Source organism: Nocardiopsis sp. L17-MgMaSL7, assembly GCF_003182025.1.
Classification (GTDB): Bacteria; Actinomycetota; Actinomycetes; order Streptosporangiales; family Streptosporangiaceae; genus Nocardiopsis; species Nocardiopsis prasina.
Window position 1 is genome coordinate 115344 of the sequence record NZ_QGTF01000008.1, and the last position, 229869, is coordinate 345212.

Sequence of the window (229869 nt, forward strand, 5' to 3'; positions counted from 1 at the left end):
TCCCGGAGGTCGACGGCTACATCGCCCTGTACTCGGCAGTGGAGGTCTCCCGGGTGGCCGCGGCCCGGGCGATCGCAGGGAAGATCGACCCCTCCGGCACGTTGCCGGTGGACATCCCCGGTGCCGACGTGACCTCGGGGACCGGTCTCGGGTACTGACGCCACCTGGTGGTCGCACGGTTGAACCGAGCGGGGAACGGGAAGAACCGTTCCCCGCCCGGCCTGTCGGATCCACACAGGGCCGGGCGGGTTGTCCCCGAGGCGATCACCGAAGGAGGCGACCGGATGAGCGGCACCCGACGAGGGGTCATCTCCGACTGGGGCGGTGTGCTCACCCCACCCCTGCCCGAGGGAATCCGGGCCTGGCTCAGGTCCGACCGGATCGACATCGACCACTACCACGAGGTCATGCGTCCGTACTTCGACAACAGCGTGCCGGACAACCCCGTGCACGCCCTGGAACGCGGCGAGATCGAGACCCACCTGTTCGAGCGCGACCTCGCCGCCCTGCTGCGCTCCACCCACGGCGGCCCGGTGCGGGCACAGGGCCTCATCGAGCGCATGTTCTCCCACTTCGACCCGGTCGACGCCATGTACGACACCCTGCGTACGGCCAGGGGGAGCGGGCACGGAACCGCCCTGTTGTCCAACTCCTGGGGCAACGGCTACCCGCGCGACCACTTCGCGGCCACCTTCGACACCGTGGTGATCTCCGGAGAGGTGGGCATGCGCAAGCCGGAGGAGCGCATCTACCTGCTCACCTGTGAGCAGCTGGGCCTGGGGCCCGAGGACTGCGTGTTCATCGACGACCTGGCGCACAACATCGAGACCGCCGAGTCCCTGGGGATGACCGGGATCCTGCACACGGACGTGGAGAGCACCCGCCAGGCGCTGTCCCGCTTCCTGGCCCCCGAGGACGACCACGAACGCCAGCCGGTCTGACCAGGTCGGGTTCTTTGGGAAACTCGTAGGGATCCGATCCCGCCCTGGAGAGCCCATGTACGTCTTCCTGCCCAGTACCGTCCCCGCGCTCGCGGCCCTGCTCGACCGGGGTCGACTGGAGGGGGAGGCCCTCCCGGCCTTCACCGCCGACGCCGGGCCCGACGGGGACCCCGAGGAGGCCGAGTACGACGCCATGTACGCGGCGGCCGAGGCCTCCCTGCGCATGCTGTCCGAGGACCCCGGGGCGCCCCGCCGCCGCGTGGTCCTCGCCGCCGAGATGCCCGACGCCGCCGTGGAGCGGGGTGGACGCCACGCCGAAGGGGTCGCCCGCGTCACCGTCCGGGGCGGTGTGCCCTACAAGAAGCTCCGGTCCGCGCACCTGGACGACACCGACGCGGCCGCCGACATCGCCGAGGCCGCGGCCGACCCGGCCTCCGAAGCCGCCGAGGACCACGAGCTCATGTGGTTCGCGGTCCAGGAGATCCGCTACCTGGTCGAGGAGTCCCAGGAGTAGCAGTACGCGGGCACCCCGGGGGAGCCGTCGAAGGCGTGCGTGATCGCGCCCAGACGCTCCCAGCCCAGGCGTTCGTACAGGCGGGCGGCGGCCCGGCCCTTGGCGTCCCCGGGAGCGCTCACCGGAGGCTGTGTTCCCAGGGGCCGAGGGCACCTGCTCGGATCGTGTGTGTTCTGCGGTCGGGGGAGACCTCCAGGGTGAACTCCGTCAGCTCGGGCCAGCCCGCCGCGTCGAGTTCGACGTAGGCCTCTCCCAGTTCCTTGCCGAGGTCGCGGGGACCGGCCCCCGTGGTGGTGCCGTCCGGCCACAGGTGCACCCAGGAATCAGCCGTGCTCAGCGCGATGACCGGGGCGGAGTCACCGTCCCAGGGGCGTCTTCCCTCCTCGATACGCAGACCTGGGGTGGCCAGGGTCAGGCGGGTGAGCAGGCTACGGTCGACCAGCTCTCGGGAGCCGACAGGGAAGCCGCTCACCTGTTCCATCTCCTGGGCGGTCCCCGCGAAGGTGTCTCGGGGGAGCCTCTGAGTGCGGTCGCGCATGATCGAGGCATCGCACAGGAAGTCGCCCTGGAGGGTGTGGGACAGGGCGACAACCGGGGTGGGGCCGTCGTAGTCGTAGGGCGCCCAGGGGAGGACGGCCACGCCCGGAGAGGTGAGGGACGCGGTCCACGACTCGGGTACGTGCCTGACCGCGCAGGTGGCGATGACCGAGTCGTAGGCGTCCGCATCGGGGGCGGTGGTTCCCGTGATGACCCGCACTCCGGTTCCCGAGAGCCGCGACCGGGCGTGTGCGGCGACGTCGGGGTCGATCTCCAACGAGGTCACGTGCCCGGTGGGTCCGACCAGGGAGGCGAGGATCGCGGCGTTCCAGCCGGTCCCGGTACCGATCTCCAGCACCCGCATTCCGGGTTCCACCCTGGCCGCCGCGATCATGTCCGCCATGAGCTGCGGTGCCAAGGAGGAGGAAGTGGCGATATTGGACGAGCCACTGCCCCCGTCATTGGCCTGGATGACCACGGCGTCATCGTCGTAGACGTACGCCGCCCACCGCGCGAGGTTGGCGGTTCGGTAGAGCGGTAGGCCCCGAGCGCTGGGCCAGACCAGGTCCGGGATGAACCGGTGTCGGGGGTGGTCGGTGAAGGCGGCACGGATCGTGTTGGTGGTGTCCAACCGGTCGACCAGCCGCGCGTGAAGGTTGTCCAGGTTCACGCCGTACCGCTTTCCTTGAGGCACTTTTGCCGTGGATGGCCGTGGATGATGTCCGGCCGTGCGGATGGGCGGCGCCGCGTGACGAATGCGGCGCCGCCCAACGGCACGGAGGGGGCTCTAGCGGACGAGGTAGCTCACCCGCCTCGTCTCGATGACACTCGCCCCTTCGGGAAGCCCGCCCTCGTCGTCGCCCTCCAGGAGGACGCGCATCCAGATGTCGCTGTCCTTCCGGTAGGGGTTCAACCGGTCGAGCCGTTCCCAGAAGCTGTGCCCGATCGCGACGCAGGAGCAGGCACAGGTTTGGGTGTTGTAGCTCGGGGCCAGCGGCGAGATCCGCCCCGCCAGCGGGATCCCGTCCTCGTCGGGCTCACCGCCCCGGATGATCTGGATGACCTCGGTGTACAGCTCGACATCAGGCACAAAGGTTGACGCCATGGAGTCAGCTCCCTACGTAGAGGAGGCGACACCCGGTATAGGTGTCCCGCTGGCTCCAGTATCAACTTGTGCAAAGTCAAGTTCAAGTAATCTTCTTGATTTTGTTCAAGTTATTCTTGGGCTGGGGGTGAGGACTACGATCGAGACACCCCCAAGAAGGAGGATTCGTGACAGGAACAGGCCATGCTCCTGGTGTGCGGCGCCGCAGACTGTCCGCTGCTCTGCGGAGGTTGCGGGCTGAAGTCGGGCTCTCCTCGCCTGAGGTGGCCAAGGAACTTGGCTGGTCCCCCACCAAGGTCACTCGTGCGGAGCGCAACGAGTGGCGGCGTCCAGCCGTGAAGGACGTGGACGCGATCCTCACGCTCTACGGGGTGAAGGGGGAGGAACGGGCGCACCTTCTCAGTCTGACCGAGGAGGCTCGCGGACGCAGCGATTGGCACAAGTACGCCGACCTTTTCCCAGGATCCTTGCCCGACCTGGAGGCAGAGGCGGTCCGAATCCGCTCTTATGAGGCCTTGCTGATCCCTGGACTTCTCCAGACACCCGACTATGCTGCGGCGATCTTCGAGTCAAGCCAGATCGTTCCGCCCGAGAATACGCAGCGCAAGGTGGAGTCACGAATGGCCCGCCGAAGCGTCCTTGATGCCCCCAACGGACCACGGTTCGTCGCCGTCATCGACGAAGCTGCTCTACGCAGGGTGGTTGGCTCACCGAAGGTGATGTCGGAACAGCTTCGATTCCTGGCAGGGATGGCCGCGCACTACAAGGTCACCGTGTTGGTGTTGCCATTTGAGTCGGGAGCTCATCCTGCAGTGGAAGGGGCCTTCGCGCTGCTTGACTTCCCCAGCCCGGAACCGGGGATCGTCAGCATCTCTACTGGAGCGGAATCCCTCTACGTGGAGGACGAAGCCTACATGGATAGGCATACGCTGATCTTCGAAGGCGTCCACAACCTGGCCTTGGATCCCAAGAAGTCCCTCGACCTTATCGAATCCATCGCCGCCGACCATGACAAGCGAGCCTGATCATGCTGCTGGAGTTCCGTAAGTCCACTTACTCCGGGCACCAAGAGAACTGCGTGGAGGTCGCGCCCATCCTCACCTTCCGTAAGTCCTCCTACTCATCCGGCGGGGAGAACTGCGTCGAGGTGGCCCAGGTCGCTCCGGCCTTCCGTAAGTCCTCCCACTCCTCCGCCCAGGAAAACTGCGTCGAGGTCGCGGAGCTGCCCACCGGTGCTGCCATCCGCGACTCCAAGAACCCCGACCACGGTTTCCTGCCGGTGGGGGCCTCTGAGTGGGCCGCCTTCGCTCAGTTGGTCGCTGTCCGTCCCTCGCACGTCTGAGGTTCCCCAACGGGTGTCCCGGCCCTGCCACGGGCTGGGGCGCCTCGCTGTGCCTTGAGTTTCAATCCTGGCCCGGGGACGGGACCCCTGGCCCCGGAGTCCTACCGGATCACGGACGTTGGGCGCCGCTCCGCTGCGGGAGCTCAGCCGCCGCCGTCGCCTCCTCCGTCACCGCCGTCGCCGCTGCTGCCTGTGCCGCCCCCGCCGCCACCTCCGCTGCTACCACCGCTCCCGCCGTTGGTGTCCCAGTCCAGCCAGGCGTTGAGGGCGGCGAACGCCAGCACCGCCCCCGAGACGAGGAGCACCAGGGGCCCGAGCGCGGAACCGTCGCCGTCCACCACCCGCCGCAGGAGTCCCGCTCCGACGTAGAGCACCAGGAACATCCCGCCGATCAGGGCCGCCGTCAGGGCGAGCACGCCTCTGCCGTCCACGGGGCCTCCAGGGGGCGCGGGGGACCATCACGGTACGCCTCGGTAAGGGCCCTGAGCGGGGAGTGGCCCCAACCGGCCTCCGGCCGGGTTCGGACTCCGTTTCCTCCCTGAATCGCCCATCCGGCACAATGGTGGCGTCCCCGAACCCCGATCGCCGAGGAGTCAGCCATCAGCCGCCTGGTGCTATGGAACATCGACCTCACCCTCCTCGACGTGGGGCAGGTCATGCGGGCCGCCTACGCCGAGGCCTTCGAGAAGGTCACGGGCGAACCGCTGGTCTACCTGACCTCGGCGGCGGGTCGCACGGACTCCGAGATGTTCTTCGAGTTCTGCGCCCGCAACTACGTCGAGCTCGAACCCGACTCCGAGGTCCTGGGCGACTTCCTCGCCGCCCTGGAGGCCTCCTTCGGGGCCCGCCACGAACAGCTCCTGGCCAAGGGGCGCGTCATGCCGGGTGCGGCCGCCTCCCTGGCCGCCGTGGCCGCGCTGCCGGACACCCTCCAGACCGTGGTCAGCGGAAGCACCCGGACCAACGCCACCGCCAAGCTGGTGGCCTTCGGCCTGGACACCCACCTCAACCTCGCTGTGGGCGGGTTCGGCTCGGTCAACTACCCCAAGTCCAGCCTCATCCAGTCCATCAGGCTGCACGCCGCCGGTGAGGGCGGCCGCGCCTTCTCGGAGGAGGAGACGGTGTTCGTCACCGGCTCCGCCCCGGACGTGCGCGCGGCGCTGATCGGCGGCGCGATCCCGATCGCGGTGCTCAACGGGTCCACGACCGAGGGGCAGCTGCGGGAGGCCGGGGCGCAGATCGTGCTGCCGGACCTGAGCGACCCCAGGGCCGTGATGAGCGCCGTGCACCAGGCCACGACGCGGTGACCGCACCGGGCACACGGGTGCTCCGGTGTCCGCCGCAATCCAGGTCTTACAGTGCGTAATCGTGCTGTAACGGTGTTGGTCCTGTTCTCGTGCGCGAAAAGCAGTAGCCTGGGGTCCGTCCCCACTCTGTGGGGGCAGAGGCCGGGACAACGACGTCCCGACCTCGTTTGACGCAACCTGTGCGCACAGGTACCAACCCAGCCGACGCCCTCGTGGGATCCTTGCGGCCCAAGGACCTCACGAGACTTCACAAGTCAGCCACAGAAGTTCACAGGTCGCTTGACGAGCCACACACGTCACATGACCGGGTGTCCTCGACTGTGCTCGTGCGACGTTGCTCACAAAGGAGTGAGAGATCCCTATGTCCGGGCAATCCGACGTCATCCTTCAGAAGCTGCTCAATGACGCGGCCTCCCGATGGAGTCCGGGGGACCGACTGAGCCCCGAGGCCGCCGACGCGGTCCGCGCCTTCCTTCCCCTCTACTACCGGCACACGGACCCCGAGGAGATCAGCGGGCGCAGCCCCGAGCAGATCTGCGGGACCGCCGAGGCCCACCGCTCCTTCGGCGCCGAACGTGCACCGGGACGCGCGAAGGTCCGCGTCTACACGCCGACCCTCGAACACGACGGCTGGGAGCAGCAGACCAGCATCGTCGAGATCGTCACGGACAACGCCCCGTTCCTGGTCTCCTCCGTGACCATGGCCCTCAGCGACCTGGGTGCCGGGGTGCGGCTGATCATCCACCCGCAGATGACCGTCGGACGCGACCTGCCCGGCAAGCTGGTCCAGGTCGACCCGGAGATCGGCGGCGACGGCCTGCTGCCCATCGACGAGTCGTGGATGCACATCGAGATCGACCGGCAGAGCGACCCCGAACGGGTCAAGGAGATCAGCACCCGGCTGGAGCGCGTCCTCAGCGACGTCCGCTACGCCGACGAGGACTCCGCCAAGATGAGCGACCGGGTCATCCGGATCGCCGACGAGCTCTCCGCCTACCCGGACCGTCTGGTCGCCGGCGGCGTCGACCCCCGCGAGATCGGCGAGAGCGTCGACTTCCTGCGCTGGATCGCCTCGCGCCACTTCACCTTCATGGGCTACCGCGAGTACGCCCTGGTCACCGACGACAACGGCGACGACTCCCTGCGCCCCGAGCCCGGCACCGGCCTGGGCATCCTGCGCATGGACCCGTCCGCGTCCACCCGGTTCTCCGCGCTGCCCCCCGAGATCCGGGGCAAGGCCCGCGAGCCCTACCTGCTGGTGCTCACCAAGGCCAACTCGCGCGCCACGGTCTACCGGCCCAAGTACCTGGACTACATCAGCGTCAAGAAGTTCGACGCCCAGGGCAACATCGTCGGCGAGCGCCGCTTCCTCGGCCTGTTCTCGTCCCAGGCCAACACCAGCAGCATCGCCCAGATCCCCATCCTGCGCCGCAAGCAGGCCGAGGTCCTGGCCCTGGCCGGGTTCGAGGCCGACAGCTACGACGGCAAGGACCTGATCGAACTCCTGGAGACCTTCCCGCGCGAGGAACTCCTCCAGATCCCCGTGGGCGAGCTCTACAGCATCGTCCGCGGTGTGCTGCGCCTGCGCGACCGCCGGGGCACCAAGCTGTTCATGCGCCGCGACCCCTACGGCGGCCGCTACATGTCCTGCTTCGTGTACATGCCGCGCGACGAGTACAGCACCCAGGTGCGCCTCGACATCCAGGACGTCCTGGCCGACGCCTTCCACGGCGCCACCATGGACCACAACGTGATGATCGGCGCGGCCCCGCTGGCCCGCCTCTACCTGGTGGCCAGGGCCCAGAGCGGACAGACCCTCGCCGACATCGACCAGGTCGAGCTGGAGGAGAAGGTCCGTCAGGCGGCCCGCTCCTGGGACGCCGACTTCGACGACGCCCTCGTCGACGAGTTCGGCCCCACGCGCGCCACCACTCTCAAGGAGCGCTACGGCCCCGGTCTCACCGAGGCCTACAAGATCGACAACGACCCCACGGTGGCCGCCAAGGACATCTCCCGGATCGAGGAGCTGCTCCAGCGCACCGACTCCGAGAACCGCCAGGGCGAGTTCTCGGCCAGCCTCCACCAGCCCGAGGGCGCCCCCGGAAGCTGGCGCTTCCGCCTGGCCCGGATCGGCGAGCCCATCTCGCTGTCCCAGGTCCTGCCGGTCCTGGAGCACCTGGGTGTGGAGGTCGTCGACGAGCTGCCCTACGACATCACCGTCGACGGGGTGGGGCGGGTCTGGATCTACGACTTCGGCCTGGGCCCGCTGGAGGCCTCCGACCTCTCCCCGAGCCGTCTGAAGAGCCTCTTCGAGGACGCCTTCGACGCCTCCTGGCGCGACCTCGGCGAGTCCGACCGGTTCAACGCCCTGGTCGTGCGCGCCGGACTCGACTGGCGCCAGCTCACCGTGCTGCGCGCCTACGCCAAGTACCTGCGCCAGACCGGATCGACCTTCACCCCCGACTACCTGGCCGACGTCCTCGTCGCCAACGTCGGGATCGCCAACCTGCTGGTGGAGCTCTTCGAGGCCCGCTTCGACCCCGACCAGTCCGACGAGGGCCGCACCGAGCGCGGCAACGTGATCGTCGGCAAGATCGAGGGCGAGCTGGACGGAGTGGCCAGCCTGGACCACGACCGCATCCTGCGTTCGTTCCTGGCGGTCATCCAGGCCACCCTGCGCACCAACCACTACCAGGGCGGCTCCGAGGGGCGCCCCTACCTGGTGCTCAAGCTCAACCCGCAGGAGATCCCGGACCTGCCCCACCCGCGGCCCCGGTTCGAGATGTACGTGTACTCGCCGCGCGTCGAGGGCGTCCACCTGCGCTTCGGCTCGGTCGCCCGTGGCGGTCTGCGCTGGTCGGACCGGTTCGAGGACTTCCGGACGGAGATCCTCGGCCTGGTCAAGGCGCAGATGGTGAAGAACTCCGTCATCGTGCCGAGCGGCGCCAAGGGCGGGTTCGTCTGCAAGCGCCTGCCCTCCGGCGGTGGCCGTGAGGAGGTCATGGCCGAGGTCGTGTCCTGCTACAAGCAGTTCATCAGCGGCCTGCTGGACGTCACCGACAACCTCGTCGACGGCCAGGTCGTGCACCCCGAGCGCACCGTCCTGCACGACGGCGACGACTCCTACCTGGTGGTCGCGGCCGACAAGGGCACCGCGACCTTCTCCGACACCGCCAACGCGATCTCCCTCGAGCGCGGCTTCTGGCTGGGCGACGCCTTCGCCAGCGGCGGCTCCGTGGGCTACGACCACAAGGCCATGGGCATCACCGCCCGGGGCGCGTGGGAGTCGGTGAAGTACAACTTCCGTGAGATGGGCGTCAACGTCCAGGAGGAGCCCTTCAGCGTCGTCGGGATCGGCGACATGTCCGGTGACGTGTTCGGCAACGGGATGCTGCTGTCCCGCAAGATCAAGCTGGTGGCCGCCTTCGACCACCGGCACGTCTTCCTCGACCCCGACCCGGACCCGGCCACCTCCTGGGCCGAGCGCGAGCGCGTGTTCCGCCTGCCGCGCAGCACCTGGGAGAGCTACGACACGTCGCTGATCTCCGAGGGCGGCGGCGTGCACCCGCGCACCGCCAAGTCCGTCCCGATTACCCCGCAGGTGCGCGAGGTCCTCGGCATCGACGAGGACGTCACGGCGCTCACCCCGGACGAGCTCATCCGGTGCGTGCTCACGTCGCCGGTGGACCTGCTCTGGAACGGCGGCATCGGCACCTACGTCAAGGCCAGCGGCCAGACCCACGCGGACGTCGGCGACAAGGCCAACGACCAGGTGCGGGTGGACGCCACCGAGCTGCGCGTGAAGGTGGTCGGCGAGGGCGGCAACCTGGGCCTGACCCAGCCCGCCCGCATCGAGTTCGCCCGCGACGGCGGCCGGGTCAACAGTGACTTCATCGACAACTCCGCCGGTGTGGACACCTCCGACCACGAGGTCAACATCAAGATCATGCTGGACCGCGAGGTGCGCTCCGGCGAGATGGCCAAGGCCGACCGCGACCAGCTGTTCATCGACATGACCGACGAGGTCGCGTCGCTGGTCCTGGACAACAACTACTCCCAGAACGCCGTGCTGGCCGCCGCGCGTAAGCAGACCCACGAGATGCTGCACGTCCACGGCCGCTACATGCGCCACCTGGAGCGCACCAAGGTCCTCAAGCGCAAGCAGGAGGACCTGCCCTCCGACAAGGCGATCGCCGAGCGGCGCGCCCAGGGCAAGGGGCTGACCGGCCCCGAGTTCGCCACGCTGCTCTCGTACACCAAGATCAGCCTCAAGGAGCAGATCGGCCTGTCCGACCTGGCCGACGACCCGTACCTGGCGTCGACCCTGACGAACTACTTCCCGACCCCGCTGCGGCTGGAGCGCTTCGCCGCCGGTGTGCAGTCGCACCCGCTGCGCCGGGAGATCATCGTCAACCAGGTGACCAACCAGATGGTCAACCGGTCGGGCACGACCTTCGCGTTCCGCCTCAACGAGGAGCTGGGCTCCAGCGCCGCCGACATCACCCGGGCCTACCTGGTCACCCAGGAGATCCTGGGGCTGCGCCAGTACTGGGGCGAGATCGAGGAGCTGGACCACCAGATCTCGGTGGACAGCCAGCTGGTGCTCCTGCTGGAGATCCGCAAGCTGGCCGAGCGGTCCGCCCGGTGGCTGCTGCGCAACCGGACCTTCCCGTTCGACCTCGCCAGCGAGATCGGCTTCTTCGCCGAGGGCGTGGGCGAGGTGCTGCCGCAGCTCAAGGAGCTGTTGCGCGGGCGGGACCTGGAGGCCTTCGAGGAGCGCCGCGACCGGTACACCTCGCTGGGCGTGCCCAGGGACCTCGCCGAGCGCGTCGCCGTGATGGTCCCCGCCTACTCCACGCTGGACCTGGTGGAGATCGCCAGGCGTACGGGCCAGCCGGTCCGGCGGGTCGCCAGCCTGTACTTCGAGCTGGCCGACCGGTTCAACATCAGCTGGTGGCGTGAGCGGATCATCGACCTGCCCAGGGACGACCGCTGGGGGACGATGGCGCGTTCGGCGCTGCGCGACGACCTGTACTCGGCGCACGCGGACCTCACCAGCCGCGTGCTGGAGTCCGGTGGCGAGGGCTCCAACTCGGAGCTGATCCGCCAGTGGGCCGAGCAGAACGAGTCCTCGGTGCAGCGCGCGGGGATCACGCTCTCGGAGATCCAGGAGAACGAGCGCTTCGACCTCGCCACCCTCTCGGTGGCGCTGAGGTCGATCCGTTCGCTGGTCGACTAGCCGACTGGTTCCACAGGGGGAGGGGCGTCCGGGGCACCGGGCGCCCCTCCCCCCGCTCGGGGCGGCCTCATGAGGGTGACGGTGGCCTCCCCGGCCGGATCCCGCTCGCGCGGATGGGGGCCGCCCTCCCACTGGGACCTACACTGGGTCCCGTGGCAGAACTGGACCCAGCAGAGAAGATCAAGGAACTCGCGGCGACCCTTGCGAGTGTGACCGCCGTGTTGGACCTGGAGGCCATGCAGACCCAGATCGCCGAGCTGCGTGAGCAGTCCGCGGACCCCGAACTGTGGGCCGACCAGGGCAACGCGCAGAAGGTGACGCGGCAGCTCTCCAGCCTGGAGTCCATGGTCAACAAGGTCAACGGCATCGGGCAGCGCCTCGACGACCTCGGGGTGCTCTACGAGCTCGCCGAGGCCGAGGACGACCCCGACACCAAGGCCGAGGCCGACCGTGAGCTCGAGCAGCTCCGCAAGGACATCGGTGAGCTGGAGGTGCGCACGCTCCTCAACGGCCCGCACGACGAGAGCGAAGCGATCGTCACCATCAACTCCCAGGCGGGCGGCGTCGACGCGGCCGACTGGGCGCAGATGCTCCAGCGCATGTACCTGCGCTGGGCGGAGCGGCACGGCTATCCCACGGAGGTCTACGAGACCTCCTACGCGGAGGAGGCGGGCATCAAGTCCACCTCGTTCGCGGTCAAGGCCCCCTTCGCCTACGGCACCCTGCGCGGGGAGCACGGCACCCACCGGCTGGTGCGCATCTCGCCGTTCGACAACCAGAACCGGCGCCAGACGTCGTTCGCGGGTGTGGACGTGGTCCCCATGGTCGAGCAGAGCGACCACATCGAGATCGACGAGACGGAGCTGCGGGTGGACGTGTACCGCTCCAGCGGCCCCGGCGGCCAGGGCGTCAACACCACCGACTCCGCCGTGCGCATCACCCACATGCCCACCGGGATCGTGGTGTCCTGCCAGAACGAGCGCTCGCAGTTGCAGAACAAGGCGACCGCGATGTCGATGCTCCAGGCCAAGCTCCTGGCCCGCAAGCGCCAGGAGGAGCAGGCCGCGCTGGACGAGATCCGCGGTGACTCGGTGAGCAGCTGGGGCACCCAGATGCGCAACTACGTCCTGCACCCTTACCAGAGCGTGAAGGACGTCCGCACCGGTGCCGAGACCGGCAACACCTCCGGTGTCCTCGACGGCGAGATCGACGCGTTCATCGACGCCGAGATCCGGTGGATGCGCAGCCGCGAGAAGAACGAGCAGAACTGACCCGTGGCGTCCCCGCCCGAGCGGCGGGGACACGCCCGGTCGCGCGCACGAACCAGAGACGGCGAACCCGCCTCGTAGCCCAACGGTGACGCGCACGACCCCGCAGTTTTACCGAAACTGCTATATGTGAACGTTATCATCGGTTGACACCTCCGATATGCTCGTGGCTGTTGTCCGATAGTGCTCTGATCTCCACAGATCTCTCGGGTGCGACAGGACCTGGACAATCCGGGCCCCTGCCCCCTCTAAACTGTCGGTGGCCATGCGGCCGGTACCATCCCGCGCGGAGCTCAGTCCGCCGGGTGCCCATACCTTCGAGAGCCTTGTGATGCGCCTGTGATCCACTTCGATAACGTCACCAAGCTGTACCCAACTCAGAAGCGCCCCGCGCTCGACGGTGTTTCCATCGACGTGGACAAGAGCGAGTTCGTCTTCCTGGTCGGCCCGTCCGGCTCTGGCAAGTCGACCTTCCTCAGGCTGGTGCTCAAGGAGGAGAAGCCCAACGAGGGACGGGTACACGTCGCGGGCAAGGACCTCGCGCGCCTGTCCAACTGGAAGGTCCCGCACCTGCGCCGCCGCATCGGCTGCGTCTTCCAGGACTTCCGCCTGCTGCCGAACAAGAACGTCTTCGAGAACGTCGCGTTCGCGCTGGAGGTCATCGGCAAGCCCCGGCGGTTCATCAAGAAGGTCGTCCCCGAGGTCGTCGAGCTCGTGGGTCTGGAGGGCAAGGCCGGGCGCATGCCCGGGGAGCTCTCCGGTGGTGAGCAGCAGCGCGTGGCCATCGCCCGCGCCTTCGTCAACCGCCCGCAGATCCTGCTGGCCGACGAGCCCACCGGAAACATCGACCCGGCGACCTCCATCGGCATCATGAAGGTGCTGGACCGAATCAACCGCACGGGCACGACCGTCGTCATGGCGACGCACGACGCCGCCATCGTCGACTCGATGCGCAAGCGCGTGATCGAGCTTGAAGAGGGCTTGGTGGTGCGCGACCAGACGCGCGGCGTCTACGGCCAGGCGTACTGACCCCTGGCACGCTCGTCGCCGGGCGGTCGGCGACCGCGAGACAACCGGCACGGCGAAGCCCCGAAGGATGGACCTTTAACAGATCATGCGAGCACAATTCGTTCTCTCCGAGACGTGGATCGGCCTACGTCGCAACCTGACGATGACCATCGCGGTCATCACGACCGTGGCCATCTCCCTCGCCTTGTTCGGTGCCGGTCTGCTGGTCAACCAGCAGGTTTCCGAGATGCGCAACTACTGGGACCAGCGGATCACGCTGACCATCTACATGTGCAACGACATCTCGCCGACCTCGGCCTGCCAGGAGAACGGCGCGGCGACCGAGGAGGACCGTGAGGCACTCGAAGGGCAGCTGAACTCGCTGCCCGAGGTCGAGGACTTCCGGTACCTCACCGCCGCCGAGGCCTGGGCCGACTTCCAGGAGCGCATCGGCTCCTCCAACGAGGCCCTCGCCGAGGCCGCGCAGGAGGGTGACATCCCGGAGAACTACCGGGTGCAGCTCACCAACCCCGACAACTACGACACCGTTCGCGCGGCCGTCGACGGGGCGGCGGGGGTCGACTCCGTCTCCAACGACCAGCGCGTCCTCGAACAGTTCTTCGGGCTGCTCGACGGTCTCAAGTGGGCCGCTCTGGTGGTCGCCGGTGTGCAGCTGGCCGCCGCCGCGCTGCTGATTGGCAACACCATCCGGTTGTCTGCCTACAGCCGTCGCCGGGAGACCGGCATCATGCGCCTGGTCGGTGCGTCGAACTTCTACATCCAGCTGCCCTTCCTCCTGGAGGGCGCCATCGCCGGTCTCATCGGTGGTGTCATCGCGTCCGGGTTCATCGTGGCCACCAGGTACACGCTGCTCACCCAGATCGAGGAGTGGTTCCAGTTCGACGTGGCGCTGGGCACGGGCTCCCTGCTGTACGTCATCGGTGTTTCGATGATCCTCGGTGTGCTCCTGTGCACCGTGACCTCGTTCCTCACCCTGCGCCGCTACCTGAAGGTCTGACGGGTCACCCGCCGGTCGGGCGGGCGCCGGGTACCGGGGGGCCACACGAAGTGGCCCCCCGGACGCATGAAGGGATACAACCGTGGCCAAGGAAACCGGGCGGAAACTGATCGCCCAGAACCGCCGGGCCCGGCACGAGTACCACCTCGACGAGACCTACGAGGCGGGGCTGGTCCTGACCGGCACCGAGGTGAAGTCCCTGAGAGAGGGACGCGCCTCCCTCGTGGACGGCTTCGCGCACATCCACGACGGTGAGGTGTGGCTCGAGGGCGTGCACATCCCCGAGTACTCACAGGGCACGTGGACCAACCACTCCGCCCGCAGATCACGTAAGCTACTCCTGCACCGCGAGCAGATCTCCCGGCTGATCGGCAAGACCCGGGAACCCGGGCGCACGCTGATCCCGCTGTCCCTGTACTTCAGTGACGGTCGGGCCAAGGTGGAGATCGCTCTGGCTCGCGGTAAGCGTGAGTACGACAAGCGCCATGCGATCGCCGAGCGTGAGGCCAAGCGCGACATGGAGCGCGCCCTTCGCCGTCGGCGTTGAGCTGTCCCACACAGAGGCGCCTGAAAGGAACACACAAGGTGTCCCCCCGTCCCCTCGGCCGCAGGATCGCGGCCGCCAGCAGTGGCCTGATCATCGCCCTGAGTCTCGCGGCGTGCACGACCCACCCCAGTCCCGAGGTGGCAGTCAGGTCCTTCCTGCTTGCCTGGCAGGACGGGAACCACGCCGAGGCCGCCCGTCACACCACCGGTGACCCGGAGGAGGTCGAGCGGGCCCTGACCGACGTGCACGACCAACTCGACCTCGCCTCCGTCCGGTTCGACCTCGGCCGGATCTCCACGGAGGGAGAGTCCGCGAACGCCGAGTTCGGCGTCACCGCGGACCTCGGCATCGGTGACCCGGTGTGGAACTACACCGGGCAGATGTCCCTGACCAACGGTCCCACCGGCTGGCTCATCGACTGGTCTCCGAGCGTCATCCACCCCGACCTCAGCGAGGGCGAGCGCCTGGCCGTCAGCTACGAGATCGAGGACCGCGGCCAGATCCTCGACCGGTCCGGCGAACCCCTCGTCTCCGCCGACAGCGTCACCGCCTTCGGTGTGCTGCCCGCCGACATGGAGGACAAGGAGGCGGGCGTCACCGAGCTCGCCGAACTCCTCGACGAGGACCCCGACCCGCTGCTCAACCGTGTGCGCTCCGCGCCGCCGGAGCAGTTCCAGCCGCTGGTGCTCATGCGTGACGCGGACAGCAACCTCCTGCGCGAGGCCGGAAGCATCTCCGGCGTCGAGACGCAGGAGGTCGAGGTCAACCTGTCACCGCGCGCGGCCCCCTTCGTCCTCGGAGAGGTCGCGGGTACCTCGGAGCACCGGGTCTCCTCCCGTGTGGCCGGGTCCTACCAGGCGGGCGACACCGTGGGCCTGAGCGGCCTCCAGAACATCTTCCAGCAGGAGCTGGCCGGAACCGCCACCACCCAGGTGGTCAGCCTGGGCGAGGACGGTGACCAGACCGACGTCCTGGAGTCCTGGGAGGGCGTGCGCAGCGGCGGCATCGAGACCACCCTGGACCTGGCCACCCAGCAGGCCGCGCAGAACGCGACCGAGGCGATGCCCGGCGACGGGTACCTCGTGGCGGTCGACACCACCAACGGCGAGGTCCTGGCCGCCGCGAACGCCTCCGGCAGCGCCGCCGACGACGCGGCCTTCACCGGCTCCTACGCCCCGGGCGGCACCTTCACCATGGTGTCGGCCCTGGCCGCCCTGGAGTCCGGTACGGTCACCGCGGACAGCGCCATGCCCTGCGGGTTCCAGTCCGAGGTCGGTGACCAGGTGTTCACCAACCCCAGCAACGGCTTCCTCGCGGAGAACCCCACGCTGGTCCGGAACATGACCTACATGTGCACCGTCGGGTTCGTCGACGTCGCGCCCGAGGTCGGCGCGGACGCGCTCGCCGAGGCCGCCGGACAGCTCGGCCTGGGCGCCGACTGGCAGCTGCCGCTGCCCGTCTCCCCGGGCACCGTGGAGATCGCTGACGGCGACGCGGAACTGGCGTCCGCCATGATCGGCGACCACGGGGTCCAGGTGAGCCCGCTCTCCATGGCCCTGGCCGCGGGAGCCGTCGCGGACGGCTCCTGGCACGGACCCACCCTCGTCCGCGAGGAGGGCCCCAGCCCGGCCAACGCCAACGAGCTCTCCGAGGCCCACCTCGAGGTGGTGCGGGAGGGGCTGCGTGACGCGGTCACCATCCGCATGCCCGAGGTGAACGTCGGGGAGGAGCAGGTGTACGGCCAGGCCGCCCGCGTCGAACAGGACGACACCGCGCTGCACTGGTTCGTGGGCTACCAGGGGGACGTCGCCTTCGCGGTGCTCGCCGAGGTCGACCCCGAGATGAGCCAGTGGCAGCAGTACGCCGTCACCGCCGCGACCAGCTTCCTCAACGGGCTCGCCAACGGCGTCCCCGAGACCGATGGCGTCCCGGGCACCGAGGAGACCCTCCCGCCCGCCGTCCCCGGCGCTGAGGGCCAGGGCATCGAAGGTGAGGGTGTCGAGGGCCAGGGCGTCGGGACCGACCTCAGCGGAAACTGAGGAGCGCGGCCGACCAGGAAATGAGGACGCCGCCGGAGCAACCCACGGGTGCCCCGGCGGCGTCTTTCCTTGTGACTGGCACCGCGACAGCGGGCAGCGGGCCAGCGTGAGGACAGGACCTCGTCTCGGGGGAGGGCCCTGTCGCGTTTCAAGGTCGGCCCCGACCCAGGCCGACCGCCCCCGTGAGCGCGTCGACCGCTCTTGCGTCCGGCTCACGGGGGTTTCTCCCTGCCTGGGAGAAACCCCGCCGTCGCCGGGAATCAGCTTGGTGCCCGCACTGTTCAAGAGGTAGAGTGACGATCACGCGAGTGCTCGTTCACTCGCTTGTCGGCCACCCGGAACCCTCGGGTGACAGGTGGTCTTGACAACTTCACAGGGGGTGATCGGTTTCGACTTTGGTAGCCGTTCCAGGGGAAGCGGGTCGAGGGTTGTGTTTGTGACCTCGTTAATCCTGCATTCGCGTAAATTCAAGTGCCAATTCCAAGCGCACTGAGTTCGCTCTCGCTGCCTAAGCGATTGTGACTCTGTCGGCCCGGGCTCGTCATCGGCTCGGGATCCGGCACCATTTAGATGACTCACCGCTCGGATCAGGCCACGGGGCCCGAGTGGGACATTTTCGTGGCTGGGCCCGTCAGCGATGTGTCTGTACAAGCGCTGGGGCCGAGTAGAACGACACTACAGACTGCACCCGGAGAAGCCCTGGCTCGATGCTGAAGGACGCGGGTTCGATTCCCGCCACCTCCACGAGAAACGGACCGCTGCTCGGGGGACTTCGTCCTCCTCGCCGCGGTCCGTTCCTGTTTTCGGGGGGACGACCCCCCGAACCCCCCGATGTGCACTCGCTTGCGCTCGTGCCCGGCGCCCTGTGGTGTGGGGGCCTTTGGCCTCCGCCCTGCGGGCGCTTTGTTGTGTCCGGGGTGGGTGGGTGCGCCGTCCCCTTGGTGTGCACTCGCTTGCGCTCGTGCCCGGCTCGCGCCCCGTGGTGTGGTGGCCTTTGGCCTCCGCCCTGCGGGGCGCTTTGTTGTGTCCGGAGTGCCGTATGGCTACCTAGGTTGCGATCCTAACTAGGTTGGTTTACCGTCTAGGTAGATCAGCCGATGAAGGAGGCCCCCGTGGTCCAGGAACTCACCACTCCCGTCTTCTCTCCGGCGGCGCTGGCAGTCGCGGCCCTGGTCTTCGCCTACCTGCTCCTGGTCGAGCCCCTGTGGGGCAAGCCTGCTGGGGTTCGCCCTCACCTACCTGTACCTGAGCACCGGCAACCTGATCGTGCCGATCCTCGTGCACGTCCTGGTCGACCTGCGTGCCCTGCTGCTCACCCCGAGGCCCGCGACCGGGAGGTCCGGGCAGTTCACCCCCGCGGCCTGAAGGAGAACGGATGGATCGTCGATCGAGCTGGCTGAAGGGGGTCCTCGACCTCCTGGTACTCGCCGGACTCACGGAGGGCGAGAGTTACGGCTACGCCCTCGCCGCCCAGCTGGACGAGGCCGGGTTCGGCCGGATCAAGGGCGGGACCCTGTATCCGGTGCTGAACCGGCTGGAGGAGGCGGGACTGGTCGTCGCGGAGTTCCGCGCGGCCGAGAAGGGGCCGGGACGGCGCTACTACCAACTGACCGACCAGGGCCGTACGGTCCTGGCCGAACAGGGCGCCGCCTGGCTGGAGTTCGACGCGTCGGTGCGTGAGGTGCTGAGGAAGGGCGGAACCACATGAGTTACCTCGAAGAGCTGGAGGCCCTGCTGCGGGCCCGCGGCGTCGCTGGGGAGCGGGTCCGGGAGACGGTGGACGACCTCGCGGCGTTCGTCGCCGAGAGCGGTGTGGACCCGGAGGAGGAGTTCGGTCCGGTCGCGGAGTTCGCCGACGACCTCGGGGGACAGGACGGCGAGGCCGGGCCGGAGGCGCTCGTGTGGGGTGCGGACTCCTTCGCGGCCCAGGGGCGGATGAACGAGCTGGGTGCCCAGGGCTGGGAGATCGACCGGCTGGACCGGCAGGGCCGGTTCGTGAGCCACCGGGACGAGCCCCCGCAGGCGTGGGAGTACCGGCAGGAGTCAGCGCTCGGGCGCGGGGACCGGGAGCGGATGGCGCGGCGGCTGGCCCCGGAGGGCTGGGAACTCTGCGGCCACTACCTGACACACGTCTACTTCAAGCGGGCGCGGGCCGCGGTGGTCGGACCCGAGGCCGCTCTGGAGGGGCGCCCCGAGCCCTCGGGGAGGCGGTTCTCCTGGGGTGTTCCGGGTGTGCTGGTGACCGGGTTCTTCCTGGTGGTCCTGGTGGTCTCGCTGTTCAGTCTGGGGCGGACCCTGTGGGAGGGGGACGCGGCCGACCGGGTGGCGACCCTGCTGGGCGCGGTGGTGGGAGGCGCGGTGGGCCTGGCGGCCATGACCGTCGTGGTCTGGCTCGCGTTCAGGCTCCTGGCGAGGATCAGGAACCGCTGACCGGGCGCCGGAGGATCACTGGACTTCGGTCAGAGAGCCGAAGTGGTTTCGGGTGTCCCTCACGAGGGAGGCGAGCAGGGTCTCGGTCAGGGGCCTGCCCAGCTGTACCGCGCTGTCCAGGCCCTTCCACGGGGCGAAGGCGAAGGACCACACGAGCTTGCTGCCGTCGTCGAAGGGGAGTACGTGGTAGTCCTCGGCGAAGGCGCTGAAGAGGGGGAGGGTGGCCTCGGTGGCGTGGAACGACTTGCGCCGCTCCGCGTCGTCCCAGCGGAAGAACTCCTCCCGCATCCGGTACGTGCCGAGCACGCTGGCCTCGCGGACGGTGCCCACGCCGTGGGGCGGATCGGAGACGTAGGCGACCTCGGGCAGCGCTCGGCACCAGGACAGCGGCCGGGACGAGGTCAGTCCCGCCCAGACCTCGTCGGGGGAGGCGGCCAGTTCCAGGCCCACCCGCCAGCGCATGGGCGCGGTCTCGAAGAAGGTCTCGTCGACGGGGTCGAGCCCGTAGCGGAAGGCGGTCACGGGAGGTCCTTTGCGTCCGGGGTCACCTCTGGCGAAGGTACCAAGCCCTCGGGAAACGCCGGACGGGGGCGGTACCCGTCGGCATCGCCCCCGTCGTGTCCCGCGGCCTACGCCTTGGTGGCCCCCACGAGCCACGCCACCTTGTGGGCGGTCAGTGACACGCTGCCGCTGTTGCCCAGGTGGACCCCGAAGGAGGCGATGAACGCGAAGTCGTGTTCGCGCCGTTCGCAGATCACGTCCTCGACCGCGTGGACGGAGGACGGATTGTGCACCCGCAGGCAGAGCGCGGGCTCGTCCATCACCTCCGCCCGGACCTCGTAACGGGTCAGCTCGCTGGCGAGCTTGCCGAGGTGTTCGCGTTCCTCGGAGGGCACGCGGGTCGGCTGCTGGTCGTTGGCCTGTCTCGACTGAGCCATGATGGTTCCTTTCGTGTCAGGCACGGTGCTTTCCTCGACGCCCTGTCCGTAATTGTCGCTCAGGGTCAAGTTACTAATCCGTACCGTGCTCACGACACGCCGTTAGAACACCGAAGTGTCCGATTTCCAGGCGCCACGGTACATCACTGAGGAGACCGAGAGGTCCTCGTCGAGGACGAGGAGATCGGCGTGGCCCCCGACCTCGATCCGGCCCGTGTCGGCCAGGCCCAGCGCGGCTGCCGGGACCGAGGAGGCCGACCGGATCGCGTCCGCGACGGGCACTCCCAGGGCCACCGCGTTGCGCACCGCCTGGGGGAGCACGATCGTGCTGGAGGCGATCGCGCCGTTCTCCACCAGCCTCGCCTCACCGTCCAGGACCCGGACCCGGAGGTCGCCCAGGGTGTACTCGCCGTCCCCCAGGCCGGTCGCCGACATCGCGTCGGTCACCAGGGAGACGCGCTCGGGCCCCGCGGAGTCGAACACCAGACCGGCCGCGCCCGGGTGGACGTGCACGTTGTCCAGGATCAGCTCCACCGTCACCCGCTCGTCGCCCAGCACCGCGGCGATCGGACCCGGGTCGCGGTGGTTCAGCGGCCGCATCGCGTTGTAGACGTGCGTGGCCACGGTCGCGCCCGCGTCGATCGCGGCGAGGGTCTGCTCGTAGCTGGCCTCCGTGTGTCCCACCGCGGCCACCACGCCGGCGGAGCGGGCCGCGCGGATCAGGTCCAGCGCGCCGGGCAGTTCCGGGGCCACCGTGATCATCCGGACGTGGCCGCGTCCGGCCGTCAGCCAGGCGTCGAACTCCTTGGTGTCGGGGTCGCGCAGCAGGTCCGGGTCGTGCGCCCCGCACTTGGAGCGCGCGATGAAGGGGCCCTCCAGGTAGATCCCGGCCAGCTCGCCCGCCTCACACAGGTCCGCCAGTGCGGAGACCTGGCGCAGTGTGTTCTCGGGAGTGGCCGCGACCAACCCGCCGACCACGGAGGTCACCCCGGACCTGCGGTTGAAGGCGACGATCTCCCGCACGCCCTCCGGGTCGGCCTCGGGGAAGGCGTGCCCCGCGCCGCCGTGGATGTGGGTGTCGACCAGCCCCGGTGCGACCAGCCGTCCGCCGACGTCGTGTCGTTCACCCGGGCCGGGGGCGCCGGTGCCGAGCTCGCTGACCCGGCCGTCCTCGATCCGGATCCACCCGTCGTGGGTGCCGTCGGCCGTGACGACGCGCGCCCCGGTCAGTGTGAGGGGTGTCTGGGCCATGTCTGGGTCTCTCCCTGTGTCTGGGGGGTACCGCCCGAGGGGCGGAGCGTCGGGCTCTGTGTCGTAAATTACATTTCCGTGAACGGGAGGTTGGCAGGGGGTCGTGCGCGTCCCCGGCCCGTCACGTATCCCCAGCGGAGCAGGGTGATCCCGCTCCCTGGGACGGTTGTCCGCGAGGTGGACCGGCCCGCGCGGAGCCCGACACCCCCGAAGGAGGGGTGGCGGCACGCATTGACGATAGCGGCCGACGCGCCTCATGATGGAGCCATGTCCGCCGGTGAGCTGCTTGTCCAGCGCCTGCATGTCGATCTGCGACAGCAGGCGAGCGCGCTCTGTCGTAGCTAGCGCCTTGCGGGGCCCCGCCCCGTCACGGTTCTGAACCGTGCCCCCGTGCCCTTACGCAGACACCGGACGCTCATGACTCCCACCTGGGTCCCGGACCATCTCTCCCGGTCCGTGTGAGCACCCCCGACTGGATCGCCGCACACGAGCCCCGGACGACGAGGTCCCGCTCGGTCGAGGTTCACGAGGAACAGCGGTTTCCCTCCGGTGTCTTCCGATCACCGCCCCCCGCGTTCCTTCCGGTCGATCCGGCTCGTTCTGACCGAACCCAGGAGTTCTCCGCAATGACTCGCTTCACTGTGCTCGTCGCCGCCCCCCAGTCCCACTCCTCCGTGCACACCGCCGCGCTGCGCGCCGCCGCCGAGGTCGCCACCCGCGCCGGGGTCACCTCGACGCCCGAGATCATCGACCTGGCCGCCCTCGGCCAGGACCTGCTCGCCGAGTCCGCCGACTCCGTGACCGAGGCCCTCGAACAGGTGCGCCGGAGCGACGTGCTCCTGGTGGCGTCGCCGCAGGTCCACGGCACCTACACGGGTCTGCTCAAGGTCTTCCTGGACCGGCTGCCCGAGCTCGGCCTCGGGCACACCGTCGCGGTCCCGCTGGCCGTCGTCGACGACCTGCGCAACAGCCACGGGATCGAGGAGGACCTGCGTATCCTCCTGGCCGACCTGGGGGCCTGGGTGGCCGAGCCCGGCCTGATCCTGGCCTCCGACGAGACCCACAGCCCCGAGAGCGTCGTGCGCGCATGGGCCGACGTGGCCGCTCCCGGTCTGCGCCAGGCCGTCTCCGTGGCGGCCTAGGCGCCGGACGCCGGTCGGTCCGGTCCGGGGACGCGGGTGTCCCTGGACCGCGACCCCCGGGGCCCGGCGGCCCCTGGTGCGGCGGGTGCGCCGCGCCTAGGCTGGCCGCATGCTCTCCACGGCACAACTGGCCGTCTTCGCCCCAGCCGCGCTGGCGGTGGCGGCCTCTCCTGGCGCCAACAACCTCCTCGCGTTCCGCAACGGCCTGCTGCGTGGGCCGCGGCCAGCGGTGGTGGCGCTCGCCGGGCGCTTCACGGCGTTCGCCCTCATGCTCGGCGTGGTCATCACCGGCCTCGGCGCGCTCCTCCACGCCTCCCAGACCGCCTTCGAGGTCCTGCGGGTGACCGGTGCCGTGGTGATGGTCGGGCTGGGTCTGTGGGTGGTGTGGTCGGCCCGCACGGCGCGGGCCTCCGACGAGGTCGGTGTCTGGCGGGGGAGCGAGGAGCCTCCCCCGGCGTCGTGGGGGCTGGTGGCCCAGGAGTTCGTCACTGCGGCGGCCAATCCCAAGGCCCTGTTGCTGTTCACCGCCTTCCTGCCGCCCTTCGTCTCCTCGGGGCCCGGGGCGGCTCCGGCCGCAGTCCAGTTGGTCGCGCTGGGAGCCCTCTACATGCTGTGTGAGGCCTGCACCGCCCTGGGGTGGGTGGCCGCCGGGCGGATGCTGGCCCGTCGGCGACCGACCCGGCGGACCCTGCGGAGGCTCGACCAGGCGTCCGGCGGCGCCCTGGTCCTCTTCGGGGGAGGCCTGGCGTTGGCCGACCTGTCCCGACGTTAGGGGTCCGAGGCGCCGGGGGCGTCAGCGACGGTCGGGGGGCCTAGTCGCTGGCGGCGGCGGCCGGTTCGCCGCGCAGCCTGCTGGTGTCGGCCTCGGCCTGGGCCACGTTGCCGCGCACCAGGACGACCACGACCAGGGTCAGCGCGAAGCCGCCGATCCGCAGCGCCAGCAGGAGCGGGTCCTCGGGCAGCTGCTCCCCGAAGAGCAGCGTGCCGACCACCACCACGAATACGTTGCCGACCACGTTGGACACGGGCGCGGTGATGGAGGCCCGGGAGCGCTGGAGCGAGGTCTGGAAGAGCACGATCCCCACCGCCCAGCCCAGCGCGTACAGGTAGGGGTACGGGGAGAGCAGGGCGGGCACGATCGCGGCCAGGAAGCCGTTGTCGGCGAGCAGCCCGCCCAGTCCCTTGCCCTGGAGTCCGGCGCTGCCCTGCGCGAGCCCGGCCGCGGCGCCCATGGCGGCGGCGGAGACGTACCTGCCCCGGCCGCCCACGAACCCCATCACGGCCACGCACGCGACGACGGTGACCACGCTGACGCCGACCAGCAGCGGGGTGTTCGCGGTGGTCCCGGTCTCGGCGCCGTCCACGGTGGACAGGCTGAGCAGGCCGAGGGCGACCGGCATGACGCCGAGCGCCACATACTCGCCCCGGGTGATCCGCTCGCCCCGCACCAGGGTGACGACCAGCAGGGTGGTGGCCACGCCGGCGGCGAAGGCGGGCTGGGCCACGGACACGGGGGCCAGGCCCAGGGAGACGATCAGGCCCACGCTGCCCAGGGCAGCGAAGGCACATCCGAACACCCACCGCGGGTTACCCAGCAGTACCCTGGCCAGGTGGAGGGGCCGGTTGATCGAGATCGACTCGGAGCCGTGCAGCGCGCGCTGTTCCACGGTCAGGCCGATCGTGTAGACCAGTGCGGAGAGCAGCGCGACCAGGAGTCCGATCACGGTGAGGGGCCTTTCGGCTCGGTGCCGCCGGACCCGGCGGGGCCAGAAGGTTGACGGCATCCATATAACCAGTTCTAGTCTTGTCTGGCGAGTGATCGCCCCCTGGTCGCCGGACTAGGGGTAACGACGCTCCGGCGCTGAACCAGAACCTGTGACTACCGCGGCGGCGAGAGATGGGGCATGGTGCAGGACCCGGACGAGGACGCCACCCCCGAACGGCGCGGTCCGGCCGCGCGGTGGGCACCCCGCCCGCCGTACTGGCTCACCGCCGACTTCTGGCGCGATCTCAGTTGGCGCGACCTCGCAGTCTGGCGCCGCCCCGGCTCACGGTTCGAACCCGGCCCGCTCGGACTGCTCGGAGTCATGCTCTCGGCCATGGCCGTCACCCTGCTGCTCCTCCAGACCGGCTCCGGCGGGCTCGGCGGTGAGCAGGACTCCGCCGACGACGAGCCCCTTCCGGTGCCGGGTCCGCCCGACGGCGAACTGCGCATCATGATGGTGGGCGACTCCGCGACCCAGGGCAGCAGCGGCGACCACACCTGGCGCTACCACCTGTGGTCGCACCTGTCCGATCAGGGAGTCGAGTTCGACTTCGTCGGCCCCAACGACGACATGTACTCCCTGGACGACGAGGAGCCCGGAGACCGCAGCTACGCCGAGCCCGATTTCGACACCGACCACGCGGCCCGCTGGGGCGCCACCGCGCAGGAGCTGTCCACCGACATCGCGCAGGTCGCCGCCGAGCACGAACCCCAGTACCTGCTGCTGCTCGCCGGGACCGAGGACATCCTCGCCGGGGGCGGGGCGGACCAGGCGCTCGACGGTGTCGCGGAGACCGTCTCCACCGTGCGGGTCGTGCTCGACGACGCGCGCTTCGTGGTGGGCGAACTCCCCGCGGTGGACGGCACCAGTGACGACCGCGGGGTCAACGCCGAGATCGCGCGCTTCAACATGGGGCTGGTCGACCTCGCGGACCAACTCACCTCCGCCACCTCGCCCGTGGTCGTCGCCCAAGTCGCCAGGGAGTACGCGCCAGCCTTCGACAACTGGGACGCGACCCACCCCAACGTGCGCGGGGAGCTCAAGATCGCCGCCGCCTTCGCCGACGCCCTGGCCGCGCCGCTGGGAGTGGGGGAGGCGTACGCGCGCCCCCTTCCCGAGCTCTCCGCCGGACCGCTGACCGCTCCCGAGCCCGAGTACGAGCAGACCGACGACGGGCTGCTGTTGAGCTGGAAGAACGTGCCCGGGGCCACCGACTACCGGGTGGTGCAGCGCCGGGTGGAACCGGATCCGGACCAGGCCGGGGTGATTCCCGCCGACGTCGAGAGCGACGAGGACGAGCGCTCCATGCTGGTCGGTTCGCTCTTCAGTGGAGCCCGCTACGAGTTCGTCGTCCACCCGTTCAAGGGTCGGGACGAGGGCACCGAGTCCGAACCCCTCCAGGTGACGTGGGACGCCGAGCCCCCGCCCGCGCCGTCGTGGGTCCGCGTGCACGACGGGGGCGCCCTCGTGACGTGGGAGGACGTGGCAGGGGCCGGTCACTACGAGGTGTGGATCCGGCAACTGGAGTGTGGGAGGGACGACCGGGACCGCTCCCTTGACCGCCGGGTGTTCCCCGCCCCGAGGGACCTGGCCGGTCCCCGCCCGGGGAACCCGGCGACCGACGACCAGGAGGTCCCCGACGCCCCGGATCCGGGGGTGGAGGAGCCGAGGCCGACCCCCACGCAGTGGCCGGAACCGTCCCGGCCCGAGCCCGAACCGGCTCCCGAACCCTCCGTTCCGGCGGCGCCCGTCCCCGGTGTCACCTGCGCGCCCCAGGACGGCAGGGGCCCCGAGGACGGCGACGGCTGGCGCACGCTCGGGTCCGTCGGCGAGCGTCCGCGCTGGGCGGCGTCGGTGTCCGGCCCCTACGAGATCGTGGTCCGCACCCACCGGGACTACGTGGAGGGCGGCTACTCCGACGGCGTCGTCCTCTCGGAGGGTTGATGGGCGCGCGGCTGCTGGCCCGGGTGCTCCCTTGGCTGGTGGGCGTGGTGGCCGGGGTGCTCGCGCTGGGGCCCGCTCTGGGGCCGGGCCACGTGCTCCGCTACGACATGCTCTTCGTCCCCGACCTCTCGCTGCCCACGGTGCTGGCCGGGGCGGACGGCTTCCCTAGGGCGATCCCGAGCGACGCGGTGGTGGCGGCCCTTTCCCTCCTGCTGCCGGGCGACGTGGTGCAGTCCCTCGCCCTGCTGGCGGTGTTCGCGGTGGGTGGCGCGGGCGCCTTCCGGCTGTTGGTCCGCCTGGTGTGTGACGGCCCGGCCGCACCCGGGTGCGGCCGGGTGCCGGGTGCGGTCCTGGCCGCCGGGGCCGGGGCCGGGGTCCTCTACGTGTGGAACCCGTTCGTGGCCGAGCGCCTGTTGCTCGGGCAGTGGGCGATGCTGCTGGGATACGCGGGGCTCCCGTGGGTGCTGTGGGCGGTGGTGCGACTGGCGTCGGCCCGACCGGTCGCGGGCCTGGCCGGGGTGGTCTGTTCGCTGGTCCCGGCGGCGATCGGCGGGTTCTCCTCGGTGGTGCTGAGCGCGCTCACCGTCGGACCACAGGCTCTGGCCGGGCCGCGCCGCCTTCGGAACGCGGGTCTGTTCGCGGCGGGCCTGGCCGTGGTGTCGCTGCCGTGGCTGCTGCCGTCCCTGACCAGCGGCGCCGTCACCGATTCCGCGGGGGTCGAGGCCTTCGCGCCGCGCTCGGACACCCCCTTCGGGGCGGTGGGGTCCCTGCTGATGCTCGGCGGGGTGTGGAACTCGGGCGCGGTGCCGCCCGGCTACGGCGAACCGGTGACCGCGACGGCCCGGTTGCTGGTGTGCGCGGTGTCCCTGGCGGGCTGGGTCTGGTGGTTGCGGCGGAACCGCCCTGTGGTGGGGGCCGGGTTGTCGGTGTCGGCGGTGCTGGGGTTCGGTGTCGCGCTCCTCGGGGTGTGCGCGCCGGGGCGTGAGCTCCTGGCCGCGCTGATCGACCTCTGGCCGGGATTCGGTCCGCTCCGGGACGGCCAGCTGTACCTGGCGCCCCTGGCCCTGGTGCAGGCGCTGGGGGCGGGCGCCGCGGTGCTGTGGCTGCTGCGCGCCCTGCCTGGTGACGGAGGGCGGGACTCACGGGGCTTGCGGGGCCGTGGTGGTCCGGGTGAAGAGGGCCGGTCCGAACGCGACCCTGGGGGTGTGAGCGCTCGGCCGGTGGCGGAAGAGAACCCAGGGCGCTCCGCCGTCCCGCTGTGGCGAGTAGTGGGCGCGGTGCTCGTGGTGCTGGCGCCCGTGGTGGTGCTGCCGGGACTGCTGTGGGGAGCCGGGGGACGGTTGGCGCCAGTCGAGTACCCGCCGGAGTGGCTGGAGGCCCAGGAGGCGGTGGCCGCCGACGACCGGCCGGGAGCGGTGCTGGTCCTGCCCTGGAGCGCCTACCGGGGCCTGGAGTGGTCCGGCGAACCCGTGGTCGTGCTCGATCCGGCGACCAAGCTGTTCGACCGGCGCACGGTCTGGAACGACGACCTCAGCGTGGGCACCCCCGACGGCGGCCGGGTCGTGGTGACCGGTGAGGACGCCCGTGCCAGGGAGGTCGCGCGCCTGCTCGAACCCGACCCCGCGACCGGTCTGCCCGCGGACCGGTGGCTGTCCGACCCCGACGCGCTGGCGGAGCGACTGGGCGGCCTCGGGATCCGCCACGTGGCCGTCTCGGCGTCGGTCGATAACCGGTTCTGGTCTGGGGCTGAGTCCCTGTCGACGGTGGTCGAAGGTGCGGATCTGACCCTTCTGGAAGTGGATGACCAGCACATCAGGGCGGACAAAGACCCTTTGTCGGGGTTGGAAGTTACCAGCGGGTTAGTTACAGTTGGGGCAATCATCTGGTCTATGGCTAGATCAGGTTCTAGTCTCGGGTTCCAGCGTCCCCAACCACGAACGGGGCGGGGCGCGCGGAAGGAGATCCCCAAGTGATCAAGGTAATCGCCGCCTGCGTGATCGGCGCGGCTCTGGCGGGCGGTGCCACCGTGGTGGCCACCAACCTCGCCACCGAGTCCACCGCGACCGCGGAACCGGTGAACGAAACCCTCTACAACTACGGCGACCGCTAGGCGGCCGTTCTTGCCGAGGTAGGCGGGCGCTCCGCCGCCAGTGGGGCGCCCGCCCCGCCCCCATCACGGTCGCACCCCTCGTGACCGCCCATTCCCAATGACGTCCGGTCGACGGGCCCCTTCGGCGTGCGCTCGGTGCATCCCACGAGTGCTTGCTCAGCGTGTTCGCGTGTGTCCTCCGCGTTCGCGCCTGGGGCCGCGCCGGGCACCGCGCGGAAGGAGAGCGTGTGGTCTTCCAGAAGGTCCCAGCCCGGGTGGAGTCCGGCCTCCCCACGGCCACCCCCGCCCAGGCCACCGTTCCCGCCCCGGCCAACGCACCCGATCCCGCCCCCGCGCGGGTCGAACACGCCGACCCCGGCCCCCGCCTCGACGGTGTCCGGATCGTCATGGTCAACTGGCGCGACCCCTGGCAGTCCACCGCAGGGGGCGCGGAGGAGTACGCCTGGCGGATCAGCCGCCACCTGGCCGGACGCGGTGCCATCGTCACCTTCCTGACCAGCCGCGAACCCCACCAGGCCCGGGTCGAGACCAGGGACGGCGTCGTCATCCGCCGCATGGGCGGCAAGTTCACCGTCTACCCGCGCGTCATGGCCTGGCTCGCCCTGTGGAGACGCGAATACCACCTCGCCTTCGACTGCATGAACGGAATCCCGTTCTTCTCCCGGCTGGTCCTGCGCCGCCGCACCAGGGTGGTCAGCGTCGTCCACCACGTCCACGACCTCCAGTTCAACGCCTACTTTCCGGCCCCGCTGGCCTGGTTCGGGCGGTTCCTGGAGTCCGCCGTGGCCTCCCGCGTCTACCGGAACTGCACCACCGTCACCGTCTCCGAGTCCTCCCGCGCCGCCATGCGCGACAAGCTCGGCTGGCGCGCGCCCATAGAGATCGTCCACAACGGCGGCCCGTCCGTAGCGGAACCCGGATCGGTTCCGGCGACGCCCGCAGACACCGCCCCCGCCCTGGTCAGCCTCGGTCGCCTCGTCGTGCAGAAGCGGGTCTCCCGCGTCGTCGACCTCGTCCGCGCCCTCGACGACACCCACCCCGGCCTGAGTGTCCACATCATCGGCCGCGGCCCCGAGGGCGAACACCTCGCGGAGCAGGTGGTGAGGGACGGCCTCCAGGGGCGCGTGGACCTGCACGGGTTCCTCTCCGAGGAGGACAAGAACTCGGTCCTGGCCTCCTGCCACCTGCACGTGACCGCCTCCGAGTTCGAGGGCTGGGGCCTCACCGTCATCGAGGCCGCACGGCTCGGCGTCCCCACCGTGGCCTACGATGTGGACGGACTTCGCGATTCGGTCCGCGACGGCGAGACCGGATGGCTCGTCCGCGAGGGCCAGACCCTGGAGGACGTCGTCTCCCGCGCCCTGGCGGAACTGTCCGACCCCCGGCGCTCCCTGGAGGTCCGGCGAGCCTGCCGCTCCTGGGCGTCCCGGTTCACCTGGGAGGCCAGCGGCGCCCGCATGACCCGCCTGGTCGCCGCCGAACTCGGTCTGGACACCCCCACCCGCACCGCCCCCGGCACCCCCGACCCCACAGCAGGCAAGAAAGCGAAGATGTGACTTCGGCGGAATCCACCGCCAGGCGCGAACCGGAGGATTCCAGAACACCGACCGCCCCCGGCGGAGTGGACGAGAGGCTGCTGGCGCGGCTCAAGGTCCTCGCGGTGTGTCTGCTCCTGGGAGCGCTGGCGGCGAGCATCGACCCCGGCAGGATCGTCAGCGACACCAAGATCGACCTGACGGTCAACCCCCTGGGGTTCATGGAGCGCGCCCTGCACCTCTGGGACGCCTCGTACTTCGGCCAGCTCCAGAACCAGGCCTACGGGTACTTCTTCCCCAACGGCCCCTTCCACCTGCTGTTCGAGGTGCTCGGCATGCCCGAGTGGCTCATCCAGCGCCTGTGGATGGCGGTGCTGCTCATCGCCGCGTTCGTGGGGGTGTACAAGGTCGCCGGGGCCCTGGGACTGGGCACCGTCAACACCCGCATCATCGCCGGTGTGGCCTACGCGCTCGCCCCGCGCGTGCTCACGCTGCTGTCGTACAACTCGGCCGAGCTCCAGCCCATGCTGCTCATGCCGTGGATCCTGCTGCCGCTCGTCCTGGGCTCCAGGCACGGATACCCGCCCGCCCGCATGGCGCTGCTCTCCGGGCTGGCCTTCCTCCTGTGCGGGGGCACCAACGCCGCCTCCGAGCTGGCCGTCCTGGTCGTCCCCGGCCTGTACCTGCTCACCAGGGCCGGCGGCCCGCGCAAGTGGCGGCTGATCCTGTGGTGGTCGGGCGCGCTCGTGCTCGCGTCGTTCTGGTACGTCGTCCCGCTGCTCATCATGTCGCGGTACGTGTACTCGTTCATGCCCTACACGGAGGACGCCGCCGTCACCACGGGGATCGCCTCCCTGTTCAACTCCCTGCGCGGCACCTCCAACTGGATGGGCTTCCTGCCCGACATGGGCAACACCGCCCTGCCCTCGGGAGCCGAACTCTCCCTGACCCCGTGGCTGGTCGCGGTGACGGCGCTGGTCGCCGGGCTGGGACTGGCCGGGCTCATCAACCGCCGCACCCCCGAACGCCTCTTCCTCATCAGCTGCCTGCTGGTGGGCACCGTGATCGTCGTCGCGGGCCACACCGGGGCCCTCACGGGGCCCTTCGCGCCGCTCATGCGGGATCTGTTCGACGGTGCCCTGGCGCCCTTCCGCAACGTCCACAAGTTCGACGCGCTCATCCGCCTGCCGATCGTCCTCGGCCTGGCCCACCTGCCCGTCGTGGTCGCCAGGGACTGGGCCGACCGCCGCGGTCGCGACCGCGATCCCGGAGCGGTGGCCGGGGTCCGCCGGACCGTGGCCGGGGCCAGCGCGGCCGTCTTCCTGGTCACGCTCACGCCCATCGCGACCGTCGGCATCGCCCCCAGGGGCGGTTTCGAGGAGATCCCGGACCACTGGTACGAGGCCGTGGAGTGGCTGGAGGACCAGGGTGAGGACCGGGGCATGACCATGGCGCTGCCGGGGTCGGCGCGCGGCGAGTACGAGTGGGGCCGCCCCCTCGACGAACCCATGCAGCCGCTGCTCTCCGGTGCCTGGACCAACCACCAGATCATCCCGTGGGGCTCATCGGGTGTCTCGCGGATCAACCACGAGATCGACCAGCGGGTCTCCTCCGGGCGCGGTTCCGAGGGGCTGGCGGACACCCTGGCCCGGCTGGGCGTCACCCACCTGATCGTCCGCAACGACCTCCAACGGGTGGGCAACAACGGCGGCTGGCCCGCCCGCGTCCACCAGTCGCTCCGGAACTCCCCGGGGGTGACCGAGGCCGCCGAGTTCGGTCCGGTGATCGGCTCGGTCGACCACTCGTCCGCGTCCCAGTGGTTCGACCAGCCCTACCCCTCCCTCACGATCTACGAGGTGGAGGAGGCCGCGCCCACGGTCGGGACCGTCCCGTCGGGCGACGCGCTGCGCGTGACCGGTGGCCCGGAGTCCGTCCTCCACCTGGCCGAGCAGGGCATGGTCAACGACGACCGCCCGATCCTGCTCGGCGACGACCCCGGCGCCGACGCCGTCGCCGCGCAGGACACGATCGTCACTGACACCGTCCGCCGCCGCGAGGTCGTCTATTCCGATGTGCGGCGCAACGTCTCGGCCACCATGACCGAGGACCAGGAGCTGGAGCGCGACGTCCCCGCCCCCGACATCATGGATCCCGCCTGGGAGGAGTACGTCTCCCACGCCGAGGACCTGGGTGTGGCGGGGGTGACCGCGTCCAGCTCCGAAGCCGGGGTGGAGTCCCGGGCGAGCGACCGCGACCCCGGGCACGCACCCCATGCGGCACTGGACTCCGACCTCGGCACCGCCTGGCGGTCCAGCGCCTTCGCGGGCGCCCTCGGCCAGTGGATCGAGGTCGAGTTCGAGGAGCCCCGCGACCTCAGCGGGCTGAGTGTGGCCTTCGAGCAGCTGTCCGGGGAACCACCGCCCTCGCGGGTCACCCTCATCACCGACGAGGGCAGGACCGAGGCGGCGGTGGCCGCCACGGGCGAACCCCAGGAGCTGGCCGCGCCGCCCGGGCTCACCACCACGCTCCGGGTACGGATCGACGAACTGGCCTGGGAACCGGAGTACCGCTTCGGCACCCGGGTGGGGATCTCCATGATCTCCGTCCCCGGCCTGGAGGCCACCCGCACGCTGAGGGTGCCCGGTCCCACCGACGCCGGGACCCTCCTGTTCACCGGGTCGACCGGCACCGCCCCCGGCTGTATGGAGGGGTCGCACGCGTGGGTGTGCAACCCCCGGCTGGAGGTGAGCGGTGAGGACGCCAGCAGGCTCGACCGCACCTTCGACCTCTCCGCCGGAGCTGCCGCCGGGCCGCACGCCGTCTCCGGCGAGGTGGTCCTCACCGACCCCCGCGAGGCGGAGAACGCCGCCAACCGGGCCGGTGGGTACCCGCTCGTGACCGGCTCCTCCACCGCCGTCAGCCACCCCGCCGCCATGGGCCGGGGCGCGCTCGACGACGACGAGGCCACCGTCTGGTACCCCGACCCCGAGGAGAGGGAGCCCTGGCTCGACATCGAGCTGGGGGAGCCGACCGCCATCGACCACATGAGGGTCGAGTTCCCCCGGGCCGACAGTGTGATGCGGCCGATCCGCGTCACCGTCGAGGGCGGCGGGACCGTCCGGGAGGGGTGGCTGGACGGCAGCGGCCGGGTCGACTTCGCCGAACTGACCGCCTCCTCCGTCCGGGTGACCTTCGAGCGCCCCGAGGGGCAGGCCCTGGAGATCGGCGGCGTCGAGCTCCCGGGCGTGCCCGCCGTGGACCCGCTCCCCGAAGGGGACGCCTCCACCACCTGTGGCCTGGGCCCGACCCTGCGCGTCAACGACCAGCGCGTGGAGACCCGGATCAGCGACGGGACCCTCGCGGACCAGCTCACCGGACGTCCGCTGCGGTACGAGACCTGCACCGACCTGGACCTGACCGAGGGCGAGAACCGGATCGTGGTGGACCCGGGCAACCGCTACCAGGTGCGTTCGGCCGTGGTGACGACCGGCGACGGCGCGGCTGGCGTGACCCCCGAGGTCCACATGGCGGAGGTCGACGCGGTGCACACCTGGGGACCGGGTGAGCGCCGCTTCGACGTGGACGTCGACGAGGACAGCCTCCTGGTGGTCAACGAGAACTTCAACGAGGGCTGGGAGGCCCGGATCGACGGCGGTGACGGACCCCTGGAACCGGTCCGGTTGGAGGGCTGGAAGCAGGCCTGGGCGCTGCCCGAGGGCAGCGCGGGCACGGTCACCCTCACCTACACCCCGGACGCCGTCTACCACCGCGTGCTGGTGGCGGGCGGCGCCCTGGCCGCGCTGCTCGTGGTGCTGGCCCTGTGGCCGCGCCGCTGGCTGTCGGGCGGGAGGCGGTCGACGGCCGCCCACCTCCCGCACGGCTCGCGCGCGCTGCCCGGTGTGGGCCCCGGCTGGCTGCCCCGACGTGTGGTGCTCCCGCTGGGCCTGGCCTACGGGGTGTGGGTCGCCGGCTGGGCCGGCGCGGCCGTGGTCGGCCTGATCCTGCTGACCCTGTGGTGGCTGGCCCGACGGGCCCCGAAACGCCTCCGCCACGCCAAACCCGGCAGGCCGTCCCTGGGCGGCCGGGCGCTGCCGTACCTGGCGGGGCCCTGGGTGGTCACGGTCTCCCTGGCCCTGGCCGGACTGGCCATGGCCTCGGGGACCCACCTGGTGGTGAACATGCCCTTCCACGACATCACCGAGACCCTGGGCACGGCGCTGCGCGGCTGGGTTCCGCAGGCGCTGTGCCTGCCCGCGATGGCCCGGCTCGTCCTGGCCCTGGGCCAGCGCGGGGACGAGCACGGCCCGCCCCCGGCCGGTTCCCCCGAGGCTCCGGCCGAGGGCTCCGCGGAGACCACGGGCGGCGGGGACCGGCGGACCGGACCGCCCGAGAACGGGACGGCACCGGAAAAGGGAACCGACCGGCTGTCCGAGACCGGTCACGACGTCGAGGAGGTGCGCGGGTGACGGCCTCCACGAGAACCGGCGCGGAGCCTGACCGGAGCCTGCCCCGGGGCACCCTCATGGTGGCGGCGGGGGCGTTCCTGCTGACACTCTCCCTCCTGCTGCCGCTGTACGTGCACGACCGCGTCGCCCTGCTCCCGGCCGACGCCACCCTCGGCCTGCGCATGGTCGACGCCGACGCCAGCTACCTGGACACCGCCACCTGGAACCGGGTGGAGGGCGCCGACCTCGAACGGGACACCCGGGTGGTGGCCTCCGCGCACGGCGCCGACTGGTCCGCGTGGGAGATGACGGTGGACACCACCTCGTCCGAGCGGGTGCTCGACCACTGGAGCCGCAGGGTCATCGTGGACCGTCGGACCGGTCGGGCGGTCAACTGCTGCGGAGAGCACGTCAACGGTGACCGGGCCGTGCGCCAGGCCGGGCTGGTCCTGTACTGGCCACCCGGGGCGGCGCAGGGCGACCACTCCTTCTACGACGCCGAGGTGCGCGCGGCCCCCACGGTCGAGTTCGAGGAGGACGACGAGGTCGCCGGGGTGGCGGTGCGCCGCTACACCCAGACCGTGGAGGCCACCCAGGTCCCCGACTCCGCGCGGGAGGTACCCGCCGCCCTGTTCGATCCCGACGCCGAGGGAACCGTCAGCGCGAACCGCTGGCTCACGGCCGAGCGGACCTTCTGGGTCGAGCCGGTCACCGGCGTCGTCGTGAACCTGGAGGAGCGCAGACGCGAGACCCTGCGGCCGCAGAACGGCTCGGGCGAGGTGGACCTGCTCGACACGGAACTGACCCTGGCCGACGGACAGGTCTCCGGCTACGCCGAGCAGGCCCGGGTGCGATCGCTGCTGCTGCGGGGACTCGACAGCTGGGCTCCCTGGACCCTGGCCCCGATCGGAGCCGTCGCCGTCCTGGTCGGTCTCCTCGGCGCCTGGCGCTCCCGGACCCCACCCGCCGAGGAGGAGACCGGAGCGGAGACCGGAACCGGCGAGCGCACGCCGGAGGACGCGAAAACCGGGTGACGACCAGGGGGAGCGGAGGGCAGGATCGGTCCGAACCGAGCCCCCGGAGGCGCCGTGCCCGACGATCCCCCGTCCCCCGTCGCCCCGGCGGCGCGCCGCCTCCGCGCGGCGGCTCTGCTCACCGCCATCCTGCTGTCGTCGATGGGGGACGAGGTGGTGCTGGTCGCGGCCGTGTTCCAGCTCGCCGAGACCGGGAACTCCCTGTGGGTCACCGCCCTGCTGACCGCCCAGATCGGTCCGCTCGTCCTGCTCGCGCCGCTCGCCGGGGCGGTACTGGACCGCTTCGACACCGGCCGTGTCCTGGTCCTGGCCTGCGCGGGCCAGGGCCTGGCCATCCTGCCCGCCGTCTGGTTCCCCCACCCCGGTGTCCTGGTGCTGTACGTCCTCACGGTCAGCTCCCTGGCGGCCCTCGTCAATCCCGCGATCCTCACCCTTCTGCCCAGCGCTGCCGGAGAGCTCTCCCCGGTGCACGCCAACTCGCTGTTCGAGGGGGTCCGGGCCTCGGCGACGGTGCTCGGCCCGATGGTGGGAGGGGTGCTGGTGGGCCTCTTCGGGATCGTTCCGGCCCTGCTCACGGACTCAGTCAGCTTCTTCGTCGCGGCCGGGACCTTCCTGCTCCTGGGAGTACGGCGCCCCGTGTCCGGTGCCCCCGGCACCCTGTGGTCGGGGGCGTTGGACGGTGCCCGCCACGTCCTGCGGACCCGGCTGTTCCGCGTGCTGCTGCCGGTCCTGATCCTCGCGGTGGTGGCCACGTCCACCACCAACGTGGCCATGGTGTTCGTGACTCGGGAGGTGATGGGCCACGGGGCCGAGGTCTTCGGCGCGCTCACGGCGGGCTGGGGCGCGGGCCTGTTGGCGGGCGCGCTGGCCGTGTCGGTGCTGCGCCCGGCCCCGACCGGGCAGGGGGTGGCGCTCGCCGCCGCACTCGTGGGTGCGGCGCTGGCACTGTGGGCCTGGTTCCCGGTGCTGTGGGTGGCGGCGGTGTGCGTGGTGCTGGCCGGCGCGGGCAACTCCGTGTTCAACATCCTGCTCAGGTCGGTGGTCCACCGGATCACCCCCGAGCCCCTCCTCGGGCGGGCCCACGCGCTCATGGGCGCGGTGGTCAACGGAGGCTTCGTCGTCGGGTTCCTGATCGCCGGGTGGTTCGCCGCGGACCACCCCCGGGCGCTGCTCGCCGCCGCCGGGTCGGTCGCCCTCCTCGCCGGGCTGGTCGGGGCACTGGTCGTCCATGTCTCCAGCGCGGACACCGGGACCGCCGGGACGGACGGGACGGATGGTGATCCCGGGGTCCCGGAAGGGCGGATCGCATAGGATTCCACCCATGTGCGGTCGCTATGCCCAGTCCAGGAACGTGCACCAGCTCCAGCTGGCCTTCGCCCTCCCCGAGGAGGTCCAGGACGGCACGGGGGACCCGCGAGCCTGGCCGCCGCTGGAGGAGCTCGACCCGGACTACAACATCGCGCCGGGCAGCCCGGTGTACGCCGTGCTCGGCCCGCCGCCCCAGGGGGGCGCCCACGGTCGACCGGGACCGCGCTCCCTGCACACGATGCGCTGGGGCCTCGTGCCGGGCGGCGCCAGGGACCGCAACGTCGGCTACCGCATGATCAACGCGCGCAGCGAGACGGTCGCGGACAGGCCCGCCTTCCGCACCGCCTACCGGAACCGCCGCTGCCTCCTCCCCGCTGACGCCTACTACGAGTGGCAGCTGCTCAACAAGGACGGCACCACCGAGGCCAGCACCTCTCCCGCCACCGACCCCCAGCACAAGAGGCGCAAGGCCAAGGCCGCCAAGAAGCCCTTCTCCGTCCACTACTCCGGAGACGAACCGCTCGCCCTGGCCGGGATCTTCGAGCGCTGGCGCGACCCCGAGGTCGACGACCCGAGCGACCCCGACGCCTGGCTGTGGACCTGCGCGGTCATCACCACCGAGGCCGCGCCCGAACTCGCCCACATCCACGAACGCATGCCCGTCGTGGTGCCGCGCGAGGACTGGGCTGTCTGGCTCGACCCCGCCACCGGCGCCGAGGAGCTGGCCCACGTGCTGGACGACTCCCCGGTGGACCGGTTCTCGGTGGACGAGGTCTCCACCGACGTCAACAGCGTCAAGAACAACGGCCCCCACCTGCTGGAACCGGCCGAGGACTCCGGTCGCGGCGAACCGGAGACACTTTTCTGACCCCGGCGAGGCTGGACAGGGCCGGGGACGGCCTGTGTATGGTGTGCGAGGCCACGGGGGAGTGCTCCCCGGGGCCCTGGACACCGTGATCGGGGTGTCCCGGCACGTTCGACGTGCGCACATGTGAATACGCAACGCGGGAGCTCGCGCCATGGCGGGCTGAGAGGGCGACTCAAGGGTGTCGCCGACCGCAGAACCTGTTCGGGTAATTCCGACGTAGGGAGGCATGCCATGACGGCTATCGACGGTCGTGACGTTTCCACCGCCGACGAACACCGGGTGACCACAGGTCCCATCATGGGATCTCGCAAGGTCCACGAGGAGATCACCACCCCCGAGGGCACCACCCTCCGCATCCCGCGCCGCCGGGTGGATCTCAGCAACGGCAGCCACTTCGATCTGTACGACACCTCCGGCCCCTACACCGACGACAACGCACACATCGACGTCCACCAGGGGCTCCCGCGCACCCGCGAGACGTGGGCACTGGACCCCGTCGACGGTGCGACCACCCAGCTGGCCCACGCCAGGGCCGGGACCATCACCCCCGAGATGCGCTTCGTGGCCGCCCGGGAGGGCGCCGACCCCGAGTTCGTTCGCGCCGAGGTCGCGATCGGCCGCGCGGTCATCCCGGTCAACCGCAACCACCCCGAGTCCGAACCCACCATCATCGGCAAGAACTTCCTCGTGAAGATCAACGCCAACATCGGCAACTCCGCCGTCACCTCCTCGGTGCCAGAGGAGGTCGAGAAGATGGTGTGGGCCACCCGTTGGGGCGCCGACACCGTGATGGACCTGTCCACCGGCAAGCGCATCCACGAGACCCGCGAACGCATCGTCCGCAACTCACCGGTCCCCATCGGCACCGTCCCGATCTACCAGGCACTGGAGAAGGTCAACGGCGACCCCACCAAGCTGAGCTGGGAGATCTACCGGGAGACCATCATCGAGCAGGCCGAACAGGGCGTGGACTACATGACCGTCCACGCGGGCGTCCTGCTCCGGTACGTGCCACTCGCCGCCCGCCGCGTCACCGGCATCGTCTCGCGCGGCGGCTCCATCATGGCCGCGTGGTGCCTGGCTCACCACAGGGAGAGCTTCCTCTACACCCACTTCGAGGAGCTCTGCGAGATCCTTCGCCGCTACGACGTCACGTTCTCCCTGGGCGACGGCCTGCGCCCCGGTTCCATCGCCGACGCCAACGACGAGGCCCAGTTCGCCGAGCTGCGCACCCTGGGGGAGCTCACCCACATCGCCCGCTCGCACGACGTGCAGGTGATGATCGAGGGCCCCGGCCACGTGCCGATGGACAAGATCAGGGAGAACGTGCGCCTGGAGGAGGAGCTGTGCGGCGAGGCGCCGTTCTACACGCTCGGCCCCCTGGCCACGGACGTCGCCCCCGGCTACGACCACATCACCTCCGCGATCGGCGCCGCGCAGATCGGCTGGCACGGCACCGCGATGCTCTGCTACGTGACCCCCAAGGAGCACCTGGGGCTGCCCAACCGGGACGACGTCAAGACGGGCGTCATCACCTACAAGCTCGCAGCGCACGCCGCCGACGTCGCCAAGGGACACCCGGGCGCCCAGGAGTGGGACGACGAGCTGTCCAGGGCGCGCTTCGAGTTCCGGTGGCAGGACCAGTTCCATCTGTCCCTGGACCCGGAGACGGCGCAGGCCTTCCACGACGAGACCCTGCCCGCCGAACCCGCCAAGACCGCCCACTTCTGCTCCATGTGCGGGCCCAAGTTCTGCTCGATGAAGATCTCCCAGGACGTGCGCAGGTACGCCGAGGAGAACGGCCTGGACACCGTCGAGGCGATCGAGAAGGGCATGGCCGACAAGTCCGCCGAGTTCGCCGACGGCGGCAACCGCGTCTACCTGCCGCTCGCCGACTAGGGAGCGCCCACCCCGGGCCCGTCACCCCGCAGGGTGTGGCGGGCCCGCCGGGCCCTCGCCCAGGGTCACAGCAGCACCGGCAGTACCACCGGCTTCACACCCGTCAGAAGTAACAGGAGCGGCGCCGGGGACCGGCTACGCGGGCTTGTGGGCGCTGGCGACCAGGTGGACGCCGACGTAGTCGTCGGAGTCGGCGGCGTGCAGTTCCATCTCCACCAGCCGCGCCATGGACCTCGGGTCACGGGCCAGCATCATCTCCACGGTGGAGGCGGACAGGACCGTGCGCGGCTTGATCCACTCCAGTTCGAGCCCGGCCTCGGTGACCATCTCCGTGACCTGCTCCGCGGTGAAGCAGCGGGTGATCGAACCGTCCGGCCAGGGCACCAGGAGCACGTCGGCGCTGGGCGCGTGGCTCAGCTCCGGCCAGGCGTCCTGTTCGGCCAGCAGCGCCATGCCCAGGACCACCGAGTCCACACAGACCAGTACCCGGCCGCCCGGGCGCAGCACCCGGGCCACCTCGGACATCGACGACTCGGTGGCGAGGTGTCGGGAGAACACCCGGTTGTCAGCGATCACCCCGTCGAACGACTCGGGGCTGAAGGCGCGCAGGAAGGCGGAGTCGCCGACCACGTGCCGAAGGCGCCCGCGCGGTGTGGGACGCGGCACCACCGCCCGGCCGTTCACCAGGGTGAGAGGGCGGCGCATGGCCATGTCCACCGAGGGCAGCAGAGTCACGACGTCGTGACCAGCGGCGACGGCGCGTGGGGTGCCCTGGAAGTCGGGGCTGGACAGGTCGAGGAGCCGGGAGGGCCGCTCGGGGAGCCACCGGCTGATCTGCGCCTCCGCGACCGCCCAGTAGAAGCGCCAGTAGTCCGAGAGCCGGTCCGTTGTGGCGAACTGGGCGGCGGGCGATCGGGGGCGGTCGGAGGCCGGAGTCGAGGACGGTCGCACGTGCACTCCTCTCCATCCTTCAGTGTGTCCTACCCGCACTCTGCCATGCCTCACCTTCACCGACGCGGGCAAACGACAAAGTTCGGCGGGAGGGGGACCCGGTCACCACCCGCAGGGGTGGAATCAGGTCGCGGAGGACGTTGTTGTGACCAGCACCGCCCGGGGCGTGGTCCCGGAGGGGGTCCCCGAGGCGGGGACCCGCAGGAACACGGGAGCAGGGAAGGGGATGGGTTCGAGCATGCCGACCGCTGGTGCGTGCCTTGAGCGCGAGGAAACGGCGTTGGCGCCACGCGGCGTCGATGCGCAGGTCGGGGGTGTGGGAACGTATCGTTGGGATACGGACACCCCACCAGGGACCAGCGCGAGGAGGCCGAAGGGCTTGGACCAGAGCCAGGAGACAGCCGGGGAACGGGACGAGCGGTTCGAGAGGGACGTGCTTCCCTTCCTCGACCAGCTCTACTCGGCGGCGCTGCGCATGACACGCAACCCCTCGGACGCCGAGGACCTGGTACAGGAGACCTTCGCCAAGGCGTTCGGTTCCTTCCACCAGTTCAAGGCGGGGACCAACCTGAAGGCGTGGCTGTACCGCATCCTCACGAACACCTTCATCAACTCCTACCGCAAGAAGCAGCGGGAGCCGAAGCAGGCCGGGACCGAGGACGTCGAGGACTGGCAGCTCGCCCAGGCCGCCTCGCACACGGCGGCGGGGCTGAAGTCCGCCGAGGCCGAGGCGCTCGAACACCTCCCCGACAGCGACGTCAAGCGCGCCCTCCAGGAGCTGCCGGAGGACTTCCGGATCGCGGTCTACCTCGCGGACGTCGAGGGCTTCGCGTACAAGGAGGTCGCCGAGATCATGGGCACCCCCATCGGGACGGTCATGTCCCGGCTGCACAGGGGGCGGCGCCAGCTGCGTTCCCACCTTGAGGAGTACGCGGTGGACCGTGGTTTCCTCCCCGCGACCAGAGCCGCGGAGGCCTCGGCCGTCGCGTCGGGGTCGGCGGCGGGGGGTCGAGGACAGGTGAGCGGGTCGGATCGAGGAGATCGGCAATGAGCGACGGCCACGACAAGTCGGAGACGGACACCCCGTGCAGCGAGGTGCTCGACAAGCTCTACACCTACCTTGACGGCGAGCTGGAGGAGAGCGACTGCCCCGAGGTCAGGGCGCACCTGGACGGGTGCAGCCCCTGCCTGGACGAGTACGGCCTGGAAGAGGCCGTGAAGAAGCTCGTCGCCAAGCACTGCGGTTGCGATCCGGTCCCGCTGGACCTGCGGGACAAGGTCCTCGGCCGGCTGGCCGAGGCCCGCAAGGAGCAGCTGGCCCGCGAGGCCAGGGCGGCCCCCGGGGCGCCCGCCTGACACCGGCCTGAGCCGTCGACGGCCGGGGCCGTCCGGGATGACGGGGTGGCGAAAGCTGGCATTCCAGCTTTCGCCACTTTTGTGTATTCAGGGGTTCTTGTTGGGTTCTGGTGCTTTTTGGGCCATTTGAGTGCTTTTGTAGAAAGAGTGCGACGCATCCCGTTGGGTCCGGGGGGTTTTGGTCATTCGGGTGTCGGGTGGGTGGTTCTCGGGGGGTTCGACACGCCCGATGGGGCGAATCGGTTTTCGGTCGTGACCGAGTCGGAATGAATTTCCTTGAACTTGTGAGAGTCCGTTTCGGATGCTCACAATGGGTAGTCATGCCTGATGGGGTCCGCTGGCCTCGGTGGCAGGATCCCCCGAGGAATCGGAGGTCCCCAGTGTCGCGCCTGTGGTCTATTGTCACTCTGTGTAGTCATCTGGAATGACTAATTGAATTAGTAATTCCACGCTCCGGAACTTCTCGCTCCGGGGGGTGGCGAGTGTGCCTCCGGTTCGGGTTGGGGGTAATCAGGATGGTGTCGTGGCCCGTTAAACTGGAGGCCTTATCCAACGAATAAGGTAATTTGCGCGGCGTGCCCGGGGGATGAGGGGGTCGCCGCCACGGGGAGAAGGAGGACGACTGATGTTCGTCACCATGTTCGGTTCGATGATGTCCGCCGTTTTGATGGCTTCCACTTTTACCGGATGGTCTTGGTGGTAGAACAGAACCGGTGAAACCATGACAGTCCGGTCGTCGTCGGTGGGGGGTGAACGGGGGTGCGGGCTCTTCCTTGGGGCGCGCGTGTCTACGTCGGGATCATCGTTGTCAGTGCTGTCGCCATCATGCTCGTCGGTCCCTACACGGGGATCGACCTGGGGACCCTGGTACTCATCGCGGTCCTCTTCGTCGTCGCGGAGTCGATAAGCACACACGTCGTCGTCGACGTCAAGGAAGCCGGGATCTCGCCGAGCTCGGCCGTGGCCCTGGCCGCCGTCGTGCTGGTGGGACCGGTCGGCGCGGCCGTGGTCGGTTTCGCCTCCTGCCTGGCGGTCCGCAGACAGGGCCTGGTCAAGCGCGCCTTCAACGGAGCGCAGTTCGCACTGGCGGCCCACGTGGCCGGACACGTCTACCTCCTGCTCGGCGGCACGGTGGGGGTGCCGGGACAGTCCGACTTCCCCGGCATCGTCCTGCCGTACGTCGCGGCGGTCCTGACGCACACGCTGCTCAACTCGGTGCTCATCGGCGTCCTCATGTGGTGCCTGGGCGTCACCCGGCCCGCCGGGGCGGGGCCGCTGCGCTGGCGTCCGCTGGCCGCCCTGGAGGTCGCCTCCGTGGGCTACCAGATGCTGGGCCTGGCGATCGCGGCCATCTGGGGCGCGGTGGGGATCATCGCCCCGCTGCTGGTCCTGCTGCCGCTGTTCATCGCGCGGTGGGTCTTCGGCCAGCAGACCGCCGAGGCGCGGGCGCACGAGGCCACCCTGGCCACGCTGTGCCAGGCCGTGGAGACGAAGGACTACTACACCCGTGGCCACTGCATGCGGGTGGCCCAGGGCTCGGCGATGATCGCCGCCGAGTTGGGTATGCCCGCCGAGCGGGTGCAGAAGATCCGGTACGCGGGGATGCTGCACGACATCGGCAAGCTCGGGGTACCCACCAAGGTGCTCCAGAAGAACGGCAAGCTCACTGACGACGAGTACGCGGCGATCAAGCTGCACCCCACGCGCGGGTACGAGATCGTCCGCGAGATCAGCTTCCTGGACGAGGCGCTCGCGGGCATCCGGCACCACCACGAGCGCCTGGACGGGCGCGGCTACCCGATGGGGCTGGTGGGGATGGAGATCCCCGAGTCCGCTCGGATCATCAGCGTGGCCGACGTCTTCGACTGCCTCACCTCGACGCGCTCCTACCGCAAGGCCTGGTCCGTCGAGGACGCCATCGTCGAGCTCCGGCGCTGCGCGGGCAGCCAGTTCGATCCCCGCATGGTGGAGGCCCTCGTCCGGGCCGTCACCCGTGAGGGTTGGGAGACCCCGGACATCGCGGAACCGCCGGGCGGTTGCTACGGCGCCTCCGTCGACTCCGGGATCGGGGACACGGGCGCGACGGTGCCGGCCGCACCGCCGCGCGACGGTACGGCACCGGTGGCCGAGTCCACGTCGGCGGCCGCGGTGACGGGGGGCCAGGACCGGTGATGACGCAGAAGCAGTCGGACGGGCCGCTCCCCGGGCCCTACCCCGGTGGCCCCGAGGGCGGGGCGTTGGGCCACCAGCGGTCCTGGGGGCCCGCCTGGCGCACCGCGAGACCCTTCCGGGCGGTCCTGGTGGGCGGGGTGGGCGCCGCCTCCCTGGCCTCCCTGGTGTGGACCGCGGCTGCCGGGTTCCACCAGCCCTACGTGGCCCTGGCCTTCTGCCTGGTCATCGCGGGCGGCGAACTGGCCAGGATCACGCTGCCAGGACACCGGGAGTCCGCGCCGATCGCCCTGGCCGGGGCGATCGCCTACGCGTTCCTGCTCAGCCTGGGCGGAGAGGCCAGCCACCACACCGCCTGGCAGGTGGTGGCGGTGGTCGCCCTGGGTGTGGCCCTGGGGGAACTCCCGCACGTGGCGGTGGGGCGCGGCCCACGGCTGGAGGACGTCGCGCGCAGGGTGCTCACCGCGTCGCTCCTCGCCGTCGCCTTCCGGCCCCTGGTGGAGGCCCTGGCCCTGACCGGACCCTCGGTCGTGGTCGCCCTGATGATGACCGTCCTGGTCGCCCTGGCGTGGTCGCTGGACGTCGTGGTCTCCGCCGTACTGCGCGCTGAGCGGCTGCGCACCCGCCTGGTGGTGGCCATGCGTGACGAGGCCCGGGCACAGGTCGCGACCGGCGGCGCGATCGCCTCCAGCGGAGTGCTGATCGCCCTGGCCTGCACGGTGACCGGCCTGGTGGGGCTGCTGGTCTTCCTCGCGCCGCTGCTGGTCTCCCAGGTGGCCTTCCGCAGGCACGCCGAGGTGCGCCGCACCTACCTGGAGACGGTGCGGGCGCTGTCCCGCGTCACCGAGGTGGGCGGATACGTGGAGAACGGCCACTCGCGGCGCGTCAGCCAGCTCTCCCACGGCATCGCCTGCGAACTGGGTCTGGCCGAGGCGGAGCTGCTGGAACTGGAGTACGCGGCGCTCATGCACGACATCGGACAGCTCTCCCTTCGCGAACCCATCGCGGGCGGCGCCACCCTGCTGTCCTCGCCGAGGGAGCAGCGGCGGATCGCGGAGCTGGGGTCGGCCATCATCCGGGAGACCGGGGTGCTGGACAACGTCGCGGAGATGGTCCGCCGCCAGTGCGAGCCGCTGGCCGGGGACGGCGATGAGGGTGTGCCCCCGCTGGGCAGCCGCATCATCAAGGTCGCCAACGCCTTCGACGACCTGGTCGGTGAGAACGGTGACGCCGAGCGCCGCGCCGCCGTGGTGGAACGCCTGCGTATGGACACCGGCAGCGAGTACGACCCGCGCGTGGTCGACGCCCTCTCCAGCGTGCTCGCGCGCGGCTGATCCGGTCACCCGGTAAAGGGAGACACCGCTTCGGAGCCCGGGTCACCCGGACCGGGTGGTGCGACGACGACGGCTGCGCGCCGGGAAGAGATCGCCCACGACGCCCTTCCCATGTGCGGGCGCGAGCCCGGAGCGGCGCCGGGAACGGTGCGTCCGCCAACCGGGCGGAGGGCGTTGACGGCGTCCGAGGCGTCGGCGAGGGGCGGTGCGAGCGGCCGCGGAAGCGTCGGATGCCACCAGCGGGCTCCGAGGGCCCCGCACCCGGGCGGAGGGGTCCTCGGCCCGGGGGCGGGAAGGAGCCGGTGAGAGGATGGTCACGGGGGAGCACGTCGGGGCCGCACCGCGCGTGCGCGGATCAGTCCCGGGGCGGGCGCAGGCGGGTGACGAACTTGTAGCGGTCGCCGCGGTAGAGCGAGCGGACCCACTCCACCGGGTGCCCGTCCCCGTCGAAGCTGTGCTGGCAGTGCAGGACCAGGGGCAGTCCCACGTCCACGCCGAGGAGGCGGGCCTCGTTGGGAGTGGCGAGGACGGTCTCGATCGAAGCCTCCGCCTCCGCGAGGGAGACGTCGTAGGCGCTCGCCAGAGCCTCGTAGAGCGACGCGTAGCGGTCCAGCTGCCTCCGGAGTCCGGGAAAGCGTCGCGCGGCCAGGTGGGCCGTCTCGACGGCCATGGGCTCACCGTTGGCCAGCCGGAGCCGTTCGATGCGCAGCACGCGGCCGCCCGAACGGATCGCGAGGAGTTCCGCGAGCTGGTCGTCCGCGTTGATGTAGCTCACGTCCAGGATGCGGGTGGCCGGGTGTAGACCGTGCGCCCGCATCTCCTGCGTGTAGCTGGTCAGCTGGAGGATCTGCGCGACCTTCGGCTTGGCCACGAAGGTGCCCTTGCCCTGGATGCGCAGGAGCCGGCCCTCGACCACCATCTCGGTCAGCGCCTGGCGCACCGTGGTTCGCGAGGTGCCGAACTGGGTGGCCAACGATCGCTCGGGCGGGACCGGGTTCCCCGCCGGCATCGCCTCGATCAGCTCCAGCAACTGCTTCTTGACCTGGTAGTACTTCGGCACTCTGGGGTTGCCGTCCAGTGTGTGCTGACCAGTCATCAGTCTCCTCCGCCGCGTTCCGCGCCCCGCCCGGACGTGGTCGGTGCGGCCGCCTTCCGGCCGTCGATTGGTGTGGACCACTGGTCGAGTGCGTGTCCCTTGAGTATGCACGGCTTCATGGGATGATTTGTGAGTGCCTCACCTCAGCGACCTCATTCGCCGTCACACGTCACTCAAGCAGGCGGACCTGGAGTGGATCCACTCTCTGGTCTCCGACTGGCAGCTCCTGGCCGACCTCTCCTTCGCGGACCTCGTGCTGTGGGTGCGCCTGCGCGAGGACGACGGCTGGACAGCCATCGCGCAGATGCGGCCCACGACCGGCCCGACCGCCTTCCAGGACGACCTGGTGGAGGCGGTGCTCCGGGACGACATGACCGATGTCACGTCCCGGTCCGCGCCCAGGGTGGTCGGCCGCCGGGCCCTGATAGACCGCGCCTGGAGCGAGGGACGGATCTGCCGCGACGGCGACCCCGACTGGTCCGGCGGGGTCCCGGTGCGCGAGGAGACCATTCCGGTCCGCCGCGAGGGCAACCTCATCGCGGTCATCCAGCGCAGCACCAACCTGAGTTCGGCGCGCACGCCCAGCCGTCTGGAGCTCACCTACCTCCAGAGCGCGGGCGACCTCGCCCAGATGATCGCTGAGGGCGCCTTCCCGTTCAGCGAGCAGGGGCCGCTCATGGTCCGCTCGCCGAGGGTCGGTGACGGCCTGCTGCGCCTGGACCAGAACGGCGAGGTGGTCTACGCGAGCCCCAACGCCCTCTCGGCGTATCGGCGCCTGGGCCTGGCGGCCGACCTGGTGGGTGCGCGCCTGGACCGCACCACGCTGGAACTGGCCGCCCAGGGGGAGGCCCGCGACGAGAACCTCACCTACACCGCGAGCGGGCGCGCGCCGCAGGAGGCCGAGGTCGAGGCCCGCGGTGTCACCGTGCAGCTGCGGGCCATACCGCTGGTGATCGACGGGGTGCGGATCGGCGCGCTGGTGATGGTCCGCGACGTCACCGAACTGCGGCGGCGTGAGCGCGAGCTGATGACCAAGGACGCCACCATCCGGGAGATCCACCACCGGGTGAAGAACAACCTCCAGACGGTGGCGGCGCTGCTGCGGCTCCAGTCACGGCGCCTGGACATTCCCGAGGCGCGTGCGGCCCTGGACGAGGCGGTCGGCCGGGTGGGGTCCATCGCGATCGTGCACGAGATGCTCTCGCACACCCCGGACGAGGTGGTGGACTTCGACGACATCGCCGACCGGGTCATGCAGATGGCGGCGGAGGTGTCCTCGACGGGACAGGCGGTGGTGCCCAGACGCGACGGCCACTTCGGCCTGCTGAACGCGCTGGTGGCGACGCCGTTGTCGATGGTGCTGGCCGAACTGGTGCAGAACGCGGTGGAGCACGGCCTGGGCCAGGGCCCTGGTCTGATCGAGGTGCGGGTGTGCCGGTTCGACACCGGGCCGGGCCACCCTGGGCCGAGCAGCCTGGAACTGGCCGTCTCCGACGACGGTGGCGGTCTTCCGGAGGACTTCGACCTGGAGGGGACCACGAGTCTGGGGTTGCAGATCGTGCGAACCCTGATCGTGGGAGAACTCGGCGGGACCCTGGCGATCAAGCCGAAGGATTCCGGCGGTACCGAGGTGGCGATCAGCCTGCCGCTGGAGCACGAGGAGCGGGAGGTTCCCTGAGGGGGCCCGAGAGGCCGGGGGAGCCGCTCCCGGTCCGGGGGCCGCACGGACGTGTGCGATCCCCCGCCGCGCCAACGGGGGTCGTCGGTCGGTCGGGGCCGGTGGTCAGCTGCGGACCATCGGACGCAGCGTGGTGCCACGGCGCTTGATGCGGCGACGTTCCTCCTCGGAGGTGCCACCCCAGACGCCGCCGTCCTGGCCGCTTTCCAGTGCCCACTTCAGACACGCCGAGCTGACCGGGCAGCGCTGACACACCGCCTTGGCCTCCTCGATCTGGTTCAGTGCGGGGCCGTAGTCGCCGATGGGGAAGAAGAGTTCGGGGTCTTCGTCACGGCAGGCTGCGTCATGGCGCCAGTCCATGCGGTCCACTCCTCACAGTGAGGCGATCATTTGTGAAGCTTTTCACGATCGGAATGTGCAAGGGCGCCCGGCGGAGGGGGTCCACCGGAGGTGTCGACAAGGCCGAGGTAAGTGAGGTTTCACCCCACGGCCACGTGGGAAGCGCCCAAATTAACTCGCCCGTAACTCGCGGCGATATCCTGAGCGTGACAGGAACGCGGGGGGCATGCAAGAGTCCCCGAGGCCAAAGGTCCTGTTCGGCGTGTCGGGTGCGTCACAGTCATCGGGAATGGCTGCTTTCGACGTTATTAACAGAAGATTCGTAATGCCTTCGGTACCGAGTGGAAGTTGACCTCTTCACGCTCGCCCAGGTATTCACCGTCGATTTGGAAGGCCCGGGGATGGGACGAGGAGATGCGCAGTGACACCTGGTCGTGCCAGGTCACGTAGCCGTCACCACGTGCGGGAAGACCCTTGGGGAAGAACATTTGGGAAAGAACCCAGCCAGTCAGCGCGTGCGAGGACTGCGTCAGCGCGAATGCGTCCAGACCCAGCTCGAAACGTGAGGCCGGGGTGGGCTGAAGTGGCAGCGCCCCCGCGTAGGTCCACGGAGTGGTGTTCGTGACCAGCGCGAAATAGACGTCCTCCAGTGACGTTCCGTCGCTGGACACGCTGAGTGACGGATCGCGGATATCGCCCCGGAAGAACAGCTTTACCGCGGTCTCCGCGTACAGCGCGGGGGTGGCCTTCCTGCCGTTGCCGCGTTCCTGCTCCACCTGCTGCACCACATCGGCGTCCCACCCGAAACCGGCGCAGAAAGTGAAGTAACGGTCGTCCTGGTCGCCGGTGATCCGGCCCAGTCCGATCTCCCGCTCACGCCCCGCCCGAATGGCCTCCAGGACGGCACCGGTCGCCTCGACGGGGTCACCGGGGACCCCGAGCGAGCGGATGAACACGTTCGCGCTCCCGCCCGGGATGACGGCGTACCGGGGGCGGGGCAGGTCCTCGGGGGTGGTGAGGAGCCCGTTGACGACCTCGTTCACGGTGCCGTCACCGCCCAGGCTCAACACGAGTTCGTACCCGTCCGCGGCCGCGCCCCGCGCCAGCTCGCGAGCGTGGTCACGATGGGCGGTCTCGACGGGGGTCACGTCCAGCTCGGAGGCCAGGGCGCCCAGGATCACCTCGCGCGTGCGGAAGGTGGTCGTGGTCGCCTGGGGGTTCACGATGAATAGGGCTCGCACCCGGTCAGTCTAGGCGGTGCGTCGTCCACGAGGGGGCGCGGAGCCGGGCCCCACCACGGGGACTGCCACGCGGGGGCACCGGGTGGGCCGGGCGCCGGAGCGCCTCCGAGGGCGGGCCGGAGAGGGGGACACCGGGAGCGCGTATAGGCTCGTCGGGTGTCTTCGCGTCCCTTCACCATCGTCATCGCCGCCGTGCTGGAGGCCCTGATCGGGCTGGTCGCGGCGTTCGCCGGAATCTACAGCCTGTACACCGCCATCACCGGACGGGCCACCGATCCGGTCTCCTCCGCCATCCCGCTCACCGTGATCGGGGTCGGGGTCGGCGCGCTGCTCGTCTTCGTCGCGTACGGGCTCTGGAACCTGCGCGACTGGGCCCGTACCCCGGTGGTGGTCACCCAGCTCTTCATGGCCGTGGTGGCGTACTACATGTACACGGGGGAGCAGTACGTGATCTGCGCGGTCATGCTCGCCGTAGCCGTCGCCGCGGCGGCCGCCGTCCTGTCGCCGCCGACGACCGCGGTGCTGTTCTCCGACACCGAGGGGCGCCGGTAACGGTCACCGCGGCCGTCGGCCGCGCACCGGATCAGTCGTCCGTGGTCAGCGCCTGCCGTAGCTGGGCCAGCGTGCGCGCCAGCAGACGCGACACGTGCATCTGGGAGATGCCCAGCTCCTGGGCGATCTGGGACTGCGTCATGTTCCCGAAGAAGCGCAGCAGCAGGATGCGCTTCTCGCGGGGCGGGAGCTGCTCCAGGAGCGGTTTGAGCGACTCCCGGTACTCCACGCCCTCCAGGGACTCGTCGACGATCCCCAGGGAGTCGGCCACCGCGGGGGCGTCCTCGTCCCCGCTGTCGGGGGCGTCCAACGACACCGTCGAGTAGGCGTTGGCGGACTCCAGGCCCTCCAGCACCTCCTCCTCGGTCATCTGGAGGTGCGTGGCCAGCTCCGCGACGGTGGGCGAGCGCCCCTCGCGCTGGGACAGGTCGCTGACCGCCTTGGTCAGCGAGAGCTTCAGCTCCTGGAGACGGCGCGGTACCCGCACCGCCCAGCCCTTGTCCCGGAAGTGGCGTTTGATCTCGCCGACGATCGTCGGGGTCGCGTAGGTGGAGAACTCCACCCCGCGTTCCAGATCGAACCGGTCGATGGACTTGATCAGCCCGATCGTGGCCACCTGCGTGAGGTCGTCCAGCCACTCGCCCCGGTTGCGGAACCTGCGGGCCAGGTACTCCACCAAGGGCAGGTGGAGCTCGACCAGTTCGTCGCGGATCGCCCTGCGCTCGGGCGCGTCCGCGTCGAGGTCGTTAAGGCGCTCGAACAACTCTCTCGCGCGCGCCCGGTCGGGCACCGCGTGCTCGGTCTTCGCTGTCAGAGCGGGCCCCCTTTCGCTCACGCCGGCTCCAGGGCGCCACGGCGTTTGTACAGGACGATGTAGACGCGGTCGTCCGGACCGACCCCCGCGTCGACATCCCCGGCGAGAGCGGAAAGAACGGTCCAGGCGAAGGTGTCACGTGCGGGCAGGCGTCCGTCCGCCGTCATCACCGAGACCGAGATGCGCATCCCGTCGGGGGTGAGTTCGAATTCCGTGGTCAGTTCTGTGCCGGGCAGCGCCTGGGAGAGGAGCATCGCGCAGGCCTCGTCGACCCCGATCCTCAGGTCCTCGATCTCGTCGAGGGTGAAGTCGAGTCGGGCGGCCAGCCCTGCCGTCGCCGTGCGCAGGACAGACAGGTAAGCGCTGTCGGCTGGCATGTTGACGGTGACAGCGTCGCGTACACCGGTGGCGTCGGCCGTGGGCACAGCGGTTTCTTCGGTCACGTCCCTCCTTCGGGGGGCGAGGTTGCCGCTTGAGAGCAATGTATCTCGTTTCACCCTGCCACTGACGCAGGGCAATGGGATCGTGTCCAGCCCTCACGGGGTGAACACGAGACGAATGGTCCGTCCGGACCCCCTGCGGGAGCCAGTGCGGTCAGCGCGTCGCCGTTCGGGCGACGGACCGTCAACACATCCGTGGGGGGCCAACCCAGGGTACGCGCCGCGCCGGCGGGGCCCGCCGTCGAGACTCACCGGGGCCGTCGGGCGACCAGCCGCTCCACCATTCCCATCAACAGCCGGTCGTGGTGGCCCACCTCGAACCCGACCTCCTCGGCGACCGCGCGGGGCAGTCTGCGCGGGTGTGAGCGCAGACGTTCGCGCAGCCGGAACGGGAAGCGCGTGTACTCGATGTGGTCGACCAGCAGCAGCCGTCCGCCGGGGACCAGCACCCGGTACATCTCGGCCAGGGCGCGCTCCTGGTCGGGGATCGTGCACAGCGCGAGCGCGCACAGGACGGTGTCGAAGGACTGGTCGGCGAAGGAGAGCCGCTGGGCGTCGCCCTCCACCAGGTGCACCGGGCGTCCCTGCTCCTCGGCCCGCTCCCGGGCCCGCGCGAGCATGGTGGGGCTCAGGTCCACCCCGGTGAGGACGACCTGTGGTGGGTAGAGCTCCAGGTTGATCCCGGTGCCCACCGCCACTTCGAGGGTGCGTCCCCGCGCGCCGCCGCACAGCAGACGACGGGTGCGCCGGACACTCGGCGGTTCCATCCGCGATCCCGCGTCGTAGCCTCCCGCCCTCTTCTCCCACAGCTCGCGAACCTTCTCCGTACGCGCGTCCATGCCTCTCCCCGGGCAGGTGGATGTCACGTGACGACTCTGGAGGCGGGAGCCCCCGGGGTCAAGGGCATCGGGGGTGCTTTCCCGTGAACGGCGAGGGCCCCGCGCTCCGTGGGGAACGCGGGGCCCTCGCGGCGTCGCGGCGGACCGCGGCGGCCGGTGTGTCTACAGCACCTTGGAGAGGAAGGCCTGGGTACGCTCGTGTTGCGGGTTGGTCAGCACCTCGGACGGGGTGCCCGACTCCACGACGACCCCGTCGTCCATGAAGACCAGGGAGTCGCCGACCTCGCGGGCGAAGCCCATCTCGTGGGTGACCACGACCATCGTCATGCCACCCCGGGCGAGGTCGCGCATGACGTCGAGCACCTCGCCGACCAACTCCGGGTCCAGCGCGCTGGTGGGCTCGTCGAACAGCATCAGCGACGGCTCCATCGCCAGAGCGCGGGCGATCGCCACGCGCTGCTGCTGGCCGCCGGAGAGCTGCTCGGGGTAGGCGTCCGCCTTGTCCGGGAGGCCGACCCGCTCGAGGAGCTCCCGGGCGCGTTCGGTGGCCTCGGCGCGCGGCACCTTCTTGACCTGCACCGGGGCCTCGATGACGTTGCCGAGCACGGTCAGGTGCGGGAACAGGTTGAAGCGCTGGAAGACCATCCCGATGTCGCTGCGCTGGGCGGCGATCTCGGTGTCGCGCAGCTCGTACAGGCGTCCGCGCTTCTGCCGGTAGCCCATCAGCTCGCCGTTGACCCACAGACGGCCGGCGGTGAGCTTCTCCAGGTGGTTGACGCAGCGCAGGAACGTCGACTTGCCCGACCCCGAGGGGCCGACCACGCACATGACCTCGCCGCGCTTGACCTGGAGGTCGATGCCCTTGAGGACCTCCAGGCGCCCGAAGCTCTTGTGGACGTTCTCCGCCACCACGAGGGCGTCGGCGGGCAGTTCGGTGCCCTCCGCGGTCTCCACGACGCCCTCCGGCCCGTGGTCACTGGTCTGGTCGGCCATCAGTGCGCCCCTCCCACGATGCGGTTCCGGACCCCGCGTCCGCTCCGGTTGAACCTGCGTTCGATGAAGTACTGGCCCACCATCAGGACGCTGGTGATGGCCAGGTACCACAGACACGCGGCCACCAGCATCGGGAAGATCTGGTAGCTCCGGGTGCCGATCGCCTGGAGCTGGTAGAAGAGCTCGATGGTCACCGGCACGTAGGCGAGCAGCGCCGTGTCCTTGAGCATGGCGATGGTCTCGTTGCCGGTCGGGGGGATCACCACCCGCATCGCCTGCGGCAGCGTGATCCGCCGCATGATCCTGCTCCGGCTCATCCCGAGCGCCTGCGCGGCCTCTGTCTGGCCCTTGTCCACGGACTGGAGGCCGGCGCGGATGATCTCCGCCATGTAGGCGCCCTCGGACAGCGACAGGGCGAGCAGGCCCGCCGTGTAGCCGGTCAGGAGGGTGCGCGCGTCGATCTCGAAGAAGCGGGCGTCGCCCTCCAGGCCCAGCCACGGCATCCAGTAGTTGTCGAACGGCAGCCCGATGTGGATGGTCGAGTACAGGATCGCGAGGTTGCCGAAGAGCACCGCCAGCACGAGCCGGGGCACCCCTCGGAAGAACCACGTGTACATCCAGGAGACCGTGACCAGCACGGGGTTACCGGACAGGCGCATCACCGCGAGGATGATGCCCAGGAGAACGCCGATGACCATCGACAACACGGTCGCGCTCAGCGTGACCCACACGCCCCGGAGCACGGGCTCGGAGAACATGTTGTCGAACATGAACGGCCAGTTGAAGGCGGGGTTCGTGAACAGCATGTGCACGAACATCGCGGCGAGGACCAGGATGATCCCGGCGGCCACCCACCGTTCGGGGTACCGGACGGGGACGGCGGTGATCGGAGCGGCCGAACGGCCCGGGGTCGGTTCCTTCGACCCCGGGCCGCCCACCGGTTCGCTCGGTGAGGTCACAGTCAGACTTTCGCTTGGTTGACGGGAGTGCGGTGCTCTGGGGCGTGTCCGCCGAACAGCCCTAGGCGGCGGGGTTGACCTCGGAGGTCTCCAGGGCGCCGCCCTCGATGCCCCACTCGGCGAGGACCTCCTCGTAGGTGCCGTCCTCGATGATGGCGTTGAAGGCGGCGGCGACGGCCTCGGAGAGCTCCTCCTGCTCCTGGTTGACGACGACGCCGTAGGGGGCGGCGTCGTACTGCTCGCCGATGAACTCCAGCTGCTCACCGGTCTGCTGGAGAGCGTAGAGCGAGGTCGGCAGGTCGGCCAGGGAGGCGTCGTTCAGGCCGGAGACGATGGTCTCGGTGGCCTGGGGCTGGGTCTGGAACTTCTCGATGGTGATGGCGTCCTCGCCCGCCTCGACACAGGCCTCACTGCGGGCCTCGATGTCGTGGTCGTGCGTGGTGCCCGTCTGCACCGCGATGCGCAGGCCGCAGGCGTTGTCGGGGTCGACGCCGTCGGGGTTGCCCGCCGGGGCGAACCACTGGGTGCCGGAGGAGAAGTAGCTGACCATGTTCACGGCCTCCATGCGCTCCTCCGTGATGGTGAAGGAGGAGGCGCCGAGGTCGTAGGTGCCGGTGTCGACGCCGATGATGATCGAGTCGAAGGTGGTGGGCTCCCAGTCGGCCTCCAGGCCGAGCTTGCCCAGCGCGGCCTCGATGAGGTCGACGTTGAAGCCGAGGACGGTCTCGCCGTCCTCGTCCAGGTACTCGCCGGGCGGGTAGGACGCCTCGACGCCGATCGTGACGGCGCCGGCGTCGGCGACAGCGTCGGGCAGGAGCGCGGCGAGCTCCTCGTCGACGGCGACATCGGGGGCGTCCGCCTCGTCGGAGGCTCCGTCACCACCGTTGCCGCAAGCAGCCAGAGCCAGCACGCCGGCCGTCGCCAGGGCGGTGAGGTAGGTCCGGGGCTCGGACAGGGGCTTGCGCAGGGCCATGGTGGGTCTCCTTCAGGGAGCACGGAGTGCCTGGTCGAGGGGTGGGTCCGCTGCGTCGCGGGGCCGACCAGTGGGGACTTGAGGTGGATGAGGTGCCGGTGGGCGACACATCAGTAACGTTCCATTGTGTCGACCCGCGATTTTCCTCCGGTCACCGTTGTGAGAGAATTGCGTAACGGGTTATCCCCGTGAGATGCGGACGCGCAGTACTCGTATAAGAGTCCGGCGAAGACCACCCCTCCCGGCGTACACCCCGGTCATGGCCGACCGGTGCCGACGAGGGCCCCCTGGCACCCTGACGTCTTCGCGCGCGCTCCGTGGCCCACCGTCCACGTCATGGCCGACGCGGACGTACAGCAGACCGAGGGGTTTGAGTAGTGACCACCTTTTCTTCGCGTACCCAGAACACGTCCCCCCTGGACGAGGACCCGGCGTTCGCCATGCACCGCGGCGGCAAGCTGCACGTGACCTCCTCCGTCGACGTGAGCGACCAGGAGGGCCTGTCCCTCGCGTACACCCCCGGTGTCGCCCGCGTCTGCGACGCCATCGCCGAGAACGCCGAACTCGTCGAGACCTACACCTGGAAGAGCAACCTGGTCGCCGTCGTCACCGACGGCACCGCCGTGCTCGGTCTGGGCAACATCGGCCCGGAGGCGTCCCTGCCGGTCATGGAGGGCAAGTCGCTGCTGTTCAAGCAGTTCGCCGACGTCGACTCCATCCCGATCGCCCTCAACTGCACCGACGCCGACGAGATCGTCGAGACCGTCGTGCGGATGTCGCCGTCCTTCGGCGGCGTCAACCTGGAGGACATCTCCGCTCCGCGCTGCTTCGAGATCGAGGCCAAGCTGCGTGAGCGCCTGGACGTCCCGGTCTTCCACGACGACCAGCACGGCACCGCCATCGTGACCGTCGCGGCGCTGCACAACGCGGCCCGCCTCACCGGCCGCACCCTGGCCGACCTGCGAGTGGTCGTCTCCGGGGCGGGGGCCGCCGGGGTCGCCGTCACCAAGATGCTCATCGACGGCGGGATCGGCGACATCGCCGTGGCCGACTCCAAGGGCATCATCCACCAGGGCCGCGAGGGCCTGACCCCGGTCAAGCAGGAGCTGGCCGAGATCAGCAACCGGGCGGGTCTCCAGGGCTCCATCGAGAGCGCGCTCGAGGGCGCCGACGTGTTCGTGGGCCTGTCCGCCGGGGAGGTGCCCGAGTCGGTCGTGGCCACCATGGCCGAGAACGCCATCGTCTTCGCGATGGCCAACCCCAACCCCGAGGTGCACCCGGACGTCGCCCGCAGGTACGCGAGCGTCGTCGCCACCGGGCGCAGCGACTTCCCGAACCAGATCAACAACGTGCTCGCCTTCCCGGGGGTCTTCCGTGGCACCTTCGACGTCCAGGCCACCGACATCACCGAGAACATGAAGCTGGCCGCCGCCAAGGCGCTGGCCGACCTGGTCGGTGACGACCTCAGCGCCGACTACGTGATCCCCAGCCCCTTCGACGACCGGGTGGTCCCGGCGGTCTCCGCCGCTGTCGCCGCCCAGGCTCGCAAGGACGGCGTCGCCCGCCGTTAGCAGGCACGCGAGGGGGCCCGGAGACCGACCACGGTCTCCGGGCCCCTTGTTTCCCATGAGTTCCCGGAGCTTCTCAACGCTCCTACCGCAGTCCTTGAGGAGCCCCCGCAGGGTTCCCTTCACAGCAGCTCGGCGGGGGAGCCGAACTCCTCGGTGAGCAGGGCGAAAGCCGTGCGCAGGTCGGCCAGGGCGGCGTCCGGGGTGTCCCCCTCACCGTGGGCGGTGACCCCCGCGCGGAGCACGGCGCGGGCGCACCAGATCCCTTCCTCGTCCTGCTCGATCGTGTACGGAACCAACACGGGGTTCCTCCTCCTTCGCCGACCCGCGTGCACGGAGGGGCCCGGAGGACCACGCCCCCGCGCGGTCCTCCGGGCCCCGTGCCGGGCCGGTCTCGGTCAGTCCTTCTTCTGGTCGTCCTCGCCGGTGGCGGTGGACCAGGGGTCCCCGCCGGAGGGCGGCATCGGTCGGGCGTCCGGGGTCTCCGGTTCGGGCTTGGACTCGGGTTCGGGCTCGGGCCGCTCAGCGGTCCCGGACCCGTCGGAGGGCCCGGTGCTCTCGTCGCGGTCGGGCGGCCCCCAGCGGCCCATGTCGCGTCGGATCACCTCGACGGTCTCGTCCAGGATGCGCCGCAGGTCGTTGCTGGCGGACTCGCCCACCTGGCCGGCGCCGCGCACCATGTCACGGACCTTCACCGAGAAGTCGCGCAGGGCGTGCTCGAACTCGGCGCGGTCCTGCGCACCGGGCTTCGCGCCGTCGGAGTCGGAGCGCTCCGAGCCCTCGGACTCGCCGCGACCGCCCCAGGCCGCGCCGAAGGCACCGAACCCCTGGGCGAACCGCTCCCACTCGCGGGCCCACATGCCGTTGTCGCCGCAGTCCCGGTCCTTGTCGTCGGGCTTCTTCCGGTCCTCGCTGCCGGAGCTCTCACGACGCCCCTCGCCCGAGGCGAACTTGAGTTCGTCGCGCAGCGAGCTGATGGTCTCGCGGACGTCCTGCTTCACGGCGCGGGCGATGTCGCGGACCGAGTCGGTGATCTCCTTCTCCAGGTCGTCCAGGTCGCTCTCGCGGGCCCGCAGCTCCGCACGGCCCTTGTCGGTGAGGCTGTAGACCTTGCGGCCGCCCTTCTCCGTGTGCGTGACCAGCCCCTCCTCCTCCAGCCGTGCGAGGCGGGGGTAGATGGTGCCGGGAGAGGGCGAGTACACGCCGAGGAAGCGGTCCCGGAGCAGGCTGATGATCTCGTATCCGTGGCGCGGGCTCTCGTCCAGCAGCTTGAGCAGGTAGAGCCGGAGTCTGCCGTGGCCGAAGATGGTACTCATTCAGGCCCCCTCGGGGATCGCGGCCGGGGCCTCGGGCGCGCGGCGCAGCAGCGCCGTCCGCCCGGACACGGAGTTGACACTGATGGAGGCGGGGTCGACGCCCACGCCGATCTTGCCGGTCAGGGCGGTGCGGGCCGGGGCGCTGCGGCGGTCCAGACCGAAGTCCGAGTCCACCTTGCCGGTGACGGCGCGCAGCTCCACGGTGGCCGAGCTCTCCGAGGGCACCCGCAGGGCCACCTCGCCGGAGACCGTGGTCACCCGGACCCGGGCGGAGGCCGCCAGGTCGGTGTCCACGAGCACGTGGCCGGAGGCGGTCTTGGCGCGCAGCTCCGCCAGGCGACCGCCGGCCACCGCGAGCTGTCCGCTGGCGCTGTTGAAGGAGAGGGTGCCGCCGGGGGAGCGCACCGAGGCGTTGGCGGAGGCGGTGTTGACCTCGGTCTCCCCGGACACGCCGTCCAGGGTGACCTCGCCAGTGGCGGTGCGGACGCGGGTGCGGGAGGTCAGCCCGGCGACGACCACCGGGGCCCCGGCCGTGGTGACCTCCACCGGGCAGTCACGGGGGACCCGCAGGTCGACCGTGGCCCGCCGGGAGGCGATGTTGCGGTAGCGGCCCAGCTGGATGGGCTTGAGCCGGTCCAGCAGACCCTGACCGGTGAGGTCCTGGTAGTGGATGGTGAGGATGCCCGCCTCCTGGGTGACCTCCAGGGGCTCGCCCTCGATCTCGGAGATCTCGAAGGTGACCGGGTCGTCCGTGGGGATGATGTTGACCTGTCCGCTGACGATGCGCACCTTGAGGGCGACGATGCCGTCCAGGGTGTGGGTCATCGGACTGTCGATGGACCAACGTGCCATCGTGAATCCCTTCCGCTCGCTCTCGATGACTTCACGATATGTCGCGTGTTCGCCGAACTCAAGATATGTCGCGGATTTCAGGGTCGTGTCAGGGACGGCTCGGGGTCCGGGTACGGGAACGGCCGAGGGGCCCGGGTCAGTGAAGACCCGGGCCCCTCGGCCGGATGACGCCGCTGGGCGCCGCTCCGTGTGACTACTCCTCGTCCTCGTCGTCCAACCGGGCCAGCCAGGTGGCCAGTCGTTCGACCGGGGTCTCGAACTCGGGGTTGAGGTCGGTGAACACCCGCAGCTGCTCGGCGAGCCAGGCGAAGCTGACCTCCTCCTCGCCGCGGCGGTTCTCCAACTCCTCGATCCCGCGATCGGTGTAGTACATGGAAGCGTTCCTACTCTGCCGGCGGGAACACCGTGTCCACCAGGGCGCGCTGCTCGGCCTCGTGGCGCTTGGCCGAACCGGCCGCGGGCGCGGAGGAGGCCGGACGCGAGATCCGGGTGAACGGACGGTCGAGCTGCTCGGAGAAGACCAGCGCGACGAAGGGCCACGGACCCATGTTCGCGGGCTCCTCCTGGACCCACAGGACCTCGCCCGCGTTCGGGTAGGCCTTGAGCTGCTCGCGGATCTCCTCGATCGGCAGCGGGTAGAGCCGCTCCGCCCGGATGATCGCGGTGTGCTTGTCACCGCTCTTGCGGCGGGCCGCGTCCAGGTCGTAGTAGATCTTGCCCGAGCAGATGACCACGCGACGGACCTTGTCCGCCGAGATCGAGTCGTCCCCGATCAGCGGCTGGAAGTGGCCCGACGTGAAGTCGTCGGCGGCCGAGGTCGCGGCCTTCAGACGCAGCAGCGACTTGGGTGTGAACACCACGAGCGGGCGCTCGAACGGCGACTTCGCCTGCCAGCGCAGCAGGTGGAAGTAGCTCGCCGGGGTGCTCGGCATCGCGACGGTCATGTTCTCCTGCGCGCACTGCTGCAGGAACCGCTCGATGCGGGCCGAGGAGTGGTCCGGGCCCTGGCCCTCGTAGCCGTGCGGCAGCAGCATGGTCACGCTGGAGCGCTGACCCCACTTCTGCTCGCCCGCGCTGATGTACTCGTCGATGACGGTCTGCGCGCCGTTGACGAAGTCACCGAACTGCGCCTCCCACATGACCAGCGCGTTCGGCCGGGTCAGCGAGTAGCCGTACTCGAAGCCCAGTGCCGCGTACTCGCTGAGCAGCGAGTCGTGCACGAGGAACTTCGTGGTCCCGTTGTCGAACTGCTTGAGCGGCGTGTACGTCTCGCCGGTCTCGCGGTCCATGAGCGAGGCGTGGCGCTGGCCGAAGGTGCCGCGACGGCTGTCCTGACCGATCAGGCGGACCGGGTGGTCGTCCAGCAGCAGCGACCCGAAGGCCAGCAGCTCACCGGTGGCCCAGTCGACGGCGTCGGTCTCGACCATCGTGGCGCGACGGGTCAGCTGGGGTGCCAGACGCGGGTGCGGCGTGAAGCCCTCGGGCATCGTCACCTGGGTGTCGATCACCCGCTTGACCGTCTCGGTGCTGATGGCGGTCTCGACCTTGGAGTGGTCCAGACGCGACTCGGTGAACACCTCGGGCTTGACCACGGCGCCCGGCTCGATCGGCTTCTTCTCGACCTCGCGGGTCTCGGTGAAGGCCCGCTCCAGCTCGGACTGGTAGTCGCGCAGGGCCTGCTCGGCCTCCTCCACCGTGATGTCGCCGCGCCCGATGAGGGACTCGGTGAACAGCTTGCGGGTGGAGCGCTTGGCGTCGATGACGTCGTACATGAGGGGCTGGGTGAACGCGGGGTTGTCGCCCTCGTTGTGCCCACGGCGCCGGTAGCAGACGAGGTCGATGACGACGTCCTTGTTGAACGCCTGACGGTAGGCGAAGGCCAGGTGGGCGACCCGGACCACGGCCTCGGGGTCGTCCCCGTTGACGTGGAAGATCGGCGCCTGGACCATCCGCGCGACGTCGGTGGCGTACACGCTGGAGCGGCTGTCGGTCGGCGAGGTGGTGAAGCCGACCTGGTTGTTCACGATGACGTGGACCGTGCCACCGGTGCGGTAGCCCCGCAGCTGGGACAGGTTCAGCGTCTCGGCCACCACGCCCTGACCGGCGAAGGCCGCGTCACCGTGGATGAGGATGGGCAGCACGGTGAAGCCGTGCGGGCCCTTGTCCAGCACGTCCTGCTTGGCGCGGACGATGCCCTCGGCGACCGGGTTGACCGTCTCCAGGTGGGACGGGTTGGCCGACAGCGAGATCTGGATCGCGTCGCCCTCGCGGGTCTGGAAGGTGCCCTCGGTGCCCAGGTGGTACTTGACGTCACCGGAGCCGTGCGCGCTGCGCGGGTCGAGGTTGCCCTCGAACTCACCGAAGATCTGCCCGTAGGACTTGCCGCAGATGTTGGCGAGCACGTTCAGGCGGCCGCGGTGGGCCATGCCGATGACGGCCTCGTCCAGCTCGGCCTTGGCGGCCTTGGAGATCACGCCGTCCAGCAGCGGGATCAGCGACTCGCCGCCCTCCAGGGAGAAGCGCTTCTGACCGACGTACTTGGTCTGGAGGAAGGTCTCGAAGGCCTCGGCGCTGTTGAGCCGGTGCAGGATGTGCAGCTGCTCGTCGCGGTCGAGCTTCTCGTGCTCGCGCTCGACGTGCGACTGGATCCACTCCCGCTCCTCCGGGCTCTGGATGTGCATGTACTCGATACCCACCGTGCGGCAGTAGGTGTCGCGCAGCACGCCCAGCACGTCGCGCAGCTTCATGACCTGCTTGCCGCCGAAGCCCCCGGTGGGGAACTCGCGGTCCAGGTCCCAGAGGGTCAGGCCGTGCTCGAGCACGTCCAGGTCCGGGTGCTTGCGCTGCTCGTGGTCGAGCGGGTTGGTGTCGGCCATGAGGTGGCCGCGCACGCGGTAGGCGTGGATCAGCTCCTGGACCCGGGTGGTCTTGTCGAGCTGGGTCGCCTTGTTGACGTGGATGTCCTGCACCCAGCGGACCGGCTCGTACGGAATCCGCAGCGAGTTGAAGATCTCGTCGTAGAAGCCGTCCTCGCCCAGCAGCAGCTGGTGGATGCGGCGCAGGAACTCGCCCGACTGGGCACCCTGGATGATCCGGTGGTCGTACGTCGAGGTCAGCGTCATGACCTTGCTGATGCCGAGCTCGCTCAGGGTGTCCTGGGACGCGCCCTGGAACTCGGCCGGGTACTCCATGGCCCCGACGCCGAGGATGGTGCCCTGCCCGGGCATCAGGCGCGGCACGGAGTGCACGGTGCCGATGCCGCCCGGGTTGGTCAGGCTGATCGTGGTGCCCTGGAAGTCCGGCACGCCCAGCTTGTTGTTGCGGGCCTTGCGGACCAGGTCCTCGTAGCCGCTCCAGAACTCGTTGAAGTCCATCTCGCCGGACTTCTTGATGGAGGGCACGACCAGCTGACGGGAGCCGTCCGGCTTCTGGAGGTCGATCGCCAGGCCGAAGTTCACGTGTTCGGGCTTGGCGACGCCGGGCTTGCCGTCGATCTCCGTGTAGGAGTGGTTCATCTCGGGCAGGGCCTTGAGGGCCTTGACCATGGCGTAGCCGATGAGGTGGGTGAAGGAGACCTTCCCACCGCGGCCGCGCCGGAGATGGTTGTTGATGACGATGCGGTTGTCGAACAGCAGCTTGACCGGCACCGCGCGCACACTCGTCGCGGTCGGCAGGGTCAGGCTCGACTCCATGTTGGTCGCGGTGCGGGCGGGTGCTCCACGCAGCCGCTCCTCGTTGACCTGGAGTGCATCGTCGGTGTTCTTGGGTGCAGGGGCCGCAGCGGCCTTCTTCTTCGGCGCGGGTGCGGCGGGGGTCTTCTCGGGCTGCGCCTTTGCGGTCGCAGTGCCCCCACCCTTCCCGTTGGCCGAGTCCGCGGGCTTGTAGTCCGCGAAGAAGTTCCACCAAGCCTTGTCAACCGAATTCGGGTCGGTGAGGTACTTCTGGTAAAGCTCCTCGACCAGCCACTCGTTCGGGCCGAAATCTGTCAGGGGTTGAGACGCCTCAGACGACACGGCGGAGATCGCCCACTTCCGCAGCTCGCTTGTGAATGATTAGGAAAGACGGGTGGCTGCTGGCAAGTCGGGCCCGAAGAAGCACGGAGTCGCTCCCCATCGTAGGGAAGAAGCTGACCTGGCCAGCACTCGTCGGGTACAAGGCTACTTGTACCGACCTCCCTGACGGGAACATCGGAGTAGCTGAAACTGGGAGATACCTAACAATCTTTCACACGAACCTTGTCTCTACGTGCCGGTCACTTTGCGTTGCGTGGTCGACATGCTGCGTTTGTTCCTGTTTGACGGGGTTTTCGGTGCGCATTCCTGTGACTGCCCCCGGGCCGGGCCCGTGTGGCGCGCACCACGTTTCCTCTGGGGTCGTGCGCAGGGCCACCACGGGCAGCAACCGACGGTCACCCGCCCGCGTCCGGCCGTGAAACGCCGGTGTCCGACGGCGGTGATGTGCGGATCTGTGCGCTCTTCCCCGTTCTCCCCCATGGCGGCGGTACCCCTGCCTACGATCGCCCTACGAACACGACAAGTCGGGTGGGGAGGCCCATGAAGGGACTCGGAGAACTGGAGGCGGCCATCATGGGGGCCCTGTGGAGCTCGGAGGGGCCGCTCTCCGTGCGCGAGGTCCGGGAACACATGGTCTACGACCGGGAGGTCGCCTACACGACCGTCATGACGGTGGCCAACATCCTCTTCCACAAGGGTCTGGTGGACCGTGAGAAGGACGGGCGGGCCTGGGCCTACTGGCCTCGTGAGAGCCACGCCGAGTACACGGCACGCGTGATGGGCGAGGTCCTGGAGACGGGGCCCGACCCTGACGCGACCCTGCTGCGCTTTGTGGAGCGCTTCAGCGACGAGGAGATGGTCCGCCTGCACCACGTCTTCCGCCAGGTGCGCGACCGGCGCGGCGCCGGTCGCCCGCACACCTCACCGACGGCGTAGCGAGCGCACGCTCGGAGTGGCGACCGCCGCGAACGTGGCCGTCAGGGTCAGCCCCGCCACGATCAGGAGGGCCCGGTCCGGCCCGATGGCCTCGGCCACCGGCCCGATCGCGATCTGTCCCACCGGCATCGCCACGAAGGACCCCAGGGCGTCGTAGGAGTACACGCGGGAGAGCCGTTCGGGCGGGACGTTCTCCTGCACGGAGACCTCCCAGGCCACCGAGAACTGCTGCATCGCCACCCCGCCCGCGAACATCGCGGCGAACAGCAGCGGCACCAGCGGTGAGGGCCCGGCCATCACGAAGAACGGGAGGGTCTGGAGCGTGACCAGCGCCGTGCCGTAGAACAGGGCCCGTCGCGGCTGCCACCGGGCCGCGAGCACCCCGCCGACCAGCAGTCCCACACTGTTGGCCGCCATGAGCAGTCCCCACGTGGTCCGGCCGAACGTGTCGTCGGCGATCCCCGGCCCCAGCACCGCCGTGACCGAGGACCACCCGGCGTTGACCACCATGAACTGCAACACGACGATCCAGACCCACGGGCGGGCCACGAACTCGCTCCACCCGTCCAGCAGGTCGCGCAGCACGCCCCTGCTCGGCACGGCCGTGGACGGCACCCGCAGGAACAGGAAGACCAGACCGGCGGCGGCGAACAGGGCCGCGTCCGCGCCGATCGCCCAGCCCGGACCGACCAGCCCCACCAGCACGCCGCCCACCGACATCCCGGCGAACATGCCCAGCTGCTTGGCGATCCCGGCCAGCGCGTTGGCCTGGCGCAGCAGCGACCCCGGCACGGTCTGCGGGGTCAGCGCCGCGATCGCGGGCAGGTTCGCGGCGGCCGCGGCCCCGTTGAGCACGCTCAGCGCGACCATCAGCCAGAGGGTGGCCGTCCCGGAGAGGAGGAACACGGCCAGGAGGGCCTGGGAGACCGCGGCGAGCAAACAGGCGCCCCGGATCACCAGGGCGCGCGGAAACCGGTCGGCGAGGACTCCGCCCAACAGCAGCAGCGCCACGTTGGCGATGGAGCGCGCCCCCACCACCAGTCCCACCTGGGCCAGGGAGCCGGTCACGTCCAGGACGGCGAAGGCCAGCGCCACGTGCGCCATGCCGTTGCCGAAGAGCATGAGCACACGGCCCGTCACCAGGACTCGGAAGGGCGTGTGGGCCAGCGGGGCCGTGATTCCGGGGACGGCGCCCCGCTCCCGGGTCATCCGTGCCCCTGGTTCATCCGCGCTCCACCCCTCGGTCCGCCCGCCACCCGGGGCATCCTCTTCGAACACCGGGCCGGGGGCAACCGGTTTTTCGCGGTGGCGGGAGGCTCAGCGGCCGAGGACCCAGCTCCGGCCCTCGGCCGCCAGCTTCTCCACCAGGGTGGCGCTGTCGTGCTCCTTGGCGAAGAGGTGTTCGGGGCGGGTGATCGGCACGATCCACAGCCACCGCACCGGGTCGCCCTGGAAGGACAGGCCGGAGGTGTCGGGCGGTGTGCGGGTGGGATCGGTCACCAGGGGGCCGGGGTCCTCCAGGAGCAGGACCGCGCCCGCTCCGCCGCGCATGGACCGGTCCTCGGGGTTGTCCAGCCACTTGATGGTGTGCCCGGTCCCGAACCACGTCACCGCACGCCAGGGGAACGCCCCGATCCACCGGAAGATCCGGGCGGCGTGGTGCGCGGGCAGGGTCGTGGCCAGGGCCAGCTCCACCCGTGCGTGGTTCGAGGTGTCGGCCATGTAGCGGTCCAGGGTGGGCATGCGCTGTCCGCACATGCCCACGGTGGAGAGCACGGTGAAGGGCCGCTCCTGTGAGGGCGGCCGCTCCGAGACCCGCAGCAGCGGCGGGTGCCCGTCGGACACGTCCCAGTAGTGGCCGGGTTCTCCCACCCTGCGGTTCAGGTGGCTGAGGACGGTCCGCTGCACGCTGCGCCATGCCCCGGAGGCGCGACGCCAGTCCCAGTAGGCCTCGGCGTGCACCACGCGGGGCCACAGCTGGTCCCGCACCGAGTCCAGTTCCCAGGCGTAGGCGCTGCGCCCGATCGCCTCGCGGGCGTACCCGGGCAGACCGCTGTCGGCCTCGGCCCAGCCCGGGATCACCGCGAGCAGGCCCTCCTCGTCCACCAGGGCCACTCCGTCGCCCTCCTCGAACCACACCGCGCGCAGCGTGGCCGGGTCGAAGCGGGGGCGTCCCTGGGGGTGCTTGGTGTGGGCCTCCGGCATGAGGGGGGCCTGCCCTCGGTAGAGGCCGCTCGACTCGCTGTCGCGCGGGGCCGCCTCGTGGTTGGCCAGCCACACCGGCACCCGGATGCGCTCACGGGCGTCCAGCAGGTAGGCGGCCGTGGTGTGGGAGTCGCACTCGACGACGACGCGACGGCTCTGGTAGGGGCTGATCTCGTCCAGCAGGACGTCGATCTCGGTCACCGGCCCTCCCACGTGCCGACGGCTGTCGTGTCGTCGTGTCCGCCGGAAGCGGGCACAGCCGCCCGGCCTGTCCACAAGCTAAGTAGAATCGACGGTAGTGCCCTGACAGTCGGAGCAGCACCGCAGTCGCGTATAGGTCGTATAACGACCCGTGCCGCCACATCCCTCCCGCACCGGGCGCAGACCACCGACTCCACTCCTTACGGATCCTTATGCCCGCCGAGCTCACATTCGTCGCACCCCGCCGCGCCAAGCCGCCCCGGCACCTGGCCGACCTCAGCCCCGAAGAGCGGCTGGAGGTCGTCAGGGAGCTGGGTGAGAAGCCCTTCCGTGCCAAGCAGATCGCCAAGCACTACTACGGCGGGCTGGAGTCGGACACCTCGAAGATGACCGACCTCCCGGAGTCCTCCCGGGAACGGCTCGGGGAGGCGCTGCTGCCCACGCTGCTCACCCCGGTCCGGCACATCACCTGTGACAACGGGATGACCCGCAAGACCCTCTGGAAGGCCTTCGACGGGGTGATGTTCGAGTCGGTGCTCATGCGCTACCCGGACCGCGTCACCCTGTGCATCTCCTCCCAGGCCGGGTGCGGCATGAACTGCCCGTTCTGCGCCACCGGCCAGGCGGGCCTCACCCGCAACCTGTCCACCGGCGAGATCGTCGACCAGGTCGTGGCCAGCGCCCGCGACCTGGCGCGCGGCGAGGTCGCGGGCGGCCCGGGGCGGATCAGCAACATCGTGTTCATGGGCATGGGCGAGCCCATGGCCAACTACAAGCGCGTGCTCCAGACCGTCCGCCAGATCACCGACCCGGTCCCCGACGGGATGGGCATCTCCCAGCGCGGGGTCACCGTCTCCACAGTGGGCCTGGTCCCGGCCATCAACAAGCTCATCGACGAGAGGATGCAGGTCCGTCTGGCGATCTCCCTGCACGCCCCCGACGACGAGCTCCGCGACGAGCTGGTGCCGATCAACACCCGCTGGAAGGTCGATGAGGTCCTGGACGCCGCCTGGCGCTACGCCGGGACCACCGGTCGCCGCGTGTCCATCGAGTACGCGCTGATCAAGGACATCAACGACCAGGCCTGGCGGGCCGACCTCCTGGGCAAGCTCCTCAAGGGCCACCTGGTGCACGTCAACCTCATCCCGCTCAACCCCACCCCGGGGTCCAAGTGGACCGCCTCGCGCCCCGAGGACGAGCGCGAGTTCGTCCGGCGCCTCCAGTCCCACGGCGTCTCGGTGACCGTCCGCGACACCCGGGGCCAGGAGATCGACGGGGCCTGCGGGCAGCTCGCCGCCGCCGAGAAGTAAGACACCGACGTGGTCGAGACCGCCCTCGCCTTCGTGGTGGCCACCGCGGCGGGGCTGGTCCCGCTCATCAACATCGAGCTGTACCTGCTGGGCGCCGTCGCCCTCCTGGATGACGGCGCCCTCGTGGCGATGGCCCTCGCGGCGGCCCTGGGCCAGACCCTCGGCAAGATCCCGTACTACTACGTGGGCTACGGGACAATCTCCACGCCGTGGCTGCGGCGCCGCGCCGCCACCCCCGGCAAGTGGACGGAGCGGGTGTCCCGCTGGCGGGCCAGGGCCGAGGAGCGCCCCGTCTGGGGCGCGGGCCTGCTCGCCCTGAGCTCCTTCGCCAGCGTGCCGCCGTTCATGGTGGTCTCCGTGCTGGCCGGGGTGCTGCGCATGAACATCGTGCTCTTCTGCGTGGTCACCTTCGTCACCCGCTTCGCCCGTTTCCTCATCCTGGTCCTGGCCCCCGCGTGGGCCATGGGCGTCCTCCCCTGAACCGTGCCGCGCGCCCGGTCAGAGGGCGTGGTCGGCGAGGCGGGTGACGGCCGCGACGACCTCCGGGCCGTGGATGGTCCTCGGGTCGTTGTGGCCCGCCCCGGGCAGCACGACCTCCTCGAACAGGTCCGCGCTGGCCTCGGCCACCTCGTGGCTCTGCTCCGGGGGCACGACGCCGTCGGCGTCACCGACGACCACGGTGGTGGGCCGCTCCACCCCCGAGACCAGCTCCGTGACCGGGAACTCGTCCCGTAGCAGCGACCGGACGGGCACCACGGGGTAGTGGTGGCGGCCCATGTCGGCCAGCGAGCTGAAGGGCGAGCGCAGGAAGAGCGCCGCCGGAGGGCGCTGGTCGGCGAGGTCGGCCGCCACGGCCGCGCCCAGGCTCTCTCCGAAGTACACGGTGCGGTCCGAGTCGAAGCCGCGCTGGGAGAGGAGGTCGGCGGCGGCACGCGCGTCGGCGGCCAGGCCCTCCTCACTGGGGGAGCCCGGGTTGCCCCCGTAGCCCCGGTAGTCGAAGAGCAGCACGGAGAAGCCCTCGGCAGCCAACGCCCGTGCCAGCGGCGCGCGGGTCCGTCTGTCGCCCGCGTTGCCGTTGGTCACCAGCACGGCCGCCTCCCGGTCCCCGCCGGACGGGGGCACCAACCAGCCGCCCAGTTCGAGCCCGTCCTCGGTGTGCAGCCGGACGTCCTCGGCCCTCTCGATCACCGATCCGGCGGCCGGGGGTTCGTCGAGGGAGGGGAGATAGATCACGGATCGCTGCATCGCCCACACGAGTCCCAACAGCAACACAAGCACCAGTGCCGTCACGGCTGTCACGATCAGGACCGGTCTCACCAAGGTTCCTCCCGGGGGTCGGGTGTGCCTGTCGCGTGAACTACCCGTTCGCCGTGCCTGATACCGGGAGGTTCGCCCCGGAACCGGAACGCGCTGGTCGGCGTCTGTTCCTGTGCCTGATCATCGGACATGAGGGAGGCCGCGATGCGGCGGGTCGGACGTAGTGGGATCGTCTTCGGGACTGCCCTGGGGGTGTTGCTCCTGGTCACCGCCTGTTCCTTCGAGTTCAGCATCGGCGGGGGCGACGCGGAGGGCGCGGAGGAGGCCTCGCAGGCCCCCGCTGCCTCCGTGGACGTCGAGGAGGTCGAGAACCAGTCGAGCGCCAGGCTCTCCGAGCAGGTCGGGCAGGTGCCGGACGACTTCACGTGCCCCGGGAACCTCCCGGCCGAGGAGGGAGCGCAGATGCGCTGCGAGCTGACCGCCGGGGGGCAGAGCCTCGGCGTCACCCTCACCGTGACGTCGGTCGACGGCGGTCAGGTCGACTGGGACATCGTGGTCGACGGATAGTCCGCCGTCCCCGACACGGGCGGGCCGCCCGAGACGCCCCGAGGGCGTACCGGGCGGCCTCCGGCTCAGTTGCTCGCGAGGTCGCGGCCGCGAAAGCCCAGCAGTGCCACCGACCCGGCGAGCAGCACCGCGCCGAGGTACAGCAGGAACCTCGCGGAGTCGAACTCGTCCACGGGCGGGCGCGGCAGGATCTCGAAGGCGCTCAGGTCCATCACCCGCTCCGAGAAGTGGAAGAGCCCGCCCAGCATCGTCGCGACCAAGCTGTAGGCCAACCACAGCCAGAGCAGGGGCAGCAGCCGGGGCGCCGTCCCGAACAACAGCGCGGCGAGGGCGCCGAAGGTCAGGGCCGCCGGGAGTTGGGAGAGCACGGCCACGACCGTCCGCCAGGTCCAGTCGGCCTCGCCCAGAGCGACCGAGGCACCCAGCCCCAGCCCCAGGCCACCGGCGACGGTGATCAGCACCGAGGCCAGGGCGGCGACCACCAGGGCGGCGCCGAGCCACTGCGCCCGCCCCACCGCTGTGGACAGCACCAGTTCCGCGCGTCCGGCGCCCTCCTCGGTGTGTGCCCGCAGCACGGAGAGCGCCCCGTAGGCGGAGGCGGCCATGACCGCGTAGACCCCGATCATGGCCAGGAACCCGTTGACCACGTCGTCACCGGCGGCGCCCAGGAGCACCGCCAGGTCCGGGTTGCCGTCCAGCATCTCCCGGACCTGGGAGGCCAGGGTGCCGAAGGCGTAGGCGAAGGCGAACACGGCCGCCGTCCAGGCCAGGATCGCCCCGCGCTGCTGGTGCAGGTGCAGGGTGAGGGTCCCCGACAGCAGCCGACCGGCCTCCGGCCTGCCGGGGCGGGAGGACACGAGCCCCGCGCCCACGTCGCGCCGGCCCGCCAGGACGTGGGAGACGGCCAGCAGCACCAGGACGACCACTCCGTACAGGGCCAGCGGTTCCCAGCGCAGGTCGACGAAGGGACGCGTCTGTTGCACCCACGCGAACGGTGAGAACCAGGACACCGGGGTGCCGCCCCGCTCCTCGATGTCGCCCACCACCCGCACCATGTAGAGCACGCCCACGGCCAGGAAGGCGAGCCCCGAGGCGGAGCGCGCGTGCTCCGACACCTGGGCGCAGACCGAGGCGATCGCCCCGAAGGTGATCCCGGCCAGCGCGAGCCCCAGCCCGTAGGCCGCCGAGTCGGCGGCGGAGAGGCCGTAGCCGGTCATCGAGGCGGTGACCAGACCACCGATCACCAGGTTGACCAGGGAGAGGGTGAGCAGGGCTGCGGTGGTCTGGGCGGCGGAGCCGACGACCCCGGCACGCAGGAGTTCGGTCCGGCCGCTCTCCTCCTCGGCCCGGGTGTGCCGGACCACGTGCAGAACGCTCATGACGGCGAGGGCCAGGAGCAGGCTCATGGTCAGCTCGTTGACCAGCATCCGGCTGAGCGTGTAGTCGTCAACGCCGTAGCCGGGCCCGCCGAAGACGACGCCGGTGGGAGTCTCGATCAGCTGGGCGCGGGCCTGGCGCTCCTCCCGGTTGGTGAAGGTGCCGTCGAGCGCGGGGATGCTGGCGGCGGTCGTCCCGGCCAGCGCCACGGTCCACACGGCGAGTCGGACGCGGTCGCGGCGCAGCGCGAACCGGGTCAGGGTCCAGGTTCCGGTGAGGGCGCTCACGCCGGGTCACCCGCGCCGCTGGGGGTGTCGAGGTCGTCGCCGTAGTGGCGCAGGAACAGTTCCTCAAGGGACGGCGGGTTGCTGACGAGCGAGCGCACGCCCAGGTCGGTGACCCGCCTGAGCACGTCCCCCATGTGCTCGTGGTCGACGGTGAGGGACACTGTTCGGCCCCTGACCGCCAGGTCGTGCACACCGGACAGAGCGGAGAGTGCCGACGGGTCGTCCTCGACTTCGGCTCGGACCGTGGAGCGGGTCAGGTGGCGAAGCCGGGTCAGGGAACCGGACTCCACGGTCCGGCCCCGGCGGATGATCGTCACGGTGTCGCAGAGCTTCTCGACCTCGGACAGGATGTGGCTGGAGAGCAGGACGGTGCGTCCCTCCTCCTTGACCTCCCGCACGCAGTTGGTGAACACCGTCTCCATGAGCGGGTCCAGCCCCGAGGTGGGCTCGTCGAGGACGAGGAGTTCGGCGGTGGAGGCCAGCGCCGCCACCAGGGCCACCTTCTGCCGGTTGCCCTTGGAGTAGGTGCGGGCCTTCTTGGTGGGGTCGAGCTCGAAGCGCTCCAGGAAGGCCTGCTTGCGGCGGGTGTCGAGACCGCCGCGCAGCCGCCCCAGCAGGTCGATGGCCTCACCGCCGGTGAGGTTGGGCCAGAGCGAGACGTCGCCGGGCACGTAGGCCAGGCGGCGGTGCAGGCTCACCGCCTCCTTCCACGGGTCGCCGCCGAGCATGCGAACCGAGCCGGAGTCGGCTCTGAGCAGGCCGAGCAGGACCCGGATGGTGGTGGACTTACCGGCGCCGTTGGGGCCGAGAAAGCCCACCACCTGGCCGGTCTCCACGGTGAGGTCGAGCTTGTCCAGGGCCCTGAACCGGCCGAAGGACTTGTCGAGGCCACGGACCTCGACGGCGTTCGCTGGTGACATGGGCTGCTCCTCGTGGTGCGGGGTTCAGGTGTCGTCGTTGCCGTCGCCGCCGGTGTCCGGGGCGGTCGTGGGAGGGGTTTCGGTGCTGGCCGAGAGGTAGGCGTCCAGCAGGGAGGTGTCGGCCAGCACCGGTTCGGTGTAGGCCTCCAGGACGGCGAGCATGTGCTCCGCCATCCAGGTGTGGAAGACCTGCCGGTAGTCGACGTCCGGCCCGGGGTGGCGCAGGCGCACGTGGAGCAGGAGCGAGCCGAGCGCCGAAGAGACCGCCCAGCGGGCCCGGCCCGCCGGGTCCCGGCTCGGGCGGACGGCGCCCGCCTCCTCCGCGACGGCGATGTAGCGCTCGGCGTCCTCGACCATGAGGTCGTACATCGAGACCGCGAGGGGGCCACCCGCCTGGAGGGCGTGCAGGACGTACCCCAGGACCGGCGCGTACTGGTCGGTCTCGGCCAGCTGTTGCAGGAAGGTCTGCCGCGCGGGCTCGGCGAACGCCTCCCCCTTGAGTTCGTTGATGACGCCCCGCACGTGGTCGTCGCAGGCCTGGCGGAGCCGGGCCTTGCTGCCGAAGTGGTGGATGACCAGACCGGGGGAGACCCCCGCGTGGTCGGCGATGGTGCGTACCGAGACGCCGAAGCCGTACTGGCCGAAGCACGCGACGGCCGCGTCGCGTACCCGGGCTCGTGCGGTCAGGTCTTCCGAAGGGACTGAACTCATGTTCAATAGATTAAACACGTGTTTAGTCGCTGTGCAAGGGGGTGTGCGTGATCCGGGCGTACACTCGGGGCACGTCCGGGGCCGCCAGCCGGTCCGGTTCCCAGGTCACGAGGGGGAAGTTCGATGGTGCAGGTCGCGGTCGCCCAGTTCGCGCCGGGGCAGGACAAGGCGGAGAACCAGCGCTCGGTCGCGGAGCTCACCGCGCGGGCCGCTGGACGGGGAGCGCGGGTCGTCCTGTTCCCCGAGTACACGATGTTCACCGCGCCACGCACCGACCACCGCTTCGTGGAGGCCGCCGAACCCCTGGACGGCCCCTTCCTGTCCGACGCCGCGGACACCGCCCGACGCGAGGGCGTGTACCTGGTGCTGGGCGTGAACGAGGCCGGGGAGCCGGGCTCCACCCACTTCACGAACACGCTGGTCGCGCTCTCACCGGAGGGGAAGCGGGTCGCGCTCTACCGCAAGATCCACCTCTACGACTCCTTCGGGGCGCGGGAGTCGGACGTGGTCGCCCCCGGGCCGATCGACACCCCGGAGACCTTCACCGTGGACGACGTGGTCTTCGGCCTCCAGACCTGCTACGACCTGCGCTTCCCCGAGGTGACCCGGCGGATCGCCGACGTCGGTGCGCACGTGGTGCTGCTGGCTGCGCAGTGGGTGCCGGGGCCCCTCAAGGAGGACCACTGGCGCACGCTGGCCCGGGCGCGCGCCATCGAGAACACGGTGTACGTGGTCGCCTCCGGGCAGGCCGCGCCCACCGGTGCGGGCGGCAGCACGGTGGTCGACCCGATGGGGACCGCGCTGGCGTCCCTGGGAGAGCAGACCTTCGAGGTGGCCTCGGCGGAGGTTTCGGCTGAGCGTGTGGAGGCGGTGCGTGTCACGAACCCGGCGCTGTCCCTGCGCCGATTCTCGGTGATTCCGCACGCCCGGGGCTGAGTCCCAGCTCTGTACGGGCCGGGACATATCCGGCTCATCGTAGAAAAGACCATCAATGAACTGGGGTCTTCCCAGGGTTCGTCACTTAGGGTTATGATCTCCCTGCACGGAGTGATTTAGATCGGTCCGGACCCTTCCAGGCGCCGATAGCTTCTGATTCAATTAAGAGCCGGTAACTATCGGCCCGCCAGACTGTCCTAAACCACGGGGGGAGCAAGGACATTGCGCGGAACGAGCACGATGTGCGAACGGGACACGAGGCCTGACGCCGCATCCGAGATCCACGTCTACGACCCGAGTTGGCTCAGCGGGGCGCAGTGCATGGGGGATGCCTGCGTCGTCTGCCACGTCAAGTGGCCCCGGCCCCGCCGGGTCCTGGGCGAACTGCCGGACGGCAGCCAGGTGTACGGATGTGACGAGTGCGCGGGGATGATCGGCCACCAGCCGGTCGCCGCCAGCGGGTCACTGATCGCGGCACGCTAGGTGGTGACGGCGGTGGAGACGGTCGCGCTCCGGGTCCAGGGGGAGTCTTGAGGACCCGGAGCGCTTCCGTTGACGCACCCGCTTCCATGGGGAGGAGGGGAATTGAGCACGTCCATCCAGGATGGTCTCTCGTGGCACGCGCTGTCCGCGGCCCGCGCCCCGCGAGGGGCGCCGGTGAACCACGATACTCCGTGTGGCCCGCCGTCGACGGTCAGTGAGAGACATCCGTCGTTATTTCGAGGGGACCGGGGTTACCCGTTGATGGGAAACCCCAGGTCGACGCCGCCCTGGGGGCGCTGCCCCGGGTCGGTCCACCGGGCCGTGACCGCCTTGGTGCGGGTGTAGAAGTGGACGCCCTCGGTGCCGTGCGCGTGCGAGTCACCGAACAGCGACTGCTTCCAGCCGCCGAAGGAGTAGTACGCCATCGGCACCGGGATGGGTACGTTGATCCCCACCATCCCCACCTCGATCTCGTTCTGGAAGCGCCGGGCGGCACCGCCGTCGTTGGTGAAGATCGCGGTCCCGTTGCCGTAGGGGTTCTCGTTGACCAGCCGGACCGCCTCGTCGTAGTCGCCCACGCGGACCACGCTCAGTACGGGGCCGAAGATCTCCTCGCGGTAGCAGGACATCCCGGGGTCGACGTGGTCCAGGACCGAGGGCCCCAGCCAGAAGCCGTCCGCCGCACCGCCCAGCACCGGGTGGACCCGGCCGTCGATGGCCAGGGTGGCCCCCTCGCGCACCCCGGACTCCAGGTAGGAGGCCACCTTGTCGCGGTGCTCCCGGGTGACCAGCGGACCCATCTCGCTGCGGTCGTCGTCGCCGGGGCCGACCCTCAGCCGTGAGACCCGCTCACGGATACGCTCCAGCAGGTCATCGGCGACCGAGTCCACCACGGCCACCGCCGAGATGGCCATGCATCGCTCGCCCGCCGAACCGAACCCGGCCGAGACCGCCGAGTCCGCGGCCAGGTCGAGGTCCGCGTCGGGCAGCACCACCATGTGGTTCTTGGCGCCGCCGAGGGCCTGGACACGCTTGCCGTGCTCTGCGGCGTTGCGGTAGACGTACTTGGCGATCGGTGTGGAACCGACGAAACTGACCGCCGCCACGTCCGGGTGCTCCAGGATCGCGTCGACCGCGACCTTGTCCCCGTGCACGACGTTGAAGACACCCTCGGGCAGCCCCGCCTCGGCCCACAGTTCCGCCAGGACCAAGGACGCGGACGGGTCCTTCTCGCTGGGCTTGAGCACGAACGTGTTGCCGCAGGCGATCGCCACCGGGAACATCCACATCGGGACCATCGCCGGGAAGTTGAACGGCGTGATCCCGCTGACCACCCCCAGCGGCTGGAGGATCGAGTAGGCGTCCACCCCGGTGGACACGTTCTCGGAGTACCCGCCCTTGAGCAGGTGGGGGATGCCGCAGGCGAAGTCCACGACCTCCAGGCCCCGCGCCACCTCGCCCTGGGCGTCGGAGAAGACCTTGCCGTGCTCGGAGCTGACGACCGCGGCCAGCCGGTCGCTGTTGGCGCGCAGCAGTTCCCGGAAGCGGAACAGGACCTGGACCCGCTTGGAGAGCGAGGTGTCCCGCCAGCCCGGGAAGGCCGCCCTGGCCGCCGCCACGGCCGCGTCGACCTCCTCCGTCCCGGCCAGGGCCACCGTCCCGGTGACCGCGCCGGACGCCGGGTTGTAGATGTCACCGGTCCGCTCGGCGGGCCCCTCGTGGGCGCCGCCGCCGATCCAGTGGGTGACGTGCTTGCTCATGCTTCCTCTTCCTGGTGGCGGGGGCTTCAGGCGTGGTCGGCGACGGCGCGGACGGCGTCCAGCAGGATGTCGCGGCCCTCCGCCGCCTCCTCGGTCGTCAGGTTCAGTGGCGGGGCCATGCGCAGCACGTTGCCGTGGACGCCCCCCTTGCCCACCAGCAGACCGCGCTCGCGGGTGGCCTCCAGCACCTTCCCGGCCAGGGGTGAGGAGGGTGCGCCGGTGGCGGGGTCGACCATCTCGATGGCGAACATCAGGCCCTTGCCGCGCACGTCCCTCACGCAGTCCAGCTCGCGCAGCGCCCGCAGACCCTCGACCACGGTGGTGCCCTGGCGGAGCGCGTTGCCCTGGAGGTCGTGTTCCAGCACGTAGTCGAGGGTGGCCCCGGCCGCGGCCATGGACACCGGGTTGCCGCCGAAGGTGGCCACGCCCAGGGCCGTCAGGCTGTCCATGAGGTCGCCGCGCGCCACCACACCGCCCACCGCGAAGCCGTTGCCCAGCCCCTTGGCGAAGGTCATGGCGTCCGGGGTGACCCCGTGGTTGCCGATCCCGAAGAAGCTGGTCCCGGTCCGGCCCCACCCGGTCTGCACCTCGTCGGAGACGAACAGGATGCCGTGCTCGTCGAGGACCTCCTTGTAGGCGGCGTACAGACCGTCCGGGGGCATCGCGAACCCGCCCACGCCCTGGACCGGCTCCGCGATCAGACAGGCCACGTTGGGCGCCGCGGTGTCCAGGACCTCGCGCAGGTCGGCGACGCAGACGTCGATGTACTCCTGCTCCGTGAGGTTCCGGAACGCGGGGGAGGAGTGGTCCGTGCCGTGCAGGTAGTGGACGTTGAGGGGGGAGAGCGAGGAGTTCTTCCAGGCACGGTTGCCGGTGACCGCGACGGTCCCGAAGGACCGCCCGTGGTAGCTGCCGCGCAGGGCGAGGACCTCGTCGCTGCCGCGCGCGTGCGTGGCCAGCAGCAGTGCGGTCTCGTTGGCCTCGGTGCCGGAGTTGGTGAAGAAGACCTTGGCGTCGGGGATGCCGGACAGCCGGGCGATCCTCTCCGCCAGCTCGACCTGTGCGCGGATGAGGTAGAGGGTGGAGGTGTGGACGACGCCCTTGGCGAGCTGGCGTTCCACCGCCTCGCGGACCTCGGCGACGTCGTAGCCGAGCATGTTGGTCACGATGCCGGTGAAGAAGTCCAGGTAGGTGCGGCCTTCGGCGTCCGTGACCCGGGCGCCCTTTCCGCTCACGATCTCCAGCGGGGACTCGTAGTACAGGGGCAACCAGGAGGGCATGACCGCGCGGTGGCGCGCAAGGAGTTCCGACATGCCCCCAGTGTCCCCAGGGTCCGGGGGCTTGGCCAGGATCACCATGTTGACAACATGCTGGTCGGACTTACAACGTGTAAAGCATACGTCGGGCGGCCTCGGCGGAGCTCACGAGTCGGAGCCACCAGCACGATGTAAGTACTACGCCCTCGAATCTGACAGAGCGTCCTAGACTGTCGCCTGTGCTTCCCACCCTTGCCGAGGTCCTCCAGCTTCCCGCCCTCCAGAAGGCCAGGCCCCGAGTGGTGGCCGGTTCCGAGTACCTGGACGTGGCCGTGCGCTGGGTCCACATCGCGGAGGTCACCGACCTCGCCCACCTGCTGCGCGGTGGTGAGCTGGTGCTCAGCACCGGGATCGCCATGCCCGACGACCCCGACGCCCTGCGGCGCTACATCGAGGACATCGCCGACGCCGGTGTCAGCGGGATCGCCGTCGAACTCGGTCGCAAGTACCACGCCGAACTCCCGAAGGCGTTCCTCGACGCCGCCCGCGACGCCCGCATAGCGGTCATCCTCCTCGACCGCGAGGCCCGCTTCGTCGAGATCACCGAGGCCGTGCACATCCGGGTGGTCAACGAGCAGCTGGAGGAGCTGCGCGAGTCCGAGAAGCTCCACTCGGTCTTCACCCAGCTGTCCGTGGAGGGCGCCGACGTCGGGCAGATCCTGCACGAGGTGGCCCAGCTCTCCGGCTGCCCGGTGGTCCTGGAGAACCTCACCCACCAGGTCCTGGCCTGCGACCTCAACGGAGAGGACCCCGGAACCCTGCTGACCGCCTGGGAGAGCCGGTCACGCGCGATCCGCACCGGAACCCGGACCGTCCACGCGCCCTCCTCGGGCTGGCTGGTCACGACGGTCGGCGCCCGGGGGCAGGACTGGGGGCGGCTGATCCTCATCACCGGGGCTACCCCCACCGCCCGGCAGACCATGCTCATCGAACGCGCCGCCACCACCCTGGCGTTGGGACGGCTGCTGGAGCGCCACCAGGAGAGCCTGGAGCGCCAGACCCACCGCACGATCATCGCGGGCATCATCGACCGCGCCTACTCCGATCCGGAGGAGGCCCTGGTCCGGGCCCGCGCCGTGGGGGTGCCCCTGCACAACCGCGAGATGGTCGGCCTGGTCCTGCGGCTGCGCGAGAGCGGGACCGGTCTGGCCGCGCAGGCCCGTCTGTCCGACACCGCCGAGGGGGCCGCCCGCGCCTGCCGCGAACTCCGCCTGCCCGCGCTGGTGGGCTCCCTCGACGACCTGCGCGTGGGCATCCTGCTCGCCCTGCCGGACCGCAGACGCCTGGACGCCACGCTGCACCTGCTCGCGGACCGGGTGCGCGGCGCCGTGGGGGACGCGGCGGTGCTCGCGGTGGGGTCGGCCGCCGACGACGTCCGTGAGGTGCGCCGCTCCTTCCTGGAGGCCCGCCAGGTGGGCGACGTGGCGATCAAGCAGAGCGACCGGCGCCCCTTCTACCGCCTGCCCGACCTCCACCTGCGCGGGCTGCTGCACCTGTTCCGCGACGACGAGCGCCTCCAGACCTACGTGGAGCGCGAGTTGGGGCCGCTCCTGGACCACGACGCCCGGCACGGCGGTGACCTCGCCGACATGCTTCGCCACTATCTGGGGGCGGGGCGCAACAAGGCGCTGGCCGCGAGCCGGGCGCACCTGTCCCGGCCCGCCTTCTACGAACGGCTGCGCCGGATCGCCAACGTGCTCGACGCCGACCTGGAGTCGGTGGAGACCTGCCTTTCCCTTCACGTGGCCCTGCTGTCCCTGGACTCGGTCCGGGACCAGCAGTAGGGGAGCCCTCCGTTCGGCACCTGTTCGTCACACCGGTGCAGTACGTTGGATTCCGTTGTGAATCTCCATCTTGACAAGGGATTCCTGATTGACGCGTGGAGGACCCCAGTGACCGAGCACCTTGACCCCGGACCCGCACGACGGGTCAACGGGGTGGTGTTGGACGAGACGGCCAAACGCATCATCGAGGTCCTCCAGCAGGACGGACGCCTGTCCTACGCGGCCATCGGCAAGACCGTGGGCCTGTCGGAGGCCGCCGTGCGCCAGCGCGTGCAGCGCCTACTGGAGTCCGGGGTGGTCCAGGTGGTGGGCGTCACCGACCCCATGACACTGGGTTTCGAGCGCCAGGCGATGATCGGCGTGCGCACCAGCGGCGACCTCAACGCCGCCGCCGACGCCGTCTCCGAGCTGGCGGGCGTCGAGTACGTGGTCATCACGGCGGGCTCCTTCGACCTCATGGTCGAGGTCGTCGCCGAGGACGACGCCCGCCTGCTGGACATCCTCGCCGAGATCCGCGCCGTGGAGACCGTGGAGAGCACCGAGACCTTCCTCTACCTCAAGCTGCGCAAGCAGACCTACGCCTGGGGGACCAGGTAGGAGCGGCTGTGCCTCCTGGGGCCTCCGCTTCGCTTTGGCCCGTGTTCGGCGCCTTTGCAGAGGGATTTGGGTTCAAGGCAACACAGCATCCTCGTCTACGCCTGGCTCGTTCCTCGCTGACGGCTTGACTCGTCTTGCAGAACCCTCTCCGGCGCTCTCATCTTCTTTGGGCCTCCGCTTCGCTTTGGCCCGTGTTCGGCGCCTTTGCAGAGGAACCTTCGGCGCCTGCGGTGTGATGGCTCGTTCCTCGCAATCCCACCTGCGGCACCTCCAGAACCCTCTCCGGCGTCCTCATCTTCTTGGGGCCTCCGCTTCGCTTCGGCCCGTGTTCGGTGCCTTTGCAGAGGGATTCTTCATCCTCGTCTACGCCTGGCTCGTTCCTCGCTGGCGGCTTGACTCGTCTTGCAGAACCCTCTCCGGCACCGAACGGGCACCCCCTTGTGGCTGAGGTGACTTCCTCACCCGCCCCGGCTCACAGCGGTTCCGGGACCCCGGCGACCTCCATTCCCAGCAGCTCCGCGGCCAGGGTCTTGCCGTGGGCGTCCAGGTACAGGGACGTGGTCACCGTGTCGTCGGAGGCCCGTGCGCACACGAGGATCAGGGCGTGCACGTTGTCCATGCGGTGCACAGTGACCGGCCCCCGGAAGCGCTCGCCCAATTCGGCGCGGACCCGCTCGGGCGTCAGCTCCCCAAGGAGCACCGGGTACCAGCGGGGGTCACGGGCGACGACGGAGATCGTGTTGAGGTTGCCCTTGTCCCCGGCTCTCGCGGTGGCGATCTCGTACAGCGGGACGCTCATCGCCCCTCCTCTCCGAACCAGCTGACCACCGGTTCCACGTGCTCTCGTGCGATGGTGCTCGACAGGATCCCGACGACCTCACCGCTTCGGGTCCGTACCCCGCCACCTCCGGCGGGTCCGCAGGTGTACAGGGCGGTGACCTCCTCCTCCACGGCCTGGGCGCCCGCCCGGTCCGTGCTCAGGGCCGCAACGCGCAACCGGCACTCGGAGGGCCCCGCGTCGTCATGCCCCGGCCCCGCCCCGATCAGGTCGAACCGGCTGCGGACCCGGTCTCCCAGGCGCTCGCGGACCACCTCCCCTGCCAGTCTGGCCCGTGCCACGGCGCCGGGCCCCGTGTAGGAGATCTCCCCCTCGCCCCGGTATCCGGCCCGGTAGCCCACGCTGACCTTCAGCGTCCGGGGCCGCGCGAAGCCGCGCGCCCCGTCCACGAGGACGCGGTCCCCGCCCAGCTCCCGCAGGCGCACGCCCGTCATGTCCAGGGAGACGTCCGGGGTCAGGTAGGCCCTGGGGTCGGTCACCTCGTAGGTGAGCTGCTCCGTGACCGTCATGCGGTCGACCCTGCCGCCCGTCCCCGGGAGTTTGGTGACCACCGCACGGCCGTCCCCGTCGACCTCGGCCAGGGGGAACCCCAGGTCTGCCAGGCCGGGTACGTCCTTGCGGCCCGGGTCGGCGAAGTACCCGCCGGTCAGCTGGCCGGCGCACTCCAGCAGGTGGCCCACCAGCGTGCCCGCCGCCAGCAGTCCGTCGTCGGACGGGTCCCAGCCGAGGTCGTGGACCAGTGGAGCCAGGAACAGCGAGGGGTCGGCGGCCCGCCCGGCGACGATCACGTCGGCCCCGCCGCGCAGGGCGGGCAGCAGGGCCTCAACCCCCAGGTAGGCGTTGGCGGAGACGAGTTCCCCGTGGGACTCCAGCGACTCCCCGTCCTCCCAACACGGTGCGGACGGGTCGATCCGGTCCAGGACGTCGTCGCCGGAGACGGCGGCCACGGTGGTCGGCAACCCCAGAGAGGCGGCCAGCCCCGCGGCCATCGCCCCGGCCGCCACGGGGTCGGCGGCGCCCGCGTTCGTGACCAGCCTCGTGCCCCGACGGTGCAGGGGCTCCAGGAGGAGTTCGAGGCGTCGGCGGAGCATCGGGTCGTACCCGGGCCCCGAGCCCTCGGACGCGCGTAGGGAGGCGAGTGAGACCGTTCGCTCGCCCAGGCACTCCAGGACGAGTGTGTCGAGCTCACCCCGCTCGACCAGGTCGACGGCGGGTTGGAGCCGGTCGGAGGCGAATCCCGCTCCGCAGCCGATCCGGGTGCCAGGGGTCACGTGGTGCTCCTTCGGGTTCGCGCGGACCATCGGTTCGCGGGTGTGCGGACGTTGGCGGGGTCGGTCACGCCGCCCACGGCAGGATGACGCCCATGGCGACGGCCGACCCGAAGACCACCAGGCTGACCAGCCAGGCCCAGGGGAACAGGAACCGGATGTGGGTGCCGATGGGGACCCCGGAGAGGCCGACCAGCAGGTAGAAGGAACCGGTCATCGGGCTGATCGGGAAGCCGACGGTCTCCTGGCCGGTGATCGAGGCCTGCGCGACGTCGATCGGGGCGACACCGAACTCGCCTCCCACGGCGGCCAGCACGGGCATGACGGCGAAGTAGTAGGCGTCCGGACCGAAGACGAGGCTCATGGGGACGGCCAGCACGCCGATCAGCAGGGGCAGGCCGGGGCCGAGGAAGTCGGGCATGGCCCCGGTCATCGACACCGCCATCGCCTCGATCATGCCGCTCTCCTCCATGACCCCGAGGAAGGCCCCGGCCGCCAGGAGGGTGCTGGCCATGAGGATCGCCCCGCGTGCGTGGTCGTTGATCCTCTCCGTCTGCGCCGACATCCCCGGGTAGTTCACGGCCAGCGCGATGACGAGGGCGATCATGAACACCAGTTCCGGGGACATCACCCCCGAGATGAGAGTGGCGACGGCGGCCAGGGTGAGCACGGCGTTCAGCCAGTACAGACGGGGTCGCAGAAGCTCCGGACGCTCCGACTCGTACTCGGCGGGCGCGGCCGCCCGAGGGGCGCCGTCACCGGCCGCCGGGCCACCGGACGGGCCGACCCCGGCGCCGACCGGACGCCCGGCGGCCGTCGTCCGCAACCGGTTCCGTTCGCGGACACCCAGGTAGTACGCGATGAGCAGGCACGTGACCATGCCGATGAGCTGGGCCGGGATCAGCGGAACCCACAGGTCGTTGGCCGGGATGCCGCTCGCCGTGGCCGCCCTGGCCGTGGGGCCGCCCCAGGGGAGGATGTTCATGATCCCCGCCCCGAGTCCCGTGAGCGCGGCGAGTACCACCCGGCGCATCCCCAGCGCGTCGTAGAGGGGGAGCATCGCCGGGATGGTGATGAGGAACGTGGTCGCGCCGGCGCCGTCGAGATGGGCCACCATCGCCAGGACCACCGTGGCCACGGCGATGGTCACGGGGTTGTCCCCGGCGAACCGCAGGACGCGGCGCACGATGGGGTCGAAGAGCCCGGCGTCGCGCATCACCCCGAAGTAGAGGATCGCGAAGACGAACATGGCGGTGGTGGCGGCCACCCCGGTGATGCCCGCGGACACGAAGGTACCGACCTCGCCGGGACCGAACCCCATCACGAGGGCAGCGGCGACGGGGACACCGGCCAGGGCCACGACCGCGCCCACCCGGTTGGACAACAGCAGCACGAGCACGACCGTGATCGTCGCGAATCCCATGGCGGTCAGCATCTGGAACGCTCCTCGGAAACGGGGGGTGAGAGTGACCTGCGGCACTCTCGTTCATGTTTCCGCGACGTTTCCTTGAGTGTCCAGCATTAATAAAGCAAGGAGCTATGCTCTCGGAGCATGGACCTGACGCTGAGGGAGTTGTCGGTCTTCGCGACCGTCGCCAGGCACGGAAGTTTCACTGCCGCCGCCGACACGCTGCACGTCGCGCAGTCCTCGCTGAGCCGGACCGTGATGACGATGGAGCGCAACCTGCGCGTCCGGCTGCTCGAACGCACGACCCGGAACGTGCGGTGCACGCCGGAGGGCGCCGAACTCCTCGCCGTGGCCGAGCGCCTGCTCGCCGCCCACCGTGCGGAGATGAACGGCCTCGAACGCTTCCTGCGCGGCACCCGGGGCACGGTCGTCGTGGCGACGCTGCCCTCGGTCGCGGCCGCACTGCTGCCAGCCGTGATCGCGCGGTTCCGCGCCTCCGCCCCCGCGATCGACGTCCACGTCCTGGACGGCATGGCGGGCAGCGCGATCGAGCGCCTGCGGGCGGGGGAGTGCGACATGGCGCTGGTGGCCGCCCGGGGCCCGCAGGAGGGACTGCGGGCACGGCCGCTGCTCAGGGACCGCTTCCTCGCGGTGGTGCCGTCCGGGCACCCGCTCGCGCGACGTCCGGAACTCACCTGGGCCGACCTGGCCTCGGAACCCTTCATCGTGACCGGCGGGGACTCCAGTGTCCGCCCGGTCACGGACACCGCCTTCCAGAGCGCGGGGATCCGACCGGAGCGCACCATCGAGGCGGGCAACATCTCCACCGTGGGCGGTCTGCTCTCCGCGGGCCTCGGTGTCGCCGCGCTCCCCGCGCTGTCCAGGATCCTCATGAGCTTCGCCGACCACGTGTGCCTGCCACTCGGCGCGCCCGCCGTCGAACGGAGGGTCGACGTGATCGTCCACGGGGAGCGGCGCATGGGGCGGGCGGCCGAGGCCTTCCTGGACCTGCTCCTGCGGATGCGCGCGGAGGACCACCCCCTCCCGGAGGGGGTGGCCTGGGTGGCGGACCCCGCCTGACGGCCGCGGCCGGTCCGGTGGGCGCCCGCCGAACCCGCCCTACACCCCGGCCAGGGCCTCTTCCAGGATGTCCAGGCCCTCACGGAGCAGGTCGTCGCCGATGACCAGCGGCGGCAGCATCCGGATCACGTTGCCGTAGGTGCCCGCGCTCAGCAGGATCAGGCCCCGGGAGTGGCAGTGCCGCAGTACCTGGGCCACGGCCTCGGGGTTGGGCTCCTTGCCGTCCCGGACCAGTTCGATGGCGACCATCGCCCCACGGCCGCGCACGTCGCCCACGACGTCGAAGCGGTCGGCGAAGGAACGGAGGCGGTCCAGCATGAGCGCGCCGATCTCGCGGGCCCGGCCGGTGAGGTCCTCGGTCTCGATGACCTCCAGCGAGGCCAGTGCGGCGGCGCAGGCCGCCGGGTTGCCGCCGTAGGTGCCGCCCAGTCCGCCGCCGTGCACGGCGTCCATGAGCTCGGCCCGGCCGGTCACCGCCGCCAGCGGCAGGCCGCCCGCGATGCCCTTGGCCGTGGCGATCAGGTCCGGCACGATCCCCTCGTGGTCGCAGGCGAACAGGTCGCCGGTGCGCGCGAAGCCGGTCTGCACCTCGTCGGCGACGAACACGATCCCGTTGGCGCGGCAGAACTCGACCAGCGCGGGCAGGAACCCAGGGGCGGGCTCGATGAAGCCGCCCTCGCCCTGGATGGGCTCGATGACCATCGCGGCCACGTTCTCGGCGCCGATCTGCTTGACGACCTGGTCGATCGCGGCGGCAGCCGCCTCGGGGCCGCAGTTCTCGGGGCCGGTCGGCCAGCGGTAGGCGTAGGCCATGGGCATGCGGTGGATCTCGCCCGCGAACGGACCGAAGCCCTGCTTGTAGGGCATGTTCTTCGCGGTCAGGCCCATGGTGAGGTTGGTGCGGCCGTGGTAGGCGTGGTCGAACACCACGACGGCCTGCCGCCCGGTGGCGCTGCGCGCGATCTTGACGGCGTTCTCCACCGCCTCCGCGCCCGAGTTCAGCAGGATGGACCGCTTCTCGTGGTCGCCCGGGGTGACCCGGTTGAGCGCCTCGCAGACCTCCACGTAGGCCTCGTACGGGTTGACCATGAAACAGGTGTGCGTGAAGCGGCCGAGCTGTTCGGCGGCGCGGTCGACCACCCGCGCGTCGGCGTTGCCGACGTTGGTCACCGCGATACCGGAGCCGAAGTCGATCAGCGAGTTGCCGTCCACGTCCTCGACGATGCCGCCGCCCGCGCGCTCCACGTACACCGGCAGCACGCTTCCCACGCCCTGGGCGACGGCGGCGGACCGGCGCTTCTGGATGTCGCGGGACTTGGGGCCGGGGATCTCGGTGACGATCCGGCGGGACTGGACGACCTCGGTCTGTGCCATGCGGCTGCCTCCTTGTGCGCGGGTGGTGCGACTGTGCGGACGGGCAAGACACTAGATCGCACAGAACCGGACACCCATGGACACAGTGGATAATCAGGAGGGAGTCCTGTGCCATTGCGTCAGGGATGGGACCGCTGGGACGAGAGCTGGGGGGAGTCCGGATGCCGCCGACACTGGGGGCGCTGCTGCGCACGCCGAGTCTGCGTCTGCGCCTGCTCACCGGGCAGGACCGCACGCACCGCCAGGTGGAGTGGGTCGCCGTCAGCGAGCTGGCCGACCCCACCCCCTACCTGGCCGGGGGAGAGCTGGTGCTCACCACCGGTGTGCGGTGGGTGGACCGCCTCCCCGACCTGCGCGCCTACGTGGGCCGCCTGGCCGAGCGCGACATCGCCGGGATCGGCTTCGGCGCGGCCGTCAACTTCGAGCACACCCCCGAGGAGCTCGTCGCCGCAGCCGAGGAGTTCGGAGTGGCCCTCGTGGAGGTCCACCGCCTGACCCCGTTCATGGCGGTCGGCAAGGAGGTCTCCCGGTTGCTCGCCCAGGAGGAGTACGAGGGGTTGAACCGGGCCTTCGCCGCCCAGCGCGCGCTCACCCGGGCCGCGCTCACCGGCGCGCCCGCCGTGGTGGACCGGCTCGCCCGCGAACTCGGCGGCTGGGTGCTGCTGCTCTCCCCGGACGGCGCGGTCCGGCACGCGGCCCCCGGGTCGGCCGCCGCCCGAGCCCCCGGGCTGGCCGACGAGCTCGCCCGGCTGCGCGGCGCGGGACCCCGGGCCAGTGTCTCGGTGGCCTCGGAGGGCGACCGCGTCTCCGTCCAGCCCCTGGCCACGAGCGGCCGGGCGCGGGGGTTCCTGGCGGTCGGCGGGGTCCGGGTGTCTGGGTCCGACGACCGCACCCTGGTCAACGCGGCGGTGTCCCTGCTCTCCCTCGAACTCGAACGGCCCTCGCCCGGTCCGGCCGCCGGAGTGCGCTCGGCCGTGCTCACGGCGCTGCTCGACGGTGCCCTCGACCCGGCGCACCCGGGCGCGGCCGACCTGCGGGCGGTGCTGCCCGCCGAGCCCGTGGTGGTGGCCGTCGGCGCGGCCGTTCCGGACGGGCAACGCCCCGAGGGCGTCCTGGTGGCCGGGCACGAGGGCCGCACGGTGGTGCTGGCCGCCGCGGCCACCGACGCCGCGGTGTTCGGGGAGGTGCTGGCGGGACCGGTCGGCGTGAGCGCCGCGATCGGCTACCCGGACCTGGCCGCCGCCCGTTCCCAGGCCGAACGCGCGCTGGCCGCCGCCACCGAGGAGGGGAGCGACCTCCAGCGCTACGACCAGCTCCCGGGAGGCCTCCTCGGTCTGCTGGACACCCCCGCTGGGGTCCGGCTGGCCGACGACCTGCTGTCCCCGATCGACCAGCAGAGGGCCGCGCCCGAACTGCTCGCCTCGCTGCGCGCCTACCTGGCCGCCTCGGGCCGCTGGGACACCGCGGCCGAGCGGTTGGGCGTGCACCGGCACACCCTGCGCTACCGGATGCGGCGCATCCGGGAACTGCTCCCCGGCGACCTGGACGACCCCGACCACCGCACCGAACTCTGGATCGCGTTGCGTGTGCGCGAGGGCCGTCACTGACACCGGGCGTCCGCGTCGGCCCCCGACCGCCCCGGCGCTGAGGGAAAGTGGCACCGGTTTCCGGCGTTCGCCAGGTGGGGGCGCGGAAAATGCACCACAATGGCCCCGATAGCTGGGGGTAGTCATTCGATCACTTGTGGTCGGATGGTCAGGGGGGCGTCGTGAGGTCACTACAGGACGACGAACAGATCGGCGGTCTCGGGTCCTACCCGACCACGGAGGGGCGGATCGCGGACCGCGGCCGGGCGGCGGGCGGGATCGGCGCGGCTTCCCTGCGCTGGAAGACACCGGCGGACCAGGGCGGGGTGCGCTCCTTCCTGGCCTACCTGCGGGCCTGCCTGCGTCGCGAGTCCGTCCTCACCCACGTGGTGCGCGCCGAGCGACTGAACACCGACACCTGCGCGTGCCTGCCCGCCGGTCCCGAACTGCTGTTCAGCGGGGCCAGGGACACGCTGCCCCCGCACCCCGAGAGCGGCAGGGTGACCCGCCTGGCCGTGCGGCGCGGTCAGGCGCTGCGCTACGGCTACCCCCTGGTGATCCTCGGCGAGGGCCCGGACCGCGTGGCCCTGCCCCTGCTCACCGTGGACGTCCGCGCCGTGGAGGGGCCCGGGACGGCGGGAGCGTCCGGCCTGCCGGGCACGGGACCCCTGGTGCGCGCGGTCGGCAGGCCCGACGTCAACCCCGCCCTGCTCGCCCGGCTCGGCATCACCGACCCCGAGGACCTGTTCGAGCTGCGGGCCCGGCTCCGCTCCGGGGCCCCCGACCCCACCCACCGGCCCGCCGCGGTCGCCGACCTCGCCGCCAAGGTGCGCACCCTGCTCACCCGGCTGGAGATCGAACGGGTGGATGACATCGCCCCGCTCGGCACCCGGGGCAGGCCCCATCCGCTCACCCCCGGGGCGCACAACACCGCCGTGCTCTTCCGGGCGGGCCCCTCGGGGGCGGGCGGCGGAGGCGGGAGCGAGCCGGGGGCAGCGGAGGGGGTACTCGCCGACCTCGACCCCACGGACCAGCACGGACTCGATCCCGGCGCCATCCCCGGCACCGCGTTGGAGTCCCTGCTCGGCAGCGCCGCCCACCCCGCGCCCGCGGCCGGGGGCGCCGACCGCTCCAGGGCCTGGCCCGTCCCTGATCCCCCGCGACGCGGTTCGCGCGCTCACCGTCGCGGGACAGCGGACCGCGACCACAACCCCCCGCCGGTCCCGGTCTCGGCCACCGACCTCAGCCAGGCCCAGTACGCGGTCCTGTGCGCCGCCATGCGCGATCAGCTCACCGCGGTGGTCTCCCCTCCCGGCAGCGGCGTCCACGACCTGGTCGACGCGCTGGTGCGCACCGCCGTCGCCTCCGGGCAGCGGGTCCTGGTGTGCGGCCGGACCGAGGCCGACCTCGACGCCGTCCTGGCCCGGGCGGAGAGCACCCCGGCGCATCCGGTCGTGCGCGCGGGCGGTGCCGGCGACCGCGCCGCCGAACAGTGGCAGCTCACCCGCCTGCTGGCCCAACACACGGAGTCCGCGCCGGGGACGGGTCGGCCGTCCGCAGGTGAGGACGGCCCCGGCCACCGCGACGACCTGGTCGCCGCCTGGAACCGGGTCCGCCGGGTGTGGTCGGCCATGGACACACTGGCCGCGGACGGCCACGTCCTCGCCCGCCTCGCCGAGGAGCGCGGCCGCAGCATCGCCCGAGGCTGGGCTCCCGAGACGCTCTTCACTCCCGAGCACGGCGGCCCCGAGTACTGGCTGCACCGGGCCGAACGCGCCGCCGCGGGCGGTCTGGGCGGACTCCAGCACCGGGCCGCCGTCCGCCGCGAACTGGGCGTGGCCACCGATCCCGAGGGCCTGGAGCAGCTCTGCGCCGTGGCCCGCCTGGAGAGCGAGTGGCGCGCGGCGGTGGACCGCAGGACCCGCTGCGCGCCCCTGAACGAACTCACCGAGGAATTGGCCGACGCGTGGGCCCAGCACAGCCGTGCCAGCGCCGCCTGCCTGGCCTCGGTGACCGGCCCCCGCCTCCGGCGCGGCCGCACCTCCATCGAGAACCGTGTGGAGGCGCTCAACTGGCACCACGACGGCGGCTGGCCCGGTCCGGCCAACCTCCTGGACGCCCTGCCCGTGTGGGCCTGCCGCACCGACCAGGCCCGTGCCCTGCCCTCGGAGGCCGGGATGTTCGACCTGGTGGTCGTGGTGGGAGCCGAGCGGACCCGGGTCAGCGAACTGCTCCCCGTGCTCTACCGGGCCAACCGCGCGGTGGTGGCGGGCGACCCGGCTCACGCGGGCCCGGCCAGCGTGCTGGAACCGGAGGAGGAGCGGCGGGCCCTGGCCACCGCCGGGCTGGTCGCGGGCCAGCTCGACGACCGCGCGCTGCGGCACGGATCGGGTTCCGCGCTGCGGGCGGTGCGCGCGGCCACCACCACGACGCTCTGGCTGGATGAACACGACGGAGCCCCGGAGGACCTGGCCGCGGTCGCGTCCCGGCACTGCTACGGAGGACGGCTCGTGGTGGCGGGCCCGCCCCGAGGAGCCGGGCGGCCCGCCTTCGAGTGGCGCGACGTCACGGGGGAGTGCGAGGCGGCTCCGGGGTCCTCCTACGTCAACCGGGAGGAGGCCTACCGGGTGGCCGTGGTCGTGGCCGAGCTCGACAGGGACCTGCCCGAGGGCAGCGGCCTCGCGGTGGTGGCACCCCTGCAACCGCAGGTGGCGCTGCTGCGCAGGCTGCTGCGCCAACGCCACCTGCGTCGCCGGGTCCGGGTGGGCGGACCCGACATGCTGGACTCCGACGCCGCCTCCGCCGACGTCACCGTGCTCTCCCCGATGCTCGCCGCCGGTGCTCCGGCCATCGCCGAACGGCGGGTGCGCCAGATGACCCACCTGTGGTCGTCCCTGCTCACCCGGACCCGCGAACGCCTCGTGGTGGTGGGTGACCGGGCGCACTGGTCCGGCGGAGACGGCCCCCTCGGCGACCTCCTCGGGGGCCGCTCCGGGCCGGGCGCCACCCCGGCCGGCATCGCCCTGGTGGAAGCCCTGCGCACGGCCGGAACCGACGTGGAGGCGGGACGCCGCTTCCACGGGTGGACCGCCGACCTCGTGGTCAGCTACGGCTCACGGCGCGTGGTCCTGCTGCTGGACGGGGAGCCGGACGGCCCCTCCCTGCGCCGACTGCTCACCAGGGGGGACGCGCTCAACGAGGTGACCGACGACCTCGTGGTGGTGGTCCCCGCCTGGCGCTGTCTCACCGATCCCCGGACGCTGGTGGAGGAGATCCTGTCCGCCTGCTGACGCCTCCTCGCGCCGCCCGGTCGGGGGCGAGTGCCCGCGCCCTATCCTGGAACGACGGACACACGCTCACAGAAGGGGACACGGGTGCCTGAGGGTCACACGCTGCACCGGCTGGCCGCGCACTTCGAGAAGACCTTCGGCGGCGGCACGGTGAGGGCCAGCAGCCCCCAGGGGCGCTTTGCCGAAGGTGCGGCCCGGATCGACGGCCGGGTCCTCACCGAGAGCGAGGCGCACGGCAAGCACCTGTTCCTGGGCTTCGACTCCGGCGAGTGGCTCCGCGTCCACCTCGGCCTCTACGGCGCCTGGTCCTTCGGGGACGCCGACGGCGAACGCCACCTGGGCGCCCCCCGCACCGAGGGAGCCGAACGCCTCGACCTGAGCCGCGACCCGGACGGCTTCGTGGTCCCGCCGGAGCCGGTGGGCGCCGTCCGCGTCCGCCTGGTCAACTCCTCGGGTTGGGCGGACCTGCGCGGCGCCTCGGCCTGCGAGGTCATCACCGTGGACGACAAGCACGCCGTCCAGGCCCGGCTGGGACCGGACCCGCTGCGCGCCGACGCCGACCCCGAACACGCCTGGCGGGTGGTGAGCCGGTCCCGCAGCAGCCTCGCGGTGCTCCTCATGCGCCAGGACGTCATCGCGGGCATCGGCAACATCTACCGGGCCGAGTCCCTCTTCCGCGCCGGGCTCGACCCCCTGACCCCCGGACGTGAACTCACCCGGGAACGCTGGGACGCTCTCTGGGCCGACCTCACCGGACTCCTGGAGGACGGCGTCCGGGACGGGTACATCATCACCACGCGGCCGGAGGACCGGCCCGACCCCGACGCGCGCCCGGTGCCCCGGCCCGACACGCTCTACGTCTGCTACCGGACCGGGGACCCCTGCCGCGTGTGCTCGTCTCCGGTCTCCGCCACCGAGCTGTCCGGGCGCACCCTGTACTGGTGCCCCGGCTGCCAGGGGTAGCCGAGCCGCGGAACCTCCCCCTCCGGTTCGCCCGGCCCCGCACCGCCGCCCGGAAATTGCCCGGGTGCCGGCCGCTCCCGTGGGTACAATCCCGTGTCGATCGCTTAACCGGTTCAGTGAAACGGGTGTTCGGAGCCCGGATCCCGGATCGGTGACGGGAGGAGAGAGGACGTGAGGGAAACACTGTGGGTGCTCTGATGCGGAGGCCGACGATCATGGACATCGCCCGCGCGGCGGGGGTGTCCAAGGGGGCGGTCTCCTACGCGCTCAACGGGCGCCCCGGGGTCTCCGAGGAGACCCGGAGGCGCATCCTGGACATCGCCCACGACCTGGGGTGGGCTCCCAGCAAGGCGGCCCGCGCGCTGTCCCCGGGCGGCCGGGTCGGCGCGGTCGGGCTGGTCGTGGACCGGCCGGCCCGCTCGCTCGGCATCGAACCGTTCTTCATGCAGCTGGTCTCCGGTATCGAGACGGAGCTCGCCTCGACCGGGGTGGACCTCCTGCTCCAGGTCACCGACGACGCCGGGGCGGAGCTGGAGGTGTACCGGCGGTGGGCCTCGGAGCGCCGGGTGGACGGGGTGGTGATGGTCGACCTGCGCGCGGACGACCCCCGGCCGGCCGCGGTCCGCTCCCTGGGCCTGCCCGCCGTGGTTCTGGGCGGCCCGGACGGCGTGGGAGGCCTGCCCTGCTTGTACACCGACGACGGCGCATCGGTCCGGGAGGTGGTCCACTACCTCGCGGCGCTCGGGCACCGGCGCGTCGCCCGGATCGCTGGGCCGGAGGAGCTGGTGCACACCCGGGTGCGCGGCGCCGCCTTCGAGGAGGCCGCCGCCGGCGCGGGCCTGTCCGGAGCGTACTCGGTGAACGCCGACTACACCGGGGAGGCGGGGACCCGGACCACCCGGCGCCTGCTGGCCTCCGCCAACCCGCCCTCCGCGCTGGTCTACGACAACGACCTGATGGCGGTGGCCGGGCTCGGCGTGGCGGGGGAGATGGGCGTGGACGTGCCCGGGCAGCTGTCGATCGTGGCGTGGGACGACTCCACGCTGTGCCGCCTGGTGCGGCCCTCACTGACGGCGATCAGCCGGGACGTGGTGGGTCACGGACGCCAGGTCGCGGCGATGCTCGCCCGGGTCCTGGACGAGGAGCGGGTGGAGAGCGAGGAGACTCCGGTGGGGGAGCTGCACCCACGGGGGAGCACGGGGGTGCTGGTGGGGGACCCTGAATCCGCTGTTACAAGCGGATAACACCGAAGTGTCGGGGATTGACGGGGTTCGCCGGTCCATGTTGTTGTTAACGTCACTTACCCGGTTCAGCAACGGTCCTTCGCTCCCTCTCTTGGGAGCGCTCCCAGCCTTTCGAGTCAGGATCGGCTTCCCCCCATACGAAGGGCCGACCGGGTGGAAGGAGGAGTCGAGATGAGATCTCTGAGGCTTCCCGCCGCTCTGGCGGCGCTGGTGCTGGTGGCCAGCGCGTGCTCGGGCGAGGGCGCAGGGGGCGATTCCGGGGGCTACCCCCGGAACGAGACGCTGTACACCACAGGTACCGCCTGGGGTCCCCCCACCAACTGGAACCCGATCATGGAGGGCAACTACGCGGTCGGGACCGTGGGTCTGGTCTACGAGCCGCTCTTCGTCTTCGACCCCAGCGAGGGCGCGTACACGCCCTGGTTGGCCGAGAGTGACGAGTGGCCGGACGAGAACACGCACGTCATCACCCTCCGCGACGGGGTCGAGTGGACCGACGGTGAACCCCTGGTCGCCCAGGACGTGGTCACCACTCTGGAGCTCGGGCACTTCGACATCCACTACAGCAACGTCTGGGACTACCTCGAAAGCGCCGAGGCCACCGGTGAGCGCGAGGTGACCCTCACCTTCTCCGACCCGCGCCCGCAGGAGTGGATGAACTGGGTGGCCAACCGTGCCATCGTCCCCGACCACATCTGGGCCGACAAGAGCCAGGAACAGGTCAACGACGACCCCAACCGCGACCCGGTCGGCACCGGTGCCTACGTCTACGAGAACCACGCGGACGACCGCATGGTCTGGCGGCGCAACGACGACTGGTGGGGCACCGAGGCCCTCGACCTGGAGATGAAGCCGACCTACATCGTGGACATCGTCAACGCGTCCAACGACGTCACGATGAACATGCTGAACAACCACGAGGTCGACCTCTCCAACAACTTCCTCCCCGGCATCGACCAGGTCATCAGCAACGACAACAACATCACCAGCTACTTCGCGGGCCCGCCCTACATGCAGTCCGCGAACACCGCCTGGCTCGTCCCCAACCACGAGCACCCCGCCCTCGGCGACCCCGAGTTCCGGCGGGCGCTGGCCCACGCCGTCGACACCAGCCAGATCGTCGAGGGCCCCTACACCAACCTCGTCGAGGCGGCCGACCCCACCGGCCTTCTCCCCCAGTGGGAGGAGTACATCGACCACGAACTGGTCGCGGACGAGGGCTTCACCTACGACTCCGGCGAGGCCGTGGCCATCCTTGAGGCGGCCGGCTACCTGGACGAGGACGGTGACGGCTTCGTCGAGACCCCCGACGGCGAACCCATCACCCTGTCGCTGGAGGTCCCCTCGGGCTGGAGCGACTGGATGGAGGCGGCCAACGTCATCGCCGAGAACGCGCAGGAGGTCGGGATCAAGGTCGAACCCGCCTTCCCCGAGCACGAACTGCTCATCGAGAACTTCCGCAAGGCGGAGTTCGACCTGATGATCAACAACGACCGGAGCCTCAGCAACACGCCCTGGACGTACTACGACTTCATCTTCCAGCTGCCGATCCGCGACCAGCAGACCACGGCCAACTACGCCCGGTACGAGAACGAGGAGGCCTGGGAGCTGACCGAACAGCTGGCCGCGACTCCCGCCGAGGACGCCGAGGGCATGGCCGCGATCACCTCCGACCTCCAGGGCATCTTCCTGGACGACCTGCCGATCATCCCGCTCTGGTACAACGGCATGTGGTCCCAGGCCAGCAACCAGGTGTGGACCAACTGGCCCAGTGAGGACGAGGGAACTCCCGACAACTTCGCCACCATGTGGAACAACATGTACCAGATGGGCGCGATCTACACCCTCGCCGAGATCGAACTGGCCGAATAGCGCACACGTGGGACGCTCCCCGCGCGGAGCGTCCCACCACCCGCGCTCCCACACCTGGAGGACACCCGTGTGGCGCTACATGGGCCGAAAGATCGGCATCTACGGCATCACCTTCGTCGTGGCGGTCACCATCAACTGGATGATCCCGCGCTTCATGCCGGGCGACCCCGTCCGGAGCATGCTCAGCAGGGCCTCGGTCTCCGACCCGGAGGCCCTGGAGCGGATGACCGCCTACTACAACGAGGTCTTCGGCCTCGACACCCCGCTCCACCAGCAGTACTTCAGCTTCTGGGCCGGTCTCTTCCGAGGTGACCTCGGGCTCAGCGTGTGGCTCTACCCGGAGCCCGTCACCGACGTCATCCTGCGGCACGTGCCCTTCACCCTGGCCCTGCTGCTCCCCGCCATCATCCTCAGCTGGATCATCGGCAACCGCTTCGGCGCCTTCGCGGCCCGGAGCAAGATCCTGGACAACACCGTCCTGCCGATCGGCTACATCCTCACCGCGATGCCCTACATGTGGATCGCGATGCTGCTGGCCTACTCGCTGTCGGTGGTCGGCGGCTTCTTCCCGACCGCGGGCGGGTACAGCTTCGCGCTCACGCCCTCATGGTCGTGGACGTTCATCTCGAACCTGATCTCCCACTGGTTCCTGCCGTTCCTGTCCATGTTCGTCGTGGCCCTGGGCGGCTGGGCGATCGGCATGCGCAACATGATCATCTACGAGCTGGAGGCGGACTACTCGAACTACCTCCAGGCACTGGGCGCCCCCCGCCGCCTGATCCGCCGCTACGCGTTCCGCAACGCGATGCTGCCGCAGATCACCGGACTCGCCGTCCAGCTGGGCACACTGATCGCCGGGGCGCTGCTCACGGAGATCGTCTTCAACTACCCCGGCCTGGGGACGCTGATCCTCAACTCGCTGAACAACCGCGACTTCTTCCTGCTCCAGGGGATCTTCCTGTTCGTGGTCATCGGCGTGCTGATCGCCAACTTCATCATCGACATCATCTACGTCCTGGTCGACCCGCGTACGCGCGTCCAGATGACGGGAGGCGCGTCATGAGCAACATCCCCGGGGCACCCGGGGCCACCGACACCGGAGGCGCCCCCGACGCGTCCGGCGAACGCAAGGTGTCCGAGACCCTGCACTTCGCCCGCCGCAACCCCAAGCTGCTCATCGGCTCGGGCATCGTGCTCACCCTCCTGGCGATCGGGCTCGTCGGCCCCCTGTTCATCGACCACGGTCCCAACGTCTACGTCGGCCCGCAGAGCCAGCCGCCCAGCTCCGAGTACTGGATGGGCACCACCACGTTCGGCCAGGACATCTGGGCCCAGTTCGTCTACGGTCTGCGCTCCACGTTCCTCACCGGCGTGCTCGGTGGCGGCATCGCGTTCATCGTCGGCACCACCGTCGGGTTCGTGGCCGGGTACAAGGGCGGGGTCGTCGACGAGATCCTGAACATGCTCACCAACGTCGTGCTGGTCCTGCCCGGCATGGTCGTGCTGATCGTCGCTGTCGCCTACCTCGACGTGCGCGGACTGGTCGTCCAGGCGCTGTTCATCGGACTGACGTCGTGGCCGTGGGCGGCCCGCGCGGTCCGCTCCCAGGCCCTGACCCTGGCCACTCGCGACTACGTGGACCTGGCCCGGCTCAGCGGACGGCGCACCTGGCGGATCATCACCAGCGAGATCGCCCCCAACATGAGCTCGTACCTGGTGATGTCGTTCATCCTGCTGTTCGGCGGGGCCGTTCTCATCGCGGCCGGGCTCGACTTCATCGGCCTGGGCCCGGCGGGCGGCGTCTCCCTCGGACTGATGCTGGAGAACGCCGGGGGGTGGAGCGCCCTCCAGCTCGGCATGTGGTGGTGGTTCGTTCCGCCGGGTGCCGGGATCACCCTCCTCGTCGGTTCGATGTACATCCTCAACGTCGGGTTGGACGAGGTCTTCAACCCCAAGCTGCGGGAGCTGTGAGATGACCCTGCGCGTCAACGACCTGAAGGTCTACTACCAGACCCTGCGCGGGGACGTCCACGCCCTCGACGGGGTGAGCTTCGACCTCGCGGACGGGGAGATCATGGGGCTGGCCGGGGAGTCCGGCTGCGGCAAGACCACCCTCGGCAAGAGCCTCATCCGGCTGGACGGCCGGATGCGGCACGTGGACGGCACCATCGAGCTGGACGGGAAGGACGTCCCCATCGCGGACGACCGCGCGATGAACCCGTTCCGCTACCACGAGATCTCGCTCGTCCCGCAGTACGCCATGAGCGCCCTCAACCCCACCCGCAAGATCGGGCGGATGATCGACGAGCTGCTGCGCGCACGCGGCGTGCGCCCGGCCAGCGTCGCCGAGGAGCTGAGGCGCCGACTGGAGCTGGTCGGACTCGACCCCGACGTCCTCAACCGGTTCCCGATCGAGTTGTCGGGCGGCATGAAGCAGCGGGTGGTCATGGTGATGGCCACCCTGCTCAACCCGTCCCTGCTCATCGCCGACGAGGCGACGTCGGCCCTGGACGTGTCGACCCAGCGGTCGGTGGCCGAGTCCATGGTGGAGTTCCGCGACCGCGGCTACGTCAAGAGCATGATCTTCGTGACCCACGACATCTCGCTGGTCTACCAGATGGCCGACACGGTCATGGTGATGTACGCGGGCCGGATCGCCGAGAAGGCCCCGGCGAGCACGATCATCAACGCACCGCGGCACCCCTACACCAAGATGCTCATCGGGGCGCTGCCGGAGGTCGGCACGACCACGGAGGACGCGCGGCTGGAAGGCATTCCCGGCACCCCGCCCGGACTGCTGAACCCGCCCACGGGCTGCCGGTTCAAGGACCGCTGCCCCATCGCCTCGGAGGAGTGCTCCGAGGTGCCGCCGCTGGTGGAGATCGACCCCGGCCACTGGGCCGCCTGCTGGAAGACGGGGAGGTAGCGCCGTGCTGGAACTGAGCCACGTGCACAAGGTGTACCGGGTGGGCGCGTTCGGCGGCGCGAAGCTGCGCGCGGTGCGCGACGTCAACCTCACCGTCAAGCCCGGCGAGGTCGTCTCGCTGATCGGGGAGAGCGGCAGCGGCAAGAGCACGATCGGCAAGATGGTGCTGGGCCTGACCCGGATCAGCTCCGGGAGTATTCGCTTCGAGGGTGCGGACGTCTCGCGGATCCGCGGGTTCTCCGCCAAGAAGGAGTACTACCGAAGGGTGCAGGGGGTCTTCCAGGACCCGTTCAGCTCCTTCAACCCGATCTTCAAGGCCGACCGTGTCTTCTCCATGATCCGCTCCTCCTACTTCCCCGAGATGTCGGACGCGGACTGGAGGGACAAGGTCCTGGCCGCGATCGGCACGGTCCGACTGGACCCGGAGAACGTGCTGAACAAGTACCCGCACCAGCTCAGCGGCGGGCAGCTGCAACGCCTGCTCATCGCGCGGGCGCTGCTGCTCGACATCAAGCTGCTGGTGGCTGACGAGATAATCAGCATGCTGGACGCCTCGACCCGCATCGACGTCCTCAACCTCCTGGGCGACCTCAAGGAGCGCGGCCTGGGCATCCTGTTCGTCACCCACGACCTGTCCTTGGGCAACTACGTCAGCGACCGGTCGGTGATCCTGCGCAAGGGCGCCATCGCGGAGATGGGGCCGACCCGCAGGGTGTTCGAGAACCCCCTGCACCCCTACAGCCGCCACCTGCTCTCGTGTGTGCCGCAGCTGCACCGCACCTGGGCGGAGGTGGACGCGGAGCTGGCCGCGAACCCGCCCGAGGACGTCGAGCTGCCCACCGTCGCGGACGGCGACGACTCCGCGCCGCTGGTGGAGGTAGAGAAGGGACACTTCGTCGGCATCGACCAGACCTGACCCCGGGGCCGGGCCCTCGCCGGGCCCGCCCCGGACCGAACACCGCGGTACCGGAGCGGTACCCAGGCAGTAGTGAGAGGGAGCGCGTATGACCTCCTGGTTCGACCTGTGCGAGGGCTGGACCCTGACGGCGGTGCCCCACGAGGGCTCCGTGCCGGACCCGGCCGCCGCGTTGGGAGGGGTCCCGGCCACCGTGCCGGGCTGTGTCCACACGGACCTCCTCGACCGGGGCCTGATCGAGGACCCCTACCTCGACGACAACGAGGACGGGCTCGGCTGGATCGGCCGCACGGACTGGAGGTACAGGCGCACCCTGGAGGGCCTGGACCCGTCGGTGGGGGCAGCCGAACGGGTGGACCTGGTCTGCGAGGGACTGGACACCGTCGCCGAAGTCCGGGTGGGCGGCCGGGAGGTCGGACGGACCGCCAACATGCACCGCTCGTACCGCTTCGACGTCACCGGGGCGCTGACCGAGGGCGGCCCGGCCCCCGAACTGGACGTGGTGTTCACGTCCCCCTACCGGTACGCGGAGGGGAACCGGGAGCGCATGGGCGCGCTGCCCGGCGCCTACGACGAGCCCTACCAGTTCATCCGGAAGATGGCCTGCAACTTCGGGTGGGACTGGGGGCCCACCGTGGTCACCTCCGGGATCTGGCGGCCGATCCGCCTGCACGCGTGGTCCACGGCGCGCCTGGCCTCGGTGCGGCCCCTGGTCTCGGTCTCCGACGACGGCTCCCTCGGCCGGGTCAGCGCCCACGTGGAGGTGGAGCGTACCGGGCCCGGCGCGGACCTCCCCCTCACCCTCACGGCGACGGTCGCCGGGGCCTCCGCGGTCGTCACCCTCGGACCGGGGCGGACGGAGGCGGTCCTGGACCTCGTGGTGACCGAACCCGCGCTCTGGTGGCCGCGCGGTCACGGCGACCAACCCCTGCACGACCTCGTGGTGGAGCTCTCCGGGGCCGGGCCGCGCACCCCCCCGCTCGACACGTGGGAGCGGCGGATCGGCTTCCGGAACGTGGCCGTGCGCAGTGAGCCCGACCGCGAGGGAACGGGCTTCGCCGTCCAGGTCAACGGCCGCGACGTACTGGTCAGGGGAGCCAACTGGATCCCCGACGACGCCTTCCCGAGCCGGATCGGCCGGGACCGCTACCGGGAACGCATCGAACAGGCCCGCGACGCCGGGATCAACCTGCTGCGGGTGTGGGGCGGAGGGATGTACGAGTCCGAGGACTTCTACGAACTCTGCTCGGAGTGCGGGATCCTCGTCTGGCAGGACTTCCTCTTCGCCTGCGCCGCCTACCCAGAGGACGAGCCGCTGGCCTCCGAGGTCGAGGCGGAGGCGCGCGAGGCGGTCGTCCGGCTGGCCCCGCACGCCAGCCTGGCGGTGTGGTGCGGCAACAACGAGAACATCTGGGGTCACGAGGACTGGGGGTGGAAGGAACGGTTGGATGGCCGCGCCTGGGGCGCCGGGTACTACCTGGACGTGCTGCCCCGCGCGGTGGCCGAACTCGACCCCACACGCCCCTACTGGCCGGGCAGCCCCTACTCCGAGGGCGAGGGGCTCCACCCCAACGCGGCCGAGCACGGCACCATGCACCTGTGGGACGTGTGGAACCAGGAGGACTACACCGTCTACCGCGACCACCGTCCCCGGTTCGCCGCCGAGTTCGGCTACCAGGCGCCGCCCGCGCACGCCACCCTGCGGGGCGCGGTCACCGACGACCCGCTCACCCCGACCTCCCCGGGCGTGCTGCACCACCAGAAGGCCGAGGACGGCAACGGCAAGCTCGCGCGCGGGCTCGCCGCGCACTTCGGGGACCGTGAGTGGGAGTACGACGACTGGCACTACCTCACGCAGGTCAACCAGGCGCGCGCCCTGACCGTGGGGATCGAGCACTTCAGGTCCACCTGGCCGTACTGCACCGGCACGGTGATGTGGCAGATCAACGACTGCTGGCCGGTCACATCGTGGGCGGCGGTCGACGGCGCGGGGCGTCGCAAGCCCCTGTGGTACGCGCTGCGGCGCGTGTACGCGGACCGGGTGGCGACGGTCCAGCCCGCCCCGGGCGGGCTGGACGTGGTCCTCGGTAACGACACCGACGAGGAGTGGACCACCGAGGTGACCCTCGCGCGTCGGGACACCGCCACCGGGAGGGCACTGGCGGCCTCCACGCACGAGGTGCGGGTGGCGCCGCGTGGCGCGCTGCGCGTACCGGTGCCCTCGGGGCTCGCCGAGCCGGGAGAGCCCGCCCGCGAGGTGCTGACCGTCGACGGCGTGGGGGAGCGGGCGTGGTGGTTCTTCTCCCGCGATCTCGACCTGGAGTACCGAAAGCCCGAATTCGATGTGGAAACACGGGTGGACGGTTCCGATTTGCGGGTGACGGTCCGTGCTCGCGTGCTCTTGCGGGATCTGGTCCTGAACGTCGACAGACTCGATCCGGGAGTGAGCGTGGACAGCGCTCTGGTGACGCTGCTGCCCGACGAGTCGCACACCTTCACTGTGGTGGGCGGTGCGGCTCTCGACCCGGGGGCCGTGACGGAGCCACCCGTGCTGAGGTGCGTCAACGACGCCCTGGTGAACCCTGGGTGATGTGCGTGTGACACTCCGGTGGTCGCCACAGGGATCACACGCGTTCCCCGCCCGGCCCGTCGGTATTCCTCGACGGGCCGTGCGGGTTGCCACATCGAAAACCCTCGCCACCCGACGCGGCTGTGGTACCTTCAAAGAAGATTGTTAGTCGTTGAATTTCGCAGTTGGTGTCTTGCCCGCGGAGTTTGTGACCGGCGGGCGGTTTCTCTTGGAGTCGGCTCGCGGCAATTTTCGGGCGTGTGAGTATGCGTCCGTGTACACCGAGCTGAAGGAGAAAACATGGCTCAGGGAACTGTGAAGTGGTTCAACGGCGAGAAGGGCTTCGGCTTCATCTCCCCCGACGACGGTGGCCCCGACGCCTTCGTTCACTACAGCGCCATCCAGGGCACGGGCTTCCGTAACCTGGAGGAGAACCAGCGCGTGGAGTTCGAGATCGTCGCTGGCACCCGCGGCCCGCAGGCCGAGAACGTCGTCGCGATCTAAGACCGCATAGACGTAGCGATGTCGCCCCTCGTGGGCGTGAACGTCGCTGAACGCCCCCGGAGAGTTCGTCTCTCCGGGGGCGTTCGCGTGTCCGGGGTACGGGCGCCGCCCGTCCGGCGGCGGTCCCGGGGCCCCGAGGGTCAACCCCGGTCGCACGCGAGGGACCCCGGGGCCGTCACTGACGGCCCCGGGGTCCCGGTGTGTGTGAGGAGCCTTCCCCGAGGGCTCACGGCCCTCCTGTGGGGGCTCAGGCCTCCAGGACGGCGCGGGTGCGCTCGCGCACCTCGGGTGTGTCCAGGCCCCGCACGGTGACAGTGGTCCGGCGGCGCAGCGCGTCGTCGACGGTCACGGCCCACTCGCGGTCGCGGGCGAACACGACCTGTGCCCAGACGTCCGGACCGTCCGGGTGGATGCGCTCGCCCAGCTCCGGCTGGTCGCGCACCAGGCCGGCGATGTCCAGGGCCAGGCTTCCGTAGTGCGACGCCAGGTGCCGGGCCACCAGCGGGTCCAGGCGGGCACCCGGATCGCGGTCGATGATCAGGCGCTGGGCGACCGCGTCGGGGCTGGCCAGACCGGGCAGCGGCACGGTCCGCAGTGGGTCGGCCATGTCCTCGGCCAGCGGCACCGCCGACACCTTGCGCAGCTCCTCCAGGACGGTCCGGCCGATGTGCCGGTAGGTCGTCCACTTGCCACCGGCCACCGAGAGCATGCCTCCCCGCCCCTGGGTGACCACGGTCTCCCGCTTGGCGGAGCTGGTGTCCCCGGGGCCCCCGGGCAGCACGCGCAGCCCCGCGAACGAATAGGTCATGCGGTCGCGGTCGAGGTAGGAGGCGTCGATGCCCAGCGCGGCCTCCCCGAGGATCTGGTCGACGTCGGAGGGGACCACGCCCACCTCGGCCGGGTCGTCCTCGTAGGACTCGTCAGTGGTGCCGAGGAGCAGGTGGCCCTCCCACGGGATGGCGAACGACACCCGGTACTTGTCCACCGGGATGGTGAGCGCGGCCCTCCACGGGTCGGGGGTGCTCAGCACCAGGTGGGCGCCCTTGGACAGCCGCACACTGGGCGACGCGGCGGCGTCCTCCATCCGGCGCAGGTGGTCGACCCAGGGTCCGGTGGCGTTGAGGACCAGGCGCGCGTCGATTCCGAAGTCGTCGCCGTTCACCCGGTCGTGCAGGTCGGCGCCGGTCACCCGGCCGCGCGTGGTCCGCAGCCCCCGGACCTCGGCGTGGTTGAGCACCACGGCCCCGGCGTCCACGGCGGCCCGGACGGTCATGACCGCCATGCGGCTGTCGTTCATCTGGTGGTCGCTGTAGGCGGCCACCGACTTGAGCCCCTCGGTGCGCAGTCCCGGCGCCAGTCGCTTGGCCTGGAGCGGCGAGAGCAGGCGGCCCATACCGTCGCCGAAGGCGGACAGCGCGGAGTAGAGGAAGACGCCCGCTCCCATCTTGGCGGCGCCGTGCGGTCCCCCGGAGTAGACGGGGACGAGGAACGGCCGGTGGTTGACGAGGTGCGGGGCCACGTCGGAGGCGAGCGAACGCCGCTCCTTGTGGTTCTCCGCGACCAGGCGCAGGTTGCCGGTCTGGAGGTAGCGCAGTCCGCCGTGCACGAGCTTGGACGAGGCGCTGGAGGTGGCTCCGGCGAAGTCGCCCGCGTCCACCATGGCCACGCGCAGGCCCGCCTGGGTGGCGGTCCAGGCGACGGAGGTGCCGAGGATTCCGCCGCCGATGACGAGGAGGTCGAAGGTGCCCCGGGTGAGTTCCTCGCGCGTGCGCGCTCGGTGGGTTCGGGCGTCACTGCGGTGGGCGCTGGCGGTCATGGCTGGTGCTCCGTCCGTTGGGGAGGGGGGCGTTACCGCACGTACCTGAACGGGCTCCACGTTTCAGGTGGGTGTCGTACGCATAATACGACAATGCCGAACGATTCAGGAGATCGGCGCCACGGTTACGGGAATCGGGGCTGGAGGAGCGGGGTTGTGCGGGTTCCCGTGAGGACTGGTGTGACTCTGGGGGGTCGGGTGGTCGCTGGTTGTCCACTGCGGTTCGGCATTGTCGAACTGGTGTGGAGGGAGCCGGACCAGACACCCGATACGCGATCCAGTGGAGCGGCGCACTGCCGGGCATGTCGTACCAAGGCGTGACAGGCGGAGTTCGTCCCCACAGGAGGCTGGAATCCGGGATCGAGAAAGCTGGTTTCCCGATTCCTCGATCGAGATGGATGTCTGGACTTCGAGTTCCCCGGATTGTCCCGCTTGGGAGGCATCTCCGGTCCTACGATGAACCCCATCATGGCCACTAGGTACTCACCCACGATCCGGCGGCGCCGGCTCTCCGCCGAACTGCGGCGGGTGCGGCTCGCCGCCCGCAAGACCAGCGAAGAGGCCGCGGCGGCCGCTGGCCTGTCCAAGTCCACCTACTCCAACATCGAGTCCGGGGTCAAGAAACGGCCCAGCGTTCCGGAGATCAGGGCGATCCTGGACGCCTGCGAGGTCCCCCGGGGGAGAGAGTTCGACGAGATCCTCGACCTGTGCCGACAGTCCCTGGAACGCGGCTGGTGGTCCCGGTACCGCGACGTGCTCGCGGCCCGGTTCGTCGGATTCGAGACCGAGGCGAGACGCATCACGTCCTGGCAGCCCGTCGTGATCCCGGGACTCCTCCAGGTCCCGGAGTACATGAGGGTCGCCGCACAGGCCTGCCTGGCCAACCCCCAGGAGATCCGCCGGGACATCGACGCCCGGATGACCCGCCAGCGCATCCTGGAGGACCAGGACCCTCCCGAGCTGTGCGCGATCTTCGACGAGGGCGCCCTGCTGCGTCTGCACGACCACCCCGAGGTCCGTCGGGCCCAGGTCAAACACATCCTGGAGATGGCCCAACGGCCCAACGTCACCGTGCAGATGACCCGGGCCGCCAAACTCAACCCCGGGGCCGGGGGCTCCTGCGTGATCCTGGAGTTCCCCCACGCCATCGACCCCACGGTGGTCTACCTGGAGACCGCCACGGACGGCATCTACCTGGAGGAACCGGACGAGGTCGCCCGCTACCAGCAGCTGGTCAACCACCTCAGACTGGTGGCGCTGCGGCCCGGGGAGACCCTCGACTACCTGGAGGAGTTCCACCTGGGCCCGTGAAGGGTCCCGTGAACGCCGGAGGGCGCCCGGCCGCGGCCGGGCGCCCCAACGAGCGCGGGTGGTGACCCGGTTCAGGTACCGAAGCCGGTCAGGTGCCAGATCCAGGCACCGATCACACCACCGACGAGGGGGCCGACCACCGGGATCCAGGCGTACCCCCAGTCGGACGAGCCCTTGCCCGGGATGGGCAGGAGCGCGTGCGCGATACGGGGACCGAGGTCACGGGCCGGGTTGATGGCGTACCCGGTCGGGCCACCGAGCGACAGGCCGATCGCCAGCACCAGCAGACCGACCAGCAGCGGAGCCAGTCCGTGCGCGAACATGGCGGACAGGTCGGCGTCGCCCTTGGTGACCGACCCCTCGTTGCCGCCGATTCCGAGGACACCCAGCACCAGCATCGCGGTGCCGATGATCTCCGTGGTGAGGTTGGCTACGGGGTTGCGCACCCCGGGCGCCGTGCTGAAGACACCGAGCTTGGCCTCGGAGTCGTCGGTGATCCTCCAGTGCGCGAAGTAGGCCAGGAAGACCAGGCAGGCACCGACGATGGCACCCAACAGCTGGGAGATGATGTAGCCGGGCACCAGCGCCCACTCGAACTCGCCGATGCTGGCCAGGCCGAGCGTGACGGCCGGGTTGATGTGGCCGCCGGAGACGGCGCCGACGACGTAGACCGCCATCGCGACCGCCATACCCCAGCCGAACGTCACCACGATCCAGCCCCCTGCGAGGGCCTTGGAACGGGCGAGTGAGACGCCGGCGACGACACCGCCGCCGAGCAGGATCAGGATGGCCGTACCGACGAACTCCGCCAGGTACACCGACATGTTTTCCATGGAGACCTCCGCCCCGTGACGGGGCTGCCGAGATGGATGGGCCGGACACCTCCCGGTGTCCGGGGTCCGCGCCACGGGCCCCTGGTGACGGGGGAGCCCCGGGAACGCGGTCGTCGCGAGGGCCGGTTCACCCGGGGCGGGTCGCTCGCGTGACCGACCCGGCCCCCCGCCGGCCCGGTGCTACTTGGCGTCCTCGTGCTCCACCCAGCCAAGGGTGCGCTGCACGGCCTTGTTCCAGTTGTGGTACTCGCGGTCCCGGACCGCGGGCTCCATCCGGGGGTTCCACTCGGCGGCCTTGTGCCAGTTGGCGCGCAGGGTCTCGATGTCGGGCCAGTAGCCGACCGCCAGACCGGCGGCGTACGCCGCGCCCAGACAGGTGGTCTCGGCGACCATCGGCCGCACGACCTCGGCGTCGAGCACGTCGGAGAGGATCTGCATGAGCAGATTGTCCGCGGTCATGCCGCCGTCGACCTTCAGCGTGGTGAGGTCGATCTGGGAGTCGGCGTTCATGGCGTCGACGACCTCGCGGGTCTGCCAGGCCGAGGCCTCCAGGACCGCGCGGGCGATGTGGCCCTTGTTCACGTAGCCGGTCAGCCCGGCGATCACGCCCCGGGCGTCGCTGCGCCAGTGCGGGGCGAACAGGCCGGAGAAGGCCGGGACGATGTAGCAGCCGCCGTTGTCGTCGACGGTCCGCGCGAGCGTCTCGATCTCGGGCGCGGAGGAGATCAGGCCCAGGCTGTCGCGGAGCCACTGCACCAGGGAGCCGGTGACCGCGATGGAGCCCTCGAGGGCGTACACGGCGGGGGCGTCGCCGATCTTGTAGCCCAGCGTGGTGAGCAGGCCGTTGTTCGAGGTCACGGGCTCGGTTCCGGTGTTCATCACCAGGAACGTGCCGGTGCCGTAGGTGCCCTTGACGTCGCCCGGGTCGAAGCAGGTCTGGCCGAACAGGGCGGCGTGCTGGTCGCCCAGCGAGGAGGCCACGGGGGTACCCGCCAGGTAGCCGGTGGACTCGCCGTAGACCTCCGAGGAGGAACGGATCTCCGGCAGCAGGCTGGCCGGGATCTCCATGGCCTCCAGGACCTCGGGGTCCCAGTCGAGAGTGGCCAGGTTCATCAGCATGGTGCGGCTGGCGTTGGTGACGTCCGTGACGTGGCGGCCGGTCAGCTTCCAGATGAGCCAGGTGTCCATGGTGCCGAACAGCAGTTCGCCGCGCTCGGCGCGCTCCCGGACACCGTCCACGTTGTCCAGCAGCCAGCGGATCTTGGGCCCGGAGAAGTAGGTGGCGAGGGGGAGGCCGCACTTGGGGCGGAAGCGGTCCTGGCCGCCGTCGGCGCCGAGCTCGCGCACGATGTCGTCGGTGCGGGTGTCCTGCCAGACGATGGCGTTGTAGACCGGTTCGCCGGTCTCCCGGTCCCAGAGCAGGGTGGTCTCACGCTGGTTGGTGATGCCGATGGCGGCGATCTGGTCGGGCGTGATGTCGCTCTTGCGAAGGGACTCCTGGACCACGGCCTCGACGTTGGTCCAGATCTCCAGCGCGTCGTGCTCCACCCAACCGGGCTTCGGGAAGATCTGTCGGTGCTCTCGTTGGTCGACCGAGACGATGCGTCCGTCCCGGTCGAAGAGGATGCAGCGACTCGACGTGGTGCCCTGGTCGATCGCGGCGACGTACTGCTGACTCATCGGTGCTCGCCTTCAGGTGGACGGCTCTGGATTGGGGTGGGAATCGGTGTGATCGGCGGTGCTCACCGAACGATGTACGACATTGACGTATGAATAGGCGATAGTTTCAACCGTTTTTCCTTCCCATGTCAAGGCCGTGTGACGCAATCGTGTTGCGTGGATCACGCGGTCGCGCGGACACTGTCTCAGGACGGGCGCGGACGCGGAAAGCACCACTCCGGGCGCTGACCCAAAGTGGGGCGAAGCGGTGACCGCCATTGGTCCCGCCGTTGCCCGGCGGGCATGGGAAGGCGTGTGAAGGCGCGCGGCGGCCCGGAGGCACGCGGCCGGGGGAGGGGGTGCGAAGCCCGGGAGGAGCGGGTGAGGCAGGGCTCAGTAGGGTGTGACGCCCAGCTCGCGGGAGATGGCCCGGGCGGCGTCACGCACGTAGGAGACCTGCTCCATGTCGGGCTTGCCGTCCTCACCGCGCAGGCGCTCGACGGCGCCCCGGACCCCGATGGCGCCGACGGTCACCCCCCGACGGTCGCGGATGGGGGCGGCGATGGAGACCTCGCCGTCCACCAGTTCCTCGGCCTCCCAGCCCCAGCCGTTGTCGCGGATCTCCGACAACTGGCCCTCCAGCGTCGCCATCGACGTCACGGTGTGGCGCGTGAAGGCGGTCAGCTCGACGGGGGAGTCGGTCTCCACGGCGGAGACCTCCTCGGGCACGGCCAGGGGGTCGAAGGCCATCAGGACCTTGCCGAGGGCGCTCGAGTGCAGCGGCAGCAGGGTGCCCACGTCCAGGGTCTGCCGGGAGGAGTCCGGGCGGAAGACGTGGTGGACCACCAGGACCTGGTGCTTGTGCAGAGTGCCGATGCGCACGCTCTCGCTGCTGCGCGAGGCCAGGGTGTCCGCCCAGTTCAGGGCGCGGGTGCGGAGTTCGTTCCCGTCCAGATAGCGGGTGCCCAGGCTGAGCATCCCGCCGCCCAGGCGGTAGCGGCCCGACTCCGGGTCCTGCTCCACGAACCCCACGTGCTGGAGGGTGCGCAAGATGCCCAGGGCGGTGCCCTTGGGCAGTTCCAGGGAGCGGGAGACCTCGGCCAGACTCAGTCCGCGGGCGCCACTGGCCAGGAGCCGGAGGATGGCGGCGGCGCGTTCGATGGACTGGATTCTTCCCGGCATTGCGGTGCTACCACTCTCTAGTACGACAATGTCATACGCCCGATGCTACTACGCGATGTGATGCGCAACACCTGTCGGCGCCCCGGGTTCGCACGTGATCGGCCAAGTCTACCGACGCGGCACCGCGCTGACCTGCGGTCGTTCACATCAGACCGACGCGGCCGCCCTGGTGATCGCCTTCGCCGCTTCCTCGACGTCGCTGTCGGTGATCTCCTGGCGCAGCACCAGCCGTACGCGGGCACCCCCGCCGATCGCCCGGACCCCCTCGGCGGCGATGGCCTCCAGGTACCGTCCGGCCCGACCCTCCGGGGTGGTCAGCAGCACCATGTTGGTCCGGGCCTCGACCGACACCCCCGGCAGGCCCTCCAGCCGCCCGGCCAGCCGGGCGGCGCGCTCGTGGTCCTCGACCAGTCGCTCCCGGTGGTGGCGCAGCGCGTGCAGCGCGCCCGCCGCGATGATCCCCGCCTGACGCATGCCCGCGCCCAGCAGTTTGCGGCCGCGCCGGGCGCGCCGGACCGTGTCGGTGTCACCGACCAGTGCCGAGCCCACCGGGGCGCCCAGGCCCTTGGAGAAGCAGACCGACACGGTGTCGAACCCGGCGGCCACCTCGGCGGGGGAGGCCCCCAGGTGGACGGCGGCGTTCCAGAGCCGGGCCCCGTCCAGGTGGGCCCGAAGACCGTGCGCGTGCGCGAAGTCCGTCACCCGGCGCTGCTCGGCGAGGGGCACCACCTGCCCCGAGAAGGTGTTCTCCAGCCACACCAGGGCGGGGTCGGCCCGGTGCACGTCGCCGACGCCCGCCATCCACGACTCCAACAGTTCCTGGGGCGGGAACGGCTCACCCGAGTACAGCCGGGGCAGGGCGCGGGCGAGCACCACGGTGGCCCCCTGTTCGTCGCCGATGAGGTGGTGGTGCTCGTGCGCCCACACCTCCTCGCCGCTGCGGGTGGACACGTACAGGCCGAGCTGGTTGGCCATGTGGCCGGAGGGCACGTACAGCGCGGCCTCCCGGCCCAGGAGGGCGGCGGTCTCCTCCTCCAGCGCGCGCACGGTGGGGTCCTCGCCGAAGACGTCGTCACCCACCTCGGCCTCGGCCATGGCCCGGCGCATCGCGGGGGTGGGGTGGGTCAGGGTGTCGGAACGCAGGTCGATCAAGGTTCCTCCTCGGCGTGGGGTGCGCCCACGACGATACTGCGCGGGCCCCACGGAACCCGGACCGGGCCGGTGCGGACGGGCTTGCGCCTCAAGCGGCTTGAGGCACCACAGTGGTCCCCATGAACCACGAAGAGCTGTACCCCATAGGAGACGCCGCGCGCCGCAGCGGGCTGAGCGTCAGCGCGGTCCGGTACTACGCGGACGCCGGGGTCGTGCGACCCACGGGCGTGAACGCGTCCGGGCACCGGATGTACGACGTCGACGCCATCGCCGGGCTGGAACTCGTCCGTACCCTGCGCGAGCTGGACACCGACCTGAGCGAGATCCGGAGGCTGCTCGCCGGCGAGGCGACCCTGCACGGCGTGCTCGTGACCCACCTGGGGATCGTCGAGCGGCGGGAGCGCACCCTGAGGGCCAGGCGGGCGGTGCTCAGGGCCCTGATCAGCCAGGGGGGTGAGACGGCACGGGCCGACCTGATGCACCGACTGGTGACGATGACCGACGAGGAGCGCGAGCGGACCATCGACGACTTCTGGAACGACGTCGCGGAGGGGCTCGACGTGCCGGACGGGTTCGTCGACCGGTTGCGCGCGATGCGCCCGGTCCTGCCCGAGGAGCCCACCGCCGCACAGCTGGAGGCCTGGATCACCCTGGCCGACCTGGTGCGGGACCGGGAGTTCCGCGACGCGGTCCACGCCCACCTCCGGGACACCTACTCGGCCCCCGAGGCACGGACGATGGCCACCGAGCCGTTCCAGTCCTTCATCCACGACAGCGGGGCGCCCCTCATGGAGGACCTCCTCGCCGCCTACCGTGCTGGGGAGTCCCCCCGGTCCCCACGCGCGCAGTCGGCCGTCACACGCTTCATGGAGGCGGCGGTCGCCCTGTCCGACACCCCGCTCACCCCGGCGGTGCGTGCCCGGATGGCCGACGGGTTCCGTCAGGTCCCCGACCTCCTGCGCCGGATCGCCGAGGAGGACGCGGTCTCCGAGGGGCCCGTCTACGACGACACCCACGGCCGGTACCTGGCCCTGGTGGCCGTCATCAACGGTGTTCCCGAGGACCGCGACGAGGACCCGACTCCCTACGTCTGGATCGCCGACGCCATGAGTGCCACCGTCACCGGCTCCTGAGGGCGACGGTCCGGTCGCCGACGGCCAGGGGGCGGCCGGGCCTGCCCTGGCGGATCAGGCCTCCTCCAACAGCGTCAGGTAGGCGTCCGTGTCATGGAGGGCGTGCAGCCGGTACCAGGCGTCCAGGGCGCGCGGGCTGAGCAGGCCGAGCCGGGCCAGGGCCGCCCGCGCGAACTCGACCGGGGCGCTGGCGCCCGCGGTGACCAGGTCCCCGTCGGTGACGGTCAGCTCCTCCCGGTAGCGGTGGCTGCCCGCGTACCCGGTGCCCAGCAGGTAGTCGGGGGCGGAGCTGGTGTGGTCGCGGTGATCGAGGAGCCCCTCCCTGGCCAGCCCGGCGGTCGCGCCGCCGATGGCCGCCACCGGGATCCCGGCGTCCAGGAGGATGCCCGCCGCCGAGGCCAGGGGCGCCAGCGACTCCGGATCGTCGTCCCAGTCAGGCGATCCGGGCAGCAGGAGCATCGCGCTGGTGGAGGGCTTGAACTGGGGGAGTGTGAGGTCGGGGAGCACCGTGAGGCCGCCCGCCGTGGTCACGGGTGCCCCGGTGAGCCCCACGGTGACGACAGGGAGGCTGCCGGTTCGGTGCGGACCGAGTCCCTCCCGCACCTGCGCGACGGTGTGGCCGTAGTGCCAGTCGGCCATCCGGTCGTAAACGGCGAGGTGCAGAGAGGGGGTGGGCTCAGCGCTCATGGCATGAGGTTGGGGTCTGGGTGGGTGGGGTGTCAATCTCCGCGCACCGTGGACGGCACATCGGTCCCACAAGTGACCCGTTCTATCCGCTGGTGACGTGGAGATGCGGTCCGGTGTACTTCGGGCTTTCCTGTCCTGATCTGCGTCGCACCGGCATGTGTGTCGTGGGTCACACTCACAAAATCGATAGCGGTGTTCACAGATGCTCACAAATGGTATTACCATTCTCGGAGCCTGGTCCAAGAGCAGGTCAAGGGCGTGTCCTCGCACGACCAAGCTCCACCGTCCCGTCCACTGGAAGGCTCCGTCGTGGAGAACTTCGAACCCGTCTACGGCACGGGTCCCCTCCTCGGGATCGCGGCGGGCGCCATCGCGCTCCTGCTGTTCCTGATCATCCGCTTCAAGATGCACGCGTTCATCGCGCTGGTGCTGGTCAGCGTGCTCACCGCGCTGGCCGCGGGCATCCCGGTCGACGGGGTGGTCCCCACCCTCCTCGACGGTTTCGGCGGCACCCTCGCCAACGTCGCCCTCCTCGTGGGGCTGGGTGTGATGATCGGCCGCATGCTGGAGGTCACCGGCGGCGCCGCCGTCCTGGCCGGGGCGCTCATCAAGCTGTTCGGTGAGAAGCGCGCCCCGATGGCCCTGGGCGTGGCCTCCCTGCTCTTCGGCTTCCCGATCTTCTTCGACGTCGGCCTCATCGTGATGCTGCCGATCGTCTTCAGCGTGGCCCGCCGCGTGGGCGGCTCGGTGCTGACCTACGCCCTGCCCACCGCCGGTGCCTTCGCGGTCATGCACGCCTTCGTGCCGCCGCACCCCGGCCCCGTCACAGCGGCCGTGGAGATCGGCGCGGACATGGGCCTGACCCTGCTCGTCGGCGTCCTCCTGGCCATCCCCACCTGGTACCTGGCCAGCTACCTGTTCGGCCTGTGGGCCGGGAAGCGCTTCGAGATCCCCGTGCCGGACGACATCATGTCCAACGGCGACGTCACCCATGAGAACCCGCCCCGCCTGGGCACGGTCGTCAGCATCCTGCTGCTGCCGATGCTGCTCATCTTCGCGAACACCGGCACGGCCACCCTCTCCGCGACCGGAGCCGTTCCCGCTGACGCCGTCTGGGTCCAGTCACTGCGGCTCGTCGGCGAGACGCCCATCGCGCTGCTGATCACCGTGCTGTACGCGATGGTCGTCCTCAGCCAGGGGCGCTTCACCCGCCAGCGGGTCGAGGAGATCGTCGGCGGCGCGCTCGGCCCCGTCTGCGGGATCATCCTCATCACCGGCGCGGGCGGCATGTTCGGCGGTGTCCTGCGCACCAGCGGCATCGGTGACGCCCTCGCCGGAAGCCTGGAGTCCACAGGCATGCCGGTCATCGTCGCGGCGTTCGTCATCGCGCTCGCACTGCGTGTCGCCCAGGGCTCGGCCACTGTCGCCATCACCACCGCGGCCGGTCTGATCGCTCCGGCTGTGCAGGCCACCTCCGGCCTCAGCTCCATCGACCTGGCCCTGATCGTCATCGCGATCGCCTCCGGCGCGACCGCGCTCTCCCACGTCAACGACTCCGGGTTCTGGCTGGTCGGCCGGTTCCTGGGCATGGACGTCAGGACGACGCTCAAGACCTGGACCGTCATGGAGACACTGATCGGCTTCATCGGCTTCGGGTTCGCCTTCGCCCTGTACCTGGTCCTGTAGGCCCTCAGTGGCCGGGAGCGTCGTTCCTGAGGGCGTCCGCGACCTCGGTGACGATCGACCGCATGGCCGCCTCGGCCACGTCGGGCAGCCCGTCCCGGATGGCCCGCGCCACCGTCATGTGGAGGCGCAGGGCCTCCGGGCGGGGGTTGTGCGGCATCAGGTCGTAGGAGGTCCGCGCGACGAGCACCTCGGTCACCACCTCGGCCAGACCGGAGAGCATCTCGTTGCCGGACAGCTCCAGGACGCGACGGTGGAAGGCGATGTCGAGCTCCATGAACGTGGTGAGCTCGCCCGCCTGGCCGGTCAGGGTCATCCTGTCGGCCACCACCTCCAGCTGGGCCCGCTCGTCGGCGGGTCCGCGTTCGGCGGCCAGGGCGGCGGCGCCGGGTTCCACGGCGGCCCGGAGTTCGTTGAGGGAGCGCAGCTGCTCCATGCGGCCGGATCCGGCCAGTCGCCAGCGGATCAACTGGGGGTCGAAGACGCTCCAGTCCCGCTGGGGCCGGACCCGGATACCGGTCCGGGGGCGGCTCAACACGAGTCCCATGGACTCCAGGACACGGACCGCCTCGCGGGCGACCGTCCGGGACACGCCGAAGTCGCCCTCCAGACCCTGGAGGGTGAAGGCGTGGCCGGGGGCGTACTCTCCGGCGGCGATCGCCGGACCGAGCACCGCCAGCACCCGGTTGTGCAGCGTTCGGTGCTCGGTGGCCATCTCGTCCCTCGGAATCTCCTGCGATGCGGTCGGGGTCACGGAGCAGCCTAGCCGGATTGATTGATATCACTATTGCTGGCGGCGTCGCGCACGGGCGGCGGGCCAAGACTCGGAGAGAGCATGCATTTCGTGTTCATGGGCGTATCTGGCAGCGGGAAGACCAGTGTCGCCGAGCGGATCGCCGCGCGCCTCGAACTGCCCTTCGCGGAGGCCGACGCCTTCCACCCCGAGGCCAACATCACCAAGATGTCGGCCGGGGTACCGCTGACCGACGACGACCGGTGGCCCTGGCTGGCCGAGCTCGCCGACTGGATCGCCGCGCACGAGGCGCTGGGCGAGTCCACGGTGATGGCCTGCTCCGCGCTCCGGCGCTCCTACCGGGACGTGCTCCGCCGAGGGGCGCCCGGCGTGCACTTCATCCACATGCACGGCACGGAGGAGGTGATCTGGGAGCGGATCGAGGCCCGTAGGGACCACTTCATGCCGCCCGCGCTCCTGCGCTCCCAGCTGGAGACCCTGGAGCGCCTGGGGCCGGACGAGGAGGGCCTGGAGCTCGACGTGCGCGGCGACCTCACCCAGCTCAGTGCGCAGGCCCTGGAGTACGTGTCGGAGCGGCTGGGCCTGTCCCTCACCTGACCGGAGCCCACCGCCGCGAGACGACCACCACATGCGCGGGGGTTTTGCTCCACTTGTGTAGTACGCCCCGGCACGCGAACCTGTTCGTCATGCAAGACACCCAGACGTCCCCCGTATCCTCCGACTCCCGGCCGTTCAGTGTGCTTCCGGCCCCCCGGCAGAGCCTGCTCGCCGCGCGTCGCCCCGGTGTGCGGCCCCCGCAGGACGTTCGGCAGACCTGTGTCCTGATGTTCGTCACCGCCGCCGCGTTCGCCGGGCTGGCCTACCAGGCCTGGGCGACGCTGGACGGTGGCGCGCCCGCCCCGGTCGTGCGCGACCTGTGGGTGCAGGTGGTCCTGGCGACGCTAGTCCCCCTGGGCCTGGTCGCGCTGGTGGTGCCGGTGCGCCGTGCCGGCTACGTCCTGTGGCGTGCCGCCCAGTTCGGCGCGGTGGTCGCCCTCGGCGTGGCCGTTTCCGCGCTCAACACGGCGGCCCGGCTCGCTGACACACCGATGCTGCTGGTCGCGCTGGTGGTGGCCCTCCTCGCCATCGTCACCAACATCGCCCTGTGGAGCACCAACGTCCGCCGCTGGTGCGAGTCCTAGGAGTTCGTCACGCAGGGGTGCCCCGGCCACTGGCCGGGGCACCCCTTTCCCGTTCGCGGGGTTCGCACTTGGTGACCTGGGGGCGACGCGGGTCGTTGTCCCCGCTCGACCACGGCTGCGGCGCGGTACCCGGACGCCGTGGGCCCGGGGCGCGCGTGGCCCGTGTGGTCACGGGACGCTCACCGCCGGGCCCTTTCCGTCCGGGGGTCCCGCCTCAGGTGCCGCCGCTCAGTCCTCCTCCTCGCCGTCCGCGAGGACGTGCAGGCGGGCGAGGTGCTCGCTGCCGTCCTCCCCGTGACGGTTGACGTAGATCTCGCGGGCCTCGTCCGCGATGTCTCCCACCTCGTCCTCGAAGCCGTAGTCGAGGAGGTCGTCCAGCAGGTCGAGCGACCGGTGCAGCGGGTCCCCGTCGTCGGGGTCGGTCGCGGCCTCCTGGGGGGAGTGCTCGGTGACCCGCGTCAGCGCGACGCCTCGGGCCTCCTCCACCGCGCTCTCCGCTCCGGCCGCGGCACTCAGGCGGATGCGGGTGATGGGGTCCTCGTCGGCGACGAGCATCAGCTGCTCGGCCAGCCAGGTGGTGTCCTGGCCTTCGAGGAACGCGGTGAGCTCCGCGTCGTCTAGGGGAGTGTTCATCCGCAGATCATAGGACGAACCGCACGCCTCCGGCGCCCCGGGCCCCGTTCACGGAACGGAAACAAAAAACGGACATTCGGTACTGAAGTTCATTCATCCCATGATCGGATTAAGAAAGAGGAATTGTGCTCGGGTGAATACCCATTGTCACCGTCCTGGGGCGGGAGAGGCTCCGGGGAAGACGACGCTCAGTTAAACACATGCGAGCCAAATGCCGATCTATGGATCACGGCACAGATCTGAAACGGTTGTATTAATACCCAGCCGTCTACCTTCCCAGGTGGTCATGGTGCGGTTTAGGGTCCAACTCATCGTTCCGGGCCCCAAACCCCCGTCCCCCATCCCTGAGGTGGACCATGTTCACGAAGTCTTCCCGTAAGCCGCTCGGCCTCCTGGCCGTCGCGGCGTCGCTCACGCTTGTGGCGACAGCCTGTGCGGAGAGTGACCGCGCCGACGGAAGCGGCGACGACTCGCAGCCGTTCGTCTTCGCCTCCGCCGGTGACATCACCGCGCTCGACCCCTTCCTCGCCAGCGACGGTGAGACGTTCCGGTACAGCCGCCAGGTCTTCCAGACCCTTCTCGAACACGAATCCGGCGGTTCTGAAATCGTCGGTGGACTGGCCGAATCCTGGGACCAGTCCGATGACGGCACCGTCTGGACCTTCAACCTCCAGCAGGGCGTGAAGTTCCACGACGGCGACGACCTGAACGCCGAGGTGGTCTGCGCCAATTTCGACCGCTGGTTCAACCTCTCCGGTGCCTACCAGAGCTCGAACAACTCGTACTACTGGCAGAAGATCTTCGGTGGATTCGCGGAGAACGACGAGGCCTACGCGGCGCCGGATCCGCGTTTCGTCTCCTGTGACGCCGAGGACGAGTTCACCGCCGTCATCGAGGTCAGCGAGTACTCCTCCCTGTACCCGGGCGGTTTCAGCCTCGCGGCCTTCGGCATCATGAGCCCCACCAGCCTGGAGGCCATGGAGGGCCAGGAGATCACGGGTGAGGAGGGCAACCCCAACCTGCCCGAGTACACCCAGGTCCCGGGGACGGTCGCCGGTACCGGCCCGTTCACCGTCGAGGAGTGGAACCAGGACCAGGGCGAGATCACCCTCAAGCGGTTCGACGACTACTGGGGCGACCCGGCGGGCTTCGAGAACATGATCATCCGGGCCATCCCGGACGAGAACGCCCGCCGTCAGGCCCTTGAGGCGGGCGACATCCACGGCTACGACCTGGTGGCCCCGGCCGACGTCGGCCCGCTCCAGGAAGCCGGGTTCGAGGTCCCCACCCGTGACGTGTTCAACGTCCTCTACCTGGCCTACCACCAGGACGACGAGGCCCTGGCCGACCTCGAGGTGCGCGAGGCCCTCTCGCACGCGGTGAACCGCCAGCGCATCGTCGACACCATCCTCCCCGAGGGCGGCGAGGTCGCCTCGCAGTTCCACCCGGACACCCTCGACGGCTGGTCGCCCGACGTCCGCGAGATCGAGTACGACCCGGAGCTGGCCGCCGAGAAGCTGGCCGACGCGGGCCAGGAGGACCTCACGGTCGAGTTCTGCTACCCGACCGAGGTCACCCGCCCGTACATGCCCGCCCCCAAGGACATCTTCGACGTCATCTCGGAGGACCTCCAGGAGGCCGGTGTGACGGTCGAGGCCAAGAGCTTCGAGTGGGCCGAGTACATCAACCAGACCGACAGCGGCAACTGCCCGCTGTACCTGCTCGGTTGGACCGGCGACTACAACGACGCCTACAACTTCATCGGCACCTGGTTCTCCACCCCCAACAGCGCCTGGGGTCTGGACGACGAGGAGCTCTTCGACAAGATGGAGGAAGTGAGCACCAACCCCGACGCCGACGAGCGCATCGCCGGGTACCAGGAGCTCAACGAGATGGTGATGGACGTCCTGCCCGGGCTGCCCATCTCCAGCTCCCCGCCCTCCATCGCGTTCTCCGGGGACGTCAACCCGCCGAACGTGAGCCCCCTGACCCAGGAGAACTTCTCCGAGGCCTCCTGGAAGTAGGCGCGAGACCCCTCCCGGACCTGGGAGGGGACCTCCGCCGGGCCCGACCGGTCCTGACCGGTCGGGCCCGCCGCACGGCCACCGCCCGGCGGTCCGCTGCCCCAAGGCACACCGCGCCGCACCCCCCCGGGTACCCCCAGAGACCATCCGTCCGTCCCGCCACACCCCGGCGGGGGACGCTCCGCGTCCATCGTTCTCACCACTGGCGAAAGGCGGCGCAGGTGCTGCGATTCATCGTCAGGCGACTCCTACAGCTGATCCCGACACTCGGCGGTCTGTCGATCCTGCTGTTCGTCTGGCTCCAACGACTGCCGGGCGGACCCGAGTACGCCCTCCTCCCCGACGACGCGACCGCGGAGCAGCGTGCCGCTCTGCGCCGGTCCCTCGGCCTGGACGAACCCCTCGCGGTTCAGTACCTGACCTTCCTGCGCAACATCCTGCAGGGCGACCTGGGGACCTCCCTCCAGACCAGCCGACCGGTCCTGGACGAGTTCTTCCTCCGCTTCCCGGCGACCTTCGAACTGGCCGTGACCGCGATGATCTTCGCCGTCGCCGTCGGTCTGCCGCTGGGCTACCTCGCCGCCCGCAAGCGCGGCACGGTGCTGGACTTCGCCGCCGTGGGCGGTTCTCTCCTGGGCATCTGCACCCCGGTCTTCTTCCTGGCGTTCATCCTCAAGGTGGTCTTCGCCGAGAACCTGGGCGTGCTCCCCTCCGCCTTCCGGCTCTCACCGGGCCTGAGCCGCACCGACATCACCGGCTTCGTGGTCCTGGACGGCCTCATGACGCGTGAGTGGGACGTGGTCATGGACGCGCTCGCCCACCTCGTCCTGCCGGGACTGGCCCTGGCGTCCATCCCGCTGGCCGTCATCACGCGCATGACCCGGGCCAGCGTCCTGGAGGTCATGGGCGAGGACTACGTCCGCACCGCCAACGCCAAGGGCCTGCACCGCACCACGGTGCGCACCCGCCACGTGCTGCGCAACGCGCTCCTGCCGGTGGTCACGGCGGTCGGTCTGCTCGCGGGCAGCCTCTTCGCCGGCGCGGTCCTCACCGAGAGCGTCTTCGCCTTCCCGGGTATCGGGTCGTTCGTCTACGGGGCGACACAGACCCGCGACTATCCGGTGCTCACCGGCTTCATCCTCCTCATCGCCACCATGTACGTGTTCATCAACCTCCTGGTCGACATCTCGTACAGCCTCCTCGACCCGAGAGTGCGGGCCCAGTGATGCCTACGACACCGAGTCCGAACCCGCCCGAGGCACCGGACACCGCCGGGGCCGACGAGAAGGTTCCGTTCCACAAGCGCAAGGCCGACAAGGTCGACCGGCTCGCCGAACTCATGGGCGACCGGGAGGCGGGCAGCCACGGCGCGGGGGTCTGGCGTGAGGCCTTCCAGCGCATGCGGCGCAGCCCCATGGCGATCACCGGCGCGGTCATCGTCGCGGTGTTCCTCGTCATCGCCCTGTTCTCGCCGCTCATCGCCACGTACAGTCCCACCTCCCAGGCCTGGGGCGGCGAGGTCTTCCCGAACCGCAACGAGTTCGTCGGGCCGCGTGCCGAGAATTGGCTGGGCCTGGACCACCTCGGCCGGGACATGTTCTCCCGCATGGTGATCGGCGCACGCCAGACCCTCCTGGTCGGTGTGGTCGCCACCCTGGTCGGCTTCCTGTTCGGCGCGCTCCTGGGCGGCCTCGCCGGCGCCTGCTCGGTGCTGGGCGGACGCTGGGGGCGCCAGGTCGACAACGTCGTCATGCGCGTCATCGACATGATGCTGGCCATGCCGACCCTGCTGCTGGCCGTCACCGTCGCCGCCCTGGTCGGGCCCAGCCTCACCACGGTCATGATCGCGGTCGGCATCGCCCAGGTCCCCATCTTCGCCCGCCTGCTGCGCGGCGCGATGATCTCCCAGGGGAACCGCGAGTACGTGCTGGCCGCGCAGGCCCTGGGCGTGCGCAAGCGCCGGATCGCCGTCACGCACATCCTGCCCAACTCCATGGGCCCGGTGATCGTGCAGTCCACGCTCACGTTGGCGACGGCCATCATCGACGCGGCAGCCCTGTCCTACCTGGGCCTGGGCAACCCGGACGCCTCGTACCCCGAGTGGGGCACGATGCTGTCCGAGGCCCAGCGGTTCCTGTCCAGCGCACCGTCCCTGGCCGTCTACCCGGCCCTGGGCATCATCATCACCGCGCTCGGCTTCACCCTGCTGGGTGAGGCGCTGCGGGAAGCGCTCGACCCGAAGTTGAGGAAGTGACCATGAGTTCCAGCACGCCGCTGTTGGCGGTGGACGAGCTGTCCGTGGTGTTCCACCGCAAGGGCCAGAACCCGACCCGCGCCGTCGACGGAGTCTCCTTCACGCTGGAGGAGGGCAAGGTCACCGGTCTGGTCGGCGAGTCCGGCTGCGGCAAGAGCGTCACCTCCCTGGCCCTCATGGGTCTGCTGCCGGACCGGGGAGTGAAGGTCGGCGGCAGCGCCGTCATGCGCCTGTCCGACCGGGGCGAGCAGCCGCAGGAGGCGGACCTGCTCAGGATCTCCCAGCGCCGTATGCGCGACCTGCGCGGCTCCCAGCTGGCGATGATCTTCCAGGACCCGCTCAGCTCGCTCAACCCGGTGGTCCCCATCGGCCTCCAGGTGACCGAGATCCTCAAGCGGCACCGGGGGATGCGTGGCGCCGCCGCCAGGGCGGAGGCCGCCGACCTGCTGTACCGGGTGGGCATCCCCGACCCCACCCGGCGCCTGAACGAGTACCCGCACCAGCTGTCCGGCGGTATGCGCCAGCGCGCGCTCATCGCGATGGCGGTGGCCTGCAAGCCGCGCCTGATGATCGCCGACGAGCCCACCACCGCCCTGGACGTCACCATCCAGGCCCAGATCCTGGAGCTGCTCAAGGACCTGGTCACCGAGGAGGGCACCGGGCTGCTGATGATCACCCACGACCTCGGCGTGGTGGCCGGGCTGTGCGACGACATCAACGTCCTGTACGCGGGCCGGGCGGTGGAGACCGCCGAACGCGCGCCGCTCTTCAGCGACCCCACCCACCCCTACACGGTGGGCCTGCTCGGCTCCATCCCCCGCCTGGACGCGCCCCGCGGCGAACCGCTCACCCCGGTGCGCGGATCGGTCAACGACAACATCGCGTGGACGGACGGGTGCGCGTTCGCGCCCCGCTGCGACCACTACACCATGGAGTGCCTCCAGGGACCGCCCCAGCTCGTCGAAGTGGGCGCAGGGGACCCGGGACACGTCCACCGCTGTGTGAACCCCATCAGCCACGCCGACGTGGTGGACCGGGCCGTGCTGGAGAGCCCGGCCGTGGTGGGCGACGACGAGGAGGAGCGGGGATGAGCCTGCTGGAGATCAGGGACCTCAAGGTCCACTTCCCCATCAAGCGGGGCGTGATCGTCGACCGCACCGTGGGGCACGTGCGCGCCGTGGACGGGGTCTCGCTGAGCATCGAGAAGGGCCAGACCTACGGACTGGTGGGGGAGTCCGGCTGCGGCAAGACCACCCTGGGCCGGGCGGTGCTGCGGCTGAACGAGATCACCGAGGGCGAGGTGTGGTTCGGCGGGGACGACCTGGCCGGGCTCGACTCGGAGTCGATGCGCCGCGAGCGCGCCAACCTCCAGATGGTCTTCCAGGACCCGCTGGGCAGCCTCAACCCGCGCCAGAACATCGGCTCCATCCTCCTGGAGGGCCTCCAGACGCACGGGATCGGCGGTCCCGAGGGGGCGGAGGCCGAGGGGCTGAGCCGGTCGGAGCTGAGGCAGAGGACCAGGGAGGACCAGCGCCGCCGGGTCGTGGACGCGCTGGAGCGGGTGGGGCTGTCCGCCAAGGCGCTCCAGCGCTACCCGCACGAGTTCTCCGGCGGCCAGCGACAGCGCATCGGCATCGCCCGGGCGCTGGTGCTGGAGCCCGACCTCATCATCTGCGACGAACCGGTCTCCGCGCTGGACGTGTCCATCCAGGCGCAGGTGCTCAACCTGCTGGAGGAGCTCCAGGAGGAACTGGGCCTGACCTACCTGGTGATCGCGCACGACCTCGCGGTGGTGCGGCACGTGAGCGACGTGGTGGGGGTGATGTACCTGGGGTCACTGGTCGAGGAGGCCACCAGCGACCAGCTGTACGAGACCCCGCTGCACCCCTACACGCGGTCGCTGATGTCGGCGGTGCCGGTCCCGGACCCGACAGTCGAGGACACCCGGGAGCGCATCCTGCTCGCCGGTGACCTGCCCTCGCCCGCGAACCCGCCCGCGGGCTGCCGGTTCCACACCCGCTGCCCGTGGCGGCAGGAGGAGCGGTGCGACACCGAGCGCCCCGAGCTGCGCCCGCTGGAGGGCGGGCAGCCCACCCACCGGGTGGCCTGCCACTACGCCGAGCAGATCCTGTCCGGCGAGGTCCAGCCCCGAGCGGAGCTGGCCGAGCGGATCGTGCACGGCGCGAGCTGATCCGGACCGGGTGCGCGGGTACCCCCGGAGGGTGCCCGCGCGCCGTCGTTCGGAGCGCGGTTCTGACGAAGCCGACCCGTTCCGAAGCGGAAGATCCGCGCAGGGCCTCCACGTCGGTCATCCGGCAGGGCGGCGTCCCGGCCGTCGGCTCCCGCCCGGGACGCCGGATCTGACAGTTGTCATCGGGCCAGGCGGATGTTTGTCACCGGGCGGACACGCGATCCTCCCGGCCAGGGGGTGACAACGGCGACTACGGGCAGGAGAGCTGTCCAGGGGATCATCGAAGCATGACATCCGTTGGCTCTCCCCCGACCGCCCATCCCACGGGTCCGCCGCCCGGCACGCCCGCTCGGAAGCGCCGCGCCCCCGCCGCGCCGCGCCGGGTCTGGCTGATCGCCCTGGTGGTCGGCGCCGTCGTGGCGGTCCTGGCACACCTGTTCGCCCCGGCCCAGGCCGTGTCGGCCCCCGTCGTCTCCGGGGACACGGAGCTCACCGAGGACCTCGAGGCAGTCCTCGGAGACCGGGCGGTGGAGGTCCAGGGACTGTCCGTCGGCCGCTTCGACCTGGACGAACCCACCGCGGTCGAGTGGGCCGCCGCAGGGACCGCCGACGGCGCCACCCCGGTGGACGAGCACACCCCGTTCGAGACCGGTTCGGTGTTCAAGGTGGTCACCGGCATGCTCCTCGCTGACATGGTTGCGGACGGGGAGACCTCTCTGGACCGCACCCTCGGCGAGGTCCTCCCCGAGGTCGACTTCGCCGACCCCGAGACCGCCACGATCACCCTGGAGGAGCTGGCCACCCACCAGTCCGGGCTGCCCGGTATCCCTACTGAGGACCTGTCGGCGCCGTCCTTCCTCGTCGGCTCCCTCGTCCGCGCCGACCCCTACCTGGGTTTCGCGGACCCGCTCGACAGGCTGGCCACCGCCAGCCCGGTCAGCCGGGGAGAGTACGTCTACTCGAACCACGGGATGGCCGTGTTGGGAGGGGCCCTGGCAGCCGAGGCCGGGACGACCTACCCGGAGTTGGCGCGTGAGCGCGTCCTCGACCCGCTCGGTCTGGAGGACACCGTCATCGCCGGGTCGGACCTGCCCGCGGGCGCCGCGTGGTCCCACCACTCGCCGGGCGTGCGGATCACTCCGTGGACCAACAGCGACTACGCCGCGGCTGGCGCCGGCACCTGGAGCACCACGGCGGACCTTGCTGTCCTGGTCGCGGCGGTTACCGCTCGCAGCGCGCCGGGGGCGGACTCGGTGGAGCCGGTCCCGGCAGGCCCCGAGATCGACCCCGTGCCCGGGTTCGGGGAACTGGAATCCGGCCTGGCCTGGCTCCGCGTCACGGGTTCCGACGGCGGCACCCTGATCATGCACAACGGCAAGACCTACGGCGCCTCCACCATGGTGGGATACGACGGCGAACAGGCCGTGGTGCTCATGAGCAACAGCGGTTCCTTCCAGGAGATGGCGGTGGTCGAGGGGCTGCTGGACGACCAGCCGGGAGAGTCGGTCCTGTCCGCCGAGCCCACGGCGGCGATCAGCGCCGGGCTCACGCTTCTTCTGCTGATCGTCCCTCCCGTCCTGCTGCTCGCCCTCGCGGTTCGGCGGCGCACCCTGGTCACCCAGCGCCCCATCGACCGGCTCCGGATCGTCTCGCTCTCTCTGGGAAACCTCGCCTGGCTCACCTACCTCCAGCACATCGGGGTGTGGACGGACGTGCCGAACGCGCTGTTCGCCTGGTCCGTCGGTGTGGCCGCCGCAGCTGCGTCGGTCCTGGCCTGGCACTTCGTCAGAGTTCCGGTGGAGGCGGGCCGGTTCCGTTGGCTGCACGTCCCCGTGTTCGCTCTCTCGGTCCTGCTCTCCCTGACCGTGCTGTCCGCGTCGGTCTACGCCCTGGCGGTCGCCCACCTGTGACTCCGGTCCGACCGCTGCCGGTTCACGTGACGCGCCCTCCGCGTCGCGGGGACCGGTGGCGACTGGTTCAGGATTTCAGGGTTGGCACACCGATCCACGGCCGCAACGGGTTTCGACGCGGCTTGGGCCCCTGACTGTCGGTCGGGTGGAGTGGGGAGGTAGGAAGGAAGAAGGAGCAACGGAACCAGGAGGAACGGGATCATGGCGGACACCGCTCACACGCGCGGGTCGGGGCTGTTCCTGTACGACCGGGACTGCGGCTTCTGCCAGCGCGCGGTCGCCTTCGCGCGCGAGCGCCTGCGCACCCGGACCTCCTTCGCCGCCTGGCAGGACTCCGACCTGCCCGCTCTCGGCCTCACCCCCGAACAGACCGACGCCCAGGCCTGGCTCGTGCACCGGGACGGGCGGCGGCTCGCCGGAGGAGACGCCATCGCCGGGGTGCTCCTGGGCGCCGGGCTCCCCGCCCGCACCCTCGGCCGGCTGCTGCTGATGCCCGGGGTGCGCGTGCTCAACCGCGCCGTCTACCGGGTGGTGGCCGCCAACCGGCACCGGCTCCCCGGCGGAACCGCCTCCTGCGCCCTCCCACCCCCGAGCGGAAGGACCACACCCCCGTGAACCCCCTGGCCGCGGCTTCTGATCAGACGATGCCCCTCGGCGCGTTCCTCAGCACGATGGGCTGCCTGCTGCTCATGACGGTGGTCCTGGTGCTCATGGGGGCACTGGGCGCCCGACGGCGGATCAAGCCGAACGAGCTCTTCGGCATACGGACCCGCTACACCCGTTCCAGCGAAGACGCCTGGTACGCCGTGCACGAGCTCTCCGCGCACTGGTCGATCGCGGCCGGGCTGGTCTGTCTGCCGGGTCTGGTCCTGCTGCCGTTGGCGACCACCCCGAGCTGGGAGGCCGCCGCTGTGCTCGTGCCCGTCGGGATCAGCCTCGTGGTGCTCCTCACCGGCACGTGGCGGGCCCACCGGTTGGCCTGTGAGCGCGAGGCCAGAGAGGTGGGCCGCGCCGACCTGCCCTGAATCAGGCCGCGCGCAGGGCCCGGCACACGTCCAGGACCCGCTCGCGCAGCACCGCTCCGCGCTCGGCGAAGTCCCGCTGGTACTCCATGTAGGCGGCCTTACCCTCGGCGGTCTCGATCCGGACCGGCGGGTAACCCCACTCCCGGAGGTCGTAGGGCGAGGCGCGCATGTCCAGCACCCGGATCTCCTTCGACAGTTCGAAGCAGTCCGCCACCAGCTCCGACGGGACCGCCGGGGTGAGTTTGTACGCCCACTTGTACAGGTCCATGTTGGCGTGCAGGCACCCCGGCTGGTCCAGTTCCGCCTGGCGCTCCCTGGTGGGCTGGAGCGTGTTCAGCGGGCGCGCCGGTCCGGTGAAGAACCGGAACGCGTCGAAGTGGGAGCACTGGACGCGGTGCGACTCCACCACACGGTCGGTGCCCTCGTGACCGAGCCGCAGCGGGACCTGGCCGTGTCGGACCTCCTCGGTCCGGTACACCATGGCCCACTCGTGCAGTCCGAAGCAGCCCAGGTGCGCGGGGCGCTCGGCCACCGAGGACAACAGGCGCTCCACGAAGTCCAGCACCGGACGGGCGGCCAGGAACGCGGGCACGTCCAGGCCCACCCCGCCCGAGAGCCCGGTGTAGAAGCGCTCGGAGAGCCGCTCGCGTGAGCCCTCGCCCAGCAGCACCGTTCCCACACCGGGGTGCCAGCGCCGCAGCTGTGCGGGCTTGAGGTTGTAGTAGGTGAACAGGAAGTCCTCGACGGGGTGCCGTTCGCCCGCGCTCCTGCGCCGGACGTGGTCGCCGACCAGGGCATCCACCCGACGCCCGTGCAGTTCGGCGCGCTCGCGCCACTCCGTCTCCGCCAGACCCCTCAGGGCCTCGGTCCTCGTTCCCGTCACGGCACCCAGGGTATGTCCGGTCCCGGCTGCCCTAGTCTGCTGGGATGCAGATCCCCACCGACGAAGAGATCCGGGCCCTCCACGAGCGTCACGCGCCCACCGCCGAGGCCTTCGAGCTCGTGTACACCCACTGCCGGGCCGTGTGCGAGGTCGCCGAACCGCTGCTCGACCGCGCGCCCACCGGTGTGGACGCGGACCTCGTCCGCGCCGGGTGCCTGCTCCACGATGTCGGTGTCTACCGCCTGATGGACGAGCACGGTCGGATCGACGGCTCCCGCTACGTGAGCCACGGGGTGCTCGGTCACGAACTGCTGGCGGAGGAGGGGCTGCCCGAGACACTGTGCCGGTTCTGCTCGCACCACACCGGAGTGGGGGTCACCCGCGACGACGTGCGCACCCAGCGACTGCCCATCCCGGTCGCCGACTACCTCGCCGAGTCACCCGAGGAGGAACTGGTCATGTACGCGGACAAGTTCCACAGCAAGAGCCGGCCGCCGGTCTTCCTCACCGCCGACACCTACGCCGCCAAGGTGAGCCGCTTCGGCCCCGAGAAGGAACTCCGCTTCAAGGACCTGGTGGAACGGTACGGGGAACCCGACCTGGTCGCCCTGTCCCGCTCCTTCGGCCACGCCCTCGTCTGACCCCGAAGCACCCCTGTGGGCTCGGTGGGGCTCAGTTGGACTGCTGGACGGGCAGATGGCGCCCCAGGTAGCCCACGTACACCCTGTTCGTGGTGTCCGGGCCCAGGTGCGGGAAGAAGTACAGCCGGGGGCAGATGCCGTACTCGATGTCCAGCTTGATGTGCGCGTACATGGGGACCCGGCCGTCCGGCTCCACCTCGCTCGGCACCCGGAAGACCCGCTTCTCGTTGAGCTTGCCCCGGTTGCGGACGTAGTCCGACTCCTGCGAGGCCAGCCGCTTGACCGGGATCACCCGGTAGCCGTCCGGGGGTTCGCGCAGGTAGGAGTGGAAGCCCAGCCCGCTGCCCGGGTTGTCGAACTGGTAGCGGGCGTAGTCGTTGAGGGCCATCAGCGCCTCCCAGGCCCGGGTCACCCACAGCCCCTCCTTGCGGCTGTCGGACAGCTCGTACACCGTCTGGTCCTCGATGGTGAAGAACAGGTGCGGCAGGGCCGATCCGTCGGTGATCCGTTCCAGTAGCTCCGCCACGCTGGACGGCGGACGCAGCTCGGGGTCGCGCGGGGCCGGGGCGGCGGCCAGCCGGAACAGACCGGCGTCCCTCGCCTGGTCGCGCAGCCACCGGGCCTCGAACCGGGCCGAGCGTTGCTCCTCCCTGGCGACGGCGAGTTCGTCGGCGAGGTCGGCGGTCTCCGCGAGCATGGCCTGGTGTTCGTCCGACAGTTCACCGATCCGCGCGTTGAGCCTGCGGACCTCGTCTCTGAGCCGCCGAACCTGCTGTTCCTGGGCCTGGGCGGCGGCGAGCTCCACCGAGGAGACGGAGTCGTGCCCTGACTGGTGTGCGATGACGTTCCCCGATCCTGAGGGTGCCCGTGGGGGAACGGGGGCACGGGTGTTCGGACCCCGGCGCAGGTCCTCGGTCTCCTCGGCCAGGAGCGCGTCGATCGACCGGAGCGCCTCGGGCAGGCGCAGGCCGAGAGCGTTGTCGCGCACCCGCCGGGACAGGGCGGCGCCCACCCAGTTGCGCACGCGTTCGCCCTCGCGGGCCGTGTCGAGGGTGCCCGGACTCATCCGGGGGTGGCGCTGGACGTCCCTCTCGTCGGAGGGGTCCACGCCCGGTAAGAAGGTGCGCACCCCGCCCACGGGCACGTCGAGGCCACGGGGGAGGAGCTCGGCGACCCGTTCCAGGGCCGCCCCGTCCAGCACGTACCCGGCGCACATGCCCGTGCAGCGGGACAGCGTCCCCGCCATGGAGGTGCGCCAGTCGGCCACGGTCACGTCGCGCGGCGCGCCGGTCGCGACGACCGCCAGGCGGCGCAGGGGATCGCGGATGGTCGCGACCAGGGTCGCCACGTCCTCGTCGTCGCGCCCGCGCACGATCCGGGGCGAGGACGGCAGGGGGTGGGCGCCGTCGTGCGCGCCCACCGCCTCCAGCAGCATGCGCGCCGCCTCGGGCGGCATCACCTCGGAGCGGGGGGAGTCCGAGGGCTCGGCGGGGTCGACGGTCATGTCGATCCACACGTAGTTCCACGGGGAGAGCTCGGGGTCCACCACCACCGTGGCCAGGGTGCGCCACACGCCCTCGGGCTTCTCGGACTCGGTGGTCAGCCGAAGGAAGGTCAGGCCCTCGTCGGTGTTGTGGTGCCGTGCCACCAGTGCCCGTGAACGGTTGCTCAGCTCGTACCGGCCCGAGTCGGCGAAGTCCACCCGCGCACCCGAGTTACCGCGCTTGCTCAGCCAGCGGGAGAGGACGGAGGAGGCGACCGAGACCAGGTCCCCGTCGTCGTCGTGGACGGCGACCAACGTGCGGTAGACGAGCGGCAATGGGCACTCCCGGGTTCCCGACGGCGGCGGACCCGAGGGTCCGGCCGAACCCGCTGGCAGAGCCCTCCCTCACCACTGTGGACGAAGGACCGTCGCTGCGCCAGCCGGTTGACCAGGTTCCCTTCGACGGGTCAGTGCCCCGCCGACCCCAGGTCGTACTCTCCGTCTACCCAAGGAACGGCCAAGTCATCAATCCTCACACGCCACTCCGCGCCGGGAACCGCGTCCCGCAGCCGGGCGAGCGCGGCCAGATAGTGGTTCAGCTGGGCCATCTGGGGCTCGGGCCCGCTGGCCGTGTGGGAGATCTTGCTGGATCCGGCGAACAGCTCCCCGCGCTCACCGCCGAAGGAGTACGGCGCCAGGGGCTCGAACAGCTCCCCGGGTTCCAGGTCCGGGTCGGTGACCTCACCGTCACGGGCCCACGCGGGAAGGGCGCGCGTGGCGAAGGCGGTCAGCGCGTCCTCTCCCTCGGCGACGATCCGGCGGAGCTCGGCGCGCTCGGCGTCGCTGAGCGGGGTGTCGCGGTGGGCGCTGTAGTACAGGCTGACGCTCATGGTGGGCTCCCAGGGTTCTCGTTCGGACCCATAGTGTCCGGGGCCCCCGACATTCCCCGACCGTATGCGCCACAGTGGCCAAGTCGGAGCTCAGGATTGGCGACAGTGGACAAGGCGTGCCGCCTCGGCTGGGGGTTAGCGTCGCCGACATGACCACGCACCCGTTCTGGCTGGCCGGTACCGCCGCGACCGGCGACACCGAGCTGACCGTCCGCAACCCCTACACCGGCGGGACGGCGGGCGTCGTCTCCGTGCCCACCGAGGCGCAGGTGGAGGCCGCCGTCTCCGCCGCGCACGCGGTGTCCGCCGAGGCCGCCGCCCTGCCCGCGCACGTCCGCGCCGGGGCCCTGGACCACGTCTCCCGGCGCATCGGCGAACGCGCGGAGGAGATCGCCCAGGTGATCACCGCCGAGAGCGGCAAGCCGATCAAGTGGGCCCGCGCCGAGGCCGGACGTGCCGTGTCGGTGTTCCGCTGGGCCGCCGAGGAGGCCCGCAGGGACAGCGGCGAGCTCCAGCGCCTGGACACCGACCCCGGAGGCACCGGGCGCATGGCGCTCGTCCGACGGGTCCCCAAGGGCCCCGTCCTGGGCATCTCGCCGTTCAACTTCCCGCTCAACCTGGTCGCCCACAAGGTCGCCCCGGCCATCGCGGTGGGCGCGCCGGTCGTGCTCAAGCCCGCCCCGGCCACCCCGATGACAGCCCTGGTCCTCGGCGAGATCCTGGCCGAGACCGACCTGCCCGCAGGCATGGTTTCGATCCTGCCCATGCCCAACGAGCTGGCCGCCCCGCTGATCACCGACGAGCGGCTGCCCGTCATCTCCTTCACGGGCGGACCGTTCGGCTGGGAACTCCAGCGACGCGCCCCACACAAGCACGTGACCCTCGAACTCGGCGGCAACGCGGCGGCCGCGGTGCTGGACGACGCCGACCTCGACTGGGCCGCCAAGAGGGTGGCCCTGTTCGGCAACAACCAGGCAGGCCAGGTCTGCATCGGAGTGCAGCGGGTCGTGGTCACCGACGCCGTCCACGACGAGTTCGTGCGGCGCCTGGTCGCCGAGGTCGAGACGCTGGGCACCGGCGACCCGGCCGACCCCAAGACCGACGTGGGCCCGCTGGTCGACGCGGCGGCAGCCGAACGCGTGACGTCCTGGATCGACGAGGCGGTCGCCTCGGGGGCCCGCCTCCTGACCGGCGGCACGCGTGACGGCGTCACCGTGGCGCCCACCGTCCTGGCCGACGCCCCGGCCGACTCCCGGGTGGTGCGCGAGGAGGTGTTCGGTCCGGTGCTGGTGGTCCAGCGGGTGGCCGACACCGACGCCGCCTTCGCCGCCGTGAACGACAGCGACTTCGGTCTCCAGGCGGGTGTCTTCACACGGGACCTGCCCACCGCCTTCCGCGCCCACCGGGAGCTGGAGGTCGGCGGTGTGGTCGTCGGGGACGTCCCCACCTTCCGTGCCGACCAGATGCCCTACGGCGGCGTCAAGGGTTCGGGTGTGGGCAAGGAGGGCCTGCGCGCCGCGATGACGGACCTCACCCACGAGCGGGTCCTCGTCCTCACGGGGATCGACCTGTAGCTCCGGGGAGACAGGGGACGGGGCGGTGGCGGCCGGTGTTCGGCTGCCACCGCCCCGTCGTGACCCCGGGTCCCGCGCGCGGAGGGTTTCGGGTGAACGGTTCCTAGAGCTGCGCGGCGTGGTCGTAGAGGCGCTTGGCCTCGGCGCCCAGGCGCGGGCCGTACTGGGTGCTGCGGTCGTCGGCGTACTTGAAGCTCACCACCGAGGAGATGGTGCCCTCGCCGGTGGCGGGGTCGAAGTCGGTGAACCAGGGGCCGCCGCTGGAGCCCTGGGTCATGGTGCAGCGAACCCCGTTGGCGGTCGTGCCGCCGGTGTCCGGTACCGTCCGGCCGGAGCAGTAGTGCAGTTCGCGGCCGTTGAAGGGGGAGGCGGCCGGGTAGCCGAAGGTGTAGACCTGTAGGCCGTTGTTCACGTTCTGATCGGTCCACGTGGAGAAGGACAGCTTCTGCGCGCCGACCCTGTCCTGCACCGGAGTGCCGCCGTCCTCGTTCAGCACGACCATCGCGAAGTCGTAGCTGTCGTCGGCCCGGTTGGACCACTGCGGGGCGACCATGAGGTCCCGCGCGGTGAACTTGCCGTGCGGGCTGTCACCGGAGGAGTAGCCGGGGACGAAGGTCCAGTTCTGGGCCCAGGAGCCCTTGCCGTCCTTGGCGCAGTGCCCGGCGGTCACCAGGGTGCTCTTGTTGGCGGAGTCCACGACCGAGGCGGAACAGGTGAAGTCCTTGCCGTCCATGGTCAGGTACACCTTGCCGGTGGTCTCGGTGACCTTGCCGCCGTCGTTCCAGCGCGCGCCGTCGCTGTTGGGGCTGGAGGCCTGCGGCTGGATGTCGGTGGACTGCTTGAGCGGGTCGGCCAGCCCGAGGGTGGACTCCACGAGGCTGGTGATGGGCTGGGCCGCGGCCATGCGGTCGCTGGTCCAGTAGTCGAGGACCGCGGTGCGCTGTTCGCCGGTCACGGCACCGGCCTGGTGGTCGATCCCGTCCGTTCGGGAGGCGGGCGTCCGCCCTTCCGGTGCGGGGCGTTCCGGGGCGAGCGCGTCCGGGAGGACGGCTGAGGCGTGGATGGCCTGGGAGACGGCGGAGGCCGGGGCGGGCAGGTGGTCGATGAGGGCCAGACCCCCGAAGGCGACCGCGACTGCGGCCAGCGGGGCGAGGATCCTGCGTGCGGTGGGCGAGGTCATGACCACGATCTTCGCACACTTGGAGTAACTCGATAACTACTTTGGGTTTGTGTCGCGGGTTTCTCGGGAAGTCATGGGCTCCTCGGGAAGGCGACCGGCCGTCTCTGCGTGAGACGGGACGGCCGGTCGCCCTGTCCGTGGTGTTCCGTTGACCGGAACTCGGGTTTTCGGCGCTGATCACGGGCAGAAAACCCGCACCGGCCTACCCGAGCGGGATGGTCACCCGGGTCGGCTCCTCCTCCGGGGAGGTCACCGTCACCCGGTTGCCGACCCGGCTCTCACTGACGTACCGGGCGTCCTTGCTGTCCACCACCACGGCCAGTCGGTGTCCGGCCGGTACGTCCCACACCACCGACGACAGTTCCGTCCGCACCGTCACCGGTTCGCCCGGGGCGGCGTCGCGCAGGGTGTGGGGGGCGTGGCTGAGCAGGGAACCGGTGCCCCGCTCGTTGATCGCGTACAGGTAGACGAAGACCGACTGGTCGGCGGTGGTCGGGGTGACCGTGAACGTCACCTCGGGGGTCCCCGCCACTCGGGCGCCGTCGGGGTAGGCGGGGCTGGTCCACACGGCGGCCCGGTGCCGGTCGACCGTGGGCAGCAGGACACCGGTGGGCACGTCGAAGAACTGCTGGAGCGCACCCGACAGGATCACCGTGCCGCTGCGGGCGGTCGTGCCGATCCCGGTCCGGAAGCCGTAGTCCCAGCCGGTGGCGGGCTCGCCGACCATCGCGCCCTGGCTCTGCCAGCGGCCCCAGCTGGAGCTGGGCCGGTCGAGGTGGTACTCGTCAGTCGCCGTCGTCACCGAGGGCCAGTCAGCGTGTGAGGACCACGCGCCGTCGCCGTTGTTGGGTCTGACGCGCACCGGGTCCTCGGCGTCGATGCCGTTGTCCTCGCCCTTGAGGTGGTGGTCGAACCAGCGGGCCAGGTCCTCCCAGGCCTCGTTGGGCAGCCCCACCGCGCCGAACGCCTCGGAGGTGGCGTGGTCGCCGGGGGAGAGCATGAGCCGCTTGGGGCCGGACAGCTCCTCGTAGAAGTCGGCGATGTGCCCTGCGGGGAACATGCCGTCGTTCCATCCGTGCGCCATCATGACGGCGGTCCCGTTGGCGTTGATCCGGTCCACCTTGGTGGCGGCGGAGCGGTCCGGCGCCATCTCCAGGATGGGGTCGACGTTGCCGCGCCGGTACTCGCGCTCCATCTCCCTGAGGGAGTCCCCGGGGGTGCCGAGCAGGTTCCCGGCCAGGAGCAGCAGCTCGGCGGACTGCACGTCGATGGTGTCTCCGGGGTAGAGCGAGGCCCCCAGGTCGGCCCAGCCGCTCATGGAACCGACCGCCCTGACCCGTTCGTCCTCGGCGGCGGTGAGCAGGCTGATCCCGCCGCCGTAGGAGATGCCCGCCATGCCGATCCGGTCGGCGTCGGCCTCGGTGTTCTCCAGGGCCCAGTCGATGACGGCGCTGGCGTCGGCCCTGTCCTCGGGGCCGGCGACCTCGATGCCGCCGCCGGAGTCCCAGAACCCGCGGGAGGAGTAGGCGACGACCTGGTAACCGGACTCCTCCGCCAGCTTCTTGGCCGCGCCGACGTAGAGGATGTGCGGGGTCGCCCACGCCGAGGGCATCACGAGCAGGGGGCGCGGGCCCTCGGCGTCGGTGGGGGTGATGACCTTGGCCTTCAGCTCGGTGCCGTCGTGACTGACGATGGTCTCGTAGCTGGTGGTGGAGGAGACGGTGACCGCGGAGGCGGGCGCCGGGGACAGGGCGGCGACCGCGACGGCGGCCGCCACGGCGGTGGCGGAGAGAGCATGGAAGCGCGCACCGAAGGGGGTCCGCGCTCGGGAGCGGGAGCGCTCGCTGGAGGGGGGACGCGTACTGACTCGGGACATGGCGGGAACCTCGGGGGTGGGGGGAGGGAGGCTCCGATGGGCGCTCGCGCCAGCACCATCGGGGACGGGGACACCGGCGGTGATCGGCGTCTCGCCTTACTGTGAGGTAACTTACTCGCCAGTCAAGTTAGGCGATCCGGTGCCCTTTGTAAAGACCCCGTGAACACGGGGCCGCGCTTCGCCGGGGTGACCCGAGCCGACCCCGAGTCCGCCTCAGGGCCCGCCTCCGAGGGTTCGCCCCGCCGTTCCCCCGCGTTGTCCACAGGCCCCGGCGGCGGGCCGCCGGGTGCGGGACAATGGAGGGGTGCGAGAAGAACAGCAGCGAACAGTAGTGATCCTCGGCTCCACCGGTTCCATCGGAACCCAGGCCGTCGACATCGTCCAGCGCAACCCCGAGCGCTTCCGGGTCGTGGGCCTGGCGGCCGGGGGCGGCCGCGCCGACCTGCTCGCCAAGCAGGCGGTCGAGCTCCGGGTCGGGCACGTGGCCGTGGCGGACCCCGCCCGCGCCGCCGAGCTCACCCGCCTCCTGCGCGAACAGGGCTCCGACGCCGAGGTGCTGGTCGGCGCCGAGGGCGTGGCCGCGCTGGCCGCACACCCCTGCGACGTCGTCCTCAACGGGATCACCGGCGCCCTGGGCCTGGAGTCCACCCTGGCCACGCTGCGGGCGGGCAGCACCCTCGCCCTGGCCAACAAGGAGTCCCTCATCATCGGCGGGCCGCTGGTGCGGGACCTGGCCGCCCCCGGCCAGATCGTCCCGGTCGACTCCGAGCACTACGCCATCGCCCAGTGCTTCCCCCACGTGCCCGAGGGCGAACTCAGTAGTCCCGCCCAGGGCCTGGTCCACGCCGCCCGGTCCGAGGTGCGCCGCCTGGTCGTCACCGCCAGCGGCGGACCCTTCCGGGGCCGTCGGGCGGACGAACTCACCCACGTCACCCCCGCCGAGGCCCTGGACCACCCCACCTGGAGCATGGGCCCGGTCATCACCGTCAACTCCGCGACCCTGGTCAACAAGGGTCTGGAGGTCATCGAGGCCAACCTGCTGTTCGACGTGCCCTTCGACCGGATCGACGTGGTCGTGCACCCGCAGTCGATCGTGCACTCCATGGTCGAGTACGTCGACGGCACCACCCTGGCCAAGGCCAGCCCGCCCAGCATGATGATCCCGATCGCGTACGGGATCGGCGGCCTCGAGCGCGTCCCCGACGCCGCGCCCGGTATGGACTGGTCCCGTGCCCAGAGCTGGACCTTCGAACCGCTGGACCACGAGGCCTTCCCCGCGGTGAGACTGGCCGCGGAGGTCGGTGCGTCGGGCGGAACCGCTCCGGCCGTCTACAACGCCGCCAACGAGGAGGCCGTCGACGCGTTCCTCAAGGGAAACCTCGCGTTCCCGGCCATCATGGACACCGTCTCCCAGGTAGTCTCTGAACACCAGCGGGCGGACCATCCGGGTGCCTCGACCCTGACCTTGGACGACGTGTACGCCGCTGACACCTGGGCCCGAACCCGCGCGCGCGAGCTGCTCACCCGCGGCTGAGGACCGACATCGGCTTGAGGAGTGGTGCATGGTCGTTCTGCTGACCGTGGTCGGGATCGTCCTGTTCGTCGTGGGGCTGCTGTTCTCGATCGCCTGGCACGAGCTCGGCCACATGTCCACGGCCAAGATGTTCGGGATCAAGTGCACCGAGTTCATGGTGGGCTTCGGCAAGACGCTGTGGTCGGTGCGCAGGGGCGAGACCGAGTACGGCATCAAGGCCGTCCCGCTGGGCGGGTTCGTGCGGATGGTCGGCATGCTCCCGCCCGCCCGGGAACGGGCGGACACCGGCGCCAGGAAGATGTCGCGCTGGCGGGCCATGGCCGAGGACGCCCGCGAGGCCTCCTACATGGAGCTGTCCCCCGAGGACCAGGACCGGCAGTTCTACCAGCGCGCCCCCTGGAAGCGCCTGATCGTCATGTTCGCCGGTCCGGGCATGAACCTCGTGCTGGCGATCATCCTGCTCGGTGTGCTCTTCATGGGCATCGGCGTGCACCAGGAGACCCCGCAGATCGGGTCCGTCCGCGAGTGCGTCGTCCCGGCCGGGGTGACCGCCACCGAGTGCACCGACGAGTTCGCGCCCACCCCCTCCCATGAGGCGGGGCTGGAGCCCGGCGACGTCGTCGTCTCGATCGACGGCGAGCCGGTGACCGGCGACACCGTGAACGGGCAGATCAGACGGTCCCTCGGCAGCACCGAGTTCGTGATCGAACGCGACGGCGAGCGGTTCACCACCGACGTCGACATCGTCGAGAACGAGCTGCCCGCCCGGGACGCCGAGGGCAACATCGTCTACGAGACCGACGACCGGGGCGACCACGTCTACGACGAGCAGGGCCGCAGGGTCGCCGCCACCGAGGTCGTGGGCTTCCTGGGTGTGGTGTTCGTCCAGGAGCGCCAGGCGCTGACCGTGGGGGAGTCGGTCTCCGAGGTCGGCACCATGCTGGTCGGCGTGGGCGAGGCGATCATCGCCCTGCCCAGCCGGGTCCCCGAGGTGTTCGGCGCCGCCTTCCTGGGCGAGCAGCGCACCGAGGACTCCCCGGTGGGCATCGTGGGCATCTCCCGCATCGGCGGCGAGATCATGTCGCAGGGCCTGCCCGTGATCGACACCGTGGCGATCATGATCAGCATCCTGGCCAGCGTCAACCTCTTCCTCTTCGCCTTCAACATGCTGCCGATCCTGCCGCTGGACGGCGGGCACATGGCCGGGGCGATCTGGGAGTCCGTCAAGAAGTGGACCGCCCGGATCTTCCGGAGACCGGACCCGGGACCGGTGGACGTGGCCCTGCTGACACCTGTGGCCTACGTGATCGTGGGCTGCTTCCTCGTCTTCAGCGTCATCCTGCTCGTGGCCGACCTCATCAACCCGGTACGGCTGTTCGGCTGACCCCTCCGGGGGCGGCCGTGCGCCGCCCCCGAGGGATGAACACCGGTTGAACTGGTGTGAGCGCGGCCACGAAGGGCCATGGGTCGCCCGAAGGGCGGGTAACCTGGAGGTCGCGTACCGGGATCGCCGCCGTGGCGGAGGCCAGCGAGACGGAGCACCCGGTCACGCCTGGCGGGCGCCGCCGCGCGCGCCCCACTCTCCACGAACCGGACGACATCAAGTGCCGCCCTCCCTCCGGCGGCAGACGAGGTGAACCAAGCGTGACCATTGATCTCGGTATTCCCGCCACACCGCCGCGCCCGCTGGCGACCCGGCGCAAGACCCGACAGATCATGGTCGGGAACGTCCCCGTGGGCGGGGACGCGCCGGTGTCCGTGCAGTCCATGACGACCACCCGCACCTCCGACATCAACGCGACCCTCCAGCAGATCGCCGAGCTGACGGCCTCGGGCTGCCAGATCGTGCGCGTGGCCGTTCCCACCAACGACGACGCCGACGCGCTGCCGATCATCGCCAGGAAGTCGCAGATCCCGGTGATCGCCGACATCCACTTCCAGCCCAAGTACGTGTTCGCGGCGATCGACGCCGGCTGCGCCGCCGTGCGCGTCAACCCGGGCAACATCAAGAAGTTCGACGACAAGGTCGCCGAGATCGCCAAGGCCGCCTCCGACGCCGGGACCCCGATCCGGATCGGCGTCAACGCCGGTTCGCTCGACAAGCGCCTGCTCGCCAAGTACGGCAAGGCCACTCCCGAGGCGCTCGTGGAGTCGGCGCTCTGGGAGTGCTCGCTGTTCGAGGAGCACGGCTTCCAGGACATCAAGATCTCGGTCAAGCACAACGACCCGGTCGTGATGGTCAACGCCTACCGGCTGCTGTCGCAGGCCTGCGACTACCCGCTGCACCTGGGCGTCACCGAGGCCGGTCCGGCCTTCCAGGGCACCATCAAGTCCTCCGTGGCCTTCGGTGCCCTGCTCTCGGAGGGGATCGGCGACACCATCCGCGTGTCCCTGTCCGCCCCGCCCGCCGAGGAGGTCAAGGTCGGCGCCCAGATCCTGGAGTCCCTGGGTCTGCGCGAGCGCGGCCTGGAGATCGTCTCCTGCCCGAGCTGCGGCCGCGCCCAGGTGGACGTCTACACGCTCGCCGAGGAGGTCACCGCCGGGCTGGAGGGCCTGGAGGTGCCGCTGCGCGTGGCCGTCATGGGCTGCGTCGTGAACGGCCCGGGTGAGGCGCGCGACGCCGACCTCGGTGTGGCCTCCGGCAACGGCAAGGGCCAGATCTTCGTCAAGGGCGAGGTCATCAAGACCGTCCCCGAGTCCAAGATCGTCGAGACGCTGATCGAGGAGGCCATGCGCATCGCCGAGGAGATGGGCGAGGCCGGGGTCGAGGGCGAGCCCAGCGTGTCCGTCGCGGGCTGATCCACGAGGGTCCCCGCCAGGGGCCACCACGCTTCAGGGGAGTACGGCCGGTGCCGTGCTCCCCTTTGCCGTGTCCTGGGGTCGAGTTGGCCCGGCCGCCGGGGCGCTGGCCAGGAACACCTGAGGGAGCCGAACGCTTACACGTACGGGTGGATCCCGCATCGCCGCTGGTCAGGTGAGCATGATCACCGTGTGTCACTCCACATGACATGCGTCACCATGACGTGCGTTCTCTTGCGTCAGCGCGCATGATTCCGTCATGTGAAGCGGACACAGGCAACGAATGTGGGTCATGTTACTCACGCAACACCATTAACGTTGCCCAAGGCACATTTGGGGTCCCGTTGGTTCGTGACGGCGCCGATCCGGTGTGCCCACCCGCAGAACGTCGAGGAGTCATTTCGTGGTGGACCAGAAGAGCCCCGCGCGGTCGGACGCCTCCGCTCCCACGCTGGGGCGGCGTCTGAGCCGACGCAAGCCGGTCGAGAAGCTCGTGGCCGAGACCGAGGGCGACAACGGCCTGCGCCGCACCATGGGGTTCTGGCAGCTGTCGATGATCGGTATCGGCGCCACCCTGGGCACCGGCATCTTCGTGGTCCTGGGAGAGGCGGTCCCGATCGCCGGACCCGCCGTCATCCTGGCGTTCGTCCTGGCCGGTGTCACCGCGCTCTTCTCCGCGCTCGCCTACGCCGAGATGGCCGGGATGATCCCCGCCTCCGGCTCGGCCTACTCCTACAGCTACGCCACCATGGGCGAGTTCATGGCCTGGGTGTGCGGCTGGTGCCTGATGCTCACCTACGGGGTCTCCGTGGCGGCGGTCGGCGTCGGCTGGGGCCAGTACATCAACGAGCTCCTGCACCTGACCACGGGCCTGTCTCTGCCCGGCGCGCTCCTGGCCGGACCACTGGAGGGCGGCCTGGTCAACGTCCCCGCCGCCGTCGTGGTCCTGCTGTCGATGTTCGCCCTGCTCGCGGGGGTGCGAGAGAGCACCCGGGTCAACGCCGTCATGGTCACCATCAAGATCGCCGTGCTGGTGATGTTCGTGGCCATCGCGATCACCGCCGTCCAGCGGGGCAACTTCGCCCCGTTCCTGCCGATGGGCATGGCCGGTGTCTCCGCCGCCGGAGCCACCCTGTTCTTCTCCTACATCGGCTTCGACTCCGCCTCCACCGCCAGCGAGGAGGCCCGGAATCCGCAGCGCGACCTGCCGCGCGCCATCATGTTCTCCATGATCGTGGTCACCGCGATCTACTGCCTGGTGGCCTTCAGCGCTGTCGGCGCCCTCAACTGGACCCGGTTCGCCGAGGGGCGGACCTCCCTGGCCGGGATCCTCACCGTTGTCACCGGCACCCCGATCTGGGCGGTCATCTTCGCCGCCGGTGCCGTCCTGGCCCTGGCCAGCGTCGTCCTGGTGGTCCTCTACAGCCAGACCCGCATCCTCTTCGCGATGTCCCGCGACGGACTGATCCCCGCCGCCTTCTCCAAGGTGGACTCCCGAGGCACCCCGCGCGCCAACACGATCATCACGTCGGTGTTCATCGCCCTGCTGGCCGCGCTCATCCCGCTCGGTCCGCTCGCCGACGCCACCGCCATCGGCACGCTTTTCGCGTTCGCCCTGGTCAACGTGGCGGTGCTCGTGCTGCGGAGGAACCGCCCCGACCTCAAGCGCGCCTTCCGGATGCCCGGCGCCCCGGTGACCCCGGTCCTGGGTGTGCTGGCCTGCGCCTACCTGATGGTCAGCATGCCGGTCAGCGTGTGGGTCGCCTTCGGCGCCTGGCTCGTGGTGGGACTTGCGATCTACTTCGGCTACGGCATGCGCCGCTCCGCGCTGGAGACCGAGTCCACCGTGCGGGTGGGTTCCTGAGCGGAGCCGAGCCCGCCACGGCGGCGGACGGACGAGCGGGGGCGGGGCTCGGGGGAATCCCCCGGCCCCGCCCCGTGTTCGTCCCGGTGTCCGAAGCCGCTCCGGGTTGGCGAACGAACGGAGCGTGAGAGCGCCATCAGGCGCAAAGAACCACTCCGGATCAGCGATAACTCGCAACGGAGTGCATGTCCCACACACGGTTCCCACGTCCCCCTCCACCTAGAGTGGACGCGGCCGACCAGCGGCGACACACCAGGAGGTACGCAGCGATGCCCGCACGACTGCGCGTGGCCCTCGACCAGGGCACGGGACGCAGCGGCGATCCCGCCTCCTCGCTCCACCGGCTCCACGAGCGGGCCCGCGCGGCCGCCGCCGAGGGCGCCGCCCTGCTGGTCACCCCCGAGATGTCGCTGACCGGCTACAACCTCGGTGGGCGGGTCCGGGACCTGGCCGAGCCCGCGGACGGACCCCTCTTCACGGAGGTCTCCCGGATCGCCTCCGACACCGGCGTGGCGATCGTCTACGGCTTCCCCGAGCTGGCCGACGGGGACGTGTACAACGCGGTGCGGTTCGTGGACGCCACGGGGGCCTCCCGCGCGCTGTACCGCAAGACCCACCTGTTCGGCGGCCTGGACCGGGACCTCTTCCGCCCCGGGGACGAGCTGGTCGTCCAGGTCGACCTCGACGGTCACCGGATCGGCCTCCTGGTCTGCTACGACGTCGAGTTCCCCGAGCCCGTCCGGGCCCACGCCCAGGCCGGGACCACCCTCCTCGTCGTGCCCACGGCCCTGATGGCCCCGAACACGTCGGTGGCCACCCTCCTTGTCCCGGCGCGGGCCATGGAGAACCAGCTCCACCTCGCCTACGTGAACCGCTGCGACACCGAGGGCGAACTCGACTACGTCGGACTGAGCGCGCTCGTGGGACCCGACGGCGCCGAGCTGCTCCGGGGCGGGGGCACCGAGACCCTGCTGGTCGGCGACGTCGACCCGGCGGCCACCGAGGCCTCCCGTGCCGAACTCTCCTACCTCGGGGACCGCCGCACGGACCTGTACCCCGCGCCCGACACCCACTGACACCACCCGCGCCCGACACCCACTGACACCACCCGCCCCACCCGACACCGCCGCGCCTGCGGTACCCACACACCCCGCTCCAGTGAAGGAGGGCCCCATGACGTCCGCCGTGCCCACGTCCGCCGGTACCGCAGCCGTGTCCGACGACCAGGACCGTCCCCTGACCATGTCCGGGCCCGACTTCCCGTTCGCCTACGACGAGTTCCTGGCGCCCCCCGCCGGTCTGGGCCAGGTTCCCGCCGAACACCACGGCGCCGAGGTCGCGGTCATCGGCGGCGGCCTGTCCGGCATCGTCACCGCCTACGAGCTGATGAAGATGGGGCTGCGGCCGGTCGTGTACGAGGCCGACCGGATCGGCGGCCGCCTGCGCACCGAGCGCCTGCCCGGGGCCCCCGACGACGTGGTCGCCGAGATGGGCGCGATGCGCTTCCCTCCGACCTCCACGTCCTTCTGGCACTACGCCGACCGCGTGGACCTGCGCACCAGCCCCTTCCCCAACCCGCTCTCCCCGGCCACCCCGAGCACCGTCGTCGATCTCAAGGGCGAGTCGCACTACGCGACGCACCTGGACGACCTGCCCGAGCTGTACCGGGACGTGGCGCGCGCCTGGGACCGGACCCTGGAGAGCGTCGAGCACACCCGCATGCAGCGGGCGATCCGCGAGCGCGACGTGGCCACCCAGAAGGAGATCTGGAACCGGCTGGTCGAGCGGCTCGACAACCAGACCTTCTACGGCTTCCTGTGCGAGTCCCCGGGCTTCGCGTCCTTCAGGGACCGCGAGGTCTTCGGCCAGGTGGGCTTCGGGACCGGAGGCTGGGACACGGACTTCCCCAACTCCATCCTGGAGATCCTGCGGGTCACCTACACGGGCGCCGACGACGATCACATGGGCATCGTCGGGGGCGTGGACCAGCTCCCGCTCCGACTGTGGGAGGACGCCCCGGACAAGCTCGTGCACTGGGCGCAGGGCACGTCCCTGGCCTCGCTGCACGGCGGTGAGGCGCGCCCCGCCGTGACAGCGCTGCGCCGCACGGCGGCGAAGGGCTCCCAGGCGGGCAACATCACCGTCACCGACTCCTCCGGCTCCACCCGCACCTACCCGGCGGCCGTGTTCACGGCGCAGTCCTGGATGATGCTGTCCAAGATCGACTGCGACGACGACCTGCTGCCGATCGACCACTGGACCGCGATCGAGCGGACCCACTACATGGAGTCCTCGAAGCTGTTCGTCCCGGTGGACCGCGCGTTCTGGAGGGACCGGGACCCGGAGACCGGCCGGGACGTCATGAGCATGACGCTCACCGACCGCATGACCCGGGGCACCTACCTGCTGGAGGGTGAGGACCCGGACGGCCCGGCGGCGATCTGCCTGTCCTACACCTGGTGCGACGACTCACTCAAGTGGCTGCCGCTGTCCGCCAACGAGCGCCTGGAGGTCATGCTGGCCTCGCTGGGCAAGATCTACCCGGACGTGGACGTGCGCTCCCACATCACCGGTGACCCGGTCACGGTCTCCTGGGAGGACGAGCCGTACTTCATGGGCGCGTTCAAGGCGAACCTGCCCGGCCACTACCGGTACCAGCGCCGCCTGTTCACGCACTTCCACCAGGAGGACCTGGCGGAGCGGCACCGGGGGCTGTTCCTCGCCGGTGACGACGTGTCCTGGACCGCCGGGTGGGCCGAGGGCGCCGTGCAGACCGCCCTGAACGCGGTGTGGGGCGTCATGCACCACTTCGGCGGCCGCACCGACCCCACCAACCCGGGCCCGGGCGACCTGTTCGACGAGCTGGCCCCGGTGGCCCTGCCCGAGGACTGACCGGATCCGGCGGCGCTCTTCTCGGGGCGTGACGTCCGCCCGAGGGCCGACAGGGCCTCGGCGCCAGCGTCCCGGCATCCCCTTCTCCGGCGACCGGCTCTGAGGCCTAGTCCGGGGGGTCGGTCCCGGCGGCTCCGGCGAGGATGGGCTGGTCGACCAGACGGGAGAGCACCAGGGTGCTCTTGGTGCGGACCACGAAGGGTTCGGCGCCGATCCGCTCGATCACCTCCTCCAGGTGCTGGGTGTCGCGCGCGCGGACCTGCACGATGGCGTCGGCCTCCCCGGTGACGGTGCAGGCCGAGGTGATCTCCGCGTAGCCGGACAGGCCGATCCGGATCTCGGCGGGGGACGTGCGGGCGCGGCAGTAGAGCTCGATGAAGGCCTCGGTGGTCCAGCCGATCGCCTGGGGCTCGACGACCACGGTGAAGCCGCGCACGGCGCCGGACTCGATCAGGCGGTCCACCCGGCGCTTCACCGCCGAGGGGCTGAGGCCGACCCCGCCGCCGATCTCCGCGAAACTCGTCCGCGCGTCCGCGCCGAGCATCGCGATGATCCGCTCGTCGACACGATCAAGCCGCATTGTGCCCCTTTGTCCATGTCTGATCTGACCAGGGCACATGTTACCGGGGGAGTGCTCGGTCGGGGCCCGTGTCGCTTCCCATTGTCACGTTGTGTAGCGGCGAGAATGCATGAGGACATCCTGGCCGGTATCGGGGGTAAGCGAGTGCGATCAGCGTGCACACAGTGGGCAGCAGTCTCCGCCGGGGTGCTCCTGGCATCCCTGGTCGCCGTGCCTGCGGCGCAGGCCGCCCCGGCGGGGACGCCCCCCGCGCCGACCACCAGGATCGACCAGAGGGCGCTTGACTGGCGGCCCTGCGAGGACCTCGAACCGGTCGGCGACACCGCGATGGAGTGCGCCACCCTCACCGTCCCCATGGCCAGGAGCACCGACGGCGGTCGCGTCGGCGACCTCGCCGAGACCCTCCAGATCGCCCTGTCCCGGGTCCCCGCCACCGGCACCGCCGAGCACACCGTGCTGGTCAACCCCGGCGGACCGGGCAGCGCCGGACGCAAGTGGGCCGCGCACACCCACAACCGCATGCCCGAGGAACTGCGCGAGATCTACGACGTGGTCGCCTTCGACCCGCGCGGCATGGGCGCCTCCACCCCCAACGTCACCTGCGACCCCGCCTACTTCGCCCCCGTCCGCAAGGACTCCGTCCCGGCCGATGCCATGGAGGAGCGGGCGCTGCGCGAGGACGCCGAGGCCTACGCCGACGCCTGCACCCGGAACACCGGTCCGCTCCTGGACCACATGCGCACCGAGGACACCGCGCACGACATGGACGCCATCCGCGTCGCCCTCGGCCTGGAGCAGGTCGACTACCTCGGCTACTCCTACGGCAGCTACCTCGGCACCGTCTACGCCTCGCTCTACCCCGACAGCGTGCGCGCCGTGGTCCTGGACAGCGTCGTCGACCCGGACCTGCCCTGGTACCAGAGCAACCTCCGCCAGAGCCGGTCCCTGGACCGCGCCGCTGAGAACTTCTTCGACTGGATCGCCCGCCACGACGGCACCTACGGTCTGGGCACCGACGGCGATGAGGTCTCCGCCGCCTACTACGACCTGCGCGCGCGACTCCGCGAGGCCCCGCTGGAGGACACCGTCGGACCCTCCGAGCTGGACGGCGCCGCCTCCGTCGTGGCCTACAGCGGCAACTCCTGGCCCTCTGTCGCCGAAGCCCTGGCCGCCCAGGTCAACGACGCCGACCCGGCCCCGCTCCTGAAGCTGCACGACACCTACGGGGACGACGCGGACAGCGACCCCGCCTTCGGCGGCTACCTCGCGGTCCAGTGCACCGACGCCCCCTGGCCCCGCGACTGGGACACCTGGGACACGGACGCCAGGCGGGTCCACGAGGACGCACCCTTCCTGGGCTGGCACAACATCTGGTACAACGCCCCGTGCGCCTCCTGGACCGGAGAGGCCGACCCGTGGTTCCAGGTCGGTGACGGTCCCTACGAACACCCCGCGTACGAAGGCGACGTCCTCGTCGTGCACGCCACCGAGGACGGCGCGACCCCGGTCGAGGGCGCCCACTCCCTGCGTGACCGCCTGCCCGGCTCCTCACTGGTGATCGAGGACGGCGGCATCACCCACGGTGTGGCCCTCACCGGAAACACCTGCGTGGACGAGACCGTCGTCGCCTACCTCAAGGACGGGGTCCTGCCCGAACGCGGCGCCGACGGCCCCGACGTCACCTGCGAGGCCCGCCCCGAGCCCAGCCCGCGCGGCGCGCAGAGCACCGAACCGACGCAGGTGGAACGCCTCGGACCGATCGGACTCGAAACATCCAGGTGAGTCCGGACAGAGGGTCTAATAGGCTGGAATCGGCGCGAATTCGTCGTGGGCCCACGAACCGATCCGGTGTCCCGCCGGAGCAGGTGATCGGGATGATGGGGGAGATGCGATGCTGCGGACCTCGGCGGTACGGATCCTGGGAGAACGCGACCGGGAGGCCGTCCGCGCGCTCCTGGACGCCGACCCCGTGGGCAACGTCTTCGTGGCCTCACGGCTGATGGCCACCGGAATGTCCGGCGGGGCCGGGGCCGAACTCTGGGGTCACACCGAACGCGGCAGACTCACCGCCCTGTGTTACTCGGGCGCCAACCTCGTCCCGGTCAACGCGGGGCCCGCCGCCGTACGCGGGTTCGCCGACCACGCCCGCTGGCGCGGCCGCCGCTGCTCGTCGATCGTCGGTCCGGTCGAGGCGGTCAGCGACTTCTGGCAGCAGATCACCCCCTCCTGGGGGCCCGCCCGCGTCATCCGCGCGAGCCAGCCGGTCCTGGAGATCGACGGCCCGCCCGCCGTCGCCCCCGACCCCCTGGTGCGCCGGGTCCGCGTCCAGGAGATCAACACCCTGGTCCCCGCCTGCGTCGCCATGTTCACCGAGGAGGTGGGGGTCCCCCCGGACTCCGGCGACGGCGGCGCCCTCTACCGTGCCCGCGTCGAGGAACTGGTCCGCACCGGCCGGGCCTTCGCCCGGATCGAGGACGGCCGCGTGGTCTTCAAGGCCGAGATCGGCGCCGTCACCCGGCACGCCTGCCAGGTCCAGGGGGTGTGGGTCCACCCGGAGCTGCGCGGCCAGGGATACTCCAGCGCGGGCATGGCGGCCGTCGTCAACTACGCCCTCGCCGAGATCGCCCCCCGGGTGACCCTCTACGTCAACGACTTCAACACCCCCGCCAGGGCCACCTACCAGCGCGTCGGCTTCCGCCAGGTGGGAGAGGTCATGTCGGTGCTCTTCTGAGTGGCGGCGCGTACCTGACGCATCCTCGTCAGTTTGCCGATCCGTCCCGGGTCGGCGCCGACGGCGCTCGGTAACGTGGACGGGCTCCCTCCCCCGCGCCGCAGAGAGGCCCCATGCTCCACAACCCGACCGGTCGCGCTCGCCTGGGGCTGGCCCTCCTCCTCGCCCTGCTGACGGTGCTGGGGCCGCTCAACATCGACATGTACCTCCCGGCCTTCCCGGAGATCTCCGACGACCTCGGCGCCAGCGCCTCCCAGGTGCAGCTGAGCCTCACCAGCTGCCTGGTGGGCCTGGCCGTCGGCCAGGTGGTGATCGGCCCGATCAGCGACGCCCGGGGACGGCGCGCGCCGCTCCTCGTCTGCGTGGCCCTGTTCGTGCTGGCCTCGGCCCTGTGCGCGCTCGCCCCCAACACCGGGGTCCTGGTGCTGGGCCGCTTCCTCCAGGGGTTCACCGCCAGCGCCGGAGTGGTGCTCTCCCGCGCCGTGGTGCGCGACGTCTTCGACGGCACCGCGCTCACGCGGTTCTTCGCCCTGATCATGGTGGTGGTCGCGGTCGCCCCGATGGTCGCCCCGGTGGTCGGCGGCGGGGTCCTGCTCCTGCCCTCCGCCACGTGGCGGAGCGTCTTCTGGGCGCTGGCCCTGCTCGGCGCCGTGGTCGTCCTGGTCGTGGCCGCGCGGCTGCCGGAGACCCTCCCCGTGGAGCGGCGCATCCCCAGCACGCTCGGCGGCAGCCTGCGCACCATGGGTGGGCTCCTCAGGGACCGCCGCTACATCGGCCACACGCTCATCGTCGGTCTGCTGCACGGCGGCAGCTTCGCCTACGTCGCCGGGACGCCCTTCGTCTACCAGGACCTGTACGGGGTGTCCCCGCAGGTGTTCGGGTTCCTCTTCGGCGTGAACGGGATCGCCATCATCCTCGGGAGCACCGCCGTCGGCCGCCTCAGCGACCGCTACGGGGAGCGCACCCTGCTCGGAGTGGCCGTGGTCGTGGCGGTGGCCGCCACCGCCGTGGTGCTCGCCACGGCGCTCCTCCAAGGGCCGCTGACCCTGCTGGTCGTCCCGATCTTCGTCTACATGACCTGCATGGGCATGGTCCTCACGGGATCCTTCGCCCTGGCCATGGAGGGCCAGGAGAACCGGGCCGGGAGCGCGAGTTCGCTCCTGGGCGCCCTGCCGATGATCATCGGCGCCGCGGTGGCGCCCCTGGTCGGACTGGACGAGAGCACCGCGGTCCCCATGGGCGTGCTCCTGTTCGGCAGTTCCGCCCTGGGCCTGCTGGTCCTGGTCACCCTCGCCCGGCCCGCGCCGATCCCCGCCGTCCGCGAGGCCGACCCCCAGCCCTGACCCGGCCGCACACGCGGGGGGCGGGGCGCGCACCGCGCACCCCGCCCCCCGTCCGGAACCGGGTCACCCCTCGGCGACGCGGTCCGACGCTCCCTTCCGCTCCGCGTCCATGCCCAGGCGCTCGGGGGCGCCGGGGAAGGACAGCTCGAAGTCCGGGGTGTCGGCGATCAGCGCGCGCGTGTACTCGTGCCTCGGCGACGACATCACCTCGCCCACCGGGCCGTACTCGACGATCTCGCCCCTGTTGAGGATGGCGACCCGCTCGGCGATGTTGGACACCAGCGCGATGTTGTGGGTCACGAACAGCAGCGCCATGCCCTGGTCCTGGAGTTCGCGCAGCAGCTTCACGATCTCCGCCTGCACCGAGACGTCCAGCGCCGACGTGATCTCGTCGCACACGAGCAGGTCCGGGCGCGTGGCCACGGCGCGCGCGATACACACGCGCTGGCGCTCACCACCGCTGAGCTGCTCCGGGAAGCGGTCCGCGTAGGAGGCGGGCAGCGCGGCCCGCTCCAGGGCCTCGGCCACCACGGCGTCCGGGTCGTCGGGACGGCCCACCAGGTGCCGGTAGGGGCCCAGGACCTGTTCCCGTACCCGCTTGCGCGGGTTCAGCGCCTCGTACGGGTTCTGGAACACGTACTGGACCCGGCGCCGCTGCTCCGCCGTCCGGCGGTAGCTGCTGGTGGCCAGCGGCTCGCCGTCGAAGAGGATCTCGCCGGTGAACTGGTGGTGCAGACCCGCCACCGAACGGGACAGGGTCGTCTTGCCCGACCCGGACTCGCCCAGCAGCGCCACGCACTCGCCCCGGGAGACCGACACGTCGATCCCCTCCAGCACCTGCGTGCGTCCGTACCCCGCGGCCAGCCCGGAGATCCGCAGCAGCGGTTCCTCCTCCGGCTCGGGCTCCTCGTGCCCCGAGGTCTTCAACAGCGGCACGGCCATCAGCAGCTGGCGCGTGTACGCGTGCCGCGGATCGGACAGCACCGTCTGGGCGCGCCCGTGCTCCACGACCTCTCCCCGGTACATCACCGCGATGTCGTCGGCCAGGTCGGCGACCACGGCCATGTCGTGGCTGATGTACACACCGGCGGTCCCGTAGTCACGGGTCATCGACCGGATGGTCTCCAGCACGTGCGCCTGCGTGGTCACGTCCAGGCCGGTGGTCGGCTCGTCGAGCACGATCACGTCCGGGCGGCCCACGAACGCCATGGCGATCGCCACCCGCTGCTGCTGTCCGCCGGAGAGCTGGTGCGGGTAGCGGCGCAGGAACGCGTCGTCGTCGGGCAGGGCCACCTCGCGCATGACCTCGCGGACCCGCGCCCGGACCTCCTTGTCCGACAGCGAACCGTCGTGCAGAGCCTCCGTGAGCTGTACACCCAGCCGCAGAGCCGGGTTGAGCGCGGAGGCGGGTGACTGCGGGATGTAGGCCACCGCGCGCCCGCGCAGCTGACGGACCTCGCGCTCGTTGAGCGTGGCCAGGTCCTGGCCGGAGACCAGTACCTGACCGCCGACGATCTCCGTGGCGCGCTTGCAGTGCGCCAGCAGCGACAGGCCCAGAGTGGTCTTGCCCGAACCGGACTCGCCCACCAGCCCGAGGATCTCGCCGCGCTTCACGGTGATCGACACGCCGCTGATGATCTCGACGTCCGAGGGGCGCCCGATCACGGTGAGCCCGTCGACCACCAGCACGGTCTCGCCGTCGGGACGGTCCTTCCGTCGGGTGTCCCCGGCCCCGGTCCCGCCGGGCTCCGTGTTCTCGTTCAAGGTCACTTCTCGACCCCCCGGTCGATACCGATCGCCGCGCGGGAGAGCCCGTCGGTGATGAGGTTGGCGCCGACGGTGAGCACCGCGATCGCCGTCACGGGCAGCGCGACCGCCCACGGCTGGATCGCCATGCCCTGGCGGTTCTCGTTGATCATCAGGCCCCAGTCCGCGGTGGGCGGCTGGAGTCCCATGCCGAGGAACCCGAGCACGGCCACGACCCCGATGGAGTAGGTCAGGCGCAGGCCCAGCTCCACCAGCAGCGGGCTGGTCACGTTCGGCAGGATCTCCACCGTCATGATCCGCCAGCGCGGCAGGCCGATCGCCTCGGCCGCCTTCACGTAGTCCTGCTCGATCACCTTGCGGGTGGCCTCCCGGATCACCCGGGCCACGCGCGGCATGTGCGACACCGCGATGACCGCGACGATCAGCCACACCTTCGGGCCGAGGATCGACATCACCAGCAGGGCGGCGATCAGCTGGGGGAAGGCCAGCAGCACGTCGTTCGTGCGCATGAGGACGTCGTCCACCCAGCCGCGGCGGTAACCGGCGATGACGCCGATCACCGTTCCCGCGGCCACACCGATCCCGGCGGAGGCGACGGCCAGCAGCAGCAGTGTCCAACCGCCCCACAGGAAGCGGGTGAACACGTCGCGGCCCCGGTTGTCACCGCCGAACAGGGTGCCGTCCACGCCCGTCTCGAACGGCTTGGACACGAACTCGGTGGCGGTGTAAGGGGCCACGAACGGCCCCAGCACCGCGATCAGGACGATGAGCCCCGTCAGGGCCACACCGACCTTGGTGCGGCCGAACCGCCAAGCGGTCCGGAACAGCCCCGGGCGCCGTCGTGGCGCAGCGGTGGCGGGTGTGCTCGTCGAAGGTCCAGTCATCGGTTCGCGACCCTCACCTTCGGGTTGGCCGCCAGCCCGATCACGTCGGCGACCAGGTTGACGAGGATGTAGATCCCCGCGATGAGCAGGACCACGGCCTGGATCAGCGGCACGTCACGGTTGCCGATGGCGTCCATGAGCACCTTGCCGACACCGGGGAAGTTGAACAGGAACTCGATGGCCACCACGCCGCCGGCCAGCCAGGCCAGCTGGAGAGCGACCACCTGGGCGACCGGGCCGATCGCGTTGGGCGCGGCGTGGCGCCACAGCACCGTGCGCTCGCCCATGCCCTTGAGCCGTGCCTGCTGCACGTACTCGCTCTCCAGGACCTCGATCATCGTCGCCCGCATCATGCGCACGATCGGCGGGGCCACGGCCAGAGCCAGGGTCAGCACCGGCAGGACCCACTGCTCGGGTCCGCCCTCACGGGCGTACACGGACGGGAACACTCCGAGCCCGCCCGGCCCCAGCAGCAGGATCAGCAGGATGCCGACCACGAACTCGGGGACGGAGGCCAGGACCAGCGTTCCCATGGAGGACGTGTGGTCGAAGGCGCGGTCGCGGCGCAGGGCGCTGAACGCCCCCACGAACAGCGCGACCGGGGTCGCGACCAGGGCGGACAGGCCCATCAGGGTCAGCGAGCTCCGCACCGGGTCGGCGAGGTAGTCGGCGACGGGCAGCCGGTTGGAGAACGACGTGCCCAGGTCTCCCTGGACCAGTCCTTGGAGCCACTGCATGTACTGCACGGCCACGGGCTCGTGCAGGTTGAGCTGGTCACGGAGCGCTTCCAACCGCTCGGGGGTGGCGTCGCGTCCCAGGATGAGCTGGGCCGCGTCGCCGGGCAGTGCCTGGGTGGCCGCGAAGACCACGAGGGACACCGCCCAGAGCGTCAGTGCGCCGAAGAAGAGGCGGACGACGATGAGTCGAGTCATGGTGAGCTTTCGGTAGCGGTCTGGAGGTCGGGAACCGGAGGTCCGCTACTGCTCCAGCCACATGGTGTGGAAGGCGTAGGAACCCAGAGGGTGACCCGAGACCGCCGGGCTCAGACCGTGCACCGAGGAGTGGTAGGCGTCGAGCAGGTTCACGAAGCCCCACACGATGTAGCCGCCCTCCTCGTGCTCGATCTCCTGGGCCTTGCGGATGAGCTCGTTGCGCGCGTCGTCGTCGGCGGTCTGACGCGCCTCCTCCAGGTACTCCAGCCACTCCTCGTGCTCGCCCCACATGGTCTCGTTGTAGGGGGCGCCCACGATCGAGCCCTGGGCGGTCTGGGTGATGTAGTTCCGGGCGCTCCAGAAGTCCTGGCCGAAGGCGTACGGGAAGCCCTCCTCCGGGTTCCAGTAGTCGCTGGGGTTGACCCGCCGCAGGTTGACGGTGACACCGGCCTCACGGGCCTGCTCCTGGAAGACCTCGGCGGCGGCGACCACACCGGCGCTGATGTCGGAGGTGACCAGCTCGACCTCCAGACCGTCCTCGTGACCGGCCTCGGCGAGCAGGCGCCTGGCCTCCTCGATGTCCTGTTCCCGCTGCGCGATGTCCTCGGGGTAGGAGGGGTCCATCCGCGCGTACATGTCGTTGCCGAGCTGGCCGTACCCGGCCAGCGCCTGGTCGATCATCTCCTGCCGGTCGACGATGAGGCGGAAGGCCTGGCGCACGCGGACGTCGTCGAAGGGGGCCTCCTCGACGTTCATCGTGAAGGGCAGCCACATGCCGGTCTCGGACTCCAGGATGTTCACGTTGGGGTCGCCCTCCATGATGGCGACCTGCACGTGCGGGACCTGGCTGATGACCTGGACGTTGCCGCTGTTGAGCGCGTTGACCCGGGCGTCGTCCTCGGGGAAGTTCACGATCTCCAGCTCATCCACGTAGGGCAGGCCGTCGATGTGGAAGCCCTCGTGGCGCTCGAAGACGCTGTACTCGCCGACCTTGAACTCGGAGTACTTGAAGGGACCGGCGCCGATCGGGTTCTCCGGGTCGTAGTCCACCGGGACGACGCAGTTGTAGTACTCGGCGAGTGCCTCGGGGAGGGTGACCAGCGGTTCGTCGACCGGGATCGTCATCCTCAGCTCGTCGACGACCTCGAGCTTCTCCGGGTCGACGCCGGGCATGTCACCCGCGCCGCGCATGGGGTTGTCGGGGTCGAGGATGCGCTTGAGCGAGTACACGACCGCCTCGGTCGTGACCGGGGTGCCGTCATGGAAGGTCAGGCCCTCCTTGAGGACCAGAGTCCACTCGGTGCCGTCGTCGTTGGGCTCCAGCGACTCCGCAAGGTAGGGCTCGATGGTGCCGTCGTTGTCGAAGCGCATCAGAGCGGCGTAGAGGGCGTGGTTGCGCGCGATGTCGACGTTGTCGGTTGGGTCGTGCGCGTCGAGGGTGTCGCTGGCGCCGCCACCCGCGACGCCCACCTTCAGACGGCCGCCGGACTGCGGCTCGCCGTCGCCGGAACCACCGGAGCCGGAGCCCCCGCCGCCGCAGGCGGCCAGGACCGGGGCGACGGCCGCGCCGGCCGCTCCGGCCTTGAGGAGGGAGCGGCGGGAGGTGAGGTGGTTCAGGGCGGTGGTGGGGTCTTCGGACTGGGCTGGCACGGGGACACCTCGTGTGGGTACGGAAACTTCGGAGAGGCCGGGACCCTGGTGACAGACGGTGGCTGGGGGGTGCCCCCGGTAGGGATTGTCGGGATCGGCCCCAATCGATACTTGTTCGCACTACAGGAAGCGTCAAACGAGGTCGGGGCACTCTCGAAGGCGTCCCGGACATTTCTTACGGTCTGTCCGGGATGGTGTTTGAGAGGCCGGTGAATCCTGCTGTGGCCTGGGGGTTTCAGGTCGAATCGGAGGGCGTCCCGCGTGTCCGTGTGCGGGCACCGTCCGCGCCGTGGTAGGGGTCCCAAGCGCGTTTTCGGCGCTCCCTGTTGTGTCCTCATCGTTGTCTGTGAGTAGTGAAAACGTGGCGTTTAGTCGCGTATTTTCCGTCTTTCCCAGGCGCTCGATCACGTAGGGTGACACCCTTGGGGTGAGATGAACGCGGCGCCGTGGCCGCAGCTCCCCACGGTCTCAGGGGAGGGCCTTGGTGTCGGACACGGCCGGATGCGGCCAGGGCATTGCCCGAGTGTTGCATGGGTGTTGCACGTCACATGGCCGGTCCAGGGGGCCGAGCTGTTTCCTTTGTCCACATCGGGGAGGACACGGGACGGGGTTTTGTGGCCAATCCCCGGCGCGGGGAACTCAGGTGTGCTGTTCTGGACCCGGCACACCCTTGTCTAAGGTGAGTGCAGGCGGCGCAACCCGCGCGCCCGTCGCGGGTGATTGGAGTGACCGGATGGCTGAGGCGAGGCAACTCCGGGATTACGTGCCCGCGGAGGCCCCGGACGCCGCGACGTCGACCGCACCACGGATCGACGTCGGAGATCTCACGGGTGGGGTCACCGACCACACCGTGTGGAGCTGTGCGGGGAACCTGACCGCGGTGCGGTCCATCCGCGCGCGGGTCCGTGAGTTCCTCACCAGGAACGGGCACGGCGACGGGGCCCTTGACGACGCGGAACTGGCCGTGAGCGAGCTGGCGACCAACGCCCTGCTCCACTCGCGCTCGGGGCAGAGCGGGGGCGTGATGACGCTGTTCATCCGCTCCGACGCGAACAGGCTCCGGGTGGCCGTGGCCGACCAGGGCGAGCGCGACCCGGTGGACACGCACGGCGGACACACCCGCGAGGACGGCGACGACTTCGGGCGTGGCAAGTTCATCGTCGACAGCTGCGCCACGCGCAGCGGTGAGTACTGGAGCGAGGCCACCCACGTGACCTGGTTCGAGATCGATGACGAGTCGGGCGGGAACGCGGTCAGCGAGACCGCCTGAGAGGCCCGGGAGGGCTTCGGGGTGGCCGGAGCCACTCGACCCCCAGGGGTGCGCTCCCGTGCCATCCGGAGCGCGTTGGAGCGCGCTCACGGGCACACGGAGCCCTCGGGTGCGCCCGCGGTGGCGCCGGAACGAGCCTCGGTCGACGGCCGGAACGGGCGTGACGCCGTCGAGGGGCGCCACGAAGTCCGACCAACGCGACACGGGCGGCGCACCGACCCGTCAGTGACCGCCCGGCGCACCGCCCTCGAAGCGCGGCGTCCTAGCTCGCGACGTCGGGCCACGGATGGTGGATCCGCGTGGGGACGGGGTCGCACGTGACCGTCACCCGGCGCCCCTCGGGCGGCGGGCAGTCCTCGCCCGCCACCACGCAGGTTCCGGTCCACAGCGCCAGCGCCACGAGGGCCAGTCTGGTCGCCTCGTCCCCGGACTCGCCCACCGCGACGACGTCGTCGGCGGTCAGCGCCAGTTCACCGCGCAGTTCCGCGAATCGTGCCAGCAGGTCGTGGTGGGTGTGCAGGGTGGTGAGGATGTCGTCCCCGACCGGCTCGTACCCCAGGTGCCCGTTGTCGAAGAGGCCCCGCGCCGGGCTGTACCCGTTCCCGTCCGGGCTGGGCAGCAGCAGCTCCCTGAACGGGGTGGTGCCCAGGGCGGAACCGAAGGTGATCACCTGTCGCACCCGCGACCGTTCGGCCAGTTCCAGCCCCCGCTCGGCCAGCTCCTCGCTCACCATCAGCAACCGGGCGTCGGTCTCGGCCAGGGCCCGGCACTGGGTGCGGAGATCGGACTCGGGGGAGACCGTCAGAGCCCGGCCGCCCACCGCCATCACCGTGTACGAGGCCAGGAAGCGGTCAGGGGAGACCGGCGCCAACACGCCGACCACGTCCCCGAGGCACATCCCACGACGACTCAGCCCCGCGGCGGCCTGCTCGACCGTGGCCGCGAAGGTGAGTGCGTCGATCCGTCCGGACGCGCCCCGGATCGTCCCACCGCGCGCGTTCCGCAGCCGCAGCCGCTCACACAGCCCACCGGTGAGCGAGCCGATCGGGTCGTCCCGACGCGGCAGGTGACGGCCGGGTCGTCCGGTTCCTGAAGTCAGTCCTACCCCCATGCGTTCCCCCACTCGAACGGTCTCCATGTGGGCCCGCTACCCGGGCTCGTCACGCCCCCTCCACGTGGCGAGCCCGGAAGCGCCGCGCCGGACGTTCGCCGCGAGGGACCTCCCCAGGTTTCCCCTCGCGCCAGCGCGGTTGCCCACCGGTTCCGGGAGACTACCCGGCACCGACGGCACGTCGGTTCCCCGGTGTTCGGCCCGGGATCCGACGGCCGTTTCTGGGACCGGCCGAGCCCTGTTCGCACAGTGCCGAGAGCTCGAAGTCCCATGGCTTTGACCCTAGCGCGTTCATGGCAATATGCACATGCATATGGCCATGCACATGCATATGTAGATTCGTGGTCGCGCGAGAACTACACCACCCGCGCGAAGCCCCGGACCGGCAGTGCGCGCGGGGTCGGGGCGAGACCGGGTCAGCCCGTCCGGTGCCGCTTGATCCAAGCGGCGATCTGTGTGCGGGAGTTGAAGCCCATCTTCCGGTTGATGTTGGCCACGTGTCTGGCCGCGGTCGAGGACGTGATGAACAGGGTCCGGGCGATCTCGGGGTTGCTCTTGCCGGTGCTCACCAACTGGGCGATCTCCAGCTCCCGTCGGGTCAGCAGCTTCCCGGGGCTGGCCGACTCCGGTGAGGGAGGGACGGGCGCGGGCTTCGGGGCGGCGGCCGGGGCCTGGGGACGCGTGCGGCGTCGGGGAGCCGGGCGACGGCTCTCCTCGGCCAACAGCTCCGCCTCACGCACCGCCTCGAACTGGCTCAGGGCGTGTCCCTGCTCCCACCAGCCCACCAACTGACGGCGGCGGCGACGGCCCCGTTCCTCGTCCGTGAACGGCCACGGGGCCTCCCGCTCGGGCAGACCGACTCGCGAGCGCAGCGCCGTGGCGGCGCCGGCCAGGCGGCAGGCGGGTTCGCGCAGCCCGGAACCGAACGCGACCCGGGCCAGGGACACCAGGCTCCGGGCGGCCTCGGCGCGCTGACCGCTGGCGTGGCTGAGCAGCAGCCCCTCGCTCAGGTAGTCGTAGGCCTGACTGGTGTACCCCTGCGCGTGCGCCACCCGGCCGATCCCGGCCAGGCAGCGCGCCTCCTCGGACACCGCGCCGATCATCCGCTGGGTGTCCAGCGCCTCCCGGTAACAGCGGTCGGCGGTGATCAGGTCGTCGTTCATCTCGGCGGCCCGGGCCTGGTTGATCAGGGTCACCCCCACCCCCCACCGGTGGTCGATGCCCCGCAGCAGCGCGAGCGCGGCGTTGTAGTGGTGGTCGGCGGTGGGGTAGTCGCCCTGCTGGCACACCAGGGCCGCCCGGCAGCCCAGGGCGATCGCCTCGCCCCACAGGTCACCGGCCTCACGGCACAGCCGCAGGGCCTCCTCCACCCGGACCGACGCGCGGTCCAGGTTGCGCTCACGCACCTCCACCAGGGCCAGCAGGCTCAGGCAGGTGCGCACGAACGCGTCGTCACCGGCCTCGCGGCACAACCGCAGCCCCTCCTCGCCCGCCTCCAGGGCCAGCGCGTGGTCCCGGCGCACACGTGCCAACTGGGCCCGGCCGACCAGCGCCCGCGCCCGGGAGGGAGCCTTCGCGGTCTCCTCCAGCGCCAGCAGGCGGTCCATCCAGTGCGCGCCCTCGGAGTAGTTGTTGTGGCTCACCCAGTGGGCCACCAGGCTCACGCACAGCCGCAGCCCGGGTTCGGCGGCGCCCTTCTGGAGGGACCAGCGCAGCAGGGACCGGAGCGTGTCGTACTCGGCGATCACCCGTTGGCGTCCGGAGTCCCGCTCGGACCACGGCATGGAACGGCTTGACTCCAGCCGTTGCCCCAGGTCCTCCGCCAGACGCAGCATGCGGGTCAGCAGACGCTCCTGGATCGACTCGGACTCGCCGGAGGCGACCAGCCGCTCCTGCGCGAACCGGCGCACCGCCTCGGGCAGCCGGTAGCGCACCCGGCCCTCGAACTCGCCGGTGACGGTGATCAGGGAGCGGTCCAGCAGCGACGTCAGCAGGTCGAGGATGGTCGACTCGGGCAGGGACTCGTCAGCGCACACCTGCTCGGCCAGCTCCAGGTCCCACCCCCGGAACACCGACAGACGGCGCAGCAGCACGCGTTCGGGCTCGGGCAGGCCCCGGTACACGAAGTCCAGCACCAAAGGCAGCACATCGCTGCGCGAGACGGCCTGTCCGGGTCCGGGCTGGAACACGGGGGAGGCCAGGTGGGCGCGGAGTCCCTCGGTGAGCGCGGCGATGCCCTCCTCCGGGGCGCGGGCGCCCAGCACCTCGATCCCCAACGGAACCCCACCGCTCAGGTCGCACAGGGTCGCCACGGCATCCAGCTCGGGGCCCGTGGCGGTGAACCGGGGGTCGCGCGCACGGGCGCGGTCCATGAACAGCCGCACCGACTCCGCGTCCGCCGGGTCCGGGGGAGGGGCGTTGCGCGGGACCACGGGCAGGGCCATGGCGGGCACCCGCCACACCGTGCCCCCGGTCAGCCGCACCGGAACCTCGCTGGTCAGCAGTACCGACACGGCGGGGCACTCCGTGAGCAGGGTCTCCCCGACCGCGGTCACCTCGTCCGCGATGTGTTCGCAGGAGTCCAGTACCAGCAGCAGTCTGCGGTCCCGCAGCGCCTCGGTCACGGTCGCCCCGAGCGGCAGCCCGGGTTCCTCGACCACCCCCACCGCCTGCGCGATGCGCGCGTGCACCTCCAGGGATGTGCGCACGTCGGTGAGATCGGCGATCCACACCCCGTCCGGGAACGAGACGGTGGACTGCTCGGCCACGCGCAGGGCCAGGCGCGTCTTGCCGATGCCGTCCGCGCCGCAGAGGGTGACGGACCTGCTGGAACCGAGCAGGCGGAGCAGATCGCTGAGATCTCGCTCCCGACCCACGAAACTGGTGCCCGGCAGGGGGAGATTGTGCCGCGCTGGCGCGGTCAAAGGTGCCATGGCCTTCACAAGTAGGGGCTGTTGGGGGTGTTCTCACCACGGAGGATACGAGGAGGGGCGGGGGCTGACGTCATCGAGGTGGGCGAAGTGGCTTGGGCTTTCTGGTTTAGCGGGTGCACGCGCACTGTGCAAGTGCTTCGGCACGAACACCCTCGGTTCAGCCGGGTTCTCTCGGTGAAGCCCAGCCGGTCAACTGCGTCCTTGACGAAATCGAGAGTTTTCTGAAGATGTTCGCGATATGGCGGGCGGCGGTGGCCTGACTGATGGTGAGACGGGTCGCGATCTCCCGGTTGGACAGACCCCTCTCCGCCAGCGTGGCGATCTCCCGTTCCCGCGGGGTCAGCGATTCCGGTCCGGACAGTCGGGGCGTGGGCGGGCGGGGAAAGGCCAGGGCCCGGTCACGCACCTGCTCCAACGGGAGCGGGCGCCAGGCGTTCCAGGCCTCGGTGGCCCGCCCCGTGCCCACTCTCCGCTCCACCGCCGACCGCAGGCGGACGGTCTCGGCCGACGGCCGGTCCAGCGCCGTCCGCAGGTCGGCCGCCACCCCGGCCAGGGCCGCCGCCCGCGTGGGCTCCTCCTCGGCCAGCGCCAGTTCCGCCAGGGCCTCCAGCGCCTCGGCCACCGCGATCCGGCGACCCGAGGTGAAACTCACCCGCAGACACCGGCCCAGCGGCTCCCGCGCGGACAGGGTGTCCCGTGCCGCCAGGTGCAGGCGGCCCAGGTCCGCGGCGCACCGCGCGGCGTAGGGATCGGAGGGCAGCTCGACGAAGACCTCAAGGGCCTCGGAGAAGAGTTCCCGGGCCCGGTCGTGGTCGTCGGCCTCGGCGGCGATGGTGCCCAGCCCGTACAGGGCGCGCGCCTCGCTCCAGCGGTCGCCCAGCCCCCGCGAGGAGGTGGCGCTCTCCTCCAGGTGCGCGACGGCCTCCCCGGTGGCGCCCCGACGCCGGGCCAACTCGGCCAGTACGCCCCGCGTGCTCGCCTCGGTCATGGGGTCACCGGACAGGCCGGCCCAGTCCAGGGCCCGGGCCGCCTGCCGTTCACCCTCCTCCAGGGAACCCAGCCGCATGGTGAGCGTCGCCAGGGTGGTCAGGGCCGAGGCGGCGGCGATCGGTTCGCGGCAGGCCCGCGCGGCCTCCAGTGCGCAGGAGGCCAGGGTGTCGACCCTGGCAGCGGGGTCCACGTCCAGGCGCAGCTCCGCGTGCAGGGCCAGGGCCCTGGCGCGCAGCGAGGGCGCCTGGTCGTCGGGCTGGTGCGACAGCACCCGCTCCAGGAGCCGGCTGCCCTCCGCGGACAGGTCCCGCATCAGCCAGTAGGCCCGCAGCGCCACGCACACCCGCAGGGCGTCGTCCACGCGCCCGTGGGACAGCGCCCACTCCACCAGCCGGGAGTGGTTCTCCCGGTGGTGGTCGTACATACGCAGCCGCCCGAGCCACTCGTCCCAGGTCTGCGAGGTGGCGGAGCTCTTGGCGGCCTCCTCGAGCCGGTCCACGGTGAACCGCAGGTAGCGGTCCCAGCGCCGATCGCTGTCGGCGCCCAGGCGTTCGGCGGCGTAGGCCCGCACCGTCTCGGTCAGCCGGTAGTGCGCGGTCCCGTTGATCTCGGAGTCCATCACCACCAGGGACTTGTCCAGCAGGGAGAAGTGCAGGGAGAGCACGTCCGTGGGGTCCACGCCCTCGCCCGAGCACACGTCCTCGGCGGCCTCCAGGTACCAGGTGGAGAACAGCGACAACCGGTGCAGCAGCAGCCGCTCGGTGTCGCTGAGCATGTCGTGGCTCCACTCCAGCACGGCCCGCAGGGTCCGCTGGCGTGCCGGGAGATGGCCGGTGCCGTCACTGGTCAGGAGCTGGAAGCGGTCGTCCAGCCGGCGCAGGATCTGCTGGACCGACAGCACCCGGACCCGGGCGGCCGCCAGTTCGATCGCCAGCGGCATGCCGTCGAGCATGCGACAGATCTCCGCCACGTAGCCCGAGTTCTCGCGGGTCATCTCGAACCCGGAACGCGCCGCGTGGGCCCGGGTGAGGAACAGGCGCACCGATTCGTACCGCTGGGCGTCCCGCCGGGGGATCGGCGCGGGCACCGCCGCGTAGGGGTCGGTCGGTGTGGGCCGCGCGGGCAGCGAGAGCGGCGGGACCCGCCAGATGTTCTCCTCCCGCACGTGTAGCGGCTGGCGGCTCGTCACGAGGATCCGGACCCGGGGGCAGTCCCGCAGCACGGCCTCGCAGAGCTCCGCCATGGGGCCCACGGCGTGCTCGCAGGTGTCCAGCAGCAACAACAGGTGCTGGGTGCGCAACGCCGTGATGACGCCGTCCATCAGCGTCGTGGAGTCGCCGTTGACCGCCTGGAGGCCCGCCGCGACCGCGCGCAGGGCCTGCTCGCGGTCGGTGGCCTCGCTGAGGTCGATGAACCGCACACCGTCCGGGAACCGGCGCAGGACGCGCTCGGCGAGGTGGAGCGCGAGCCGCGTCTTGCCGATTCCGCCGGTGCCGGTCAGCGTGATCATCCTGGCCGTGCCCATGAGGCGGCTCAGGTCGACGATGTCGCGTTCACGTCCGACGAACTGGATGAACTCACCAGCGGACAGGGGCAGGTTGTGGCGAGGAGGAGACATGGCCTCGATAACTAGGACACCAATCGGCCCGTGCCTGAGGTACGGCACGGAGTACAGCCTGTCCCAGTCTCGCACCCGGGCCCCGAGGCTGTCTCGCGAATGGCCGGTTCCGGCACGGGAGGTCGGAAACCGCCCGTGCCGGACCAGAACCTGCTAAGTGGCGGGGGACCACACGGCCGGGTCGGCAGTGCCCTGCTCACCCTTGGCCATGTCCTTGACCTCGTGCTCGCCGCCCTCCTCGAAGGGCGGGAACCACACGAAGGGGATGCCCTTCTTGGAGGCGTACTGGATCTGCTTGCCGACCTTGGAGGTGGAGTGGAACACCTCGGTGTTGAACCCGCGCTCCCGCAGCAGTTCGCCCGTGCGCAGGGCGTCGGCGCGACGCTCGGCGTTGGGCACCACGACCATCACGTCCGTCGGGCAGACCCGGCCCGCCTCGATCCTGCCCTCCGCCACCAGCTTGGCGAAGATGCGGGTCAGGCCGATGGAGATGCCCACACCCGGCAGACGCTTGCGGATGAACTGCCCGGCGAGGTTCTCGTACCGGCCGCCGGCGCAGATGCTGCCGTAACCGGGGTCGTCGTCGAAGGACGCCTCGTACACGGTCCCGGTGTAGTAGTCGAGGCCGCGCGCGATGGACAGGTCCGCGACCACGCTGCCCTCGGGTAGGTCGGCGAGGTCGTTCAGGACGAAGGCGAGCTCCTCCAGTCCCTCCTCCAGCAGTTCGGAGACCACACCGAGTGCCCGGACCTCCTCGACGACACCGGCACCCCTGATCCGGGCCAGAGCCAGGCAGGGGTCGATCTGCTCGGCGGTCAGGCCCTCGCCCTCAAGGATCTCGCGGACGCCGTCGTCGCCGATCTTGTGGAGCTTGTCCACGGCACGGATCACCGCGATGGGGTCCTTGACGCCGAGCCCCTCGTAGAAGCCCTGGAGCACCTTGCGGTTGTTGACGTTGAGAGTCCACGCCGGGATGTCCAGCCCGCTGAGCACCCGGTGCACGATGCGGGGCAGTTCGGCGTCGAAGTGCAGCGGCACCGAGTCCACGTTGATGACGTCGATGTCGCACTGGGTGAACTCGCGGAAGCGGCCCTCCTGCGGACGCTCACCGCGCCAGACGCGCTGCGTCTGGTAGCGCTTGAACGGGAAGGTCAGCTCGTTGAAGTGCTGGGCGACGTACCGGGCGAAGGGCACGGTCAGGTCGAAGTGCAGACCGAGCCTGGCGTCGGAGTCGTCCTTGGCGTCGGCCTGGAGCCGGTGCAGCGTGTAGACCTCCTGGGAGGTCTCGCCCTTGGCCATCAGCACGTCCAGGTTCTCCACGGAGGGGGTCTCCACGGACGCGAAGCCGAAGGACTCGAACCCGGCGCGGATATGGTCCAGCCAACGCTGCTCCACGGCCCGGACCTGTGGGGTCCACTCGGGGAAACCGCTGATGGGAGTGGGGCGGACGACGCGCTGATCGGACATGTGGGGTTCTCGGCTCCCTTGGGAGTGTGCGGCGTGTTCGGGAAGGTGCCCCTCGACCCGGGCCGCGGCCGTCGCCGCAGGGGGAGGGTGCCCGTCCATCCTACGCACCCGAGCCGCACCCCAGGGCCCGCTCAGGTGGAGTCCCGTCCGTGCGCCCCAGCCACAGCCGGTGTGCTGCCCTGCCCCCTCGCGGGTGTGAGCCTCGCCCGTGCACCTCACTCCTGGTGGGCTCAGCCACTGACGGTGTGGTGGCCCGGCCTACGGTGTGAGCTCCGGCCCTTCGCCTCGGCCATGGTGGCTCAGCCACAGCCGGTGTGCTGCCCTGCCCCCTCGCGGGTGTGAGCCTCGCCCGTGCACCTCACTCCTGGTGGGCTCAGCCACTGACGGTGTGGTGGCCCGGCCTACGGTGTGAGCTCCGGCCCTTCGCCTCAGCCATGGTCGCTCAGCCACAGGCGAGCCCCGCCCGTACGCCCCAGCCACAAGGGGGGTGCTTTCGTTCGGTGCCGGAGAGGGTTCTGCAGGAGGAGTCGAGCCGCTAGCGAGGTACGAGCGTCAGGCGTGGACGACGACGAAGAATCCCTCTGCAAAGGCACTGAACACGGGCCGAAGCGAAGCGGAGGCCCAAGGAAGTACTGCGCCCACCGGCCCACGTGGACGGTTGTGGGCCGGTGGGGCTGTGGGCGCCCGTGGGTGGGGTGTGCGGCCGGGCCGACGTCGAAGAGCGAGACGTCGGTGTCGGTCGTGCGCCCCTGGGCGCCGCCAGGGTCCCGTGGTGGTCACGTCCTCGTGCCAGGAGGTCGTTGCGACCGCGCTCAGGCGGGTGCCCTGCTCTCCACCGTAGATGGCGGGGCCGGTGCCGGACAGGGATTGGCGCGGCCGAAAGCGGCCGAAAATGGCCTCTCACAATGTCGTAAAGTCGACCTGCCGGGGTACAGGAGTGTGCTTGTCTGACTACGGTCCGTCGGACACGACGGACTCCTCGCCACGAGGTGGACATCCGCCCTCGGGGCCCTTCTGCTGCGTTTCGACCCGCATGGGCGTGGTGGCCGGGGATGTGACGTCTTCCCCCACTGTGTCGAAACCCCGGATTCCAGTGCTGTCCGGTGTTAAGTTCCAGTAGCGGCTGTTTCCCGTGAAGGTTCGGGACCGGGATCGCCGCGCCCCTCCAGCCCGGGTCGTGTGCGCCGTCCGTCCGTGCAGGCCCGGCACTCTCGCTAGGACTAACAGTGATCCACTCAGCTAACAGTACGAACAACGTCCACGCACCCAGTGAGCTGTCCACCAAGATCATCATCGCCGGGGGCTTCGGGGTCGGCAAGACCACGTTCGTCGGGGCTGTGTCGGAGATCCCCCCGGTCCGCACCGAGGCCGCCGTGACCGCGGCCAGCGCTGGTGTGGACGACCTCTCGCACACCCCGGACAAGACCAGCACCACGGTCGCCATGGACTTCGGTCGCATCTCCCTGGACACCGACCTGACCCTGTTCCTGTTCGGTACGCCTGGCCAGCAGCGCTTCTGGTTCATGTGGGACGACCTCGTCCGGGGCGCCCTGGGCGCGGTGATCCTCGCGGACACCCGGCGCCTGGAGGACACCTTCCAGGCCCTGGACTACTTCGAGCGGCAGTACCGGCTGCCCTTCGTCGTGGCGGTCAACGAGTTCGATCCCGAGGCCGCCTACAGCGCCGACGAGTTGCGCGACGCCCTCGACCTGACCCCCGACGTGCCCGTGGTCTACTGCGACGCGCGCGACCGCAGGTCCGTGGTCAAGGTCCTGGTCACCCTCGTCAAGCACGGGATGGCCCTGGAAGCGCGTCAGCGCCACCAGCGCCAGCTCGTGAACTGACCGGGCCCGTCCGGGTTCCGCACGAGTCGCTGGTCCAGGGCGTTCTGTCCCCGTTGGAGCCGACAAGCTGGTACCCGAGAGGAACCATTCGCTTGTGTCCGGCGTTACCCTGGCGTGGTGTTCGGACGAATGGCGGAAAGCGTCCGCCGCCTACTGGGCAAGCCCGGTGCGGTGGACCTGCGGCCCTATACCAAGCTCCTGCCGGCGATCGAGGCCGAAGAGGAGGGTCTGCGAGAACTCAGCGATGGCGAGCTGACGGAGAAGGCCATCGACCTCGGCTACGCCGAGCTTCCCTACTCCCAGAGTGATCTCGTGAGTCTGTGCGCGGTCGGCCGCGAGGCCGCCCGGCGCACCCTCGACGAGCGCCCCTTCGACGTGCAGCTGCTCGGTGTGATGGCCCTCCTCGACGGCCACGTCTCCGAGATGGCCACCGGTGAGGGCAAGACCCTCGCCGGTACCCTCGCCGCCGCCGGGTTCGCCCTGCGCGGCAAGCGGGTCCACGTCCTCAGCGTCAACGACTACCTCGCCCGGCGTGACGCCGAGTGGATGGGTCCCCTCTACGCCATGCTCGGAGTCACGGTCGGCTCCGTCAGCGAGGAGTCCACCGTCGACGAGCGCAAGGAGGCCTACGGCTGCGACGTCACGTACGCGGCCGTCAGCGAGCTCGGCTTCGACGTGCTGCGCGACCGCATGGTGACCGACGTCGACGACCGTGTGGTGCCCGAACCCCACGTCGCCATCATCGACGAGGCGGACTCCGTGCTCGTCGACGAGGCCCGTGTCCCCCTGGTCCTGGCCGGTGCGGCCGAGGCCGTGGCCGCCGACGTCGAGATGGCCGACGTCGTACGGGGCCTCAAGCCGCGCCTGCACTACGAGGTCGACGGCGAGGGGCGCAACGTCCAGCTCACCGACGCCGGTATCGACGCGGTCGAGAAGTCCCTGGGCGGCGTGGACCTGTACTCCGAGGACGACACCTCGGTGCTGCCCCAGGTCAACCTGGCCCTGCACGCGCACGTGCTGCTCCAGCGCGACGTGCACTACGTGGTGCGCGACGGCGAGGTGCGGCTGATCAACGAGTCCCGCGGTCGGATCGCCCTCCTCCAGCGCTGGCCCGACGGCCTCCAGGCGGCGGTCGAGGCCAAGGAGAAGGTCGCGGTCAGCGAGACCGGCGAGGTGCTGGACTCGATCACGGTCCAGTCCCTGGTCCTGCGCTACCCCACGCTGGCCGGGATGACCGGTACCGCCATGAGCGTCGCCGAGCAGCTGCGCGAGTTCTACGAGCTCGAGGTGGCGGTCGTGCCCTCCAACAAGCCGAACGTCCGCGATGACCACGGCACGCTCCTGTTCGCCACCCGTGAGGAGAAGGAGGACGCCCTCGTCGCCAAGGTGGAGGAGATCCACCGGACGGGGCGCCCGATCCTGATCGGCACGCAGGACGTCGCCGAATCCGAACTGCTCGCGGACCGGCTGCGCCAGGCCGGTCTGCAGAGCGTGGTCCTCAACGCCAAGAACGACGCGGACGAGGCCTCCATCATCGCCGAGGCCGGCACCCACGGTGCGATCACCGTCTCCACCCAGATGGCCGGGCGCGGTACCGACATCCGGCTGGGCGGCAGTGACATGACCGACCGCGACCGGGTGGTGGAGACCGGTGGTCTGTTCGTCATGGGCTTCGGCCGCTACCCCAGCAGCCGGCTGGACGGCCAGCTGCGCGGGCGGGCCGGGCGTCAGGGCGACCCCGGCGACTCCATCTTCTTCGTCAGCATGGACGACGACCTGTTGGTGAACCACGCCCCCGAGACCACCGGCTACAAGACCACCGCTGACGGTGAGATCACCGACGAGGGCTGGCTGGCCATGGTCGACCACGCCCAGCGGGTGTCCGAGGGCCAGCTGCTGGAGGTGCACCGCAACACCTGGCGCTACAACAAGCTCATCGACGTGCAGCGCGAGGTGGTCCTGGAGCACCGGGAGCTGGTCCTGACCGGCGGGCAGGGGGACCGGCACGTCGCGGCGGACCGTAAGGAGCGCCACGACGAGCTGGTGGAGGAGCTGGACGCCGACGAGGTCGCCAGCGCCGCCAAGCTCATCACGCTCTACCACCTGGACCGGGGGTGGACCGACCACAACGCGTTCCTCTCGGAACTGCGCGAGGGCATCCACCTGAGGTACCTGGGACGGCGCGACCCGCTCGACGAGTTCAACCGCGAGGCGGTCCCGGTCTTCAAGGGCTTCCTGGACGAGGCCCGCGCCCGTGCCGCCGACAGCTTCGAGGAGCTGGAGGTGGTGGACGGTGAGCTGGACGTGAGCTCGGTCGGCGTGAAGCGTCCGTCGATGACCTGGACCTACATGGTGCACGACCACCCGTTCAGTTCGGCTTTGGAGACGCTCGTGGGCAGGCTCAAGGGCGGTCGGGGTACGTCGAGCGGTGACTGAATAATTCGCACAGCCGCCACTCGCGCGGGTCGGGACCAAAGTCCCGGCCCGCGCATTACTTTTGTCGGCTAGTCTGCTGAAGCGCTAATCAAACCCGTCGGTTCCCTGTTTAATTGGTGGACGCGGGTTAAAATGGATGCGTTTTCCAGGTTATTCGAGACGGTTGGGACTGAATCCACGGTGGTCCACGAGATCGGCGCGCAGGAGAAGATCAGTTACGGGCGCAACGACCGCTTCGCCGGCGGGCCCGTCGGCGGCGGTAGCTTCTGGACCGACGACGACGGTCAGCCGGTCGCCAAGATCGGCGGCCCGAAGGAGTGGCGGCCCACGCCCATGATCGACGTCCGCGTCAATGACGTGTTCAGTGTCGGTGGCCAGGCGTGGCGGGTGACGGAAATCGTCGACGCCGATTCGCCGAGTGCGTATCTGCTGGCCACACGGATTAGCTGAGGTCACTCCCCGGGCAGGTCTCGGGGAGGTTTTCTTCTGGCCCTCGTCGGAATCTCCGCCCGTCGCGACTGTTCTGTTGGTCGCGGGGGAACGTTTCCTGTTTCGGTTTTGCCGACGAGGGCTTCTTTGTTTGTCCTTATCTGGATTTCTCGTGTGCCGGGGTGTTCGCGCACGTGTGCGACGGTCCGGTGGCACTGAGTTATCGCAGGTCGGCGCTGGTGCGTGGGGAACCCCCCGGTGGTAATCGAGACATTCCGGTTACCCGAAGGGGGGTGGTCGCGTGACCGGTGCATCGTTAACGTTTGTGATGCAGGCGCGCCCCGGAGCGTGTGGGAGGGTTCGTCGTCCACCAGGGGTACGGGTGGTCGCGCCGGTCACCGTCGGACCCAGGGGCTGTCCCCCGCCCCTGGGCCTGGCTCACTCCCCGGGCCGTGTCGCCCCGGCCGCCCCTGGCGGGTCCCGCTCGGCGCCTCTCCCTCCCTTCCTTCTTCTCGTTCTCCGTCTGCGTGCCCTCCCTCGGGCCGCGCGGTGCCCGGACGGGGTGAGTGGATCAGGTTGCAGGGGTCCAGTCGCGTCCACGACGGCCCTCTGCTGTGATGCACGCAGGATCTTTCAGCCAAACCGAGCGGCGTTCTGGTCTTGCGGTAGAACGAGTTCCAGTATTAGCCTCTGGGTGTGCCTCGCTCGGCGGTGGTGCCCGACAGTTCGGTCGTGGGGCGCTCCCGGCGGCAGGTGAACGACCGTCGCCCGTCGAAGTCGGATCGCGCCCCGGCCTCGGCGGGCGTCGTCCGTTCCCCGGGGAGTCCTGTGCGGGTGCCGGTGGGGTCAGCCGAGGAGACGGGAGATCTCGGCGAAGGTCGGGCAGGGCCAGGGCAGGCGGCACCCCTGGCAGCGTGGATCGTCACCTTCGTCGGGCCTGTGCAGGCCGAGCAGGTCCAGGCAGACCCCGGCCAGGGCGGAGACCTCGTTGCGCGCGTTGGCGTAGAAGGCGACGTCGTTGATCCGTGCCAGGGCGCTGTCGGAGCGGGCGTCGGGGAGCCCGACGGTATCCGGCTCCCAGGGCACCGCCCGGTCGGAGCGTTCCAGTATGCCCTCCACACACCGGAGCAGCCTGGCGTGTTCGGAGGTGTGGACACTCCCTGTCGCTGGTCTCGTGAACGGCGGCATCGCTGATCGCCCCCAACGGGTGGATACGCAGCGGCTCATCCCCCAAGGAAAAGCACTGTGACATAGCGTACACATCTCGTCGCGTATTGTCGCGACTTGGGGGTGTGGGCCGCCCTGGGCGCGTGGCCGCCAGACCAGGGGAGATGGGGGGGCGCGGGCTGCCCCCAAGGGGAGGGACAGCCCGCAGGTCGGGGGAGGGAACCCGTCGCACGAGCGGGGCCCCGCCTGGGAACCGGTCAGCCGCAGCCGCCGCTACAGCCGCAGGAGCCACCGTTCTGGCACCCGCAGCCGCAGCTCGATCCGCAGCCGCATCCGCTCAGGCCCGGCGGTCTGGTCAGGGGGTCGGTCACAGTCCCTCCTCAAGGGCTCGACACCGTCACCCGTGCGCGATCGCACCCGGTCCGGAACGGACCCGGCGCCACGGGCGAGTTTCCCGCCCCAGGAAGTGCCCGCTGCCCGGCTTTTCCAATCGAAGACGGGAACCTTGCCCTTCCATGACCGAGGGACGCCGCGCCCCCGACACGTCGGGGTGCCCATGCTGACCAGTGCCTTCACCGTCGAGTTCAGGCGAAGAGGGTCGAGGCCGTGGCCGGTCGGCGTGTCATTCGGTAGAGCCGAACCCGGCCCAGGAGCATGACCGGAACCACGGGCAGCAGCATCGACCACACGAACACACCGACCATCCCGGGAGGGTCCATGCCGGGCAGCTCGGTCGACAGCGCCGCCACCAGCCCCGGAGCGGCGATCGCCAACGCCGAGGTGTGCCGGGAGCATGGGGCCGATCAGCCCGCTGGTCGCCGCCAGCGCCGCCACCAGCGCGAACAGCGCGACGACCGCGACGGTTCCCAGCACGGTGAACGCGTCCGGAGCCGGACCGCCGCCGACCAGGCCGGTCAGGACCAGCCCCCAGGTGACGGCCAGCGTCCAGCCTGCCCACGACGAGTACGCGGACCTCAGAAGATGTCGGTCGGCGGCGCGGGGGAGTCCCGCGCGTCCGCGTCGTGCACGGGGGAGTGGCCCGAGAGGAACCGGTCCAGGTCCTCGCCTTCCACCAGCCGGGCCATCTCCGGGTCCCGGTGAGCCGACCGTCCCAGCTCCTCCGTCGGCAGCGGCCGGTGGCCCGCCACCAGCACCAGGTTGCCGAACCGGCGTCCGCGCAGGACACCCGGCTCGGCGGTCATCACCACGTGCGGCAGCACCGAACGCACGGTGGCCACCTGGGCGCGCGTGTGCTTCAACGCGTAGCCGTCCCCGACGTTGACCACCAGGAAGCCCCCCGGCCGCAGCACCCGCGCCGCCTCCGCGTAGAACTCCACCGAGGTGAGCCGCGCCGGGGTCCGCGCACCCGAGAAGACGTCGGACACGATGAGGTCCGCGCTGTCCTCGTGCCGGGCGGCGATCCAGTCCCGGGCGTCGCCGATGCCCACCCGCAGCTGCGCCCTGCGGTCCCACGGCAGACGCCGCCGCACCAGTTCCACCAGTGCCGCGTCCACGTCCACCGCGCGCTGGCGCGAACCCGGACGGCTGTGCGCCACGTACCGGGCCACCGTCAGGGCCCCGGCACCCAGGTGCATCGCCTCCACCGGCTCACCCTCCGGGGCCACCAGGTCGGCCGCGTGCGCGATCCGGCGCACGTACGAGAAGTCGAGGTAACCGGGGTCGGACAGGTCCACGTGCGACTGCGGCGTGCCCTCCACCAGCAGGAACCACGAGTTGGCGCGGTCCGCGTCGGCGAGCAGGTCGACCCCCGGCACCACCGAGACCTCCTCCTCGGCCTCGACCCTGTCACGCACACGTCTGCCCATGCCCCCGCCTCACTCCTCGCGATCCCCCAACGTTAGGCGCAGCCGGGAGCCTTCGGAAACGGACGCGCGATCCCCCTCGAAGGAGCGCTAGCCTGGGGTTCCCCAGAAGACCCAACCCGCGCCCCCTCAGGGGCGCGATCACCGAGGAGTGGCCGTGCTACTGCGGATGTCGAACCTGTTCCTGCGCACCCTGCGTGAGGACCCGGCGGACGCCGAGGTGCCGAGCCACAAGCTCCTCGTCCGCGCCGGCTACGTCCGCCGCGCCGCCCCCGGCATCTACACCTGGCTGCCCCTGGGCAAGATCGTCCTGGAGAACGTCGCCCGCGTGGTGCGCGAGGAGATGAACGCGATGGGCGGCCAGGAGGTCCTGCTGCCCGCGCTGCTCCCCAAGGAGTTCTACGAGACCACCGGCCGCTGGGAGGAGTACGGCGACACCCTCTTCCGGCTCAAGGACCGCAAGGGCGCCGACTACCTGCTCGGCCCCACCCACGAGGAGCTCTTCACCCTCCTGGTCAAGGGCGAGTACTCGTCCTACAAGGACTTCCCGGTGGTGCTCTACCAGATCCAGGAGAAGTTCCGCGACGAGGCCCGCCCCCGCGCCGGTGTGCTGCGCGGCCGCGAGTTCCACATGAAGGACTCCTACTCCTTCGACATCGACGACGAGGGTCTCCAGGAGTCCTACGACAAGCACCGGGCCGCCTACATCCGGATCTTCGACCGGTTGGGCCTGGACTACGTCATCGTCTCCGCGACCTCCGGCGCCATGGGCGGCTCGGCCTCCGAGGAGTTCCTGGCGGTCGCGCCCACCGGCGAGGACACCTTCGTGCGCAGCACGGAGTCCGACTACGCCGCCAACGTCGAGGCCGTGCGGACCCCGGCCCCCGCAGAGCGTCCCGTGGAGGGGCTGCCCGAGGCCCAGGTGCACCACACCCCGGGCACCGCCACCATCCAGACCCTGGTGGACTTCCTCAACGGCGCCGGGATGGGCCGCGACTTCACCGAGGCCGACACCCTCAAGAACGTCCTGGTCAAGACCCGCGCCCCCGGCAGCAAGGAGTGGGAGCTCCTCGGCATCGGCCTGCCCGGCGACCGCGAGGTCGACCTCAAGCGCCTCGAAGCCGCCCTGGAGCCCACCGAGGTCGCGCTCCTGGACGACGCCGACTTCGCCGCCAACACCTTCCTGGCCAAGGGCTACATCGGCCCGCGCGCCCTGCTGGACAACAAGGTGCGCTACCTCGTCGACCCGCGCGTGGCCACCGGCACCTCATGGGTGACCGGCGCCGACCGGACCGACCACCACGTGATCGACCTCGTGGCCGGACGCGACTTCACCCCGGACGGCACCATCGACGTCGCCGAAGTGCGCGACGGAGACGCCTCGCCCGACGGCCAGGGAACCCTGTACACCGCACGCGGCATCGAGATCGGGCACATCTTCCAGCTCGGCCGCAAGTACGCCGACGCGTTCAAGTTGGACGCCCTCGGCCCGGACGGCAAGCCCCGCCGCGTCACCATGGGCTCCTACGGCATCGGTGTCTCCCGCGCCGTCGCCTCCGTCGTCGAGCAGTCGCACGACGACAAGGGCATCGTCTGGCCGCGCGAGGTCGCCCCCGCCGACGTGCACGTGGTCGGCACAGGCAAGGGCGGCGAGGTCGAGGAGGCCCTGCGGATCGGCGGCGAGCTGGAGGCCCGCGGCCTGCGCGTGCTGGTCGACGACCGCAAGGCGGCCCCCGGTGTGAAGTTCAACGACGCCGAGCTGCTGGGGATCCCGACCGTGGTCATCGTCGGCCGCGGCCTCAAGGAGGGCCTGGTCGAGCTGCGCGACCGCCGCACCGGTGAGCGTACCGACGTGCCGGTCGGCGAGATCGTCGAGAGCACCGTCGCCGCCTGCGCCGAGTAGGGCCGCACAGCGACAGGAACGGGGCTCCCGCGCACTCGGTGCGGGAGCCCCCTTCTCGTTGGTCACGGCGCGCGCCGTGCGGGTCAGCCGCGCTCGAAGCCGGGCAGGGAGTCGAGTTCGGCGCCCCACTCCAGGGATCGCACCGTCGACTCCTGGAGGCCGCGCGCCGCGGTCACCCGCAGTTCGGTGTCGGCCGACGCGCTCAGCCACAGGTAGGCGCTCATGGTCGTCTCCTCCAACTCCACGGCGAAATCGTCCATGTCTCCGCCGTCGCGTCCCTGGGGCAACGGGTAGGAGGCCAGCGCTGCCGGGGGGTCGACACCCCGCTCGACCGAGGCGGCGTGCAGGGCGTCCCGCAGCGCCTTGTGCTCGTAGGAGGACGCCGAGGCGCGCTCGCGCCGGGTCCGGTCCCCGGCGGCGCCGCCGACGAACTCGTACCCGTACACGGCCGCGTGCTCGGCGCTCAGGGCCTCCGCCAGGGCCGCGCCGGTGGGATCGCCGCCCTCGGAGGGTGACGGATCCGTACCGGGTCCCTGGGAGCCCCCCGCGGGCGTGGGGATCTCGCTCACCTGACTACCTGCCTTCCGCCATCACGTCGCTCGGACGTCCCTGGGATGTTCCTCGGCCTTCCTCCGCCGCGCGGCCCCGCCACCTACGCGCTCAGGCACGCGCGAGCAGATGGGCGTGCCCGGCCTCGCAGGCACCGATCCCGCTCACGAGCTGAGCCAGCCCGGGATCGGTCACCGCCGCCGCCTGGTCGAGTCGGGCACTGGTCGCGGCCGCGGCGAGCGCGCGCAGCCCCGCGGTGTCGGGCACGGCGTCCAGCGCCGCCTCCCCGACCGGGGCCGGGGGCTCGGCCTCGTCCCCGTCGGTGTCGTGCGCGGTCACGCCCTCGGGCAGGGCGTCCAACAGGGCGTCCAGGTGCGTGAGGTGGTCCTCCAGCAGGCGCTCCAACAGCTCCGCGGGGCCCGTGCCGTGCTCCAGCGCGGCCTCGTGACGGACGATAGCCCGTTCCTTCTCGCGGATGAGCGAGCGCAGCACGGCGACGTCCGGCGTCACGTCGAACGGGTACCAGTCGGCCCCGGCACAACCGCTCACCCCGACAGTGCCCGCGACCGCGCCGGTCACCGCGACACCGGTCAGCACGAGGCTCCTGGCCGCCAAGGACCGCCTCGTCAGCCCGTGCGCGGTGCGACCGTTGACATCCCCCTGGTCCACGCGCTCTCCTCCCGTGCCCACGGCGTCGACAGGACCGCCGTCTCCGGCGGTCAGCCCCCATCTTTCCACGGTCGGCGACGGGTCCGGGTCGCGCTGACACCCCCTGCCAGGACGGTGTTCCGGACACCCGGAGACCCACCCGTGGGCACCCCCGCCCGCGTGTACCGACCTGGGCGCCGCTCAGGTGTGGATACCCTTGCACCACAACCGCCGTCGCACGCGACGTGCGGCGCTCCAGCTCCCCTCACGGGGGCACGGAGCGGATTCGACGAAGACTACGTACAGAGCTGGACCGCCCCGTTCACGGCACACGGCCGAGCGGGCGGGATTTCGCCGTTTGAGGGGCTAATCACGCATGGGAGCGCAGGCGCGCAACGAGCGCATCGCCGAGCTGCTTGAGCCGGTACTGGCCGCGGCCGGACTGGACCTGGAGGCCGTCGAGCTGACACCCGCGGGCAAACGCCGGGTGCTGCGCGTGGTCGTGGACTCCGACAACGGGGTCGACCTGGACGTCGTCGGAGAGGTGAGCCAGGCCGTCAACGAGAGCCTGGACGCCTCCGACGTCATGGGCGAGCAGCCCTATGTGCTGGAGGTCACCTCCCCGGGGGTGGACCGTCCGCTCACGCTGCCGCGCCACTGGCGGCGCTCCCAGGGCCGTCTGGTGAAGGTCTCCCTCGTCGAGGGCGGCGACCTCACCGGACGCGTCACCGAGTCCGACGACCAGGGCGTCACCCTGGACGTCAAGGGCCGCCCCCGCAGCCTGGCCTACGACAGGATCGCCAAGGCCAAGGTCCAGGTGGAATTCCGTCGCGAAGCCGACACCGACGCGGCGGACTAGAGGGGGAGCCCCATGGATATTGACATGAGTGTCCTGCGCAGCCTGGAGCGCGAGAAGGACATCGCCGTCGAACTGGTGGCCAAGGCCATCGAGGACGCCCTCCTGATCGCCTACCACCGCGAGGAGGGCCCCGACAGGAAGGCCCGCGTGGAGCTCAACCGCTCCACCGGCCACGTGGTCGTGTGGGTCTCCGAGACCGACGAGGAGGGCGGGGTCGTCGGTGAGTTCGACGGCACCCCCACCGGGTTCGGCCGCATCGCGACCTCGACCGCCAAGCAGGTCATCCTCCAGCGTCTGCGCGACGCCGAGGACGAGCTGACCCTGGGTGAGTTCGCCGGGCGCGAGCACGACATCGTCTCCGGGATCATCCAGCAGGGCAACGACCCGCGCAACGTCCTGGTCGACCTCGGCAAGATCGAGGCCGTCCTGCCCCCGCAGGAGCAGGTCCCCACCGAGGACTACACCCACGGCGAGCGGCTGCGCGCCTACGTGGTGCAGGTCCGCAAGGGCCACCGCGGCCCCTCGGTGACCCTCTCGCGCACCCACCCCAACCTGGTGCGCAAGCTCTTCGAGCTGGAGGTCCCCGAGATCGCGGACCACACCGTCGAGATCTCCGCGATCGCCCGCGAGGCCGGTCACCGCACGAAGATGGCGGTCCGCTCCAACCGGGGCGGCGTCAACGCCAAGGGTGCCTGCATCGGCCCGCTGGGCAGCCGCGTCCGCAACGTCATGGCCGAGCTCCACGGAGAGAAGATCGACATCGTCGACTACTCCGAGGACCCCGCCGTGTTCGTCGCCAACGCGCTCTCCCCGGCCCGGGTCAACTCGGTGGAGATCCTCGACATGGCCGCGCGGGTGGCCCGCGTGATCGTGCCGGACTACCAGCAGTCACTGGCGATCGGCAAGGAGGGCCAGAACGCCCGTCTCGCCGCGCGCCTCACCGGCTGGCGTATCGACATCCGCTCCGACGCCGACCCCGTGCCGGCGCCGGGCGAGGACGCGGACGAGACCGTCCAGGGGGACGAAGACACCCCTTCGGCCGGTTAATCGGGTCGCGCCCATGTCCCGACGCGATAGGGTGGCCGGAGACGGTCCTGACCGCCCCGTGCGTACGTGCGTGGGGTGCCGGTCGCGGACAGTCCAGTCCGACCTCGTGCGGCTGGTGGCCGTGGGCACGGTCATCACGCCCGACACCCGAGGTCGACGTCCGGGGCGCGGCGCCTATCTGCACCACGATCGGCGATGCCTGGAGCTCGCCGAACGGCGCAGAGCATGGTCCCGTGCCTTCCGGAACCGGAACGGTGGTGGCTCCACCGGGTGGGATGTCTCGCTAGTGACGTCCCTCCTCGGTGACGCCCCCGCCTGATCGAGTGCGACTCGGTTCCGGATAGGGTTGGAATGTCCGCGCCGGCCCCGTGGTTGATGTGACCGAGGTCGGCGTGTAGTGCTGTGTCGGCACTTATGAGCTGGCCCATTGTTGTGTAGCGATGAGGAAGCAGGTCGAGATTGCGATGAGCGCCTGATGAGTACGCAGCGATGAGTAACTCGAGCTAACGACGGTCCGGCACAAGCCCATGTCCCGGACCGAAGCTGAAGGAGAAGTGTGGCGAAGGTCCGGGTGTACGAACTCGCTAAGGAGTTCGGTGTAGAGAGCAAGGCCGTGCTGGCCAAGCTCAACGAGATGGGCGAATTCGTCCGTTCGGCGTCCTCGACGATAGAGGCCCCCGTCGTTCGACGCCTACAGGAAGCTTTCAACAACGGTTCCGACGGCGGCAAGAAGGGTGGATCGGCTCCCAAGCCCGGTCCCAAGCCCGCCGCCGAAGGTTCGGCGCGTCCCGCGGCTCCCAAGCCCGGTCCCGCGCCCAAGCCGGGCCCGAAGCCCGGTCCGGCCGCGCGTCCTGCGGCCCCCAAGGCCGAGAAGCCCGCAGAGCCGGCGGAGAAGCCCGCCGCTCCGGCCGAGAAGCCTGCCGCGCCGGTCGAGAAGCCCGCGGTTCCGCATTTCGAGAAGCCCGCTGAGCGGCCCGAGTCCGCTCCGAAGCCCGGCCCCAAGCCGGCTCCGAAGGCGGCTCGCGGCGACGCCCCGCGTCCCGGCGGCCCCAAGCCCGCTGGCGCCCAGGGTGCCCGCGGTGAGCGTGGCGACCGCGGCGAGCGTGGCGACCGTCCCCAGCGCGGTGACCGTCCGGAGCGTTCCGGCGGCCGCGAGGGTGGTCGTGACGGCGGTCGCGGCCCGCGTCCGGGCGGTCCCCGTCCGGGCCCGCGTCCGGGTAACAACCCGTTCGCGTCCAACGCCTCGGGCATGGGCTCCAAGCCCGCCGCCCCGCGTCCCGGCGGCGGCGCTCCGCGTCCGGGCCCCCGTCCCGGTGGCCCGCAGGGCGGCGGCGAACAGCGCGCCCCCCGTCCCGGCGGCGGTGGCGCTCCGCGTCCCGGCGGTGCCGGTGGCCCGCGTCCGGGCCCCCGTCCCGGTGGTCCGCAGGGCGGCGGCGAGCAGCGCGCTCCGCGTCCCGGCGGTGCCGCGGGCGCTCCCCGTCCCGGTGGCGGTGCTCCGCGCCCGGGTGGCGGCGGCGCTCCGCGACCCGGCGGTCCGCGTCCCAGCCCGATGAACATGCCCTCGTCCCGTCCGGCGGCGCCCGCTGGCGGCGGCCGCGGTGGTGGCGGCGGCGGTCGTCCCGGTGGCGGCGGCGGTGGCCGCGGCCGTGGTGGCGCTCCCGCGGGTGCGGGTCCGCGTCCCGGTGGCGGCGGCGGTCGTCCCGGCGGCTTCGGTGGTCGTCCCGGTGGCGGCGGCCGTGGTCGCGGCGGCGGAACGGCCGGTGCGTTCGGTCGTCCGGGCGGTCGTCCCGGGCGTGCCCGCAAGTCCAAGAAGCAGCGGCGTCAGGAGTTCAACGACCTCCAGGCCCCGTCCTTCGGCGGCGTCAAGATCCCGAGCGGCAACGGTCAGACGATCCGTCTGTCCCGTGGCGCCTCGCTCTCGGACTTCGGCGACAAGATCGACGTCAACCCGGCGTCGCTGGTCCAGGTCATGATGCACCTGGGCGAGATGGTCACCGCGACCCAGTCGCTGCCCGACGAGACGCTTCAGCTGCTCGGCGAGGAGCTGAAGTACAGGATCGAGGTCGTCAGCCCCGAGGACGAGGACCGCGAGCTGCTGGAGTCCTTCTCCATCGAGTTCGGCGAGAACGAGGGCGGCGACGCCGACCTGCGTCCGCGTCCCCCGGTGGTCACCGTCATGGGTCACGTCGACCACGGTAAGACCCGACTGCTGGACACGATCCGTAAGACCAACGTCGTCAGCGGCGAGGCCGGCGGAATCACCCAGCACATCGGTGCCTACCAGGTCGCGACCGAGGTGGACGGCGAAGAGCGCAAGATCACCTTCATCGACACCCCCGGTCACGAGGCGTTCACCGCCATGCGTGCCCGTGGTGCGAAGGTCACCGACGTCGCGGTCCTGGTCGTGGCGGCCGACGACGGCGTCAAGCCGCAGACGGCCGAGGCCATCGACCACGCCAAGGCGGCCGACGTGCCGATCGTGGTCGCGGTCAACAAGATCGACGTCGAGGGAGCGGACCCGCAGCGGGTGCGCGCCCAGATGACCGAGTACGGTCTCGTGGCCGAGGAGTACGGCGGCGACGTCCAGTTCGTGGACATCTCCGCGCTCAAGGGCGACAACATCGAGGCACTGCTCGAGTCGATCGTCCTCACGTCCGACGCGGCCCTGGACCTCCAGGCCAACCCGGACATGGACGCCCAGGGTCTGGCGATCGAGGCCTACCTGGACCGCGGTCGCGGTTCCATGGCCACGGTCCTGGTCCAGCGGGGCACGCTCAACGTCGGTGACTCCATCGTCTGTGGCGACGCCTTCGGTCGCGTTCGCGCCATGCTCGACGAGCACGGCGAGAACGTGCAGTCCGCTGAGCCGTCCCGTCCGGTCCAGGTGCTCGGTCTGACCAACGTGCCCAGCGCCGGTGACAGCTTCCTGGTCGTCAAGGACGACCGCGTGGCCCGTCAGATCGCCCAGCAGCGTGAGGCGCGTGAGCGCTTCGCCCAGCAGGCGAAGTCGGCCCGCCGGGTCACCCTCGACAACTGGCAGTCCGCCATCAAGGAGGGCGAGCGCTCCGAGCTGCTCCTCCTCATCAAGGGCGACATGTCCGGTTCGGTCGAGGCGCTCGAGGAGTCGCTGCTCAAGATCGACGCCGGTGGCGACGAGGTCAGCATCCGGATCATCGGACGCGGCGTCGGTGCCATCACGCAGAACGACATCAACCTGGCGTCGTCCGCGGACGCGATCATCGTCGGCTTCAACGTTCGGCCCGAGGGCAAGAACAGCCAGCTGGCCGACCGCATGGGCGTCGACATCCGGTACTACTCGGTCATCTACCAGGCCATCGACGAGGTCGAAGCCGCGGTCAAGGGTCTCCTCAAGCCCATCTACGAGGAGGTCCAGCTCGGCAGCGCCGAGGTCCGCGAGGTCTTCAAGGTGCCGAAGATCGGTAACATCGCCGGTTCCATCGTCCGTGACGGCATCATCCGCCGTAACACCAAGGCACGTCTCATCCGCGAGGGCAAGGTCATTTCCGGCAACCTCAACGTCGAGTCGCTGCGTCGGTTCAAGGACGACGCCACCGAGGTCCGCGAGGGCTTCGAGTGCGGTATCGGTGTCGGTTACAACGACATCCGGGTCGAGGACGTCATCGAGACCTACGAGATGCAGGAGAAGCCCCGCGACTAGTCGCGAGGACTGATCCACCTGGGGCCCCGGACGATCGTGTCCGGGGCCCCGCCTTTGACGGCTCACACAACACCACAGGTGATCACTTGTACGTTGGGGCGCTGACTCTGGACGTTCTCCTCGGAGACGTCCACTCGCTCAAACAGAAGCGCTCGATGGTGCGGCCCGTCGTCGCCGAACTGCGCCGGAAGTTCTCGGTGTCGGTCTCGGAGGTCGGCGAGCACGACCTCTACCGTCGGGCGAAGATCGGTGTCGCGGTGGTCGCGCCGACCGCCGCCCACGCCCGGGACCAGATGGACACCTGCGAGCGTTTCGTCGCGGGCCGTCCCGAACTGGAGCTGCTCTCCGCGAGGCAGCGGCTCTTCAACGAAGAGGAAGACTGACGATGGTTGACGCCGCACGCGCGCGAAAGATCGCCGACCGTATCCAGCGGATCGTCGCCGAGATGCTGGACCGGCGAATCAAGGACCCGCGCCTGGGTTTCGTCACCGTGACCGACGCCCGGATCACCGCCGACCTCCGGGACGCCACGGTGTACTACACGGTGTTCGGCACCCCCGAGGAGAAGGCGGCCAGCGCGGCAGCGCTGGAGAGCGCCAAGGGCGTGATCCGCAGTGAGGTCGGTCGCCAGACCGGCATCCGCCACACGCCCAGCCTGACCTTCGTCATCGACGAGGTGCAGGAGAACGCCCAGCACATCGAGAAGCTGCTGGTCGAGGCGCGCAAGTCCGACGAGGAGGTGGCCCAGAAGGCCACCGGTGCCAAGCACGCGGGTGAAGCCGACCCGTACAAGGCTCCTCGTGAGGACGAGGACGAGGACGAGTAACCGGATTCCCCCCCCGGGGCGGCGGCAGAGGCCGCCGCCCCTTTCCCAGAAGGAGCCCCATGGCCGACAGCGGTGTCGTGGTCGTCGACAAGCCCGCCGACTGGACCTCACACGACGTGGTCGCCAAGACCCGAGGTCTGGCGCGTACCCGACGCGTGGGCCACGCGGGCACCCTGGACCCGATGGCCACGGGGGTCCTGGTCCTGGGCATCGAGAAGGGCACGAAGCTGCTCGGTCACCTGACGCTGACCGAGAAGACCTATGAGGGCACGATCCGCCTCGGACTCGTGACCAACACCGACGACGCCGAGGGTGAGCCCGGAGTCCGGGTGGACGCCTCCGCCGTCACCGACGCGGACGTGCACGCGGCCGTCGCGAAGCTCACCGGCCCCATCCAGCAGGTTCCGCCGCAGGTCAGCGCGATCAAGGTGGACGGTAAGCGCGCCTACAAGTCGGCCCGGGAGGGCAAGGAGGTGGCGCTCAAGGCGCGGACGGTCACCGTCTCCCAGTTCGACGTGACGGCCATCCGGCACACCCCGGACGGTTTCGTGGACGTGGACGCGGTCGTCACCGCCTCCAGCGGCACCTACATCCGCTCGCTCGCCCGTGACATGGGCGCGGACCTGGCCGTGGGCGGCCACCTCACCGCCTTGCGCCGGACCCGGGTGGGCCCCTATGACCTGTCCCAGGCCCGCACCCTCGACGAACTCGCCAAGGAGTTCACCCAGATCCCCCTGGCCCAGGCGGTGGCCGCCGCGTTCCCGGTGCGGACCATGGACGAGACCGAGACCCGTGCCATCCGCCACGGCAACCGGATCGGGGAGAGCTCCCTGGGTGACGGGCCGGTGGGGCTGTTCGCCCCGGACGGCACCGTGGTCGCGCTGGGGGAGAACCGCCCCGGCCACATGAAGCCGGTCGTCGTCTTCTCTCCGGCCTGATCAGATCTTGATGACGGTTGCTCTGTTTCCGCAGAGCTTCCGTAGGTCGTCGGGATCGGAGGTGAGAATGGTGACCGGTCCCGGCGCGGTGAGCGCGGTCGCGCACAACATCGCGTCGATCGCGTGCCGGTGGCCGTGTAGACCCGCGGAGCTCAGCAACCGGGCGGCCTCCCTGGCGACGTGCTCGGTCACCGGTTCGATCGTCAACCGGGAGATCTGCCACTCCAGCGCGGCGCGGTTGATACGCGGATGGATGACCTCGACAAGGGTCGCGGAGCTGGTGATCACTCGGCTGTCATCGGCCCGAGCGAGGACGAGCCAACGTGTGATGTCTCGATCCTGGAGGACGGCTCTGGCCAGCCCTTCGCTGTCCAGGACGAGAGTGCCGTTCGGCCTGTGGGGGTGGGGACTCATCTATTCCATGGCTCCAGGTGTGCCCTGTTCCTCACGGGCACGGTTCAGTTCATCGCGCGTTCGCTGGATCTCCTCGTCGGTGATGGGACCGTGGTGGGCCTCCATCGCCTCGATGAGGTCGTTGAGATTGTCCCGTTCCAGCTGCCTTGCCACGGCGGCGGCAACGTAGGAGGACAGGCCCGAGGGGCCACTTCTGGAGCGTGCCTGCTCGGCGATGTCTCTGGGCATGGTGATGGAGTACTTCTGTGTAAGGCTGCTCATGACACTTATGCTACCCGTCATGCCACCGTCGTATTCGAGGGGTGGCTGGACGACTTTCTTGCTGAAGTCCGATGTCAGCGTGTTGTTCACAAGGGCGAAGATAGCGAGGCGTCCCTGGATGTGTGCGGGTTTCGCGAAGATTCCCGGAGCCTTCTCGGAATCCGGGTCAGGGGCGCCGTGCGACCTCGTCCAGGAAGGCGGCGAGGGCGGCGGTCAGCTCGCCCGGCCGCTCCACCGAGGGCAGGTGCCCGGTCTCGGGCAGTTCCAGGAGGCGGGAGCCCCGGATTCCCTCCGTGTACCGGTCCGCGACAGCCTGGACCTGGGGAACCTCTGACAGGCCCTTGACCACGAGGGTCGGCACGGTGATCTCGTGCAGACGGTCCACCGCGGGGGCCTCGGGCCACTCGGGACGGTTGGCCGGGCTCGACCAGCGGCGGGCGTACATCTCACGGAGCATCAGCAACGACTGGTCCCAGGCCTCAAGGGGCATCTCCTCGGGGGAGCGCCCCGGGCCGAGCACCATGAACCCGGCCTGGACCTCGGCCATCGCGGCCACGTCGGAGGGGTCCGGGACCGCGTTGCCCTCCCGGTAGGAGGACAGGCGCTCGTGCGGGACCGCCGCCAGGGCCATCTGCCGACCGGTCCGCAGGAAGGCCTCCGGCCACACGTATCCCGACATGCCGGGACACACCAGGGCCAGCGCGTTCACCCGGTCCGGGGCGGCCAGCGCCGCGTCGACCGCGTGGGCGCCGCCGAAGGAGGCACCCACCAGGGTGGCCTCGGCAATCTCCAGGGCGTCCATCAGGTCCAGCAGGTCCTCGTGGTGCCGGACCGGTCCCTCGTGATCGGCCGAACCCCCGTGGCCGCGCCAGTCGTAGCGCACCGCACGGTAGTTCGCGGACAGAGCCGCGAACTGGTGGTCCCACATCCTCCGGTCCGCCACTCCCGCGTGGACCAGGACGATCGCGGGTCCGGCCCCGGCCTCGTCATAGGCCAAACGTGTCGTACCGGTGTCGATCATCGCCATCCGGGCACGGTAAACCGGGTGTCCGGCTCGTGCCAACCCGTCTTTGCCCTCGGCGGAGGGCGGGTGCGCCGGACCACACCGGGTGCGTGGCGGAAGAGGGGCCGTGACATGGCACGCTTGACCCTGAACCGATCAGACGTGAGCGAAGGGGACCGAACGTGCTGCGATGGGACGGGCTGGGGGGCATCCCCTCCGACTGGGGGCGGTCCGTGGCGGCGGTCGGTGTCTTCGACGGCGTGCACCGAGGACACCGGGCGATCCTGGCCGCCGCGCGCGCCCACGCCGACCGGCTCGGCCTGCCGGTGGTCGCGGTCACCTTCGACCCCCACCCCGAGCGGGTGCTGCGCGGAACCACCCCGGCGGTCCTCACCCCGGTCGACCGCCGCGTCGAGCTGATGGAACCGCTCGGCGTCGACGCTGTATGCGTCCTGCCCTTCGACGAGGAGCTGTCGGCCCTCAGCGCCGAGGAGTTCGTACGGCTGGTGCTGTCCGACGGGCTCGGCGCCGCGGCTGTGGTGGTCGGGGAGGACTTCGCGTTCGGCCACCGGGCCGCCGGTAACGTCGCCGTGCTCGCCGACCTGGGCGAGAAGTACGACTTCGCCGTCGACGGGGTGCGCCTCGTCTCGGAGGGGGACACCATCACCTCCACGCGCGTGCGCTCGCTGTTGGGCGGAGGAGACGTGGACGCCGCCGCCGGACTCCTGGGCCGTCCGCACCGGGTCTCCGGAGAGATCGTGCACGGGGCCGCCCGCGGCCGGGAGCTCCTGGGCTTTCCCACCGCCAACATGGACCTGACCGCGGACGCGGCCGTGCCCGGGGACGGCGTGTACGCGGGGTGGCTGAGCCTCCTGGAGCCGGTCGATGGGCACGAGTCGAGGTGGCCCGCGGCGGTCTCGGTGGGTACCAACCCCACGTTCGACGGCGCCGAGCGTACCGTGGAGGCCTACGCCCTGGACCGTGACGACCTGGAGTTGTACGGTCTGCGCATGGCGGTCGACTTCACCGCGCGCATCCGGGGACAGGAGCGGTTCGACGACATCGACGCGCTCATCGTGGCCATGCGCCGCGACGTCGACCGCTGCCGTGAGGTCCTCGGCGTCGCCTGAGTCCGTCGTCACCGGGCGACGGGGTCACGCGCCACGTCACCTGCGGTAGGGTGGGGTCCGTCCACGTGTGCCCGCGGCCAGTCACGCCCCCCCTCCGGGAGCGGATTCCGCGGGAGCGCGGCGCACCCACGCCATCGGCGCACCCACGCCATCGGCGCAGGGCCGCGCGCACCACACGCGACGGTGACTGCTCGTACGCGCGGTCACCGCGTCTGAACCCTGCCACGTACCGGGGTTCGCCCCTGCGTACCGACTTCTCAGTGAAGGAGCGACGTGTCGATCGACACCGCCACCAAGGAAAAGATCATCGCCGAGTACGCCACCGTCGAAGGTGACACCGGCTCCCCCGAGGTCCAGATCGCGCTGCTCACGCACCGCATCACCGAGCTCACCGAGCACCTGAAGGACCACAAGCACGACCACCACAGCCGTCGTGGCCTGCTCCTGATGGTCGGCCGTCGCCGCCGTCTGCTCAAGTACGTGGCCAAGCAGGACATCACCCGCTACCGCTCGCTCATCGAGCGTCTGGGCCTGCGTCGCTAGGTCGTTTCGGAGGGAGTGGCCTCGGCCGCTCCCTCTTTGTTAGTAAGGTGTGACCAGAGTGGCGTCCGCGACAGGACGCCGCCCGCACCACCCGTGCCGCCACCCCGGACCCAGGGGTCGGTCCTCGGTAGTGGTCTCCGGACATCGCCCCGTACGGGCGGGCCGTGGGCTTCGATCGATGACCGACCGTCATCACCTCCGGGGCACGACACGGGAACAACATCGCCGTGCCACGGACCGGGAAGGTCCGGACGCGGCGCCCGCAACGTGTAACAGGAGGTCGCCCATGGAGGGCGTTTACTCGGCCGAAGCCGTCATCGACAACGGCAAGTTCGGCACCCGTACCATCCGCTTCGAGACCGGTCGTCTGGCCCGTCAGGCCGCCGGTTCGGCCACGGTCTTCCTGGACGACGAGACCGTCGTCCTGTCGGCGACCACCGCCTCGAAGCGCCCCAAGGAGAACCTCGACTTCTTCCCCCTGACGGTGGACGTCGAGGAGCGGATGTACGCCGCCGGCCGCATCCCCGGCTCGTTCTTCCGGCGTGAGGGCCGTCCGTCCGAGGACGCCATCCTCACCTGCCGTCTGATCGACCGGCCGCTGCGCCCGTCCTTCAAGAAGGGCCTGCGCAACGAGATCCAGATCGTCGAGACGATCCTCTCGCTGCACCCCGAGCACCTGTACGACGTCGTCGCCATCAACGCGGCCTCGATGTCCACGCAGATCGCCGGTCTGCCGTTCTCCGGCCCGATCGGCGGCGTCCGCGTCGCCCTGATCGACGGCCAGTGGGTCGGCTTCCCCACCCACGCCGAGCTTGAGGGCGCCACCTTCGACATGGTCGTCGCCGGCCGCGTCATGGCGGACGGCGACGTCGCGATCATGATGGTCGAGGCGGAGTCCACCACCAAGACCCTGAAGCTGGTCGCCGAGGGCGCCGTCGGCCCCAACGAGCAGACCGTCGCCGAGGGCCTCGAAGCGGCCAAGCCCTTCATCAAGGTGCTGTGCAAGGCCCAGCAGGCCGTGGCCGACCAGTCCAGCCGTGAGCAGGGCGAGTTCCCGATCTTCCTCGACTACGAGGACGACGCCTACGCCGCCGTCGAGGGCGCCGTGCGCGAGGAGCTCGTCAAGGCGCTCACCATCGCGGACAAGCAGGACCGCGAGGGCGAGCTCGACAAGATCAAGGCGTCGGCCGCCGAGAAGCTGGCCGAGGACTTCGAGGGCCGCGAGAAGGAGGTCAGCGCCGCCTTCCGCAGCCTCAGCAAGCAGCTCATGCGTGAGCGCGTCCTGCGCGACAAGGTCCGCATCGACGGCCGTGGTCCCAAGGACATCCGCCAGCTGAGCGCCGAGGTCGGCATCCTGCCCCGCGTGCACGGCTCGGCCCTCTTCGAGCGTGGCGAGACCCAGATCATGGGCGTCACCACGCTGAACATGCTGCGCATGGAGCAGACGGTTGACACGCTCAACCCGGACAAGACCAAGCGCTACATGCACAACTACAACTTCCCGCCCTACTCCACCGGTGAGACCGGTCGGGTGGGCTCGCCCAAGCGGCGCGAGATCGGGCACGGCGCCCTGGCCGAGCGGGCCCTGCTGCCGGTTCTGCCCGCCCGCGAGGAGTTCCCGTACGCCATCCGCCAGGTGTCCGAGGCCCTCGGGTCCAACGGCTCCACCTCGATGGGTTCGGTCTGCGCGTCCACCATGTCCCTGATGGCGGCCGGTGTGCCCCTGAAGGAGATGGTGTCGGGCATCGCGATGGGTCTGATCAGCGAGGGCGACGAGTTCGTCACGCTGACCGACATCCTCGGTGCCGAGGACGCCTTCGGCGACATGGACTTCAAGGTCGCCGGTACCCGTGACCTCATCACGGCGCTCCAGCTGGACACCAAGCTCGACGGCATCCCCGCCGAGCAGCTGGCCCTGGCGCTCCAGCAGGCCCGCGGCGCCCGTCTGGCCATCCTCGACGTCATGCAGGAGGCCATCGAGCGTCCGGCCGAGATGAGCCCGAACGCTCCGCGCATCCTCACCGTCAAGGTGCCCGTCGAGAAGATCGGTGAGGTCATCGGCCCGAAGGGCAAGATGATCAACTCGATCCAGGACGACACCGGCGCGGACATCTCGATCGAGGACGACGGCACCATCTACATCGGTGCCACCGACGGCCCCTCCGCAGAGGCGGCCCGGGACACGATCAATCAGATCGCGAACCCGACCATGCCCGAGGTGGGCGACCGCTACCTGGGCACCGTCGTCAAGACGACCGCCTTCGGCGCGTTCGTCTCGCTGCTGCCCGGCAAGGACGGTCTGCTGCACATCTCGCAGATCCGCAAGCTGCACGGCGGCCAGCGCATCGAGAACCTCGACGACGTGATCAGCATCGGCGAGAAGATCCAGGTCGAGATCCGCGAGATCGACGACCGCGGGAAGCTCTCCCTGGTGCCCGTCGAGGTCGTGGAGTCCGAGGCCGCCAAGTCCGACAAGCCCGAGGCCGCCCCCGCGGCTCCCGCGGCCGCGGACGAGGACGCCGACAACGGTGACGACAAGTCCGAGGGCGCCCCGCGCCGTCGTCGTCGCCGCAGCTCGGGCGGGCGTTCCGAGAACACCTGATCCACGCCTGTTCGACCCTGTACGGGGCGGTCGCGTCTGCACGACGCGGCCGCCCCGCCGTCGTCCCGGGCGTATGCTCTGCTGGATGTCCCGACGCGAAGAAGAAGGATTCATGAGTTCTGTCCCCATCGCCGCCGAGCAGGAGCCGGGAACGACCGTGACGCTGCTGGAGCCCGACGGCGGTTCCGGTCTGGTGCGTCGGACGGTGCTGCCCGGCGGCCTGCGCGTGGTCACCGAGAACATCCCCGGGGGCCGCTCCGCCGCCTTCGGGATCTCGGCCACCACCGGCTCCCGTGACGAGGACTCCGCGCACGCGGGGTCGGCGCACTTCCTGGAGCACCTGCTTTTCAAGGGGACCGGGACCCGGTCGGCGCTGGAGATCTCCGCGCTGCTGGACGGGGTGGGCGCCGACCACAACGCGTACACCACCAAGGAGCACACCTGCTACTACGCGAAGGTCCTGGACCGGGACCTGCCGCTGGCGGTGGACGTGGTGGGCGACATGGTCGCCAACTCGGTCCTGGACGAGGGCGAGGTGGAGACCGAGCGCGGCGTGATCCTGGAGGAGATCGCCATGTACGAGGACGAGCCCGCCGACCTGGTGGACGACGTCTTCGCGGAGCACTTCTTCGGTGACACCCCGCTGGGGCGCCCGATCCTCGGCACCACGGACTCCATCAAGGCGCTGTCCCGCGAGCGGATCGCCGAGCAGTACCGGGACGCGTACGTGCCCTCGGAGCTCATCGTGACGGCGGCGGGCAGTCTGGACCACGAGAGCGTCGTGGAGCAGGTGCGAGCGATGTTCGCCAACCGGCTCGGCGCCGCCGGTGACGCCCGTCCGTCCCGCCCGCGCGGCGCCGGTGAGCCGGTGCGGACCTTCGGTGGCACGGTCGTGCAGCCGCGTGAGACCGAGCAGGCGCACATCATCCTGGGTTCGGAGGGGCTGACCCGCACCGACCCGCGCTGGCACGCCCTGAGGCTGCTCAGCGCCGCGCTGGGCGGTGGCATGTCGTCGCGTCTGTTCCAGGAGGTGCGGGAGAAGCGCGGCCTGGCCTACGCGGTGCACGCCTACCACACGGCCTATGCCGACACCGGCACCTTCCAGATCTACGCGGGCTGCCTGCCGGAGAAGGCCGACGAGGTCATCGGGGTCTGCCGGGACGAGCTGGCCAAGGTCGCCGCCTCCGGCATCACCGCCGAGGAGCTGACCCGCGCCAAGGGGCAGATCCAGGGTGCCATGGTGCTGGGCAGCGAGGGCACCAACGCCCGGATGGGTCGTCTCCTCGCGCACGAGCTCACCCAGCCGCGCCACTTCTCCATCGACGAGGACCTGGCCCGGTTCGACGCCGTCACCCAGGCCGACGTCGCCGAGGTCGCCGCCGAGCTGCTGGCCCGGCCGAGGGCGCTGGCCGTGATCGGCCCGTACGAGGCCGACCGGACCTTCTGAGGCCCCACAGAAGAGGGGAGCCCGTGACCGTCGCTGGTCACGGGCTCCCCTTTCGCGTTGCCCGAGTCCTTCGGGCTACAACGGGCGTCCCCGAGGCCGACCGCGCTTCTTGATCGCGATCTGCCGGGGTCCACCGGTGTGGGCGCCCCCGTGGACGACCACCTCCAGGAGGCCGTCGCCGAAGGCCGCCTCCACGTCCTCGTCGTCGATGTCCTCGGGAAGACTGATCTCACGCCGGAACGAGCCCATGAAGCGCTCGGAGGTGTAGTAGATCGTGCTGTCGTCCTCCTCGCGGTGCCGCTCGCCACTGATGACGAGCACGCCGTGCGCCAGGCTGACGGAGACATCGGTCTCCTTGACCCCGGGCAGCTCCGCTCGGATGACGAGGTCGCGGCCCTTGGCCAGGATGTCCGTGGACGGGCTCCAGGCGTCGGCGAACGTCCTCTCGCGCTCACCCACCTGGGTGGTCTCGATCGTGGAGATCGTGTCCGACATCCTGTTCATCTCGGTGATCATGTCCACCACCCCGTGGAAGGGGTTGCTGAACCTCTTGGGTGCCACCGTTACCTCCTCAATGCGCCGTCGGTGGCGCTCCGTCCACCTTCAGGAACTACTGGTCCCTACTCTGCCCGGTCCCGGAGCGGGACCGGTCCTCGCCCCGCACCTTCTTGGGTTCGCCCGGGGCGCGTTCGGTCCCCAGGCCCTTGAACAGACCCGCCACCATGAACAACAGGATCACGGCGAAGGGCAGACCGGTGATCACCGACGCCGCCTGTAGCGCCGACAGCGCGTCGTCGCCGCCGGCCACCAGGAGGATCCAGGTGACACCGCCCAGGCAGACGGCCCAGAAGCCGCGCTGGATGCGGTTCGGCTTCTTGGTGCCGCCGTTGGTCAGCATGTCCACGACCAGCGAACCGGAGTCCGCCGAGGTGATGAAGAAGATGGCCACGACCGCCAACAGCCACACAGCGGCGATCACGGCGACCACACCGGTGATCGGAAGTGCCTCCAGCAGGGTGAACGCCGCCTGTGCCTCGTCTCCCTCGATGAAGTTGGCCCTGCCCGCGAGGTCGTAGAAGAGCCCCGAGCCGCCGAACACACCGAACCACAGGACGCAGACGGCGGTGGGGGCGAACAGGGCGCCGATCACGAACTCGCGGATGGTGCGGCCGTAGGAGATGCGGGCCAGGAAGATGCCGACGAAGGGCGCCCAGGAGATCCACCATCCCCAGTAGAAGATGGTCCAGGCCTGGACCCACTCGGCGGCCTGCGCGTCGACCCGGGGACTGGGGAACGACAGGCTCCACGAGACGAGGTTGCTCAGGTAATCGCCGGTCGCGGTGGTGGTGCTCGCGATGATCCACAGCTTGGGTCCGACCGCGAAGACGAACGCCAACAGGATGAAGGCCAGCCACAGGTTGATCACCGACAGCCGGCGCAGACCCTTGTCGATGCCCGACAGCACGCTGAACAGCGCCACCGCGGTGATGACCGCGATGATCACGGTCTGGACGAACGCGTTGTTCGGAACCCCGAACACGTCGCTGAGTCCGCCGTTGATCTGGAGGGTGCCCAGACCGAGGGACGTGGCCAGACCGAAGATCGTGCCGAACACCGCGAGGATGTCGACGACGTTGCCGGGCCAGCCGAAGGCGCGGTCGCCGAGCAGCGGGTAGAGCGCGGAGGCCGGGCGCAGGGGCAGGCCCTTGCGGTAGGCGAAGTAGCCGAGGGAGAGCCCCAGGGCGATGTAGACGGCCCAGGGATGGAAACCCCAGTGGAAGAACGTGAGTGCCAGCGACTCCGACGCCGCTTCGGGCAGCGGAACGCCGTCCGGACCGGGCATGAGCGAGGCGTCACGCGGCCAGTGCAGGTGCTCGATGGGCTCGGCCACGCCCCAGAAGACCAGTCCGATGCCCATACCCGTGGTGAAGAGCATCGCGAACCAGGCGAGTGTGCTGAACTCGGGCCGTGAGTCGTCCGGTCCGAGTCGGATACTCCCGTACTTGCTCAGCATCAGGAAGACCGCGGTGCCCACGAAGAACACCGTCGCTAGGACGTAGATCCAGCCGAGCTGTTCGCCGAGCCATGTGCGGGTGCTCTCGGTGGCCTCCAGCATGGGGCCCGTGAACGCGACGCCCATGATGATGAAGGCGATGATCACGAGGCCCGAAACGCCGAAGACCGTGGGGTTCGTCTTTTCTTTTATGTATGTGCGCAGGGATGAGATGGTGTCTCCTTCCCGACACCGCCGGGGACCAACGGTGTTTGGGAGAGTCTGCCGGTCCCGCTGCCGGCCACGGATGGGTCCCGAGGGATGTTAGGGCCGTTGGTCCCTTGCAGCAAAGTAAAGCCGCGAGTTGGAGTGTTCCGACAAAAACGGCATGACGGACTTGAGTCCCGTGTGTCGCAGTGTTCGCGGGACCCGGAGGGCACGTGGGGGATCAGGGTCCGGGCGGTTCCGTGGTGATCAGTTCCTCAAGGGTGAGTCCCACGCGACCCAGCCAGTCCGCGATCACCTCGAGTTCCGCATCGCTGTAACCGGAGTGCAGGTCGGTCATGGCCTGGCGCATGCCCGGCGCGGGAGGTCCGAGAGCGCTCTCGGCGCCCTCCAGCAGCCGCACGGCGATCTTGCGCCGGTCCAGCGGGTGCGGCGCCCGCTCGACCAGTCCGCGCGCCTCCAGCCGGTCCACGACGCCGGTCACGGAGCCGGTGGACAGGCAGAGGCTGTCGGCGATCTCGCCGGGCGTCATGGTGCCGCTCGCGCGGAGCAGTGTGTAGCACTGGAAGTCGGTCGGGTTCATGCCCGTGCGGTCGGCCATGCGGTGCAGGAGCCGGACCAGGCGTACCGCGAGCTGCTGCCCGTCGCTCTGGAGCGTCTCGTACAGCTCCCCACGTGTCCTGTGACCGTGGCCGTCTCCGAGGGCCTTCGCAGGAGGCTCGGTGCTGGGCACGGTGTCCATGGATCTCCCTACCGCTCCGTGAACGGTCCCTCCGGTCACTTGCCGTCGAGTCTAGGCCGCCTCCCAAGTGTCGCTTGGCCTCGGAGAGGGCCGCGTGAAATGATCTCCAGAGTAAGATGCTCGGTTTCCAAGGTATTTCCCGAAAAATCGGACACTCACCGGGGGTAGCCATCACCGTCTCACCTGCGGACACACTGGAGGAACCGCTTCCCACCGACCTCGACGGTGTTCGGGACGCGGTGAACGGGCTCCTGGCCGGATACCTCGGACACAGGGTCACAGAGGCGTGCGGGACCGACCGCGACTTCGCGGCGGAACTCTGCGCGAGGATGTCCGCCTTCACACTGCACGGGGGCAAGGGACTGCGCTCCGTCCTGGCCTGGTGGGGCTGGCTCGCCGGTGGAGGCGCGGACACCGGCCCCGGCGCGAGGTCGGCTCTGCGGGCGTGCTCGGCGGTCGAGGTACTCCAGTCCTTCGCCCTCGCGCACGACGACGTGATGGACGCCGCCCCGCTCCGGCGCGGTGCCCCCTCCTTCCACACCGTGTACACGACACAACACCGGGAGCGCGGCCTCCGCGGGGACGCGCGCCGCTACGGCGAGTCCCTCGCGATCCTGGTCGGCGACCTCGCCATGGTCTGGGCCGACGACCTCCTGCACGAATCCCTGGCCGACCTGCCCACCGGGTCCGCCGCGCACGCGGTGTGGCGGGACATGCGGACCGAGGTCATCGCAGGACAGTTCCTCGACCTCAGCGCCCAGGCCCACGGTGATCGCTCCGAGGAGGGGGCGATCCGCATCGACCAGCTCAAGACCGCGACCTACACGGTCGAACGTCCCCTGCACATGGGCGCAGTGATGGCCGGGACCGACGAGGGCACGGTGACAGCCCTGCGGGCCTACGGCACCGACGTGGGCGTGGCCTTCCAGCTGAGGAACGACCTGATGGACGCCTATGGCGCCCCCGACCACACCGGGAAGCGAACCGGCGAGGACCTGCGGGAGGGCAAGAACACGCTGCTCTTGGCCTGCGGGGTCCGGATGGCGGCCGAGACGGGGGACCTCGCGGCACAGCGGGTGCTCGCCCGGGTCGGCCACCCCTCCGAACGGGTGGACGCCGAGGAGGCGGCCCGCGCGCTGGAGCGGGTCGGCGCCCGTGAGGAGGTCCGCGGCCGCTGCCGACTCCTGGCCGAACGCGGACTGGGGCGGATCCGCGGACTCGATCTCCACCCCGCAGTCTCCGAAGGCCTGCACCGCTTCGCCGAGACGGCGGCCCGTACGTGAACCCCGCACCGAGAGGACCCGTCGACGTGCCCCAGAGGAACGGTAGGGACCCCGTGGTCGTGGTGGGAGCCGGACTGTCCGGACTCTCCTGCGCGCTCCACCTGCTGGGAGCCGGACGGGAGGTGGTGGTGGTCGAACGCGAGGACCACCCCGGCGGGCGCGCCGGGCGCCTGGACATGGACGGTTTCCGCGTCGACACCGGGCCGACCGTGCTCACCATGCCCGAACTCCTCGAAGAGGCGTTCGCCGCGGTCGGGGAGTCGGTCCGCGACCGCCTCGAACTCCTGCCGCTGGCACCCGCCTACCGGGCGGCCTTCACCGACGGCTCCACCGTGGACGTCCACACGGACCGCGAACGGATGGCCGCCGAGGTGGCCAGGGTCGCGGGCCTTCGGGAGGCGGTGGGGTACCTGCGGCTGCGGGACTGGCTCACCCGCCTGTACGAGGTGGAGATGCGCTCGTTCATCGACGCGCGCTTCGACTCACCCCTCGACCTGCTCGGCCCCGACCTCGTCCGGCTCGCCGCGATGGGCGGGTTCGGCCGGCTGTCCAGGGCGGTCGGCCGCCACCTGAAGGACGAGCGCCTGCGCCGGATCTTCTCCTTCCAGTCGCTCTACGCCGGGGTCGCCCCGGACCGGGCCCTGGCCGCCTACGCGGTCATCGCGTACATGGACACCGTGGCGGGCGTCCACTTCCCCAAGGGCGGGATGCGCGCCATGGGCGAGGCACTGGCGGGCGCCGCGGCCAAGGCCGGGGCGGTCCTGCGCTACGGGGAGTCGGCGCACCGCCTGGAACGCCGGGGGGACCGGGTCACGGCGGTCATCACCGGGAACGGGGAACGCCTGGCCTGCGACCACGTGGTGCTCACCACCGACCTCGCCGCCGCGCACCGGCTGCTCGACCACCGCCCCCGGCGCCCGGTACCGCACCGGTACTCCCCGTCCGCGGTGGTGCTCCACCTGGGCACCGACCGCACCTGGGACCAGCTGGCCCACCACACGATCTCCTTCGGCACGCAGTGGGAGCGCACCTTCACCGAGATCATCGACGAGGGCCGGACCATGAGCGATCCCTCGCTCCTGGTCACCCAGCCCACCGTCACCGACCCGAGCCTGGCGCCCGAGGGCCACCACCTCCTGTACGTGCTGGCGCCCGCGCCCAACCTGGCCGCCGCCGACATCGACTGGGACACCGAGGGCCCCCGCTACAGGGACCGGATGGTGGCCGTCCTCGAAGCCAGGGGGATGACCGGCCTGGACGCCTCGGTACGCGCCGAACACATGGTCACGCCCGCCGACTGGGCACGACAGGGACTGGCCCGGGGTACTCCCTTCTCCCTCGCCCACACCTTCGCGCAGACCGGGCCCTTCCGGCCGCGCAACACCGTCCCCGGAACCGCCAACGCGGTCCTGGCCGGGTGCGGCACCACCCCCGGGGTGGGCCTGCCGACGGTCCTCATCTCAGGGAAACTGGCGGCCGCGCGCGTCGTGGCCGGAACGGAGCGGCGCGCACGATGATGACCTCAGCCACGGGGGAACTGGACGCCGCGGGGATCGAGGCGGGGAGGCTGCGGGCCGACTACCTCCTGTGCCGCGCGCTGCACGCCCGCCACGGCCGCACCTACTTCGCCGCCACGCGGGTGCTCCCGCCCGAGCGCCGCCCCGGCATCCACGCCCTCTACGGGTTCGCGCGCTGGGTGGACGACATCGTCGACGAACCCGGCGCGGACACCACCCCGGACGACCAGCGGGCCCGGCTGGAGGAGATCGGGGCCGACATGGACACCGCGTTCACGGGAGGGGAACCGCGTGAGCCGGTGCTGCGGGCTCTTGCGCACACTGTGGAGAGGTACGGCCTCCCGAGCGACTACTTCACGGCGTTCATGACGTCCATGCGGATGGACCTCGACACCACGGCCTACCGGGACCTTCCCCACCTGCGCGAGTACATGTACGGGTCGGCGGCGGTGATCGGACTCCAGGTGCTGCCGGTCCTGGGGACGAGCGCACCCAGGGAGGAGGCGGCGCCGCACGCCGCCGCGCTGGGGGAGGCCTTCCAACTCACGAACTTCCTCCGCGACGTGGCGGAGGACCTGCGCAGGGGCCGCGTCTACCTGCCCGCCGACGTCCTGGACGCGCACGGCGTGGACCGGCCGCTCCTGGAACACTGCGCGGTCACCCGTCGGCCCGACCCCCGGGTGCGGGGCGCCCTCGCCGCGCTCGTGGAGGCCAACCAGGAGTTCTACCACGAGGCGGAGCCGGGCATCGCGATGCTCTCGCCGGTCGCCCGACCGTGTGTCACCACCGCCTTCCGGCTCTACCGCGCCATCCTGGACGAGATCACCGCCGCCGACTTCGACGTGTGGAGCGTGCGCCACCGCGTCTCCGACACCCGCAAGCTGGCGGTGGCCGCGCCCGCCCTGGCCCGGGCGCTGTGGGCGCGGACCGTGCCCCGCCCCAGGGTCGGCACCTGACCCTCCCGGAAGGGAGGGGACCGACAGAGGCCGCTGAGGAGGCACCCATGACTCTGCCCGACCCCGAGCCGTGCCGTCTGCCGCTGCGGCGCATGCCCAGGAGCACCTGGGCGCGACAGGAACCGACCTGGCGCGAGGCCTCGCCCTCCGTCATCGGCCAAGCCCTCAAGCGGGCCCTCGCCCGCCCCTCCGGGAACTGGTTCGTGCTGGCCGCCAGCTCCGAGGTGCGCACGGACCGGCCGTTCGGACGGGTGGTGTCCGGAACCGAACTCGTCGCCTGGCGCACCCCGGACGGGACCGCGCACGCGGGTCCCGGTGCCTGTCCCCACCTGGGGGCGCCGCTGTGCCGCGGAGCGGTGGCGGAGGGGCGTCTGGTGTGCCGCTGGCACGGGCTCTCACTGGAGTCCGGGGGGATGCCCGGATGGAGCCCATACCCGGTGCACGACGACGGCGTGCTCGTGTGGGTCCGCCTGGACGAGTGCGGAGGAGAGGAGCCGACGGAGGCCCCCGTCGTCCCGGAGCGCCCGAGGGCGGACACGAGCATCGCGGCGGTGGAGAGCCTGGCGGGACGCTGCGAACCCGAGGACGTGGTCGCCAACCGGCTCGACCCCTGGCACGGCTCGTGGTTCCACCCCTACTCGTTCGTCGGCCTGAGGGTGACCGAGGTCCCGCAGGGGCCGGACCCCGACCCGGACCGGCTGGTCGCGGACGTGGGGTTCCGGGTGGCGGGCCGGTGGGGCGTGCCGGTCCGGGCCGAGTTCACCTGCCCGGAACCGCGCACCGTCGTCATGCGCATCATCGAGGGGGAGGGGACGGGCAGCGTGGTGGAGACCCACGCCACCCCGCTCGGCACCGACCGCGACGGGGTGCCGCGCACTGCCGTGATCGAGGCGACGGTGGCGGCCTCCGGGCGCACCGGTTTCGCCCTGGCCCGGCGCGTGGCGGGCGCGGTGCGGCCCGCGATGCGGCTGGTGGCGCGCCGTCTGTGGAAGGACGACCTCGCCTACGCCGAGCGCCGCTACCTGCTGCGGACCTCCGGTCGCTGGCCCGGCTGACGGGCGACCCGGGCCAGGCCGCGCAGGACCGCGTCGCGCCCCCGCCGGGGCACGGTCCACAGCGTGTGCCCCGGCATTCCCCAGTGCGACAGCAGCGCGTTCGCGGCGCTCAGCCCCGTGGTGGCGGCTCCCTCCATGAGCGCGACCGGCAGGTCGACGCGGACGTGGTCACCCGCCACCACCAGGGTGGGGTCGGGTGTGGTCACCGCACAGCGGTCCCGGTATCCGCCCGGCGGGAAGAGCGCGCAGTCCGCGCGCAGTTCGTGTCGCGCGTCCACCTCGCGCGCCGCCGCCAGCTCCGGGTAGACCGCCGTCGCCTGCTCCCACAGCGACTTCCGCTCCGCGGCGGGATCGTGGTCCTCGGGCAGCGCGTAGGCGTGCAGCTCCACCACGGAGCCGCCGGTGCGCGCGGCCCACTCCCGCGCCTGGTCCTCGTAGCGGTCCAGGACGCTCACGTTGTCAAGCGTCGGATACCCGGCGGTGCCCAGGAAGGCCTGCCGGTGCGGCCGGACCGGGCGGTCCAGCCAGTAGCGGGAGACCAGGAACGGCGGCGCGGACCCGATCCCCGCGACCCGTTCGCGCCAGGCGGCCGTCCCGAGCCCGGGGGAGGCCGCCACGAGGGCGCGCAGCCCGCGCGGATCGGCGGCCAGCACCACCGCGTCGAACTCCTCCCGGTCGTCATCCCCGCCCTCGCGCCAGGTGACCGCGTGGGGCAGGTGCTCCCCGGGAGTGACCCGCTCCACCTCGACCCCCGTCCGGAAGCGTACCCCGGCCCGGCGCAGGTAGCCCTCCAGGGGGTTCCACAGGGCCTGGGGGAAGGGCGAGCGCGGAACGTCGAACACCAGGCCCTCGGAGGACCCGAGGAAGTAGACGTGGAACATGACGGCCATCTCGGCGGCGGAGAGCCGCTCCGGCTCGGCGAAGAAGCTCCGGCTGAAGACCTCGAAGGCCAGGTGGCGGGCGGAGCGCGGGAAGCGGGTCACCTCCAGCAGTTCCCGGGCGCTGCGGTGTCCCAGGCGTTCGTGCACCCCGGGCACGTCCGCGTCCAGGAGCTGGAGCACCGCCGGGACGTTCACACCGGCCAGTTCCGAGACGGGGAAGCTCCGACTCGTCGCGGCCAGCGCGAACGCGTTCCACGGCGGGGTGGTGGGAAGGTTCGAGAAGCGGTCACGGGATCCGGACCGGTGCACCAGCGGGTAGTCGGACAGCGGGACCAGCGAGTCCAGGCCGGGGTCCGCGCGCCGGAGCAGTCCGCGCAGGTTGTAGTACTGGCGAAAGAAGGCGTGGAATCCGCGGCTCATGGTGGCCGTGCTGCCGTCGGCGAGGGTGGTGTCCCACCCGCGAAGGCGTCCGCCGAGCCCGTCCTCACGCTCGAACACCACCACCTCCGATCCGCGCTCAGCCAGCCCGCACGCGGCGGCCAGTCCGGCGATGCCCCCGCCCACCACCGCGACACGGGGAGCGCTCTCCGGGCGCCGCCCACGTGGCGCGGGGGCGGGGATCCGCTCGGCTCGGGGGTCGTTGACGTCGGGGTTCACGGCCTGGCCCCCACGAAGGTGTGCGTGATGCCGTACCGCCAGCCCGGCATGGGCGCGCTGGCCACCGACCCCAGCCCGGCCGCCCGCATGCGTTCCAGCAGGGTGGCGCGGCCGTCGAAGTCCAGGACGCTGCGCCACAGGTACCGGAACAGGTCGTCCCGACCGGCCAGGGCCCGGCCCGCCGGGATCACCACGCCCCAGCACACGGCGCTCCACACCGCGCGGGCGGCGACGGAGTCCGCCACGGAGTACTCGTGCAGCGCCAGCCGGCCGCCCGGACGCAGCAGCTCGCGCACACGCGCCAGGAAGGTGTCCGGGTCGGGGACGTTGCGCACCAGGTAGGCGGCGAACACCGCGTCGGCCGGCCCGCCGAGCACCTCCTCCGCCCACTCCGGGGTGAGGTCCTGGGCGCGTGCCAGGTGGAAGGTGACGCCGCTCGGCCAGTCCTTGGCCGCCGCCTCGCGCAGCATGCCCTCGGACGAGTCCACACCGACGATCCGGGCCCTCGGGTACTCGCGGGCCAGCGCGGCGGTCGAGGCTCCCGTGCCGCAGCCGAGGTCGACCAGAACCCGGTCCGCGCCCAGGCCCGGGAGGAACAGGCGCCGCGCCGACGTGCGCAGGTCCTGGTGGTAGCCGGGGCTGGAGGCGACCAGTCGGTCGTAGGCCGGCGCGGCGAGGTCGAACTCCTCGGTGACGGCGGCGGTCTTCATCCGCTCGGTCGAGGTGGTCATCGGTCCTCCGGAATGGTCGGGGTGGTCGAGGGACTTCGACCGCCGCAAGGGCCATGCTGGGGGGATGGCCGACTACGACGTAGTGATCATCGGAGCGGGGGCCGCAGGGCTCACCCTGGCTCATCGGATCGGGCAAATCAACGATCGGCGCGACCCGCCGCTGAGGACGGCGGTCCTGGAGCCTCCCTCCGGCCCGCACACCCCGCCCCCTCGGACCTGGTGCTACTGGGAGTCCGGCCCGGGGCGCTGGGACCACCTGCTCGCCGCATCGTGGGCGGACCTGTCGGTCATCGGCCCGGACGGAGGGGAACACCGTTCCTCGGCGGGGCCCTACGTCTACAAGATGCTGCGCTCCGCCGACCTGGACGCGCACGTGCGCTCATCGGCGGGCGACGGGGTCGAGTTCCTGCCGCTGCTCGCGCACGACACGGAGGACGGTCCCGAGCACGCCACCGTCCGGGCCCTCGCACCCGGAGGGGACCAGGTGGACCTCACCGCCCGCTGGGTCTTCGACTCACGCCCGCCCGGTCCGCCCCGGGGAGGGCGCACCCACCTCCTCCAGCACTTCCGTGGATGGTTCGTCCGCCTGCCGGAGGACACCCTGGACCCCTCCGCCGCCGTGCTCATGGACCTGCGCCCGCCCCAGCCCCGCCACGGCGTGGCCTTCGGCTACGTGCTTCCGCTCTCCGGCCGGGAGGCCCTGGTCGAGTACACCGAGTTCGGCCGCGCCGCGCTCACCACCGACCAGTACGAGCGGGCCCTCACGGACTACTGCGAGATGAGTGGGCTCCACGGGTTCGAGGTCACCGCGTCCGAACAGGGAGCCATCCCCATGACCGACGCGCGACTGCCCGCCAGGATCGGTCGGCGGCTGTTCCGGATCGGCGCGGCCGGGGGCGCCACGCGTCCCTCGACCGGATACACCTTCAGTGGTACGGCCCGTCAGACCGCCGCGATCGCGCGGGCCCTGGAACTGCGCCGCGTTCCGGTGCCACCGGCACCCCATCACTCCCGGCACCTGGCCATGGACGCGGTCATGCTGCGGGCCCTGGACAGCGGCCGGGTGTCCGGAGCGGACTTCTTCGCCCGGCTCTTCGCCGCCAACCGGCTCGGAGACGTGCTCGCCTTCCTGGACGGGGACTCGCTTCCCGCGCGCGAGTTCGCGATGGGGCTGACCACCCCGGTCGGGGCGATGTCCCTGAGCACCGCCGACCACCTCTGGCACACGTTGCGCTCGGTGGTCCCCGCCCCGTCGCGCTGGAGCCCGGCCCGGTGGGGGATCCCGGCCCAGTGGTGGAACCCGGCCCGGCGGCCCCGGGGGGTCAGTCGCTGAGCATCCGCAGACCCTCCGCCAGGGAACCCGAGTGCAGTCCGCGAACCGCAGGGCCTCCCCGGCATCGAGCCAGCCGGGACCGGCGGCACGGGCGCCCGGCGCAGCACCGAGGACACGCTTTACGAGAGCAGGTGCTCCACCTCCACGTAGCGCTGGGTCGCCTCCCAGCGGCGGCCCCATGCCGTACAGCAGGGGCACCGCCAGGTCCTCCCGGGGGCGACGGTCCCGTTGCGTTCCACTGCGGTCTGGAGAAGATGGTCGACCAGATCCGGGTCCATGCGCATGGCGGCCCGGGCCGGGCCCTGGGGCGTCGGGGTGTGTTCGTGCCCGCCCGCGGGTACGGCCACCGTAGACAGGGAAACGGGGCCGCCCGGGGAGGCGGCACGCGGCTCCGGGACGGTTCGGTGCGGATCGTGGAGTCGATCCGCCGCGCGGCCTCGGCGGAGGGGACACCCTCGCCGACCTGGCGGCACCGTTCGAGGAGACGGGCGGTGTCGGTGGGTGAGTACCGCCGGTGCCCGCCCGGACCGCGCACACGCGGACCGATCCCGTAACGCCGGTCCCAGCTGCGCAGGGCGGACAACGCGACCCCGAGGAGCCGGGCCGCGGCGCCCGGGGCGAGGGCGTCGGTCATGGCACCCCAGCACGTTGCACAAGCGGTGCGACTTCTGACGCGGGCCGCTGACCTCTGACTCTGGAGCCTGAGAGCACCGAAAGGGGCGACGACATGGATCTGGACACCACGCGCCGGGCGGACCGGCGGTTGGATCACGTCTACCGGATCGGGGCCGGGCTCACCGGACTGGTCCTGGTGGGCTTCGGCAGCGCGGGCATGATGATCAGACTTCCGCTGTTCGACACGCGGGGTGAGGTGGTCGCGGGGCTGTCCACGAACGGCGCGCTCAGCTTCCTGTCCATCGCGTTCGGCTCGCTTCTGGTGGGCGCGGCGATCCTGGGCGGCAAGTTCGCGTCGACGGTGTGCGTCACGGTCGGTGGGGCCTTCCTGGTCAGCGGCCTGGTGAACCTGATCCTGATGAGCACCGACTTCAACATCCTGGCCTTCAGCGTCCCCAACGTGATCTTCAGTTACGTGGTGGGTCTGGTCCTGATCACCTTCGGTATGTACGGCCGGTTCACCGGGAACCTTCCGGCGGACAACCCGTTCCGGCGGTACCGGCACCCGGGCGAGGGGACCGGCGAGGACGGTGTGGACGCCGAGCGCCCGCGTCAGAGCGCGGAGGGCGCGGCCGGTGCCTCGGCCGACGAAGGCACCGCCCACGGAGTGCCCGGTCCGCGATCCGCGCGCGAACGCGAGGACAGCCCCGAGGAGCGTCGAGGATGAGCGCGCCCAAGGGACGGCTGGCCCTGGTGACCGGGGCCAGCGGCTACATCGGCGGACGGCTCGTCCCCCAACTCCTGGACGCCGGGTACCGGGTCCGCTGTCTGGCCCGCACGCCCGAGAAGCTGCGCGACCAACCGTGGCGCGACCGGGTGGAGGTGGTCCGGGGCGACGTGGTCTCGGGTGAGGGGTTGGCCGAGGCGCTGTCCGGCGCTGACGTGGCCTACTACCTGGTGCACTCCATGAGCGGCGGCAGCGACTTCGTGCGTACCGACGCCGAAGGGGCGCGGCGCTTCGCGGAGGCGGCCGGGCGGGCCGGGACGGGCCGGATCGTCTACCTCGGGGGCCTGGCCCCGGAGGGCACGGAACTGTCGGAGCACATGGCCTCCCGGGAGGAGGTCGGGCGCATCCTCCTGGAGGCGCAGGTGCCCGCGGTGGTGCTGAGGGCCGCCGTCATCCTGGGGTCGGGGTCGGCGTCCTTCGAGATGCTCCGCCACCTGACGGAACGGCTCCCAGCGATGACCACGCCCCGGTGGGTGCGCAGCCGGGTGCAGCCGATCGCCGTGCGGGACGTGCTCCGGCTGCTGGTGCGCGCGGACGAGCTCCCCGACGGGACCAACCGCACCTTCGACATCGGCGGTCCGGAGGTGCTCAGCTACGCCGAGATGATCCAACGGTTCGCCGCCGTGGCGGGGCTGGCCAAGAGGCTGATCGTCCCGGTTCCCGTGCTGTCCCCGGGGCTGTCGAGCCTGTGGGTCGGCCTCATCACGCCGGTGCCGCCTTCCGTGGCCCGGCCGCTGGTGGAGTCGTTGCGGCACGACGCGGTGATGGCGGAGAACGACCTGGCGCGCGAGCTGCCGGACGAACGGCGGATCGGGTTCGACGAGGCGGTGCGCCTGGCGCTGCGGCGGATCGACGAGGACCGCGTGGACACGCGCTGGTCCTCCGCGGCCTGGCCCAGCGCCCCCTCCGACCCGTTGCCCACCGACCCCGACTGGGCCGGAGGCAGCCTGTACACGGACCGGCGGGCCCGGTACGTGGACGGATCCCCGGAGAGCCTGTGGCGGGTGATCGAGGGCATCGGGGGCGATCGCGGCTGGTACTCGTGGCCGCTGGCCTGGGCGGCCAGGGGATGGATCGACCTCGCCGTGGGCGGGGTGGGGCCCCGGCGCGGGCGACGCGACCCCGAACGCCTGCGGGTGGGCGACTCCCTGGACTTCTGGCGAGTGGAGGAGATCGTCCCCGGTGAACTGCTGCGATTGCGCGCGGAGATGCGCCTGCCCGGCCCCGCCTGGCTGGAACTGCGTGTGGCGCGCCTGGAGGGGCGCACGGTCTACTGCCAGCGTGCCCTGTTCCATCCGAGGGGGCTCGCCGGCCACCTGTACTGGAAGGCGGTCACGCCCTTCCACGGAATCGTCTTCGGCTCGATGGCGAGCAACATCGCGGCCCGCGCGGAGGACGAGGCCGAGGTGACGTCCGGGACCTGAGCCCCGATGGAGGAGGACCGCCGGGGTGCGCTACCTTGTGGGAAGAATTAGCTAGGAATCCGAGAGGCTCGGTTTCCGAGTCATTTGGACAAGTTGGGGCCGCGCGTCCACTGGACGCGGGCCCGGAAGGACTTCCCACGTTGCCGACACGACACGAACCCCCGGCCAGACGATCCCGTTGGTGGGTCGGCGCCGCTCTCCTGGTCAGCTTGGTGTGGCTGCTCGGAGCGGGCCCGCTCGGCGCCTTCCTCGGCCGACTCGGCGAGGTGCAGACCAACGACCCCGGCGCCTTCCTGCCGGTCGGGGCCGAGTCCACCGAGGCCGGTGAGCTGGCCGAGGAGTTCGACCGCGGCGACACCGTCCCGGCGATCGTGGTCCTGTCCGCCGACCAGGAGCTCACCGAGACCCAGCTCACCGACGTGGGCGCCCTCGGGGAGCGGATCGGGGACCAGCCGTGGGTCTCCGGCGCGGTCGTGGGTCCCGTGCCCGGCACCGAGGACCCCTCCGTAGCCCAGCTGATCGTGCCGATCGGCTCGGAGAACGACACCGGCGACTCCGTGACCGAACTCCGGGGACTCCTGGCCGACCACTCCCCGGACGGGGTCCAGGCCCAGGTCACCGGGCCCGCGGGCTACGCGGCCGACCTCGTGGCGGCCTTCGGCGGCATCGACTCCACCCTGCTCGTCGTGGCTGTCGTCGCGGTCCTGGTCATCCTGGTGGCGGTCTACCGGTCGCCGCTGCTGCCGGTCCTGGTGATCCTCGCCTCGCTCCTGGCCCTCGGGCTGTCGGGAGCGCTGGTCTACGCGGCGGCCGACGCCGGGCTGGTCAGCCTCAACGGCCAGAGCCAGGGCATCCTGTTCATCCTCGTCGTGGGCGCCTGCACCGACTACGCGCTGCTGCTGGTCGCCCGCTACCGCGAGGAGCTGGCCGCCCGGGAGCGGGTGCCCGACGCGGTGCTCGCCGCGGTCCGGGGGGTCACCGGCCCGGTCCTGGCCTCCGGCGGAACCGTGATCCTCGGCGTACTCTGCCTGCTCGCCGCAGACCTCGCCTCCACCCGCAGCCTCGGCCCGGTCGTCGCCCTGGGGGTGGCCGCCGCGATGCTCGCCGCCATGACCTTCCTCCCCGCCGCCCTCGCGCTGTGCGGTCGCGCCGCCTTCTGGCCCAGCGCCCCGCACCGCACCCGCGAGGAGTCCGGGAACACCACCGACGAGGTCCTGCGCCAGCACCCGTTCTGGGGGCGGATCGCCGCCACGGTCTCCCGCCGCCCGCGAGCCTACTGGCTGGGCACCGCCGCCCTGCTGCTCGCGGCGGCCGTGTTCGCGCCGCAGTTCAGTGCGCAGGGCACCGGCCAGGCGGAGGTCTTCCGCACCGAGGTCGAGGCCGTGGACGGACAGGAGACTCTGACCCGGGGATTCGGAGCCGACTCCAGCGCCGCGCCCGCCCTCGTGGTAGCAAAGGAGAGCCGCTTGGACGAGGTGGTCGCCGCGGCCGAGCGGATCCCACAGGTGGAGGAGGCGGCCCCGGTCACCGAACCCGGTCCGCCCGGCGCGGAGGCCGCGCCCCTGGTGGAGGAGGGCCGGGTCCTGGTCGAGGTGGTGCTGTCCGCCGACCCGGAGTCACCGGAGGCGGTGGAGGCCGTCCGCGACCTGCGCGTGGAACTGGACACGGTCGAGGGGGCCGACGCGCTGGTGGGCGGGGTGAGCGCCACCGACCTCGACACCCTGGAGACCGCGCAGCGGGACTTCGTGGTGGTCGTCCCACTGGTGACGCTGGTGGTCTTCCTGGTGCTGATCCCGCTGCTGCGGTCGCTGGTGGCGCCGCTGCTCCTGATGGCGGCCAACGTGCTCTCGTTCGCCGCCGCCCTGGGCGTGGGCACCCTGGTGTTCGACCACGTCCTCGGGCTACCGGGGGCCGACCCGGTCGTGCCGCTCTTCGCCTTCGTCTTCCTGGTGGCGCTGGGGATCGACTACAGCATCTTCCTGATGTCCCGCGCACGTGAGGAGACCCTCGCGCACGGGCACCGGGAGGGGGTCCTGCGGGCGCTCACGGTGACCGGCGGGGTGATCACCTCGGCCGGGGTGGTGTTGGCGGCCACCTTCGCCGCGCTGGCCGTGATCCCGCTGCTGTTCCTGTTGCAGCTGGCCTTCCTGGTCGCCTTCGGTGTGCTGGTGGACGCCCTGCTGGTGCGGACGCTGCTCGTGCCCGCCCTCTCCCTCGACGTGGGCCCGCGCCTGTGGTGGCCGGGCCGTGCGGCCCGGACCCGCTAGAGCGGGTCGCCGGGCAGCTCCTGGTAGGCCCGGGCGATCCTTTCGGAAAGCCCGGGCCGGGGCAGGGCGACTCCGTCGATCGAGGCCACCGGACGCACCCCGGTGGCGGCGTTGGTGACGAAGGCCCCGTCCATCCTGGTGGCCGCGACGACGGCCAGGGGGCGGGTGGAGACCGGGACCCCGAGCGCCCCGGCGACCCGGTCGACCAGGCGGGCCGTCACCCCCTCCAAGCAGGGTGCCTGGGGCCAGACCAGCCCCTCGCCGTCCAGGAAGCCGATGTTCCAGGTCGGGCCCTCGGAGACGCGGCCGTCCACCCCCATGAAGAGGGCGTCGTCCATTCCGTCCAACTGGGCGGCACGCCGCTGCCGGATCACCCCGAACAGCCCGGTGCCCTTGATCGTCGGGGCGTCCCGGGAGAACTCGCGCGTACCGAGGTGGACCGGTGGCGGGACGGACGCCGGCGCGGGGCGCGTGGAGACCAGGATCTGGGGCATGGCCCGCGCGGCGGGGCGGCCCAGGTCGAGCTCCGGGTCGTGGACGGTCACCCGCACCACGCACGGCGAGGGGTGGGCGCGGGCGGAGCGGCGGGCGAGTTCACGGACGCGCGGGATGTCGAGTTCGGCGCCGAAGAGAGCCGCACAGTCCCGCGTGAGCCGTTCCATGTGCAGGTCGAGTCCGCGCACCCGCAGGTCGGTGACGAGCATGGTCGTGAAGTGCCCGTAGCCGTACAGGGCGAGGCCTGAGAGTTCTCCCGTGCTGACGGGGCGTCCGTTCAGTTCCATTACGGGGCCCATTCTGGCACTTCGGGACCTCTGGCAGGGGTGGTTCCCGCAGCTCCGCGCGCCGCTCTCAGGCCTGCGGATTCGGGCTCCGGGACCCCGCCTCCATCTCGGTGAACGCGGTCACCAACTGCTCCTCGGAGGTGTCCAGGTACGCCCCGAGTTCGGTGGCGGCGGTGTCGGCGTTGCCGTCGGCCAGCGCCAGGTGGATGCGCCGGTTCCACTTGAGGTAGGGATCGTGGAACTCGCGGGGCGCCGCCATCACGTGGAAGACCAGACGGGTCTCGGCCAGGACCTGGCGCATGAACTCGTTGACCCGGGCGCTCCTCGCCAGGGCCGCGAGCGCCTCGTGGAAGCGCATGTTCGCGCTGCCCATCCGCCACCAGTCCTCCCGGGCCCGAGCCCGCTCGCCCTCGTCGACGGCGGTACCCACGGCCCGCACCAGGTCGGCGGGGGCCTGGGCGGCCCCTCGCACGGCGGGAAGTTCCAGGGACCGGCGCGCATTGAACAAGTCGCGGACGTCGTCGCTGGTGGGGCGGCTGACGAACACCCCGCGGTGCATGTGGTGCACGAGCAGGCGTTCGTGGCTCAGGAGTCGGAAGGCCTCGCGCAGGGTGTTGCGGGAGACCTCGTACTTGCGGCTGAGCTTCTCCTCGGACAGACGCACGCCGGGGGCCAGCTCGCCGTCGATGACGAAGGTGCGGAGGAGGTCGGCGACGCGCTCCGCCTGACTGGTCGGCCGAGCCAGAGCGGGTGCGGGCAACCGGTCGATGTGGTCCTCTGCCGCCGTCACGTGAGCCCTCCGCCTGTCTCGTGCGCCCACACCGGAGACGGGGTGGTCCCACCAATGTTACGTACCGGGGGTTCGCGATTTTACTTATCCGCGCCTTACTTGAGGTGCGGGATTGCAGTATTGTTCAACAATCCAACAATGAGGTTGGCGTCACAACCCTCCCGGACACCTGGAGAGTCAGCCATGGGCGAAATGCCCCCCGCACCGCAGCAGAAGGTGCGTCCGAGGCTGGGCAGAGTCACTCTGAGCAGCAGTCTCCTCGGAGCCATGTTCCTGATGGCCACCAGCGCCATCGGTCCCGGGTTCATCACCCAGACCACGACCTTCACGGCCCAGCTCGGCGCCGCGTTCGCCTTCGCGATCCTCGTGTCGATCCTGGTCGACATCGCCGTGCAGCTGAACATCTGGCGCGTCATCGGCGTCTCCAACATGCGCGCCCAGGATCTGGCCAACAAGGTCCTTCCGGGGGCTGGTTACCTGCTCGCCGTCCTCATCGTCTTCGGCGGCCTGATCTTCAACGTCGGCAACATCGCCGGTACCGGCCTGGGCCTCGACGCCATGATCGGGCTCGACCCGCGCGTCGGTGCCGCGATCTCCGCTCTCGTCGCCATCGTCATCCTGGCCGTCAAGCGGCTCGGCGTTGCCCTGGACCGCATCCTCGTGGTCCTCGGCGTCATGATGATCGCTCTCACCGCCTACGTGGCCCTCGTGTCCAGCCCGCCCGTGGGTGACGCCCTGCGCCAGTCGGTCCTGCCCGAGGCGGCCAGCAGCGACCTCTTCCTCGCCACCATCACCATCATCGGCGGCACCGTGGGCGGCTACATCACCTACGCGGGCGCCCACCGACTCATCGAGAACGGTATGGGCGGCCGCGAGAACATCGCCGCCATTACCCAGACCTCCGTCACCGGCATCATCGTCACCGGTCTGATGCGCGTCCTCCTCTTCCTCGCCATCCTGGGCGTGGTCGCCGGAGGCGTCGCCATCATGGACGCGCCCAACCCCTCCGCTGAGGCCTTCTACCAGGCCGCCGGAGAGGTCGGCATGCGACTGTTCGGCATGATCATGTGGGCGGCCGCCGTCAGCTCCGTGATCGGCGCCTCCTACACCTCCATCTCCTTCGTCACCACGTTCTCGCCGTGGCTGGAGCGGCACAAGGGCAAGCTGGTCACCGGCTTCATCGGCATCTCCCTGGCGATCTACCTGCTCTCCGGGCAGGCGCCGGGAACCCTGCTGGTCATGGCGGGCGCCCTCAACGGCGTCATCCTGCCGGTCGGGCTCGGCCTTCTCCTGTGGGTGGCCGCCCGCCACTCGAAGACCCTGCTCGACGGCTACCGCTACCCGCGCTGGCTGCTGGTCATCGGTGTCGCCGCCTGGCTGCTCACCGTCTACATGGCGGTCAACGCCCTGGGCGGCATCGCCGCGCTCTGGCAGTAGCAGGCACTTTCCCGGAGCGGCGACCACCGCCTCGGGGCCCGGAACACCGCCCCTCGGGCACAGTGGTGTCGGCGCCACCGCGCGTGGCGTCGGCACCAAGGGGTACGAGAACTAGGAGGAGCACGTGCGCATCGACCTCAACTCCGACCTCGGCGAGAGCTTCGGCCGCTGGGATCTCGGGGACGACGAGGCGCTGCTGTCCATCGTGACCAGCGCCAACGTGGCCTGCGGATTCCACGCCGGAGACCCGTCGGTCCTGCGGCGGACCACGGCCGAGGCCGTGGCGCGCGGGGTCGCCGTCGGCGGTCACGTGGCCTACCGGGACCTGGCCGGGTTCGGGCGTCGCTTCGTGGACGTTCCGCCCGCCGAACTCACCGACGAGGTGCTGTACCAGCTCGGTGCGCTGTCGGCCTTCACCTCGCTGACCGGGGACCGTATCCGCTACGTCAAGCCGCACGGTGCCCTGTACAACGCGATCGTCCACCACGAGGAGCAGGCCGCTGCGGTCGTCGAGGCCGTCCGCTCCTTCGACCCGGACCTGCCGGTCCTCGGCCTGCCCGGGTCGAGCTTCCTGGAACAGGCCGAGAGGGCGGGGCTGCCCACGTACCGCGAAGCCTTCGCCGACCGCGCGTACACGCCGGACGGCACCCTGGTCTCGCGCCGCGAACCCGGCGCCGTCCTGCACGACCCCGAGGCCATCGCCGCACGCTGCCTGCGCATCGCCCGGGGCGAACCCGTCAAGGCGGTGGACGGCACCGAGATCCTCGTGCGGGCCGACTCCCTGTGCGTGCACGGCGACAGCCCCGGAGCGGTGGACATCGCCCGCGCCGTGTCCGAGCTGCTGCGCTCCGAGGGCGTGACCATCGCGTCCTTCGCCGTTTCCGCCCAGTCCGACTGACCGGGCCCGTCCCGATTTGGAGTCGTCCGTGCGCGTCCTGAAGTGCGCAGACACCGGGGTCCTGGTGGAGGTCGCCGACCTCTCCCAGGTGATCGCCCTCGGCGCTGCCCTGGAGGCGGCGCCGCTGCCAGGCGTCGCCGACGTCGTCCCGGCCGCCCGTACCGTCCTGCTGCGGCTGGAGCCCGGAACCGACCCGGCGCACGTCGCCGAGGCCGTCACCGGACTGACCCTGACGGCCGGAGTGAGCCGTGGGGTGGGGGAGACCGTCACCATCCCCGTCCACTACGACGGGGAGGACCTCGACGACATCGCCGAGCTCACCGGCCTCAGCCCGCTCGAGGTGGTGCGCGCCCACACCGCCGCGACGTGGACGGTCGCGTTCTGCGGGTTCGCGCCCGGCTTCGGCTACATGGTCGGCGACGACCCGCGCCTGCACGTGCCCCGCCGGGGCGAGGCCCGCACCCGCGTCCCCAAGGGCTCCGTGGCCCTGGCGGGGGAGTTCACGGGCGTGTACCCGCGCAGCTCACCCGGTGGCTGGCAGCTGCTTGGCCGGACCGACGCCGTGGTCTGGGACCTGGACCGGGACCCGCCCGGCCTGCTGCGCCCCGGCGTCCGCGTGCGCTTCGAGGAGGTCTCGTGAACCCCGTGACCACCGACGACACCGCCCCCGTGCGCGAGGACACGGGCCACGCCGTGCCCGCACCCTCCGCCGGGGCGGGAGCCCGGGAGCACGCAGCCCGGACGGCGGGCCGCGCGTCCGGTGCGGCCCTGGAGATCCTGGCCACCGGGCCGATGACCACCGTCCAGGACGCGGGTCGCTTCGGACACGCCGCCCTGGGCGTCGGTCGCTCCGGCGCCGCCGACGCCGCCTCCTACGCCCTCGCCAACCGGCTCCTGGCCAACCCCGAGGGCGCCGCCGCCCTGGAGGTCACCCTCGGCGGCCTGCGGGTGCGCGCGCACGGGGCGGTCACGGTCACGGTGACCGGTGCGGAGGCCCCCGTCCGCGTGGACGGGCGCGGAGCGGCGGTCAACGAGATCCTGCACCTGCCGGACGGGGCCGAACTCACTCTGGGCGTCCCCGCTCGCGGGCTGCGGTCCTACCTGGCCGTCCGCGGGGGAGTGGCGGTGCCGCCCGTCCTCGGCTCGCGTAGCACCGACGTGCTCGCCGGGCTCGGCCCCGCACTCCCCGGCGCCGGTGACCTGCTGCCGGTCGGCCCCGCCCCGGTCGCCCTGCCCCACCTGGACCACGCGCCGGTCCGGCCCGTCGGCGGCGACGTGGTCGACCTCCGCGTCGACCTCGGCCCGCGCGAGGACTGGTTCACCGACCAGGCCGTCTCGGCCCTGCTCTCCGGGGAGTACGAGGTGACCTCCCGGAGTGACAGGGTCGGCGCCCGGCTGGCCGGGCCGATCCTGGAACGCTCCCGCGAGGGTGAGCTCCCCAGCGAGGGCATGGTCGCCGGGTCGCTCCAGGTGCCCCCGGGCGGCGAGCCGGTGCTCTTCCTCGCCGACCACCCCGTGACCGGCGGATACCCGGTGATCGCTGTGGTGCGCTCCGCCGACCTGCCCAAGGCCGCCCAGGCACGCCCGGGTACCCGGATCCGCTTCGTCCTGTGAACACCACGCCCAGTGAAGAGAGAGGCCTGGAAACGATGAACCCCGAACCCGACCGCACCGGCCCCGACGGTCCGGCCCCGGCCGACCTCTCTCCCGCTCGGGCCCGGGCGCTGTTCCGGGGCGGGCTGCGCGTGCCCACCTCGGGCTACAGCCCCGGGTACGCGCAGGCCAACCTGATCTCGCTCCCGCGTGACCTCGCGTTCGACTTCCTGCTGTTCGCCCAGCGCAACCCCAAGGCCTGCCCGGTCCTGGACGTGACCGAGCCCGGCGAGGTGTCGGCCTCGGTGTTCGACGGTGACCTGCGCACAGACCTGCCGGCCTACCGCGTGTACCGCCACGGCGAGTTCGTGGAGGAGCGCACCGACGTCACTGACCTGTGGCGCGACGACCTGGTGTCCTTCCTCATCGGGTGCAGCTTCACCTTCGAGACCCCGCTGCTGGAGGCGGGGGTGCCGGTCCGCCACATCGAGACCGGTGGCAACGTGGCCATGTACCGGACCAACCGGGAGTGCCGCCCGGCCGGTCGCTTCTCGGGACCCCTGGTGGTGTCCATGCGCCCGATCCCGGCCGGTCAGGTCGCCGACGCCGTGCGGATCACCTCGCGCTACCCGGCCGTGCACGGGGCCCCGGTGCACGTGGGCGACCCCGCCGCACTGGGCATCACCGACCTGGACCGACCGGACTACGGCGACCCCGTGGAGGTCCGGGAGGGGGAGGTGCCGGTGTTCTGGGCCTGCGGTGTCACCCCGCAGGCGGCGGTGACGGCCTCCGCCCCCGAGTTCGCCATCGGGCACGCCCCGGGCCACATGGCCGTCACCGACGTCCGGGACACCGCCTACCAGGTGCCCTGACCAGGGGTCCACCGAGCGGAGACGGTCGGCTGCCAGGACGCGCGGCCGACCCTCGCGCGTCTCCAAGGCGTCCGTCCGGGTATCCGGTAGCCGGACGCGTGCTCGGGGTTGGCGCCGCCGGAACGGCTGTGGGCCGAGCGCGCGGGGAAGCGCGGCCCACCGAGGCCGCCTCGGACGTGCGCCCGCGAGGTCAGGACCTCTTCGCCCGCGTGGTCCCCTGGCGCAACCCCAGACTCCGCAGTTCCAGCGCGGCCAGTCCGGCCACCGCCGCCCGGTCGTTCCCCTGCCAGGCTCCGGCCGGGTCGTCGTGCACGCGCAGGAGCCTCGTGGCGGAGGCCGACGTCAGGGCCCGCAGCGCGAGGAGCCGGGTCCGGGCCTCCGGAGCCAGCCGGTTGAGCCGCCTCGTGTCGGTGGCCCGGCCGATCCACCGAGCCCGCATGGGCAGCCAGGTCGCGGCGATGAGAAACAGTGGGAGGACCGCCACGAGCATCGGGAGGGTGACCGCGAGCGAGGCCACGGTCTCCTGGAAGGAGTCCCCCGCCTCGCCCAGGGTCGCGCCGGTCTCGCTGAGGTTCACGAAGGGCGTGGCCAGGGCCTCCCCGGCGAGCGGGACCTGCCGGACGTTCTCGGCGGCGGTGCTCATGTGCTCGGTGAACCCCTCCCCGGTGCTGGACATCAGCTCTCCGGGGCGGTTCAGGGAGAGGATGACCTCGCGCAGGGTCAGGGCGGCGTGCACCCACACGACCACCCAGACCAGGGCGAACAGGTCCGAGATCAGCTGGAGACTGGCGCGCACGGGGGTGTCGGCGTACAGCTTCAAGGGGAACTCCTGGGGGGTGAGGAGGGTAGGGGTGGGGGTTGGGCCCACGCCTGCCCGTTACCCGTTTTCCCTCCGTGCGCACCCTCCCCCTCGCCCGCTCGGCGCGGGGATGATGGGCATCGAGACGGTGTTCGTCCTCTCCGTGCCGGTGGGCAGGGCCTTCGGTTCCGGCTTCGGTCGCCCCTCGGCGGCATCTCGCTGTTCGCTTCTGCTCTGCTCGCCGCCGGTGTGGGGCCGTGGCCGCCGTTCCGGGGCCGTGCTCGCCGCCCTGCGCCGAGCCTCACGCAGGGCGGCCGTTCGCCTTCACCGGCCCTCGGCGATCCGGGGGCCTCAGCCGGTGATCTCGCCGCGGCCGATGGCCGCCTGTCTCCGGGCCTCGACGTCGTCCACCAACAGGTCCAGCATCTCCTCGGTGACTCCCAGACCGAAGGTCCGCAGCGTGAGGATCGGCAGGGACCCGGCCATCTCCAACATCTCCGGGGGGAGGTCGTCGAGTCCGGGGAACCCGGCGATGATCTCCTCCATGACGGGACCGCCGACGGCGTGGGAGCGCCACTCGCCCACGGTGCAGTGCTTGGTCAGCGGGCGCACGTACCGATCACCCCCGGTGGTGATCTCCCCGCGCAGCGGAAGGTCACGGGAGGACGCTCCGACGGCGACGGTGTAGGTGCCCGCGGCCAGGGACCAGCGCTGGTCCCTCGGATCCCAGACGGACAGGTCCCGGCCGGTCAGCGGGAGGTCGACCCGGGTGCTTCCACCGGGCTCCAGCGCCACCTTCGCGAACCCGCGCAGTTCGTGCCGGGGCCGGGTCGGGAGGTCCTGTTCGACCCCCGCGTACAGCTGGGCGACCTCCTGACCTGCCCGTTCCCCGGTGTTGGTCACGGTGAACGACACCGTCCACGCGCCGTCGCCGTTCGGGACGACCTCCAGCTCCGAGTAGGAGAAGGTCGTGTAGGTGAGGCCGTGCCCGAAGGGGTAGGCGACCGGGACGTCCAGGGTGTCGAAGTGGCGGTAGCCGACGAAGACGCCCTCGCCGTGGCGGACCACACCGTGCTCGCCGGGGAAGTTGAGGTAGGTGGCGTGGTCGCTCAGCCGGACGGGGATCGTCTCGGTGAGCCGACCGGAGGGGGAGACGACCCCGGTGAGCACGTCCACGACGGCCGCCCCGCCCGCCTGGCCCAGGAGCCAGCCCTCCACCACCGCGTCGGCCTGGTCCCGCCACTCGGCCACCGACACCACACCACCGTTGGACAGCACGACCACCACCCGCTCACTGACCTCGCGCACCCGGGCGAGAAGCTCCAGCTGCGGCGCGGGCAGGCTGATCGTGGTCCGGTCGTAGCCCTCGGACTCGTCGGCGTCCGGCAGCCCGAGGAAGAGCACCGCCGTGTCGGCCGCGCTCGCCGCCGCCACGGCCTCCTCGATCAGCGCCGGGTCGGCCGTCCCGTCCAGGGTGAACCCGGCGGCGAACCGCACGTCCCCCAGTGCGCGCTCGAACCCCTCCAACGCCGCGTGCACCCTGGTCGGCACCACGCGGGAAGAGCCGCCGCCCTGGTACCGGGGTGTCCGGGCGAACTCGCCGATCACCGCCACCGAACGGTCCGCCGCCAGCGGCAGGACGCCGCCCTCGTTCTTCAACAGCACCAGCGCCTCACGGGCGGCCTCCCGCGCCAGCGCGTCGTTGGCCTCGTGCTCCAGCGGGCGCGAGGTGTCGGCGGACACCCGCTCCTGCAACCGCCTCAGCCGCTCCACCACGGTGTCCAGAACGGACTCGTCCAGCTCGCCGCGTTCCACCGCCTCCACCACCGCCTGGTCGGTCCCGCTGGGCGGCATCTCCAGGTCGAGGCCCGCGCGCACCGCCGCCACCCGGTCCACGACCGCGCCCCAGTCGGAGACCACCACGCCCTCGAACCCCCACTCCCCGCGCAGCAGATCGGTGAGCAGCCACGGGTCCTGGCTGGTGTGCACGCCGTTGAGCCGGTTGTAGGAACACATCACCATGGCGGGCGCGGCCGTACGGACGACCTCCTCGAACGCGGACAGGTAGACCTCCCGCAGGGTGCGGTCGTCCACCTCGGCGCTGACCCGGTGCCGGTCCGTCTCCTGGTTGTTGGCGGCGAAGTGCTTCACGCACGCGCCGACCCCCTGCGACTGGACGCCCTCCACCAGGGCGGCGGCGATGCGCGCCGTGACGTGCGGGTCCTCGGAGACGTACTCGAAGTTGCGGCCGCACAGGGGCGACCGCTTGATGTTCATGCCCGGGCCCAGGACCACGTCCACTCCCTGCGCGCTGGCCTCCCCGCCCAGCGCCGCCCCGACCCTGCGCACGAGGTCGGGGTTCCAGGTCGCGCCCAGGCCCACGGCGGGCGGGAAACACGTGGCCGGGACGCTGCCGCCGATGCCGAGGTGGTCGCCCTCGTCGGGCTGGTGCCGCAGCCCGTGCGGGCCGTCCGCCAGGTGCAGGGGGCGCAGCACGCCCTCCAGGCCGGTGCTGTGCCAGGTGTCGGAGCCGGAGGTGGCCGAGGCCTTCGCCGCGAGGCCGGGGCGTGGTTGGTTGCTCATGTTGGCCTGTCTCCCGTGGGGTCGGTGCTGCTCGTGGGGGTCGGATCGGCAACGGCGATCCCGAGGTCCCTGAGGAAGGAGGTGACCACGGTTCGCATGTCGACGGAGTCCGGGTCGAGGAGCCACTGGACCTGGAGTCCGTCCTGGAGGGCGAGGAACTGTTGGGCCGCGATCCCCGGGGAGGGGTGCGGCCGGTCGCCGAGGAGCCCGGCGAAGGCGGCGGTGAGGTGTTGGCGCAGGACGCGGTACCTGCGCACGAAGTACTCGTGGGCGGGGTGCGCGGGGTCGGTGGCCTCTGCCGACAGGTTCACATAGAGCGAGACCAGGCCGGGCGTGCCCGAGTTGCGTTCCACGATTCGTACGATGTTGTCGATGAGCTCGCGGTGGCTCAGGTGCTCGCCGAGGACCAGCGGGGCGTCGGCCTCGTCACGCCTGCTCAGGACGTGTATGAGCATGGCTTCCTTGTTGGGGAAGTGGTGCAGTGCGCCCGCGTGGGTGATGCCCGCGTGCGCCGCGATGTCGCGCAGCGACACCGCACGGTAGCCCGACCGCGAGAACAGCTCCGAGGCGGAGTCGATGATGCGCTGTCGGGTGCGCTCGCCCTTGCTCGGCCGGGTGGGGTCTGCGTCCGCCACTGGCGGTCTCCTCGCGGTTGGTCGCGCCACGGTGCGCCGTGACGGCGAAGGCCCTGGTCGCTCCGAGACTACGGTCGGGCCCCTCGTTCCTCCGGCACGCGTCCACCGAGCCGCGCCGTGCGGGGTGCAGAATCTACCAGTTGGTTAATTTGTGTCACAAGACACATGAGGGTGTCGTTCTGGTCGACGCGATCCCCGCACACACTGCCCCGTCGCTCCGAACGTGTGCCATGGACCGCCGGGGAACGATGCGCATCCGGAGAGCGCACCTGTGGCGCGTCTCCGCGGGCAGGGGAGGCCGGGGCCCGGCCGCCCCCCCCGAAAGGGGGCGAACCGGACGACGGGGATCGTGGACGTGTACGGCGGACGGTGGTCCTGGACGGCGACGGCATCGGGCCCCTCCCTGGCGTCGCGGAACGGGGGCCGTTCCAGGACACCAAAAAGGGGCCGCGCGCCAGCTCCGGTTCGGCGCCTGTGGACAACCGGGCCGAACCCGGCCTCACCCGGTCGTCGTGCGCCAGCGGGACAACCGTCGTTCCAGGACGACCAGCCCGCCGTTGAGGGTCACGCCCAGCAGCGCGATCGACAGGATGCCCGCGTACATGTCGTGGATCTGGAAATTGAGCTGAGAGGAGTTGATCAGGTAGCCCAGGCCCGACTGGGCCCCCACCATCTCGGCGGCCACCAGTACCAGGATCGACGCGGCTCCGGCCATCCGGATCCCCGTGAAGATGGACGGCACCGCGGCGGGCACGATCACCTTGCGGAACAGGGCGAGCGGCCCGAAGCCGAGCGAGACCGCCGCCTTCACCAGCAGCGGGTCCACCGTCCGCACACCGGTCACGGTGTTGAGCAGGATCGGGAAGGTGCAGGCGAACACCACCAGCGCCACCTTGGACGCCTCACCGATCCCCAGAATCAGCACGAACACCGGGAGCAGTGCCAGGGCCGCGGTGTTGCGGAACAGCTCCAGGACCGGCATGAGGAAGTCCGACACGGGCCGGTACCAGGCGATGAGCAGGCCCAGGGGCACCGCCACCACCACGGCGAGGACGAACCCGGCCAGCGCGCGCGACAGGCTCGCGGAGACGTGCGCCCACAGCTGGCCGCTCGACGCCAGGTCGGCGGTGGCCACGAGGACCTCCGAGAGCGGCGGCAGGAACACCCGGTCGACCAGCCCCACACGCGGAGCCGCCTCCCAGAGCAGCAGGAACACGACGATCGCGGCCGACCGCTTGAACCACGACCAGCCGATGACCACCAGGGGATGCCTCGGCCGGGTCGCGGGCGGTTCGGCGGGGGGAGCCGGGGGAGCGGTGCCGCGGGTGAGGGTGTCAGCCACGGTCGGCCTCCAACGGTACGGGTGCGTACTCGGACTGCCGGGCCAGCGCCACCTCGTCGTGGAGCTCCTGCCAGACCCGGTTCCGGTAGCGGGCGAAGGCCGGGTCCGAACGCGGGTCCCGGCTGGCCTCCCGGTCCAGGTCGATGTCGATCACGCTCTTGATGCGCCCCGGCCGCGACGTCATCACGGCCACCCGTTGCCCCAGGTAGACGGCCTCGTCTATCCCGTGCGTGATGAACAGGACGGTCTTTCCGGTGCGCCGCCAGATGGTCCGCAACTCGTCCTGGAGGGACTCCCGGGTCTGGGCGTCCAGCGCCGCGAAGGGCTCGTCCATGAGCAGCACCTCGGGGTCGAAGGCCAGGCTGCGGGCGATCGCCACCCGCTGCCGCATTCCGCCGGAGAGCTCGTGCGGATAGCGGTCCGCGAACCCCTCCAGGCCCACCAGGGAGAGGTACTCGCGGGCGCGCGCGGCCCGGAGGGGCCGGGCCAGCCCCTTGGCCTCCAAGCCGAACGCCACGTTGTCCAGGGCGGTGCGCCAGGGCAGCAGCGCGTACTGCTGGAACACCAGGCCCCGGTCGAGCCCGGGCCCCTCCACGGGACGCCCGTCGAGGAGGATCCTCCCGCCGCTGGGCCTCGTGAGCCCGCCCAGCAGATCGAGCAGGGTGGACTTCCCGCAGCCGCTCGGGCCGACCAGGGTGAGGAACTCGCCCTCCGCCAAGTCCAGAGTGACGTCGGCCAGGGCGGTCAGGGGCGGGCCCGGCCTCCCCTTGGGATCGCGGACGGGGAAGGTCCGCCGGACCCCGTCCAGCCGCAGCTTGGGGTGGTCGCTCATACGTCCTCGCTCTCGGTCGGTCCGCTCGCGGGCTCGCCGTCGGGCCCCGCGTCCTCGGGGAAGGTGCCGTTGTGGAACGGGTTGAACTCGTTGGTGTACAGCTCGGAGGCCTCGACCGAGCCCTCGGGCAGCTCTCCGTTGCGGTCCAGCCACTCCAGCCAGATCGCGAACTCCTCCTCGGTGATGACCCCGCCCGGACCGGCCACGCCGCTGCTCCGCCAGTACTGGATGACCTCGGCCGACTCGTTGCGGCCGCGCTCCCCGACGATGCGCGCGAACCGGTCCACCACCTCCTCCCGCGGAGTGACCTGGGACCAGCGAATGGCCCGGGCGATCCCGCTGACCAGCGTGAGGGTGGCGTCGGGGTGCTCCTCGACGAACTCGTCGCGCAGCACCAGGGACCCGTAGCTGAAGGTCCCGTACAGGCCCTGGTCGGTGAAGAGCGGTCGGATGCCGCCGCGCTCCAGGGCGGTCTCACGCAGGATCCCGCCGAGCGTCGCGACGTGGACCTGCCCGGAGCGCAGGGACTGCTCGGTGTTGGCGGGCGGCACGACCGTGAGCTCCACCCGGGCGATCTCGTCCTCGGCCAGCCCCTCCTGTGCCAGCCACTCTCTGACCACGAACTCGTGGTGGGCCCCCAGGGTGTTCATCGCGACCTTCCGGCCGACGAGGTCCCCGGCCCGTGTGATGTCGCTGTCCTCCAGCACGTAGTAGCCGCTGAACGACTCCTCGTCGGACCCGTAGTAGGACACGACGGAGGTGATCGGGGACCCGGCTGCGACCAGCTTGGCGATCGCCCCGTTGAAAGCCCCGCCGACGTCGGTGTCGCCGGTGGCCACGGCCTGGATGTCCTGGGGTCCGCTGGTGGTGTCGCCGATCCACTCCAGTTCGATGCCGTCCAGGTAACCGAGGTCGGCGGCCAGTTCGGGGAAGACCACCGAACCGGCGGTCCCCTGGTACCGCACGACGGTCGCGTCCGGGTCGCTGGCGGAAGGGTCCGGGGTGCCGCAGGCGGCGGCCAGGGGCAGGACGGCCCCGGCCGAGGCGGTGTAGCGCAGGATGTCGCGTCGTGTGTGCATGTGTGGGCTCCGGAGGACGGCGGGTCGCACGCGTGCGACCCGCCGTCGTCGAGGGGGTGTGCTGCGGGGGCGGGCCCGCCGGGGCCCGGAGGGTCAGAGCGCCGGGGTGTACTCGCTGGAGCCGCCCACCAGCGAGCGGCTGGGGCTGCCGTCGACACCCTTCGGGACGTCGCCGCCCACGGTGATCCGGTGCAGGCGGCGGGCCTGGTCGTCGTAGTCGGCCACCGCGTAGTGCTGGGTGGCGCGGTTGTCCCACACCGCCACGTCCCCCGCGCGCCAGCTCCACCGCACGGTGTTCTCCGGGCGGGTGACCCGCTGTTGGAGGAGTTCGAACAGCGCGGTGAAGTCACGGCTGCTCAGGCCGGAGAAGTGCTGGGCGAAGTGACCGAGGAACAGGGCCCGCTCACCGGTCTCCGGGTGGACCCGCACCACGGGGTGCTCGGTCCGGTAGAGGGTGGAGACGAACTGCTCGCGGTACTTCCTCAGCTCCCCGTTCACCTCGGTCCTGGGAGTGGAGGCCGCGTAGTCGTAGTCGTTGGTGTGCACCGCGCGCAGGCCGTCGGCGAGCGCCTTCAGCGGTTCGGGGAGGTCCTGGTAGGCGGTGACGGTGTTGGCCCAGGTGGTGTCCCCGCCGTACGGGGGCAGGTGGATCGCGCGCAGGACGCTGGCCTGCGGTGGGCGGTCGACGAAGGTGACGTCGGTGTGCCAGCTGTTGGCCTTGCCGCGCTCGGAGTCGATCGGCAGGACGTGGTGCTCCTGGCCGAACACCCGGCCGGTGGTGGGGTGCGGGGTGGTGAGCGGGCCGAGGAGGGAGGCGAACCCGGCCTGGGTCTCGTCGGTCAGGTGGTGCTGGTCGCGGAAGAAGATCACCTTGTGCGCGAGCAGGGTCTCGCGGATCCCCGCGACGGTGGCCTCGTCGAGGTCGGGGCCGATCTCCACGCCGGAGATCTCGGCCCCGATCCGTCCGGCGACGCGGCGGACGGTCAGGTCCGTGGTGGTGGTCACGTTGGTGCTCCGTTCTGGCAGCGGGTGCGCGGCGGTCACCTCACGCGTTCGGTCGCGGTCCGTTCGCGGCGGGTGACTTGAAGGTAGGTCCCTCTGACATTCAAAGTCAACCAAATGAGTAGGAAAACCATGAATAGGCAGATGGGGAGGTCAGAGGGGTTGGGGGCCGTTCAAACGCCGTTCACACCGGACACCGAAACGTCATGCTGGCCGTCACCGTGACCGGCCCTCCGCTACGGTCGGACCGACCCCCACACCCCGAAGAGAGGGCCCCGATGAGCGAACACCAGAAGCGGGAGCGGACCGGCGCGGACCCGACCCAGTCCTTCACCGGGCTCACCGAGAACTACCAGGCCTTCCGCCCCGACTACCCGGCCCCGATCCTCGACACTCTGGGCGAGCACCTGCGCGCGGGAGCCACCGACGCCTGGCCCAGCCCCTGGCTCCTGCTCGACGTCGGCTCCGGGACCGGTATCTCCACCCGAGCCCTGCGCTCCCTCGTCGGTCCCCGGCCCCGCGTGGTCGGTGTCGAACCCGGCCGCGACATGTTCCATGCCGCCGAGGCGGAGGGCGGCGGGGTCGAGTACGTCAACGCCCGCGCCGAGGACGTCCCCTTCCCGGACGGTTCCGCCGTGCTGGTCCTCACCGCCCAGGCCGTGCACTGGTTCGACCGGCCCGCCTTCTTCGCCGAGACCGCCCGCCTCCTCGCTCCGGGCGGCACCCTGGCGGTGCTCAACAACAACCGCGACTACACCGGGAGCGCCTTCGTCGACGACCACGAGGCCCTGCTGGAGCGGTACAGCCCCGGCTACGACCGCCGCTACCGCCAGTTCGACCTGGTCGGAGAGATGTCCGAGGTCCCGGGACTCGCCGGGGCCACCGAGCACACCCACCACTGGACCCGGGTGCTCACCAGCGACGAGTACCTGGGTATGGCGCTGTCCTCCAGCAGGATGGCCGCCGCCGCGCGCGAGCTCGGCGAGGAACGCACCCGAGCCGAGATCAGGGCCGTCGCCGACCGTCACTTCCCCGACGGCCGGGTCGTGATCCCCTACACCACGCAGCTGGTGGTGGCCCGCCGAGTGTGAGCGGGGGCGGTTCGCGGGACCCGTCCGCCCCGGGGTTTACGGGATCACTCCCTTCCGCTGGCCTTGGCCAGAGACGCCCCGGGGAACGCTCCCGCAGATCGGGCCCGCTCAGCGGGCCGGGCAACGACGACGGGGGAACCAGCACCCATGGCGCAGCTGATCGTACTCGGGGTGGCCGACCGCGACACCGCCGAGAAGGCGCTCGACACCGCCTCCGACCTGAACAAACAGGAGCTCCTCCAGCTGGAGGACGCCGCGTACGCCTACAAGGACGACAAGGGCCGTCCCCGCATCCACCAGACCGTCAACCTCACCGGCCACGGTGCGGCGGGCGGTGCCTTGTGGGGAACGCTCATCGGCCTCCTCTTCCTCAACCCGCTCCTCGGCCTGGCCGTCGGCGCGGGCGCGGGCGCCATCGCGGGCAGGCTGAGCGACGTCGGTATCGACGACGACGTGATCAAGGACATCGGTGCCCAGCTCCAGCAGGGCCGGGCCGCCGTCTTCCTGCTCGCGGCGGACGCCACCATCGACCGCGTCGTCGACGCCTTCCGACCGCTGGACCCCACCGTCATCCAGACCAACCTGTCCAAGGACAGCGAGAGGGAACTCGTCGAGGCCCTCCAGGCCCAGTAGGAACCGGGCCGGACCCGAACACGGGGCACCGGGCCCTCCCACGCCGCCGACGCGAGCCACTCGCACCGGCGGCTCCCTCCGGTTGGGGCACAACGGGCCGCACCCGGCCGGACGAACCGCGTCCGTACGACGAGGAGCAGCGATGACCGGTCACGGACCCGACGACGACACCGACTTCGCCAACGCCGAGCGCGGACTGGTCGCCCGGCTCGAACCCGGACAGATCAGGGACGGGGACGGGCGCGTGGTGTGGGACGCCGACGCCTACGGGTTCCTTGACGCGGAGTGCCCGGACACCGCCAACCCCAGCCTGTGGCGCCAGTCCCAGCTGTGCGCCAAGCAGGGGTTGTTCGAGGTCACCGAAGGCATCTACCAGATCAGGGGCCTGGACCTGTCGAACATGACCCTCGTGGAGGGCGACCAGGGTGTCCTGGTCATCGACCCCCTCATCTCCGCCGAACCGGCGCGCGCAGGCCTGGAGCTGTACCGGGAACACCGGGGGAACCGGGCGGTCAGCGGGGTCATCTACTCGCATTCGCACGTGGACCACTTCGGCGGGGTCGGCGGGGTCACCGACGGCACCGTGCCGATCCTCGCCCCGGCCGGATTCCTGGAGAACGCGGTGGCGGAGAACGTCCATGCGGGCCCCGCGATGGCCCGCCGCAACCTCTACCACACCGGCTCCCACCTGGAGGCCGGGCCGCGGGGCCAGATCGGGGTGGGGCTCGGCCAGACCAGGTCGGTCGGCACCGTCACGCTCATCGCGCCCAACCGGGAGATCACCCGCACCGGCCAGGAGGAGGTGGTGGACGGGGTGCGGATCGTCTTCCAGATGACGCCCGGGACCGAGGCGCCCACGGAGATGAACTTCTACTTTCCCGACCACCGCGCCCTGTGCATGGCGGAGAACGTCACCCACAACCTGCACAACATCCTCACCCTGCGCGGGGCGCCCGTGAAGGACGCCCGGGTGTGGTCGCGCTACCTGGACGAGTCCGTGGAGATCTTCGCGCACGAGTCGGACGTGCTGTTCGCCTCCCACCACTGGCCCACCTGGGGCACCGAGAACCTCGTGGCGCTCCTGCGCCAGCAACGGGACCTGTACGCCTACCTGCACGACCAGACCCTGCGCCTGATGAACCAGGGTTTCGTCGGCGCGGAGATCGCCGAGAACCTCCGGATGCCGCCCGGACTGGAACGGGAGTGGCACACCCGGGGCTACTACGGGTCGGTCAGCCACAACGTGAAGGCGATCTACCAGCGCTACATGGGTTGGTTCGACGGCAACCCCGCCCACCTGTGGGAACACCCGCCGGAGGAGGCCGCGCGCCGCTATGTGGACTGCATGGGCGGTGTGGACGAAGTGGTGCTCCGGGCGGACGAGTACCGGGACCGGGGCGACCTGAGGTTCGCCGCCACGCTGCTCAACCACGCGGTGTTCGCGGAACCGGAGCACGCCCGGGCGCGGGCCGCCCTCGCCGGGGTGTACGAGCGGCTGGGGTTCGGTGCGGAGAACGGCACCTGGCGCAACTTCTACCTCCAGGGCGCCGCCGAGCTGCGGCGGGGGAAACCGGAACTGCCGTCGAACCTGGGTACGGGCATGGCGGCGGCGCTGTCGCTGGACCAGCTCTTCGAGTCGGTGGCGATCCGGGTCAACGGTCCCCGGGCCTGGGAGGAGCACTTCGTCATCGACTGGGTGTTCACCGACCTGGACACCACGTTCCGGACGACGCTCTCCAACGGGGCCCTGACCACGAGGGAGAAGCCGCGCCGTGGGGAGCCCGGGCTCACGGTGACCCTGAACAAGTTCCGCCTGCTGCGGCTGCTCGCGGGCAAGGGGACCGAGGGCATGGCGTTCGCGGGGGACGGGGAGCTGCTGGACCGGTTGATGGGACTGCTGGACCGGCCGGACCCCTCCTTCGACATCGTCACGCCCTGACGGGGGGAAGAGTGACCGGCCGGGGCCCGGGGCTCAGCCCGTGGCCCGGCGGGAGCGGAGTCTGAGGCGTTCGTGTCGGGGATGGCGGCCACCGGGGCGGTCGGGTTCTGTCTGTTGTTCGCCCTGCCCCTGGGGCTTCTGGCCCTTCTGCGACGCGAGTGACCTTCAGGGCCTGGCGCGCAGGCGGCGGAGCATACGGGCGTCCTGGAACCCCACGGCCCGTGCGGCCGCCTCCGCCGTCGCCCCCTCACCCACCAGCAGCTCGGCGCGTTCCAACCGCAGGCGCTGCTGGTACCGCAGCGGGGTCAGCCCGGTGGCCTCGGTGAACGCCCGGGTGAGGGTGCGCTCGCTGACCCCGGCCGAGGCGGCCAGCGCGGCCAGGGGCAGGGGATCGGCGAACCGGGCGTCGATGGTGTCCTGGGCCCGGTGCACCAGGTCCACCGCGTGGTTCCGGAACCTCAGCACCACGCTGGCCTGGGGCTCGTCGCCGTTGCGGCGGGCGTAGACCACCATCTCCCGGGCCACGGAGGCCGCCACGGACGGTCCGTGCCACCGAGTGACCAGGTGCAGTGCGAGGTCGATGCCGCTGGCGATCCCCGCCGAGGTCACCACCCGGTCGTCGGACACGTACAGCACGTCCGGGACCACCCGGGCACGCGGATGGCGCTGGGCCAGGCGTTCCTGGAGGGAGTGGTGGGTGGTGCACCGGCGGCCGTCCAGCAGACCGGCCGTCCCGAGGACGAACGCCCCCGAGCACACACTCGCCACCGTGCCGCCACGTTCGTGGTGGGAGGTCAGCGCCTCGACCTGCGCCGGAGTGGCCAGCGGCGGGGGACCGGAGGTCCGCCATCCGGGGACGAGCACCAGGTCGTCCGAGCCGAGCCGGGGCCAGCCGACCCGCGCCCGCAGCCCGACCCCCTGGGCGGTGGGGACGTCGGGCCGCTCGGCGACATGGTGGAGCTCCACCGGGCGGTCGAGCCCGGCCAGGGTGGAGAACACCTGCGCCGGACCGGCCAGGTCCAGCAGGTGGAGTCCGGGAAGCAGCAGGAAGACGACCTTGCGCACGATCCGGTCAGCCTACTCCAGCTTCCCTGTGACGATCTGGTCCACCGTGCGCACCTCGGCGAAGCGCCCGGACAGGGCGTAGACGGTGCGGGTGACGACGTCCCGGGGGAGCAGGGTCGCGGGATCGTCGAGGACCTCCCGCAGTGAACGCCCGGGTGCGGCGCCGGGGGCCTCGATGGGCTCCGTGGCCGTGGCGTCCACCGCGAAGGTCATGGCGAACCCCAGCTCCGACCCCATGCGGGTGGTGGTCTCGCAGCACTGCTCGGTACGCACCCCGCAGACGGTGACCTCCCGGACTCCCCAACCGGTGAGCAGCCGTCGCAGGTCGGTGCCGGTGAAGGCGCTGTGCGCGGTCTTGGTCAACCGCGTCTCGCCGGCCGTGGGGGCGAGTCCGGGCAGCGGTTCCACGAACCCTCGCACGGGGTCGAACACGCTGCCGGTGCCGGGTTCGGTGTGCATGACCCACACGACCCTCCGGCCCCGCTCCCGGAAGTGGTCGACCAGGCGGCCGATCCGCACGGCGACCTCGGGGTCGGAGGAGGCGCTCCAGCTCTCGCGCTGGAGGAAGGACCGCTGTGCGTCGACGACCAGCAACGCCGCGCCGGTCCGAATCTCTGTGCTCATGCCCGAACCCTCGCAGGCGCCCGGGGAGCGGACCAGACACGATCCCGCTCACCACCGGACCGATCCGGTCATGGGTCCACGACCGCCGGGCCCGTGATCCTGCGGGGCGAGTTCGCACGGACGAACCCGCCCCTCCCGGTAGGCCCCGCCCCGGGGCGCGGACCCCGCAGTTCCCACGGTCCGGGTCAGACCAGTCTCTTCTTGAAGCCGATGTGGCTGGGCTCGTATCCGAGGCGCTGGTAGAAGCGGTGGGCGTCCTGCCGTTTGGCGTCCGAGGTCAGCTGCAACATCACGCAGCCGCGCCCCCGGGCCTCGCGTTCGGCCCACTCCAGCAGGGTGGATCCCAGGCCGCCGCCGCGTTCGTCGGTGTGCACCCGGACCGCCTCGATCTGGGCGCGGGTGGCCCCCTGCCGCGACAGGCCCGGCACCACGGTGAGCTGGAGGGTGCCGACGACCCGGCCGTTGCGGCGGGCCACCGCCAGATACTGGTGCGGATCGGCGTCGATGACCTCGAAGGCCTCCAGGTAGCGGGACAGGTCTTCGGGGGTCTCCCTGCGGGCCCCCAGGGGGTCGTCCGCGAGCAGGGCGACGATCGCCTCCACGTCGGTCTTCAGGGCGCGTTCGATGGTGAGCATGGGCCCAACCTAGCGAGCCCTTTCCGCGCGGCCCGGAGGCTTGAACCGGTTCCCCCCGGTTGGTCGTGGACTCTCCCGATCCCGCGAGCGGGCAACTAGAGTCGACCCATGGACACCGAACACCTCAGCGCTCTGGCCCGCGCCATGGACGGCGACGATCCCCTGGCGGGACTGGACGCCGTGGTGCGGTTGCGGGGTGAGACCGAGCGTGCCGAGGCGGTCCTCGTACGCCGTGCGAGGAACGAGGGAGCCACCTGGGCGCGGATCGCCGAGGTCCTCGGGGTCTCCAAACAGGCCATCCACAAGAAGTACGGGGGCCGGGGCCTGCTCGGCGACAGGAAGTAGGTCAGCGCAGCGCGGCCACGAACCGCACCATGCGCTCCTCGAAACCCTCCACCTCGCCGAACCACACCGCGACGGAGTCCGCGCCCGACGCAGCCAGCTCTCGGAACCTCGCGACCGTGCGTGCGAAGGCCTCCTCGCCCCCGGTCCATGCCATCCGCACCCCGGTGCCCACGGGGCGGCGGGTGAGCTCCCCCAGCCGGGCGCCGGCCGCCCGGAATGCCTCCGGGTCCGGGTCGACCCCCTGCCACTCGTCGGCCCACGCGGCCGCTCGGCGCAGCCCGGGTTCCGAGCCCCCGCCGACCATCACCCGTATCCGCCGCGACGGACGCGGCGCGAACACGCCGTGCTCGTAGTCGTGGAAGCGACCGTGGAAGGGCCCCTCGCCCTCGAACAGGTGCCTCAGCAGCGCGAGGGTCTCGTCCGCCCTCGGGCCCCGGGTGGCGAAGTCCGACCCGACCGAGGCGAACTCCTCGCGCGACCACCCCACGCCCACGCCGAGCGTGAACCGTCCCCCGGACAGGCGGTCCAGGGTGGCCACCTGTTTGGCCAGCAGGAAGGGGTCGCGCATCGGCAGCACCAGGACGGACGTGCCCAGTCGGACCCGTTCCGTGCGGGCCGCCAGGTACGCCAGGGTGACGAGAGGTTCGTACACGCCCCCGAACGTGGTGCCGTAGGGCTCGGGAGGCAGGAGGTGGTCGGGCAGCCACACGGTGTGGGCGCCGAGCTTCTCGGCGCGAACGCCCAGGTCCACCAGGGCCCGCGGGGGCGTCGCCGGTGACTCGTTGGGCAGGACCACCTGGAGGCGGGGTTGGGTCGGCTCGCTCATCCGGCGACCGTATCCCGCCAGGTCGTCGCGGGGGTGGGGCTTGGGAAACCGCTCGTCGGCGTTCGCGGGCTCACCACGAGCGGGCGGCGACGGCCAGCCGCGAACGGACCAGATCCAGGTGGGGGTTGTCGGCCGCTCCGGGGCGGCGGGCCAGGTACACCGTGTTGAACGGCGGGTCCTCCGGTTCCAGCAGGGCCACCAGGCTGCCGTCGAGCAGCTCCCGTTCGCACAGGTAGCGCGGCAGGACGGTCATGCCGGCCCCGTGCGCCACGGCCGCGGTCACCGAGCGCAGGTCGGGGACGGTGAGCTCGGCGGAGCGGGTCAACCGCGCGCCGAACACGTGGCGCCAGTACCGGCGGGCGATGGGCAGGTCGTCCGCGTAGGCGACCAGGGGGACCTCGCACAGGGCCGCGCACCCCTGGCGCCGCACCCTGGAGAGTCCGATCCTCTCCGCCCACACGGGCGCGGCGACCAGGACGAACTCCTCGTCCATGAGAGGCTCCGCGAGGAGGGTCCGGCCCCGGGGGCGGATGGTGGACAGAGCCAGGTCGTGCCGCCCGGCCCGCAGCTCCTCCAACAGGTCGTCAGCGAGCCCGGTGCGCACACGCAGCCGCAGCCGGCCGTCGGAGACCAGCGGCGCGAGCAGGGGCAGCACGCGTTCGCAGAGAAGTTCGGCGGGGCCCGCCAGCCGCAGGGGCGCCGTCGGCACCGAGCCGGGATCGGCGCCGTCCCCGTACGCCACCGTTTCCAGGGTGTCGAGCGGTCCCGAGACGCGGACGGCGAGATCGTTGGCGTCCGGGGTCGGAGCCACGCCGCGTGGCAGACGCTCGAACAACTCGAGGCCCAGACGCCGTTCCAGGGACCGTATCTGGGTGGTCACGGTCGGCTGTGACAGACGCAGCAGCTGGGCCGCGGCCGTGAACGACCCCGAGCGGTGCACGGCCAAAAAGGTGCGGAGCAACTGGAGGTCCAACGGACCCTCGGTGCGGGGAAGTATCCCTGGCGGGGTCGAACCATTGGAAATCCTATTGCTCATCCGATGGATTCTATTGGTCGCCGTATGCCACCCGGGTCTACCCTCGGGTCCCGTGGGCCGACCGAAACCCGGCCCCACCTGCGCGAGGGTTCGCCCGTGGCACCGCCCCGACCCGCGACCCGCACCCCACAGTCGAAAGGCCTCCCCTTTTGCAGTACGTCACGCTGAACAACGGCCTCACCATGCCGCAACTCGGATTCGGTGTCTGGCAGGTCCCCGACGACGAGGCCCACCGGTCCGTCTCGACCGCCATCGAGGCCGGATACCGCAGCATCGACACCGCTCGGGTCTACGACAACGAGAAGGGCACCGGCCGCGCCATCGCCGAGTCCGGCGTGGCCCGCGAGGACATCTTCCTCACCACGAAGCTGTGGAACGACGACCAGGGCTACGACAGGGCCCTGAGAGCCTTCGACGCCAGCCTGGACCGTCTGGGAACCGACTACGTCGACCTGTACCTGATCCACTGGCCCACCCCGGCCCACGACACCTACGTGGAGACCTGGAAGGCGCTGGAGCGCGTGCACGCCGAGGGCCGTGCCCGGGCGATCGGCGTGTCCAACTTCACGGCGGCGACCCTGGAGCGTCTGGTGGGCGAAGCGGAGGTCGTGCCCGCGATCAACCAGATCGAGCTGCACCCCTACTTCTCGCAGTCCGGCATGCGCGCGGCCAACGCGTCCCACGGCCTGCTCACCGAGGCCTGGAGCCCCCTGGGGCAGGGCAAGGGGCTGCTGGACGACCCCGTCCTGGCCGAGCTCGGTGCCGCGTACGGCAAGACCGCCGCCCAGGTCGCGCTGCGCTGGCACCTCCAGCTCGGCAACGTCGTCATCCCCAAGTCCGTGACCCCGGCACGTATCCGGGAGAACTTCGACGTGTTCGACTTCGAGCTCACGGCCGAGGACATCGACCGGATCGGCTCGCTGGACCGCGACGGCCGGATCGGTCCGGACCCCGACCACGTCAACTAGCGCCGGACGTCCGGCCGTGTTCCTCGTCACGGTCGCCGCACACGGGCCCGCCGAGCACCGCTCGGCGGGCCCGCGTCGTCCCATCACCCCTTGTGACGCCATCCGATGACCGGTCCGGCCGGAGTGAGGATCATCGGTCCCCGAACCTCCGGAACCGCACCGGGTCCGAACCAAACTCCGTTCCGGCCGATGGCCGCTTTCGGACGAGATGAGCAACCCTCACACCAGGGCAAACACCCACAACTGGTGACACACCGAGAAGGGTATGAGTCCGTTGTGCGCGACTGGTCGGCGACACCACACCGGGCACCTCCGCTCTGGAGTGGCGGGGGGCCGAACAGAGGCGTACAGTCCTCTCTGGTGCGCCGGGAAAGTTCACGCGGCGGACACCACATCTCTCTCTACGCGAAACCAGATCCATGACCGTCGTCCCCCTGCGCACAGCGCGCGTGTACCGCTCCGCAACCGCTGAGCGGTCAGTTCACGCCTGGTGTCACAAGGCCCTGAGCCAGTGGCCCGAACTCGGACCCCTTCCGCCCGTGGAGACCCGGCTGGGCCCCACTCAGGCCTTCCGCGCCTCGGGTGGGACCGGTACGCCGGTCCTGGTCCTGTCGGGCACCAACTTCAACGCCGCCACCACGGTTCCCGCCGCCCGCGCGCTCGCCGCGGACCGGCCGGTCCTGCTGGTCGACCTTCCGGGACAGCCGGGTCTGAGCTGCAACCAACGGACCGCGGGCGCCCGGATAGAGGCCTACGGTGAGTGGCTCGACGAGCTGCTGCCCCAGATCACGGACGGCCCGGTCATCGTGCTGGGCCACTCCAGGGGCGCCGCGATCGCACTGTCCTCGACTCCGAACCCGCTGGTCGCGGGGATGCTCCTGCTCAACCCCGCCGGGTTGACCGCGGCGGGGGTCAGCTCGGAGTCGATGCGTGCGACCCTGCCGTGGATGATCCACCCCAACGAGCAGACCAGCACCCGGCTGATCGAGTTCCTCAGCGGACCGTCCACGGACACCGGTTGCGCGGAGCACCGGTCCGAGGCCGAGTGGCTGACGCTGGTGGCCCGCTACTGCCGCACGCACTCCACCCCGACCCCGCTGAACGCGGAGTCCTTCCTGGCCTGGTCCGGTATTCCGGTCCGGGTGGCCACGGGGTCGCACGACCCGTTCTTCTCACCCGCGCGCCTGCACGGACCGGCCCGCCGGTTCCTCAACACCGGCGTGCGGACCATCGAGGGGGCGGGCCACCTGTCCCTGTACGAGCAGCCGGAGAGGATCGCCGAGCTCCTGCGCGAGTTCGACGTCTGACCGGTAGAGCTTCGGAGACGACACCGACGCGCCACTGGTGGCGGCCCGAGCGACCGCCACCAGCCCGTGGGTCAGTCCCGGCCCAGGGCCTGCCTCAGCTCGGGCACCGACGTGAACACGTGTCCCTGGAACCCCAGCTTCCCGGCTGCGTCGACGTTGGCCCGGTTGTCGTCCACGAACAACACGTCGCCGGCGGGGACGTCCATGCGCTCCAGACACCACCGGTAGGCGCCCGCCTCGGGCTTGGCGTGGCCGATCCGGCAGGAGAACCCCCGCACGGGGAAGAGGTCCAGCACTCGGGAGTGCCGCTCCTCGAAGCGCGCGGCCAGCTCCGGCGGGATGTTCGACAGCAGGCCGAGCGGCACGCCCGCGTCGGAGAGCTCCGTCACCAGCGCCACCGAATCCTCGTTCAGCCGCGACCAGCTGTCCAGGTCCAGGTCGAGCAGCCGCTCGACCCGCTCCCGATCGAAGGTCTCTCCGAGCAGCTCGCCCACCGCCTGCCAGTAGGAGGGCCCGTCCAGGTCGCCGCGGTCGTAGTCCTGACGCGGGGCCCAGTAGGCGGCCCAGAAGGCGTCGTGGTCGTGCCCGGTGTACTCCACCATCGCGGCTCGGACCGTCGGTGACTGGTCCATGGCGACCACACCGAACATGTCGAACAGCACTGCGTCCACGAGGCACTCCCAGGGTCGAACGGGTTCGGGTTCGCAGGCCTCCTTCCCCCACGGACCCCCCACGAACCTTCGCCCTCGCCCGCCCCGTCCCGGGGGCGAGCACGCCTGGCGGACGGTCGGAAACGGTGTGTGTTCGGCAAGGTTTATCCCTATTTTGGATGATAAATAAGTCGATGATGTTTTGTCGGGTTTTGTCGACCGTCTTTTGAGGGATTTCCGGGGGTGGTGGTTCTTTGTCCCGTGAGGAC

General features: G+C 70.9%; 197 protein-coding genes, 1 other RNA gene, 2 pseudogenes and 1 riboswitch (1 of these 201 cut by a window edge). Of the genes and pseudogenes, 113 read left to right on the forward strand and 87 right to left on the reverse strand.

The features are described from left to right. The 3 genes from BDW27_RS15850 to BDW27_RS15860 form a co-directional block, all read left to right on the forward strand. On the forward strand, nt 1-158 hold the final stretch of the coding sequence (locus tag BDW27_RS15850; protein ID WP_110049942.1) for a glycoside hydrolase family 3 protein. It extends 1516 nt beyond the left edge of the window; 158 of the gene's 1674 nt are visible here — the last part of the coding sequence; its start codon lies beyond the left edge, outside the window; its stop codon occupies nt 156-158. 126 nt (nt 159-284) lie between these two features. Further along, nucleotides 285-941 (forward strand): HAD family phosphatase, encoded by a 657-nt coding sequence (locus BDW27_RS15855; RefSeq protein ID WP_110049944.1) that lies wholly within the window; start codon nt 285-287, stop codon nt 939-941. Nucleotides 942-996: 55 nt separating this feature from the next. After that, nucleotides 997-1455 carry a DUF6912 family protein gene (locus tag BDW27_RS15860; protein WP_110049945.1) on the forward strand — a complete coding sequence of 153 codons (459 nt, stop codon included), beginning with the start codon at nt 997-999 and terminating at the stop codon, nt 1453-1455. Here the strand turns inward: BDW27_RS15860 and BDW27_RS15865 are convergent. The 3 genes from BDW27_RS15865 to BDW27_RS15875 all read right to left on the reverse strand — a co-directional run bounded on the left by BDW27_RS15865 (nt 1428) and on the right by BDW27_RS15875 (nt 3097). Then, a complete protein-coding gene (locus tag BDW27_RS15865) occupies nt 1428-1577 on the reverse strand; it encodes a hypothetical protein (protein ID WP_233515777.1) in 150 nt (49 codons plus the stop codon). The genes BDW27_RS15860 and BDW27_RS15865 overlap by 28 nt on opposite strands. Next, nucleotides 1574-2662 (reverse strand): methyltransferase domain-containing protein, encoded by a 1089-nt coding sequence (locus BDW27_RS15870; RefSeq protein WP_110049947.1) that lies wholly within the window; start codon nt 2660-2662, stop codon nt 1574-1576. Before BDW27_RS15870 ends, BDW27_RS15865 begins: the two co-directional genes overlap by 4 nt. 117 nt (nt 2663-2779) lie before the next feature. Continuing rightward, complete coding sequence (locus tag BDW27_RS15875) at nt 2780-3097, reverse strand: hypothetical protein (RefSeq protein WP_110049949.1); 318 nt, start codon at nt 3095-3097, stop codon at nt 2780-2782. A gap of 167 nt (nt 3098-3264) precedes the next feature. On the opposite strand from BDW27_RS15875, the gene BDW27_RS15880 reads away from it, so the two are divergent. After that, a complete protein-coding gene (locus BDW27_RS15880) occupies nt 3265-4122 on the forward strand; it encodes a helix-turn-helix transcriptional regulator (protein WP_110049951.1) in 858 nt (285 codons plus the stop codon). 2 nt (nt 4123-4124) lie between these two features. After that, a complete protein-coding gene (locus BDW27_RS15885; protein WP_110049952.1) occupies nt 4125-4439 on the forward strand; it encodes a DUF397 domain-containing protein in 315 nt (104 codons plus the stop codon). Nucleotides 4440-4582: 143 nt separating this feature from the next. Here the strand turns inward: BDW27_RS15885 and BDW27_RS15890 are convergent, their stop codons facing one another. Continuing rightward, the gene (locus BDW27_RS15890) at nt 4583-4870 is read right to left on the reverse strand and encodes a hypothetical protein (protein WP_110049954.1); all 288 of its coding nucleotides are present in this window, start codon (nt 4868-4870) and stop codon (nt 4583-4585) included. Nucleotides 4871-5050: 180 nt separating this feature from the next. On the opposite strand from BDW27_RS15890, the gene BDW27_RS15895 reads away from it, so the two are divergent. From BDW27_RS15895 to BDW27_RS15945, 11 genes and pseudogenes are all read left to right on the forward strand, one after another. After that, the gene (locus BDW27_RS15895) at nt 5051-5746 is read left to right on the forward strand and encodes an HAD family hydrolase (protein WP_110049956.1); all 696 of its coding nucleotides are present in this window, start codon (nt 5051-5053) and stop codon (nt 5744-5746) included. A 361-nt stretch (nt 5747-6107) separates the two neighbouring features. After that, nucleotides 6108-10985: an NAD-glutamate dehydrogenase gene (locus tag BDW27_RS15900; RefSeq protein WP_110049958.1), complete on the forward strand. Its 4878-nt coding sequence runs from the start codon at nt 6108-6110 to the stop codon at nt 10983-10985. A 152-nt stretch (nt 10986-11137) separates the two neighbouring features. Beyond that, a complete protein-coding gene (gene prfB / locus BDW27_RS15905) occupies nt 11138-12256 on the forward strand; it encodes a peptide chain release factor 2 (RefSeq protein WP_026128898.1) in 1119 nt (372 codons plus the stop codon). A 336-nt stretch (nt 12257-12592) separates the two neighbouring features. Further along, entirely contained in the window at nt 12593-13282 is a 690-nt protein-coding gene (ftsE, locus tag BDW27_RS15910; protein WP_017542492.1) for a cell division ATP-binding protein FtsE, read from the forward strand. Between the two features lie 85 nt (nt 13283-13367). Then, entirely contained in the window at nt 13368-14279 is a 912-nt protein-coding gene (ftsX, locus tag BDW27_RS15915) for a permease-like cell division protein FtsX (protein WP_026128899.1), read from the forward strand. 82 nt (nt 14280-14361) lie between these two features. After that, complete coding sequence (smpB, locus tag BDW27_RS15920) at nt 14362-14826, forward strand: SsrA-binding protein SmpB (RefSeq protein WP_017542494.1); 465 nt, start codon at nt 14362-14364, stop codon at nt 14824-14826. A gap of 38 nt (nt 14827-14864) precedes the next feature. After that, nucleotides 14865-16865, forward strand: a complete 2001-nt coding sequence (locus BDW27_RS15925) for a penicillin-binding transpeptidase domain-containing protein (RefSeq protein ID WP_110049960.1) — start codon at nt 14865-14867, stop codon at nt 16863-16865. Between the two features lie 375 nt (nt 16866-17240). Next, nucleotides 17241-17612: a transfer-messenger RNA gene (ssrA, locus tag BDW27_RS15930) on the forward strand. 453 nt (nt 17613-18065) lie between these two features. Beyond that, nucleotides 18066-18230, forward strand: a pseudogene (locus tag BDW27_RS28025) (type II CAAX prenyl endopeptidase Rce1 family protein); the annotation flags it as partial. Between the two features lie 10 nt (nt 18231-18240). Further along, nucleotides 18241-18573, forward strand: coding sequence for a PadR family transcriptional regulator (locus BDW27_RS15940; RefSeq protein WP_110049963.1), 333 nt, complete (start codon nt 18241-18243; stop codon nt 18571-18573). Then, complete coding sequence (locus BDW27_RS15945; RefSeq protein WP_110049965.1) at nt 18570-19295, forward strand: DUF2812 domain-containing protein; 726 nt, start codon at nt 18570-18572, stop codon at nt 19293-19295. Before BDW27_RS15940 ends, BDW27_RS15945 begins: the two co-directional genes overlap by 4 nt. Before the next feature lie 15 nt (nt 19296-19310). On the opposite strand, the gene BDW27_RS15950 is transcribed toward BDW27_RS15945, so the two are convergent. From BDW27_RS15950 to nagA, 3 genes are all read right to left on the reverse strand, one after another. After that, complete coding sequence (locus tag BDW27_RS15950) at nt 19311-19817, reverse strand: SRPBCC family protein (protein WP_110049967.1); 507 nt, start codon at nt 19815-19817, stop codon at nt 19311-19313. Nucleotides 19818-19924: 107 nt separating this feature from the next. Beyond that, nucleotides 19925-20233 (reverse strand): hypothetical protein, encoded by a 309-nt coding sequence (locus BDW27_RS15955; protein ID WP_017542501.1) that lies wholly within the window; start codon nt 20231-20233, stop codon nt 19925-19927. A gap of 102 nt (nt 20234-20335) precedes the next feature. Further along, nucleotides 20336-21484 carry an N-acetylglucosamine-6-phosphate deacetylase gene (nagA, locus tag BDW27_RS15960; RefSeq protein ID WP_017542502.1) on the reverse strand — a complete coding sequence of 383 codons (1149 nt, stop codon included), beginning with the start codon at nt 21482-21484 and terminating at the stop codon, nt 20336-20338. Nucleotides 21485-22110: 626 nt separating this feature from the next. On the opposite strand from nagA, the gene BDW27_RS15970 reads away from it, so the two are divergent. Both BDW27_RS15970 and BDW27_RS15975 read left to right on the forward strand, forming a co-directional pair. Beyond that, the gene (locus tag BDW27_RS15970) at nt 22111-22626 is read left to right on the forward strand and encodes an NADPH-dependent FMN reductase (RefSeq protein ID WP_017542503.1); all 516 of its coding nucleotides are present in this window, start codon (nt 22111-22113) and stop codon (nt 22624-22626) included. A gap of 109 nt (nt 22627-22735) precedes the next feature. Beyond that, complete coding sequence (locus BDW27_RS15975; protein ID WP_017542504.1) at nt 22736-23398, forward strand: LysE family translocator; 663 nt, start codon at nt 22736-22738, stop codon at nt 23396-23398. A 40-nt stretch (nt 23399-23438) separates the two neighbouring features. On the opposite strand, the gene BDW27_RS15980 is transcribed toward BDW27_RS15975, so the two are convergent. Next, nucleotides 23439-24350, reverse strand: coding sequence for a hypothetical protein (locus tag BDW27_RS15980; RefSeq protein WP_017542505.1), 912 nt, complete (start codon nt 24348-24350; stop codon nt 23439-23441). A 180-nt stretch (nt 24351-24530) separates the two neighbouring features. Between BDW27_RS15980 and BDW27_RS15985 the strand changes: the two genes are divergently transcribed. From BDW27_RS15985 to thiC, 9 genes are all read left to right on the forward strand, one after another. Beyond that, on the forward strand, nt 24531-26336 hold the full coding sequence (locus BDW27_RS15985; RefSeq protein ID WP_110049969.1) for an SGNH/GDSL hydrolase family protein: 1806 nt from the start codon (nt 24531-24533) through the stop codon (nt 26334-26336). Beyond that, entirely contained in the window at nt 26336-28309 is a 1974-nt protein-coding gene (locus BDW27_RS15990) for a hypothetical protein (RefSeq protein ID WP_110049971.1), read from the forward strand. The genes BDW27_RS15985 and BDW27_RS15990 overlap by 1 nt, the downstream gene beginning before the upstream one ends. Beyond that, the gene (locus BDW27_RS27520) at nt 28306-28446 is read left to right on the forward strand and encodes a hypothetical protein (protein WP_017542507.1); all 141 of its coding nucleotides are present in this window, start codon (nt 28306-28308) and stop codon (nt 28444-28446) included. The genes BDW27_RS15990 and BDW27_RS27520 overlap by 4 nt, the downstream gene beginning before the upstream one ends. Before the next feature lie 227 nt (nt 28447-28673). Beyond that, the gene (locus BDW27_RS15995; protein WP_110049973.1) at nt 28674-30002 is read left to right on the forward strand and encodes a glycosyltransferase family 4 protein; all 1329 of its coding nucleotides are present in this window, start codon (nt 28674-28676) and stop codon (nt 30000-30002) included. Beyond that, nucleotides 29999-34447, forward strand: coding sequence for an alpha-(1->3)-arabinofuranosyltransferase (locus tag BDW27_RS16000; RefSeq protein WP_233515778.1), 4449 nt, complete (start codon nt 29999-30001; stop codon nt 34445-34447). Before BDW27_RS15995 ends, BDW27_RS16000 begins: the two co-directional genes overlap by 4 nt. Beyond that, nucleotides 34444-35460, forward strand: coding sequence for a DUF3068 domain-containing protein (locus BDW27_RS16005; protein WP_017542510.1), 1017 nt, complete (start codon nt 34444-34446; stop codon nt 35458-35460). The genes BDW27_RS16000 and BDW27_RS16005 overlap by 4 nt, the downstream gene beginning before the upstream one ends. Nucleotides 35461-35514: 54 nt before the next feature. Next, nucleotides 35515-36771: an MFS transporter gene (locus BDW27_RS16010; protein WP_110049976.1), complete on the forward strand. Its 1257-nt coding sequence runs from the start codon at nt 35515-35517 to the stop codon at nt 36769-36771. A gap of 10 nt (nt 36772-36781) precedes the next feature. Continuing rightward, a complete protein-coding gene (locus BDW27_RS16015; RefSeq protein WP_040692971.1) occupies nt 36782-37636 on the forward strand; it encodes an SOS response-associated peptidase in 855 nt (284 codons plus the stop codon). A 126-nt stretch (nt 37637-37762) separates the two neighbouring features. Then, a riboswitch (TPP riboswitch) is annotated at nt 37763-37878 on the forward strand. Further along, complete coding sequence (gene thiC / locus BDW27_RS16020) at nt 37868-39535, forward strand: phosphomethylpyrimidine synthase ThiC (protein ID WP_017542513.1); 1668 nt, start codon at nt 37868-37870, stop codon at nt 39533-39535. It overlaps the preceding riboswitch by 11 nt. A 135-nt stretch (nt 39536-39670) precedes the next feature. On the opposite strand, the gene BDW27_RS16025 is transcribed toward thiC, so the two are convergent. Next, complete coding sequence (locus tag BDW27_RS16025; RefSeq protein ID WP_017542514.1) at nt 39671-40492, reverse strand: class I SAM-dependent methyltransferase; 822 nt, start codon at nt 40490-40492, stop codon at nt 39671-39673. A 373-nt stretch (nt 40493-40865) separates the two neighbouring features. On the opposite strand from BDW27_RS16025, the gene BDW27_RS16030 reads away from it, so the two are divergent. The 4 genes from BDW27_RS16030 to BDW27_RS16045 all read left to right on the forward strand — a co-directional run bounded on the left by BDW27_RS16030 (nt 40866) and on the right by BDW27_RS16045 (nt 45345). Continuing rightward, nucleotides 40866-41537, forward strand: a complete 672-nt coding sequence (locus BDW27_RS16030) for a sigma-70 family RNA polymerase sigma factor (RefSeq protein WP_017542515.1) — start codon at nt 40866-40868, stop codon at nt 41535-41537. Then, the gene (gene rsrA / locus BDW27_RS16035) at nt 41534-41842 is read left to right on the forward strand and encodes a mycothiol system anti-sigma-R factor (RefSeq protein WP_017542516.1); all 309 of its coding nucleotides are present in this window, start codon (nt 41534-41536) and stop codon (nt 41840-41842) included. The genes BDW27_RS16030 and rsrA overlap by 4 nt, the downstream gene beginning before the upstream one ends. Before the next feature lie 825 nt (nt 41843-42667). After that, the gene (locus BDW27_RS16040) at nt 42668-44014 is read left to right on the forward strand and encodes an HD-GYP domain-containing protein (RefSeq protein ID WP_017542517.1); all 1347 of its coding nucleotides are present in this window, start codon (nt 42668-42670) and stop codon (nt 44012-44014) included. Next, complete coding sequence (locus BDW27_RS16045) at nt 44014-45345, forward strand: HD-GYP domain-containing protein (RefSeq protein ID WP_017542518.1); 1332 nt, start codon at nt 44014-44016, stop codon at nt 45343-45345. The genes BDW27_RS16040 and BDW27_RS16045 overlap by 1 nt, the downstream gene beginning before the upstream one ends. Nucleotides 45346-45700: 355 nt before the next feature. On the opposite strand, the gene BDW27_RS16050 is transcribed toward BDW27_RS16045, so the two are convergent. Then, entirely contained in the window at nt 45701-46441 is a 741-nt protein-coding gene (locus BDW27_RS16050; RefSeq protein ID WP_017542519.1) for a GntR family transcriptional regulator, read from the reverse strand. 133 nt (nt 46442-46574) lie between these two features. Here BDW27_RS16050 and BDW27_RS16055 point away from each other — a divergent pair, with 133 nt between their 5' ends. Beyond that, complete coding sequence (locus tag BDW27_RS16055; RefSeq protein WP_110049977.1) at nt 46575-48119, forward strand: sensor histidine kinase; 1545 nt, start codon at nt 46575-46577, stop codon at nt 48117-48119. Nucleotides 48120-48224: 105 nt separating this feature from the next. Here BDW27_RS16055 and BDW27_RS16060 read toward each other — a convergent pair whose 3' ends face one another. Together BDW27_RS16060 and BDW27_RS16065 are read right to left on the reverse strand one after the other, a co-directional pair. Continuing rightward, on the reverse strand, nt 48225-48479 hold the full coding sequence (locus tag BDW27_RS16060) for a WhiB family transcriptional regulator (protein ID WP_017542521.1): 255 nt from the start codon (nt 48477-48479) through the stop codon (nt 48225-48227). A gap of 287 nt (nt 48480-48766) precedes the next feature. Continuing rightward, nucleotides 48767-49699, reverse strand: coding sequence for a diacylglycerol kinase family protein (locus BDW27_RS16065; protein WP_110049978.1), 933 nt, complete (start codon nt 49697-49699; stop codon nt 48767-48769). 156 nt (nt 49700-49855) lie between these two features. Here BDW27_RS16065 and BDW27_RS16070 point away from each other — a divergent pair, with 156 nt between their 5' ends. Beyond that, the gene (locus BDW27_RS16070; protein ID WP_110049980.1) at nt 49856-50251 is read left to right on the forward strand and encodes a hypothetical protein; all 396 of its coding nucleotides are present in this window, start codon (nt 49856-49858) and stop codon (nt 50249-50251) included. A gap of 31 nt (nt 50252-50282) precedes the next feature. Here the strand turns inward: BDW27_RS16070 and BDW27_RS16075 are convergent, their stop codons facing one another. From BDW27_RS16075 to BDW27_RS16100, 6 genes are all read right to left on the reverse strand, one after another. Continuing rightward, nucleotides 50283-51041 (reverse strand): RNA polymerase sigma factor SigF, encoded by a 759-nt coding sequence (locus tag BDW27_RS16075; protein WP_193374200.1) that lies wholly within the window; start codon nt 51039-51041, stop codon nt 50283-50285. Nucleotides 51042-51082: 41 nt separating this feature from the next. Further along, entirely contained in the window at nt 51083-51508 is a 426-nt protein-coding gene (locus BDW27_RS16080; RefSeq protein ID WP_026128903.1) for an anti-sigma factor, read from the reverse strand. A gap of 245 nt (nt 51509-51753) precedes the next feature. Beyond that, nucleotides 51754-52344: a class I SAM-dependent methyltransferase gene (locus BDW27_RS16085; RefSeq protein ID WP_017542526.1), complete on the reverse strand. Its 591-nt coding sequence runs from the start codon at nt 52342-52344 to the stop codon at nt 51754-51756. A gap of 162 nt (nt 52345-52506) precedes the next feature. Continuing rightward, the gene (locus tag BDW27_RS16090; protein ID WP_017542527.1) at nt 52507-53337 is read right to left on the reverse strand and encodes an amino acid ABC transporter ATP-binding protein; all 831 of its coding nucleotides are present in this window, start codon (nt 53335-53337) and stop codon (nt 52507-52509) included. Beyond that, on the reverse strand, nt 53337-54296 hold the full coding sequence (locus BDW27_RS16095) for an amino acid ABC transporter permease (protein WP_110049982.1): 960 nt from the start codon (nt 54294-54296) through the stop codon (nt 53337-53339). Before BDW27_RS16095 ends, BDW27_RS16090 begins: the two co-directional genes overlap by 1 nt. A gap of 61 nt (nt 54297-54357) precedes the next feature. Further along, the gene (locus tag BDW27_RS16100; protein WP_017542529.1) at nt 54358-55269 is read right to left on the reverse strand and encodes an ABC transporter substrate-binding protein; all 912 of its coding nucleotides are present in this window, start codon (nt 55267-55269) and stop codon (nt 54358-54360) included. A gap of 377 nt (nt 55270-55646) precedes the next feature. Between BDW27_RS16100 and BDW27_RS16105 the strand changes: the two genes are divergently transcribed. Then, entirely contained in the window at nt 55647-56840 is a 1194-nt protein-coding gene (locus BDW27_RS16105) for an NADP-dependent malic enzyme (RefSeq protein ID WP_110049983.1), read from the forward strand. A gap of 119 nt (nt 56841-56959) precedes the next feature. Here BDW27_RS16105 and BDW27_RS16110 read toward each other — a convergent pair whose 3' ends face one another. From BDW27_RS16110 to BDW27_RS16130, 5 genes are all read right to left on the reverse strand, one after another. Beyond that, entirely contained in the window at nt 56960-57139 is a 180-nt protein-coding gene (locus BDW27_RS16110; protein ID WP_017542532.1) for a hypothetical protein, read from the reverse strand. Nucleotides 57140-57235: 96 nt separating this feature from the next. Continuing rightward, a complete protein-coding gene (locus BDW27_RS16115) occupies nt 57236-58153 on the reverse strand; it encodes a PadR family transcriptional regulator (protein ID WP_110049985.1) in 918 nt (305 codons plus the stop codon). Continuing rightward, entirely contained in the window at nt 58154-59005 is an 852-nt protein-coding gene (locus BDW27_RS16120; RefSeq protein ID WP_017542534.1) for a DUF4097 family beta strand repeat-containing protein, read from the reverse strand. Nucleotides 59006-59198: 193 nt separating this feature from the next. Next, entirely contained in the window at nt 59199-59378 is a 180-nt protein-coding gene (locus tag BDW27_RS16125; protein WP_017542535.1) for a DUF6104 family protein, read from the reverse strand. A gap of 10 nt (nt 59379-59388) precedes the next feature. Then, entirely contained in the window at nt 59389-63018 is a 3630-nt protein-coding gene (locus tag BDW27_RS16130) for a multifunctional oxoglutarate decarboxylase/oxoglutarate dehydrogenase thiamine pyrophosphate-binding subunit/dihydrolipoyllysine-residue succinyltransferase subunit (protein WP_017542536.1), read from the reverse strand. 540 nt (nt 63019-63558) lie between these two features. Here BDW27_RS16130 and BDW27_RS16135 point away from each other — a divergent pair. Continuing rightward, nucleotides 63559-63954, forward strand: a complete 396-nt coding sequence (locus BDW27_RS16135) for a BlaI/MecI/CopY family transcriptional regulator (protein WP_199560668.1) — start codon at nt 63559-63561, stop codon at nt 63952-63954. Here BDW27_RS16135 and BDW27_RS16140 read toward each other — a convergent pair. Both BDW27_RS16140 and BDW27_RS16145 read right to left on the reverse strand, forming a co-directional pair. After that, nucleotides 63940-65163: an MFS transporter gene (locus tag BDW27_RS16140; protein WP_017542538.1), complete on the reverse strand. Its 1224-nt coding sequence runs from the start codon at nt 65161-65163 to the stop codon at nt 63940-63942. The genes BDW27_RS16135 and BDW27_RS16140 overlap by 15 nt on opposite strands. Nucleotides 65164-65271: 108 nt before the next feature. Further along, nucleotides 65272-66360: a suppressor of fused domain protein gene (locus BDW27_RS16145; protein ID WP_017542539.1), complete on the reverse strand. Its 1089-nt coding sequence runs from the start codon at nt 66358-66360 to the stop codon at nt 65272-65274. 212 nt (nt 66361-66572) lie between these two features. On the opposite strand from BDW27_RS16145, the gene rlmN reads away from it, so the two are divergent. Both rlmN and BDW27_RS16155 read left to right on the forward strand, forming a co-directional pair. Further along, nucleotides 66573-67670, forward strand: coding sequence for a 23S rRNA (adenine(2503)-C(2))-methyltransferase RlmN (gene rlmN / locus BDW27_RS16150; protein WP_017542540.1), 1098 nt, complete (start codon nt 66573-66575; stop codon nt 67668-67670). A gap of 9 nt (nt 67671-67679) precedes the next feature. Next, complete coding sequence (locus BDW27_RS16155) at nt 67680-68150, forward strand: membrane protein (RefSeq protein ID WP_017542541.1); 471 nt, start codon at nt 67680-67682, stop codon at nt 68148-68150. 18 nt (nt 68151-68168) lie between these two features. On the opposite strand, the gene BDW27_RS16160 is transcribed toward BDW27_RS16155, so the two are convergent. Beyond that, nucleotides 68169-68987, reverse strand: a complete 819-nt coding sequence (locus tag BDW27_RS16160; RefSeq protein ID WP_199560679.1) for an alpha/beta hydrolase — start codon at nt 68985-68987, stop codon at nt 68169-68171. A gap of 144 nt (nt 68988-69131) precedes the next feature. On the opposite strand from BDW27_RS16160, the gene BDW27_RS16165 reads away from it, so the two are divergent. Beyond that, nucleotides 69132-69494, forward strand: a complete 363-nt coding sequence (locus BDW27_RS16165; RefSeq protein ID WP_233515779.1) for a DUF4333 domain-containing protein — start codon at nt 69132-69134, stop codon at nt 69492-69494. Between the two features lie 65 nt (nt 69495-69559). Here the strand turns inward: BDW27_RS16165 and BDW27_RS16170 are convergent, their stop codons facing one another. The 3 genes from BDW27_RS16170 to BDW27_RS16180 are packed head-to-tail and all read right to left on the reverse strand — an operon-like array spanning nt 69560 to nt 72789. Next, entirely contained in the window at nt 69560-71158 is a 1599-nt protein-coding gene (locus BDW27_RS16170; RefSeq protein WP_110049993.1) for an ABC transporter permease, read from the reverse strand. Continuing rightward, nucleotides 71155-72078, reverse strand: a complete 924-nt coding sequence (locus BDW27_RS16175) for an ABC transporter ATP-binding protein (protein WP_110049994.1) — start codon at nt 72076-72078, stop codon at nt 71155-71157. Before BDW27_RS16175 ends, BDW27_RS16170 begins: the two co-directional genes overlap by 4 nt. A 24-nt stretch (nt 72079-72102) precedes the next feature. Beyond that, complete coding sequence (locus BDW27_RS16180) at nt 72103-72789, reverse strand: TetR/AcrR family transcriptional regulator (RefSeq protein ID WP_017542546.1); 687 nt, start codon at nt 72787-72789, stop codon at nt 72103-72105. A gap of 123 nt (nt 72790-72912) precedes the next feature. Here BDW27_RS16180 and BDW27_RS16185 point away from each other — a divergent pair, with 123 nt between their 5' ends. After that, entirely contained in the window at nt 72913-73725 is an 813-nt protein-coding gene (locus BDW27_RS16185) for a carbon-nitrogen hydrolase family protein (RefSeq protein ID WP_110049996.1), read from the forward strand. A gap of 240 nt (nt 73726-73965) precedes the next feature. Next, nucleotides 73966-74208, forward strand: a complete 243-nt coding sequence (locus tag BDW27_RS16190; RefSeq protein WP_017542548.1) for a hypothetical protein — start codon at nt 73966-73968, stop codon at nt 74206-74208. 251 nt (nt 74209-74459) lie between these two features. Here the strand turns inward: BDW27_RS16190 and BDW27_RS16195 are convergent, their stop codons facing one another. Continuing rightward, the gene (locus BDW27_RS16195) at nt 74460-75968 is read right to left on the reverse strand and encodes a CoA-acylating methylmalonate-semialdehyde dehydrogenase (protein WP_110049998.1); all 1509 of its coding nucleotides are present in this window, start codon (nt 75966-75968) and stop codon (nt 74460-74462) included. A gap of 26 nt (nt 75969-75994) precedes the next feature. Further along, nucleotides 75995-77281 carry an aspartate aminotransferase family protein gene (locus BDW27_RS16200; protein WP_110050000.1) on the reverse strand — a complete coding sequence of 429 codons (1287 nt, stop codon included), beginning with the start codon at nt 77279-77281 and terminating at the stop codon, nt 75995-75997. A gap of 182 nt (nt 77282-77463) precedes the next feature. On the opposite strand from BDW27_RS16200, the gene BDW27_RS16205 reads away from it, so the two are divergent. Both BDW27_RS16205 and BDW27_RS16210 read left to right on the forward strand, forming a co-directional pair. Beyond that, nucleotides 77464-79068, forward strand: coding sequence for a PucR family transcriptional regulator (locus BDW27_RS16205; protein WP_017542551.1), 1605 nt, complete (start codon nt 77464-77466; stop codon nt 79066-79068). A gap of 108 nt (nt 79069-79176) precedes the next feature. After that, entirely contained in the window at nt 79177-79665 is a 489-nt protein-coding gene (locus BDW27_RS16210) for an Lrp/AsnC family transcriptional regulator (protein ID WP_017542552.1), read from the forward strand. A 472-nt stretch (nt 79666-80137) separates the two neighbouring features. On the opposite strand, the gene BDW27_RS16215 is transcribed toward BDW27_RS16210, so the two are convergent. From BDW27_RS16215 to BDW27_RS16225, 3 genes are all read right to left on the reverse strand, one after another. Next, nucleotides 80138-80464 (reverse strand): hypothetical protein, encoded by a 327-nt coding sequence (locus BDW27_RS16215; RefSeq protein ID WP_110050001.1) that lies wholly within the window; start codon nt 80462-80464, stop codon nt 80138-80140. Continuing rightward, on the reverse strand, nt 80461-81774 hold the full coding sequence (locus BDW27_RS16220; protein WP_233515780.1) for an acyclic terpene utilization AtuA family protein: 1314 nt from the start codon (nt 81772-81774) through the stop codon (nt 80461-80463). The genes BDW27_RS16215 and BDW27_RS16220 overlap by 4 nt, the downstream gene beginning before the upstream one ends. 64 nt (nt 81775-81838) lie before the next feature. Then, nucleotides 81839-83206, reverse strand: a complete 1368-nt coding sequence (locus BDW27_RS16225) for a CitMHS family transporter (protein ID WP_110050005.1) — start codon at nt 83204-83206, stop codon at nt 81839-81841. Between the two features lie 117 nt (nt 83207-83323). Between BDW27_RS16225 and BDW27_RS16230 the strand changes: the two genes are divergently transcribed. After that, nucleotides 83324-84259 (forward strand): LysR family transcriptional regulator, encoded by a 936-nt coding sequence (locus BDW27_RS16230; RefSeq protein ID WP_110050006.1) that lies wholly within the window; start codon nt 83324-83326, stop codon nt 84257-84259. Nucleotides 84260-84298: 39 nt separating this feature from the next. Here BDW27_RS16230 and gabT read toward each other — a convergent pair whose 3' ends face one another. Beyond that, nucleotides 84299-85633 carry a 4-aminobutyrate--2-oxoglutarate transaminase gene (gene gabT / locus BDW27_RS16235; RefSeq protein ID WP_110050008.1) on the reverse strand — a complete coding sequence of 445 codons (1335 nt, stop codon included), beginning with the start codon at nt 85631-85633 and terminating at the stop codon, nt 84299-84301. Nucleotides 85634-85794: 161 nt separating this feature from the next. Here gabT and BDW27_RS16240 point away from each other — a divergent pair, with 161 nt between their 5' ends. The 11 genes from BDW27_RS16240 to BDW27_RS16290 all read left to right on the forward strand — a co-directional run bounded on the left by BDW27_RS16240 (nt 85795) and on the right by BDW27_RS16290 (nt 101503). After that, nucleotides 85795-87240: a PucR family transcriptional regulator gene (locus BDW27_RS16240; RefSeq protein ID WP_110050165.1), complete on the forward strand. Its 1446-nt coding sequence runs from the start codon at nt 85795-85797 to the stop codon at nt 87238-87240. A gap of 161 nt (nt 87241-87401) precedes the next feature. Beyond that, nucleotides 87402-90509, forward strand: a complete 3108-nt coding sequence (locus BDW27_RS16245; RefSeq protein WP_110050010.1) for an ATP-binding protein — start codon at nt 87402-87404, stop codon at nt 90507-90509. Nucleotides 90510-90593: 84 nt separating this feature from the next. Next, a complete protein-coding gene (locus BDW27_RS16250) occupies nt 90594-91472 on the forward strand; it encodes an Fpg/Nei family DNA glycosylase (protein ID WP_110050012.1) in 879 nt (292 codons plus the stop codon). 197 nt (nt 91473-91669) lie between these two features. After that, nucleotides 91670-92716 carry a LacI family DNA-binding transcriptional regulator gene (locus BDW27_RS16255; protein WP_110050013.1) on the forward strand — a complete coding sequence of 349 codons (1047 nt, stop codon included), beginning with the start codon at nt 91670-91672 and terminating at the stop codon, nt 92714-92716. A 171-nt stretch (nt 92717-92887) separates the two neighbouring features. Then, on the forward strand, nt 92888-94588 hold the full coding sequence (locus BDW27_RS16260; RefSeq protein ID WP_199560669.1) for an ABC transporter substrate-binding protein: 1701 nt from the start codon (nt 92888-92890) through the stop codon (nt 94586-94588). A 67-nt stretch (nt 94589-94655) separates the two neighbouring features. Continuing rightward, nucleotides 94656-95651: an ABC transporter permease gene (locus BDW27_RS16265; protein WP_110050017.1), complete on the forward strand. Its 996-nt coding sequence runs from the start codon at nt 94656-94658 to the stop codon at nt 95649-95651. Next, nucleotides 95648-96559, forward strand: coding sequence for an ABC transporter permease (locus BDW27_RS16270; RefSeq protein ID WP_110050019.1), 912 nt, complete (start codon nt 95648-95650; stop codon nt 96557-96559). Before BDW27_RS16265 ends, BDW27_RS16270 begins: the two co-directional genes overlap by 4 nt. Before the next feature lies 1 nt (nt 96560). After that, nucleotides 96561-97514, forward strand: a complete 954-nt coding sequence (locus tag BDW27_RS16275) for an ABC transporter ATP-binding protein (RefSeq protein ID WP_017542566.1) — start codon at nt 96561-96563, stop codon at nt 97512-97514. 4 nt (nt 97515-97518) lie between these two features. Further along, a complete protein-coding gene (locus BDW27_RS16280) occupies nt 97519-98430 on the forward strand; it encodes an ATP-binding cassette domain-containing protein (protein ID WP_110050021.1) in 912 nt (303 codons plus the stop codon). Nucleotides 98431-98518: 88 nt separating this feature from the next. Further along, nucleotides 98519-101020 carry a glycoside hydrolase family 2 protein gene (locus tag BDW27_RS16285; protein WP_110050023.1) on the forward strand — a complete coding sequence of 834 codons (2502 nt, stop codon included), beginning with the start codon at nt 98519-98521 and terminating at the stop codon, nt 101018-101020. Between the two features lie 279 nt (nt 101021-101299). Then, the gene (locus BDW27_RS16290) at nt 101300-101503 is read left to right on the forward strand and encodes a cold-shock protein (RefSeq protein ID WP_014912876.1); all 204 of its coding nucleotides are present in this window, start codon (nt 101300-101302) and stop codon (nt 101501-101503) included. Nucleotides 101504-101750: 247 nt separating this feature from the next. On the opposite strand, the gene BDW27_RS16295 is transcribed toward BDW27_RS16290, so the two are convergent. Next, complete coding sequence (locus BDW27_RS16295; protein WP_110050025.1) at nt 101751-103319, reverse strand: glycerol-3-phosphate dehydrogenase/oxidase; 1569 nt, start codon at nt 103317-103319, stop codon at nt 101751-101753. A gap of 456 nt (nt 103320-103775) precedes the next feature. Here BDW27_RS16295 and BDW27_RS16300 point away from each other — a divergent pair, with 456 nt between their 5' ends. After that, nucleotides 103776-104630, forward strand: coding sequence for a helix-turn-helix transcriptional regulator (locus tag BDW27_RS16300; protein ID WP_110050027.1), 855 nt, complete (start codon nt 103776-103778; stop codon nt 104628-104630). A gap of 71 nt (nt 104631-104701) precedes the next feature. Here BDW27_RS16300 and BDW27_RS16305 read toward each other — a convergent pair whose 3' ends face one another. The 4 genes from BDW27_RS16305 to BDW27_RS16320 all read right to left on the reverse strand — a co-directional run bounded on the left by BDW27_RS16305 (nt 104702) and on the right by BDW27_RS16320 (nt 109456). After that, nucleotides 104702-105463, reverse strand: a complete 762-nt coding sequence (locus BDW27_RS16305) for an MIP/aquaporin family protein (RefSeq protein WP_026128909.1) — start codon at nt 105461-105463, stop codon at nt 104702-104704. A gap of 180 nt (nt 105464-105643) precedes the next feature. Continuing rightward, nucleotides 105644-107143: a glycerol kinase GlpK gene (gene glpK, locus BDW27_RS16310; protein WP_017542572.1), complete on the reverse strand. Its 1500-nt coding sequence runs from the start codon at nt 107141-107143 to the stop codon at nt 105644-105646. Nucleotides 107144-107515: 372 nt separating this feature from the next. Further along, the gene (locus tag BDW27_RS16315; RefSeq protein ID WP_110050029.1) at nt 107516-108304 is read right to left on the reverse strand and encodes an IclR family transcriptional regulator; all 789 of its coding nucleotides are present in this window, start codon (nt 108302-108304) and stop codon (nt 107516-107518) included. Between the two features lie 147 nt (nt 108305-108451). Next, nucleotides 108452-109456: a low specificity L-threonine aldolase gene (locus tag BDW27_RS16320; protein ID WP_017542574.1), complete on the reverse strand. Its 1005-nt coding sequence runs from the start codon at nt 109454-109456 to the stop codon at nt 108452-108454. Between the two features lie 119 nt (nt 109457-109575). Between BDW27_RS16320 and BDW27_RS16325 the strand changes: the two genes are divergently transcribed. After that, the gene (locus BDW27_RS16325; RefSeq protein WP_110050031.1) at nt 109576-110589 is read left to right on the forward strand and encodes a MerR family transcriptional regulator; all 1014 of its coding nucleotides are present in this window, start codon (nt 109576-109578) and stop codon (nt 110587-110589) included. Between the two features lie 54 nt (nt 110590-110643). Here BDW27_RS16325 and BDW27_RS16330 read toward each other — a convergent pair whose 3' ends face one another. Continuing rightward, the gene (locus BDW27_RS16330) at nt 110644-111276 is read right to left on the reverse strand and encodes a DJ-1/PfpI family protein (protein WP_110050032.1); all 633 of its coding nucleotides are present in this window, start codon (nt 111274-111276) and stop codon (nt 110644-110646) included. Nucleotides 111277-111585: 309 nt separating this feature from the next. On the opposite strand from BDW27_RS16330, the gene BDW27_RS16335 reads away from it, so the two are divergent. Further along, nucleotides 111586-112962 carry a GntP family permease gene (locus BDW27_RS16335; protein ID WP_017542577.1) on the forward strand — a complete coding sequence of 459 codons (1377 nt, stop codon included), beginning with the start codon at nt 111586-111588 and terminating at the stop codon, nt 112960-112962. 4 nt (nt 112963-112966) lie between these two features. Here BDW27_RS16335 and BDW27_RS16340 read toward each other — a convergent pair whose 3' ends face one another. Further along, complete coding sequence (locus tag BDW27_RS16340) at nt 112967-113674, reverse strand: FadR/GntR family transcriptional regulator (RefSeq protein WP_017542578.1); 708 nt, start codon at nt 113672-113674, stop codon at nt 112967-112969. A gap of 120 nt (nt 113675-113794) precedes the next feature. Between BDW27_RS16340 and BDW27_RS16345 the strand changes: the two genes are divergently transcribed. Then, on the forward strand, nt 113795-114310 hold the full coding sequence (locus BDW27_RS16345; RefSeq protein ID WP_017542579.1) for a gluconokinase: 516 nt from the start codon (nt 113795-113797) through the stop codon (nt 114308-114310). Nucleotides 114311-114399: 89 nt separating this feature from the next. Then, nucleotides 114400-114894 (forward strand): hypothetical protein, encoded by a 495-nt coding sequence (locus BDW27_RS16350; protein WP_233515781.1) that lies wholly within the window; start codon nt 114400-114402, stop codon nt 114892-114894. 228 nt (nt 114895-115122) lie between these two features. Here BDW27_RS16350 and BDW27_RS16355 read toward each other — a convergent pair whose 3' ends face one another. Then, on the reverse strand, nt 115123-115527 hold the full coding sequence (locus tag BDW27_RS16355; protein ID WP_017542581.1) for a hypothetical protein: 405 nt from the start codon (nt 115525-115527) through the stop codon (nt 115123-115125). A gap of 356 nt (nt 115528-115883) precedes the next feature. Between BDW27_RS16355 and BDW27_RS16360 the strand changes: the two genes are divergently transcribed. The 8 genes from BDW27_RS16360 (at nt 115884) to BDW27_RS16395 (ending at nt 124931) form a co-directional block, all read left to right on the forward strand. Further along, nucleotides 115884-117551, forward strand: a complete 1668-nt coding sequence (locus BDW27_RS16360) for an ABC transporter substrate-binding protein (RefSeq protein ID WP_110050036.1) — start codon at nt 115884-115886, stop codon at nt 117549-117551. 221 nt (nt 117552-117772) lie between these two features. Beyond that, nucleotides 117773-118777, forward strand: coding sequence for an ABC transporter permease (locus BDW27_RS16365; protein WP_017542583.1), 1005 nt, complete (start codon nt 117773-117775; stop codon nt 118775-118777). After that, a complete protein-coding gene (locus BDW27_RS16370) occupies nt 118777-119805 on the forward strand; it encodes an ABC transporter permease (protein WP_017542584.1) in 1029 nt (342 codons plus the stop codon). The genes BDW27_RS16365 and BDW27_RS16370 overlap by 1 nt, the downstream gene beginning before the upstream one ends. Nucleotides 119806-119807: 2 nt before the next feature. Continuing rightward, the gene (locus BDW27_RS16375) at nt 119808-120896 is read left to right on the forward strand and encodes an ABC transporter ATP-binding protein (RefSeq protein ID WP_017542585.1); all 1089 of its coding nucleotides are present in this window, start codon (nt 119808-119810) and stop codon (nt 120894-120896) included. Beyond that, nucleotides 120893-121996 (forward strand): ABC transporter ATP-binding protein, encoded by a 1104-nt coding sequence (locus BDW27_RS16380; protein ID WP_017542586.1) that lies wholly within the window; start codon nt 120893-120895, stop codon nt 121994-121996. Before BDW27_RS16375 ends, BDW27_RS16380 begins: the two co-directional genes overlap by 4 nt. Nucleotides 121997-122283: 287 nt before the next feature. Further along, complete coding sequence (locus BDW27_RS16385; RefSeq protein WP_233515782.1) at nt 122284-123906, forward strand: serine hydrolase; 1623 nt, start codon at nt 122284-122286, stop codon at nt 123904-123906. Between the two features lie 201 nt (nt 123907-124107). Then, on the forward strand, nt 124108-124521 hold the full coding sequence (locus BDW27_RS16390; protein WP_017542589.1) for a thiol-disulfide oxidoreductase DCC family protein: 414 nt from the start codon (nt 124108-124110) through the stop codon (nt 124519-124521). Continuing rightward, nucleotides 124518-124931: an SdpI family protein gene (locus BDW27_RS16395; protein ID WP_110050038.1), complete on the forward strand. Its 414-nt coding sequence runs from the start codon at nt 124518-124520 to the stop codon at nt 124929-124931. Before BDW27_RS16390 ends, BDW27_RS16395 begins: the two co-directional genes overlap by 4 nt. Before the next feature lies 1 nt (nt 124932). On the opposite strand, the gene BDW27_RS16400 is transcribed toward BDW27_RS16395, so the two are convergent. Continuing rightward, nucleotides 124933-125814 carry a hypothetical protein gene (locus BDW27_RS16400; RefSeq protein ID WP_017542591.1) on the reverse strand — a complete coding sequence of 294 codons (882 nt, stop codon included), beginning with the start codon at nt 125812-125814 and terminating at the stop codon, nt 124933-124935. 44 nt (nt 125815-125858) lie between these two features. On the opposite strand from BDW27_RS16400, the gene BDW27_RS16405 reads away from it, so the two are divergent. Further along, the gene (locus tag BDW27_RS16405) at nt 125859-126455 is read left to right on the forward strand and encodes an HD domain-containing protein (protein WP_017542592.1); all 597 of its coding nucleotides are present in this window, start codon (nt 125859-125861) and stop codon (nt 126453-126455) included. Between the two features lie 31 nt (nt 126456-126486). Here the strand turns inward: BDW27_RS16405 and BDW27_RS16410 are convergent, their stop codons facing one another. Then, the gene (locus BDW27_RS16410) at nt 126487-128274 is read right to left on the reverse strand and encodes a hypothetical protein (RefSeq protein WP_110050040.1); all 1788 of its coding nucleotides are present in this window, start codon (nt 128272-128274) and stop codon (nt 126487-126489) included. Between the two features lie 131 nt (nt 128275-128405). Continuing rightward, nucleotides 128406-128828, reverse strand: coding sequence for a hypothetical protein (locus BDW27_RS16415; protein ID WP_017542594.1), 423 nt, complete (start codon nt 128826-128828; stop codon nt 128406-128408). Between the two features lie 149 nt (nt 128829-128977). On the opposite strand from BDW27_RS16415, the gene BDW27_RS16420 reads away from it, so the two are divergent. Beyond that, a complete protein-coding gene (locus BDW27_RS16420; RefSeq protein ID WP_110050041.1) occupies nt 128978-130402 on the forward strand; it encodes an aldehyde dehydrogenase family protein in 1425 nt (474 codons plus the stop codon). Between the two features lie 103 nt (nt 130403-130505). On the opposite strand, the gene BDW27_RS16425 is transcribed toward BDW27_RS16420, so the two are convergent. Next, entirely contained in the window at nt 130506-131582 is a 1077-nt protein-coding gene (locus BDW27_RS16425; protein WP_017542596.1) for a serine protease, read from the reverse strand. A 202-nt stretch (nt 131583-131784) separates the two neighbouring features. Beyond that, on the reverse strand, nt 131785-133458 hold the full coding sequence (locus tag BDW27_RS16430) for a CocE/NonD family hydrolase (protein WP_110050043.1): 1674 nt from the start codon (nt 133456-133458) through the stop codon (nt 131785-131787). Between the two features lie 331 nt (nt 133459-133789). On the opposite strand from BDW27_RS16430, the gene dxr reads away from it, so the two are divergent. From dxr to BDW27_RS16460, 6 genes are all read left to right on the forward strand, one after another. Next, nucleotides 133790-134992 (forward strand): 1-deoxy-D-xylulose-5-phosphate reductoisomerase, encoded by a 1203-nt coding sequence (dxr, locus tag BDW27_RS16435; protein WP_233515787.1) that lies wholly within the window; start codon nt 133790-133792, stop codon nt 134990-134992. A 28-nt stretch (nt 134993-135020) separates the two neighbouring features. Next, nucleotides 135021-136376, forward strand: coding sequence for an RIP metalloprotease (locus BDW27_RS16440; protein WP_110050047.1), 1356 nt, complete (start codon nt 135021-135023; stop codon nt 136374-136376). 260 nt (nt 136377-136636) lie between these two features. Continuing rightward, nucleotides 136637-137791, forward strand: a complete 1155-nt coding sequence (ispG, locus tag BDW27_RS16445) for a flavodoxin-dependent (E)-4-hydroxy-3-methylbut-2-enyl-diphosphate synthase (RefSeq protein WP_017542600.1) — start codon at nt 136637-136639, stop codon at nt 137789-137791. A 403-nt stretch (nt 137792-138194) separates the two neighbouring features. Next, entirely contained in the window at nt 138195-139655 is a 1461-nt protein-coding gene (locus BDW27_RS16450; protein ID WP_110050049.1) for an amino acid permease, read from the forward strand. Nucleotides 139656-139924: 269 nt separating this feature from the next. Further along, complete coding sequence (locus BDW27_RS16455) at nt 139925-140731, forward strand: carbon-nitrogen hydrolase family protein (protein WP_110050051.1); 807 nt, start codon at nt 139925-139927, stop codon at nt 140729-140731. Nucleotides 140732-140828: 97 nt separating this feature from the next. Next, nucleotides 140829-142547 (forward strand): NAD(P)/FAD-dependent oxidoreductase, encoded by a 1719-nt coding sequence (locus tag BDW27_RS16460; RefSeq protein WP_110050053.1) that lies wholly within the window; start codon nt 140829-140831, stop codon nt 142545-142547. Nucleotides 142548-142653: 106 nt separating this feature from the next. Here BDW27_RS16460 and BDW27_RS16465 read toward each other — a convergent pair whose 3' ends face one another. Continuing rightward, nucleotides 142654-143127: an Lrp/AsnC family transcriptional regulator gene (locus BDW27_RS16465; protein WP_110050055.1), complete on the reverse strand. Its 474-nt coding sequence runs from the start codon at nt 143125-143127 to the stop codon at nt 142654-142656. A gap of 186 nt (nt 143128-143313) precedes the next feature. Here BDW27_RS16465 and BDW27_RS16470 point away from each other — a divergent pair, with 186 nt between their 5' ends. From BDW27_RS16470 to BDW27_RS16480, 3 genes are all read left to right on the forward strand, one after another. Continuing rightward, nucleotides 143314-144909 carry an alpha/beta fold hydrolase gene (locus tag BDW27_RS16470; protein ID WP_110050057.1) on the forward strand — a complete coding sequence of 532 codons (1596 nt, stop codon included), beginning with the start codon at nt 143314-143316 and terminating at the stop codon, nt 144907-144909. A gap of 109 nt (nt 144910-145018) precedes the next feature. Next, complete coding sequence (locus BDW27_RS16475; RefSeq protein ID WP_017542607.1) at nt 145019-145858, forward strand: GNAT family N-acetyltransferase; 840 nt, start codon at nt 145019-145021, stop codon at nt 145856-145858. 113 nt (nt 145859-145971) lie between these two features. Beyond that, entirely contained in the window at nt 145972-147201 is a 1230-nt protein-coding gene (locus BDW27_RS16480; RefSeq protein ID WP_017542608.1) for a Bcr/CflA family efflux MFS transporter, read from the forward strand. A gap of 63 nt (nt 147202-147264) precedes the next feature. Here the strand turns inward: BDW27_RS16480 and BDW27_RS16485 are convergent, their stop codons facing one another. The 4 genes from BDW27_RS16485 to BDW27_RS16500 are packed head-to-tail and all read right to left on the reverse strand — an operon-like array spanning nt 147265 to nt 152434. Then, the gene (locus BDW27_RS16485) at nt 147265-148971 is read right to left on the reverse strand and encodes an ABC transporter ATP-binding protein (protein WP_370446521.1); all 1707 of its coding nucleotides are present in this window, start codon (nt 148969-148971) and stop codon (nt 147265-147267) included. Then, on the reverse strand, nt 148968-149852 hold the full coding sequence (locus BDW27_RS16490) for an ABC transporter permease (protein ID WP_026128911.1): 885 nt from the start codon (nt 149850-149852) through the stop codon (nt 148968-148970). Before BDW27_RS16490 ends, BDW27_RS16485 begins: the two co-directional genes overlap by 4 nt. Further along, nucleotides 149849-150784: an ABC transporter permease gene (locus BDW27_RS16495; RefSeq protein WP_017542611.1), complete on the reverse strand. Its 936-nt coding sequence runs from the start codon at nt 150782-150784 to the stop codon at nt 149849-149851. The genes BDW27_RS16490 and BDW27_RS16495 overlap by 4 nt, the downstream gene beginning before the upstream one ends. Nucleotides 150785-150829: 45 nt before the next feature. Then, complete coding sequence (locus BDW27_RS16500; protein WP_110050058.1) at nt 150830-152434, reverse strand: ABC transporter substrate-binding protein; 1605 nt, start codon at nt 152432-152434, stop codon at nt 150830-150832. Nucleotides 152435-153167: 733 nt separating this feature from the next. On the opposite strand from BDW27_RS16500, the gene BDW27_RS16505 reads away from it, so the two are divergent. After that, nucleotides 153168-153704 carry an ATP-binding protein gene (locus tag BDW27_RS16505; protein WP_017542613.1) on the forward strand — a complete coding sequence of 179 codons (537 nt, stop codon included), beginning with the start codon at nt 153168-153170 and terminating at the stop codon, nt 153702-153704. Between the two features lie 262 nt (nt 153705-153966). Here the strand turns inward: BDW27_RS16505 and BDW27_RS16510 are convergent, their stop codons facing one another. The 4 genes from BDW27_RS16510 to hisS form a co-directional block, all read right to left on the reverse strand. Beyond that, a complete protein-coding gene (locus BDW27_RS16510) occupies nt 153967-154815 on the reverse strand; it encodes an AMP-binding protein (RefSeq protein ID WP_110050171.1) in 849 nt (282 codons plus the stop codon). A 416-nt stretch (nt 154816-155231) separates the two neighbouring features. After that, nucleotides 155232-157739, reverse strand: coding sequence for a LuxR C-terminal-related transcriptional regulator (locus tag BDW27_RS16515; RefSeq protein ID WP_110050060.1), 2508 nt, complete (start codon nt 157737-157739; stop codon nt 155232-155234). A gap of 166 nt (nt 157740-157905) precedes the next feature. After that, on the reverse strand, nt 157906-160356 hold the full coding sequence (locus BDW27_RS16520) for a tetratricopeptide repeat protein (protein WP_110050062.1): 2451 nt from the start codon (nt 160354-160356) through the stop codon (nt 157906-157908). A 153-nt stretch (nt 160357-160509) separates the two neighbouring features. Beyond that, a complete protein-coding gene (hisS, locus tag BDW27_RS16525) occupies nt 160510-161823 on the reverse strand; it encodes a histidine--tRNA ligase (RefSeq protein WP_110050064.1) in 1314 nt (437 codons plus the stop codon). A gap of 1226 nt (nt 161824-163049) precedes the next feature. Between hisS and BDW27_RS16530 the strand changes: the two genes are divergently transcribed. The 3 genes from BDW27_RS16530 to BDW27_RS16540 all read left to right on the forward strand — a co-directional run bounded on the left by BDW27_RS16530 (nt 163050) and on the right by BDW27_RS16540 (nt 166553). Beyond that, nucleotides 163050-163667, forward strand: coding sequence for an ATP/GTP-binding protein (locus BDW27_RS16530; protein WP_017542618.1), 618 nt, complete (start codon nt 163050-163052; stop codon nt 163665-163667). A 129-nt stretch (nt 163668-163796) separates the two neighbouring features. Continuing rightward, nucleotides 163797-166103, forward strand: coding sequence for an accessory Sec system translocase SecA2 (gene secA2, locus BDW27_RS16535; RefSeq protein WP_110050173.1), 2307 nt, complete (start codon nt 163797-163799; stop codon nt 166101-166103). Between the two features lie 180 nt (nt 166104-166283). Beyond that, nucleotides 166284-166553 carry a DUF6406 domain-containing protein gene (locus tag BDW27_RS16540; RefSeq protein ID WP_026128913.1) on the forward strand — a complete coding sequence of 90 codons (270 nt, stop codon included), beginning with the start codon at nt 166284-166286 and terminating at the stop codon, nt 166551-166553. Between the two features lie 825 nt (nt 166554-167378). Here the strand turns inward: BDW27_RS16540 and BDW27_RS16545 are convergent. From BDW27_RS16545 to BDW27_RS16555, 3 genes are all read right to left on the reverse strand, one after another. Further along, a complete protein-coding gene (locus BDW27_RS16545) occupies nt 167379-167651 on the reverse strand; it encodes a hypothetical protein (protein WP_199560670.1) in 273 nt (90 codons plus the stop codon). 632 nt (nt 167652-168283) lie between these two features. After that, a complete protein-coding gene (locus BDW27_RS27525) occupies nt 168284-168472 on the reverse strand; it encodes a hypothetical protein (protein WP_199560671.1) in 189 nt (62 codons plus the stop codon). A gap of 201 nt (nt 168473-168673) precedes the next feature. Further along, nucleotides 168674-169525: a spermidine synthase gene (locus tag BDW27_RS16555; protein WP_110050068.1), complete on the reverse strand. Its 852-nt coding sequence runs from the start codon at nt 169523-169525 to the stop codon at nt 168674-168676. 166 nt (nt 169526-169691) lie between these two features. Between BDW27_RS16555 and BDW27_RS16560 the strand changes: the two genes are divergently transcribed. Continuing rightward, entirely contained in the window at nt 169692-171425 is a 1734-nt protein-coding gene (locus BDW27_RS16560) for a proline--tRNA ligase (protein ID WP_017542624.1), read from the forward strand. Nucleotides 171426-171508: 83 nt separating this feature from the next. Here the strand turns inward: BDW27_RS16560 and BDW27_RS16565 are convergent, their stop codons facing one another. Beyond that, nucleotides 171509-171994 carry a ferritin-like domain-containing protein gene (locus tag BDW27_RS16565; protein ID WP_110050070.1) on the reverse strand — a complete coding sequence of 162 codons (486 nt, stop codon included), beginning with the start codon at nt 171992-171994 and terminating at the stop codon, nt 171509-171511. A 91-nt stretch (nt 171995-172085) separates the two neighbouring features. Next, the gene (locus BDW27_RS16570; RefSeq protein ID WP_199560672.1) at nt 172086-172643 is read right to left on the reverse strand and encodes a hypothetical protein; all 558 of its coding nucleotides are present in this window, start codon (nt 172641-172643) and stop codon (nt 172086-172088) included. A 355-nt stretch (nt 172644-172998) separates the two neighbouring features. Here BDW27_RS16570 and rimP point away from each other — a divergent pair, with 355 nt between their 5' ends. From rimP to truB, 7 genes are all read left to right on the forward strand, one after another. Then, nucleotides 172999-173481, forward strand: coding sequence for a ribosome maturation factor RimP (gene rimP, locus BDW27_RS16575; RefSeq protein WP_017542627.1), 483 nt, complete (start codon nt 172999-173001; stop codon nt 173479-173481). A 24-nt stretch (nt 173482-173505) separates the two neighbouring features. Further along, nucleotides 173506-174528 (forward strand): transcription termination factor NusA, encoded by a 1023-nt coding sequence (nusA, locus tag BDW27_RS16580; protein WP_017542628.1) that lies wholly within the window; start codon nt 173506-173508, stop codon nt 174526-174528. Between the two features lie 13 nt (nt 174529-174541). Further along, complete coding sequence (locus tag BDW27_RS16585; protein WP_083927437.1) at nt 174542-174847, forward strand: YlxR family protein; 306 nt, start codon at nt 174542-174544, stop codon at nt 174845-174847. A 237-nt stretch (nt 174848-175084) separates the two neighbouring features. Next, the gene (infB, locus tag BDW27_RS16590; RefSeq protein ID WP_110050072.1) at nt 175085-178207 is read left to right on the forward strand and encodes a translation initiation factor IF-2; all 3123 of its coding nucleotides are present in this window, start codon (nt 175085-175087) and stop codon (nt 178205-178207) included. Between the two features lie 86 nt (nt 178208-178293). Then, complete coding sequence (locus BDW27_RS16595; RefSeq protein ID WP_017542630.1) at nt 178294-178590, forward strand: DUF503 domain-containing protein; 297 nt, start codon at nt 178294-178296, stop codon at nt 178588-178590. Nucleotides 178591-178592: 2 nt separating this feature from the next. Beyond that, entirely contained in the window at nt 178593-179033 is a 441-nt protein-coding gene (rbfA, locus tag BDW27_RS16600; RefSeq protein ID WP_017542631.1) for a 30S ribosome-binding factor RbfA, read from the forward strand. A 59-nt stretch (nt 179034-179092) separates the two neighbouring features. After that, the gene (gene truB / locus BDW27_RS16605; protein ID WP_017542632.1) at nt 179093-179971 is read left to right on the forward strand and encodes a tRNA pseudouridine(55) synthase TruB; all 879 of its coding nucleotides are present in this window, start codon (nt 179093-179095) and stop codon (nt 179969-179971) included. On the opposite strand, the gene BDW27_RS16610 is transcribed toward truB, so the two are convergent. The 3 genes from BDW27_RS16610 to BDW27_RS16620 form a co-directional block, all read right to left on the reverse strand. Next, on the reverse strand, nt 179972-180385 hold the full coding sequence (locus BDW27_RS16610; protein WP_110050074.1) for a type II toxin-antitoxin system VapC family toxin: 414 nt from the start codon (nt 180383-180385) through the stop codon (nt 179972-179974). It abuts the gene before it with no gap. Next, the gene (locus tag BDW27_RS16615; RefSeq protein ID WP_110050075.1) at nt 180386-180646 is read right to left on the reverse strand and encodes a CopG family transcriptional regulator; all 261 of its coding nucleotides are present in this window, start codon (nt 180644-180646) and stop codon (nt 180386-180388) included. Between the two features lie 166 nt (nt 180647-180812). Continuing rightward, the gene (locus BDW27_RS16620; RefSeq protein ID WP_110050077.1) at nt 180813-181673 is read right to left on the reverse strand and encodes an alpha/beta fold hydrolase; all 861 of its coding nucleotides are present in this window, start codon (nt 181671-181673) and stop codon (nt 180813-180815) included. Nucleotides 181674-181831: 158 nt separating this feature from the next. On the opposite strand from BDW27_RS16620, the gene BDW27_RS16625 reads away from it, so the two are divergent. From BDW27_RS16625 to BDW27_RS16640, 4 genes are all read left to right on the forward strand, one after another. Next, nucleotides 181832-182779 (forward strand): bifunctional riboflavin kinase/FAD synthetase, encoded by a 948-nt coding sequence (locus BDW27_RS16625; RefSeq protein WP_110050079.1) that lies wholly within the window; start codon nt 181832-181834, stop codon nt 182777-182779. 273 nt (nt 182780-183052) lie between these two features. After that, nucleotides 183053-183322 carry a 30S ribosomal protein S15 gene (rpsO, locus tag BDW27_RS16630; protein ID WP_017542637.1) on the forward strand — a complete coding sequence of 90 codons (270 nt, stop codon included), beginning with the start codon at nt 183053-183055 and terminating at the stop codon, nt 183320-183322. Between the two features lie 286 nt (nt 183323-183608). Then, on the forward strand, nt 183609-185924 hold the full coding sequence (locus tag BDW27_RS16635) for a polyribonucleotide nucleotidyltransferase (RefSeq protein ID WP_017542638.1): 2316 nt from the start codon (nt 183609-183611) through the stop codon (nt 185922-185924). 112 nt (nt 185925-186036) lie between these two features. Further along, nucleotides 186037-187371, forward strand: coding sequence for a pitrilysin family protein (locus tag BDW27_RS16640; RefSeq protein WP_017542639.1), 1335 nt, complete (start codon nt 186037-186039; stop codon nt 187369-187371). Nucleotides 187372-187446: 75 nt separating this feature from the next. Here BDW27_RS16640 and BDW27_RS16645 read toward each other — a convergent pair whose 3' ends face one another. From BDW27_RS16645 to BDW27_RS16655, 3 genes are all read right to left on the reverse strand, one after another. Then, a complete protein-coding gene (locus tag BDW27_RS16645; protein ID WP_110050081.1) occupies nt 187447-187932 on the reverse strand; it encodes an Hsp20/alpha crystallin family protein in 486 nt (161 codons plus the stop codon). Nucleotides 187933-187981: 49 nt separating this feature from the next. After that, the gene (locus BDW27_RS16650) at nt 187982-189577 is read right to left on the reverse strand and encodes a BCCT family transporter (protein WP_255421494.1); all 1596 of its coding nucleotides are present in this window, start codon (nt 189575-189577) and stop codon (nt 187982-187984) included. A gap of 235 nt (nt 189578-189812) precedes the next feature. Next, nucleotides 189813-190331 (reverse strand): MarR family winged helix-turn-helix transcriptional regulator, encoded by a 519-nt coding sequence (locus tag BDW27_RS16655; RefSeq protein ID WP_110050084.1) that lies wholly within the window; start codon nt 190329-190331, stop codon nt 189813-189815. 239 nt (nt 190332-190570) lie between these two features. Between BDW27_RS16655 and BDW27_RS16660 the strand changes: the two genes are divergently transcribed. Genes BDW27_RS16660 through BDW27_RS16675 form a run of 4 tightly spaced genes read left to right on the forward strand, consistent with a single transcriptional unit; the run spans nt 190571 to nt 195142 of the window. Next, on the forward strand, nt 190571-191614 hold the full coding sequence (locus tag BDW27_RS16660) for a polyprenyl synthetase family protein (RefSeq protein WP_017542643.1): 1044 nt from the start codon (nt 190571-190573) through the stop codon (nt 191612-191614). 53 nt (nt 191615-191667) lie between these two features. Beyond that, nucleotides 191668-193131 carry a phytoene desaturase family protein gene (crtI, locus tag BDW27_RS16665; RefSeq protein ID WP_110050086.1) on the forward strand — a complete coding sequence of 488 codons (1464 nt, stop codon included), beginning with the start codon at nt 191668-191670 and terminating at the stop codon, nt 193129-193131. Continuing rightward, entirely contained in the window at nt 193131-194087 is a 957-nt protein-coding gene (locus BDW27_RS16670; protein WP_110050177.1) for a phytoene/squalene synthase family protein, read from the forward strand. Before crtI ends, BDW27_RS16670 begins: the two co-directional genes overlap by 1 nt. A 47-nt stretch (nt 194088-194134) precedes the next feature. Then, entirely contained in the window at nt 194135-195142 is a 1008-nt protein-coding gene (locus tag BDW27_RS16675) for a DUF5914 domain-containing protein (RefSeq protein ID WP_110050087.1), read from the forward strand. Here BDW27_RS16675 and BDW27_RS16680 read toward each other — a convergent pair. Together BDW27_RS16680 and BDW27_RS16685 are read right to left on the reverse strand one after the other, a co-directional pair. Then, nucleotides 195106-196680, reverse strand: a complete 1575-nt coding sequence (locus BDW27_RS16680) for an FAD-dependent oxidoreductase (RefSeq protein WP_110050089.1) — start codon at nt 196678-196680, stop codon at nt 195106-195108. The two genes, BDW27_RS16675 and BDW27_RS16680, sit on opposite strands and share 37 nt — an antisense overlap. Next, nucleotides 196677-197411 carry a class I SAM-dependent methyltransferase gene (locus BDW27_RS16685; RefSeq protein ID WP_110050090.1) on the reverse strand — a complete coding sequence of 245 codons (735 nt, stop codon included), beginning with the start codon at nt 197409-197411 and terminating at the stop codon, nt 196677-196679. The genes BDW27_RS16680 and BDW27_RS16685 overlap by 4 nt, the downstream gene beginning before the upstream one ends. Nucleotides 197412-197475: 64 nt before the next feature. On the opposite strand from BDW27_RS16685, the gene BDW27_RS16690 reads away from it, so the two are divergent. Continuing rightward, entirely contained in the window at nt 197476-198744 is a 1269-nt protein-coding gene (locus BDW27_RS16690; protein WP_110050179.1) for a lycopene cyclase family protein, read from the forward strand. Between the two features lie 119 nt (nt 198745-198863). Here BDW27_RS16690 and BDW27_RS27815 read toward each other — a convergent pair whose 3' ends face one another. After that, complete coding sequence (locus BDW27_RS27815) at nt 198864-199091, reverse strand: hypothetical protein (protein ID WP_233515790.1); 228 nt, start codon at nt 199089-199091, stop codon at nt 198864-198866. Nucleotides 199092-199225: 134 nt separating this feature from the next. Beyond that, nucleotides 199226-199378, reverse strand: a pseudogene (locus BDW27_RS27820) (MerR family DNA-binding transcriptional regulator); the annotation flags it as partial. A gap of 93 nt (nt 199379-199471) precedes the next feature. Here BDW27_RS27820 and BDW27_RS16700 point away from each other — a divergent pair. The 3 genes from BDW27_RS16700 to BDW27_RS16710 all read left to right on the forward strand — a co-directional run bounded on the left by BDW27_RS16700 (nt 199472) and on the right by BDW27_RS16710 (nt 203837). After that, nucleotides 199472-200086: a DUF4383 domain-containing protein gene (locus BDW27_RS16700; RefSeq protein WP_110050093.1), complete on the forward strand. Its 615-nt coding sequence runs from the start codon at nt 199472-199474 to the stop codon at nt 200084-200086. Further along, nucleotides 200083-201570 (forward strand): SDR family oxidoreductase, encoded by a 1488-nt coding sequence (locus tag BDW27_RS16705; protein WP_110050095.1) that lies wholly within the window; start codon nt 200083-200085, stop codon nt 201568-201570. Before BDW27_RS16700 ends, BDW27_RS16705 begins: the two co-directional genes overlap by 4 nt. Before the next feature lie 140 nt (nt 201571-201710). Continuing rightward, a complete protein-coding gene (locus tag BDW27_RS16710; protein ID WP_110050097.1) occupies nt 201711-203837 on the forward strand; it encodes an MMPL family transporter in 2127 nt (708 codons plus the stop codon). Here BDW27_RS16710 and BDW27_RS16715 read toward each other — a convergent pair. Together BDW27_RS16715 and BDW27_RS16720 are read right to left on the reverse strand one after the other, a co-directional pair. After that, complete coding sequence (locus BDW27_RS16715) at nt 203834-204619, reverse strand: aminotransferase class IV family protein (protein WP_110050098.1); 786 nt, start codon at nt 204617-204619, stop codon at nt 203834-203836. The two genes, BDW27_RS16710 and BDW27_RS16715, sit on opposite strands and share 4 nt — an antisense overlap. 67 nt (nt 204620-204686) lie before the next feature. Next, nucleotides 204687-205409, reverse strand: a complete 723-nt coding sequence (locus BDW27_RS16720) for a GntR family transcriptional regulator (RefSeq protein WP_110050100.1) — start codon at nt 205407-205409, stop codon at nt 204687-204689. Between the two features lie 183 nt (nt 205410-205592). On the opposite strand from BDW27_RS16720, the gene BDW27_RS16725 reads away from it, so the two are divergent. The 5 genes from BDW27_RS16725 to BDW27_RS16745 all read left to right on the forward strand — a co-directional run bounded on the left by BDW27_RS16725 (nt 205593) and on the right by BDW27_RS16745 (nt 210209). Then, entirely contained in the window at nt 205593-206846 is a 1254-nt protein-coding gene (locus BDW27_RS16725) for an NRAMP family divalent metal transporter (RefSeq protein WP_110050102.1), read from the forward strand. A gap of 124 nt (nt 206847-206970) precedes the next feature. After that, nucleotides 206971-207744 (forward strand): LamB/YcsF family protein, encoded by a 774-nt coding sequence (locus BDW27_RS16730; RefSeq protein ID WP_110050103.1) that lies wholly within the window; start codon nt 206971-206973, stop codon nt 207742-207744. Between the two features lie 28 nt (nt 207745-207772). Next, entirely contained in the window at nt 207773-208384 is a 612-nt protein-coding gene (locus BDW27_RS16735) for an allophanate hydrolase subunit 1 (protein WP_110050105.1), read from the forward strand. 5 nt (nt 208385-208389) lie between these two features. Next, nucleotides 208390-209358: a biotin-dependent carboxyltransferase family protein gene (locus BDW27_RS16740; RefSeq protein WP_370446526.1), complete on the forward strand. Its 969-nt coding sequence runs from the start codon at nt 208390-208392 to the stop codon at nt 209356-209358. 35 nt (nt 209359-209393) lie between these two features. Then, entirely contained in the window at nt 209394-210209 is an 816-nt protein-coding gene (locus tag BDW27_RS16745) for a putative hydro-lyase (RefSeq protein WP_017542659.1), read from the forward strand. Between the two features lie 190 nt (nt 210210-210399). Here BDW27_RS16745 and BDW27_RS16750 read toward each other — a convergent pair whose 3' ends face one another. From BDW27_RS16750 to BDW27_RS16780, 7 genes are all read right to left on the reverse strand, one after another. Then, complete coding sequence (locus BDW27_RS16750) at nt 210400-211029, reverse strand: hypothetical protein (RefSeq protein ID WP_110050107.1); 630 nt, start codon at nt 211027-211029, stop codon at nt 210400-210402. A 330-nt stretch (nt 211030-211359) separates the two neighbouring features. Beyond that, nucleotides 211360-213591, reverse strand: coding sequence for a glycoside hydrolase family 3 C-terminal domain-containing protein (locus BDW27_RS16755; RefSeq protein WP_110050109.1), 2232 nt, complete (start codon nt 213589-213591; stop codon nt 211360-211362). Beyond that, nucleotides 213588-214226, reverse strand: a complete 639-nt coding sequence (locus BDW27_RS16760; RefSeq protein WP_017542662.1) for a TetR/AcrR family transcriptional regulator — start codon at nt 214224-214226, stop codon at nt 213588-213590. Before BDW27_RS16760 ends, BDW27_RS16755 begins: the two co-directional genes overlap by 4 nt. Nucleotides 214227-214725: 499 nt before the next feature. Then, complete coding sequence (locus tag BDW27_RS16765) at nt 214726-215568, reverse strand: ABC transporter permease (protein ID WP_110050111.1); 843 nt, start codon at nt 215566-215568, stop codon at nt 214726-214728. Further along, nucleotides 215561-216400, reverse strand: a complete 840-nt coding sequence (locus tag BDW27_RS16770; RefSeq protein ID WP_110050113.1) for an ABC transporter ATP-binding protein — start codon at nt 216398-216400, stop codon at nt 215561-215563. Before BDW27_RS16770 ends, BDW27_RS16765 begins: the two co-directional genes overlap by 8 nt. After that, nucleotides 216397-217479 carry an ABC transporter substrate-binding protein gene (locus tag BDW27_RS16775; protein WP_110050115.1) on the reverse strand — a complete coding sequence of 361 codons (1083 nt, stop codon included), beginning with the start codon at nt 217477-217479 and terminating at the stop codon, nt 216397-216399. Before BDW27_RS16775 ends, BDW27_RS16770 begins: the two co-directional genes overlap by 4 nt. A gap of 93 nt (nt 217480-217572) precedes the next feature. Further along, on the reverse strand, nt 217573-218484 hold the full coding sequence (locus tag BDW27_RS16780; protein ID WP_110050182.1) for a TauD/TfdA family dioxygenase: 912 nt from the start codon (nt 218482-218484) through the stop codon (nt 217573-217575). A gap of 275 nt (nt 218485-218759) precedes the next feature. Between BDW27_RS16780 and BDW27_RS16785 the strand changes: the two genes are divergently transcribed. From BDW27_RS16785 to BDW27_RS16795, 3 genes are all read left to right on the forward strand, one after another. Further along, nucleotides 218760-219572, forward strand: coding sequence for a class I SAM-dependent methyltransferase (locus BDW27_RS16785; RefSeq protein ID WP_017542667.1), 813 nt, complete (start codon nt 218760-218762; stop codon nt 219570-219572). Between the two features lie 147 nt (nt 219573-219719). Beyond that, nucleotides 219720-220205, forward strand: coding sequence for a DUF1269 domain-containing protein (locus tag BDW27_RS16790; RefSeq protein ID WP_110050117.1), 486 nt, complete (start codon nt 219720-219722; stop codon nt 220203-220205). A gap of 142 nt (nt 220206-220347) precedes the next feature. Beyond that, nucleotides 220348-222144 carry an alkyl/aryl-sulfatase gene (locus tag BDW27_RS16795; protein WP_017542669.1) on the forward strand — a complete coding sequence of 599 codons (1797 nt, stop codon included), beginning with the start codon at nt 220348-220350 and terminating at the stop codon, nt 222142-222144. A gap of 165 nt (nt 222145-222309) precedes the next feature. On the opposite strand, the gene BDW27_RS16800 is transcribed toward BDW27_RS16795, so the two are convergent. The 3 genes from BDW27_RS16800 to BDW27_RS16810 all read right to left on the reverse strand — a co-directional run bounded on the left by BDW27_RS16800 (nt 222310) and on the right by BDW27_RS16810 (nt 224468). Further along, on the reverse strand, nt 222310-223209 hold the full coding sequence (locus tag BDW27_RS16800; protein ID WP_110050119.1) for a GlxA family transcriptional regulator: 900 nt from the start codon (nt 223207-223209) through the stop codon (nt 222310-222312). Between the two features lie 12 nt (nt 223210-223221). Continuing rightward, complete coding sequence (locus tag BDW27_RS16805; protein WP_110050121.1) at nt 223222-223833, reverse strand: isochorismatase family protein; 612 nt, start codon at nt 223831-223833, stop codon at nt 223222-223224. Between the two features lie 185 nt (nt 223834-224018). Further along, nucleotides 224019-224468 carry a GNAT family N-acetyltransferase gene (locus tag BDW27_RS16810; RefSeq protein ID WP_017542672.1) on the reverse strand — a complete coding sequence of 150 codons (450 nt, stop codon included), beginning with the start codon at nt 224466-224468 and terminating at the stop codon, nt 224019-224021. Between the two features lie 108 nt (nt 224469-224576). Here BDW27_RS16810 and BDW27_RS16815 point away from each other — a divergent pair, with 108 nt between their 5' ends. After that, on the forward strand, nt 224577-224813 hold the full coding sequence (locus BDW27_RS16815; protein WP_017542673.1) for a hypothetical protein: 237 nt from the start codon (nt 224577-224579) through the stop codon (nt 224811-224813). A 1-nt stretch (nt 224814) separates the two neighbouring features. On the opposite strand, the gene BDW27_RS16820 is transcribed toward BDW27_RS16815, so the two are convergent. Further along, nucleotides 224815-225639, reverse strand: a complete 825-nt coding sequence (locus BDW27_RS16820) for a TIGR03619 family F420-dependent LLM class oxidoreductase (protein WP_110050123.1) — start codon at nt 225637-225639, stop codon at nt 224815-224817. Nucleotides 225640-225709: 70 nt separating this feature from the next. Beyond that, entirely contained in the window at nt 225710-226675 is a 966-nt protein-coding gene (locus tag BDW27_RS16825; RefSeq protein WP_233515783.1) for a LysR family transcriptional regulator, read from the reverse strand. 149 nt (nt 226676-226824) lie between these two features. Here BDW27_RS16825 and BDW27_RS16830 point away from each other — a divergent pair, with 149 nt between their 5' ends. Then, nucleotides 226825-227643: an aldo/keto reductase gene (locus tag BDW27_RS16830; RefSeq protein WP_110050126.1), complete on the forward strand. Its 819-nt coding sequence runs from the start codon at nt 226825-226827 to the stop codon at nt 227641-227643. 419 nt (nt 227644-228062) lie between these two features. Further along, on the forward strand, nt 228063-228950 hold the full coding sequence (locus BDW27_RS16835; RefSeq protein ID WP_026128923.1) for an alpha/beta fold hydrolase: 888 nt from the start codon (nt 228063-228065) through the stop codon (nt 228948-228950). Between the two features lie 71 nt (nt 228951-229021). Here BDW27_RS16835 and BDW27_RS16840 read toward each other — a convergent pair whose 3' ends face one another. Continuing rightward, nucleotides 229022-229621: an HAD family phosphatase gene (locus BDW27_RS16840; RefSeq protein WP_110050128.1), complete on the reverse strand. Its 600-nt coding sequence runs from the start codon at nt 229619-229621 to the stop codon at nt 229022-229024. Between the last annotated feature and the right edge of the window lie 248 nt (nt 229622-229869).

What these genes read in the sequence shown, in the direction of transcription:
- BDW27_RS15855 (WP_110049944.1), top strand. Translation starts at nt 285, where the DNA reads ATGAGCGGCACCCGACGAGGGGTCATCTCCGACTGGGGCGGTGTGCTC.
- BDW27_RS15860 (WP_110049945.1), top strand. Translation starts at nt 997, where the DNA reads ATGTACGTCTTCCTGCCCAGTACCGTCCCCGCGCTCGCGGCCCTGCTC.
- BDW27_RS15875 (WP_110049949.1), bottom strand. Translation starts at nt 3,097, where the DNA reads ATGGCGTCAACCTTTGTGCCTGATGTCGAGCTGTACACCGAGGTCATC.
- BDW27_RS15885 (WP_110049952.1), top strand. Translation starts at nt 4,125, where the DNA reads ATGCTGCTGGAGTTCCGTAAGTCCACTTACTCCGGGCACCAAGAGAAC.
- BDW27_RS15900 (WP_110049958.1), top strand. Translation starts at nt 6,108, where the DNA reads ATGTCCGGGCAATCCGACGTCATCCTTCAGAAGCTGCTCAATGACGCG.
- ftsX (WP_026128899.1), top strand. Translation starts at nt 13,368, where the DNA reads ATGCGAGCACAATTCGTTCTCTCCGAGACGTGGATCGGCCTACGTCGC.
- BDW27_RS15940 (WP_110049963.1), top strand. Translation starts at nt 18,241, where the DNA reads ATGGATCGTCGATCGAGCTGGCTGAAGGGGGTCCTCGACCTCCTGGTA.
- BDW27_RS15945 (WP_110049965.1), top strand. Translation starts at nt 18,570, where the DNA reads ATGAGTTACCTCGAAGAGCTGGAGGCCCTGCTGCGGGCCCGCGGCGTC.
- BDW27_RS15955 (WP_017542501.1), bottom strand. Translation starts at nt 20,233, where the DNA reads ATGGCTCAGTCGAGACAGGCCAACGACCAGCAGCCGACCCGCGTGCCC.
- nagA (WP_017542502.1), bottom strand. Translation starts at nt 21,484, where the DNA reads ATGGCCCAGACACCCCTCACACTGACCGGGGCGCGCGTCGTCACGGCC.
- BDW27_RS15970 (WP_017542503.1), top strand. Translation starts at nt 22,111, where the DNA reads ATGACTCGCTTCACTGTGCTCGTCGCCGCCCCCCAGTCCCACTCCTCC.
- BDW27_RS15975 (WP_017542504.1), top strand. Translation starts at nt 22,736, where the DNA reads ATGCTCTCCACGGCACAACTGGCCGTCTTCGCCCCAGCCGCGCTGGCG.
- BDW27_RS15985 (WP_110049969.1), top strand. Translation starts at nt 24,531, where the DNA reads ATGGTGCAGGACCCGGACGAGGACGCCACCCCCGAACGGCGCGGTCCG.
- BDW27_RS15990 (WP_110049971.1), top strand. Translation starts at nt 26,336, where the DNA reads ATGGGCGCGCGGCTGCTGGCCCGGGTGCTCCCTTGGCTGGTGGGCGTG.
- BDW27_RS16015 (WP_040692971.1), top strand. Translation starts at nt 36,782, where the DNA reads ATGTGCGGTCGCTATGCCCAGTCCAGGAACGTGCACCAGCTCCAGCTG.
- thiC (WP_017542513.1), top strand. Translation starts at nt 37,868, where the DNA reads ATGACGGCTATCGACGGTCGTGACGTTTCCACCGCCGACGAACACCGG.
- rsrA (WP_017542516.1), top strand. Translation starts at nt 41,534, where the DNA reads ATGAGCGACGGCCACGACAAGTCGGAGACGGACACCCCGTGCAGCGAG.
- BDW27_RS16040 (WP_017542517.1), top strand. Translation starts at nt 42,668, where the DNA reads ATGCTCGTCGGTCCCTACACGGGGATCGACCTGGGGACCCTGGTACTC.
- BDW27_RS16045 (WP_017542518.1), top strand. Translation starts at nt 44,014, where the DNA reads ATGACGCAGAAGCAGTCGGACGGGCCGCTCCCCGGGCCCTACCCCGGT.
- BDW27_RS16050 (WP_017542519.1), bottom strand. Translation starts at nt 46,441, where the DNA reads ATGACTGGTCAGCACACACTGGACGGCAACCCCAGAGTGCCGAAGTAC.
- BDW27_RS16060 (WP_017542521.1), bottom strand. Translation starts at nt 48,479, where the DNA reads ATGGACTGGCGCCATGACGCAGCCTGCCGTGACGAAGACCCCGAACTC.
- BDW27_RS16085 (WP_017542526.1), bottom strand. Translation starts at nt 52,344, where the DNA reads ATGGACGCGCGTACGGAGAAGGTTCGCGAGCTGTGGGAGAAGAGGGCG.
- BDW27_RS16090 (WP_017542527.1), bottom strand. Translation starts at nt 53,337, where the DNA reads ATGGCCGACCAGACCAGTGACCACGGGCCGGAGGGCGTCGTGGAGACC.
- BDW27_RS16100 (WP_017542529.1), bottom strand. Translation starts at nt 55,269, where the DNA reads ATGGCCCTGCGCAAGCCCCTGTCCGAGCCCCGGACCTACCTCACCGCC.
- BDW27_RS16115 (WP_110049985.1), bottom strand. Translation starts at nt 58,153, where the DNA reads ATGAGTACCATCTTCGGCCACGGCAGACTCCGGCTCTACCTGCTCAAG.
- BDW27_RS16120 (WP_017542534.1), bottom strand. Translation starts at nt 59,005, where the DNA reads ATGGCACGTTGGTCCATCGACAGTCCGATGACCCACACCCTGGACGGC.
- BDW27_RS16125 (WP_017542535.1), bottom strand. Translation starts at nt 59,378, where the DNA reads ATGTACTACACCGATCGCGGGATCGAGGAGTTGGAGAACCGCCGCGGC.
- BDW27_RS16135 (WP_199560668.1), top strand. Translation starts at nt 63,559, where the DNA reads ATGAAGGGACTCGGAGAACTGGAGGCGGCCATCATGGGGGCCCTGTGG.
- BDW27_RS16140 (WP_017542538.1), bottom strand. Translation starts at nt 65,163, where the DNA reads ATGACCCGGGAGCGGGGCGCCGTCCCCGGAATCACGGCCCCGCTGGCC.
- rlmN (WP_017542540.1), top strand. Translation starts at nt 66,573, where the DNA reads ATGCCCGCCGAGCTCACATTCGTCGCACCCCGCCGCGCCAAGCCGCCC.
- BDW27_RS16165 (WP_233515779.1), top strand. Translation starts at nt 69,132, where the DNA reads ATGCGGCGGGTCGGACGTAGTGGGATCGTCTTCGGGACTGCCCTGGGG.
- BDW27_RS16175 (WP_110049994.1), bottom strand. Translation starts at nt 72,078, where the DNA reads ATGTCACCAGCGAACGCCGTCGAGGTCCGTGGCCTCGACAAGTCCTTC.
- BDW27_RS16180 (WP_017542546.1), bottom strand. Translation starts at nt 72,789, where the DNA reads ATGAGTTCAGTCCCTTCGGAAGACCTGACCGCACGAGCCCGGGTACGC.
- BDW27_RS16185 (WP_110049996.1), top strand. Translation starts at nt 72,913, where the DNA reads ATGGTGCAGGTCGCGGTCGCCCAGTTCGCGCCGGGGCAGGACAAGGCG.
- BDW27_RS16190 (WP_017542548.1), top strand. Translation starts at nt 73,966, where the DNA reads ATGTGCGAACGGGACACGAGGCCTGACGCCGCATCCGAGATCCACGTC.
- BDW27_RS16195 (WP_110049998.1), bottom strand. Translation starts at nt 75,968, where the DNA reads ATGAGCAAGCACGTCACCCACTGGATCGGCGGCGGCGCCCACGAGGGG.
- BDW27_RS16200 (WP_110050000.1), bottom strand. Translation starts at nt 77,281, where the DNA reads ATGTCGGAACTCCTTGCGCGCCACCGCGCGGTCATGCCCTCCTGGTTG.
- BDW27_RS16215 (WP_110050001.1), bottom strand. Translation starts at nt 80,464, where the DNA reads ATGAGCGTCCCGCTGTACGAGATCGCCACCGCGAGAGCCGGGGACAAG.
- BDW27_RS16225 (WP_110050005.1), bottom strand. Translation starts at nt 83,206, where the DNA reads ATGCTGACCGCCATGGGATTCGCGACGATCACGGTCGTGCTCGTGCTG.
- BDW27_RS16230 (WP_110050006.1), top strand. Translation starts at nt 83,324, where the DNA reads ATGGACCTGACGCTGAGGGAGTTGTCGGTCTTCGCGACCGTCGCCAGG.
- gabT (WP_110050008.1), bottom strand. Translation starts at nt 85,633, where the DNA reads ATGGCACAGACCGAGGTCGTCCAGTCCCGCCGGATCGTCACCGAGATC.
- BDW27_RS16240 (WP_110050165.1), top strand. Translation starts at nt 85,795, where the DNA reads ATGCCGCCGACACTGGGGGCGCTGCTGCGCACGCCGAGTCTGCGTCTG.
- BDW27_RS16255 (WP_110050013.1), top strand. Translation starts at nt 91,670, where the DNA reads ATGCGGAGGCCGACGATCATGGACATCGCCCGCGCGGCGGGGGTGTCC.
- BDW27_RS16260 (WP_199560669.1), top strand. Translation starts at nt 92,888, where the DNA reads ATGAGATCTCTGAGGCTTCCCGCCGCTCTGGCGGCGCTGGTGCTGGTG.
- BDW27_RS16270 (WP_110050019.1), top strand. Translation starts at nt 95,648, where the DNA reads ATGAGCAACATCCCCGGGGCACCCGGGGCCACCGACACCGGAGGCGCC.
- BDW27_RS16275 (WP_017542566.1), top strand. Translation starts at nt 96,561, where the DNA reads ATGACCCTGCGCGTCAACGACCTGAAGGTCTACTACCAGACCCTGCGC.
- BDW27_RS16285 (WP_110050023.1), top strand. Translation starts at nt 98,519, where the DNA reads ATGACCTCCTGGTTCGACCTGTGCGAGGGCTGGACCCTGACGGCGGTG.
- BDW27_RS16290 (WP_014912876.1), top strand. Translation starts at nt 101,300, where the DNA reads ATGGCTCAGGGAACTGTGAAGTGGTTCAACGGCGAGAAGGGCTTCGGC.
- BDW27_RS16295 (WP_110050025.1), bottom strand. Translation starts at nt 103,319, where the DNA reads ATGACCGCCAGCGCCCACCGCAGTGACGCCCGAACCCACCGAGCGCGC.
- BDW27_RS16300 (WP_110050027.1), top strand. Translation starts at nt 103,776, where the DNA reads ATGAACCCCATCATGGCCACTAGGTACTCACCCACGATCCGGCGGCGC.
- BDW27_RS16305 (WP_026128909.1), bottom strand. Translation starts at nt 105,463, where the DNA reads ATGGAAAACATGTCGGTGTACCTGGCGGAGTTCGTCGGTACGGCCATC.
- glpK (WP_017542572.1), bottom strand. Translation starts at nt 107,143, where the DNA reads ATGAGTCAGCAGTACGTCGCCGCGATCGACCAGGGCACCACGTCGAGT.
- BDW27_RS16315 (WP_110050029.1), bottom strand. Translation starts at nt 108,304, where the DNA reads ATGCCGGGAAGAATCCAGTCCATCGAACGCGCCGCCGCCATCCTCCGG.
- BDW27_RS16325 (WP_110050031.1), top strand. Translation starts at nt 109,576, where the DNA reads ATGAACCACGAAGAGCTGTACCCCATAGGAGACGCCGCGCGCCGCAGC.
- BDW27_RS16330 (WP_110050032.1), bottom strand. Translation starts at nt 111,276, where the DNA reads ATGAGCGCTGAGCCCACCCCCTCTCTGCACCTCGCCGTTTACGACCGG.
- BDW27_RS16340 (WP_017542578.1), bottom strand. Translation starts at nt 113,674, where the DNA reads ATGGCCACCGAGCACCGAACGCTGCACAACCGGGTGCTGGCGGTGCTC.
- BDW27_RS16345 (WP_017542579.1), top strand. Translation starts at nt 113,795, where the DNA reads ATGCATTTCGTGTTCATGGGCGTATCTGGCAGCGGGAAGACCAGTGTC.
- BDW27_RS16350 (WP_233515781.1), top strand. Translation starts at nt 114,400, where the DNA reads ATGCAAGACACCCAGACGTCCCCCGTATCCTCCGACTCCCGGCCGTTC.
- BDW27_RS16355 (WP_017542581.1), bottom strand. Translation starts at nt 115,527, where the DNA reads ATGAACACTCCCCTAGACGACGCGGAGCTCACCGCGTTCCTCGAAGGC.
- BDW27_RS16360 (WP_110050036.1), top strand. Translation starts at nt 115,884, where the DNA reads ATGTTCACGAAGTCTTCCCGTAAGCCGCTCGGCCTCCTGGCCGTCGCG.
- BDW27_RS16370 (WP_017542584.1), top strand. Translation starts at nt 118,777, where the DNA reads ATGCCTACGACACCGAGTCCGAACCCGCCCGAGGCACCGGACACCGCC.
- BDW27_RS16375 (WP_017542585.1), top strand. Translation starts at nt 119,808, where the DNA reads ATGAGTTCCAGCACGCCGCTGTTGGCGGTGGACGAGCTGTCCGTGGTG.
- BDW27_RS16380 (WP_017542586.1), top strand. Translation starts at nt 120,893, where the DNA reads ATGAGCCTGCTGGAGATCAGGGACCTCAAGGTCCACTTCCCCATCAAG.
- BDW27_RS16385 (WP_233515782.1), top strand. Translation starts at nt 122,284, where the DNA reads ATGACATCCGTTGGCTCTCCCCCGACCGCCCATCCCACGGGTCCGCCG.
- BDW27_RS16390 (WP_017542589.1), top strand. Translation starts at nt 124,108, where the DNA reads ATGGCGGACACCGCTCACACGCGCGGGTCGGGGCTGTTCCTGTACGAC.
- BDW27_RS16405 (WP_017542592.1), top strand. Translation starts at nt 125,859, where the DNA reads ATGCAGATCCCCACCGACGAAGAGATCCGGGCCCTCCACGAGCGTCAC.
- BDW27_RS16415 (WP_017542594.1), bottom strand. Translation starts at nt 128,828, where the DNA reads ATGAGCGTCAGCCTGTACTACAGCGCCCACCGCGACACCCCGCTCAGC.
- BDW27_RS16420 (WP_110050041.1), top strand. Translation starts at nt 128,978, where the DNA reads ATGACCACGCACCCGTTCTGGCTGGCCGGTACCGCCGCGACCGGCGAC.
- BDW27_RS16425 (WP_017542596.1), bottom strand. Translation starts at nt 131,582, where the DNA reads ATGACCTCGCCCACCGCACGCAGGATCCTCGCCCCGCTGGCCGCAGTC.
- BDW27_RS16430 (WP_110050043.1), bottom strand. Translation starts at nt 133,458, where the DNA reads ATGTCCCGAGTCAGTACGCGTCCCCCCTCCAGCGAGCGCTCCCGCTCC.
- BDW27_RS16440 (WP_110050047.1), top strand. Translation starts at nt 135,021, where the DNA reads ATGGTCGTTCTGCTGACCGTGGTCGGGATCGTCCTGTTCGTCGTGGGG.
- BDW27_RS16455 (WP_110050051.1), top strand. Translation starts at nt 139,925, where the DNA reads ATGCCCGCACGACTGCGCGTGGCCCTCGACCAGGGCACGGGACGCAGC.
- BDW27_RS16460 (WP_110050053.1), top strand. Translation starts at nt 140,829, where the DNA reads ATGACGTCCGCCGTGCCCACGTCCGCCGGTACCGCAGCCGTGTCCGAC.
- BDW27_RS16465 (WP_110050055.1), bottom strand. Translation starts at nt 143,127, where the DNA reads ATGCGGCTTGATCGTGTCGACGAGCGGATCATCGCGATGCTCGGCGCG.
- BDW27_RS16475 (WP_017542607.1), top strand. Translation starts at nt 145,019, where the DNA reads ATGCTGCGGACCTCGGCGGTACGGATCCTGGGAGAACGCGACCGGGAG.
- BDW27_RS16480 (WP_017542608.1), top strand. Translation starts at nt 145,972, where the DNA reads ATGCTCCACAACCCGACCGGTCGCGCTCGCCTGGGGCTGGCCCTCCTC.
- BDW27_RS16490 (WP_026128911.1), bottom strand. Translation starts at nt 149,852, where the DNA reads ATGACTGGACCTTCGACGAGCACACCCGCCACCGCTGCGCCACGACGG.
- BDW27_RS16495 (WP_017542611.1), bottom strand. Translation starts at nt 150,784, where the DNA reads ATGACTCGACTCATCGTCGTCCGCCTCTTCTTCGGCGCACTGACGCTC.
- BDW27_RS16505 (WP_017542613.1), top strand. Translation starts at nt 153,168, where the DNA reads ATGGCTGAGGCGAGGCAACTCCGGGATTACGTGCCCGCGGAGGCCCCG.
- BDW27_RS16510 (WP_110050171.1), bottom strand. Translation starts at nt 154,815, where the DNA reads ATGGGGGTAGGACTGACTTCAGGAACCGGACGACCCGGCCGTCACCTG.
- BDW27_RS16520 (WP_110050062.1), bottom strand. Translation starts at nt 160,356, where the DNA reads ATGTCTCCTCCTCGCCACAACCTGCCCCTGTCCGCTGGTGAGTTCATC.
- hisS (WP_110050064.1), bottom strand. Translation starts at nt 161,823, where the DNA reads ATGTCCGATCAGCGCGTCGTCCGCCCCACTCCCATCAGCGGTTTCCCC.
- secA2 (WP_110050173.1), top strand. Translation starts at nt 163,797, where the DNA reads ATGGCGGAAAGCGTCCGCCGCCTACTGGGCAAGCCCGGTGCGGTGGAC.
- BDW27_RS16555 (WP_110050068.1), bottom strand. Translation starts at nt 169,525, where the DNA reads ATGGGCAGACGTGTGCGTGACAGGGTCGAGGCCGAGGAGGAGGTCTCG.
- BDW27_RS16560 (WP_017542624.1), top strand. Translation starts at nt 169,692, where the DNA reads ATGTCGAACCTGTTCCTGCGCACCCTGCGTGAGGACCCGGCGGACGCC.
- rimP (WP_017542627.1), top strand. Translation starts at nt 172,999, where the DNA reads ATGGGAGCGCAGGCGCGCAACGAGCGCATCGCCGAGCTGCTTGAGCCG.
- nusA (WP_017542628.1), top strand. Translation starts at nt 173,506, where the DNA reads ATGAGTGTCCTGCGCAGCCTGGAGCGCGAGAAGGACATCGCCGTCGAA.
- BDW27_RS16585 (WP_083927437.1), top strand. Translation starts at nt 174,542, where the DNA reads ATGTCCCGACGCGATAGGGTGGCCGGAGACGGTCCTGACCGCCCCGTG.
- rbfA (WP_017542631.1), top strand. Translation starts at nt 178,593, where the DNA reads ATGGTTGACGCCGCACGCGCGCGAAAGATCGCCGACCGTATCCAGCGG.
- truB (WP_017542632.1), top strand. Translation starts at nt 179,093, where the DNA reads ATGGCCGACAGCGGTGTCGTGGTCGTCGACAAGCCCGCCGACTGGACC.
- BDW27_RS16610 (WP_110050074.1), bottom strand. Translation starts at nt 180,385, where the DNA reads ATGAGTCCCCACCCCCACAGGCCGAACGGCACTCTCGTCCTGGACAGC.
- BDW27_RS16615 (WP_110050075.1), bottom strand. Translation starts at nt 180,646, where the DNA reads ATGAGCAGCCTTACACAGAAGTACTCCATCACCATGCCCAGAGACATC.
- BDW27_RS16620 (WP_110050077.1), bottom strand. Translation starts at nt 181,673, where the DNA reads ATGGCGATGATCGACACCGGTACGACACGTTTGGCCTATGACGAGGCC.
- BDW27_RS16635 (WP_017542638.1), top strand. Translation starts at nt 183,609, where the DNA reads ATGGAGGGCGTTTACTCGGCCGAAGCCGTCATCGACAACGGCAAGTTC.
- BDW27_RS16640 (WP_017542639.1), top strand. Translation starts at nt 186,037, where the DNA reads ATGAGTTCTGTCCCCATCGCCGCCGAGCAGGAGCCGGGAACGACCGTG.
- BDW27_RS16655 (WP_110050084.1), bottom strand. Translation starts at nt 190,331, where the DNA reads ATGGACACCGTGCCCAGCACCGAGCCTCCTGCGAAGGCCCTCGGAGAC.
- BDW27_RS16670 (WP_110050177.1), top strand. Translation starts at nt 193,131, where the DNA reads ATGACCTCAGCCACGGGGGAACTGGACGCCGCGGGGATCGAGGCGGGG.
- BDW27_RS16675 (WP_110050087.1), top strand. Translation starts at nt 194,135, where the DNA reads ATGACTCTGCCCGACCCCGAGCCGTGCCGTCTGCCGCTGCGGCGCATG.
- BDW27_RS16685 (WP_110050090.1), bottom strand. Translation starts at nt 197,411, where the DNA reads ATGACCACCTCGACCGAGCGGATGAAGACCGCCGCCGTCACCGAGGAG.
- BDW27_RS16690 (WP_110050179.1), top strand. Translation starts at nt 197,476, where the DNA reads ATGGCCGACTACGACGTAGTGATCATCGGAGCGGGGGCCGCAGGGCTC.
- BDW27_RS16700 (WP_110050093.1), top strand. Translation starts at nt 199,472, where the DNA reads ATGGATCTGGACACCACGCGCCGGGCGGACCGGCGGTTGGATCACGTC.
- BDW27_RS16705 (WP_110050095.1), top strand. Translation starts at nt 200,083, where the DNA reads ATGAGCGCGCCCAAGGGACGGCTGGCCCTGGTGACCGGGGCCAGCGGC.
- BDW27_RS16715 (WP_110050098.1), bottom strand. Translation starts at nt 204,619, where the DNA reads ATGGAACTGAACGGACGCCCCGTCAGCACGGGAGAACTCTCAGGCCTC.
- BDW27_RS16725 (WP_110050102.1), top strand. Translation starts at nt 205,593, where the DNA reads ATGGGCGAAATGCCCCCCGCACCGCAGCAGAAGGTGCGTCCGAGGCTG.
- BDW27_RS16745 (WP_017542659.1), top strand. Translation starts at nt 209,394, where the DNA reads ATGAACCCCGAACCCGACCGCACCGGCCCCGACGGTCCGGCCCCGGCC.
- BDW27_RS16755 (WP_110050109.1), bottom strand. Translation starts at nt 213,591, where the DNA reads ATGAGCAACCAACCACGCCCCGGCCTCGCGGCGAAGGCCTCGGCCACC.
- BDW27_RS16770 (WP_110050113.1), bottom strand. Translation starts at nt 216,400, where the DNA reads ATGAGCGACCACCCCAAGCTGCGGCTGGACGGGGTCCGGCGGACCTTC.
- BDW27_RS16775 (WP_110050115.1), bottom strand. Translation starts at nt 217,479, where the DNA reads ATGCACACACGACGCGACATCCTGCGCTACACCGCCTCGGCCGGGGCC.
- BDW27_RS16785 (WP_017542667.1), top strand. Translation starts at nt 218,760, where the DNA reads ATGAGCGAACACCAGAAGCGGGAGCGGACCGGCGCGGACCCGACCCAG.
- BDW27_RS16790 (WP_110050117.1), top strand. Translation starts at nt 219,720, where the DNA reads ATGGCGCAGCTGATCGTACTCGGGGTGGCCGACCGCGACACCGCCGAG.
- BDW27_RS16795 (WP_017542669.1), top strand. Translation starts at nt 220,348, where the DNA reads ATGACCGGTCACGGACCCGACGACGACACCGACTTCGCCAACGCCGAG.
- BDW27_RS16805 (WP_110050121.1), bottom strand. Translation starts at nt 223,833, where the DNA reads ATGAGCACAGAGATTCGGACCGGCGCGGCGTTGCTGGTCGTCGACGCA.
- BDW27_RS16810 (WP_017542672.1), bottom strand. Translation starts at nt 224,468, where the DNA reads ATGCTCACCATCGAACGCGCCCTGAAGACCGACGTGGAGGCGATCGTC.
- BDW27_RS16815 (WP_017542673.1), top strand. Translation starts at nt 224,577, where the DNA reads ATGGACACCGAACACCTCAGCGCTCTGGCCCGCGCCATGGACGGCGAC.
- BDW27_RS16820 (WP_110050123.1), bottom strand. Translation starts at nt 225,639, where the DNA reads ATGAGCGAGCCGACCCAACCCCGCCTCCAGGTGGTCCTGCCCAACGAG.
- BDW27_RS16825 (WP_233515783.1), bottom strand. Translation starts at nt 226,675, where the DNA reads ATGAGCAATAGGATTTCCAATGGTTCGACCCCGCCAGGGATACTTCCC.
- BDW27_RS16835 (WP_026128923.1), top strand. Translation starts at nt 228,063, where the DNA reads ATGACCGTCGTCCCCCTGCGCACAGCGCGCGTGTACCGCTCCGCAACC.